Source organism: Pseudomonas veronii (genome assembly GCF_001439695.1).
Taxonomy (GTDB): Bacteria; Pseudomonadota; Gammaproteobacteria; order Pseudomonadales; family Pseudomonadaceae; genus Aquipseudomonas; species Aquipseudomonas veronii.
This window is the reverse complement of record NZ_JYLL01000006.1, coordinates 115,344-342,047: the sequence shown is the minus strand read 5'-3', so window position 1 is coordinate 342,047 and position 226,704 is coordinate 115,344. Positions and strand designations below refer to the sequence as shown.

Below are 226,704 nucleotides of genomic sequence, written 5' to 3'. Positions count from 1 at the left end.
CAGGCCTTGCCCTGGACCCTGGTCGTGCCCGGCCATGGCCCGGTGGCCAACGATGCACAGCCGTTCGCGCAGATGCGCGACTACCTGACCTGGCTCGACCAACTGCTGCGCGACGGCGCCGCCCACGGCAGCGACATGGCCGAGATGATCCGCAGCCCCATCCCCGAGCGCTTCGCCGCGATCAACCTGAGCCGCTATGAACTGATCCGTAGCGTCAGCCACCTGTACCCGCGTTACGAGCGCGAGCAGATGCAGCGCGTGGATTCGGCGCGCTGACGGACCGGACCCGCTACTAAGGAACTAGCAATCTCGATACTGCGGTCAATTGTGACAACCGCCCCTGCGCCCAAGAATCTGTACCAGACCGGGAAAATTTCCCGGGTATAACAAAAAACCGCAGAGGTAGCCGTCATGACCCAACCCGCACGCCGCCAACCCTTCGCCTTGAGTGTGTTGCTCGGTGCCATTCTGTTATCCGGCCAGGCCATGGCGGCCGTGACCGATCAGGAGATTCTCCAGGACCCGAAAAACCCCGGGCAGATCGTCACCAACGGTCTGGGCGTCCAAGGCCAGCGCTATAGCCCGCTCGATACCCTGAATGTGGACAACGTCAAGGACCTGCGCCCGGTCTGGGCGTTCTCCTTTGGCGGCGAGAAACAGCGCGGCCAGCAGGCGCAGCCGATGATCAAGGACGGGGTGATGTACCTCACCGGGTCCTACTCGCGGGTGTTCGCGGTGGACGCACGCACCGGCAAGAAGCTCTGGCAGTACGATGCGCGTCTGCCCGATGACATCCGCCCGTGCTGTGACGTGATCAACCGCGGCGTGGCGCTGTACGGCGACCTGGTGTTCTTCGGCACCCTCGACGCCAAGCTGGTGGCCCTGAACAAAGACACCGGCAAAGTGGTGTGGAGCAAGAAAGTCGCCGACCACAAGGAAGGCTACTCGATCAGCGCCGCGCCCCTGGTGATCAACGGCAAGCTGATTACCGGCGTGGCCGGCGGCGAATTCGGCGTGGTGGGCAAGATCGAAGCCTACGACCCGAAAAACGGTGACCTGCTGTGGACCCGTCCGACTGTCGAAGGTCATATGGGCTACGTCTACAAGGACGGCAAGGCCGTGGAAAACGGCATTTCCGGCGGCGAGGCGGGCAAGACCTGGCCTGGCGACTTGTGGAAAACCGGCGGCGCGGCACCGTGGCTGGGCGGCTACTACGACCCGGAAACCAACTTGCTGCTGTTCGGCACCGGCAACCCGGCGCCGTGGAACTCGCACCTGCGCCCTGGCGACAACCTCTACTCGTCCTCGCGCCTGGCGCTGAACCCGGATGACGGCACCATCAAGTGGCACTTCCAGACCACGCCCCATGACGGCTGGGACTACGACGGCGTGAACGAGCTGGTCTCTTTCAACTACACCGAAGGCGGCAAAGAGATCAAAGCGGCGGCCACCGCCGACCGTAACGGTTTCTTCTACGTGCTCGACCGCACCAACGGCAAGTTCATCCGCGGCTTCCCGTTCGTCGACAAGATCACCTGGGCCACCGGCCTGGATAAAGACGGTCGGCCGATCTACAACGAAGCTAGCCGCCCAGGCGCGCCAGGCAGCGAAGCCAAGGGTACCTCGGTGTTCGTCGCCCCGGCGTTCCTCGGCGCGAAGAACTGGATGCCGATGGCCTATAACCGCGACACCGGGTTGTTCTACGTGCCGTCCAACGAATGGGGCATGGACATGTGGAACGAAGGCATCACCTACAAAAAAGGTGCGGCGTTCCTCGGTGCGGGCTTCACCATCAAGCCGTTGAACGAAGACTACATCGGCGTGCTGCGCGCTATTGACCCGAAAACCGGCAAGGAAGTCTGGCGCCACAAGAACTTCGCGCCGCTGTGGGGCGGGGTCCTGACCACCAAGGGCAACCTGGTGTTCACCGGTACGCCGGAAGGCTTCCTGCAGGCCTTCAACGCCAAGACCGGCGAGAAGGTCTGGGAATTCCAGACCGGCTCCGGCGTGCTCGGCTCGCCTGTGACCTGGGAAATGGACGGCGAACAGTACGTCTCGGTGCTCTCCGGCTGGGGCGGCGCGGTGCCGTTGTGGGGCGGTGAAGTGGCCAAACGCATCAAGGACTTCAACCAGGGCGGCATGCTCTGGACCTTCAAATTGCCTAAAGAACTGGTCGCCAAACACTGAATCTACGACCAAATGACAAGAGCCCTCCTGCCAACGGCGCATTCGCCCGGCAGCGGGGGCTCTTTACTATCGGGTCATCGCCTGTTGACCGACAGGCCCGGACCCAGACAGAGGCTTTAACATGATCTACGCACAACCTGGCACCCCTGGCGCCATCGTCAGCTTCAAGTCACGCTACGGCAACTTCATCGGCGGCGAATTCGTCGCGCCGATCAGCGGTGAATACTTCACCAACACCTCGCCGGTGACCGGTGAAGTGATCGCCGAATTCCCGCGTTCCAACGCCGCCGACATCGACAAGGCCCTCGACGCGGCCCACGCCGCCGCCGACGCCTGGGGCAAGACCTCGGCCCAGGATCGCGCCCTGGTGCTGCTGAAAATCGCCGACCGCATCGAACAGAACCTCGAAGTGCTGGCCGTCACCGAAAGCTGGGACAACGGCAAAGCCGTGCGTGAAACCCTCAACGCCGACGTGCCGCTGGCCGCCGACCACTTCCGTTACTTCGCCGGCTGCATCCGCGCCCAGGAAGGCGGCGCCGCCGAGATCAACGAACACACCGCCGCCTACCACTTCCACGAGCCGCTGGGTGTGGTCGGGCAGATCATTCCGTGGAACTTCCCACTGCTGATGGCCGCCTGGAAACTCGCCCCGGCCCTGGCCGCCGGTAACTGCATCGTGCTCAAGCCGGCCGAGCAGACGCCGCTGTCGATCATGGTGTTTGCCGAGCTGATCAACGACCTGCTGCCCGCGGGCGTGCTGAACATCGTCCAGGGCTTTGGCCGTGAAGCCGGCGAAGCGCTGGCCACCAGCAAGCGCATCGCCAAAATCGCCTTTACCGGCTCTACCCCAATCGGCGCGCACATCATGCATTGCGCGGCCGAGAACATCATTCCGTCGACCGTGGAGCTGGGCGGCAAGTCGCCGAACATCTTCTTCGAAGACATCATGAATGCAGAGCCGCAGTTCATCGAGAAAGCCGCCGAAGGCCTGGTGCTGGCGTTCTTCAACCAGGGCGAAGTGTGTACCTGCCCGTCGCGGGCGCTGGTGCAGGAGTCGATCTACGACGACTTCATGAAAGTGGTGATGAAAAAGATCGTCAAGATCAAGCGCGGCAACCCGCTGGACACCGAAACCATGGTCGGCGCCCAGGCGTCCGAGCAGCAATACGACAAGATCCTGTCCTACCTCAAAATCGCCCAGGAAGAGGGCGCCGAACTGCTCACCGGCGGCGCGGCCGAGCGTTTGGAGGGTGACCTGTCCAGCGGTTACTACATCCAGCCGACCCTGCTCAAGGGCCATAACAAAATGCGCGTGTTCCAGGAGGAAATCTTCGGCCCGGTGGTGGGTATCACCACCTTCAAGGACGAAGCCGAAGCCCTGGCCATTGCCAACGACAGCGAGTTCGGCCTGGGTGCCGGCCTGTGGACCCGCGACATTAACCGCGCCTACCGCATGGGCCGGGCGATCAAGGCCGGCCGCGTGTGGACCAACTGCTACCACCTGTACCCGGCGCACGCCGCGTTTGGCGGCTACAAAAAGTCCGGCGTGGGGCGTGAGAACCACAAGATGATGCTCGATCACTACCAACAGACCAAGAACCTGCTGGTGAGCTACGACATCAACCCCCTGGGCTTCTTCTAACCCCGACTTGAAATGCAACCCAATGTGGGAGGGGGCTTGCCCCCGATAGCGGTGGCTCAGTCAGGTATGTATTGGCTGACACACTGCCATCGGGGGCAAGCCCCCTCCCACATTTTGATCGGCGTACACCCTTTCCTGCACAGCAAGAGGGCTTTGCCTGTTGGACCACTACCTGCCGACCAACCCCCTGGGCCTCTTCTAACCCCGACTTGAAATGCAACCCAATGTGGGAGGGGGCTTGCCCCCGATAGCGGTGGATCAGTCATGCATGTCTTGGCTGACAAGCCGCCATCGGGGGCAAGCCCCCTCCCACATGTTGATCGGCGTACACCCGTTCCGGCACAGCAAGAGGGCTTTGCCTGTTGGATCACTACCTGCCGACCAATCCCCTGGGCCTCTCCTAACCCCGACTTGAAATGCAATCAACTGTGGGAGGGGGCAAGCCCCCTCCCACATGTTGATCGGCGTACACCCGTTTCGGCACAACAAGAGGGCTTTGCCTGTTGGATCACTACCCGTAGACCAACCCCCTGGACCTCTTCTAACCCCGACTTGAAATGCAACCAACTGTGGGAGGGGGCTTGCCCCCGATAGCGGTGGATCAGTCATGCATGTATTGGCTGACCCACTGCCATCGGGAGCAATCCCCCTCCCACATTTTTGATCGGTGTACATCTGCTACCAAGGCATGCTTCAGGCTCGTTCGAAAGTAGCATTCGCACCCCCATCCCCCCATGCATTAATGCCATTACCGGAATCTTCCGGCACAACAAGAGGATCGCCCCATGTGGACTAAACCCGCGTTTACCGACCTGCGTATCGGCTTTGAAGTGACCATGTACTTCGCCAGCCGCTGATTCACCCCCGGCCAGCCTCGCGCTGGCCGGGGTCGTTTGGGGAATGACTCTTTGGTCTGATTGCATTCGCGCGCGGATGGGTTAGTGTGGAGCGCATCTCTCAAAAATAATAAAAACAGGCTTTCCAATGAGCCCAAATCTCAGCCTTCTGCGTAAGTTCGTTTCGCCTGAAATCATCTTTGGTGCCGGCTGCCGGCACAACGTCGGTAATTACGCCAAGACCTTTGGTGCGCGCAAAGTGCTGGTGGTCAGCGACCCCGGTGTGATCGCCGCCGGCTGGGTCGCCGACGTGGAAGCCAGCCTGCAGGCCATCGGCATCGATTACTGCCTGTACAGCGGCGTCTCACCCAACCCCCGCGTCGAAGAAGTCATGCTCGGTGCCGAGGTGTACCGCGACAACCATTGCGACGTGATCGTGGCCATCGGCGGCGGCAGCCCGATGGACTGCGGCAAGGCCATCGGCATCGTGGTCGCCCATGGGCGCAACATCCTCGAATTCGAAGGCGTGGACACCATTCGCGTGCCCAGCCCCCCGCTGATCCTGATCCCCACCACCGCCGGCACTTCGGCGGATGTCTCGCAGTTCGTGATCATTTCCAACCAGCAGGAGCGCATGAAGTTCTCCATTGTCAGCAAGGCGGTGGTGCCGGACGTGTCGCTGATCGACCCGGAAACCACGGCGAGCATGGACCCGTTCCTGTCCGCCTGCACCGGCATCGATGCGCTGGTGCATGCGATCGAGGCGTTCGTCTCCACCGGCCACGGCCCGCTGACCGACCCCCACGCGCTGGAAGCCATGCGCCTGATCAACGGCAACCTGGTGCAGATGATCGCCAACCCGGCGGACATCGCCCTGCGCGAGAAGATCATGCTCGGCAGCATGCAGGCGGGGCTGGCGTTCTCCAATGCGATCCTCGGCGCGGTGCATGCCATGTCCCACAGCCTCGGCGGCTTCCTCGACCTGCCTCACGGCCTGTGCAACGCGGTGCTGGTGGAGCATGTGGTGGCGTTCAACTACAACTCGGCGCCGGAGCGCTTCAAGGTGATTGCCGAGACGTTCGGCATCGACTGCCGCGGCCTGACTCATCCGCAGATCCGCGGGCGGCTGGTCGAGCATCTGATCGCGCTGAAGCGTGCCATCGGCTTCCACGAAACCCTCGGCCTGCACGGCGTGCGGGTGGCGGACATTCCGTTCCTGTCCCAGCACGCCATGCACGACCCGTGCATCCTCACCAACCCCCGCGAATCGAGCCAGCGTGACGTCGAGGTCGTCTATGGCGAAGCTCTCTGACGACCAGCAGCGCGCCCTGGCCGGGCTGCTGGGGCTGGGCGACCAGTCGGCGCGCAAGAGCCACTACCCGGAACTCACGGCCCGCCTCGATGAGCTGGAGGCCGAGCGCAACCGCTACATCCGCCTCAACGATGAGCTGGAGCAGCGGGTGGCGGCGCGCACTGATGAACTGCTCGAAGCCAACCGCAACCTGCAACAGCAGGTCGCCCAGCGCGAACAGGTCGAACAGGAGCTGCGCGACGCCCGCGACGCCGCCGAGGCCGCCAACCGCAGCAAGGACAAGTACCTCGCCGCCGCCAGCCATGACCTGTTGCAGCCGCTCAACGCCGCACGGCTGTTGATCGCCACCCTGCGCGAACGGTCGTTGCCGAGCGTCGAACAGGTGCTGGTGGAGCGCACGCACCAGGCCCTGGAAGGTGCCGAGGATTTACTCACCGACTTGCTCGATATCTCGCGGCTCGACCAGGCAGCGGTCAAGCCGGACGTGGCGCTGTATCGCCTGGATGAGTTGTTTGCGCCGCTGGTCTCCGAATTCCAGTCCGTCGCCCTGGCCGCCGGACTGAATCTGCGCGCACACACCGGCCATTACGCGATCCGGACCGACCTGCGCCTGGTGACGCGGATTTTGCGTAATTTCCTCAGCAACGCCTGCCGCTACACCGACGACGGCTGCATCCTGCTCGGCGCCCGTCGCCGCGGCGATCACCTGCGCCTGGAAGTGTGGGACACCGGGCGCGGCATCCCGGCCGACCGGCTCGACGCGATCTTCCTCGAATTCAACCAACTGGACGTCGGCCGCGCCTCGGACCGCAAGGGCGTGGGCCTGGGGCTGGCGATTGTCGAGCGGATCGCTGAGATCCTCGGTTACCCGGTGGCGGTGCGCTCGTGGCCGGGACGCGGGTCGATGTTCAGCCTCGAAGTGCCGATCAGCGAAGAAATGCCGTTGGCCATCAGCCAACTGCCCACGCAACCGACCACCGGCAACCCGCTGCCGGGGCGGCGTTTGCTGGTGCTGGACAACGAAGTCAGCATCCTCGAAAGCATGAGCGCGCTGCTCGGGCAGTGGGGCTGCGAGGTGGTCACGGCCACCGACCAGGCCGGCGCGTTGCTGGCATTGCAGGGCAGGGCGCCGGAACTGATCCTGGCGGACTATCACCTGGACCACGGCGTGGTGGGCTGTGAGGTGGTCAAGTACCTGCGCGAGCATTTTGCCCAGACGATTCCCGCGGTGATCATCAGCGCCGACCGCACCGACCAGTGCCGGCGCATCCTGCGGCGGCTGGACGCACCGTTGTTGAACAAACCGGTCAAGCCCGGGAAGTTGCGGGCGGTGTTGAGTCAGTTATTGGCCTAGAGGTTTGATACCTGTCAACACCGCGTGCGGCATTTTGCGCCATGCTCCCAGCCTGATTTGACGCCGACGGAGACTCCCCCATGAGCGCCCCCGCAACAACCGCTGCATCATTCAAGTTGCCCTTGGGCCTGGTCGTCGCTGTACTGGTGATGGTCGGGGTGCTGCTGTTACCGCTGCCCGCGGATTTGCCGGTGGCCGGGCATCGCATGCTGGCGATCCTCGCGTTTGCGGTGGTGGTGTGGATCAGCGAGGCGGTGTCCTATGAGGCCAGCGCGATCATGATCACCTCGCTCATGGCGTTCTTGCTCGGCACCGCGCCGTCGCTGCAAGACCCCGCGCACCTGATCGGCTCCAGCCCGGCCATCGGCATGGCGCTGACCGGCTTCTCCAACCCGGCGCTGGCCCTGGTGGCGGGGGCGTTGTTCATCGCCGCCGCCATGACCCACACCGGCCTGGATCGGCGCATCGCCTTGGTCACGCTGACCCGGGTCGGCACCAGCACCCGCGGCATTCTGCTGGGGGCGATCGCGGTGACTATTCTCCTGAGCCTCGTCGTACCCAGCGCCACCGCGCGCAGTGCCTGCGTGGTGCCGATCATGATGGGCGTGGTGGCGGCGTTTGGCGTCGATAAACGCTCCAACATCGCCGCCGGCCTGATGATCGTGGTGGCCCAGGGCACCAGCATCTGGAACGTCGGCATCCAGACTGCCGCCGCGCAGAACCTGCTGACCGTCGGGTTCATGGACAAGATGCTCGGCCAGCGCGTGTCGTGGATCGACTGGCTGATTGCCGGCGCACCATGGGCGCTGATCATGTCGGCGGTGTTGCTGTTCCTGGTGATCAAACTGCTGCCGCCGGAAAGCGACAGCATCCCCGGCGGCAAAGAAGCCGTGGCCCAGTCGCTGGTGGACATCGGCCCGATGACCGGCCCGCAAAAACGCCTGCTCGCCGTGTCGGTGCTGTTGCTGTTGGCGTGGGCTACCGAAGGGCGCCTGCACAATTTCGACACCACCTCGACCACCTATGCCGGGCTGGTGTTCCTGCTGTTGCCGGGGATCGGCGTGATGACCTGGAAGGATGTGCAGTCGCGGATTCCGTGGGGCACGGTGATTGTGTTTGGCGTCGGCATCAGCCTCGGCACGGCGTTGCTGACCACCCAGGCCGGGCAGTGGCTGGGTTCGCAAGTGGTGGCGCACACCGGGCTGGACCAGGTCGGGCCGTTGGGTGTGTTTGCCATCCTCGGGGCGTTTTTGATCGTGATCCACTTGGGGTTCGCCAGTGCGACGGCGTTGACCTCGGCGTTGTTGCCGATCCTGATTGCGGTGTTGCAGACCCTGCCGGGGGAGTTCAACCGGTTGGGGATGACCATGCTGTTGGGGTTTGTGGTGAGCTACGGGTTTATCCTGCCGATCAATGCGCCGCAGAACATGGTGTGCCTGGGGACCGGGACGTTTACGGCGCGGCAGTTTGCCAAGGTGGGGGTGTTGGTGACGCTGATGGGTTACTTGTTGATGTTGGTGTTTGCGGCGACGTACTGGAGCTGGCTTGGCTGGATCTGATAGGGCGTGTCATGGGGTCGCCAATACAAAGGAGATCCAATGTGGGAGGGGGCTTGCCCCCGATGGCGGTCTCTGGGCTGACCAGCTTTTTGGGTTGGGTTGAGTACATATCCATTGTTGCGGTCATGGCTGCTATGGGTTCCGCCCTTACGGCGGGTCACTTTGGAAAAGCCCCAAAGTAACCAACGCCAAAGCGAGGCGGCCTTATAGCCGACCTGATCCTGGAAGCCGAACCGGGTTAAAAATGTGGGAGGGGGCTTGCCCCCGATAGCGGTGGGTCAGTCATGCATGTAGTGGCTGACACACTGCCATCGGGGGCAAGCCCCCTCCCACAGTTGGAATGTATTTCAGGGTGAAATTGAGTTGGGTCGACTGGTTGTGCTCCAGCAGTTTCAGGCCCGGCCTGCCCGGTAAGTGATGGGCATTCACCGGATGGCTCACCGGCTCGATGCAGAAGAACCCCAGCCCCGGCGGGCAGTACAGCAAGAAGTAATCGGCGCCGGTGGCCTGGCATTCCAGGGCATAACCCAGCTCCGGCTGTTCGATCCGGCAATGCCCGTCCCACTGGCAAAACCCGTTGTCGACCAACGCTTGGGGCAATCCCTTGAGCTGTTGGAAATCCCAATCGGCGTGTACAGGTGCCAGCGCCGTCGGCAGCTTGGACGCATCACTCATCCATACCTGCCCAGCCTTGGCCTGCAACCGCGTACCCGCCCGGCGCGGGAAGTAAGGATGCAAGCCCAAACCGTGCCACGCGGCGGCTTCGGCCAGATGCGTCACGCTCAGCCCGATACTCAACACGCCGTTGCTCAACCCAAACCGCTGCTCGGCGCGATAGGCGAACGGCGTGGCGCATTCCAGCGCAAGCAGCACTTCATCCGCCGACTGGCTGACCACGCGCCACGCCTGTTGCCAGGCCGAACCGTGAATCGGCAGCGGATCGGTCGCGCTGTTGGGCGTGAGTGCCAGCCAGCCGGCGGGCGTGTCGAAACCGCCGTTGGCAATGCGATTGGACCACGGCGCGAGGGGATAGCAGGCCAGTTTGCCGGGCAGGCCGCTGTCCAGCGCCGCTTGATCGCTAGGCCGCAGCAGGGGCTGGCCGCTGGCGCGCACGCGCCAGTTGACGATGCTGCCGCCCACGGCCGGGGCGAGGGTGAGGTGGGTCAGGTGATCTTCCAGTTCAATCAGCATCACAGCACCAGCCCTGGCAGCCACAGCGATAACGCCGGAATGTAAGTCACCGCGATCAGCACCAAAAACAGCACGCCATAGAACGGCAGCAGCGCCTTCACGGTGTTCTCGATGCTCACCTTGCCCACCGCCGCTCCCACGAACAGCACCGCGCCGACCGGTGGAGTGATCAGGCCGATGCCGAGGTTGACCAGCATGATCATGCCGAAGTGAACCGGGTCGACGCCGATGCCGAGCACCACCGGCAGCAGGATCGGCGTGAGGATCAAAATCAGCGGCGCCATGTCCATCACCGTGCCGAGCAACAGCAGCATGACGTTGATGCACATCAGGATCACGTAGCGGTTGTCCGACAGGGTCAGAAACAGCGTGGTGATCTTCGCCGGGATCTGCATCAGGGTCATGATGTAGCCGAAGCTGGCCGCGAAGGCGATCAGGATCATCACGATGGAAATGGTGCGTACCGTGCGGTGCATCAGCTTGGGCAGCTCGTTCCATTTGTAGTCGCGGTAGATGAACATGGTCACGAAGAATGCCCACAGCACCGCGATCGCGGCGGACTCGGTGGCGGTGAAGATGCCCGACAGGATGCCGCCGAGGATGATCACCATGGCCATCAGGCCCCACAGTGCGTCGGCGCAGATTTTCAGCGCTTGCTTGAGCGGGATGACTTCGCCCTTGGGGTAGTCGCGCTTCTTCGCGAAGATCAGGCACAGCACCATCAGGCACGCGCTCATCAGCAGGCCCGGGACCACGCCGGCCATGAACAGCGAGGCGATCGACACCGTGCCGCCCGCCGCCAGGGAGTAGAGCACCGAGTTGTGGCTGGGCGGGGTCAACAGTGCTTGCACCGAGCCGCTGATGGTCACCGCCGTGGCGAACTCCCGGGGGTAGCCACGGCGCTCCATTTCCGGGATCAGCACCGAGCCGACCGAGGCGGTGTCGGCCACCGAGGAGCCGGAGATCGCACCGAAAAACGTCGAGGCCATGATGTTCACCAGGGACAAGCCGCCGCGCACAAAACCCACCAGCACCCCGGCGAACGCCACCAGCCGCCGCGACATGCCGCCCTCGGCCATGATCGCGCCGGCCAGCACGAAGAACGGAATCGCCATCAGCGAAAACTTGTTCACCCCGCCAGCGATCTGAATCATCAGGGCCTGGTACGGAATGTCGATCCACCACGCGCCGATCAACGCCGACAGGCCCAGGGCATAGGCCACTGGCATGCCGATCAGGATCAAGCCGACAAAGCTGCCCAACAGAATCAATGCGTCCATATCAGGCAGCCCCTTCGCTTTCTTCAACCAGATCGAAGCGCACGACCCGTCGGTTGCTCTGGTCACCGAGCACGAGTTTTTCCACCACGAAGACCAGGGTCAGCAACCCGCCGATCGGGATCGGCATGTAGGTGATGCCCACGCGCAGGGTGGGGATGGCGCTCATGAACTGGTTCCAGGTGGACAGGCACAGCTTGCTGCCCCAAATGGTCATGAACAGGCAGATGGTGCCCATCAGCAGTTGCGAGAGGATGCCGACAACCTGGCGTTGGCGCGCAGGCAGGCGGTCGGTGATCATCGCCACCGACATATGCGCCCCGGCGCGGTAGCTGGCGGCGGCGCCGATAAAGGTGAACACCAGCATCAGCAGGATGGCGGTGGGCTCCGGCCAGCTGGAGCCGGTGCCGAGGATGTAGCGGGCGAAGATGCCCCAGGGGATGATCAGCGCTACCCCGAGGACCGAGAGGCCGGCGACCCAGATACAGGTCATGTAGAGGCGGTCGTTGATGCGCAGCACTAGATTCTTCATGGCGTTCACCGTGACCGGGCGCGTCGATGCCGACCGCGCCGGGCCTTATGCGAGAGGCAGGGCGGGTTATTGAACGGCGTCGATGCGCGCGATGATATCGGCGTAAGGCGCGCCGTACTTGGCGCGAACCGCGGCGGTGGCGTCGTAGAAGGGCTGTTTGTCGACGCGGATGAACTCCACGCCGGCCGCCTTGAGTTTTTCCTCGCTGCTGGCGGATTTTTTATCCCACAGCACACGCTCATCGGCCTGGGCGGCCTTGGCGGCGTTTTTCACCATGAGCTGTTGCGCGGGGGTGAGCTTGTTCCAGGTGATTTTCGACATCACGATCGGCTCGGGCAGGATCAGGTGCTCGGTGAGGGTGTAGTACTTGGCGTTCTGAAAGTGGTTGTGTTCCAGCAGGGTGGGTGGGTTGTTCTCGGCACCGTCGATCACCCCGGTCTGCAAGGCACTGAAGATCTCGCCGGTGTCCATGGCGATACCGTTGGCACCCATGGCGTTGAAGGCATCGATGAACAGCGGGTTGCCCTGCACGCGAATCTTCATGCCCTTGAGGTCTTCGATCTTGCGCACCGGTTTTTTGCTGTAGAGGTTGCGCGTGCCGCCGTCCATCCAGGCCAGGGCGACCAGGCCGAATTCGGAGTTGGTGATCTTGGCGAGGATTTCATCGCCGATCTCGCCGTCGATGACTTTGCGCATATGCGCCTGGTCGCGGAACACGAATGGCAGGTTGAACACGTTCACGTCCGGCACCACCGGGCCGACGATGCCGAGGCTGACCCGGGTCATCTGGATCGCGCCGACCTGGGCTTGTTCGACGACTTCTTTTTCCGAACCCAGGACGCCCCCGGGGAAGTACTTGAAGGTCAGTTCGCCGTTGCTTTCTTGGGTGAGGGCCTTGCCCATGTTCTCTTCGGCCACGACGGTGGGGTAGCCGGCGGGGTGGATGTCGGCGAATTTGATTTCCAGCGCGTGGGCGGCGCTGCTGAGGGTGAAGATTGCGGCGGCGAGCAAGGTGCGTTTGAAGTCCATGAGCGGTCACTCCTGTCTTGTTATTGTTGTATTCAAGGCACAGCGATGCAGCTAGAGGGCGAAGCGGGGTTCGGGCAGTCCTGTCGTGCCGGGGTTGAGGGCGAATACGCCGCCGGACAGCGACTGCTCGCTCTGGTCGTCACGGATCGAGGTGACGAACAGGGTGTCCAGGCGACTGCCGCCAAAGGCGCACATGCTGGGTTTTTTCACCGGCACGCGCAGGGAGCGGTCCAGGCGACCGTCGGGGGTGAAGCGGTGGATCAGGCCGGCGTCGTTGGCGCAGATCCAGTAGCCGCCGTCGACATCCACGGCCGCGCCGTCAGGGCGGCCTTGGTGTGGCTGCATGTCGACAAACACGCGGCGGTTGGACGGTGTGCCGGTGTCGGTGTCGTAGTCGAAAGCCCAGATCTGTTGCACCAGCGGGTGCGAGTCCGAGACATACATCGTGCGGCCATCGGGGCTGAAGGCCAGGCCATTGAGGGTGATAAAACCGTCCAACTGCGCATGCGGCGCGGCGCCCGACGCGTAACGGTAGAGGATGCCTGCGGGCGCATTTGCGCTCATGTCCCGCACCATGCTGCCGGCCCAGAACCGGCCCTGGCGATCGCAGCGCCCATCGTTCAGGCGCATGCCCGCGCGCGGGTGCGCGACCTCGGCCAGGGGCGTGGTGTCGAGGCTGCCGTCGTTGTGCGCGGTGAGCTGGAAAAAGCCGCTTTCCATCCCGGCGACCCAGTTGCCCGCATCGGTGCGGGCAATGCAGGCGAGCATCTGCGGGGCTTTCCACGCGTCGATATGGCCGGTGGCGGCGCTCCAGCGTTGCAGGCCGCCGTTGGGAATATCCACCCAGTACAGGGCGTTTTCTTCGGGCACCCACACCGGGCATTCGCCTACGGCGTTGCGGGCGTCGACAATCAATTCAGCGGTCATGGCAACTCACTCCCTTGGGTTAGTGTGACGTCAGTCACCGAACGGCCCGGCGGCGCAGAACGCACCGCCCTGGTAGACCTTGGCCGGGTCGTCGGCGGCCAGCGGCGGCTGGCGCTCGACCTGGGCGCGGAAAACTTCGGAGCTGTCTTTGGGGGTGAAGCCCAGGTGTGCGGCGTAGCGGTTGTCCCACCAGGTGTCGAGGTTGGCCGACATGCCGTAGACCACGGTGTGGCCGACGTTCGGCGTGTACAGCGCGCGTTCGAGCAGTTGGGTCAGGTCATCGAAGCTCAGCCAGGTGTGCATCATCCGGCGGTTCTGCGGTTCGGGGAACGACGAGCCGATGCGGATGCTCACGGTCTCGATGCCGTAGCGGTCGAAGTAGAAGCTGGCCATGTCTTCGCCGTAGGACTTGGACAGCCCGTAGTAACTGTCCGGGCGACGCGGCGAGTGGGCGTCGAGGTGCTCGCCCTGTTGATAGAAGCCGATCACATGGTTGGAGCTGGCGAAAATCACGCGCTTGACGCCATGGCGGCGGGCGGCTTCGTAGATGTGAAAAATCCCGCAGATATTGGCGCCGAGGACTTCTTCGAACGAGCGCTCCACGGATACGCCACCGAAATGCAGGATGGCGTCGACGCCTTCGACCAGATGGTGTACCGCGTGTTTGTCGGACAGGTCGCAGGGCTGCACTTCTTCATTGGCGCCGGCGGGGGCCATGTCGACGATATCCGACAGGCGCAGCACCTGGGCATACGGCCGCAGGCGTTCGCGTAGCACTTTGCCGAGGCCGCCGGCGGCACCGGTGAGGAGGAGGCGGTTGAAGGGCGCTGGGGTAGTGGTGGTCATCTGGATTCCAGTTTTTGTTGTAGGTTGTCGTATGACTATGCCGAAGTATTGTTAGAGAGTCCCCGCTTGTCAATGTGGGAGGGGGCTTGCCCCCGATGGCTGTGGGTCAGTCACAGAGACATTGCCTGATACACCGTCATCGGGAGCAAGCCCCCTCCCACAATGGATGTGCCCGGGTTTTAGATCTTTAAAGCAACGAAATCGGGTAGCTGACGAAGACCCGGTTCTCATCGAACTCGTTATTGCTGAAGTCCCGGCGCATGGTAGAATTGCGCCAGCGCACGTTGAGGTTCTTCAGAACACCGCTCTGCACCGTGTAGGCCAGTTCCGATTCGCGGCCCCATTCCTTGCCATCGGTGATCGTGCCGGTGTGGACGTTACTGCCGCTGATGTAGCGGTTCATCAGGGTCAGACCCGGAACGCCGAGCGCCGCGAAGTTGAAGTCGTGGCGCAGTTGCCAGGATTTCTCCTTGGCGTTGTCGTAGCTGGCGTTGTAGCTGTCGTTGGCCAGGGTGCCGCCGCTGGTGCCGTTGACCCGCATCCATGCGCTGTCGCCGCTGAGTTTCTGCAGGCCGACGTAGAAGGTGTTAGCGCCGTATTTGGCCGAGAGCAGGGCGAACGCGGTTTTGTTGTCGAGGTCGCCGGCCAGGGCGCTGCCGTCTTCCTTGCCGTTGAAGAAGCCGAGGTTGGCGCCCAGGGTCCAGTCGCCCAGCGGCTGGCTGTGGGTCAGGTTGAGGTACTGCTGTTGGTAGATGTCGGTCAGTTCGGCGTACCACAGGCCGACCTGGGTGCGCTTGTCGTTGAAGGTGTATTCGGCGCCGCCGAAGTTGAAGCGGTCTGAGGTGAAGGCGGCTTTGCCGTTCATGAACATGTCTTCCATGCTCGCATCGTTGCGCGGGCTGTTGCCGCGAAACTGCCCGCCGTAGAGGGTCAGGCCGGCGATTTCATTGGAGGTGACCTGGCCGCCCTGGAAGGTTTGCGGCAGGGAACGGCCATCGTCGGAACGCAAAATCGGCAGCACGGGCATCCATTCGCCGACTTTCAGTTCGGTCTTCGACAGCTTGGTTTTCAGCGCCACGCCCAGGCGCCCGAAGTTGTCGGCGGGGCGACCGTCGTCGTGAACCGGCAGCAACTGGGTGCCGGCGGTACCTTTGCCGCCGTCGAGCTTTTGCGAGTACAGGCCCAGCACATCAATCCCGAAGCCCACGGTGCCCTGGGTGTAGCCGGATTTGGCGTCGAGGATGAAGTTCTGCGTCCACTCTTGGGCCTTGGCCTGGGGGTTGGACGGGTTGGTGAAATTGCGGTTGAAGTAGGCGTTGCGTAAGTTGAGCGTGGCCTTGGCGTCGTCGACAAACCCTTCGGCCTGGGCGATGAGGGGCAGGGTGAAAGCCAGGCTGCCGAGGCCGATAAGGCCGAGACGCGAGGAGGAATTGCGGGCGGATGGACGCACAGTGACGCTCCCTTGGGTTTGTTGTTTTTATTATTTGTCATACGTCGTCGTACAACATTGGGGCGATATTTGCGGGGTTTTTGTGGCTTGTCAATCAGAAGTTATACGATGACTACGCTTCACTGAGCAGAAGTGGTCGTGGGCCAGTGGGGAAGCTGACTATGGATTCAGCCGGCCATCGCCATCGGGGGCAGCGTGCCGAGGAGGGAGACGGCGGCTACCGCTGAAATACCTAGTAACCATTCAGCCGTCACACTGGCCTTCAAGGTCTCCAGTCGTTGTTCGCAGCGCTCGATACGCAAGCGGTTCAGCAGCGCCAGGGCCAACATGCCCAGCACCAGCATCGCCTTGATCAGCAGAATCAGGGCGAAACCGTTGAACAGCGGGGTGGGCCACAGTTGCCCGGTCAATACACGCACGTTGATCAAGCCGGTGACCAGTAAGCCGGCGACCAGGCCATAACCCGCGCCGCTGAAACGCCGCAGAATCGGCTCCAGCCCATGGCGCTGCGGTTGGCGCAGGATCAATACCAACAGCAGCAGACCGCCAAGCCAGGCGCCCACGCACGCCAGGTGGACGACCTGATTGAGGATCAGCAACTGGCCGCTGAGCCCGTTGAGCATGGCGCCGTGACCGACCGGGGCCAGGGTCGCCAGCAGCAGGCCGATCAAGGGCAGGCGCAACGCCGACCAGGGTTTGATCAAGGCGATCAACAGCAGCACGTTGAGCAGCAGATGCCAGAGCCACACTTGGCCGAAAAAGGTCTTGCCCAGCACCAATTGCACAGTGGCCGGTTGCAGTGCGGCGTCCCAACTGCCGGCCATGCTGACCGTGATCAGCAGCAACCAGGCCACGCCGGAGCCGAGCCCGAGCCAGGCCAGTGCTCGGCTGATACGCAGCACTTGCCGGTCCAGCGCCAACTGCGGTGCATTGCCCATCAGCCAGGGCCTGAATACACAGGCCCCGAACATCAACAAGACGACGATGAAATGCAGGAAACGGCACAGCACCAGCAGCGTCGCCATAGGTTATTGGCCGACCTTGAAGCTGTATTCGCCGTTGCTCTTGTGGGTGTCGACCGAGACCGCGTTCCACACCACTTTGTAGGTACCGGCTGCGAGGGGCGCAGCGGGCGTCACCACCAGGGTTTTCTTGTCGGCATCCGGCGTTGCCAGGCCCTTGATTGCGATTTCGGTGCCGTCCTTGCTCAGGGAAACCTTGGAAAAGGTCGCCTCCACGCCTTCGCTGAAGGTCAGGCGCACATCGTTCGGTGCCGCGACGCTGCTGTCTGCCGCAGGCGTCGCGCTCTTGAGGTGAGCATGGGCAAACGCCGCCGAGGCGCCCAGCAGCGAAGCCAGCAGAGCGACGGTGGTCAGGGTTTTCTTGATCAACATTGAGCAATACCAATCAAAGGATAGGACGGGCAGTGTACGAAGTTTCGGCTCCTCCTGTCGCCCCGATCTAGAGCGGGTGGTAGTCTTTCCGTTATGTCTTTGTCGGGGAGCCCTTATGGGCAAGCACAAGATCGGAATTCGTCGGGTCAACGTCGAAAAAATCCTGCTAGCGGCGGAAAAAATCTTCGCCGAGAAGGGCTATGGCAGCACCGCCATGGCCGATATTGCCGCCGAAGTGCAATTGCCGCGTTCCAACCTGCATTACTACTTCACCACCAAGAGCGAGCTGTACAGCGCAGTGCTGTTCGATCTGTTGGAAGTGTGGAAGCAGGATGCCCTGAGTTTCGAAACCTTCGATGACCCGCGAGTGGTGCTCAGCAGCTACATCCGCGCCAAGATGCAACGCTCGCGCACGCGGCCGTATGGGTCGAAAGTCTGGGCCAACGAAATCATCCACGGCGCGCCGACGCTCGGTGAGGCGCTGGATGAAAGCCTGTACGACTGGGCCAAGATGAAGGAAGCGAAGATTCGCCAATGGGTGGAAGACAAACGCATCCTGCCGGTCGAGCCGGCGAGCCTGCTGTATATGATCTGGGCCTCGACCCAGCACTACGCTGACTTTGATCATCAGGTGAAGATTCTGAACGATCACCAGCCGTTGTCGGATATGCAGTTCGAGAGGGCGATTCAGACGGTGACCAGTGTGATTTTGCGCGGGATTGGGTTGGAGCCTTGAGGCTTGAGCCTTGAGGCTTGTGGTGAGGCTGAGGGCCTCATCGGGGGCAAGCCCCCTCCCACATTGACTGCATTTTGTCTGAAAGAATGCGGTCAACTGTGGGAGGGGGCTTGCCCCCGATAGCGCTCTACAGGACTACACCGCTTCCCGGTACGGATTACGCGGGTCCTGGGTCCAGTTCAAGAACGGCTTGCCGGTGTCCACCGGCACCATCTCGATGCAATCGGCCACCGGGCAGGTGATCTGGCACAGGTTGCAGCCCACGCATTCGTCATCGATCACTTCGTACTTATGCGTGCCGTCCGCTTGTTTCAAACTGGCGATGGCCTGGTGCGACGTATCTTCGCAGGCAATGTGGCAACGCCCGCAGCCGATGCAGGCGGCCTGATCGATCTTGGCGATCACCTGGTAGTTGATATCCAGGTACTTCCAGTCCGTAGTATTGCCCACGGCGCGCCCGGAAAAATCCTGCAGACTGGTGTAGCCCTGACTGTCCATCCAGCGCGACAGGCCGTCCTTCATTTCTTCGACGATGCGAAAGCCATGCAGCATCGCCGCCGTACACACCTGCACGGCACCGCAGCCGAGGGCGACGAATTCCGCCGCATCGCGCCAGTTGCCGATGCCGCCAATGCCGCAGATCGGCAGGCCGTGGGTCTGCGGGTCGCGGGCGATTTCGGCGACCATGTTCAGCGCGATCGGCTTGACCGCCGAGCCGCAGTAACCGCCGTGGGTGCTCTGGGTGCCGACCGTCGGCAGGGCGACCATGCGTTCCAGGTCCACGCTGGTGATGGAGTTGATGGTGTTGATCAGCGACACCGCATCCGCACCGCCGCGATACGCCGCACGCGCCGCCACCCGGATGTCGGTGATATTCGGCGTGAGCTTGACGATCACCGGCAGCGAACAGTACGTCTTGCACCAGCGCGTCACCTGTTCCACATACTCCGGCACCTGGCCGACCGCCGCGCCCATGCCGCGCTCCGGCATGCCATGGGGGCAGCCGAAGTTCAGCTCGATGCCGTCGCAGCCGGTGGCTTCCACCAGCGGCAGGATGTTTTTCCAGGACTCTTCGACGCACGGCACCATCAGCGACACGATCAGCGCGCGGTCCGGCCAGTCCTTTTTGACCTGGGTGATTTCGCGCAGGTTGATCTCCAAAGAGCGGTCGGTGATCAGCTCGATGTTGTTGATGCCCAGCACCTCGCGGTTGGCGCCGTAATGCGCCGAGTAACGCGACGACACGTTGACCGCCGCCGGGTCTTCCCCGAGGGTTTTCCAGACCACGCCGCCCCAGCCGGCTTCAAAGGCGCGGACCACGTTGTAGGCTTTGTCGGTGGGCGGCGCGGAGGCCAGCCAGAACGGGTTGGGGGCTTTGATACCGGCGAAGACAATCGAGAGATCGGCCATTACGCAGCCTCCACGTTGAGCATGAGTTGGGCGTGCATGGCTTCTGCCGCCAGCTTGCCGTGTTGCACCGCCTGTACGGTGAGGTCCTGGCCGAGGCTGATGCAGTCGCCGCCGGCATACACGCCGGGGATGCTGGTGCGCAGTTGCTCGTCGACGAAGATGCGTTCGCCGACTCGCTGCAGTTGCTGGGCCAGCGGGTCGTGCAGTGCGGCGTTGTCGAAACCTTGGCCGATGGCCTTGAAGATCGCATCGGCGGCCAGTTCGAAGGTTTCGCCGGTGGGTTGCAGGCGCCCGTTGTCCAGGTGCGTGCGGGCGAAACGCATGCCGCGCACATGGCCTTGCTCGTCCAGCAGCACTTCCTCCGGCTGGGCCCAGGTCAGCAGGCGAACCTGATTGGCCTTGGCGATGTCCTGCTCATGGCTGGTGGCGCCCATGTCCGCCAGGCCCCGGCGGTACACCAGGTTGACGTCGCGGGCGCCGAGGCGGGCCATTTGCACGGCCATGTCGATGGCGGTGTTGCCGGCACCGAGCACGATGCAGCGGTCGGCCAGGGGCAGTTGGCTCAGGTCGTCGGCCTGGCGCAGTTCGCGGATGTAGTCGGTGGCGGCGAGCAGGCCGGGGGCGTCCTCATGGGGCAGGCCGAGTTGCTTGCTGGCGGCCAGGCCGAGGCCGAGGAACACCGCATCGAAGTGCTGGTGCAGTTCGCTCAACGACAGGTTGTCGCCCAGGCGCTGGCCGTGACGGATCTCGATGCCGCCGATCTGCAGCAGGAACTCCAGCTCCTTCTGCGCGAAGTCATCCACCAGTTTGTACTTGGCGATCCCGTATTCATTCAGGCCGCCGGCTTTTTCCCGGGCTTCGAAGATCACCACATCGTGGCCGTGCAACGCGGCGCGATGGGCGCAGGCCAGGCCGGCCGGTCCGGCGCCGACCACGGCGATGCGCTTGCCAGTGGTGGCGGCGCGCTGGAACGGGTGTTCGCTGAAGTGCGCGTTGTCGATGGCGTAGCGTTGCAACAGGCCGATCAGCACCGGCGCGCATTCTTCGCCGTGGTTACGCACGCAGGCTTGCTGGCACAGGATCTCGGTGGGGCAGACCCGGGCGCAGCTGCCGCCGAGGATATTGGCCGAGAGAATCTTCTGCGCGGCGCCTTGCACGTTGTCGGTGTGGAGGTTGCGGATGAACGACGGGATGTCGATTTCGCTGGGGCACGCATTCACGCACGGCGCGTCGTAGCAATACAGGCAGCGCGAGGCTTCCAGTTGCGCCTGGCGAGCGTTGAGGGGCGGTGCCAGGTCGGTGAAATGGCTGGCGAGGGTCGCCCCGTCTTCATGGGGATGGGGGAGGTGGGTCAGGGTCTGGATCACGGTGTGGGCCTCACGGTTTTTTTCGGATTGCCTCTGGCGGGCATTTTTGTTGCCTGGGCTGACCTCATCGGGGGCAAGCCCCCTCCCACAGTGATCGCATTGTGTCTGAAAGCATGCGGTCAATTGTGGGAGGGGGCTTGCCCCCGATAGCGGTCTCAGCGGTTCACAGCAACCGGCTTGGAACGCTCAGCCTGCTTGCTCAACTGCTCGAACACCGACGGATACGCCGGCCGTTCCACATACCGCCCGGCACCGCGTTCGGCGCGCAGGTCGCCGTCGGCCCAGACCAGCTTGCCCTGGCTGATGGTGTGGCTCGGCACGCCGCGCACGGTCTTGCCTTCGAAGATGTTGAAGTCGACGTTCTGGTGGTGGGTCTTGGCGGAAATCGTGCGCGTGCCCTCGGGGTCCCACAGCACCAGGTCGGCATCGGCACCGACGCGGATTGCGCCTTTGCGCGGGTAGAGGTTGAAGATCTTCGCGGTGTTGGTGGAGGTCAGCGCGACGAACGCTTGCATCGACAGGCGCCCGGTGTTGACCCCTTCATCCCACAACAGCGCCATGCGGTCTTCGATACCGGCGGTGCCGTTGGGGATCTTGCTGAAATCGTCACGCCCGGCGGCTTTCTGCTCGGCGCAGAAGCAGCAGTGGTCGGTGGCGGTGGTGTGCAGGTTGCCGGATTGCAGGCCATGCCACAGCGCCTCTTGATGCCCGCGCGGGCGGAACGGCGGGCTCATCACGTAGCCGGCGGCGGTCTGCCAGTCGGGGTGGCGGTAGACGCTGTCGTCCAGCAGCAAGTGCCCGGCGAGCACCTCGCCGTACACCGCCTGGCCTTTGCCGCGCGCATAGGTGATTTCATCCAGCGCCTCTTTGGTCGAGACGTGTACCAGGTACAACGGCGTGCCGATGGTCTCGGCGATACGGATCGCGCGGCTGGCCGCTTCGCCCTCGACCTGGGACGGACGCGACAGCGGGTGCGCTTCCGGCCCGGTGATGCCCTGGGCCATCAGTTTGCGTTGCAGGTGATACACCAACTCGCCGTTTTCCGCATGCACGGTGGGTACCGCGCCCAGCTCCAGGCAGCGTTCGAAGCTGGCCACCAGGGTATCGTCGGCCGCCATGATCGCGTTCTTGTAGGCCATGAAATGCTTGAAGCTGTTGACGCCGTGATGGCTGACCAGCTCGGCCATTTCCTCGCGCACCTGCTCGCTCCACCAGGTGATCGCCACGTGAAAGCCATAGTCGGCCGCCGACTTCTGTGCCCAGCCGCGCCATTGGTGAAAGGCTTCGAGCAAGGATTGCTGCGGGTTGGGAATCACAAAGTCGATGATCGAGGTGGTGCCCCCCGCCAGACCCGCCGCCGTGCCGCTGAAAAAATCCTCACTGGCCACGGTGCCCATGAAGGGCAGTTGCATATGGGTGTGCGGGTCGATGCCGCCGGGCATCAAATATTGGCCGCTGCCATCGAGCACTTCGGTGCCAGCGGGAATATCCAGGCCCGTGCCAATTGCGCGAATCAGACCGTCTGCGCATAAAACATCGGCGCGGTAACTTTCGTCGTGGGTAATGATGGTGGCGCCACGGATCAACAGCGACATGTCGAGTTCCTCACAGGCTTGACCGGCTGGTGCCAGTTCTAAGTGTTGTAGTTGTTTTCAGCACAGGCTTGGTAAAAACCTGTCATCGGTGACAGGAATAGAAACTAGCCGGTGTTTTTAGAATGAGCAAGAAGATTTTTCCTACGCTTAGTTGTGTTTTAACTGATTGAAATATAAGGATAAAAAATAAAAATCACCAAAATGTGGCGACTGATCACCATTTTGACGCACTTGACAGGTTCCAAATATGAACAACATTTCTTATTGCAAATCAGGCGCTTGAGACATGCCACTTGACGGCGGCGGTAAATAAAAATAATTGTGTTGCACCAGATTGAGTCCTGAACGTTCGGACAACTTGCGCGTTATCCAGCCTGCGTCACGCGGCAAGTACCGAAGGACTCATCGGCGTTTGAAATAAAGCTGATAAACATCAGCGAGTTATATATGCGGTGCAGGGTCAGGGCGGGTTGTCGGCACGTTTATTGAGTGCAGTGGCGGCTGGCCGGACCCTTGATGTCATGTTGTTTACGAGGTACTCCGGCCACCTGCACCGACCTTGCAGGTGAGCAACAATAATTCGAAAAAACCGTGGAGCGGCCATGCAACAGAACAGATCGCAAGTTATTGAACGCAACGGCCTGTACGAACTCGACGCCGGCCCCGACGTCCTCGACAGCCCTCGCTACAACCACGACATGGCACCGACCAAGGTGCATGAACGCACGTGGAACAAGTGGCACATCACCGCGCTGTGGGTCGGCATGTCGATCTGCGTGCCCACCTACACGCTGGGCGGGGTGCTTACCGCGTACTTCGGTTTGTCGGTGGGCGAGGCGCTGATGGCGATCCTCCTGGCCAATATCGTGGTGCTGATCCCGCTGACCCTCAACGCCTTCCCCGGTACCAAGTACGGCATTCCGTTCCCGGTGTTGCTGCGTTCGTCGTTCGGCATCCTCGGTTCCAACGTGCCGTGCCTGATCCGAGCGCTGGTGGCGTGCGGCTGGTTCGGCATCCAGACCATGTTCGGCGGGCTGGCGATTCACCTGTTCCTGGGCTCGATTTTCGAGGGGTGGAAGGCCTTGGGCGGCACCGGTGAGGTGATCGGCTTCATGATCTTCTGGACCCTCAACCTGTGGGTGGTGCTGCGCGGCGCCGAGTCGATCAAGCGCCTGGAAACCCTGTCGGCACCGCTGCTGGTGGCGGTGGGCATTGGCCTGCTGGTGTGGGCGATGCCGAACGTATCCCTCAGCGAGTTGATGGCGATCCCGCCCAAACGCCCCGAAGGTGCAAGCCTGACCGGTTACTTCATGGCCGGCCTGACCGCGATGGTGGGGTTCTGGGCCACCTTGTCGCTGAATATTCCCGACTTCAGCCGCTACGCCAAGAGCCAGAAGGACCAGATCCTCGGGCAGATTTTCGGCCTGCCGCTGACCATGTTCCTGTTCGCCGCCCTCGGTGTGATCATGACCGCCGCGTCGGTGAAACTGGTGGGCGTCAGCGTGTCCGACCCGGTGACGCTGATCGGGCATATCCAGAGCCCGGTGTGGGTCGCCGTGGCCATGGCATTGATCATCGTCGCCACCTTGTCCACCAACACGGCGGCGAACATCGTGTCGCCCACCAACGACTTCCAGAACATCGCGCCCAAGCTGATCAACCGCACTTCGGCAGTGATTCTCACCGGCCTGGTGGGGTTGGTGTTGATGGGCCACGAGCTGCTGAAGAAGCTCGGGCTGATCGTTTCCGATGTGAGCCTGGAGACGGTGTATTCCAACTGGTTGCTCGGCTATTCCAGCCTGCTGGGGCCGATCGCCGGGATCATGGTGGTGGACTACTTCATCACGCGCAAACAGCGCCTGGACCTCGCCGGTTTGTACCGTGACGACGTGTACCCGGCGTGGAACTGGAGCGGGTTTGTCGCGTTTGGCGTGCCGGTGGTGCTGACCTTGCTGTCATTGGGCAGCGACGTGTTCAGCTGGTTCTACAGCTATGGCTGGTTTACCGGTTCGGCGTTGGGCGGCGTGTTGTATTACGGGCTGAATGCCAGGCGTGGCCTGACGCCGATGCCGGCCAAATCCCTGCTGTAACGCGATGGAATGCAGTCAAACAGGTGGTCATTCCACCACTGCACGGGTGACTGACCCACTGCAATCGGGAGCAAGCCCCCTCCCACCTTTGAACTGCATTCCATTCATAACATGTAGCCTGAGGAGATCCCCATGAACGCTGCCCTAGACGTTCTGCAATCGACCCATCAGCACATCAACCGCGACCGTTTGTGGCAGTCGTTGATGGAGCTGGCCAAGCTCGGCGCCACCGCCAAGGGCGGCGTGTGCCGCCTGGCCCTCACCGACCTCGACCGCCAGGCCCGCGACCTGTTCGTGCAATGGTGCGAAGAGGCCGGGTGCAGCGTGACCGTCGACGGTATCGGCAACATCTTCGCCCGTCGCCCCGGGCGTAACCCCGACCTTCCGCCAGTGATGACGGGCAGCCATATCGACACCCAGCCCACCGGTGGCAAGTTCGATGGCTGCTTCGGCGTGCTGGCCGGTGTGGAAGTGTTGCGCACCCTCAACGACCTCAAGGTGCAAACCGAGGCGCCGCTGGAAGTGGTGGTGTGGACCAACGAAGAGGGCTCGCGCTTCCCGCCGTGCATGATGGGATCGGGGGTGTTTGCCGAGAAATTCAGCCTGGCCGACACCCTCGCCAAGGTCGATGCGCAGGGTATCAGCGTCGGCGCGGCACTGAATGCGATCGGCTATGCGGGGACGCGGCCGGAGAGTGGGCACAAAGTCGGCGCCTATTTCGAGGCACATATCGAACAGGGGCCGATTCTTGAGGATGAAAAGAAAACCATCGGCGTGGTGCTCGGTGCCCTCGGGCAAAAGTGGTTCGACTTGACCCTGCGCGGCGTTGAAGCCCACGCGGGGCCGACGCCGATGCACCTGCGCAAGGATGCCCTGGTCGGCGCAGCCGCCGTGGTCGCGGCGGTGAATGCGGCGGCATTGGGGCATCAGCCGCATGCGTGTGGCACTGTCGGTTGCTTGCAGGCTTATCCGGGCTCACGCAACGTCATCCCGGGTGAGGTGCGTATGACCCTGGACTTCCGCCACCTGGAACCGGCGCGCTTGGATTCGATGATCGCCCAGGTACGCCAGGTGATCGACGAGACCTGCGCCAAGCATGGGTTGAGTTTTGAAATGACACCCACCGCCGACTTCCCGCCGCTGTATTTCGACAAGGGTTGCGTCGACGCAGTGCGCGATGCGGCGAATGGGTTGGGGTTGTCGAACATGGACATCGTCAGCGGGGCAGGGCACGACGCGATCTTCGTCGCCGAACTCGGCCCGGCGGGGATGATCTTCGTGCCATGCGAAGGCGGCATCAGCCACAACGAAATCGAAAACGCCGCGCCGGATGACCTGGCGGCGGGGTGTGCGGTGTTGTTGCGGGCGATGGTGGCCGCCTCGGCCGCCATTGCCAGCGGCAAACGCGCGGCCTGAAACGCGGTAAAACCTGTGGGAGGGGGCTTGCTCGCGATGGCGGTGGGTCAGTTACAGATGAGCTGGCTGAACCACTGCTATCGGGAGCAAGCTCCCTCCCACATGGGTTTTGCGGTGTTCATACATTGTGTGTCTGGCGCGGGATCAGTGTGGGAGGGAGCTTGCTCCCGATAGCAGTGGTTCAGCCGATACACATGTGATTGACCCACCGCCATCGCGAGCAAGCCCCCCTCCCACAGTTGAACTGTGTCTATACCCAAATGGCATCCCACAACGGGTAGTCGCCAATCCGGCTAACCAATCCCGCCCGCAATGGATTGGCCACCACATACCGGGCCATTTTCACCAAGTCGTCTTCCTTGCGCAGCGCCCGGTCATGGAAACTTTCCTGCCAAAGCCTCCCCTTGCGTTCGCTCGCACCGTTGACGCTCCGTGTGCTTTTGGACTTCACCTGGCGCATCAGGTCAGCCAGCGAGCCTTTTTTCAGTTCGAGCAGCCAATGGAAATGGTCCGGCATGATCACCCATGCCAGGGAGTTCGCCAGCCCTTGGTACTGAGCTAATCGAAACTGCCAGACCACCAAGCGACCGAGATGGAAATTCTTGAATATCGGGATGCGTTCGTGGGTGTTGGTGGTGATGAGGTAGATACGGTTGGGTTCGCTGAATCGACCGATACGCAGGCGGTGTGAAGCGGGTAAGTCGGGCATTCCCTGGCCTCTCTCTGGGTGTGTTTTGAGAGGCTAGATGGGTGAACTGCAGGTTGAAGGGCAGGCTTTTGGCAGGATGTGTCTGTGCGAACGCTATCGGGAGCAAGCTCCCTCCCACATGGGATCTGCGGTGTTCATACATTGTGTGTCTGGCGCCGGACCAGTGTGGGGTTGGCTTGAATCCTCCCACATGGGCTCTGCGGTGTTCATACATTGTGTGTCTGGCGCCGGACCAGTGTGGGATGGGCTTGAATCCTCCCACATGGGCTCTGCGGTGTTCATACATTGTGTGTCTGGCGCCGGACCAGTGTGGGAGGGGGCTTGCCCCCGATGAGGCCGGAACTGACGCCGCCGCTATCACAGCAATACCGCGTACCGACACGCCAATGACAGTGATTACACGGCAGTGACCGTGTTTCTCAACAGTCGGCCGGAAGACTGAATATGCGCTGGATCAGTCGGTGATGTCTGGCTGATCCAGCCTCATCAAAGGCAAACCAGCTCCCACCTTTGAGCTGGTTTGCACAAAAAAAGCGTCAGGCGCCAGGTTGCCAGCCGCCGCCCAGCGCGGTGACCAGCCCCACACTCGCCTGCAACTGCCGTGTCTGCACCGCCTGCAAGGTCCGCTGTGCCTGTAACGCCGCTGTCTGCGCGGTCACTACATCCAGATAGCTCACCGCGCCGGCCTGGTAGCTGTTCATCGCCAACGCTTGCGTATGCTGCGCCGCATCTGCCGCGGCTTGTTCATCCTGTGCCTCCTGCTGCAAATCCCTTAGCTGTGCCAGGTTGTCTTCGACCTCGCGCACGGCTTTCAGTACCTGGCTGCGGTACTGTGCCGAGGCTTGTTCGAACTCGGCCTTGGCCTGGCGTTCGTTGGCGCTCAAGCGACCGCCATCGAAGATCGGCAAGTTCATCAGCGGCCCCAGCGCCCAATACCGATTGCCCGCCGACAGTAAATTCCCCACGCCTTGGGTCTGCCCGCCAATCAGCCCGGTCAGACTGAAATCCGGGTACCACGCGGCCTTGGCCACGCCGATATTTGCGTTGGCCGCAAACACTCGGCGCTCTGCCGCCGCAATGTCCGGGCGACGTTGTAGCAGGTGGCTCGGCAGTTGCGACGGAATCCCCGGCAGGGCGATCAGTTGTTGGCTCGCCGGCAGTGTGAAGTCGCTGGCCGCCACGCCGACCAGTTCACCGATGGCATGCTCGGTGAGGTTGCGTTGCCCGCGTACTTCATCCAGTTGCGCCTTGGCTTGGGCGAGCTGGTTTTGCGCGCGGGTCAGGTCCAGTTCCGAAGCAATCTGGCCCTCGTAGCGGCTGCGGGTCAGTTGCAGGGCCTGGCTGAAATCCTCCAGCGAGCTGTTGAGAATCCGACTTTGCGCATCCAGCCCATTGAGCTGCACGTACAAGGTCGCCAACTGATGCTGCAAGCTCAAGCGCGCTACCGCCAGATCGTCGCCCGACGCTTGCGCCTGCGCATCACCCGCCGCCACCTGGTTGCGGATTTTGCCCCACAGGTCCAAGTCGTAGCTCAACGAAAACCCCGCCGTGTTGCTGTTGTAAACCGACGGCTGCGTGGTACTGCGCAGCGGACGCGAGTCGGATTGGCGCTGACGCAGCGGTTGTGCGCTGGCCGTGATCTGCGGGAACAGCCCGGCATGCAATTGGCTGGCATACGCCTGGGATGCATCGAAGTGCGCCAGCGCTGCCGCCAGGTCCGGGTTGGCCTTGAGCAATTGCTGTTGCAGCTGATCCAGGCGCGGTTCGCGGTAGAGCGTCCACCACTGCGGCGCCAGTTGGTCGGACGGCTGCGCGCTGTGCCAGGGGCCATCGCTGGTCTGTTCGCGATAGTTGGCTGGCAGGTCGATCGCCGGCACGTTGTAGGTCGGCGCCAGCGAGCAACCTTGCAACGCCAGCAGCATCACCGCGGCAAGTGGTTTAAGCCTTGGGCGCATGGGCACCTCCGGAGGCGTCGGCCAGTTGCACGGGGTCGCCTTCGCGCAGGGCGTCGGGTGGGTTGTCGACCACGCGGTCGGCGGGTTTCAGGCCCTGGTCGATCACCAGGCGTTCGCCCAGGTCCAGGCCGATATGGATGGCCTGCAGGTGTATGTGGTTTTGCGCATCCAGCACCGCGACCTGGGTGCCTTGGGCACGGAAGATCAGCGCGCTGGCCGGGATGCTCACGCCATGGGTGTCTGCCGGAATCGGCAGGGTGGCTTCGGCGTAATCGCCCGGCAGCAACTCGCCGTTGGGGTTGTCGGCGACAAACTGCGCGAGCAGGGTGCCGGAGCGGCGGTCGATGGCGGTGGAGTCGCCGATCAGGTGCGCCTTGAAGTGTTCGCCGGGGTGCTCGGGAACACTCAGCTCGGCTTCAAGCCCGGGGTGGATGACGGCCGCGTAGTTCTGCGGCACCGGTACGTAGAGGCGCAACTGGTGGGTGTCGGCGATGTTGAACAGCTCCGGGTCGCTGTCGGTATCGGCCTTGATCAACTGGCCGATGTCGGTGTTGCGCGCAGTGATGGTGCCAGCGAACGGCGCGCGGATAGTCTTGTAGCTTTCCAGCGCCGACAAGCGTGCGTAATCGGCAGCGGCGGCTTCGGCGTTGGCTTTGGCCGCTGCGGCGTTGGAGGTTTTTTCATCGGCCTCCTGGCGCGACACCGAATGGCTGGCCAGCAGGTTCTGCCAACGCGTCGCGGTGGTGGCGGCCAGTCGCGCATTGGCCTGTTGCTGCACCAGGCGCGCATGGGTCTGCGCCAGTTGTTGATCGAGATCGGGGCTGTCGATTTCGGCGAGGATTTGCCCGGCTTTGACCTGGCTGCCGATGTCGACTTTCCAGTCCTTCAAGTAGCCGCTGACCCGCGCATGGATCGGCGCCTTGCTCCAGGCTTCAAGGTGAGCGGGCAGGCGCAGGGTGTCACCGGCTACGTTCTGCTGCGGCTGGAACACCATCACCTGCGGCACGGCGGCGGTTTCGGTCCAGGCGGTGACGGAGCGCTCGTGCATTGTGCGGGCGTACAGGCCGTTGGCGACCAGCAGGGCGGCCAGGGTCAGGCCGCCGACACCCATGAGCATCAGACGCTTGCGCGAGGGTTTGTGATCAGACGACATGGGGCGTTTCTCCAACAGTTGCGCGAGTAGGCTGACGACCGTGGACCAAGCTGAAGACCACGGGAACAAATAACAGGGTGGCGGTGGTGGCGAGGATCAGGCCACCGATCACGGCGCGGCCGAGCGGCGCGTTCTGCTCCTCGGACAAGGCCAGCGGCAGCATGCCGATGATCATCGCGAGGGCGGTCATGCACACCGGACGAAAGCGCGTGTAGCCGGCTTCCAGTGCGGCCTTGAGCGCATCGCCATGTTCGGCCAGGCGTTCCCGGCAGAAGCTCACCACCAGGATCGAGTTGGCGGTGGCCACGCCCATGCACAGGATGGCCCCGGTCAACGCCGGCACCGACAACGACGTGCCGCTGAGGAACAGCATCCACACGATCCCCGCCAATGCCGCCGGCAACGCGGTGATGATCACGAACGGGTCGACCCATGACTGGAAGTTGACCACGATCAGCAGGTAGATCAGCACCACCGCGCCGAGCAGGCCGACGCTCAAACCGCTGAAGGCTTCATGCAGCGCATCGATCTGCCCGTGCAGGCTGATCGTCGCGCCTTTGGGGCGCATGGACGCGGTGTCGTCCAGCACTTTTTGCACGTCGCGGGCCACGCCACCGAGGTCGCGGCCTTGCACGTTGGCGTAGAGGTCCAGGGTCGGTTCGATGTTGTAGTGGGTCACCACCGCCGGGCTTTGCACGCGGGAGATGCTGGCCACGCCGCCGAGGATTTGCGATTGACCATCGGCACCGGTCACCGGCAGCGCTTCCAGCGCCGGCAGGCTGTCGAGGCGGTATTGCGGGGTGGCGGCGACGATGGAATAGGACACGCCGTTGGCCGGGTTGAGCCAGAAGGTCGGTGCGGTTTGCGAGCTGCCGGCCAGCGACGCGACCATGCTGTTGGTCACATCGCGCTCGGTGATGCCCAGGCCGTTGGCGCGCAGGCGGTCGACATTCACTTGCAGCGACGGGTAGCCGGTGGACTGCTGGATGCGCAGGTCGGCGATGCCCGGTACGTGTTGCAGACGGCGTTCCAGTTCCACGGCGTAGGCGCGGTTTTCGGCATCGCTGCGCCCGGAGATTTTCACGTCCAGTGGCGCCGGCGCGCCGAAGTTGAGGATCTGGCTGCTGATGTCCGCTGGCAGGAACGCAAAGTGGCTGCCAGGGAAACTTTGCGGCAGCGCCTCACGCAGTTTTTTCACGTAGTCGGCGGTGGGCGCGTGGTGTTGTTTCAGGCTGACCTGGATATCGCCGTCCTGCGGGCCGATGGTGCCGCTGCTGCTGTAGGCCATGTCGATGCCGCTCAGCGGAATGCCGATATTGTCGACGATGGTGTCGAGTTCGTCGGCCGGGATCACTTCGCGTATCCGCGCCTCGATCCGGTCGAACGCCGCAGCGCTTTCCTCGATCCGCGTACCCAGCGGCAAACGCACATGCAGCGCCAGCGCCCCGGCGTCGGTGGCCGGGAAGAAATCCTGGCCCAGGCTGGGCAGCAGCAAAAACGAGGCGAGCACACAGGCTAAAAAGCCGACGATGAAGCGCTTGCGATTGCCCAGGGCCAACGTCAGCAGGCCATGGTAGGTGTCGCGGATGTTCGAGAAGTGCCGCTCGAAACCCTGCTGGAAATTCAGCACCGACTGCAGCGCCGCGTTGCGTGGCTTGGTGTGCTGCTCGCCTTCGTGGTGGTTGATGAACGCATCTTCCGGGTGGTGGCCGGTGCCCGGTTCCGGCGTGTGCGGCTTGAGCAGGTACATCGCCAATGTCGGCACCAGGGTGCGCGAGAGGATGAACGAGCTGGCCATGGCGAAGATCACCGCCAGGGCCATCGGCCGGAACAGGTACCCGGCGATGCCTTGCAGCAAGAACATCGGCACGAACACGATGCAGATGCACAGCAGCGAGACGAACGCCGGGCCGACGATCTGCGCGGCGCCGTCGAGGATCGCAGCCTTCACCGCCTTGCCCTGTTCCAGGTGCCAGTTGATGTTTTCGATGGTCACCGTGGCGTCGTCCACCAGAATCCCCACCGCCAACGCCAGCCCGCCGAGGGTCATCACGTTGAGGGTTTGCCCGCTGACCGCCAGCAGCGCGATGGCCGACAGCACCGCCAGGGGGATCGAGGCGGCGATGATCAGCGTCGAGCGCCAGCTGCCGAGGAACAGCAGGATCATCGCGCTGGTCAGCAGCGCGGCGATGATGCCTTCCTGGGCCACGCTGCCCACCGATTGTTTGACGAACACCGACGCATCGCCGAGCAATGAGGTCTTCAGCGACGGCGGCAGGGTTTCGTTGATGCGCGGCAGCATCTGGCGGATGCCGTCGATGATCGACAGGGTGGAGATGCTGCCGTTTTTCAACGCTGGCATCAGCACCGCGCGATGGCCGTCGACGCGCACGATGTTGGTCTGCGGTGGCGAACCGTCACGCACGTGGGCCACCTGGCCGATGGTGATCAGCGCACCGTCGACGGTCTTGATCGGCAGGTCGTTGAGTTCATCGATGGCCTTGGGGCTGTTGTTGAGCAGGATCGTGTATTCGTTGGGGCCGAGCTTGGCGGTGCCCACCGGGATGATCTGGTTTTGCAACGCCAGGGCATTGCCCACGTCCTGCGCCGACAAGCCTTTGGCGGCCAGCGCCTGCGGGTCGAGGTCGAGGGTGATCTGCCGCTGCTTGCCACCCATGGGCGTGGGCATGGCCAGGCCGGGCAGGGCGCTGAGGGGCAGGCGGATATTGTTCTGCACCAGGTCGCGGATCTTGGCTTCCGACAGTGTCGGGCTGGAGAACGCCATTTGCAGGATCGGCACCGTCGATGCGCTGTAATTGAGGATCAGCGGCGGCGTGATGCCGGGGGGCATTTGCTTGAGCACGGTTTGTGACACCGCTGTCACCTGGGCGTTGGCGGTGCGGATGTCGACGCCGGGCTGGAAGAAGATCTTGACGATGCCCATGCCCGGCAGGGATTGCGATTCGATGTGTTCGATGTCGTTGACGGTGGTGCTCAGGGAGCGTTCGTAGGTGTAGATCACCCGCCCGGCCATGGCGTCCGGCGACAGGCCGTTGTACTGCCAGACCACTGCAACGACGGGGATGCCGATATCGGGGAATACATCAGTGGGGGTTCGCAGGGCCGCCATCGGCCCGATGATGCAGATGAATATGGCCAACACGATAAACGTGTACGGCTTTTGCAGTGCGGTCTTTACCAGCCCGAGCATGCGTGAACCTCCGAGGGAGCAGGATTGCAAACCCCGGCAGTCTTGCCCGACCCACCTAACACGCACCTTTCAGCCAGGTGAAGGAAGATTTAGGTATGGGCTGAAGATCGTTTCATGTGTATTCATTTGTTCTACAAAGGGCGGCTCTCCAAGCTTGTGACCCATCGGATGCGATGCGTCTTTTAACTGAAATTCTTTGGAGTTCTGCCATGTCACTCAAACCGTTATTGCTGATTCCCGCCTTGAGCGCTGTGTTGTTACTGTCGGCCTGCGCCGGCCCGATGCCCAAAGCCGACCCCAGCGAAGCCTGGATCGGATTGAAAGAAGAAGCGCCGAATGACCTGATGGCCGAGCGCGTCGACGGCAAGCGCGTGGATGACGGGCGCTTTTTCGAAGTGCCGCCGGGAGCCCATCGTTTGGATGTGACGTTGTTCGAGGAAGAGCCGGGCGACGATAACCAGCAGGACTGCCAGGGTCGCGTGGAGTACGAGAACTTCAAGGCGGGTGAACACTACACCCTGATCGAATCCAGCCTGGGCACCACCGTGCGCGCATCGCTCTTGGATGGTCACGGTAAGGAAGTCGCGGCAACGCAGGACTTCAATTGCATGCCTGGCTAGGCGTGATGCACCGCCGTCTTGTGCGGCTTGGCGGATGCAGCTGCTTTGACGTGGGGGTGATGGTGCCGACGGGTAATGCGCAACACCCCCCACAACATGGCGGCGGCCACTGCGAGCCAACCGCAGATCAACAGGAAAATCGTCGTTGCAAGGCTCATTCTGGCCTCCTTTCGCCCAGCAGGGCGCACACACAGTCTTCTCAATGGACAGTCTAGTCAGACGACGGTTGCCTGCTATTGACCAATGGTCGTGTCGATCCAACTTCTTTGCTCTATCCCGGGCGTTTTACTGCGGTTCAAGGCTATACCCGAGCGGAAGAGCGTCCTATGATCAGGGCCCTTACCGGCAGTTGATCAAGAGGGTAGAAAATTGCGGTTACGGTCCAACGTTACAACGTCCTTGCTGCTGGCCTGCACCCTGGGGCTCGCGGCCTGTTCCGGGCAGCCGTCGAAACTGCCGGGCCTGCCGGAGCGTGTCGAGCTCAATGGCGTGCCGACGTTTCGCAGCGACGCTTATCAAAGCGGTCCCACGGCGTTAGCCAGCATGCTGTCGCAACAAGGCATTGTCATGACACCGGGCTTGCTGGATAAGCCGCTGCACTTGCCGGGCGGCGAAGCGAACCTGGAGCGCAACATGCAGGTGCTGGCCCGTGAATACGGGTTGATGGTGTATCCGCTCGACGCCAAGCTCACCTCGGTGCTGGCGCAGGTGAGCGCGGGTTACCCGGTGATGGCGCGGATCGGCGGCGGCCTGTTGTCCAGCACGCACTACGTGGTCGTGGTGGGTTTCAACCAGCAGAAAAGCACGGTGCTGCTGCGCTCAGGCATGGATCGGCGGTTGTTGATGAGCTTCAGTGACTTTGAGTCGAAGTGGAGCAGCGCCGGTCACTGGGCAATCCTCACCCAGCGCCCGAGCCAGTTGCCGGCCAATGTGGATACGCAGCGCTGGCGCGAAGCGGCCAATGCTACCGCCCAGGCCGGGCAAGAGCAGGCTGCGGCGCAGGCACTCAAGGTATTGGCCGAAAGAAAGTAAGACACACCGCGCCCGCCACGTTGGGGCGCGGTGTGTTTTCGCGCTACACCACAGCGCCGAACAATGCCCCGACGCTGGCCGTAATGCCCATGGCCAGCACGCCCCACAGGGTTACGCGCCAGGCGCCGACGAAGACTTTCGCCCCGCCGGCCCTGGCCGCCACGGCGCCAAGGCTGGCAAGAAACAGCAGGGACATGCCGCAGATCCACGGCACCACGCTGTGCTCTGGCGCGATGAGCGTCACCGCCAGCGGCAACGCGGCACCGACCACGAAACTCGCCGCCGAGGCCAGCGCCGCTTGCAGCGGTTTGGCGGTGAGGGCTTCGCTGATGCCCAGCTCGTCCCGGGCGTGAGCCCCCAAGGCGTCGTGCGCCATCAATTGGTCGGCGACCTGATGAGCCAATTCGGGTGATACACCACGCTGCATGTAGATGTTGGCAAGTTCGCGGTGTTCGGCTTTCGGGTTACTCGCCAGTTCCGCTCGCTCTCGGGCCAGATCGGCGTGCTCGGTATCGGCCTGGGAATGCACCGAAACGTATTCGCCGGCCGCCATCGACATCGCCCCCGCCACCAGCCCGGCCATGCCGGTGACGATCAGCGAGGCGTGGCTGGCGTTGGCGGCGGCGACACCGATCAACAGGCTGGCGGTGGAGACGATGCCGTCATTGGCGCCCAGTACCGCGGCGCGCAGCCAGCCGATACGGTCACTGCGGTGGGATTCGGTGTGCCGGTGCATGAATTTCATCGGTGTGCGGGACTCACGTTCGTGGACGGGGTTGGGGCGGACGGCTTTCAATCTGCGCCTGCAGAATACCGCCGACAATCGATATTTCTTTGAGTTGTTCACCCTCGCGCAGCACGAACAACGCGTCCATCCCGCGTGCCTGCGCCAGGCGTGGGCCTTCGATTTCGCCCAGCACCATCAACGCCGTGGCCCAGGCATCGGCGAGCATGCACGAGGCGGCCACCACCGTGACGGCGGCGACGGTATTGCACAGCGGGGCGCCGGTGGCCGGGTTCATGGTGTGAGCATAGTGTCGGTCTTTCACGTCAATCCAGTGTCGGTAGTCGCCGGAGGTGGCGATGGCGGCGTCGCTGAGTTCCATGACTCCCATCACTTCACGCTGGCCCCGGCTTGGTTTTTCAATGGCCACGACCCACGGTTGAGCATCCGGCTTGACGCCGCGGGCACGCATTTCGCCATCGATGCCGACCAGGTAGCGGGTCAGCCCGAAGCCGTCCAGGCAGCGCGCCAGTTCGTCGACGCCAAAGCCTTTGGCGATCCCGTTGAGGTTGAGGTGCAGCGGCGCGCGTTTGCGCACTTGGTGACGTTGCGTGTCCACCGTCAACGCCGCAGTGGCCGACAGACCGCTGCGTGACGGCAGGGCGTCGATGGTCTGTTCTGTGACTGAGGGTGCGCCGGGACCGAAGCCCCAGGCGTCCACCAGATCACCGACGGCGATGTCGAAAGCCCCGCCGGATTGCTGGCTGACCCGCAACGCGGCGGCCAACACCGTGGCCAGTTCCTGGGGCACCGGCAACCATGTTTGCTCGGGGCCGGCGTTGAGGCGGTTGAGGTCGGAATCGGCCTTCCAGGTGGACATCTGCTGGTCCACCCGGCCCACGGCCTGGGCCAGGCCGCGGTTGATCGCGTCGGTGTCGACGCCGGCCTCGGCATAGAACACGGCGGTATAGCGCGTGCCCATGGTCTCGCCGTTCAGGCTGTAGCGTTGGGGCTCAGTAGACATCTTCACGGTAGCGTCCTTGTGCTTTCAGGGCCAGCACACTCAGGTGGAGCGGGGCTAACACGTTATCCAGCGCTTGCATCACGCCTTTGGCCATCTCGCGGCTGCCGCACACCAGCACTTGGGCGCCGTTTTCGATCAGGACGCGCAACGCCAGGGCATCGCCGAGCAACCGGTCTTGCACATAGCTGCGCTCCTGAACCTGGGAGAACGCCGCGCGCAATGCGGTCAGGCGGCGGTCGGCCAGGTAACGCTTGAGCTCCGGTTCATAGAGAAAATCCGAAGCCGGGTTGCGTCCGCCCCAATACAGGTGCATCGGGTGTTTGGCGGTGTTATGGCGAATAAAACCGGCCAGGGGCCCGATACCGGTGCCGGCACCGATCAGAATCACCGGGTGCGCGCCCGACGCCGGACGAAATTGCGGATTGGGCTGGATGAACGCTTCGACCGACCCGCCGATCTTCAGCTCATGCAGGAACCCCGAGCATAGGCCACCTTCGTGTTTGCGCACGCAGATTTCCAGCGTGCCGTCTTCAGAGGAACTGGCCAGCGAGTAAAAGCGCGGCACCGGGTTGTCCGGCGGCAAAATGCCGACCAGATCGCCGGCCTGGAAGCTCGGTAGCGCGCCCGCGGCCTTGAAGCGCAGGACGTGGGTCGGTGCGTTCACGGCTTCGCCATAGACGATGCGCTCGGTCAATTCCAGACGACGGCTGCGCGGGCGCTGCGCCGTGTGGATCAGCGGCAGCTCGTGGCCCAGTGGCGCCGCCAACGCATCGCCCCAGCGCGCAAATTCCTGCGAGGATTGACGGTTCACGGTTTCCAGCCCCAGCAATGGCGTGCCGCCGGCTTGTACCATCGCGTCCTGCACCTGATGGGCGTACTGACAGAATCGCGGAAACTGCCGGTCGCCAAACCCGAGTACCGCAAAGGGCAGGCCGGGTTTGAGGCCCACTTGCTGCAGCCGTGCCAGGAACTGCGCGGCCGACGCCGGTGCATCGCCGTCGCCGTGGGTGGCGGTGAGGATGAACAGGCGCTGGGCAGCGCGGTACTCGCCCTTCCAATCGTTCATCGCGGCGCTGTGAACCCGGTGCCCGGCCTGGTGCAACGCCGCGTGCAAGGTATTGGCAAAACCCCAGGTGCTGTTGGTTTCACTGCCCACCAGAATCACGCTGTCGGCGGCGTGGGCCGGGCTGTTATGGCTAATCTTCGGCGCGGCCTTGCGGCGGCGCCACCACAGCAGGATGCCGGTCACGCTCATCAACGGCACGCTGAGGGCGCTAACCCCGAGGATCAAGCCCAGCCACCAGAGGCCTTCGCCGGTGTGCAATTGATAGATCAGTTGATACAGGTTGTGCATTGAATCGTGGGCCTGATACGACAACAGCGTGCCGCTGACCGGGTCCACGTAGCCGTCACCCTGGGCGGTGCGCAGGGAAAACACGTCCTCGGGGTTACCGGGGCTCGGGTAAACCAGTTCGCGCAGGTCGTTCAGATCGATGGCCTGCAAGGCTTGCAGGTTGGCCACCGGCTGCGCCGCGCCGACGCTGATATGCGCGGGGAAGGCCGGCTCAGCCTGACTGCCGTCGGCGATCAAACCGAAGGTCGTGGCGCACATGTACAGCCCAGTCAAGGCCGACAGCAGCAGCCCGAGCACGGCCAGGCGCCCGACTTCGGCGTGCCAGCGCTGGCTGAACGAGCCGCGCAGCGGCCGCAACAGGTTGCGCAGGCCACCCAGGCGGCGCGCCAGCAACAGCGCGCCGGACACGCAAAGCATCAACATGAAGAGTGCGCCGACGCCCGCGATCCCATGCCCGGTGGTACCCATGAACAGCGAGCGGTGCAGGTCTTTTACCCAGCGCGAAACGGCGGACGGCTCATAGGGCCCGAGGCCCTGGCCGGTCAGTGGATCGACGGTTTGCGCACCCGCCTGGCCGTCCTGGTTGTAGTAGATGATCACTGTTCCGGAGGCGCTGCGCTGGATCTGCTCCACCCCCGGAAAGTGGTTGGCGATGCGTCCCGCCAACTGGCCGACATTGAGCTGCCCGGCCGCGGTTGACGTGCTGTGCAGGCGTTCCAAAGCCGGATTGACGGACAGCACTGCGCCGCTGATGGCCAATATCATGACCAACAGGGCGGCGATCAGACCGGGCAGTGAATGGAACTGGCGAAGCATGTTCAGCCTCCAGAAGTCGCAGGTGTTACAGGTCGTAGGTAAAGGACTCGACATAAGTGCTGCCGCTGACCGGCTTGCCCGACCCGGCCGATGTCAGCGGGACACTGACGTCGGCGCGGCTGTCGCGCTTGTCTTCCACGGCGCTGTCGATACGGATCTGATACCCGGCGTCGATCAAGGTGTCGGCCAGTTCCACGCTGACGGTGAGGCTGCGGCCGCTGCCGACACTGGCGCCGCTGAGGCCGTCAAACTCGCTCGGCTTCATGGCGCTGCCACGCGCCCAGTCGCTCAGGTGCCGGTAGTACTTGGCCTTTTTGCCGGCGACCCAGAGGGTTTTCTGGTACTGGCCGTTGGCGTCGGTAACATAGATCGCCAGGTACGCGCCGTTGCCGCTGTAGTCCTTGAGTTGGGTGGTCAGTGTCACTTCGCGGGCCTGGGCCAGCCCCGGCAGGGCAATGGCGCCGGCGAGGCAGGTTGCAGCAATGATCTTTTTCATGATGATGTCCTGGTTGAACGTTGTGGCGAGAGCCTGGACCTGCTGGCTGACAGCAACCTGAAAGCCGTGGAAAAACCGCTGATCATTCCGATCCAGGGCGGTTGAGGTAATCCCGGGCGTCGCCGTTGGCGCCGAAATGGATTTCCAGTTTGCGCAGACGAAGCGAGGCGGGTGCGTAGCTGGCTTCGATCGCATTGCCTTTGCGGTCGGTGCCCCTGAGTTCATAGCAGCCGTCGTCGACCTTGATGCGTTGCACGCTCCAGCCGTATTGCTGTTCCACTTGCTGGCGCAGGGTTTCGCGTGGTTGCCAGTCGCTGACCGGCTCGCTGCAGTCGTCGTCGGCCAAGGCGTTTGCGCCGAGCAGGACGCCCAGCAGTGCGGTGCTGACAATAAAAGCTGATTTCATGATCTGTCTCCGGCCGGATTGGCATTTGCGGCTTACCCTAAAGGGCATTCCTGACAACCAGCTGAATCTTCAGATTCACGTCAGGTAAGCTCGGTAAGGTGCGGCACGACAACCACCACAGGAGGTGCCAGATGCGGGTTTTATTGGTCGAGGATGCACCCGGGCTGGGCGAGGCGGTGCGCGAACAGATTGCCGACGACGGCCATGCGGTCGATTGGGTGCAGCGCCTGGAGCATGCGAACAACAGCGTGCGCAGCACGCCGTATGACCTGATCCTGCTCGACCTGATGCTGCCCGACGGTCGCGGGCTGGACTTTCTGCGCCAGCAGCGTTCGGCCGGCAATGTGACCCCGGTGATCATCCTCACCGCCCAGGACCAGATATCCGATCGTATCGCCGGCCTCAACGCCGGGGCCGACGATTACCTGGTCAAACCGTTCGACCTGTTCGAGCTGTCGGCCCGGGTGGCCGCCGTGGCCCGCCGTTATAGCGGCAATCCCAACCCGCAGATCAAACTCGGCGAGTTGCAGATCGATATGAACGCGCGCACCGTGCAGCGTGCCGGCGTCACCGTCGACCTGACGGCGCGCGAATGGGCGCTGTTCGAGGCGTTCGTGCAGCGCCCCACGGCGTTGCTGTCGAAGTCGCAGCTCGAAGAGCGCCTGTACGCCTTCGGTGCGGAAATCGAGAGCAACACCATCGAGGTCTATATCAGCCGCCTGCGCAAAAAACTCGGGCGCGACCTGCTGGAAACCGTGCGTGGCATGGGTTATCGGTTGATGGCCGGATGAAGTCGCCGATCAGCCTGCAAAAACGCCTCGGCCTCGGGTTGACCCTGGGCATGACCTTGCTCTGGCTGGGGGCGACCGTCGGCGCCTGGCTGGTGGTGCAACACGAATTGAACGAGGTGTTCGACAGCGCCCTGGAAGAGACCGCGCAACGCATCCTGCCCCTGGCCGTGCTGGAAATCAGCAACCGCGAAGAACCGCGCACCGCCCAGCACGTCGCCACCCTGAAGATGCACAAGGAATACCTGACGTACCTGGTGCGCGATGCCCAGGGCCAGATTCTGATGCAGTCCCATGACGCCAACCCGAAGATCTTCAACGAACACCCGAGCGAAGGGTTTTCCACTACCCGAAAATACCGGCTGTACGGCGCGAGTGCGCTGCGCGATACGCTGTTCATTGAGATCGCCGAGCCGCTGGGGCATCGCCGTGAGGCGGCGCGGGAAGCCTTGTTGGCCCTGTTGATGCCGTTATTGGCGCTGATCCCCATCAGCCTGTTGGGCACATGGTTGTTTGTGCGCTTCAGCCTGCGCAGCGTATTGGCTTATCGCCGTGCCGTGGAAGCGCGTGGTGTGGGGGATTTGTCGCCGATAAGCGTGGCCCGGCTGCCGGCTGAAATCGACCCGTTGGCCGACGCGGTCAACCACCTGCTGGAGCGCTTGCGCAAGGCCTTGGAGGCCGAGCGCAGCTTCACCGCCAACAGCGCCCACGAGTTGCGCACACCATTGGCGGCGACGCTGGCGCAGATCCAGCGTTTGCGCCAGGAAGCGCCGGAAGGCCCGTTGCGCGTGCGTGCGGCGAAGATCGAACACGCCTTGCGCGAACTGGCGCGGCTTTCGGAAAAACTCATGCAGTTGGCCAAGGCCGAGGGCGGCGGGTTGTTGTCCGAGGCGCCCCAGGACCTGATTCCCTTACTGGCCCATGGGGTCGATGAGTGGAACCGCAGCAGCGGGCAGCGCATCCGCTTGCAACTGCCGAGCGAGGGCAGCGTGTATTGCGCGATCGACCCGGACGCGTTCGGCATCCTGCTGCGCAACTTGATCGAGAATGCGTTGAAGTACGGCGCGGCGGATCAACCGGTCGACGTCAGCCTCACGGACGATGCGTTGCTGCGGGTGGTCAACGGCGGACCGGCCGTGCCGGCGCCGGTGTTGCAGCGCCTGACCGAACGCTTCGTGCGCGGCAGCAGCGAAGCCAGCGGCAGCGGATTGGGCCTGGCGATTGCCAAGACCATCGTCCATGGGGTCAAGGCGCACATGACCCTGGCGTCGCCGGCCACAGGCCGGGACGACGGGTTTGAAGTGAACGTTCAGTTTTTGCGCTTGCCGGCCTGAACGTTCATCGCGCCCCGGCGGCGCTGCCGATCAGAAGTCGACGGTGACGCCGCTGTACAGCGCGCGCCCGTCGCCGGGTGAGTGCAGCGAGGCCTGGGCGCCGTCCGGGTCATACCAGACGTATTCGTAGTAGCGGTTGGTGAGGTTTTTCAACTGCAGGTCGACACTGACCGATTCGGTCACCTGGTAAGTCGCGCCGAGGTTCATCAAGACGTAGCCGCCGTAAGTGCCCTTGGTGTTCTCGCGTTCCAGGTAGTAATTCGTCTGGCCGTTCATCCACGCCGTCAACTGCAGCGCCCGCGTGGCCTTGTAGCTGACGCCGGCGTTGTACAGGTGATGCGGGATGTGGTCGATTTCCTGGCCTTTGCTGTTGGGCAAGGTCGCGCTGGGCTGGAGGATTTTCGAGTACTGCCAGGAGTAGGCCATCCAGATTTCGGTGCGTTCGTCCGGGTGCAGATTGACTTGCGCGTCGTAACCCCAGCGCCGGGTTTCGCCGACGTTGTCCGACTCGCCGCTCGGGTCGTTGAGGCGGCGACTGACTTCGCCGCTGGCTTCTTGCTGCCAATAGGCGATGCGGCCGTCGATCCAGTCCGCCGGGGTGAACTTGACCCCGGTTTCCCAGCCGTCGTTGATCGACGGCGCCAGGTTGGTATCCCGCGGTGGAATCTTATAGGCCGCCGCGCCGGTGCCGACCTGGAAGGTCCGCCCCCAGTTGGCATAGATGCTGGCCACGTCCCACGGTGAATACACCACGCTGAGCTTGGGTTGTTTGATCAGCCCATAGTCGTTGATGTCGTAGTCCATGCCGGTCATTTCGTTGGTGAAGTCGCCCTGGATCTTATCGACGCGATACGCCGGGACGATTTTCAGCGACTCGAACGGCTTGATCTCGGCCTGGACATAGGCGCCGTAGGTGTCGAAGTCGAATCGCTGGTCGCGGGTTTGGGCCAGGCGCAGGCGGTCCTTGGTGCGGTAGCGCTCGCTCTTGTTCTGCTGCTGCTGCATGTCCGCGCCGCCTTCCAGGGCGAAGTCGTACAGCCAGCTGACTTGCGGGCGCCAGGTCAGGGAGGTGAGGGCGCCGTACTGGGTTTCGTAGGCGTCGCGCTCCTGCTGGGCGCTGGTGCGCCAGTATTGCGTCCAGCGCCGGTCGTCGAAGGTGTTGACGTAGGTTTTTGCCGACCAGGCCAGCGTCTCGGCCAGGTCGGTGTCGAAGTGCAGGCTGACCTGGTTCATCCGCCGCGTGCCTTTGTCGGTGGCGTTGTAGCTGTTGGTCATGGTCGGGTGCTGGTGGGCGTCCTCTTCACTCAAGTAGCCGGGTTCCTGCGCCTCGGTTTCGTAGTGACGGGCGATCAGGCCGATGCGGTAGCTGTTGTCGTCCGGGGTGTAGAACCATTTGCCGGACATGGAAAACCTGTCCGCCTCGGCGTGATCGCGGTAACCGTCGGATTTCTGGTAGGCGAAGAAGTAGTTCTGCGTCCAGTTGCTGCCTTCGATGCCTTTGGCCAGCTGGGTTTCCTGGGTGTTGTAACTGCCGTAGCGCACCCGCGCCTTGGTGTAGTCGCCGCCGGTGCGGGTCAGCATATTGACGTTGCCGGCGATGTTGTTCAGGCCATAGCGCGCATCGCTGGTGCCGCGCACCACTTCGATGCTGTCCAGCTCCATGGGGAAAATCATGTCCATGAACGGCATGTTGCCGTCGTTGCTGTTGCTCGGGATGCCGTCGATCAGCAACTTCACTGCGTTGACTTCGCCTTCGCCGTTGAAGCCGCGAAAGGAAATCTTGCCGGAGGTGGTGCCTTGGTTGAACTCGGTGAGGATCACCCCTGGCGCGCGACTGAACAGTTCCCAGCTGTAGTTGACCGGCATTTTTTCGAGGATGTCGGCGCCGAGAATGTCCACCGAGCTGAGCACGCTGCTGGTGCTCAGCGGGCCGCTGCTGGCGCTGGCGCCCTGGACCGTGACGGTGCCGAGGGTGAGGGTGGAGTCTTCGGTTTTACCGGTTTCGGCCAGTGCCGAGGACAGCGGGTTGAGGGCGAACAGGCCGATGGACAGCAAGGGCCATAGCGGGCGGGACACAGAGACACGCTTTGCGCGAGGCAAAGTCATTCGAGCAGGCATAGCGCACCATTCCTGATGATCAAGACACTTCGAGGACGCCCAGGCGGGCGGCTGACAAGCAGATCGCGCCGCCTATGGGGCGGCGCGGGTGTCGATCAAACGGTAGGGGAGGCGCGCGGGCTCAGGCTCGGCCAGCGGATTCTGGGGTGCAGCGTCGGCAACTCGGGGTTGTCGAGGGTGGTGTCGGGGGCGTATCGCGGTAGGAAATGCCTGTAGTAGTCGGACGGCAGCGCCGCCAGTCCGGCATGACCGCAGCAGCAATCGCTGTGTTTCATGGCGGATTGCGACGGCGCCGACTGGAGCGGGTCGATCAGCTTGCTCAAGTTGGGAGGCAGCGCTTGCGAGGCGCCCCCCGAGCAGAATCCGCCCCACATCAACAGTCCCATGTCCGGCGTCTGCATGGCGCGGCTGAGCGGCATGGCCAGCATGTTCAGCACGATGGCCAGGCAGGCTAGCCAGGGACTGATGCGTTTGAGACGAGCCATGAACGAAGTCGACTGAAAGGGGTGAACATTTAGCGGCAGTTCAGGCGCAAAGTAAAAGCCTGTCTGTGCGCTATTTTGCCGCAGATCGTGGGCGTGATCCGCAACCCCGGTTAGCGATGCAACGGCCTGTTTTTGCGAGGCTTATGCCGAAAAAAATGCCCCGAGCATGTCGGGGCATTGGTCAGGCGGGCGTTTTGGGGGGGGCGCCGTTCAGCGACGAACCTCTGTCGCGTTCGGGCGGTTCTTCAGGTTCTTGTCGGCCTTGTAGCGCAACGCAACGTCCGGCACCGAACCGCCCTTGCCGGTCTCGACCCAGTTGCGGATTCGGCTGGCATCGGCGAAGTGGGTGAACTTGCCGAAGGCGTCGAGGATCACCAGCGACACCGGGCGGTTACCCATGCTGGTCACCAGCACCAGGCAGTGGCCGGCCTGGTTGGTGAAGCCGGTCTTGGTCAGCTTGATGTCCCAGTTGGCGCGGTTGATCAGGTGGTCGGTGTTGGAGAAACCCAAGGTGTAGTTGGGCTTGCGGAACGCCACGGTCTTTTCCTTGGTGGTGCTCAATTGGCTCAGCATCGGGAATTTGCGCGCGTAGGCCAGCAGCTTGCTCAGGTCCCTGGCGGTCGACACGTTATGGATGGACAGGCCGGTAGGCTCGACGTAATGGGTGCTGGTCATGCCCAGCGCCTTGGCCTTGGCGTTCATCGCCGCAATGAAGGCTACGTAGCCGCCCGGGTAGTGGTGAGCCAGGCTCGCGGCGGCGCGGTTTTCCGAGGACATCAGGGCGATCAGCAACATCTCTTTGCGCGGCATTTGGCTGCCGATTTTCACGCGGGAGAACACGCCTTTCATTTCCGGCGTGTCGGTGATGTTGATGTCGATGTACTCGTCCATGTTCTGCTTGGCTTCCAGCACGATCAGGCCGGTCATGAGCTTGCTCACGGAAGCGATCGGCACCACCACGTCCGGGTTGCTGGAATAGATGACTTTGTTGGTTTGCAGATCGACCAGCATGGCGCTGCCGGAAGCGATTTGCAGTTTTGAGGTGTCACGCGGGGCCAGGGTGGTTTCGGCGGCGTGCGCAAAGGTGCCGGTGAAAGCAAATAAAAGGCTGACGAGAGAGAGACGAATTTTCACGCGGATGAACTCGCTAAAAAAAGTAAGAAATACCGTTCTGCAACGGGCTTTATGAAAAATGACGTTACATTTTAGGAGTATGGATCAGAAAACGATAGAGAGCCTTTAAATAAAGGCTGTAAGGCGATGATTGGTTAGGCTTGTAGCCCATCGCGGGCAAAAAAAGGCCCGCTATGAGGGCGGGTCTAATGGGGATTTTCAAAGGAGTAGAGGTAAGTTGCGCCCGATCCTGTCGATGGCGGGTGAAAAGGATGTCGAAGAAACGCGAAACCGGGTGCTGCGCCTGGGTGAACGAGCCGGATGTTCGGGTGCGTGTTCTATTGGGCAAGCCCGTCAGCGTCGGCAGTTCAAGGCGGCTACCTGCATTTTGCCAGCGTCCTCCACATTGACGATGCTCAGGCTGTCAGCGCCAGCCTCGGCGGCTTTATTGAATGCCGTGTTCAGAGCGTCGCCGTTGGATGAGCCCTGCACCGTGAAGGCTTTGACGACGTGGCAAGCGTGGGCGGATGAGGCCGTGACGAGGTTGACCTGTTTGCCCGCTTCAGTCAGTTGGGTGGTGCAAGCGGGGATCAATACCGCGATTAGGATCAGCAGAGGGGCGGCATGTAGGTTGCGCATGGCTAAAGCACTCCTGGGGTTCCTGCGGCATCTGGCGGGTGCCGAACATGTCAGCCGCGGATGCACGATAGCAGAGCGTGAGGTTCATCAGAAACCAAAAGCCCTGCGACAAGGCAGGGCTCTTTTCAGCGCGGCAGTTGATCAGCCGTGCAGGGTTTCTGCTGCATACAGCGTGTTTTCCAGCAGGCAGGCACGGGTCATCGGGCCAACGCCACCCGGTACCGGGGTGATCCAGCCGGCACGGGGCAGGGCGGTTTCGTACACCACGTCGCCGACCAGCTTGCCGTCTGCCTGACGGTTGATGCCGACGTCGATGACGATCGCGCCTTCCTTGATCCACTCACCTTTGACCAGGCCCGGCTTGCCGGCAGCCACTACCACCAGGTCGGCGCGGCCGACGTGACCGGCGAGGTCCTTGGTGAAGCGGTGGGTCACGGTCACGGTGCAGCCGGCGAGCAGCAGTTCCATGGCCATCGGGCGCCCGACGATATTGGAGGCGCCGACGATCACGGCGTCGAGGCCGTAAAGGTTGACGCCGGTGCTTTCCAGCAGGGTCATGATGCCTTTCGGCGTGCATGGGCGCAGCAGCGGGATGCGCTGGGCCAGGCGGCCGACGTTATACGGGTGGAAACCGTCGACGTCTTTGTCCGGGCGGATGCGTTCGAGCAACTGGGAGGCGTCCAGGTGCGCGGGCAATGGCAGTTGCACCAGGATACCGTCGATGTTCGGGTCATCGTTGAGGCCGTCGATCAGGTCGGTAAGGGCCTGCTGGGTGGTCTCGGAAGGCAGGTCGTAGGCCTTGGAAATAAAGCCGACCTCTTCACAGTCTTTACGCTTGTGCGAGACATAAACCTGAGACGCAGGATCGCTGCCGACCAGGATCACCGCGAGGCCAGGCGTGCGCAAGCCTTGCTGGCTACGCTCGGTGACGCGTTTGGCGATCTGCTGGCGCAGGCTGGCGGCGATTGATTTGCCGTCGATAAGTTGTGCAGTCATTACGCGTGATTAACCATCGAGAGGGGGAAGAAAAGTGCGCGCATTCTCGCATGCCAAGACGTGGGGGCAAAGGCGCTTGGTCTGCAAATTGGCCTAACCCCTTAAATAAAATGAATTTTTTTCAAAAAAGATTTGACGGCTTTCCGGCGCGTCTATACTATTCGTCGCACTTGTCGGGCACAGCCTAGCACTGGTTAAGAAGGTCTAGCAGGATTGTTGTTCTGCAAGGCTGGAAGCACTTAGTTTGTAATCCTCCAAGAGTACAGATTAATCAGGCGCCCGTAGCTCAGCTGGATAGAGCATCCGCCTTCTAAGCGGATGGTCGCAGGTTCGAGTCCTGCCGGGTGCGCCATTAGGCAGCTTTGGCACAAGTAGCGTTAGATGGTGGGCGTAGCTCAGTTGGTAGAGCACGGGATTGTGACTCCCGTTGTCGAGGGTTCGATCCCCTTCGTCCACCCCATATTTTGAAAAGGCGCCAGATTAATCATCTGGCGCCTTTGCTTTAAGAGCTTCAAGCGCGGATGTGGTGGAATTGGTAGACACACTGGATTTAGGTTCCAGCGCCGCGAGGCGTAAGAGTTCGAGTCTCTTCATCCGCACCAATTAAAGCTTTGCCCGGCCGGAAGGCGGGGTCAGGCTCGACAAAGAAGTGGTTTGGTTTCTTTGTTAACGCAATATGGTGGGCGTAGCTCAGTTGGTAGAGCACGGGATTGTGACTCCCGTTGTCGAGGGTTCGATCCCCTTCGTCCACCCCATATTCGAAAGGCGCCAGATTTAACAGTCTGGCGCCTTTTTTGTTTTAGTGGTTCGAGTATTCCGCGGCTGCAGGTTCTGGGTCGCAAGGCAGGGCGTTTCGTCGTATTTATGTGTCTCGATGATGCCGCGCTGCCTGCCGGTCCTGTTCGCAGGGGCGGCCGTCAGGGAGATGATTGGCGACTTCTTCTATATATAGAAGGGTCGGCGCAGAGCCCTGGCGCGATTGGCTGTATTTGTCACCGGGGCGAGGCGCAACAGTGTCTTCGTACCGATAAATTGCCTGCTGTTTTTTTACCCGTTTCCAGTAGGGTGACTTCTTGAGTTTGACCCACTAGAATGCATGCCCTTGGTGCGACACGCGTGGCGTGTCTCCTAAACTTCGAGGTGTAGAGTCATCTTGAAGGGTTTTCGAAAGAGAGCCGAGAGCTTGGGTGCCCAATCCCAAGAAAAAAAACCCCTCCCAGAAGTCCAATGCCTTCAAGGACTTGCCGCAGCGGCGGTGGCAAACTCAAGGTCGATTAGCGCTCGGTGGCTCGACCGCAGTACTGGATTTCCGGTATTGGAGTGCCTACTACACATCAGCCCTATTCAGGGCTAAACCCATGCGGGAGAGAATCCCCGCTGGGGTTCCCTCCTGCTTTTGAAACAGGAGGTAACAATTCTTTGAGCATGCTGCCTCGGCAGTCCCTGTTCACATCAAACCGGAGACATGAGCGAAAGCTCTGTCTGTCATTGTCCAACCATTGCCTGTTCGGAGTGGCAGCGGACTCGTTGTGCGACCAACGATAGCCTAGGAAGACATGCGTCACTGGTAACGGTGGGGTGTGAAGCTCTTCCAACAATGTAGCCCCCGTATGGGTGCGTCTTCGCCGTGAGGCGGAGCGCAGATGCTCGGAGCAGTACCGGGTTGAGGCGCTAGGCTGGCTGGTATGGGTAACACAAGTGAACTGCTAATAAACGTCGTCAGCATTACGGTGCCTAATCTGCTGATAGGCATTAACCAAAAAGGTGATGCGACCGGTTGTTCTGGTCAAGGGTCGGAACACGTCGTCACATAAGGTCGCCGGCGAATAGGCAGACTCTAACCCAGTCGTGTGACAGGCAGGGAACGTGGTAAGCCCGTATGGCTGCCTTCGGGCAGGTGAACCGCAAGGTGATCCGTTGGCTGTGCGGGTATGGGATCGCAGAGAAAGCGAAAGCCGGGCTGTAATGGCCCGGATAGGGGCTGGAACATTGCTCCACGGGAAACCGGGCAGACTTCTGCGTGGTCTTTCGTCGCATGAACTCTGAGTGAACCTGTCTCAATAAACCTAGAGATCCAGCTGTAACGGATCTTCTATTAATCCAACCCTGGCGGGAGCGTCCATTCCCGTCAGGGGATGTGTGCGTCTTTCGCTTGGGGCAACTTGAGAGGAAGGCAGCATGTTAGAACATAGCCAATTGGCCGTGTCTGCGCCTTCCGGCGCTCCGCAACAATGGCATGACATCGATTGGTGGCGTGTTCAGCGGAATGTCCGGGCGATGCAGATACGGATTGCGAAGGCTTGTCGGGAAGGCAACTGGCGCAGGGTGAAAGCCTTGCAGCGGATGCTGACCCGCTCACGCTCGGCCAGATACTTGGCCGTACGGCGAGTCACTGAAAACCAGGGTAAGCGCACGGCGGGAGTCGACCGCGTGCTCTGGGATACACCCGATGCCAAATGGAAGGCGGCAAATGGGTTGAAGCGCCACGGTTATAAACCACGGCCTTTACGGCGTGTGTTTATTCCGAAGTCAAATGGAAAAGAGCGCCCTCTGGGCATTCCGACCATGACGGACAGGGCAATGCAGGCGTTGTATTTGCTTGCTCTGGCACCCATTGCAGAAACCACCGGCGATCCAAACAGCTACGGCTTTAGGATCGAGCGATCTACGGCGGATGCAATGGGGCAGTTGTTCGTATGCCTATCCAAGAAGGTTTCGGCCCAATGGGTTTTGGAGGCGGACATCAAAGGCTGCTTTGACCATATCAATCATGACTGGCTTATCACCAACGTCCCAACGGATAAGGTGGTTCTCCGAAAATGGTTGAAAGCTGGCGTGATTCATAAAGGCCAGCTACAGGCAACGGATGCCGGTACGCCACAGGGCGGGATTGTCTCGCCCAGCTTGGCGAATCTGGTGCTGGATGGGCTGGAGTCACAACTTAAGCAACATCTGGGTGTGACCAAGGCCAAGAAGCTGAAAATCAATGTGGTGCGTTATGCGGATGACTTTGTGATAACCGGAACCTCGCGAGAGGTGCTGGAAACTGAAGTCAGACCTTGGGTAGAGCAGTTCCTAGCAGTGCGGGGGCTGCAGTTGTCACTCGAGAAGACGCGTGTCGTCCATATAAAGGAAGGCTTTGACTTTCTAGGTTGGAATTTCCGCAAGTACGATGGGAAGCTTCTGATCAAGCCAAGCAAGAAAAACGTGAAAGCGTTCTATAGCAAGGTAAGGGAGGTCATCAGTACCAGCAAAACGGTAAGGCAGGAGGATCTGATCCGACAGCTGAATCCGATACTGCGTGGCTGGGCGTTCTATCACCAGCCTGTGGTAGCCAAGAAAGCGTATAGCCGCATGGATTACATGATCTTTCTGGCTCTATGGCGTTGGGCAAAACGGCGACACCCTAAGAAAACACTCCAGTGGATCGGAGCGAAATACTTTAAACCCATGAAGGGGCGGAAAGGGGTGTTTGCTACCGCGACGATGAATGACAAGGGAGAGATGCGAACGATCGAGTTGTACTCGCTAGCGAGCACTCCGATCGAACGACACAAGAAGGTGAGTGGGGAGTACAACCCCTTCGATCCTTCTATGGAGGAAATGGGTGAGAAAAGGCGTATGGAACAGATGCTCAAAAGGCTGGCGTACCGTAAGCAAATCTTGAGCCTTTTCCAGAGTCAGAAAGGATTGTGTCCAATATGTAAGTTACCGATTACGAAGGAGACGGGGTGGCATGATCACCACATTCTGTACCGCACAAAAGGCGGTGGAGACTCCCTAAATAACCGGGTACTATTGCACCCCCTTTGTCACCAGCGGCTACACGCTCGCGGATTGACAGTGAACAAACCGGCTCCCCTTACCGGGGGTTTTGATTAGGCCCGAGCCGTATGCGGGGAAACTCGCACGTACGGTTCTTAGGGGGAGGTGGGCCAGTAATGGCCCATCTCTACCCGACATTCTGGGGTCGGAAACGGCCGGCTAACGTCTGTGCAACGAGGAATATCCATGCAAGTTTCTGTTGAAAATACTACTGCTCTCGAGCGCCGCCTGAGCATCACCGTGCCGGCAGAGCGCATCGAGACTGCGGTCAACAAGCGTCTGCAGCAGACTGCCCAAAAGGCCAAGATCGCTGGCTTCCGTCCAGGCAAAGTGCCAATGAGCGAAATCAAGCGCCGTTTTGGTGCTGATGCGCGTCAGGAAGCGGTAGGCGACGTGATCCAGGCGTCGTTCTACGAAGCGGTTGTCGAGCAAAAGCTGAACCCGGCTGGTTCGCCTTCGATCGAGCCTAAGTCCCTGGAAGCGGGCAAGGACCTGGAATACGTTGCTGTATTCGAAGTGTTCCCAGAGTTCGAAGTTGCCGGCTTCGACGGTATCGCGATCGAGCGCCTGAGCGCCGAAGTGGCTGATGCCGACCTGGACAACATGCTGGAAATCCTGCGCAAGCAGAACACCCGTTTCGAAGTGGCCGAACGTGCTGCCCAGAACGAAGACCAGCTGAACATCGATTTCGTGGGCAAGGTTGACGGCGAAGCATTCGCTGGCGGCTCCGCCAAGGGTACTCAGCTGGTGCTGGGTTCCAACCGCATGATCCCGGGTTTCGAAGACGGCCTGGTTGGCGCAAAAGCCGGCGAAGAGCGCGTTCTGAACCTGACTTTCCCGGCTGACTACCAGAACCTGGACCTGGCCGGCAAAGCCGCCGAGTTCACCGTGACGGTCAACAGCGTGTCCGAGCCTAAGCTGCCAGAGCTGAACGAAGAGTTCTTCGCTCAATTCGGCATCAAGGAAACCGGCATCGACGGCTTCCGCACCGAAGTTCGCAAGAACATGCAGCGCGAGCTGCGTCAGGCCATCAAGTCCAAGGTCAAGAACCAGGTCATGGACGGTCTGCTGACCGCCAACCCGATCGAAGTGCCTAAGGCTTTGCTGTCCAACGAAGTGGATCGCCTGCGCGTACAAGCCGTTCAGCAGTTTGGTGGCAACATCAAACCTGACCAACTGCCGGCCGAGCTGTTCGAAGAGCAAGCCAAGCGCCGCGTCGTGCTGGGCCTGATCGTGGCTGAAGTGGTCAAGCAGTTCGACCTCAAGCCTGACGAAGACCGCGTTCGTGAAATGATCCAGGAAATGGCTTCGGCCTACCAGGAGCCTGAGCAGGTTGTGGCTTGGTACTACAAGAACGACCAGCAACTGAACGAAGTACGTTCGGTTGTGCTGGAAGAACAAGTTGTGGATACTGTTCTGCAGAAGGCTAAGGTGACCGATAAAGCGGTCTCTTACGAAGAAGCAGTCAAGCCGGCGGAAGCAGCACAAGCCGACTGATTGTCCAACTCGTTTGAAATACAACCATAAGCCAGCCTCGCGCTGGCTTATGCGTTTTCAAGACATGACTATTTGGGAGTAACTGCAGAGCATGTTCCGTAATTCCTATATTCAGCAGAACTCTGATATCCAGGCCGCAGGCGGCCTGGTCCCGATGGTTGTCGAGCAGTCCGCTCGTGGCGAACGCGCCTACGACATCTACTCGCGCCTGCTCAAGGAGCGAGTGATCTTTTTGGTGGGGCCGGTAGAGGACTACATGGCCAACCTGATTTGTGCGCAACTGCTGTTCCTTGAAGCGGAAAACCCGGACAAGGACATCCATCTTTACATTAACTCGCCGGGCGGTTCGGTGACCGCGGGCATGTCGATCTACGACACCATGCAGTTCATCAAGCCAAACGTGTCGACCACCTGCATCGGCCAAGCCTGCAGCATGGGCGCTTTCCTGCTGACCGCAGGTGCCGAAGGCAAGCGTTACTGCCTGCCGAACTCGCGCGTGATGATTCACCAGCCACTGGGCGGTTTCCAGGGCCAGGCATCGGACATCGAAATCCATGCCAAGGAAATCCTCTTTATTCGTGAGCGTCTTAACACGCTGATGGCCAAGCACAGCGGGCACACCTTGGAAGAAATCGAGCGTGATACCAACCGTGACAATTTCATGAGCGCCGAAGCCGCGCGTGATTACGGGTTGATCGACGCAGTGATTGACAAGCGCCCCGCTTAATATAAGCAGCTCAAAATAGGCCAGGTCGGCAAGTCCGATCACCTGCGGGCTTGAAAAAGCCCGCATAAGCCTTCATCTTGTGTTGCAAGCCTATCGGATTTGGATCGAACGAATGACTGACACCCGCAACGGCGAGGACAACGGCAAGCTGCTCTATTGCTCCTTCTGTGGCAAAAGCCAGCATGAAGTACGCAAATTGATTGCCGGCCCCTCGGTCTTTATCTGCGACGAGTGCGTCGACCTGTGCAATGACATCATCCGTGAGGAGGTGCAGGAAGCCCAGGCCGAAAGCAGCGCGCATAAATTGCCTTCGCCTAAAGAAATCAGCGGCATCCTTGATCAGTACGTGATTGGTCAAGAGCGTGCAAAAAAGGTTCTGGCCGTAGCGGTGTACAACCACTACAAGCGTTTGAACCAGCGTGACAAGAAAAACGACGAAGTCGAGCTCGGCAAGAGCAACATCTTGCTGATCGGTCCTACAGGCTCGGGTAAAACCCTGCTTGCGGAAACCCTCGCTCGCCTGCTGAACGTTCCGTTCACCATCGCCGACGCCACCACCCTCACCGAGGCTGGCTACGTGGGTGAGGACGTCGAGAACATCATTCAGAAGTTGCTGCAGAAGTGCGACTACGACGTAGAGAAGGCCCAGATGGGTATCGTCTACATCGACGAAATCGATAAGATTTCGCGCAAGTCCGACAACCCGTCGATCACTCGGGATGTTTCCGGTGAAGGCGTGCAGCAAGCCTTGTTGAAACTGATCGAAGGCACGGTTGCTTCCGTACCGCCACAAGGCGGCCGCAAGCATCCACAGCAGGAGTTCCTTCAGGTTGATACGCGCAATATCCTGTTCATCTGCGGCGGTGCGTTCTCCGGTCTGGAAAAGGTTATTCAAAACCGTTCCACCCGTGGCGGCATCGGCTTCAGTGCGGAAGTGCGCAGCAAGGAAGAAGGCAAGAAGGTGGGCGAGTCCCTGCGTGAAGTCGAACCTGACGATCTGGTCAAGTTTGGTCTGATCCCGGAATTCGTTGGTCGTCTGCCGGTCCTGGCGACATTGGACGAGCTGGATGAGGCTGCTCTGATTCAGATCCTCACCGAGCCGAAAAACGCCCTGACCAAACAATATGCCAAGCTGTTCGAAATGGAAGGCGTAGACCTCGAGTTCCGTACCGACGCACTCAAATCAGTGGCCAAGCGGGCACTGGAGCGCAAAACCGGTGCGCGTGGCCTGCGTTCGATCCTCGAAGGCGTACTGCTCGACACCATGTACGAAATCCCCTCGCAGTCCGAGGTGAGCAAAGTGGTGATCGACGAAAGCGTTATCGAAGGCAAGTCCAAGCCACTGTATATCTATGAAAACAGTGAGCCGGCTGCCAAGGCTGCGCCAGACGCGTAAGCGTCCGGCTGCTGCATAACAACAAGGGGCCTTTAGGGGCCCCTTTTGTTTTAAGGGCGTGTTTTTCCTGCATTTAACTGCTGGCATTGAGCTTGTTTTTTTTGCCGGCAGCCCCCATCTTGGTTTCATGCTTACTTTTCAACTGTCATAGAGGCGAAATCATGAAGACAACCATCGAATTGCCTCTCCTGCCGTTGCGTGATGTCGTCGTCTATCCGCACATGGTTATCCCGCTGTTCGTGGGGCGCGAGAAGTCTATCGAAGCCCTCGAGGCCGCGATGACGGGCGACAAGCAGATCCTGCTGTTGGCCCAGAGAAATCCTGCTGATGATGATCCAGGCGAAGATGCCCTGTATCGCGTCGGTACCGTTGCGACTGTCCTGCAATTGCTCAAGCTGCCCGACGGCACTGTCAAGGTGTTGGTGGAAGGTGAGCAGCGCGGTGCGGTCGAGCGCTTCATGGAGGTGGACGGCCACCTGCGCGCCGAAGTGGCACTGATCGACGAAGTCGAGGCCCCGGAGCGCGAGTCCGAAGTATTTGTACGCAGCCTGCTCTCGCAATTCGAGCAGTATGTGCAGTTGGGCAAGAAAGTCCCGGCTGAAGTCCTGTCTTCCCTCAACAGCATTGATGAGCCTAGCCGCCTGGTCGACACCATGGCCGCGCACATGGCGCTGAAAATCGAGCAGAAGCAAGACATCCTCGAAATCATCGACCTGCCGGCCCGTGTCGAACACGTCCTGGCGCTGCTCGATGCCGAAATCGACCTGCTGCAGGTTGAAAAGCGCATCCGTGGTCGCGTGAAGAAACAAATGGAGCGCAGCCAGCGCGAGTACTACCTGAATGAGCAGATGAAGGCCATTCAGAAGGAACTCGGCGACAGCGAGGAAGGCCACAACGAAATCGAAGAGCTGAAAAAGCGCATCGATTCCGCCGGCCTGCCGAAAGACGCCCTGACCAAGGCCAACGCCGAGCTGAACAAGCTCAAGCAAATGTCGCCGATGTCGGCCGAAGCCACCGTGGTTCGTTCCTACATCGATTGGTTGGTGCAGGTGCCGTGGAAGGCTCAGACCAAGGTGCGCCTGGACCTGGCTCGCGCCGAAGATATCCTCGATGCCGACCATTACGGCCTCGAAGAAGTCAAAGAACGCATTCTCGAATACCTCGCCGTGCAAAAGCGCGTGAAGAAAATTCGTGGCCCGGTGTTGTGCCTGGTCGGTCCGCCGGGTGTGGGTAAAACCTCCCTGGCCGAGTCGATTGCCAATGCCACCAACCGTAAATTCGTGCGAATGGCCCTTGGCGGCGTGCGTGATGAAGCGGAAATCCGTGGTCATCGCCGCACATATATCGGTTCGATGCCAGGAAGATTGATTCAAAAGATGACAAAGGTCGGCGTGCGCAACCCGCTGTTCCTGCTCGATGAAATCGACAAAATGGGCAGCGACATGCGTGGCGATCCGGCATCGGCCTTGCTCGAAGTGCTCGATCCTGAGCAGAACCATAATTTCAACGACCATTACCTGGAAGTCGACTACGATCTGTCCGACGTAATGTTCCTGTGTACCTCCAACTCCATGAACATTCCGCCAGCGTTGCTGGACCGGATGGAGGTGATTCGTCTGCCGGGTTACACCGAAGACGAGAAGATCAACATCGCCGTCAAATACCTCGCGCCCAAGCAGATTTCGGCCAATGGCCTGAAGAAAGGCGAGATTGAATTCGAGGTCGAGTCGATCCGCGATATGGTGCGTTACTACACCCGCGAGGCCGGTGTACGGGGGCTTGAGCGCCAGATTGCGAAGATTTGCCGCAAGGCGGTCAAGGAGCATGCGCTGGAAAAACGCTTCTCGGTGAAGATTACCGCCGATGTGCTGGAGCACTATCTGGGCGTGCGTAAATTCAGCTACGGGTTGGCGGAACAGCAGGATCAGGTAGGGCAGGTGACTGGCCTGGCGTGGACCCAGGTGGGTGGCGAATTGCTGACCATCGAAGCCGCGGTGATCCCGGGCAAGGGCCAATTGATCAAGACCGGTTCCCTGGGTGACGTGATGGTCGAATCCATCACCGCCGCGCAGACCGTGGTGCGCAGCCGCGCCCGGAGCCTGGGGATTCCCCTGGACTTCCATGAGAAGCACGACGTCCATATCCACATGCCGGAGGGGGCGACCCCGAAAGACGGCCCTAGCGCTGGCGTAGGCATGTGTACGGCCCTGGTATCGGCCCTGACCGGCATTCCGGTACGCGCCGATGTGGCCATGACCGGGGAAATCACCCTGCGTGGCCAGGTATTGGCCATCGGTGGTCTGAAAGAAAAATTGCTCGCCGCACACCGGGGTGGAATCAAGACCGTGATCATTCCTGAAGAGAATGTCCGCGACTTGAAGGAAATTCCTGACAATATCAAGCAAGATCTTCAGATTAAACCGGTTAAATGGATTGACGAGGTCCTGCAAATTGCGCTGCAATACGCGCCGGAGCCCTTGCCGGATGTGGCTCCGGAGATAGTCGCGAAGGACGAAAAGCGCGAGTCTGATTCCAAGGAAAGAATTAGCACGCATTAATGCGTTAAAGCCTGGGGGCTTCCTTGACAGCTTTTTAGAGCCCTTGTTATAAAGCGGCTCTTAAGTGTCTGTAGGCCATTCAGCACTGGTTTTTGCTTTCACCAAAAAACTTAGAATCATACTCAATAGATATATAAGGGGACTTAGAGTGAACAAGTCGGAACTGATTGATGCTATCGCCGCATCCGCTGATATCCCGAAAGCTGCTGCTGGCCGTGCGCTGGACGCAGTAATCGAATCCGTCACTGGCGCTCTGAAGGCCGGCGATTCGGTGGTACTGGTAGGCTTCGGTACTTTTTCTGTGACTGACCGCCCAGCTCGCACTGGCCGTAACCCACAGACTGGCAAAGCACTGCAAATCGCTGCTGCCAAGAAACCAGGTTTCAAAGCCGGTAAAGCCCTGAAAGAAGCCGTTAACTAAGCCTCGATCAAGCCTTTACCTACCCGGGTCCGACGCAGGTCTGGCCTGGCAGCGGAGCGGCAGCTGACCCACGTATCCATCGGGTCACCACGCCGGGGGTGTGGGTTCTAACCCCCGTCCGCTCCGCCAGTTACGAGAGAAGGCGCATCCTCGGATGCGCCTTTCTTCTATCCGGACTCTACCCACGCTCCACGGTTGCCAATTTTTGAAGTTCAACCGTTTCTGGGGGACGCATGCTGCAAAATATCAGGGACAATTCACAAGGCTGGATTGCCAAGACCATTATCGGGATCATCGTCGCATTGATGGCGTTCACCGGTATCGAGGCTATTTTTCAGGCTTCGACCAACACCAAGCAGGACGTGGCCAAGGTCAACGGTGAAGCAATCACCCAGACCGAACTGAGCCAGGCCGTCGACATGCAACGTCGCCAACTGATGCAACAGATGGGCAAGGATTTCGATGCTTCCCTGCTGGACGAAAAACTGCTGCGCGACGCGGCGCTCAAGAGCCTGATCGATCGCAAGCTGGTACTGCAAGGTGCCGCTGATTCCAAGTTTGCCTTCTCTGACGCCGCGCTGGACCAAGTGATCCTGCAGACGCCGGAGTTCCAGGTGGACGGCAAGTTCAACGCAGAGCGTTTTGACCAGGTGATCCGTCAACTGGGCTACAGCCGTCTGCAGTTCCGTCAGATGATGACCCAGCAAATGCTGATCGAGCAGACTCGCTTGGGCATCCTCGGCAGCGCCTTCGTGACTGACGCGCAGGTGCTGGCATTCGCCCGCCTGGAAAAACAGACCCGCGATTTCGCCACCGTCAATATCAAGGCCAACCCTGCGGCGGTGAAACTCACCGACGACGAGGTCAAGGCTTACTACGACCAGCACGCCAAAGAGTTCATGACCCCGGACCAGGTGGTCATCGACTATCTGGAGTTGAAGAAGTCGTCTTTCTTCGACCAGGTCACCGTCAAGGACGATGAACTGCAGGCAGCGTATGAGAAAGAAACCGCCAACCTCGCTGAGCAGCGTCGTGCCGCGCACATCCTGATTGAAGTCAACGACAAGGTCACCGACGCCCAAGCCAAGGCCAAGATCGAGGAAATCCAGGCGCGCCTGGCCAAGGGTGAGCAGTTCGAAGCCCTGGCCAAGGAGTTCTCCCAGGACCCGGGTTCGGCCAGCAATGGCGGTGACCTTGGTTTTGCCGGTCCTGGCGTCTACGATCCGGACTTCGAAGCTGCCCTGTACGCCTTGAATAAGGACCAGGTCTCGGCACCGGTGCGCAGCACCTTCGGTTGGCACCTGATCAAGCTGTTGGGCGTTGAAGCGCCAGAAGTGCCATCGTTCGCCAGCCTGAAAGATAAGCTGACCCACGAGCTCAAGAACCAACAGGTTGAACAGCGTTTTGTCGAAGCGACCAAGCAATTGGAAGATGCGGCGTTCGAAGCCTCCGACCTGGCTCAGCCGGCCTCCGATCTGAAGCTGACCGTTCACACCTCTGCGCCGTTTGGTCGCGAAGGCGGTGAGGGTGTCGCGGCCAACCGTGCCGTGGTCACTGCCGCGTTCAGCCCGGAAGTGTTGGATGAGGGTGCCAACAGCACCGCCATCGAGCTCGACCCGGAAACCATCATCGTGCTGCGGGCCAAAGAGCATCTGAAGCCTACGCAACTGCCGCTGGAAAGCGTGGCAGCGGCGATCCGCACCCAGATGACCAAGGAACGCGCCAGCGCGGCCGCCAAGACTCACGCTGACGAGTTGATCGCCAGCCTGCGTGATGGCAAGACCCCGCTGAACCAGCCCGTTGATGGCCAGGCCTGGAAAGTCACCGAAGCGGCTACCCGTAGCCAGGAAACGATCGACCCGGTGGTGCTGCAAGCCTTGTTCCGCATGCCCAAGCCTGCGTCCAAGGACAAGCCGACCTTCACCACCGTGACCCTCGCTGATGGCAGCCTGGTGATCGTGCGCTTGAACGGCGTCACCGAAGCGGCGGCTCCATCGGACGATGAGAAGGCGCAATACCGCCGTTTCCTCGCTTCCCGTGTTGGGCAGCAGGATTTCGCGGCGTACCGCAAGCAGCTGGAAACCAAGGCTGAGATCAAGAAGTACTGATCTCGGTTTGAATAAAAAGCCCCCGGCCTGAAAAGACCGGGGGCTTTTTCATGGGCGTTTGCAAAGGGCCAGCAACATCAACGTCACTACCGCCCAGGGAAACGCGAGCACGCCCCAGCTCTGCAACAACAACCCGCCCGCCAGACCGCCGCCGGCAATGCCCAGGTTCCATACCGTCACCAGCATCGACTGCGCGGCGTCCGCCGACTCGCCCGCCGACTTGGCCAGGGCGGTTTGCAGCAAGGCCGGTAGGCCACCGAATGCCAGCCCCCAGGCCGCGACGGCGATGTAGATGATCGCCGGCGAGTCGATCCAGAACGCCAACGCCAGCGCCGACAGGCCAAACAGCATGCAACTGAACAGCACCAACGGGCGCAGCCATCGATCGATCAGCAGGCCCACCAGCCAGATGCTCAACAACGCCGTCAGGCCAAACACCAGCAGTACCCGGTCGATATCGGCCTGGATGCCGGCGGGCTCCAGCAGGGGGGCGATGTAGGTGTAGAGAATGTTGTGGGCCAGCACGTAGGTAAAGGTCACCCAAAGCACCGGACGAATACCGCGCAACCTCATCACCTGGCGCAGGCCCAGGCGCTGTTGTGCTGCTTGGCCGGCAAAGTCCGGGAGTTGCCAGCGCGCCCAGAGCAGCAATGCCAGCGTCAGCCCGGTCATGATCGCAAAACTCAAGCGCCAGCCAACGAGGGTGCCCAGCAGGGTGCCGGCCGGCACGCCCAGGGTCAGGGCCAGCGGTGCGCCAAGCATTGCGATGGCAATCGCCCGGCCTTGCAGGTGGGGGGCGACCATACGACTGGCGTAACCCGCCAACAGGGCCCAGAGCAACCCGGCGAATACCCCGGCGAAAAAGCGCGCTACCAGGGTCAGCCCGTAGTGGCTGGATACGGCCGTCACGCTGTTGACCAGGGCGAAGCCAGCAATGGCCACCAGCAGTAGGGGGCGTCGGCGCCAACCCCGCGTCAGCAGCGTCAAGGGGATGGCCGCGAGCAATGATCCGAGTGCGTAGAGCGTGACCAGTTGGCCAACCAGGGCGGGCGACACGCCCAGGCCTGCGCCCATCTGCGGCAAGAGCCCCGCAGGCATGGCTTCGGTGAGGATGGTGATAAAACCCGCGCAAGCCAGGGCCAACAAGCCTCCCAGCGGCAGCACGTCAGGCTCGGCGTTCGCCGGGCAATGGGTAAGTGAAGGGTTGTCGCTCATGACGCTTGATCCATATAAAAGGGGCAAGGCGGCAGAGTAAGGGGCTGTGCTGTGCGGAAAAACAGGCTAAGGTTCCGAACTTAGCGGACGTAGGTGTCCGTAATCAGTCGAGACGTGATCATGGACAGCTTGAGCAGCCTGTCGGTATTTGTGCAGGTGGCGGAGACGCGCAGCTTCACCGTCGCCGGTCGCGTGCTGGGGGTATCGTCGTCGGCCGTGGGCAAAAGTATCGCGCGCATGGAAGAGCGCCTGGGCGTCAGGCTGTTTCACCGCAGCACGCGCAGTATCACCCTGACCAGCGAAGGCTCGCTGTTTCTTGAGCGTTCGCGGCGCATTCTGGCCGAGGTCGAGGCGGCCGAGCAGGAATTGACGGACGCCAGCGCCACGCCCCGCGGCAAGTTGCGCGTCAGCCTGCCGCAGGTACGCGGCTTGTTGATGCCGGTGCTCAGCGACTTTATGCGCGCCTACCCGGATATCGAATTGGATGTGGATTTTTCCGACCGCATGGTGGACGTGATCGAGGAAGGTTTCGATGCGGTGATTCGCACAGGCAAGCCCGAAGATTCGCGCTTGATGGCGCGGCATCTGGGCTATTACCAGTTGGTACTTGTGGGCACGCCGGGCTACTTCGCTCAACACGGCACCCCGCAGCAACCGCAGGATCTCAACGATCACGCGTGCCTGCGGCACAAATTCTGCGCCACCGGCAAGCTGGAAAACTGGCCGTTGCGTCACCTGCCGGGCGCCGCCGAACCGACCTTGCGTACACCGCTGGTCAGTACCACCATTGAGTCCCTCAACCATGTGGTACACGAGGGATTGGGCATCGCCTGTCTGCCCGACTACATGGTCAACGAGGCCGTGGGGCAGGGGCGCTTGCTACGGGTGTTGGATGATTATCTCGAACACCGTGGCAGTTTCTGGATACTGTGGCCGTCAAGTCGTCATGCATCTGCCAAGTTGCGCGTGTTTATTGACCATATGTGCGCCGGGCTTTTCCCTGCAGGCACCGCTGTGTAGGCTTGTGACGTTTTATCGACAGGAATGCGCGCGCCAAGGCCTCGTTCTGTTGCACAATACCGCCCAGACCGTTTTCCTCAGGATTTTCAATGTCGACATCATTTCACTTGCGTAGCCTCGGGTTGGCGCTGGTGTTGGCGGGCGCCACGGGCTGCTCGTCACCCAAGACCGCTGTTTACGAGCACGAGAATTTCGACGACTCCGGTACGTTCTCCCGTAATTACCCGGTCAGTGACATCGCCGCGTGCGAGGCCGCACGCCGTGCCTTGCTGAGCCAGGGCTACATCATCACCAGCAGCGATCCGAAGCTGGTGGTGGGTAACAAGAGTTTCCAGCAGACCGGCGAAACTCACATGCAGATCAGCTTCAATGTGGTGTGTGCCAATGATGGCAAAGGTAAAAGCCACTCGACGATGTTTGCCAACGCCCTGCAGGATCGTTATGCGCTGAAGAAGGTCAACAACTCCGCCAGCCTGGGTGTGGGTGTGCTGGGCTCGGTGTCGATGCCGATCGGCTCCACCGACGACTCGATGGTGAAGGTGGCGAGTGAGACTGTCTCGGCGCCGAAGTTCTACGAGCGCTATTTCGCACTGGTGGATGTGTTCCTGCCCCAAGAGGTGAAGAAGACCGAACATATTCCCGAACAGCCCAAGGCTGAACTGGGGGTGCCGGAACCCAAAGTTGCCCCGGCAGCGGAGAAGGTGCCAGCGCCGAAGGAAGAACCTGTAGCGCCGGCCGTCTCGACGCCGGTTACACCGGCACCGGAGCCTGCGCCGATCGTCCCGCAGGCAGAACCGAGCCCTGCGCCGGCACCGGCACCTGCGCCAACCACGCCGGACCTGCCGCCGCCGACAGAGGCGATTCCGCCCCTGCCGACGCCCGCGCAGTAAGTCAGACCGCTACGGGATTGGTCTTGTCGACATTGATCCCGTAGCGACTGATCGCCTCACTGATTTTCTCGCGACCTATCAGCCCGTCATCGGCCAGCGCCTTCAGTGCCGCCAGCACAATGAAATGCCGGTCCACCTCGAAGAACTCGCGCAAGGCCTCCCGAGTATCCGACTGCCCGAAGCCGTCCGTGCCCAGCGCTACAAAGCGTCGGTTCGGCACGAAGGGGCGGATCTGGTCGGCGAACAGCTTCATGTAGTCAGTGGCCACCAGCACCGGACCCGTATGCCCGGCCAAGCATCGCTCGACGTAACTCAAGCGCGGCTCGTGTTCCGGGTGCAACAGGTTCCAGCGTTCGGCTTCATGCCCGTCACGGCGCAGCTCGGTCAGGCTGGGCGCACTCCATACGCTGCTGTGTACGGCGAAATCCTTGTCGAGCAACGCTGCTGCGGCGATCACTTCCCGCAGGATCGAACCGCTGCCCATCAATTGCACCTGTGCCTGCTGGTGTGTGCTCAGCGGATACAAGCCCTTGAGAATGCCTTCTTCCACGCCTTCGGGCATTGCCGGGTGCGGGTAGTTCTCGTTGAGCAGGCTGATGTAGTAGTAAATGTCCTCCTGCTCGACATACATGCGCCGCATGCCTTCGCGAATGATCACCGCCAGTTCGTAGGCAAAAGTCGGGTCATACGATACACAGCACGGAATCACCGACGCCAGGATATGGCTATGCCCATCGTCGTGCTGCAAGCCTTCGCCCATCAGGGTGGTGCGCCCGGCCGTGGCACCCAGCAGGAAGCCGCGTGCCCGGGCATCGCCTGCCGCCCAGGCCAGGTCGCCGACGCGCTGGAAGCCGAACATCGAGTAGAAGATGTAGAAGGGCACGGTCATCAGAGCATGGTTGCTGTAGGACGTACTCGCCGCGATCCAGGAGGCAATCGCACCGGACTCATTCAGACCTTCCTGCATGATCTGTCCGTCCTTGCTCTCTTTGTAGTAGCTCAGTTGCCCGGCGTCTTGTGGGGTGTAGAGCTGGCCGACGGCGGAGTGAATGCCGATCTGACGGAACAGGCTTTCCATGCCGAAGGTGCGTGATTCGTCCGGCACGATGGGCACGATCAGCTTGCCCAGGTGCGGGTCCTTGAGCAGTGTGCCGAGGATCCGCACAAAGGCCATGGTGGTAGAGATGGCGCGCTCGCCGGTGTCTTTGAGCTGGGTCGCGAAAGCGCTCAGTTCAGGAATCTGCAGCGATTCGACGGCGCTGTGGCGCGCCGGCACGTAGCCACCCAACGCCTGGCGCCGGGCGGCGAAGTAGCGCGCCTCTTCGCTGTCGGCAGCCGGCTTGAGGTAAGGAATTTCAGCCAACTGCTCGTCGGGGACTTCCAGGCCGAAGCGATCACGGAACGCTCTGACGGCGTCGGCGCCCATTTTTTTCAGCTGATGGTTGATGTTCTGGCCTTCGCCGGCTTCGCCCATGCCGAAGCCCTTGACGGTTTTCGCCAGGATCACCGTGGGTTGGCCTGAATGACTCATGGCGGCAGCATAGGCGTTATAGACCTTGTCCGGGTCATGACCGCCGCGTGAGAGTTTCCAGATGTCCTCGTCTGAGAGGTCCGCAACCAATGCCAGTAACGCCGGGTATTTGCCGAAGAAATGTTCGCGCACGTAGGCGCCGTCCTGGGATTTGTAGTTCTGATAATCACCGTCCACGCACTCCATCATGCGTTGGCGCAGCAGCCCGCTCTGGTCTTTTTCCAGCAGCGCATCCCAGCCGCCGCCCCAGATTACCTTGATCACATTCCAGCCGGCCGCGCGGTAGAGGCTTTCGAATTCCTGGATCACCTTGGCATTGCCGCGTACTGGGCCGTCCAGGCGCTGCAGGTTGCAGTTGACCACGAAGATCAGGTTGTCGAGTTTTTCACGCCCGGCCAGGGAAATGGCGGCCAGGGATTCCGGCTGGTCCATTTCGCCATCACCAAGGAACGCCCAGACCTTGCGGCCCTGGTGCTGCTTGAGCGCACGCAACTCCAGGTAGCGCATAAAGCGCGCCTGGTAGGCGGCGGTGATCGGTCCGAGCCCCATGGACACGGTGGGGAATTGCCAAAAATCCGGCATCAGCCGTGGGTGCGGGTAGGACGACAAGCCTGCACCGCCCGTTTCGCGGCGGAAGTTGTCGAGCTGGGCCTCGCTGATGCGGCCTTCGAGATATGCGCGGCCGTAGATGCCGGGGGAGGAGTGGCCCTGGATGTAGACCAGATCGCCATCGAAGGTGTCGGTGCGCCCACGGAAAAAGTGGTCGAAGCCGACGTCATACAGCACGGCGGCCGACGCGTAGGTGGCGATATGCCCACCGACGCCGGAGTGTTTACCGGCGCGCAACACCATGGCCATGGCGTTCCAGCGGATAAACGCACTGGTGCGGCGTTCGAGGGCCAGGTTGCCAGGGTAGGGCAACTGGCGGTCCAGCGGGATCGTGTTGATGTAGGGCGTGGTTACCCGCCCGTAGACGTCACCATGTTGCGCCACGTCGAAATCCAGCAACTGGTCGATCAGGTAGTGGGCACGCGGGCGGCCTTCGGTGGACAGCACCGATTCGATGGCTTCCAGCCATTCGCGGGTTTCCTGTGGGTCGTCGTCCAGTCTTACTGCGGTATTCGGGGTCATGTGAGGCTCCAGGGTCGGCGAATATCAAGCAGCGTGCTCCTTGTGGGAGCGGCGCGCATATAGTTGCAATTGCAACTACATGTCTGAATCTAGCGCGGGATGAGCTACTATTGCAACCTTCTTGAAATTCCCCGGATGGTGTTGCATGTCGTCGAAAGAGCCTGATGTCTGGTTCCGTTTTGTCAGGGCCCACAGGACGGTCATCCGTGAAATCGAGCGGCGCCTGGCTGCGGCCGACCTGCCGCCCTACGCCTGGTACGACGCATTGTGGGGCCTGGAAAGCGGCCCCGAAGGTACTCGGCGCATGCATGAATTGGCCGATGTGCTGGCCATCGAGCGCTACAACCTGACGCGCCTGGTGGACCGCCTGGAAAAAGACGGCCTGGTGGTGCGCTCCCGTTCCGACGGCGACGGCCGTGCCGCGTTTGCCACGATCACCGAGGCCGGCCGGGTGTTGCGCAAAAAGATGTGGGGCATCTACGAAAGCACGGTAGATGAGCTGTTCCTGTCGCAGATCGCACCGGAGCAGCGCCAGGGGTTTGCCGAAGCCCTGGAACGTACTGCCGGGTTGGCGATGGAGGCCGGTGTGCAGGTCCGTAACCGGCGCAAATCCTGAGACACGACGATTCAACGTGGAAGATGACTGGGTCCCGAAAGCAGACGGCTGTCGACTGACCCACCGCTATCGGGAGCAAGCCCCTTGCGCCGTTGTTCGCATTCCGGCTCATTGCAGTGAGTAGCGCTTCATCGCCCGTTCGACCTGCTGTGCAGCGATGAGCCCGTCCTTCGCCAGGGCGCTCAATGCAGACACCGCAATCCAATAGCGACTGGGCGCCGATGCCTGCACCGAGCCCGCGCCCAGCCCCACGAACCGCGCATCTACGTAAGCCGCCAACGAGTCGACAATCGGCTGTGCATAGCCGGTCACTGCAATCACCGGCGCGGCATTCCCGGCCAGGCACTCGCGCAAGTGGCTGCTGCGTCTGGGGGCGGTGGGGTGCAGGCGATTCCAGCGTTCGGCGGCCGCGGCCTCTCGGGCCAGCCGCGTGTAGCTGGGGCAACTCCACAGCTGCGCGGTGATATTCCAGTCCTCTGCCAACAAGCGTTTGGCCTGCACGACCTCTTCAAGCGCCCGACCTGCGCCGAGCAAGCGCACGTCCCCTGGGGCATCGCGCTGGAGCGGATACATACCCTTGAGCGCATCTTCACGGTCCTGCTCGGTCAACGGTACTGCGTTGTCGTCGTCATGCAGCGCCAGGTAGTAAAACCCGGGCTTGCCGTCGATATACAAGGTGCGCAGTCCCGCCAGCACAATCGCCCGGACTTCCTCACCCGTGGCAGGATCGTAGGGTGTGCAATGCGGATTGCTCGCCAGCCACAGCGGGAGAGAAGGCTGTGCGCCCTTGGGCCAGGCCGAGGGTTGGGTTTCGATGTCGTTGCACAGGATGCCGCGCTGCGCCGTCTCGGTAGACAAGGCACACAGTTGTGCCGACGACACCGCGCTGTGCAGGTACAGCAACGGTTTTTCCGCGGTTTTACGCGCAAACCAGACGGGCCAACTGCCCACACGCCGGGAACGGGACTGGCCGCGAATCACCCAGGCCTGCCGGCTGGCTTCCAGGGTGTTGGCCATGCTCATGACGGTGTGCAATGGCGAACTTCGTATATGTCCGGCCTGGTTCAACGCATCACAGCAAAGCTGTGCGGCGTGCGCGGTGGTGGCAATCATCGGTCTGACTCCTCGGCAAGGGAGGCTTACCCTAAGGGAAATCGACTTATAATTGCAATTGCAATGGTTGCAATTGTTTTTCGATGACTCAGTGCTAAATCCGCACAACGCTGCTACGTTTAATCTGAACGTGCAGGAACGTCATGACACCGACATTTTTCCGTCATCACGGCACATTAGGCTGGCTGTGCAGGTCATTTACCTGCGGCTGCTTTCAACTCAAAAAGGAGTTCACCATGGACGATTACCAAGAAGAACTGCTGGAGTACCAGGCCTTTGAATGGGACCCTTTGGATCCCGCCGACGACGCTACTGAGCTGTAAGACCGGCTTCAGGCGGATTGCCGCTGACTGCGGCGAAATTCCCCTGGGGTTTGGTTATTCCATCGCCTGAACGCCCGTTGAAAGGCCTGGGCCGAGGCAAAACCGAGCAAGTAGGCGATCTCGCCGAATGCCAGTTCCGTATCGCGGATATAGGTCATGGCCAGGTCGCGGCGGGTATCGTTGAGGATCGCCCGGAACTGAGTGCCTTCATCGGCCAGTTTGCGGCGCAGGGTCCAGGTCGGCAGCTTCAAGCGCGCCGCCACTTCTTCCAGGTCGGGTTCCCGGCCGCCATTGAGCATCGGCCCGAGCAAGCGGGTAATGCGCTCGCGCAGGCTGCGGGTGCGGGTCAACTGCTCCAACTCCCTTTCACACAGTTGTAACAGCAGTTGCCAGGTACTCGGGCAATGCTCCGGGTTGCGCAGCGCCAGGGTTGTCTGGCTCAGGCGCAGTTGATTGGCCTCGGCGCCGAAGTGGACCGGGCTGTCACCCAGCACGCTGTATTGTTCGCTGTAGTCCGGTGCTTCGAATTCGATCTCGATGCGCTGCGCCTGCACCGGCTGCTGGGCCAGGCTCGACAGTTGGTGCAGCCAGCCGGCGATGATCGAGTCGACCACAAAGCGGTTATAGGCGTTATACGGGCTGATGGAGTAGAAACGCAGCCACGCGCCTTCGGCGTCTTCATGAAAGCTCGACTGCCCGCGATAGTTGGAGCCGTACAGCGCTTCAAAGCGCGTGAGGGTGCGGGCCGCTTCGCGCACGTTGGGCGCCTGGGCGGCCGTGACGCCGGCCAGGCCGGCCTGGCTCAAGCGGCTCGACTGGCCCATGCGCAGGCCGAGGCTCGGATCGCCAGTCAGTTGAATGGCGGCATGGCCCAGGCGCATGTAACGCGGGATCGACAAGCGCGCGCCGGCTTCGGCGAGCCGTACCGGGTCCAGGCCGTATTGCAGCAACAGCGGTTGCGGGTCCAGGCCGTGGCTGCTGATGGCGTCGGCCAGGGTGTGCACGAAGCCCACCGACAGATCCCCCAGGCGTACCGGCTTCACGGCGTTACAGCCAGATATTCAGCAAGCGCGCGCCACGGGCGTCGCCGTCGGCGAACACCTGGCCGTTGCTGCTGAGAAAGCTCTGGCCGGCGCTGCCCAGGTCCCAGAACTGCCCGCGCAGAAATACGCTCATGCCCGCAATGGCCTGGCTGATGGGCGGCTGGCTGATCAAGGTCAGGCGTCGCCAGGCTTCGCCTTCGCTGAGTTCTTCGGGTTTGAGGCTGATTTCCGCGGGCGTCGACACGCTTTTGAAGCCGCGCCAAGGGCGGCCCCAGGTGTCGCGGCCGATAACAAACGCGGGGACGGCGATCAACCTTGCACCTTGCTCATTGAGCTTGCGGTAGTTGTCCGGGTACCAGCTGTCGCTGCCGATCAGGATGCCCAGGCGTCCGGCCGGGGTGTCGACCACGCTGACGGTGTTTTCATCCCCGGGCGCAATGAAGCCGCGCTCGTCGTAGATCGGGTAGAGCTGACGCTGCGGCTGGCCCAGGGGCAGGCCATCGGCCGCAAATACCAGGCTGGCGTTGTACAGCGCGCCATGCCCGACCTGCAGTTGCCCCTCGCTCACGCTGGGGTTGGGCAACGCGATGGAACCGGCCACCAGGGTCACGCCAAACTCCTTGGCCAGGCCGCCGAACAGCGCTTGGTAGTCCCGCGCCATTGCCGGGGCTTTCATGCGCAAGTATGCGTCGTCCATGCGGTTGTCGCCGGTGGCGCTGATCCAGGCGCGCATGAACTGCAGCGGGTTGCTGATCGACAGCCAGTTCATCGCATCTTTCAGGTGGGTCGCCTGATACAGCTCGTTTTTTTCGCCGCGGAGCATCAGCCAGGTGCCGATATGTTCCGGCAGCACCACGATGGTTTTTTCATTGATCAGCCCCTGGTTTCGCGCCGTTTGCAGGTAGGCCGCGAGCTTCAGGTGCAGGCGTTCCAGGCTCTGGTAGTCGCCAGGGAACAGCTCCGGCTGAATGCCCAGCAGGTTGCCGCGATCGGCAGGCTGGCCTTCGTTGACGGCCAGGGTGATGCGCAGGTCGGACAGGTAATGCGCCACGGGGCGTTCCTGGGTCCAGACCAGATAGGCGGCGACGGCGGCAACCAGCGCCAGGGTGACGGTAAAAGCGAGAAGTTTACGCATGGGGGAACAGACAACGGACCGAGTGCAGGGTTCGCGACTAGGGTAGGGCCCGCGGCTCGGCTTGCCAAGGGGCGCTGTGCATTTGGATCAATAACTTGTCAGTTTCGGTCATTGAGTGCTAGCCGAACGCCTCTTAGTCTGTGGGACATAAACCGATGGCAAGCCGTAAGAGCGTGCCACGTCCCGTGATGATCCGTTGTGGAGCTTGACCATGACCGCTGCTGCGTACCCGCACCTGCTGGCCCCGTTGGACCTGGGTTTTACCACCTTGCGCAACCGTACCCTGATGGGCTCGATGCACACGGGGCTGGAAGAAAAACCGGGCGGTTTCGAACGCATGGCGGCCTACTTCGCCGAGCGCGCCCGTGGCGGCGTGGGCCTGATGGTCACCGGCGGCATTGGCCCGAACGATGAAGGTGGGGTGTATTCCGGCGCGGCCAAGCTGACCACCGACGAAGAGGCGCAGAAGCACAAGATCGTGACCCGCGCCGTACACGAAGCCGGCGGCAAGATCTGCATGCAGATCCTCCACGCCGGCCGTTATGCCTACAGCCCCAAGCAGGTGGCACCGAGCGCGATCCAGGCGCCGATCAACCCGTTCAAGCCCAAGGAACTGGACGAAGCGGGCATCGAGAAACAGATCCAGGATTTCGTCACCTGCTCGCTGCTGGCGCAGTCCGCCGAATACGACGGCGTGGAAATCATGGGTTCCGAAGGCTACTTCATCAACCAGTTCCTCGCCGCCCACACCAACCACCGCACCGACCGTTGGGGCGGCAGCTACGAAAACCGCATGCGTTTGGCGGTAGACATCGTGCGCCGGGTGCGCGAAGCCGTCGGCCCGAACTTCATCATTATCTTCCGCCTGTCGATGCTCGATCTGGTGGAAGGCGGCAGCAGTTGGGAAGAAATCGTGCAACTGGCCAAGGCCATCGAGCAGGCCGGTGCGAGCATCATCAACACCGGGATCGGTTGGCACGAAGCGCGCATTCCGACCATCGCCACCAAGGTGCCGCGGGGCGCGTTCAGTAAAGTCACCGCCAAATTGCGCGGCGCGGTGCAGATCCCGCTGATCACCACCAACCGCATCAACACCCCGGAGATTGCCGAGCAGATCCTCGCCGCAGGCGATGCCGACATGGTCTCGATGGCGCGGCCGTTCCTCGCCGACCCGGAGTTCGTCAACAAGGCCGCGGCCGGTCGTGCCGATGAAATCAACACCTGCATCGGCTGCAACCAGGCCTGCCTCGACCACACGTTCGGCGGCAAGTTGACCACCTGCCTGGTCAACCCGCGCGCGTGCTACGAGACCGAGCTCAACTACCTGCCGGTCAAACAGATCAAGAAAATCGCCGTGGTCGGCGCCGGTCCCGCGGGCCTGGCCGCTGCCACGGTGGCGGCCGAACGCGGCCATCAGGTGACGTTGTTCGATTCGGCCAGCGAGATCGGTGGCCAGTTCAACATCGCCAAGCGCGTGCCGGGCAAGGAAGAGTTTTTCGAGACCCTGCGTTATTTCAACCGCAAATTGCAGACCACCCATGTGGAGGTGTGCCTCAACACCCGCGTCGACGTCGCGCAACTGACGGCAGGCGGGTACGACGAGATCATCCTCGCCACCGGTATCGCCCCACGCACGCCGGCAATTGCGGGCATCGATAACCCGAAGGTGCTGAGCTACCTCGACGTGATCCTCGAGCGCAAACCCGTGGGCAAGCGCGTCGCGGTGATCGGTGCCGGCGGTATCGGCTTCGACGTGTCGGAATTCCTCGTGCATCAGGGCGTGTCCACCAGCCTGGACCGCGACGCGTTCTGGAAAGAGTGGGGCATCGACACGCAGTTGCAAGCGCGTGGCGGCGTCGCCGGGATCAAGCCGCAACCGCACCCGCCGGCGCGCGAGGTGTTCCTGCTGCAGCGCAAGGCTTCCAAGGTCGGCGACGGGCTGGGCAAGACCACCGGCTGGATTCACCGCACCGGGTTGAAGAACAAGCAGGTGCAGATGCTCAACAGCGTCGAGTACCTGAAGATCGACGACGCGGGCCTGCATATCCGCATCGGCGCCGAGGGCGAGCCGCAGTTGTTGGCGGTGGACAACATTGTGATCTGCGCCGGCCAGGACCCGTTGCGCGAATTGCAGGACGGCCTGGTCGCAGCGGGCCAGAACGTGCACCTGATCGGCGGTGCCGACGTCGCCGCCGAACTCGACGCCAAGCGCGCCATCAACCAGGGCTCGCGCCTGGCGGCTGAGTTGTAAAACGCCGAGAAGGGGCAGTGTTAGACTACTGCCCCTTTTTCATACGGACTTGCGCCGATGGGCCCTTTCGACTGGCTCCCCCATGCGCCCCTGGAACCGCTGCCGCTGGATTGGCTGAACGGGGTCGAATTGGCCGTGCTGCGCCTGGACCGCATCGACCCGCTGATCAGCGGCAACAAGTGGTTCAAGCTCAGCGAACACCTGGCCCTGGCGCAACAGGCCGGTGCCGACGGGATCATCAGCCTCGGCGGGGCGTACTCCAACCACCTGCATGCGCTGGCGGCGGCCGGCAAACGTTTTGATTTTCCCACCGTCGGCCTGTTGCGCGGCCATCCCCAAGACACGCCCACCGTTCTCGATTTGAAAGCCTTCGGCATGCAGTTGCATTGGCTGGGCTATGGCGGCTACCGCGCGCGGCATGAACCCGGTTTCTGGCAGCCGTGGCGCGAACATTATCCCCATCTCTACCCGGTGCCCGAAGGCGGCGGGGGCATCGCCGGGGCGTTGGGTTGCGGCGTATTGGTCGAGCAGGCGCGTGCGCAATTGAGCAACGTGGGGTGGGACGATTACGACGCATGGTGGCTGGCGGCAGGCACCGGCACGACTGTGGCCGGGCTGGCGTTGGCCGAGGCGGGGGGACATCCGGTGTACGGTGCAATGGCGGTGCCGGACGATCACGGCGTGGCGCAGAACGTGCGCGCCATCGTGCAGGACGGCTTTGCGTTGTTGGACGCCAGCCGGGGCGGCTTCGCCAAGGTCGACCCGTGGTTGCTCGACTTTATCGAGACCACGCAACGGGCCTGCGGCCTGCCGCTGGAGCCGCTCTATACCGGCAAGGCACTGCTGGCGTTGAAGCAACAGGTCGAAGCCGGACGCTTCCCTCCCGGCACGCGTCTGATCTTCGTCCACACCGGCGGCTTGCAAGGCCGCCGAGGGTTGGCTGCCTAACGCTTGGGCAGCATGCGCAACACGGTGTTATCGCGGATGAAGTAGTGGTGGTACAGACCCGCCACGGCATGCAGGCCGATCAACCAATAACCGATGGAGCCGCCCAGTTCGTGCCACTCTTTGATCTGCTTGGACAAGTCCTTGTTTTCGCCGATCAGGGGCGGTAACTCGATCCCATAGAACATCACGGAATGCCCTTGGGCGCTGACGATCAGCCAGCCAGCGATCGGCATGCCGATCATGAAGGCATACAGTGCAAAGTGCATCAGGGTCGCCAGCAGGCTCTGCCATTGCGGCGGTGCCGGTACGATTTTCGGTGCGACCCCCAGCGAGCGGGCAAACAGGCGCAGCCAGACCAGCACAAACACGGTCAGGCCGAACATGAAGTGCATTTCCACGATCAGCGCTCGCCCGCCACTGCCTTTGGGGAAGATCCCGCGAAACTCAATACAGGCGTAGACCACCGCCAGCAGCACCACCATCAACCAGTGCAACGCAATCGACATGGTGCTGTAACGTGAATCGGAATTTTTCCACGGCATCGCTTGATTCCTCACTCATCAGGGCAAACCTCCGTTCTTTGGCGACGAAGTCCTTTTACTGTAAGCCTGTTTTGCAGGGTTTGCTCGGCGCGAATGCCGTTGAGTTGACCTCGATCAGTGGCTTTGCGGCATTTCACCGCGGGCCAGGCGCTGGTTGATGTCGGCGATCACCGCTGGCAGGTCGCTGATGGTGTCGATCATGTAGTGCGGGCGCGAACCTTCGAACATCGCTTCGATACGCGTGCGCTCATGGGCCAGGCCGGCGCTGTCCAGGGCGCGGAACTGCGCGTAGGTCAGGCCCAGGGCGTTGCCGGAACAGGTCAGCGCCACGGTCCACATCCCGGCGCGACGGCCTTCGAGAATGCCCGGTACGGTGTCGTCGACCTTGACGCATGCCGCCACATCGTCAACGCCCAGGGCGATCACGTTGGCCAGGGCCTGCGCCGGCCATGGGCGGCCGTTGGGTACTTCGTCGGTGGCGACCACATGGTCGGCGACGTAGCCGTTGGTGGCGGCCAGCGCGACGACCTTGTCCATCACTTGCTTGGGATAGCCGGAACAGGAACCGATCTTGAGCCCTTGCGCACGCAGCACAGCGATGCAGTCGAGGGCGCCGGGGATCAGCGCCGAGTGCTCGGCGATCTTTTCGATCTGCAGCGGCATGAAGCGCTGGTAGATCGCGGTCACGTCCTCGTCGCTGGGCGTGCGGCCGAACGCCTGGCGGTAACGCTCGGCGACCTGCGGCTGGTTGCACAGGGTGCGGATATGGTCCCATTTGCCCATGCCCATCGGGCCACGGGCTTCTTCGATGGAGACCTGTACGCCGAACTCGGCGAAGGCTTCGACAAAAATCTGCGTCGGCGCGAACGAGCCGAAGTCGACCACGGTGCCGGCCCAGTCGAGGATGACAGCCTGCAGGGTATCGGGGTGTTGATAGTTCATGGTTCAGATCCTGGGGATAAAAAGGGCAATCAGATGTCCAGCACTTGCATCGCATGCAGCGCCTGCGCAATGGCCGCGACCGCCGCGCGCATCTCGGCCGCATCGACGTGGCCGATGCAGCCCACGCGAAAGGTGTCCACCTCGGTCAATTTGCCGGGGTACAGAATGAAACCCTTGGCCTTGACCCGTTCGTAGAACGCCTTGAACTGGTAGCGCGGGTCTGTCGGCGCATGGAAGGTGACGATGATCGGTGCCTGGATCGCCGCCGGCAGGAAGCTGCGCAGGCCCAGTTCGGCCATGCCGTCCAGCAGCACCTGGCAATTGTTGGCATAGCGTCGCTGGCGCGCGGGCAGGCCGCCGTCTTCGTGGTATTGCAGCAGCGCTTCGTGCAGCGCGGCGACCACGTGGGTCGGCGGGGTGAAGCGCCACTGGCCGGTCCTGGCCATGTATTCGTGTTGCTCGAACAGGTCCAGCGCCAGGGAGTGGCAGTTGCCTTGGGCGGCGCCCAGCGCGTGTTTTTCAGCGAAGACAAAGCCCATGCCCGGCACGCCTTCCAGGCACTTGCCCGAGGCGGCGATGAGGGCGTCGAACGGTACTTCGCGGGCATCGATCGGCAGCGCGCCGAAGGAACTCATCGCGTCGACGATCAGGCGCTTGCCATGCTCTTTGACCGCCTGGGCGATCTGCGGCAGCGGGTTGAGCAGGCCGGTACTGGTTTCGCAATGGATCAACGCGACGTGAGTGATGGCCGGGTCGGCGTGCAGCAGGCGGTCGACGTCGGCGGCGGTAGTGGGTTCGTCTTCGGCGGTTTCAAAGGTGCTGAAATCGCGGCCGAGCACTTCGCAGATCTTCGCCAGGCGCTTGCCATAGGCGCCGTTGATCAGCACCAGCACCTTGCCGTTGCGTGGCACCAGGGTGCCGATGGCCGCTTCGACGGCGAAGGTGCCGCTGCCTTGCAATGGCACGCAATGGTGAGTGGCGGCGCCGTTGAGGATCGCCAGCAGTTGCGAGCAGACGCTGGCGGTCAGTTGATTGAAGCGCTCATCCCATGAACCCCAGTCCACCAGCATTGCCTGGCGGGTGCGGGCAGAGGTGGTCAGGGGGCCTGGGGTCAGCAGGATCGGCGCGGCGCTGCTCATTTCAAGTCCTCGCAAAGTGTTCGGGGTGGACGTTACGGCGCCTAAATTGCAGTTTGGCTTGTCATCAATCAAATTGTTTGTTGTTATGCGAGCTATCAGTCAGGCCGATAGAAAGGTCACTCAACATGAATTTGTTCCAACTGCGCGCATTCGACGCAGTGGCCCGCGAGGGCAGCTTTACCCGCGCCGCGGCGCGGTTGTTCATCAGCCAGCCGGCGGTGACCGGGCACATCAAGGCCCTCGAAGAGCACTACCAGATCCCCTTGTTGCGCCGCACCGCGCGGCGCGTCGAGTTGACCGAAGAGGGGACACGCCTGGCAGCGATCACCCGGGCGATCTTTGGCCTGGTGGACGAAGCCCAGGCCCTGTTGGAGGCCAATCGGCAGTTGCTCAGCGGGCGCCTCGAAGTGGCGGCCGATGGCCCGCACCTGGTGATGCCGATGATCGCCAGCCTGCGCGCGCGCTACCCAGGGATCACCGTGAACCTGCGCCTGGGCAATGCCCAGGAAACCCTGGCAGCGCTGCTGTCCGAGCATGCGGATGTGGCGGTGCTCACCGAAGTCGAACCACGCAACGGCCTGCACTTGCAGGCGCTGGGCGAGTCGCGGATCTGCGCGTTGGTGCCGGCCAGCCACCCGTGGGCGACGCTGGCCCAGGGCATTCAGTTGGAGCAATTGCATGAGGTGATCATGGTGCTGCGCGAGCCAGGCTCCATTACCCGGCGCACCTTCGATCACGCCTGCCTCGGCGCCGGGGTGCAGCCGAAAGTGCTGCTGGAGCTGGACAGCCGTGAAGCGGTGACCGAAGCCGTTGCCGCCGAGTTGGGGGTTGGCGTGGTGTCCTCGATGGAGGTCAGCCCGGACCCGCGCGTGTGTGCGCTGCCGATCCACGGGCAGGGGCTGCTCAACCGACACATGTTGGGGTGCATGGAGCGCCGTCGGTCGCTGCGTTTGATTCAGGCGTTTTTCGAGCTGGCGCCGTGAAGGTTTTTTGGTGGAACGTTGCGTTTTTGCCCTATAAACTCTGCCCCCAAAGCGCCGGCCAGTAGACGTCTCGGCGCGATGGATGAGGAAGAGAGCAAGTCATGGGCGCACAGTGGAAAGTCAAACATAAAGAAGCGGCAGCCAATGCCAAGGGCAAGATCTTCGGCAAACTGGTGAAAGAGATCACCATCGCTGCCCGTAACGGTGCCGACACCGCGACCAACGCCCACTTGCGTCTGGTGGTGGAGCAGGCCAAAAAAGCCTCGATGCCCAAGGAAACCCTGGACCGCGCCATCAAGAAAGGCGCCGGTCTGCTCGGGGAAACCGTGCAGTACCACCGCGTGACCTACGAAGGGTTCGCCCCGCATCAGGTGCCGCTGATCGTTGAGTGCGTGACCGACAACATCAACCGCACCGTGGCGGAAATCCGCGTGGCGTTCCGCAAGGGCCAACTGGGCGCTTCCGGCTCCGTGGCCTGGGACTTCAACCACGTCGGCCTGATCGAAGCCGCGCCGGACAGCCCGGACGCCGATCCTGAAATGGCGGCCATTGAAGCCGGCGCCCAGGATTTCGAAGAGGGCGAAGAAGAGGGCACCACCCTGTTCATCACCGAAACCACCGACCTCGACGCCGTGCAGAAAGCGCTGCCGGAGCAGGGTTTTACCGTGCTGTCGGCCAAACTTGGCTATATCGCGAAGAACCCGGTGACGGGGTTGACCGACGAGCAGATGGCTGAAGTCGAAGCCTTCCTCGAAGGCCTGGACAACCATGACGACGTGCAGGATATGTTCGTCGGCCTGGCCGGCTGATCCGTGCCTGAATAAACGCGCTCAAAACTGTGGGAGGGGGCTTGCTCCCGATAGCGGTGTGTCAGTCAACGATGATGTTGAATGGGCCACAGCCATCGGGAGCAAGCCCCTTCCCACATTGGGTTCAGTGCTGTGGAATAGATTGCAGTAGCGCTTCGACTTCCTCGAAGCCCGGCCGCGCCAGCACTTCGGGCTGACAGCAGCGCGCCTGCAAGCTTTCCAGGATCTGGCGTGTGGTGTCGCTCAAGCCTACGTCGATCCGCTGCAACAACTCCCCGAGCAACACTCCGAACGCACGCACTTCAATGCGTTGCAGTGCCCGGGTTTCCAGGGTGTCGGCGGTGGCATGGAACGACGCCGCGCCGAAATCCCCGAGCAAGCAGTCGCCCGCCGCGTTCCACAGGATATTGTGGCCGTACAGGTCGCCATGGGTGATGCCATGGCGGTGCAGGTGCGCGCCCACCGAGGCGATGCCGCGAGCCATGCGCAATGCCACCGCGAGGCTGAAGCGGGTAGCCGGTTCGTAGATGTCGCGGGTGCAGGACGCCAGGCTCGGCAGGGCGGCGAGGTTGCGGTAGCTCGGCTCGATCAGGTCCATCACCAGCGCGGCCTGGTCGTCGGGGTGGCCAACCACGCGGCCTTCCACCTTGATCAGGTTGGGGTGCAACCCGGCGGCAATGCATGCCTGCATTTCGTGCAGCGGTGAGCCGTCGCTGGTGATGCTGCCTTTGTACAGCTTGACCGCCACCGGCTTGGCCGAGGGCTGCCAGAGCGCCTTGCGGATCACCCCGGAGGCGCCTTCCCCGAGCACCTCGGCCAGTTCCAGCGCCGACCATGGAATGTCAGGCGTCGCATCGTCGGCGGCCACGTCCGCCGCCATTTCCACCGGGTTGCCGGCGTAGGCCAGCCAGGTCAGGCTGGGCAGCGCCAGGAGCCAATCGGGCAGGCCGGTGAGGCGGTTGGAGGCGATGCGGATCAGCTCCAGGTTGTGACAATTGGCCAGGCTTGGCGGCAGGTGCGCCAGGTGGTTGCCGGCCAGCATCAGTTTTTGCAGCAGCGGCCGCTCGCCCAATTCGTCGGGCAGTTGGCTGATGCAGTTATCGGTGAGGATCAACCAGCGCAACAGCGGCGGCAACGCGGCGGCCGGCACGTGGCGGATACGGTTGGCCTTGAAGGCGATCATGCTCAGCTTTGCGCATTGGCCCAGGCAGGCCGGCAGTTCGGTAAAGGCGTTGTCCGAGCAGAACAACACACGCAGGTGCGGCAGGCGATGCAGGTCGTCGGGCAGGCTGCTCAGGGCGTTGCCGCTGAGGTTGAGGATTTCCAGGGAGTCGGCCAGTTCGAAGATTTCCCGGGGGAATTCGGTCAGCCCACAGGACAGGTCCAGGCGCTGGATGCCGGCCAATTGGCCGGCCTTGAGTTGGGCGAGGGTATTCATGAACGGCGCGGTCACTCGGCAAGGGGGCGTAAAAAGGCGCTCATGATACCGGGTCGGGTGTGTGTTGCGGGTGGACCGCCTGCAATTGGTTCAGGCGACTGGCGGTGCGCGCCAGATCGATGGCCTGGCCGCTCAAGGCCTGCTCCAGCGGGTGCGCGCCGATCAGGATCAGCTGTTTATCCTGGTCGTAGAGCACGTCCACCAGGTTGATAAAGCGCTGTTGCACGGCGATCGGGCAGTCTGCCAGGTGCGGCAGCCCGTCGATGATCCACTCGTTGAAGTCCTGGCACAGCAGCAGGTAATCCATCACCGCCGTGAGTTGTTCGCAGAGGTCATGGAAGGTGAAGGCGATGCGCCGTGCCTGCTGGCTGCGGCAGCGCAACTGGCGGTTGCCGACCGTCAGCACCTGCGCCGGGCAATCCGTGGCCGGCAGCCCGAGCGCGGTTCGCTGCGCCGGTGTACCCGGCCACACGTACCGACCGCTGCTGAAGCGCTGTTCGGCATGGGCCTGGGGCAGGCTGCGGAAGTCCTTGGGCGAGCTGACTTCCAGCACGTCCATGCGCGCCGCGATCAGGTCGATCACCGGCTTGAATCGCTCGTGGTACAGCGGGTTGGGCAACAGCCCTTGCGGCGGATAATTGGACGTCACCAGCACCAGGACGCGACGTTGGAACAACGCCTTGAACAGGCGGTTGATCAGCATCGCATCGCCGATATCGTGGACATGGAATTCGTCGAAACACAGCACGCGGCAGCCGTCCAGCAGCGCATCCAGGGTCACCGCCAGTGCGTCGTGGTGCTGACGGTGGGCGAACATGCCCCGGTGCAGGCGGGCGAAAAAATCATGGAAATGCACGCGTTGTTTTTCGGCGATCGGCAATGCCTGGAAAAACCCGTCCAGCAGCCAACTTTTGCCGCGCCCCACCGGCCCGTGCAAATACAGGCTGCGGGTGGGCTGGCCGGCGAGCAGGTGGTGGGTCTCGCGCGCCATCGCCGCAATCGCCCGGGCCTGTGCGGCGCTGAGGGTATAGCCGTGCTGCTCGGCCTTGGTCTGAAAGAAGGTGGGGATGGGGGAGTCGTCGTGGGTGGGGTGTTTTTTACCGAGCAAACGACGGATCAGGGAACGCGGCGCCAAGGGGAGTCACTCTGTGTGCGGTGGTCGCTCACTTTAGGGCGACAATCGGGATTTGACCAATAGCGAAGCGCGCCGCCAGCCATCTCGAAAACGCATGGCCTTTACGAGGCGTGGGCTTCAGAACTGCAGCAGCGGCGTGGTCGGCAGCCCCTGCGGGCTGACCATTGCGTAGTTGTACCCGCCGCCGGACCAGTACTCGGCGAGCAAACCATCGGCGCTGCGGCTGCCGCGGGGCAGGAAGTTATTTTCCGGGCCCGGCGGGCGGATGTAGAAACTGATGTGCCGGCCTTGCCGATCCTCGTACAGCACCATCGCCGCTGCGCCTTGTTCGGTGCTGAGCAAGCGCCCGCTGACGGCGGTGAAACCCGCCTGGCTCAAGTCGGGTAGACGCTGGGCCTGGTTGAAATAGCGGTCGAGCCAGGTTTGCATCGTGGCGTTGCCCTGGGCGTGATAGTCGGCGGGCAGCACACCGTCCTGGGCAAACAGGCGGTAAGCCTGCATGGCATCGGCCATGGGCAGCATGGGCGGTTGCGTGGCTTCGCGCGCCTGCCAGCCACCCAGGCCGCCGAGGCTGACCGCCATCAGCAACACCGCCGCCGTGGCGAAATGGCGGCGCGACTGCTGCTTGATGCGCTGGCGGATCAGCGCCGGGTCCAGGGCCGGGTTGGCCGGCTGCTGCAACGCGCCACTCAAGGCGGCGCGCAATACGTGCGCGTCCTGCTGCCAGGCATGCACCTGGGAGGCGACCTCGGGGTGGGCGGCCAAGTAGGTTTCCAGCACGCGTCGATCGCTCTCCGGCAGTTGCTGGTCGACGTAGGCATGCAAATCGCGTTCGCTGGGGGGCAGGCTGATCATTTGAGTATCCGCAGGGAAGGGCTGGTCATTTCGCCATCGCTGAGTTGACGCAGGGCTTGGCGCGCCCTGGACAGACGCGACATCACAGTGCCGATGGGCACGTCGAGAATCTGCGCGACTTCCTTGTAGCTCAAGCCTTCGACCGACACCCACAACAGCAGGGCGCGCTGTTCGCTGTTGAGCCGGTCGAAGGCTTGCAGGGTCGACTGGGCGATTACCGTGCGTTCGACCGACGGCTGCACATCGTCGCGGCCGGTGAAGAACTCGAGCATGCGCGCATAGCGCCGGGTGCGCCGATGGGCATCGAGGAACTGCCGGTAGAGGATCGAGAACAGCCAGGCGCGCAGGTCGCCGTCGACGGTTTTGTCGGCCCAGCGGGTGATCGCCCGTTCCAGGGTCGATTGCACCAGGTCGTCGGCGCTGCTGGCGTTACGGCTCAGGGACAGGGCAAAGCGCCGCAGCCTGGGGATGAGTTCACGTAACTGTTCGTCGAGTTCATGCATGGGGAGTCGAGTCTAACCGGTTGTGTGCAGGTAGACGCTGCTCCCTGTAGGTTATTCCACTCGCGATGAAAAGAAACTTTACGCGTGTCGGTGAGAAGTTTCTGTAAAGCCTGAGCGCCTGTAATCGCAGGCTCGTACCTCAATCCACCCTCGTACCTGCCAGCCATTTTTCGGCAGTCAACCGATGAGGGTGTATCCATGATGTTTTCACCGACCGAAAAACCGCTTTTTTCCCCGCCCATGCTGGCGCCTCTGCCTGTCCTGCAGCGCGCCTTGGTTGAGCAATGGGGCTTTGGCCCATCGACCCCGCCGAGCGCCGCCTGTATCCACCACGCCATCGAAGCGCAAGCGGCGCTGGCACCGCATGCGACGGCGGCAGTGTGTGCGGGGCAGCGCATCAGTTATGAACAACTCAACCGCCAAGCCAATCGTTTGGCCGCGGGATTGATCGAGCAGGGCGTCAAACGCGGCGACACTGTGGCGCTGTTCGTCGAGCGTTCGATCCCCATGCTGGTGGGCCTGTTGGCCGTGTTGAAGGTCGGCGCCGCGTATGTGCCGCAGGACGCCAGAATCGTCCCGCCCCTGCAACTGGCCATGGTCCTCGAGTCATTGACCAGCCCGCTGATCCTGACCCTGTCGCACCTGGCGGATCGCATCCCGTCAGACGCCGCCCATCGCAGCTTGTGCCTGGACACGTTCCTGGCCGAAGTGCCCTGGATCGCCCAGGACAATAAGCCGGTGGGCGCCGTCGTCGACACCCACGACCTGTGTTTCGTGCTGTTCACGTCCGGCACCACGGGGCGCCCCAACGGCGTGTGTGTCAGTCACCGTAACGTATGCAACATCCTGTTGACGCAGCCCGGGCGGATGGGCATGGCGCCGGGCCGCAACGTCGGGCAGATCCTCAATATCGGCTTCGACATGGCGGCCTGGGAAATACTCGGCTGCCTGGCCCATGGCGCGACGTTGCTGATTCGCGGCAAAGCCATTGCGCAGACCGCTGCACAGTGCCATGTGTTGATCGCAACCCCTTCGATCCTGGCGGGCCTCGATCCTCGGCAGTGCCCCGATCTCCAGGTGGTCGCGGTCGCCGGAGAACCCTGTTCCCAGGCCCTGGCCGAGCGTTGGGCGGCGTATTGCACGTTCTACAACGGCTGCGGCCCCACCGAAACCACCATCGTCAATACGCTGCATCGGCATGTGCCTGGCACACCATTGACCATCGGCCAGCCGACCCCCAACAACAGCGTGTATGTGCTCGACGAACAGGGCCGCCCCTGTGAGGCGGGGCAAGCCGGGGAAATGTGGGCGGGCGGCGCCGGGGTAACGGCGGGCTACCTGAACAACCGCGCATTGACCCACGAACGGTACCGCCCGGACCCCTTTGTGGGCGGCGACGCCATGATGTTCCGCACACGCGACCTGGGACGCTGGACGGCCGACGGGCAACTCGAGCACCTGGGGCGCGTCGATGACCAAGTGAAAGTCCGCGGGTTCCGGGTAGAGCTGGACGCGGTGTCCAGCGCCCTGGAAGCCGGCGATGGCTGCACGCGGGCCGTCACGCTAAAACTCGACAGCCGCACCTTGGTCGCCTTTGTTTCGCCGGCCAGCGCCGATGTGGCGTCCTGCCGACGCCAATGCGAGCAGCGCCTGGCCTACTACTGCGTGCCGTCACTGATTGACGTGGTGGAGCATTTTCCACTGACCGCCAGGGGCAAGATCGACAAGGCGTTGTTGCTGCAACGGGCGCGCCAACGGTGGGTGGCATTGCAGGCGTTCGCGCCGCAGGAGTCTGGCCATGCTTGATGCGCTGAGCCAAACCGTGGTGCCGCCCAAGCCGGCGCTCTGGCGGCGCTGGACGGCGTTGCCGGTGTTTTCCTACTACAACCGCCTGATGGCGCTGGTGTTGATCAGCAACCTCGCGTTTGCCGTGTTCGGCGTCGGCCTGCCGGGCATCACCGCGCAGACGTTGTCGGAGCTGGTGCTGATCAACCTGTCGCTGGCGATCCTGATTCGCCAGCAATACCTGATCAATGCGTTGTTCTGGCTGGCGACGCGTGTCCCTGTCACCTGGCCGCTGCGTGTGCGGCGCAGTGCGGCCAAGGTGTACCACTTCGGCGGGCTGCACAGCGGCGCGGCCCTGGCGGCCACGGGTTGGTTCGCGGGGTGGGTCGGTGTGCGGGCCACGGACTATCTGCAGCAGCCGGGCAGCGTTTCGCTCGCCGGGTTGTGGCTCGGGGCTATGTTGCTCGGCGTGTTGCTGTTGATGGTGGTCATGGCTCAACCGCGCATTCGGGGGCGATTTCACAATGGCTTCGAGCGGGTTCATCGGTTTGCGGGGTGGGGCGCGTTGCTGTTGTTTTGGGGGCTGACGTTGCAGGCGTCCGTCGATAGCTTTGCGAGCCTGTTGCACAGTGGCGCGTTCTGGATGCTGGTGCTGTTGACGCTGAGCATCGCGCTGCCCTGGCTGCGGCTGCGCAAGGTTGCCGTTGAACACACGCGGCCTTCCGGGCATGCGGTGATTACGCGTTTTACCCACACCACGCCTTTCGCCGGTTCGTCGACCGCGATCAGCCGGCATCCGCTGCTGGAGTGGCACTCCTTTGCCAACATCCCCACGCCGGGCCAGGCCGGGTTTCGGCTGACCATCTCCCGCGCCGGGGATTGGACGGGGCGGTTTATAGAGGACTTGCCGAGCCATGTATGGGTCAAGGGCATCACCACTGCCGGCGTGGCCAATGTGGAAACCCTGTTCAAGTCGGTGGTGTACGTCGCTACCGGCAGCGGGATCGGTCCGGTCATGCCGCATTTACTCGCGGCGCGGCTGCCGATCCAGCTGATCTGGTCGACCCGCAGCCCGCGCAAGACCTACGGCGACGAATGGGTCGACGAGATCCTGGGTGCCCAGCCCGACGCGTTGATCTGGGACACCGATGAGCGCGGCAAACCTGACCTGGTGCAGTTGGCCTACGGCGCCGTGCAAGCCTGTGGCGCGGAGGCTGTGATCTGTATCGCCAACCAACGACTGACGCAGCAGGTCGTGCAAGAGCTGGAAGCCCGGGGGATACCCGCCTATGGCGCGATCTGGGATTCGTGAAGTGCGTGTGTTCATTAAACGATATCAATCAATGGAGGTGCCTATGAATGTAGTGATCGAGCGTCAGGGTCGGGTGGTCCTGGTCAGGCTCAATCGTCCCCAGGTCAAGAATGCGCTGAACTCGGCGCTGATGACCGAGCTGGTTTCTTGTCTGGAGGCCCTGGACCAGGACCCTCAGGTCGGGTGTTTTGTCATCACCGGCGGTGCGCAGTATTTTGCCGCCGGAGCCGATATCAAGGAGATGAGCGGCAAGACCTATCAGGACATGCTCAACGAGGATTACTTCGTCGGCTGGGAGGCATTTACCCGCTTGCGCACGCCGACCATCGCCGCCGTCAACGGTTACGCCTTCGGCGGAGGGTGCGAACTGGCGCTGATGTGCGACATGATCTTTGCCGCCGATAGCGCCACCTTTGCCCAGCCGGAGATCAAGCTCGGCGTGATCCCTGGCATGGGGGCGACCCAACGTCTGACAGGCTTGATCGGCAAGGCCAAGACCATGGATCTGGTGCTGACCGGGCGGCCGATGACGGCTCATGAGGCTGAGCAGGCCGGGTTGGTGTCGCGTGTCTATCCGGCGGCGAGCTTGCTGGAGCAGACGCTGGCGGTGGCCGCGCAAATCGCCGGTTTTTCTCGCCTGGCCACCCGGGCGGCGCGCGAGGCGGTCGAGCAATCCCTGCAGCTCGGGCTGCACGAGGGCGTGCGGCTGGAACGCCGACTGTTCCACAGTCTGTTCGCCACGCCCGATCAGCAGGAGGGCATGCAGGCGTTTCTCGACAAGCGACCGGCCGCGTTTAATCGGGTGTAGGAGGGCCAAGGACTCGGCGCTGGGCTGCTCTGAAAAAAACTACAGTGAAGGAGGAATAAACCTACATGGGATTCGTCTCATAGCTCAATTTCCCCTTGGCCATGTGCCCTGGAGCTTTTCATGGTAGATCACTCATCACCGCCCCGTCCGCCACTCAGCACGGCCAGCCTGGCGATCAGGCTGGCGTGTATCGGTGGCGTGGTAGCGGCTGTCGCCGGGGCGTTTGCCTACGTCAACGGCACCTTCGACCCACAACGCCTGCAGCCCAAAACCCTGGTCAATGCCCTGGAAACCAATAACGGCATCCACCCGGGGTTTCGGCGCAACCATGCCAAGGGCGTGTGTGTCGCGGGGTACTTCGAGAGCAGCGCCGAGGCGCGTGCCTACTCCAGTGCCCAGGTATTCAATGCGGCCAGGACCCCTTTGATCGGTAGGTTTGCCTTGCCCAGCGGTAACCCCTACGCGCCGGACAGCAGTGTGCCAATCCGCAGTTTTGCCGTGCAATTCAGCCAGGCCAACGGCCAGCAGTGGCGCACCGGGATGAACAGCATGCCGGTGTTTCCGGTGGGCACCCCCGAGGCGTTCTATCAACTGCTCAAGGCCGGCGCGCCCGATCCAGCCACCGGCAAGCCCAACCCGGCGAATATGCCGGCGTTCTTTGCGGCCCATCCCGAGGCCGCGCCGTTCCTGGCGTGGGTCAAGACGGCCAAGCCATCCGCCAGCTATGCGACGGAAACCTACAACGGCATCAACGCGTTTTTCCTGGTGGGCGCCGATGGCAAGCGCCAGGCCGTGCGTTGGGCGGTTGTCGCGCAAAGCCAGGATGCTGTGGGCGATACCGCGCCAGCCGGCAGTGACTTCCTGGAAAAAGACCTGGTGCAACGCCTGGCTTCCGGACCGCTGCGTTGGCAGTTGAACCTGACCCTGGCCAACCCCGGCGATCCGCTCGACGATGCAAGCAAACCCTGGATCGGCGAGCACAAAATACTCAACGCCGGCACCCTGGTGCTGCAAAGCAGCCAAGCGCAAGCAGACGGCGATTGCCGCGACATCAACTTCGATCCGCTGATTCTGCCAAGCGGCATCGAGGCTTCGAATGACCCGCTATTGGCCGCGCGTTCGGCCGCCTACGCCAGTTCCTACCTGCGCCGCGCCGCAGAAGTCAGCCCGTTGCACCGCACCCCTCAGGAGTCGAAGCCATGAATGCCCAACCACGGTTTTTCGCCCCCCTGGCACGCCTGCTGCACTGGCTGATGGCGCTGATGATCATCGCCATGCTGTTTATCGGCGCGGGCCTGGCAGCGTCGGTTTCCGAACGGCATGAATGGTTGATCCACCTGCACAAGCCGCTGGGTATCGCGATCCTGGCGTTGGTGATCGTGCGTTTGGCGGTGCGTTTTTCCACGCGCCAACCGCCGTTGCCTGGCGATTTGCCGCGATGGCAAGTGTTGGCGGCCAAGGCCTCCCATTGGCTGCTGTATGCCTTGATGCTGGTGTTGCCGCTGCTCGGCTGGGCGATGATTTCGGCGGCGGGCGACCCGGTGATGCTCAGCCATTCGGTGCAACTGCCGGCGCTGGTGTCGGCCAACGCACCGCTGTTCGCGGTGCTGCGCAAGGCCCATGGTTATCTCGCCTACGTGCTGTTTTTCACGGTGTTGTTGCACCTGGCGGCGGCGCTGTTCCATGGGTTGATTCGCCGTGACGGCGTGCTGCAGAGCATGACGGGCACCCAGGACTGAGGCCCGCGCTTGATCCGTGTGGCGAGCACGCTCGCCACATTCAGCGCAACAGGCCGACGATATCGGCCACGCTGCTCAACACATCCTTGCCCAACTGCATCGAGCGTTTGCCCGACCAGCCGGTGTTCGGGTTGGGCGCGTCGTCGTTGTCCTTGAAGGGCATCTCCAGGGTCAGCGACAGGCAGTCGTACTTCTCACCGACGGCATTGCAGGCCAGGGTCATATTGGCTTCGCCCGGCAGGTCGCGGGTGTAGCCGTGGGTGGTCTGGAAGTCACGGGTCAAGGCGCTCAGGTGGCTGCGAAAGTGCTTTTCCAGGGCTTCGATACGCGGGGTGTAACCGGGGTTGCCTTCGCAGGCGGCGGCGAATACGTAGGGGATTTCTTCGTCACCGTGGATATCGAGGAACAGGTCGACGCCATACTTTTCCATTTGCGTCTGGACGAACAGCACTTCCGGGCTGATCTCCTGGCTGGCGCTCTGCCAGGCGCGATTGAGGTCCTGGCCCATGGCGTTGGTGCGCAGGTGGCCGTGAAACGCGCCGTCGGGGTTCATGTTCGGCACCAGGTACAGGTCGGCGACGGCCAACAGCTTTTTCAGCTCGGCGTCGCCGTCCTGCTGCAGGCGTTCGATGATGCCTTCCATAAACCATTCGGCCATGTGCTCGCCGGGGTGCTGCTGGGCGATGATCCACACCTTGCGCCGACCTTCGCCACCTTTGCCACGGCGCAACAGTTGGATATCGCGGCCTTCGACACTTTTACCGGTGGCCAGCAAGCGGGTGCCGGCATGGTTCAGCGCCTGGTCGATGAGCCAGTCGTGGCGCTCGCGGCTGTAGGGTTCGAAGTAGGCAAACCAGGCGTGTTTCTCACGGGTTTCGAGACTGATGTGCAGGGTTTCGCCGTCGAAACGCGTAGGCACCCGGAACCAATTGACGTGGTCATACGACGCCACGGCGTTGTAGCCGCTCCAGGCGTGTTTATAGGACGATTGCCCGGCATTGCTCAGGCGGAAGGTGTGGGTGTGGCCCACGTGCATGCCTTCGGCCTTGAAGTGGAACCATTGGAAATGGTGACTGCGGGTATCGGGTTTGATTGCCAGCAACAAGTGATAGGCATCGCTGGCATCCAGAACCTGGATGTTGCCGCTGTCGAAGTTGGTGCTGATTTTGATGGAGGTCAAGGCCACGGTCATAGTCTGGCTGCCTGAGTATGAGTGTTGTGGCGGTTATCTTACACAGAGGCCGGGCAAAATCCGGATGCAAAATTGTTGCGGGAGGAGGGGGGCGTCATCCTTGACGCCGCAGCAGCTTAGAAACTATGAGATTGATTCTCAAGTGCTATTTCGCAAAGGTCTGAGCCAGAGCGGTCGCCCGACTTTCTTTTGACGATGGTCTTTTGCTATCATGCGTGCCATCAAGCAACACACAGTCTTCATTAGCCTGAAGCCAAGCCAGAAACACTGGCAAAAAAAAGACCCGGCCAAAGAGCCGGGTCAAAAACCGTGATTAGCCTGATGAGGAGATATTCCAAGAGTCCGACCTAAGGTCTCTTGGTCTATCGACTGATCTCGCGATCAGCTTGGTCCAATAATAATCATTATCATTTGCAAGTCAAATGTTTTTATCCGCGGGATAGAAATATTTTTTCTTTCGCGTGGCTCATGCACCGTCCTGGGCCTGCGGCGCCTGCAACGATCGCTCCACCATCGCCTTCGCCATATCAATCAAATACACCACTGAAAATGCCAGGTCACGCTGGTTGCCTTGATGGCTGCTCGCCGATTCGTAGGCTGTGGCAGCCGCGCTGCGCAACAGGTCCGAGGCATGCACCAGGGCTTCCTCCGGGCTGACGCCGGGCTTGATGCTGAAGAAGGCGTCGTTCGGGGCCGAGGCGCACATCTCTTCTTTCAAATAGTAATCCAGCGCACGTTGGGCGGCGCCGCTGCTGCGCATGTCGAGCAGCTCATGGGATTCGGGTTCGCAGGGCAGGCGATACGGGCTTGTCGTCATAGGGCGGTACTCGGGTTGGGTGTCGAAACGCTGATACCCGATGATAGTACGTATCGTATTTATGTCGTTTTATGGATTACTACAAACTGTTTATTGCCCTGAAAAATACGCGACGTATTGTCAGGCCCCATGGATAAATGGATCGCGTTGGTCAGGGCCAACATGAAAGACCGCAAGGTCACGCAGGATGAACTGGCCGAACGCCTGGGCATGTCCCAGGGCGGTGTCGGGCATTGGCTGAACAAGCGCCGGGTGCCAAGCCTGGCGGACATGAACCGGGTGCTGGAAGCGCTGGGGCTGGGCTCCCTGGAAGTCGCGCTGGATATTCGTCGCAAGGCCGATGCGCTGCCGGTTGGGCCACCACACTACAACTCGTACTTCCGCTACCCGGTCAGCGATTGGAAAGGCGTGTGCGAATTTCGCGAAGAGCGCCCGGCCTACGGCGCGGCGCGCTTCGAACTGACGGACTACCATGCCCAGGGCGAGGCTTACTGGCTGCCCGTGGTCGGCGACGCGATGACCGCGCCCAGTGGCCTGAGCATCGGTGCCGGGATGATGATCCTGGTGGACCCGGCCATCGACGCCGAACCCGGCAAGCTGGTGGTCGCGCAGTGGGCGCACAGCCCGCAGGCGACCTTCCGCCAGTTGCGCGAAGAGAGCGGCCAACTGTACCTGGTGCCGCTCAATCCGACTTACCCCAAGCGCCTGTTCAGCGACGATTGCCGCATCCTCGGCGTCGTCGTGCAGGCCACGGCGAAGTTCTAGTCCGCGGGTTCAAGCTCGACCAGCGCGCAACCTTCGGCAACCATTTCGCCTTCCTGGCAGAACAGTGCCTTGACCACGCCGGCCTGGGGCGCGCGGATGCTGTGTTCCATCTTCATCGCCTCCAGCACCACCAACTGCGTGCCGGCTTCGACGGTCTGGCCGACATCCACCAGCACCCGCACGATGCTGCCGTTCATCGGCGCGGTGAGGCCGCCTTGGTGGGATTGGTTGGCTTCGACTGCCGCAATCGGATCGAACAGGCTGACGGCATGCATGTCGCCCTCCCAGCGCAGGAACAGCGTGCCTGCGCTACGCACGGCCAGATGGGCACGGCGCACGCCCTGATGGTCGATCAGCAGCTGTTCGCCTTGCAGTCGCGGCGTGTGTTGCGCCAACGTCACCAGGCGATCCTGGCCGTTGCAGCTCAAGTGCAGTGAGACTTCGGCGGGCAGCCCTGCGCGAAAGCCGCGAGTGTCTGCCCACGGCCCGTCGCCGGCCGGCAGGCTCTGCATGAAGGCCGAACCCGCGGCCTGCCAGAATTCGTCGCTCAACGCTCCGGGCAGCGGCAGCAGTTCGTCCTGATAGCGCGGAATAAAGCCGGTATCCAGCTCGGCGGCGGCAAACGCCGGATGGGCGATGATGCGTCGCACAAAGCCCAGGTTGGTCTTGAGTCCGCCGACGGCGAACTCGTCGAGCATGCTCAACAGCCGCAGCCGCGCTTGTTCGCGGTCCTCGCCCCAGGCAATCAGCTTGCCGAGCATCGGGTCGTAGAAGGGCGAAACGCTGTCGCCTTGCTCGACGCCGCTGTCCACGCGGCGGCCCGGGCCGGGTGCGGATTCGCGGTACAGCGTCAGGTGGCCGGTCGCGGGGAGGAAATCATTGGCCGGGTCTTCGGCATACAAGCGTACCTCGATCGCATGGCCGATCAACGGCACCTGCGCCTGGGTGATCGGCAGCGCTTCGCCCTGGGCCACGCGAATCTGCCAGGCCACCAGGTCGAGGCCGGTAATCGCCTCGGTCACCGGGTGCTCCACTTGCAGCCGCGTGTTCATCTCCATAAAGAAAAACTCGCCACGGGCATCCAGCAAAAACTCCACCGTGCCCGCGCCCACATAACCGATGGCCTGGGCCGCACGCACCGCGGCTTCACCCATCGCCCGGCGCTGGTCGCCGCTCAAGCCGGGCGCCGGGGCTTCCTCGACGACTTTTTGGTGGCGCCGCTGGATCGAACAATCGCGCTCGTTGAGGTACAGGCAGTGCCCCTGCTGATCGGCAAATACCTGGATCTCCACATGGCGTGGCTTGAGCAAGTACTTCTCCACCAGCATCTGCGCGTTGCCGAAGGACGACAGCGCCTCACGTTGGGCGGAAGCCAGGGCTTCGGCCAGTTGACTGACGTCCTCGACCACTTTCATGCCCTTGCCGCCGCCACCGGCCGTGGCCTTGAGCAGCACCGGGTAGCCGATGCGCGCGCAGGCGGCGTGGAAGGTGTCCAGGTCCTGCGCTTCGCCGTGGTAGCCCGGCACCAGCGGCACGCCGGCGGTTTCCATCAGTGACTTGGCGGCGGATTTGCTGCCCATGGCGTCGATTGCCGAGGCGGGCGGGCCGAGGAAGATCAACCCGGCCGCCTCGACGGCGCGGGCAAAACCGGCGTTTTCGGAAAGGAAGCCGTAGCCCGGATGAATCGCCTGGGCGCCGCTGGCCTGGGCGGCGGCGATCAGTTTGTCGATTTGCAGGTAACTGTCGGTCGCTTTGCTGCCGCCCAGGTCGACGCGGATATCGGCTTCGCGGCTATGGCGCGCATCGCGATCGGTGGCGCTATGGACCGCCACGGTGGTCAACCCCATCGCCTTGGCGGTACGCATCACGCGGCAGGCAATTTCGCCACGGTTGGCCACCAGTACGGTGGTCAGTGTGCTCATGAGCGTGGCTCCTGCGACTGCCAACTGGGCGGGCGTTTTTGCAGGAATGCGCGTAAACCTTCCTGGCCTTCGGCGCTGACGCGGATCCGGGCGATGGCATTTTCGCAATAGCGCCGCAGCGCCGGGGTGAGGGCGCCGTTACCGACTTCGCGCAGCAGATCCTTGCTTGCACGCATCGCTGCCGGGCTGTTTTGCAGGAGGTTGGCAATCCAGTGGTCGACCTGTTGATCCAGGGTTTCGGCCGGATAGCTTTCCGCCAGCAGGCCGATGTCGCGCGCGCGTTCGCCGCCAAAGCGTTCGGCCGTGAGCGCATAACGACGCGCCGCGCGTTCCCCGATGGCTTGCACCACAAACGGGCTGATCACCGCAGGCGCCAAACCGATGCGTACTTCCGACAGGCAGAACTGCGCGTCATCGGCCCCGATCGCCATGTCGCAGCAACTGATCAGGCCCAGCGCGCCACCGTAGGCTGCGCCTTGCACCACCGCCAGCGTCGGGATTTTCAGCTTGGCCAGGTTGTACATCAGCTCCGCCAGTTCGCGCGCGTCGTCGAGGTTGGTGGCGTAATCCAGTTCGGCCGACTGTTGCATCCAGGCCAGGTCGGCGCCGGCGCTGAAGTGTTTGCCGCGCCCGCGCAGGACCAGAAAGCGTAGCGACGCATTGCCCTGCACCTGGTCGAGGGCGATGATCAGTTCGCGGATCATCTCGGCGTTGAAGGCGTTGTGCTTGGCTTCGCGACTGAGCCACAGCGTGGCGAAACCACGGCTGTCGGTGATCAGTTCGAGGGTGTTGAAATCGTTCATGGGGTACAGCTCCATTTACATGCGGAACACGCCGAAGCGGCTCGGCTCGATGGGGGCGTTCAGTGCGGCAGACAGGGCCAGGGCCAGCACGTCGCGGGTCTGCAACGGGTCGATGACGCCGTCATCCCACAGGCGGGCGCTGGAGTAATACGGGTGGCCCTGGGTTTCGTACTGGTCGAGGATCGGCTGTTTGATCGCCGCTTCCTCTTGCGCGCTGAAGCCGTTGCCGGCGCGTTCGGCCTGCTCGCGCTTGACCTGCACCAGCACGCCGGCCGCCTGTTCGGCGCCCATCACGCCGATGCGCGCGTTGGGCCACATCCACAAAAAACGCGGGTCGTAGGCGCGGCCGCACATACCGTAGTTACCCGCGCCAAAACTGCCGCCGATGATCACGGTGAATTTCGGCACCTTGGCGCAGGCCACCGCCGTGACCAGCTTGGCGCCGTGCTTGGCGATACCGCCGGCCTCGTACTTCTGGCCGACCATAAAACCGGTGATGTTTTGCAGGAACAGCAACGGAATCCCGCGCTGACACGCAAGCTCGATGAAGTGCGCGCCTTTTTGCGCGGCTTCGGCGAACAGAATCCCGTTGTTGGCCAGGATCGCTATCGGGTAGCCGTGCAAGTGTGCAAAGCCGCAGACCAGGGTGGTGCCGAACAGCGCCTTGAACTCATCGAACACCGAGCCGTCCACCAGTCGCGCAATCACTTCGCGCACATCGAACGGCTGCTTGGCATCGGCCGGGATCACGCCGTACAACTCTTCGCCGCTGTACAGCGGCGCCACTGGCGTGCGTTGCAGCAACTGGCCTTGTTTGCGCCAGTTGAGGTTGGCCACGCTGCGCCGGGCCAGGGCCAGGGCGTGTTCATCGCTGTCGGCATAGTGGTCGGCCACGCCGGAGATCTTGCAGTGTACGTCGGCACCGCCGAGGTCTTCGGCGCTGACCACTTCGCCGGTGGCGGCCTTCACCAGCGGCGGGCCGGCGAGGAAGATGGTGGCTTGCTGGCGCACCATGATTGCTTCGTCCGCCATCGCTGGCACATAGGCGCCGCCGGCGGTACATGAGCCCATCACCACCGCAATCTGCGGGATGCCCTGGGCGCTCATGTTGGCCTGGTTGAAGAAGATCCGCCCGAAGTGCTCGCGGTCGGGGAAGACCTCATCCTGGCGCGGCAGGTTGGCGCCGCCGGAATCCACCAGGTAGATGCATGGCAGGCGGTTCTGTTCGGCGATGGTCTGCGCGCGCAGGTGTTTCTTGACCGTCAGCGGGTAGTAGGAGCCGCCTTTCACCGTGGCGTCGTTGGCGACGATCATGCATTCGACGCCTTCCACGCGGCCGATCCCGACAATCACCCCGGCGGCCGGCACGTCTTCGCCATACACCTGATGAGCGGCCAGTTGGCTGAGTTCCAGGAACGGCGAGCCCGGGTCGAGCAAGCGGTTGATCCGCTCGCGTGGCAGCAGTTTGCCGCGCGAGGTGTGGCGCTCCTGGGCCTTGGCGCCGCCGCCTTGCTGCACCTGGGCGAGCAGGGTGTGCAGGGCGTCGACCTGTTGGCGCATCGCCGCGCTGTTGGCGGCGAACTCCGCCGAGCGCGGGTTGAGCAGGGTGTGCAAGGTGGCCATGGCGCGCTCCTTCAGCGGGTTTCGTTGAAGAGTTCGCGACCGATCAACATGCGCCGGATCTCACTGGTGCCGGCGCCGATTTCGTACAGCTTGGCGTCGCGCAGCAGGCGTCCGGCGGGGAATTCATTGATGTAGCCATTGCCGCCCAGGATCTGGATCGCGTCGAGGGCCATTTGCGTGGCGCGTTCGGCGCTGTAGAGGATCACCCCGGCCGCGTCCTTGCGCGTGGTTTCGCCGCGCTCGCAGGCCTGGGCCACCGCGTACAGGTAGGCGCGGCTGGCGTTGAGTTGGGTGTACATGTCGGCGACCTTGCCCTGGATCAGCTGGAATTCGCCGATGCTCTGGCCGAACTGCTTGCGGTCGTGGATGTACGGCACGATCAGGTCCATGCAGGCTTGCATGATCCCGGTGGGGCCGCCGGACAGTACGACGCGTTCGTAGTCCAGGCCGCTCATCAGCACTTTGACGCCGCCGTTGAGCACGCCGAGGATGTTGTCCTCCGGCACTTCCACGTCATCGAAGAACAGCTCGCAGGTGTTGGAGCCGCGCATGCCGAGCTTGTCGAACTTGTTGCTGCGGCTGAAGCCTTTCCAGTCGCGCTCGACGATGAACGCCGTGATGCCGTGGGCGCCTTTGTCCAGGTCGGTCTTGGCGTAGATCACGTAGGTGCTGGCGTCGGGGCCGTTGGTGATCCAGGTCTTGCTGCCGTTGAGCACGTAGTGGTCGCCGCGCTTGTCGGCGCGCAGTTTCATCGAGACCACGTCGGAGCCGGCATTCGGCTCGCTCATGGCCAGGGCGCCGACGTGTTCGCCGCTGATCAGCTTCGGCAGGTACTTGAGTTTCTGTTCATGGCTGCCGTTGCGGTTGATCTGGTTCACGCAGAGGTTGGAGTGGGCGCCGTAGGACAACGCCACCGACGCCGAACCACGGCTGATCTCTTCCATGGCCACCACATGGGCCAGGTAGCCCAGGCCGGCACCGCCGTATTCTTCGGCCACGGTAATGCCCAGCAGGCCCATGTCACCGAACTTGCGCCACAGGTCGGCGGGGAACAGGTTGTCGATGTCGATTTGTGCCGCGCGCGGAGAAATCTCCTTGGCCACGAAGGACTGCACTTGGTCGCGCAGCATGTCGATGGTTTCGCCGAGGGCGAAGTTCAGGGAGGGGTAACTCATGGACAGGCACCTTTATTGAGCTTTGTTGTTGTGGGGTGACGGCACCGGGGGAGGGGATGCTCACCTTTACGTTAACGTAAGCTTGCGTTGCGGCGCTGTCAATCGTAGTTTACGTTTACGTCAACCTACAAAAAAGACAACAGGGGTCGTTATGGATCAACCGAATCAGAGCTACAGCCGTGGCTCTCAGGACAAGACCTTGTTGGCCATGACGATCGGTCAGGCCTTCGATCACACGGTTGCGCAGTCTCCCGATGGGGAAGCCTTGGTGGTGCGTCACCAGCAACGCCGCTACACCTGGCGGCAACTGGCCGAGACCGTCGACCTGCACGCCCGCGCGCTGCTGGCGTTGGGCCTGCAGCGCGGCGATCGCCTGGGCATCTGGGCGCCGAACTGCGCCGAGTGGTGCATCAGCCAGTTGGCCAGCGCCAAGCTCGGGGTGATCCTGGTCAATATCAATCCGGCCTATCGCAGTACTGAGCTGGAATACGTGCTCAAGCAATCCGGCTGCCAATGGCTGGTGTGTGCCGGTTCGTTCAAGACCTCCGATTACCACGCGATGTTGCAGGAACTGCTGCCCGAGCTGGCGGAGCAACCCGTCGGCCGCTTGAACTGCGAAAAACTGGCGGACCTGCGCGGCGTGATCAGCCTTGCGCCGCGCCCGCCCACGGGCTTTTTGCCCTGGTCGCAACTGGCGGCCCTTGGTGCGGGCATCCCGCCTGAGCGATTGATCGCGCGCCAAGCCAGCCTGCACTTCGACCAGGCCGTCAATATCCAGTACACCTCCGGCACCACCGGCTTCCCCAAGGGCGCCACCCTCAGTCATCTCAATATCCTCAACAACGGCTACATGGTCGGCGAAAGCCTGGGCTTGACCGCGCAGGACCGCCTGGTGATCCCCGTGCCGCTGTATCACTGTTTCGGCATGGTGATGGGCAACCTGGGCTGCATCACCCACGGCACCACCATGATTTACCCGAACGACGGCTTCGACCCGCTGCTGACCCTGGCCGCCGTCGCCGAAGAACGCGCCAGCGCCCTGTACGGCGTGCCGACTATGTTTATCGCCATGCTCGACCATCCGCAACGCGGCGAGTTCGACCTGTCCAGCCTGCGCACCGGGATCATGGCCGGTGCCACCTGCCCGATCGAAGTGATGCGCCGGGTCATCGGCGAAATGCACATGAGCGAAGTGCAGATTGCCTACGGCATGACCGAAACCAGCCCGGTGTCCCTGCAGACCGGCCCCGATGACGACCTGGAGCGCCGCGTCACCACGGTCGGCCGCACCCAGCCGCAATTGGAAAGCAAGATCGTCGACCTCGCCGGTCACACCGTCGCGCGTGGCGAGATCGGTGAGCTGTGTACCCGTGGCTACAGCGTGATGCTCGGTTACTGGAACAACCCCGACGGCACCCGCGACGCAATCGACGACGCCGGCTGGATGCATACCGGTGACCTGGCGACCATGGACGAGCACGGCTACGTGTGCATCGTCGGGCGCAACAAGGACATGATCATTCGCGGTGGCGAGAACGTGTACCCGCGCGAGCTGGAAGAGTTTTTCTTCACGCACCCGGCGGTGGCCGATGTGCAGGTCATTGGTATTCCGGATGAGCGTTATGGCGAAGAGATTGTTGCCTGGGTCAAGTGTCACCCCGGGCATGTGGCCAACGCGCTGGAGTTGCACACGTGGTGCAAGGGGCGTATCGCGCACTTCAAGACGCCCAAGCATTTCAAGTTCGTGGATGAATTCCCGATGACGGTCACCGGCAAGATCCAGAAATTCCGCATGCGCGAGATCTCGATCGAAGAGCTGCGAACGCAGTCTTAGTCGTTTCGCTGAAAACTTGTGGGGGTAGGGAGCAAGCCCCTCCCACAGTTTAAATTGCGTAATCCCAAACAGCACAAAGGGGACCCGAAGGTCCCCTTTAATTTGTTGTTACGTGCTCTTTTTTATTATTGAGGGGCGGTCTATTGTTGTTTTTGGCAACCGTTACCCTTTACCGCTGTTTTTGGCGACCCCATCCAGGGTCAAGAGCAAACGTATTTTTTTGAGCGCTGATCTGCTTCTTCGTACACGATCCAACCAGTGGGTAGCTACCTGAGGTAGTTTTATTTTTCTCTATCCGGTTGCGGGTTTCGGCATGCCGTACCCTGCGAAGCACATCTTCTCCAAAAAAATCTGTTAGCTGCGTCTCTGCCGTGTTGTTTTTGTTATGTCAGAGTCGTTTCGTCTTATTTTTATTAGGTTTGGCGCTTTTTATTCTTGTTATGCCATAGAGATAGCAGAAGCCGTGCCAACTTTTAAAAATCGTTTAAAATCAATGAGTTGAGTTTTTTGTGGGAAATGCCCTACGGTAAACACGGGAAAATATGTTCCCGTGTTACTCGTCCGGCCGGCCTGCGGTAACACATTGTCACGGCTAAGTTACTCAACTGGCGTTACGCGCCCTGGCAACGCGCGAGCCGCTGGGCCGGCCGAGTACGTCGCTGATCTGCCGGCCCGCGAGAATCAAGCGCTCCAGGTCGATGCCGGTCTCGATCCCGAGGCCGTTGAGCAGGTACACCACATCTTCGGTGGCGACGTTACCGCTGGCGCCCTTGGCGTATGGGCAACCGCCGAGGCCGGCGATAGAGCTGTCGAACACGTTGATCCCTTCCAGCAGGCTGGCGTAGACGTTGGCGACGGCCTGCCCATAGGTGTCATGGAAGTGCCCCGCCAACTTGTCCCGTGGCACGTGCGCGCCCACCACCTCGAACAGCCGGCGCGTGGCTCCCGCAGTGCCGGTGCCGATGGTGTCGCCCAGGGACACTTCATAGCAGCCCATGGCAAACAGCTCGCGGGCCACCGCCGCCACTTGTTCCGGGGCGACCGCGCCTTCGTAAGGGCAACCCAGCACGCAGGACACATAGCCGCGCACACTGACACCCTGCTGTTTGGCGGCCGCCATGATCGGCACGAATCGCTCCAGGCTTTCGCTGATCGAGCAGTTGATGTTGCGCTGCGAAAACGCCTCGGACGCCGCAGCAAACACCGCGACCTCCTTGACCCCGGCGGCCAGCGCATCTTCAAAGCCGCGCAGGTTCGGCGCCAGCGCGCCGTAGGTCACGCCGGGCTGGCGCTGGATCTGCGCAAAGACTTCGGCGGAACCGGCCATCTGCGGCACCCATTTGGGCGAAACAAAACTGCCGACTTCGATGTAGCTCAGGCCCGCGGCGCTGAGGGCATCCACCAACTGCACCTTGTCGGCCACGCTGATGGGTTGGGCTTCATTCTGCAAACCGTCGCGCGGGCCGACTTCGACCAGGCGCACGTGGGAGGGGAGGGACATGGCAACTACCTTATGATCAATGGCCAGCCTGGCCTTGGATGGTTTCGGCCAGGGCCTGGGTGCAGCGCTCTTCGGCGGTGTCCAGTTCCAGCTTCATTTGTTCGATGTCCAGTAACTGCTGTTCCAACTGTTCGCGACGCTCGGCGATTTTCACCAGCATGCTGTTGAGTTGGACATGGTTGCCGCTGGTGGGGTCGTAGAGTTCGATCAGTTCACGGCATTCGGCCAGGGAAAAACCGATGCGCTTGCCGCGCAGGATCAGCTTGAGGCTGACCTTGTCCCGCGCCGAGTAGATGCGTTCCTGGCCCCGGCGTTCCGGGGCCAGCAGGCCTTGTTCCTCATAGAAGCGAATGGCGCGGGTGGTGATGTCGAGCTCGCGGGCGAGGTCGGAAATGCTGTAGGTCGTGCTCATGAAGGCGCTCAAGAAAGTCTTGGCGCTAAGCTAATGTCAGGTTGACGTAAACGTCAAGGTCGATCATCAATCCCTGTAGGAGCGAGCTTGCTCGCGAAAAACGTCAACGAGAACGCGGTAGCCCTGATACCCAAAGGCGCCCTCGGGTTTTTCGCGAGCAAGCTCGCTCCTACACGGCGACAGGTTCAGGCTTGCAGCTTGTCGAGTTTCTTCTCGTGCGCCGTGACCTGCTGGCACAACTCGATCATTTGCTCGCGCATCCAGCGGTTGGCGGGGTCCTGGTCGGTGCTCTCGTGCCAGTACAGGTGGGTTTCCACCGGCGGCACGTCGTTGACCGGCAGGTTGAACCAGTGCAGTTCATGGCGGCGGGCGAAGCGCTCGGGCACGGTCATCACCATGTCGGTCTGTTGCAACACTTGCGAGGCCATCAGGTAATGCTGGGAGCGCAGGGCGATCTTGCGCTGGATGCCCATCTTGCCCAGGGCCAGGTCGACATGGCCCAGGCCGTTGCGGCGGCTGGAGATATGGATATGGGTCAGCGACAGGTAATCGTCCAGGGTGAACTTGTCCTTGCCCGCCATCGGGTGGCCCTTGCGCATGGCGCACACGTAGCGGTCTTCCATCAGCTTGACGTGGCGCACCTGCGGGTCGGTGTTGAGCGGTGCGTCGACGGCAAAATCCAGGCGCCCGGCGGCCAGTTCCTTGGTGGTCTCACGGCGTTTGGACAGGAAACTCTCGATCACCACCGTCGGCGCCAGGCGACGCAAGCGCTGGAACAGCAGTGGCAGGATCACCGCTTCGGTCAAGTCGGTCATGCTGATGCGGTAGGTCTTGGCCGCCTGTTGCGGGTTGAAAATCCGGCTTTCCTGCACCGACACGCGCAGCAATGACAGTGCGTTGCGCACCGGGCCGATGATGTTCTGCGCCATCGGCGTGGGCACCATGCCTTGGGCGGTCCGCACGAACAGCGGGTCGTTGAAGGTCTCGCGCAGGCGTGCCAGAGCGTTGGACACCGCCGGTTGGGTGATGCCGACAATCTGCCCGGCACGGGTCAGGTTGGCTTCGGTGTAGATCGCGTCAAAGACGATAAACAGGTTGAGGTCGACCTTGCTCAGATTCATTTCGTTGCGCTCTTATTGTTAGGTGGCCATGCCCCGATCATATATCGGTGATGAATGTTAATACACGCCGAGAATAGGCTAGGTAAATTATCAACGCTGTTCTAGCATCGATTGCATGACCTAAACAACCTCTCAAAGAAGGGAGCTGCTCATGGATTTCGCCTATTCGCCCAAGGTTCAGGAACTGCGTGAACGCGTCACTGCGTTCATGGACGCTTACGTTTACCCGGCCGAACCGGTGTTCGAACGCCAGGTCAGCGAAGGCGACCGCTGGCAGCCCACCGCGATCATGGAGGAGCTCAAAGCCAAGGCGAAAGCCGAAGGCCTGTGGAACCTGTTCCTGCCCGAATCCGAACTGGGCGCTGGCCTGACCAACCTTGAATACGCGCCGCTGGCGGAAATCATGGGCCGTTCGCTGCTGGGCCCGGAGCCGTTCAACTGCTCCGCCCCGGACACCGGCAACATGGAAGTGCTGGTGCGCTACGCCAACGCCGAACAGAAACAGCGCTGGCTCGAACCGCTGTTGCGCGGCGAGATCCGCTCGGCCTTCGCCATGACCGAGCCCGACGTGGCCTCCTCGGACGCGACCAACATGGCCGCCCGCGCCGAGCGCCAGGGCGACGAGTGGGTGATCAACGGCAAGAAATGGTGGACTTCCGGCGCCTGCGACCCGCGTTGCAAGATCCTGATTTTCATGGGCCTGAGCAATCCCGATGCGCCGCGCCACCAGCAGCACTCGATGATCCTGGTGCCGGTGGACGCCCCTGGCGTGAAAATCGTGCGCCCGCTGCCGGTGTTCGGTTACGACGATGCGCCCCACGGCCACGCCGAAGTGCTGTTCGACAACGTGCGCGTGCCGTATGAAAACGTCCTGCTGGGTGAAGGCCGCGGCTTTGAAATTGCCCAGGGGCGTCTTGGCCCGGGCCGCATTCACCACTGCATGCGCTCCATCGGCATGGCCGAGCGTGCGTTGGAACTGATGTGCAAACGCGCCATCAGCCGCACCGCGTTCGGCAAACCGTTGGCGCGCCTGGGCGGCAATATCGACAAGATCGCCGACTCGCGCATGGAAATCGACATGGCACGCCTGCTGACCCTGAAAGCCGCCTACATGATGGACACCGTGGGTAACAAAGTGGCGAAAAGCGAAATCGCCCAGATCAAGGTGGTGGCGCCGAACGTGGCGTTGAAGGTGATCGACCGCGCGATCCAGATCCATGGCGGCGCTGGCGTCTCCAACGACTTCCCGTTGGCCTACATGTACGCCATGCAACGCACCCTGCGCCTGGCCGATGGCCCGGACGAAGTCCACCGTGCGGCGATCGGCAAGTTCGAGATCGGCAAGTATGTGCCTAAAGAGTTGATGCGCGGCGGGCAGTAACACCGCGTCGCCTGCCGTCGCGGGCAAGCCCCCTCCCACACTAGACCGCGTTCTCATGCACAACTCGGTCAACTGTGGGAGGGGGCTTGCCCGCGACGAGGCCCGTGCGAACAACACAAAACACAAACCTCAGTACACCCAAACCTCCACCCGCCGATTCTTGATCCGGCCCTCATCCGCGGTATTCGCCGCCACCGGCATCTGCGCGCCGAACCCGCGGATATCGCGGAGCACCACGCCGCTCTTGACCAATTCCCGACGCACCGCCATCGCCCGCAGCTTGGACAACAGCGCCGCGCGTTCGGGGTCATTCTTGATATCGCCAAACCCTACCAGTGTCACCTGCTTGTCGAGCTTGCCGTGGCCTTTTATATACGCCACCACGCGCTGCACATCCTGGCGCGCCTTGTTGTCCAGGCTCGCGCTGCCTTCTTCGAAGCGGAAATTCACCGTCAGGCGCTGGGCCTCGCGGGCAATTGCCTGATAGTCCTCGGGCATGGACGGGCGCGGCTCCACGCTTATCGCCTGGACCCGCTGCGCGATAAACCCGTTGGCCGCCACGATCGCCTGGCCCTTGCTGCTCTGGGTGAAGTCCACCAGCGCCTTGGCCCACGGATTGTGCGTGGTCGGCGGTAGGTAAAAGAACAGGCGGCGCGACAGCGGGTAGTCCTCGGTGGCTATCAGGCTGTTCAGCGGCAGCATCGGTTGCGAGTCACCGTCGACGATCGCCACCGCTTTGGCCTGGCGCACATAGGGCAGGCCGATGAAACCGATGCCTTGCGGGTCCTGGCTCACCGCGTCCGACAGTTGCTCGCTGGCCTCGAACCGCTTGGCCGACGCGGCGAGGGGCTTGCCGCGACGGCTCAGGACCAGGTCCTTGAAGGTGTCATAGGTGCCCGACCGATCATCCCGCGCATATAAATGAATCGCCCCGCCGATGCCGCCGAGTGCTTCCCAGGTGCTGATCTCACCGTTGAAGATTTGCGCCAGTTGCTCGGTGTTCAGCGTATTCAGCGGGTTGCGCGGGTTGAGGATGATGGCCAGGCCGTCGATGGCGATCACCTGTTCGGCCTCGGGGCTTTTCAGGTCGCCCAGGGGTTCGAGGTCCACCAGTTCGCTGTCTTTGATCGGGCGGGAGGCGGCGGCGAGGTCGGCGCTGGCTTTGTGCAGCGCGGCAAAACCGGTGCTGGAACCATGGGCGTCGACCTCGATGGTCAGCGTCTTGCCCTGGCGGGTCTTGCCGATCACGCGCTGTTCATTGGCGCCTTCGGCGGGTTCAGCGTGGACCCCTTGCAGCCCCTGCTGCTCCATCAACCCCTTGACCAGCGCCGGGCCGAGCGCCGCGCCGATCGTGTTGGAGCCCTGGATGCGCAAGGCGGGGCCCTGATCGGGGATGGGCAGCGGCGCGCTAACGGCACTCAGGGGAAAAAGGGTCAGCAGTAACAGAACGCGCAGGATCATGCCGGCACCGTCTCAAGGCAAAGGGAGTGCCGCGAGATTAAGTCAGTTGGGTTTCAGTAATATGACTGTCACTCAACCGTAAAAATGTGAGAGCGGGCTTGCTCCCACATTGTTTAAGCGTGCCGTCCGTGAAGTCAGCTCAATTCCAGCCAGATCGGTGCATGGTCCGAGGGTTTTTCCAGGCCGCGCAGTTCGTAGTCCACCCCAGCATCCTTGACCCTGGGCAGCAAGCCGTTGGACGCCAGGATCACATCGATACGCAGGCCACGCTTGGGTTCATCTTCAAACCCGCGACTGCGGTAGTCGAACCAGCTGAAGCGGTCGGTCACGTTGGGGTTGAGGTGGCGGAAGCTGTCCACCAGGCCCCAGTTCTTCAGGCGGGCCATCCACTCGCGCTCTTCCGGCAGGAAGCTGCACTTGCCGGTTTTCAGCCAGCGCTTGGCATTGTCGGGGCCAATGCCGATGTCGCAGTCTTCCGGGGAAATATTCACATCGCCCATTACCACCAGCGCCTGGTCGTTGCTGAACTGGCTTTCCAGCAACTGTTGCAGGTCTGCGTAGAAGCGCTGCTTGGCCGGGAACTTGGTGGGGTGGTCGCGGCTTTCGCCTTGGGGGAAATAGCCGTTCATGATGGTGATCGGGTTGCCTTGTGCATCGGCGAAGGTGCCCCAGATAAAGCGACGCTGGGCGTCTTCTTCATCGCTGGCAAAGCCTTTGTGTACGCTCAGCGCTTCCTGGCGCGAGAGCAGGGCCACGCCGTAGTGGCCTTTCTGGCCGTGGTAGTACACGTGATACCCCAGGGCCTGCACTTCGGCCAGCGGGAACTGGTCGTCGTGGACCTTGGTTTCCTGCAGGCCGATCACATCGGGTTGATGCTTTTCAATCAGCGCCGCCAACTGATGCGGGCGAGCCCGTAGCCCGTTGATATTGAAAGAGACGATTTTCATGGTCGGCTGTCCAGTCTGGCAAAAGGGCGATGCTAGCCGACAAGTCGGACGGGGGCCAGCGTGGCGGTAGGACGGATGCGCTGCTAATGTCTGGGAACGACTCGCGCTGCGTAAGTTCGTACCCATAAGAACGCCGTCTTTTGAATGGCGCCCAGGGAGATTCACTGTATGTCTGACACTTCAACTGCGATTGCCGAAATCCGCCTGCTCAATAGCGACTATTCCAGCGAAGCGCGCTCCCTGCTGTACCAGGCTTATCGCCATGAGCCGACGTTCGCCTACATCTTCGAAGCTGAGCGGCCGGGGTATGAGCAGCGGGTCCGTGCCACCGTGCGCGAGTTGGTCAAACAGCATTTCTTCCAGAAGCTTCCCGCCATCGGCCTGTTCGTCGACGACCGACTGATCGGCGTTGCGTTGATCGCGCCACCCCAGCGGCGCCTGGGCATCACCGAGAGCTGGGCGTGGCAATTGCGCATGTGGTTGAGCACCGGTGTGCGGGGGACGCGGCGTTACCTGGATTATCACCAGGCGGTGCTGGCGTGCCTGCCCAGCGATTCGGTGCATGTGTTGCCGTTGCTGGGTATTCACCCGCAATTCCAGGGCAAGCACTTCGGTGAGCAACTGCTCGGCGCGGTACACAACTGGTGCGCCGAGGACCCGCATTCGTCCGGTGTGGTGCTCGATACCGGCAACTCGCGTTACCTGGAGTTCTACAAGCGTCAGGGTTATGAGGAAATCGGCGAAGTTGCTGTAGGACCGATCCTGGAGCATGTGTTTTTTCATGCCAATCCACAGCCGTTACAGGCTGTAACGACTTGAGTCAGGATTTTCAGATAAATCTGAGTTCAAAGAGTCTCTCCAGCTCGTGTAGCATCCGCGCCTATGAAGTTTCCAGGAAGATTCACCAGCGGCTTGATTCTGCTGTTCACAAGCTGCGGCGCTTTGGCGCAAAGCGAACTGGACGTGCGAGTCAAACCCTCAAACGACGCGTTGAAAGCCAACATCGAAGGCTACATCGGCGGGGTAGGCGATCGCGATGAAGAAGCGTTGCTGCGCTTCAGCCGTGGCGCCGAGGAGCAGGCGCGCAAAGCGGCCCAGGCCTTGGGCTTCTATCAGCCGCAGATCAGCAGTGATGTGCAGGGCGGCAAGAACCCGCGCCTGACCCTGACCATCGAGCCCGGCGAACCGGTGCATTTGCGCGACGTGACCATTCGGGTCGACGGCCCGGCCGCCGCCCTCAAAGCCTTTCGTGTGCCTGCCAGCCGCGACCTTGAATCCGGTGCCGTGCTCAACCACGGCCATTACGAAGACGCCAAGCGTCTGATCCAGAACCAGGCCTCGCGCTACGGCTTTTTCAATGGGCGCTTTACCCGCCAGACCCTGTCGGTCGACCCCAAGGCGGGCGTCGCCGATATTGAACTGGTGTATGACAGCGGCCCGCGCTACACCTTGGGCAAGGTCAATTTTGCTGGCGATACGCCGTTCGATGAAGAACTGTTGCAACGCATGGTGCCGTTCAAAAACGGCGCGCCCTACGATTCCGAACTGATTGCCGAGTTGAACCAGAACCTGCAAGCCAGCGGCTTTTTCGAGGGCGTGCGGGTGGACGCCGCGCCGGCTGCGTCGGCCAACGATGTGATCCCGGTCGCGGTGCAACTGGAAACCCGCAAGCCACGCACCATGGGCCTGGGCCTCGGCTTTTCCACCGACGTCGGCCCGCGCGGCAAAGCCAACTGGACGCGCCATTGGGTTAATCCGCAGGGCCACAGTTATGGCTGGGAAGCCGAATTGTCGGCGCCACGGCAGAACGTCGGCCTGTGGTACGACATCCCGCTCGACCCACCGCTTACCGACAAACTGCGTTTTGCCGGCGGCTACCAGAATGAAGAACTGGCCAACACCGACACCCTGAGTAAATTGCTCACCCTCGGCCCGGAATGGCACAGCAAGTTGCCCAGCGGCTGGACCCGGGTGGTCTCCCTCAAGTGGCAGCGTGAAGAATATCGCCTGGGCGATGACTCGGGCCTGAGCAACCTGTTGATGCCGGGGCTCAGCTATTCCTATTTGCGCAGCGACAACCGCATCGATCCCCACCACGGCTATCGCCTGCAATTCGACACCAAGCTGGCCAAGGAAGGCTTCGGCTCCGACACCAACCTGCTTTACGGCACGGCCATGGTCAAAGGCCTGACCACCGTGTGGGACAAGCACCGTTTCCTCGCGCGGGCGCAGATCGGCGGCAGCGCCACCAACGGCTACAAGTCGGTGCCGCCGTCGCTGCGTTTCTTTGCCGGTGGCGACCAGAGCGTGCGTGGTTACGAGTACCAGACCCTGTCGCCGGAGAACGACCGTGGCGACCGCATCGGTGGCCGCTACATGGTGGCCTTGAGCGCCGAGTATCAATATTCCATCGCCGAAAAATGGCGGATCGCGACCTTTATCGACCAGGGCAACTCCTTCAACACCCTGGAAATGCCAAGCCTGAAAACCGGCGTGGGCGTCGGCCTGCGCTGGGTGTCGCCCGTCGGGCCGATTCGCCTTGACCTGGCCCATGCCCTGGAAGACCCGGGCGGTATCCGTTTGCACTTTTCCATGGGGCCTGAGCTGTGATGCGTGGTTTGAAAATAGCCGGGCTGGCTGCCGTTGCCCTCCTGGCCATGGTGTTGCTGGCGCTGTGGACCGTACTCGGAACCCAGGCGGGCAGCCGTTGGGCGTTGGGCCAGGTGCCGGGCTTGAGCGTGGATAATTTCCAGGGCCGTTTGGGCGGCCAATGGAGTGCCGAGCATCTGCTGTGGCAGCAGGGCAGTGACCGTGTCGAGCTCAACGCGCCGACGTTCGACTGGTCGCCGGCCTGCCTGCTGCGCCTGACGCTGTGCATTGACCGGTTGGCGGTGGATCAAGTCAGCCTGCAATTTGCGCCGAGCACGGAGCCGAGCAGCGGGCCGATCCAGCTGCCGGCGCTGAAGTTGCCGGTTGCGCTCCAGTTGGGCGACGTTCGCGTCGGCAGCCTGCTGTTTAACGGCAGTGAGGAACTCAAGGGTATGCAACTGGCGGCGCATTGGACCGCCGCGGGCCTGCAGATCGATTCCGTGCATCTGCAACGCGATGATCTGGTGCTGGACCTGTCCGGGCTACTCCAACCCAGCGGCGACTGGCCGTTGACCGCCAGCGGCAACCTGAGTCTGCCTTACGCCCCCGGCGGCGCGCCGTGGACGGTGGCGTTCAGGGCCGATGGCGACCTGCTCAAGACCCTCAAGCTCGACGCCGACAGCAGCGGCTACCTGCCGGCCAAGCTCAGCGGCGAGTTGCAACCGCTGGTGGAAAACCTGCCGGCACAGCTGCACATCACCGCCGACGCCTTCAAACCCAGCGCCGATTTGCCTGACACCCTGCAACTCAATCAACTTGACCTCACCGCCAAAGGCGACCTGGACAGCGGTTACCAATTGCTCGGCAAAGCCGTACTGCCCGCAGAAAAGGGCCCGGTGGACTTACTGCTGCAAGGTAAGGTCGATGCCAAGGGCGCGCAGATCGCCGGCCTGGATCTGAGCGCCGGTGACAAGCAAAGCCTGAAACTCACGGCACAGCTGGACTGGCAGCAGGGCTTTCAAGCCGATGCGAAAATCGATTGGCTGGACTTCCCCTGGCATCGCCTCTACCCCTTGATTGACGAGCCGCAAGTCACCTTGCGCACCTTCAATGGTGAAATTTCCTATAAAGACGGCAACTACCTCGGCAACCTCAAGGCCGATCTCGATGGCCCCGCGGGCAAATTCAACGTGGTCACGCCGTTCAGTGGCGACCTCAAACAAGTGTTCCTGCCCGAGCTGAAACTGACCGCCGGCCAAGGCAAGGCCGAAGGCCACCTCAACCTGCAGTTTGCCGATGGCATCGCCTGGGACACGGCGCTCGACCTGTCGGCGCTGAACCCGGCGTATTGGGTCGCGGAGTTGCCGGGCACGCTGGCCGGACCGCTGCGCAGCAAAGGCGAGTTCAAGAACCAGCAGCTCAAACTGAGCGCCGACCTCGGCCTCAAGGGCCGTCTGCGCGGGCAGCCCGCCGTATTGGCCGCCAAGGCCGAAGGCGCGGGTGAGCAATGGACCCTGGCCAACCTGGATATCCGCCTGGGCGACAACCGCATCAACGGCAGCGGCAGCCTGCAACAACGCCTGGCCGGGCAGATCGATATCAAACTGACGCGGCTGGCCCAGCTGTGGCCGCAGTTACGCGGGCAGGTCAATGGCCGACTCGATGTGGCCGGTAGCCTCAAAGCGCCTCAAGGCAAACTCGACCTCAAGGGCCAGCAACTGGCGTTTGCCGACAATCGCCTGCAAAGCCTGAGCCTCGACGCCACGCTCGATAACGCCCAGCGCGCAAAGATCGACCTCAAGGGCAGCGGCATCCAAAGCGGCGACACCCAAGTCGGCACCCTGACAGCCAGCGCCCAGGGCGATGTCAGGCAACAGAAGGTCCAGTTGGATCTGGCCGGCCCACTGGTCAAGCTGGCCCTGGCCCTGGATGGCAACCTCGACCAAGGCAACTGGCGCGGACGCCTGGCCAGCGGTGACGTGCAGGCCGGCGGCCAGGACTGGAAGCTGCAGGCCCCGGCGAAAATCGAGCGCCTGGCCGATGGCAGGCTGACCTTCGCCGCCCACTGCTGGGTCGCGGGCCGGGCCAGCCTGTGTGCTGAAGATCAGCGCCTGATGCCTGAACCGAAGCTGCGTTACCACCTCAAGCAATTCCCCATCGATAGCCTGGCGGCCTGGTTGCCCAAGGACTTCGCCTGGCAGGGCACGCTCAACGCCGACGTACAGCTCGACCTGCCGGCCAGCGGCCCCAAAGGCGTGATCGCAGTGGATGCCAGTGGCGGCACGTTGCGCGTCAAGGACAAGCACCAGTGGCTGGATTTCCCCTACGACACGCTGCAATTGGACGCCACCCTCAACCCCAAGCGCATCGACACCCAGCTCAACTTCCAGGGCGGCAAGCTCGGTGAGTTGCGGTTGCAGGCACAGATCAACCCGCTGGCGAAAAACAAGCCGATCACCGGTACTTTCAGCCTCACCGGTCTGGACCTCACCGTGGCGCGGCCGTTTGTGCCGATGGTGGAAAAACTCAACGGCAAGCTCAACGGCAATGGCCGCATCTCCGGTGGCCTGCTGGCGCCGCTGGTCAACGGCAGCATGAACCTGGTGGGCGGCGAGATTTCCGGGGCGGAACTGCCCATCAGCCTCGAAGGCTTGAACGTACAGGCGCTGATTGCCGGCGAAAGCGTGCAACTCGATGGCAGCTGGCACAGCGGCAAGGCCGGGCAGGGCAGCCTCAAGGGCCACATCGACTGGGGCCGCGCCCTGGCGGTCGACCTCAGCCTGCAAGGCGCGCACTTGCCGGTCACCGTTGAACCTTACGCAGTGCTGGAAGTCGCGCCCGACCTGAAGATCAGCCTGAAGAACGACAAGCTCGCGATCGTCGGCAAGGTGCAGATCCCGCGGGGTGACATCACCGTGCGCGAACTGCCGCCGTCGACGGTCAAGGTCTCCGATGACACGGTGATCGTCGGCAGCCAGACTGAAGAGGGCAAGCCGCCGATGGCGATGGCGATGGATATCGACGTGGCGGTGGGTGAAGACCAGCTCAACTTCTCGGGCTTCGGCCTCACCGCCAAGGTGCAGGGGCATGTGCATATCGGCGACAACCTGGACACCCGCGGCGAGCTGTGGCTCAACGACGGCCGCTACCGTGCCTACGGCCAGAAGCTGGATGTGCGCCGTGCGCGTTTGCTGTTCGCCGGGCCGCTCGACCAGCCTTATCTGGATATCGAAGCGATCCGCAAGACCGGCGATGTCGTCGCCGGTATCCGCCTGAGCGGCAGCGCCGAACAGCCCACTACGCAGATCTTCTCCGAGCCGGCCATGAGCCAGGAGCAGGCGCTGTCCTACCTGGTGCTCGGCCGCCCGCTGAGCACCACCGGTGAAGACAACAATATGCTCGCCCAAGCCGCCCTGGGCCTGGGCTTGATGGGCAGTGCCGGCGTGACCTCGGACATTGCCAAGGACCTCGGCATCCAGGATTTCGAGCTCGACACCCAAGGCAGCGGCACCAACACCGCCGTGGTCGCCAGCGGCAAGATCTCGGAGAAGCTCAGCCTGCGTTATGGGGTCGGGGTGTTCGAACCGGCCAGCACCATTGCCTTGCGTTACCTGTTGAGCAAGAAGGTGTACCTGGAAGTGGCCAGTGGGGTGGCCAGTTCGTTGGATATTTTCTACAAGCGCGATTTCTAGCGCCGGACTCGGTAAAAAAGTGGGAGCGGGTGCCTGCACTCGCATATACCAAGCAAGCTAATCATTTCATTTGACATTAGCTGCCTAAGCAGTAATATCTCGTCACACATTCGCTGCCTAGGCAGTAATAAGGTGACTTCCGATGAAACACTTCACCCCGGACAACTTCCACAACTGCCGCCTCGGGCTGTTGCTGGGCCGTGCGGCGATCCTTAAAGACAAAATCATCGACATCCATATGGAACCGCACGGCATCACCGCCGCGCAGTTCAAGGTGTTGATCATCATGGCGCAGTTCGGTGTCGACACCCCGGCGGAGCTGTGCCGCCACCTGTCCCTGGACAGCGGTTCGATGACCCGCATGCTCGATCGCCTGGAGCAAAAAGGCCTGCTTGATCGCAAGCGTTCGGCGCTGGACCGTCGCCAAGTGCAACTGGTGTTGACCGACGACGGCCAGCGCCTGGCGGACAGGCTGCCGTACATCGGCGCCGAGGCGTTGAACCAGTTGGCCTGCGCACTGGAGCCGGGTGAATTGCAAACCCTGGAAAAGATCCTCATGAAAATGCTGATAGCTGCCGGTGATCCGATCACCCTGCAGCGGGTAGGTAAAGCATGAACACACGTGCCCTTTGCCTGGTGCTGGCGGCCATGAGCATGGCCGGTTGCGCCAATTTCAGCGGCCTCGACACCCAGGGCCAACGTCTCGACGCGAACACCCTGCAGACCGGTAAGTCGTTGACCGGCGTGACCCTGTCGAGCGCTGCCTGGCCCAGCGCCGACTGGTGGAAAAGCCTCGGCGATCCGCAGCTCGACGGTTTGATCCAGGAAGCCCTGCAAAACAGTCCCGACATGCAAGTGGCCAGCGCCCGTGCCCACCAGGCCGAAGCCGCCGCCTATGCCGCCAACGCCGCACGCCTGCCGACCCTGGACGCCAGCGCCGGTGTGAGCCGTTCGCGCCTGGCCAGGGACAAGGACCCGCTGGGGCAGGGCGATGCCTACTCGACGGTGCGAAACATCGGCGCCAGCTTCAACTACAACTTCGACCTCTGGGGCGGCCAGCGTGCTGCCTGGGAAGCCGCGTTGGGCCAGGCCCGCGCCGCCGAAGTCGACCAGCAGGCCGCGCGCCTGACCCTGGCGGCCGATGTGGCCAAGGCCTACAGCGACCTGGGCCAGGCGCATATCGTGCGGGACCTGGCCAATGACGACCTCAAGCGCACCCGGCAAATGCTCAGCCTGAGCCAGCGCCGCCTGAACTCGGGCATCGACAGCCGGTACCAGTACCAGCAGACCGAAAGCCTGGAAGCCAGCTCCCAGTCGCAACTGATCGATGCGGAAAAACAACTGCAGAGCGCGAAAATCGCCCTGGCGGTATTGCTCGGCAAAGGCCCGGACCGCGGCAACGAACTGGCGCGCCCGGCGGTGCTCAAGCCCAGCGTCGTCGCCGTGCCCTCGGTGCTGCCCGCCGAACTGCTGGGCCGGCGCCCGGACCTGATCGCCGCACGTTGGCGGGTGGAAGCGGCGAGCAAGAACATCGCAGCCGGCAAGGCCAGCTTCTACCCCAACCTCAACCTGAGCGCGAGCGCCGGGGCCGAGTCGTTGCTGGGGGATGCGATGTTCGGTTCGGCCAGCCGCTTCTTCAACATTGCGCCGACGATTTCGCTGCCGATTTTCGATGGCGGCCGCCTGCGCGCCAACCTCGATGCGCGCGATGCCGACTATGACCTGGCCGTGGCCCAGTACAACAAAACCCTGGTGCAAGCCCTCGGCGATATCGGCAACAGCCTTTCACAACTGCGCGAAACCGGTCGGCAGATCCAGGCCCAGCAACACGCCGCGGACATTGCCCAGCAGTCCTACGACACCGCGATGCAGCGTTACAGCTCCGGGATCGGCAACTACCTGGACGTGCTCAGCATCGAGCAGCAATTGCTGCAGGCCCAGCGTCAGCTGGCGACCTTGAACGCCGCGCAAATCGATCTGTCGATCCAATTGATGCAAGCCCTGGGTGGCGGCTACGACGCCGCAAATGTGGCATCGACCACCCCAGCTACACGCACGGAATAATTTGAGGTAACTGACATGGCCACTGCCGAAAGCAACAACGCAACGGGAACGCCCGATAACAACCCGCGCAAACGCAAAGTCATGCTGGTCGGCCTGGTGCTGATCGTCATCCTCGGCGTGGTCGGCGTGTGGGGTTGGTATGAACTCTACGGCCGCTTCAATGAAAGCACCGACGACGCCTACGTGAACGGCAACGTGGTGGAAATCACCCCGCTGGTCACCGGCACCGTGGTCAGCATCGGCGCCGACGATGGCGACCTGGTCCACGAAGGCCAGGTGCTGATCAACTTCGACCCCAACGACGCGGCGGTCGGCCTGCAAAGTGCGCAGGCCAACCTGGCCCGCACCGTGCGCCAGGTGCGGGGCTTGTACAGCAACGTCGACGGCATGAAAGCCCAGGTCAATGCGCAGAAAGCCGACGTGCAAACTGCCGAGGACAACTACAACCGGCGTAAGACCCTGGCCCAGGGCGGGGCGATTTCCCAGGAAGAACTGTCCCACGCCCGCGACAGCCTGACCGCGGCCAAGAATGCCCTGACCAACCTTGAGCAGCAGCTCAAAAGCAGCAACGCCCTGGTCGACGACACGGTGATCTCGTCCCATCCGGACGTGCAAGCCGCCGCCGCGCAACTGCGCCAGGCCTACCTGGCCAATGCGCGCAGCACCCTGATCGCCCCCGTCACCGGCTATGTGGCCAAGCGCACCGTGCAACTGGGCCAGCGCGTGCAGCCGGGGACGGCGTTGATGGCGGTGATCCCGCTGAACCAGTTGTGGATCGACGCCAACTTCAAGGAAACCCAACTGCGCAATATGCGTATCGGCCAACCGGTGGACATCGAAGCGGACATTTACGGCAGCGATGTGAAGTTCAGCGGCACCATCGACAGCCTCGGCGCCGGCACCGGCAGCGCGTTTGCCTTGCTGCCTGCGCAGAACGCCACGGGCAACTGGATCAAGATCGTGCAACGGGTGCCGGTACGCATCCACGTCAATGCCGAAGAACTGGCCAAACACCCGCTGCGGGTGGGCTTGAGCACGGTGGTCAGCGTCGACCTGCATGACCAGAGTGGCCCGGTACTGGCGCAACAGGCGCCGCAAAAGGCCTCGTTCACCACCAACGTGTATGACCGCCAGTTGGCCGAAGCCGATGCCATGATCACCCAGTTGATTCATGACAACAGCCTCGCCGCGCCCAAGGCTGTGCAACGCTGATGAGCCATAACGCGTCCTTCTCGCCACCCAGCTTGGTGATGGCCACGATTGGCCTGTCGCTGGCGACCTTCATGCAGGTGCTCGATACCACGATCGCCAACGTGGCGTTGCCGACCATTTCCGGCAACCTTGGCGTGAGTTCGGAGCAGGGCACCTGGGTGATCACCTCGTTTGCGGTGAGCAACGCCATTGCCCTGCCGCTGACCGGCTGGTTGAGCCGGCGCTTCGGCGAGGTGAAGCTGTTTCTCTGGGCCACCGTGCTGTTTGTGCTGGCCTCGTTTCTCTGCGGTATTTCCACGTCGATGCCCGAGCTGATCGGCTTTCGGGTGTTGCAAGGCCTGGTGGCGGGGCCGTTGTACCCGATGACCCAGACGTTGCTGATCGCGGTCTACCCGCCGGCGAGGCGCGGCATGGCCCTGGCACTGCTGGCGATGGTCACGGTGGTGGCGCCGATTGCCGGTCCCATCCTCGGCGGCTGGATCACCGACAGCTACAGCTGGCCGTGGATCTTCTTCATCAACGTGCCCATCGGCATCTTTGCGGTGATGGTGGTGCGTTCGCAGTTGAAGAAACGCCCGGTGGTCACCAGCTACCAGCCGATGGACTATGTGGGGTTGTTGAGCTTGATCGTCGGGGTCGGCGCGTTGCAGATCATCCTCGACAAGGGCAACGACCTGGACTGGTTCGAATCCAACTTCATCATCGTGGGGGCGGCGATTTCGGTGATTGCCCTGGCGGTGTTCATCATCTGGGAGATGACCGACAAACACCCGGTGGTCAACCTGCGGCTGTTTGCCTACCGCAACTTCCGCATCGGCACCATCGTGCTGGTCCTCGGCTACGCGGGCTTCTTCGGCATCAACCTGATCCTGCCGCAGTGGCTGCAAACCCAGATGGGCTACACCGCGACCTGGGCCGGCCTGGCCGTGGCGCCGATCGGTATTCTGCCGGTGCTGATGTCGCCGTTTGTCGGCAAGTACGCGCACCGATTCGACCTGCGCGTCCTGGCGGGCCTGGCGTTCCTGGCGATTGGCTTGAGCTGCTTCATGCGCGCCAGCTTCACCAATGAGGTGGACTTCCAGCACATCGCCCTGGTGCAGCTGTTCATGGGCATCGGCGTGGCGCTGTTCTTCATGCCGACCTTGAGCATCCTGATGTCCGACCTGCCGCCGCACCAGATCGCCGACGGCGCCGGCCTGGCGACGTTCCTGCGGACCCTGGGCGGCAGCTTCGCGGCCTCGCTGACCACCTGGATCTGGATTCGCCGCGCCGACCAGCACCATGCGTACATGAGCGAGAACATAACCACCTACGACGCGGCGACCCGCGATGCGTTGAATGCGTTGGGCGGCGCGGGGCAAAAGGCCTACGCCCAACTCGAGCAGATCCTCACCAGCCAGGCGTACATGATGTCCACCGTGGATTACTTCACGTTGCTGGGGTGGATGTTCATGGGCTTGATGCTGCTGGTGTGGCTGGCCAAACCGCCGTTTACCGCGAAGGCGGGACCGGCTGCATCAGGGCACTGATCAGCCAAGGCTGGAATGCAATCAGCCAGGGCTGAAATGCAATCAACCAGGGTTGGAATGCAATCAACTGTGGGAGGGGGCTTGCCCCCGATAGCGGTGTATCAGTCAGCCTATTTGAAGCTGACCCACTGCCATCGGGGGCAAGCCCCCTCCCACAGTTGATCAGGCGCCGGGCAGTGCCAGTTGCGGATTGACGAAGTCAAACGCCGCCAGCTGAAACCCTTGCTCATCCACCTGCAATGCCCAGCCTTGCTTGTCCCAATCCCCCAGCACAATACGCTTGGCCGCCTGATCTCCGATCTGCAACTTATGAATGGCGGGGCGGTGCGTATGGCCGTGGACCAGGGTACGCACACCGAACTGCTGCATCACCCGCGGCACTTCTTCGGGGGTGACGTCGACAATGTCGTTGGCCTTCATCCGCGTCTGCGCCCGGCTTTCGTTGCGCAGCTTGCGCGCCAGTTTGTGGCGGGTGCGCAAGGGCAGGTGACGCAGGATAAACAGCACAATCGGGTTGCGCAGGATGCGCCGCAGCTTCATATAGCCGACGTCGCGGGTGCAGAGGCTGTCGCCGTGCATCAACAGCACCGGCTCGCCGGCGAGTTGCACGACGCTCGGGTCCTTGAGCAGCTTGGCGCCTGCGGCTTTGCAGAACGTCTTGCCGATCAGGAAGTCGCGGTTGCCGTGCATGATGAAAATCGCGGTGCCGCTGTCGCTCAGTTCGCGCAGGGCCGCGCAAATCGAGCGCTGGAAAGGGGTGATCCCATCGTCGCCAACCCAGGCTTCAAAGAAGTCCCCGAGGATGTACAACGCCTGGGCGCCACGGGCGCGGCCGTGGAGTAAATCCAGAAACGCCCGGGTAATGTCCGGGCGCTCCTCTTCCAGATGCAAGTCTGAAATCAGCAATATCACTCAATGATCTCGGCTTTCTCGATGATCACGTCGTCTGCTGGCACGTCTTGGTGGCCGGCTTTGCTGGTGGTGGCAACGCCTTTGATCTTGTCGACGACGTCAGTGCCTTCGGTGACTTTACCGAACACCGCGTAGCCCCAGCCCTGCACGTTCTTGCCGCTGTGGTTGAGGAAGGCGTTGTCGGCGACGTTGATGAAGAACTGCGCGGAGGCCGAATGCGGCTCCATGGTACGGGCCATGGCGACGGTGTATTTGTCGTTGGAAAGGCCGTTGTCCGCTTCGTTCTGGATGCTTGGGCGCTTGTCTTTCTTTTCTTTCATGCCAGGCTCGAAACCGCCGCCCTGGACCATGAAGTTGCCGATGACACGGTGGAAAACGGTGTTTTCGTAGTGGCCGGCTTTCACGTATTCAATGAAGTTGGCGACGGTGATCGGCGCTTTCTCGTCGTTCAGCTCGATGACGATGTCACCGTGGTTGGTGGTCAGTTTGACTTGAGGCATGTGTACTACTCTTTTCAGGGAATTCGTGGGTTTGGGCGCTGTGCGCCTGACCTGTTTGGCTAAACGTTGGCCAAGACGCGCAGTTTAGCGTGCCCTGCGGGAATTTCGAGGTGGTTTTTTACCGCCCGGGCAATTAAAGCAGCAGTTTTTGGCCGCACCCTGTCAGGCGGTTGACCGCTTCGGCTATGATAAGCCCTTTGTTTTATCTGGCCTGCCCAAGGCCACGTACTCGTCTGTTCAAGGATAATATGAGCAAGCCCACTGTCGACCCTACCTCGAACGCCAAGGCCGGTCCTGCCGCCACGGTCAATTTCCTGCGCCCGATCATCCAGGCGGACCTGGATTCGGGCAAGCACACGCAGATCGTCACGCGCTTTCCGCCGGAGCCCAACGGCTACCTGCACATCGGTCACGCCAAGTCGATCTGTGTGAACTTCGGTCTGGCCCAGGAGTTCGGTGGCGTCACGCACCTGCGTTTCGACGATACCAACCCGGCCAAGGAAGACCAGGAATACATCGACGCCATCGAAAGCGACATCAAGTGGCTGGGCTTCGAATGGTCCGGTGAAGTGCGCTATGCGTCCAAGTATTTCGACCAGTTGTTCGACTGGGCCATCGTGCTGATCAAGGCCGGCAAGGCTTACGTCGACGACCTCACCCCTGAACAGGCCAAGGAATACCGTGGCACGCTGACCGAACCGGGCAAGAACAGCCCGTTCCGCGACCGTTCGGTGGAAGAGAACCTGGACTGGTTCGCCCGCATGCGCGCCGGTGAGTTCGCAGACGGTGCCCGTGTACTGCGTGCCAAGATCGACATGGCCTCGCCGAACATGAACCTGCGCGACCCGATCATGTACCGCATCCGCCATGCCCATCACCACCAGACCGGTGACAAGTGGTGCATCTACCCGAACTACGACTTCACCCACGGCCAGTCGGACGCCATCGAAGGCATCACCCACTCCATCTGCACCCTGGAGTTCGAAAGCCACCGTCCGCTGTACGAATGGTTCCTGGAGCACCTGCCGGTTCCGGCACACCCGCGCCAGTACGAATTCAGCCGCCTGAACCTGAACTACACCATCACCAGCAAGCGCAAGCTCAAGCAACTGGTGGATGAACAGCACGTCAACGGCTGGGACGACCCGCGCATGTCGACGCTGTCGGGCTTCCGCCGTCGCGGCTACACGCCCAAGTCCATCCGCAACTTCTGCGAAATGGTCGGCACCAACCGTTCCGACGGCGTGGTCGACTTCGGCATGCTCGAATTCAGCATCCGTGACGACCTCGACCACAGCGCCCCGCGCGCCATGTGCGTGCTGCGCCCGCTGAAAGTCGTGATCACCAACTACCCGGAAGGCCAGGTCGAGAACCTCGAACTGCCACGCCACCCGAAAGAAGACATGGGCGTGCGCGCACTGCCGTTCGCCCGTGAAATCTACATCGACCGTGACGACTTCATGGAAGAGCCGCCAAAAGGCTACAAGCGCCTGGAACCTACTGGCGAAGTGCGCCTGCGCGGCAGCTACGTGATCCGCGCCGACGAAGCGATCAAGGACGCTGCGGGCAACATCGTCGAACTGCGCTGCTCGTATGATCCAGAAACCCTGGGCAAGAACCCTGAAGGCCGCAAGGTCAAGGGCGTGATCCACTGGGTGCCGGCCGCCGCCAGCGTCGAGTGCGAAGTGCGTCTGTACGACCGTCTGTTCCGTTCGCCGAACCCTGAGAAAGCCGAAGACAGCGCGAGCTTCCTCGACAACATCAATCCGAACTCCCTGCAAGTACTCACGGGTTGTCGTGCCGAGCCATCCCTTGGCAACGCACAGCCGGAAGACCGTTTCCAGTTCGAGCGCGAAGGCTACTTCTGCGCGGATATCAAGGACTCGAAACCTGGCCATCCGGTATTCAACCGTACCGTGACCTTGCGTGATTCGTGGGGCCAGTGATTTAAGGAACCGTCGTGCTAACGATCTACAACACGCTCAGCAAGAGCAAAGAAGTCTTCAAACCGCTGGATGGCAACAAGGTACGCATGTACGTGTGCGGCATGACCGTGTACGACTACTGCCACATCGGCCACGGCCGCAGCATGGTCGCCTTTGACCTGGTGACCCGCTGGTTGCGTTTCAGCGGCTACGACTTGACCTATGTGCGCAACATCACCGACATCGACGACAAGATCATCAACCGCGCCAAGGAAAACGGCGAGCCGTTCGACGTCCTGACCGCGCGCATGATCGCCGCCATGCACGAGGACGAGGCGCGCCTCAACATCCTCAAGCCGGACATGGAACCGCGTGCCACGGACCATATCCCGGGCATGCACGCGATGATCCAGACCTTGATCGACAAGGGCTACGCCTACGCTCCAGGCAATGGCGACGTGTACTACCGCGTCGCCAAGTTCATGGGCTACGGCAAGCTGTCGCGCAAGAAAATCGAAGACCTGCGCATCGGCGCGCGCATCGAAGTCGACGAAGCCAAGCAAGACCCGCTCGACTTCGTGCTGTGGAAAGGCACCAAGCCCGGCGAGCCAAGCTGGGAATCGCCTTGGGGCGCCGGGCGTCCGGGCTGGCACATCGAATGCTCGGTGATGTCCACCTGCTGCCTGGGCGAGACCTTCGACATTCATGGCGGCGGCAGCGACCTCGAGTTCCCGCACCACGAAAACGAAATCGCCCAAAGCGAAGCCGCCACCGGCAAGACCTACGCCAACGCCTGGATGCACTGCGGCATGATCCGCATCAATGGCGAGAAGATGTCCAAGTCCTTGAACAACTTCTTCACCATCCGCGACGTGCTGGAAAAGTACCACCCGGAGGTGGTCCGCTACCTGCTGGTGTCCAGCCACTACCGCAGCGCGATTAACTATTCGGAAGACAACCTCAAGGACGCCAAAGGCGCCCTGGAGCGTTTCTACCACGCGTTGAAAGGCCTGCCCTCCGTGGCGCCGGCCGGCGGCGAAGCGTTCGTGGCCCGCTTCACCGAAGTGATGAACGACGACTTCGGCACACCGGAAGCCTGCGCGGTGCTGTTCGAGATGGTGCGCGAGATCAACCGCCTGCGTGAGAGCGATCTCGACGCCGCGGCCGGTCTGGCTGCACGCCTGAAAGAACTGGCCAGCGTGCTGGGCGTGTTGCAGATGGAAGCCGACGACTTCCTGCAAGCCGGCGCCGAAGGGCGTGTGGATGCGGCTGAAGTGGACGCGCTGATCCAGGCGCGCTTGACGGCGCGGGCCAACAAGGACTGGGCGGAGTCCGACCGGATCCGTGACCAACTGACCGCGATGGGTGTGGTGTTGGAAGACGGCAAGGGTGGGACGACGTGGCGCTTGGCTGATCAGGCTTGATAAGTAAACGCTGAATGAAAAACGCCCCGACTGGTTCGGGGCGTTTTTCATTTTGGGTTCAGCGAAACATGCGCGAAGGGCCGGTCTTCGTAACGCTGTCGGAACACGGCTTCGAGCGGTAGCCAACCTGCGACGTTCTGGAAAAAGCCCATTTGCTTTGACGCCCGCCCAATCCTGGCTTTAGATGGTCGACCAGACCAAGCCCATGATGAAACTGACGGTGATTCAAATGGATTGTATTTTCTGCAGCATTGTCCGAAAAACCTCCCCGGCCCATATTCTGTGGGAAGACCAACAGCATATGGCCTTCCTGTCTATTTTCCCCAACACGCCCGGTTTCAGCGTGGTGATCCCCAAGCAGCACTACGGAAGCTACGCCTTCGCCCAGTCGGATGAGGTGCTGGCAGGTCTGGTGGTGGCGGCGAAGAAAACCGCGCAGCAGATCGACCGGGCGTTTCCCGATGTGGCGCGCACGGGGATGATTCTGGAAGGCTACGGGGTGGATCACCTGCATGCGAAGCTGTTTCCCATGCATGGGACGGGGCAGGACAGTGACTTCAAGCCCATCAGTTCCAGGGTCGACAAGTTCTTTGATCGCTACGAGGGGTACATCTCGTCCCACGATTTTGTGCGGGCGGATGATGCCGAATTGGCGGAGTTGGCGGCACACATCCGATCCTTCGCCTAGCCTCGATCCAAATGTGGGAGGGGGCTTGCCCCCGATAGCGGTGTGTCAGCGACAGCTGCATTCACTGACACCCTGCTATCGGGGGCAAGCCCCCTCCCACATTTTTTTGACCGTGTCGCATCAGAACTCAGCGACGGCTGCTGACCTCGGCGGGCACATCGTCACCGGCCATGCGCTTGCGGAACAGCGCGGTGCGCGCCAGCAGCAGCGTCGTCACCGGCACGGTGATCGACAGCAAAATCGGGATCAACCACCCGTGCAACACCGGCCCGGACTTGAGCACCGAAAAGTAGATAATCGACGCCAACGCCACGCTCCACGCGCCCAGCGTCGAGGCCAGTGCCGGCGGGTGCATGCGCTGGAAGAAATCCTTCATGCGCAGCAACCCGATTGCGCCAATCAGGGCAAACACGCTGCTCAGCACCAGCAACACGGCCACGCACACTTCAACCCATAACGGCATCATTCGATCACCTCGCCACGCAGCAGGAATTTGGCCAGGGCAAATGACCCGACAAAGCCAAACAGCGCAATCAACAGCGCCGCTTCGAAGTAGGTATCACTGGCATACCGAATGCCCAGCACCAGCATCATCAGCATCGCCAGGATGTACAGGTAGTCCAGCGCCAGAACCCGGTCCTGGGCCGATGGGCCTTTGAACAGGCGCACCAGTGTCAGCGCCATGGCCAGCGAGAACAGGAACAGGCTGAACAGGATCGCATTGGAGAGCAGGGCGCTCATTCGAAGATCTCCATCAAGGGCCGTTCGTAGTCGTGTTTGAAGTGCTGGATAAACTGCGCTTCATCGTCCAGGTCGAAGACGTGCAGCAGCAGGATGCTGCGGTCCAGGGCGAGTTCCGACCAGACGGTGCCGGGGGTCACGCTGGTGATCATCGACAACACGGCCAGGCCGTTGGCGTCGCGCAGGTCCAGGGGGATTTTGATAAAGCGCGAACGCGGTGGCCGCGAGCCGCACACCAGCACGCCCCAGGCGACTTGCAGGTTGGAGATGATCACGTCACGCCCCACCCGGAAGAACAGGCGGATGATCACCCCGGGGCGGCGGATGCGGATCGGCAGCGGGCGCAGCGGCGCCATCAGCAGCGGCGCGAGCAAACCCAGTAGCGCGCCCAGTAACAGGTTGCCGGGGCTGATCGACAGGTTCAGCAGCAGCCACAACACCCACAACGCCAGCGATAACCACGGGGCCGGGAACAGGCGCTTCATGGCTGCACCTCCAGCGCTGCGGTCTTGGCTTCAGGGCTGGGCACCGGGCGCGTGGCCATGACCGCCATCACATACTGTTCCGGGTTGTTCAGGCTCTTGGCGGTGTCCAGGGTGTAGCGCATCAGCGGCTCGGCCTTGAAGGTCAGCAGGATGCTCAGGCCGAGCAGGAAGAAGATCGGCACGCACTCATAACGGCGCAGCAGCGGTGACGGGCGTTCTTCCGGGGTCCAGAAGCGCTGGATGCCCAGGCGGGCGAAGGCGATCAGCGAGGCCAGGCCGGACAGGATCAGCAACGTCACCAGGCCCCACGCGGCAGGGCGGACAGGCTCATCCAGCGCATGGCCCAAGCCCGGCGGATTGACCAGCGCGCTCAACAGGCTGAGCTTGCCGATAAACCCCGACAGCGGCGGCATGCCGATGATCAGCAGGGCGCAGGCGACAAAGCTCAAGCCGAGGAAGGCCATGGTCCAGGGAATCACCTGGCCGACCACGGCTTTCTGTTCGTCATCGAGGTTCACGCCGGGGCGCGGATGCAGGGATTCCATGGCTTTGGGCAGCGCATCGATCTCTTCATCCAGCGGCAGGTCGTTGGCCGAGCGCGAGCGTTCGATCAATTCGGCCAGCAGGAACAGCGCACTCAACGCCAGCGTGGAACTGACCAGATAGAACAGTGCTCCGGCTGTCAGGCTCGGCTGGGCGAACCCCACCGACGAGAGCAGGATGCCGGCCGAGACCAGGATGCTCAAGCTGGCCATGCGCTCCAGGCGCTGCGCCGCCAGCATCGCCAGCGCCGCGCAGATGATGGTCGCCATGCCGCCGTACACCAGCCAGTCGCCGCCGAACAGCGCCGACGCCCCGGCCTGGCCGGAGAACAGCAGGGTCCACAGGCGCAGCACGGTGTACACGCCGACCTTGGTCATGATCGCGAACATCGCTGCCACCGGCGCGCTGGCCGATGAGTACGCCGGCGCCAGCCAGAAGTTCAGCGGCCACATGCCGGCCTTGGCCAGGAATGCGGTGGCGAGGATCGCCGCACCCGCGTGCAACAGGCCGCGATCGGCCTCTGGCACCAGCGGGATTTTCAGCGCCAGGTCCGCGAAGTTCAGTGTGCCGGTGACGCCATAGATCATCGCCGCGCCAATCAGGAACAGCGACGAGGCCAGCAGGTTGATCGCGATGTAATGCAGCCCCGACGACACCCGCGCCCGGCCGGAACCGTGCAGCATCAAGCCATAGGAGGCCGCCAGCAACACCTCGAAGAACACGAACAGGTTGAACAGGTCGGCGGTGAGAAAGGCACCGTAGAGGCCCATCATCTGGATCTGGAACAACGCATGGAAACTGGTGCCCGCACGGTCCCAGCGCGCCATCGCGAACAGCAACGCACTCACGCCGATGATCCCGGTGAGCACCAGCATCAGCGCCGACAGTTGGTCCACCACCAGCACGATGCCGAACGGCACTTGCCAGTTGCCGGGCAAGTACACGCCGATCGAACCGGGGCCGCCTTGTTGCGTCCAGTACAACAGCAAGATGGCGATAGCGAGGCCGAGCATGCTCGAGAACAGGTTGATACGCGCCTTGAGCGGGCGGTGCTTCTCGCCGAGCATCAGCATCAGCGCGGCGGTCAGCAACGGCAGCAGGATCGGCGCGACGATCAGTTGGTTGACCCAGGTCATTCCTTGGGCTCCCGGCCGTCCACATGGTCGGTGCCGGTCAGGCCCCGCGACGCCAGCAGTACCACGAGGAACAGCGCGGTCATGGCGAAGCTGATCACGATCGCCGTCAGCACCAGCGCCTGGGGCAGCGGGTCGGTGTAGTGCAGCAGGTCTTGCGGCACGCCGTCCTTGATGATCGGCTCCTTACCGATAAACAGGCTGCCCATGCTGAAAATGAACAGGTTGACCCCATACGACAACAGGCACAGACCCATCACCACCTGGAACGTCCGTGGCCGCAGGATCAACCAGACGCCGGAGGCCGCCAGGACCCCAATGGCAATTGCGATGACTTCTTCCATCAGGCGGCTCCTTCCGGTGTGGCAACGGTTTTCGGCTGGTTGCTCGGTTTATGGGCCCGCACCGATTGGTGACCGAGGGCGGTGAGCATCAGCAGCGTCGAGCCGACGACCATGGCGTACACGCCGACGTCGAAGAACAGGGCGCTGGCGATATGGATGTCGCCCAGCACCGGCAAGCTGAGATGCCAGGTGTGGGTGGTGAGGAACGGGTAGCCGGCGAACAATGCGCCGAGCCCGGTCAGGGTCGCCGAGAACAGGCCGAAGCCCATCCAGCGCATCGGCCGCAGACTCATCTGCGCCTCGACCCACTGGGTGCCGGCGACCATGTATTGCAGGATAAACGCCACCGACATCACCAGGCCCGCGACGAAACCACCGCCCGGTTGGTTGTGGCCGCGCATGAACAGGTAGAACGACACCACCAGCGCAATCGGCAGCAGCAGGCGCACCAGCACCGCTGGCACCATCATGTAGCCCAGGGCGGTGTCGCTGGCCTGGCGCGGGTTGATCAGGTCGGTGGCCACGTCCGGCGCGAGTTGGCGCTGTTGCGCGGGCAGTTGCATGCTTTCCTTGGAGGGGCGGAAGCGTCGCAGCAGGGCATACACGGTCAGCGCCACGGCGCCGAGCACGGTGATTTCGCCGAGGGTGTCGAAGCCACGGAAGTCCACCAGCATCACGTTCACCACATTGCTGCCGCCGCCTTCGGGGAGGGCGCGGCTCAAGTAGAACGAGGAAATGTCGTTAGGCGTCTGGCGGGTCAGCATCGCGTAGGACAGCAGCGCCATGCCGCCACCGACCACGGTGGACAGCAGGAAGTCGCGCAAGCGGCGAATGCGTGCCTTGCGCAGCGTACTGGGCAGTGGCGACACTTCTTCGATCCGCCGTGGCAGCCAGCGCAGGCCCAGCAGGATCAGCACGGTGGTCACCACTTCCACGACCAGTTGCGTCAGCGCCAGGTCCGGCGCCGAGAACCACACGAAGGTGATGCAGGTCATCATGCCGCACACGCTGACCATGGTCAGGGCCGCCAGCCGGTGGTACTTGGCCTGCCAGGCGGCGCCGAGGGCGCAGGCAATCGCCAGCAGCCACAGGGTGACGAACACGATGGAGCCCGGGATCTTCGGCCGGTCGCCCCAACTGAGGCCGCTGTTGAGCAGCGGGATCAGCCCGCCGATCACGGCGACCAGCACCAGCAGGAACAACTGCGTCTGCAGGCGCTTGGTGCTGATGCGTTTCTCGATTTTGCGCGCGCCGCGCATCATCAGCACCAGGCAGCGCTCGAAGCCGCGCTTGCCGTTGAAGTAGCTGATCACCGGCGGGTACTTGAAGCGCCCGCGCTTGAGTTGCTTGCGCAGCAGCAGGTAGAGCAGCACCCCGCCGCACATCGCCACCAGGCTCATGATCATCGGCGCGTTCCAGCCGTGCCAGATGGCCAGGCTGTATTGCGGCAACACGCCGCCGACGACCGGCAGCGCGGCGGCGGCGAGGATCGAGCCGACCACCTGGGCCGGGAAGATCCCCACCAGCAGGCAGGTGAACACCAGCAGCTCCACTGGCGCGCGCATCCAGCGGGGAGGCTCGTGCGGGGTGTGGGGCAGGTCCGTCGCGGGCGGGCCGAAGAACACATCCACGGTGAAACGCAGCGCGTAGGCCACGCTGAACGTGCCGGCGATGGTCGCGATCACCGGCAGGGCGATTTCCACCCAGGCGGTCGACGAGATGAATACGGTTTCAGCGAAGAACATCTCTTTGGACAGGAAGCCATTGAGCAACGGCACGCCGGCCATGGACGCACTGGCCACCATCGCCAGGGTCGCGGTAAACGGGATCAGGCGCACCAGGCCGCTGAGCTTGCGGATATCGCGGGTGCCGCTTTCGTGGTCGATGATGCCGGCCGCCATGAACAGCGAGGCCTTGAAGGTAGCGTGGTTGAGGATATGGAACACCGCGGCGACAGCGGCCAGTGGGCTGTTGAGGCCGAGCAGCAGGGTGATCAGGCCGAGGTGGCTGATGGTGGAGTAGGCCAGCAGGCCCTTGAGATCGTTCTGGAACATGGCGCAGTAAGCGCCGAGCAGGAGGGTCAGGGCGCCGGCGCCGCCGACGAGCCAGAACCATTCTTCGCTGCCGGACAGCGACGGCCACAGGCGGGCCAGCAGGAACACGCCGGCCTTCACCATCGTCGCCGAATGCAGGTAGGCCGACACCGGTGTCGGTGCCGCCATGGCGTGGGGCAGCCAGAAGTGGAACGGGAACTGCGCGCTTTTGCTCAGCGCGCCGATCAGCACCAGGGCCAGCATGACCGGGTACAGCGAGTGCGCGCGAATCTGATCGCCCGCCGCGAGGACCAGGTCCAGGTCATAGCTGCCGACGATATGCCCCAGCAGCATCACGCCGGCCAGCAGGCACAAACCGCCCGCGCCGGTGACCATCAACGCCATGTAGGCACCGCGCCGCGCATCGGCGCGGTGGTGCCAGTAACCGATCAGCAGGAACGAGAACAGGCTGGTCAGTTCCCAGAAGAACACGATCTGGATCAGGTTGCCGGAGATCACCAGGCCGAGCATGGCCCCCATGAATGCCAGGAAAAACGCAAAGAAGCGCGGCACCGGATCGTCCGGCGACATGTAGTAACGCGCATACAGCGACACCAGCGTGCCGATGCCGAGCACCAGCATCGAGAACAGCCAGGCGAAGCCGTCCATGCGCAAGACGAAATTCACGCCCAGGCTGGGCAACCACATGAATTCTTCGCGGATCACCCCGCCGTGGGCGATTTGAGGGTAGAGCAGGGCGACTTGAACAGTACCGATCAGGGCGATGAGGCCGGCCAGCAAGGATTCGGTGTTACGTGCGTTGTGCGGCAGCAAGGCCGCCAGACAGCTGCCGATAAAAGGCAGAAGCAGTAGAACTATCAGGGACATAGGCTTCTAATCTGCGGGAGTTTGGGATGCATCATACGTGCCGCTTTCTTGATCACCAAACGGCAACGTGTGGCAGGATCCTACAAGGTAGGCTGAAAACGCCCATTTGGCATTGTTTCAGCTAACCCTCACCCACGCGCGCCAGCGCCTGATCGTGGACGCTGGGCGTGCCCGGGATGGCGATTTGACAGCCACCGCCCGGGCTAGGACCTTACCCCTGCTGTTCCTGTTCCCGCGCATTTTGCAATTCGATCGCCTTCTGCCCGCGCGTCTTCAACTCACTCACCACCACCGCCGCCACGATCAACGCCGCCCCGACCATGGCAATCGGCGGGAACCGCTCCCCGGCAATCCGCCCAACCACGCCGGCCCACACCGGTTCCCCGGCATAAATCAATGTGGCCCGCGTCGGCGAAACGCTTTGCTGCGCCCAGTTCATCGCCACCTGGATCACCGCGCTGGTCAAGCCCAGGCCCACCGCGCTGAACAACAGCAACCAGGAGAACCCCGGCAACGCCTCGCCCATCGGCACCACCATGAGGAACGACAACAACGACGCCGTGGCCAGTTGCACCACGGTCACCCGACGCACGTCCACTTGCCCGGCAAATGCGCTGATCAGGATGATCTCGGCGGCAATTGCCACCGCGCCGATCAGCGTGGCGATCTCGCCGGGGCTGAAATTCAGCGAAGCACCGGCCGGGCCGGTCAACAGCATCAACCCGGCAAACGCCAGCATGATGCCAATGCTCGGCATCAACCCTGGCCGACGACCCAGCACCAGCCATTGCAACAACGGCACGAACGGGACATAGAGCGCGGTAATGAACGCCGACTGGCTACTCAGAATCGTCTGCAGGCCGATGGTCTGCAGCCCGTAGCCAAACATGATCGCCACGCCGATAAACACGCCGGCTTTCAACTCGAACAGGGTCAGGTCGCGCAGGGTGCGCAAAGAGAAAAAACCGACCGCGATCGTCGCCGCAGCAAACCGCAGGCCCACGAAAAACATCGGCCCGCTGACCGTCATGGCGTGCTGCACCAGCAAAAAGGTGCCGCCCCAGATCATGGTGATGAACACCAGGATGCATTCGGCTTTGCTGAAGCGGTTGAAACGCGAGGGAGCATTCGGGGTGGTCATGGCGGCTCAGTCTTGCAAGGGAAGGGCGCGGACCGCACAATGCGCCGCACGCTGGGCAGTATACTGCGCACACCCACCCATTGAGCAATATAGTGCACAAAGAAAATCCGCAACGGGCCTCGGTCCTGCAGCATGTCAGCCAGAATGTTCGTCGCCTGCGTCATGCCGCCGACTTGAGCCAGACCGCGCTCTCGGAAAAGTCCGGGGTCAGCCGACGCATGCTGGTGGCCATCGAGGCTGGCGAGAAAAACGTCAGCCTGTCCACCCTCGACCGCGTCGCCGAAGCGCTGGATGTGGCTTTCAGCGACCTGATCCAGGCCCCGGATGCACCTGACCATAGCCGTATCAACGAACTGGCCTGGGCCGGTGACATCCCCGGCAGCAAAGCTGTATTGCTTGCCAAGGCCACGGCGCGGCGTGAAGTCGAGCTGTGGGAGATGCGCCTGGAGCCGGGCGATTGCTACAGCCCCGAGCCGGACCCGGATGGCTGGAGCGTGCAGTTGTTCGTGTTCGAAGGCCGCCTGACATTGGTGCTGGATGGTCAGGAAAAACCGGTCGGCGCCGGTGAGTTCTTCATGTTCGCCAGCCGCCAGGCCCACGCCTATCGCAATGACGGCGACGTGGCGGTGCGCTTTGTGCGCAATGTGGTGATCTGACTGTTGACCCGCCAACAGCGGATGGACACTTTGCTCGATCGCAGGCGGGTTCCCTTGCATTAAAATGACGGCAACCTACTGATCTTATTGAAGATTGGTTTCGGGCACGACTCCTGCAATCACTCCAGTATCCCCTTGGACTCTGGAGTCGGCCCATGTCAGCCCACCCTCAACACCCTGCTCATATCATCCGATCAGACGCCGAAGCCATCGCGGTCGCTACGCGCCTGGCCGAACGCTTCGCCGTCGAGGCCAGCGTGCGCGACCGCGAGCGGCGCCTGCCGGTCGCTGAACTCGACGAATTTTCCGCCAGCGGCCTGTGGGGCATCACCATCCCCAAGGCCTATGGCGGCGCCGAGGTGTCCTATGTGACGGTGGCAGAGGTGATCAAGTTGATCGCCGCCGCCGATCCGTCCCTGGCGCAGATCCCGCAGAACCACCTGGGGGTGGTGGATATCCTGCTGCAAACCGGCAGCGAGGAGCAAAAACTCCACTACTTCGGCAAGGTCCTGGCCGGCTACCGTTTCGGTAACGCTTTCTCCGAAGCCAAGAGCAAGAACGCCGGCACCTTCGACACGCAGATTCGCGTTCACGCCGATCATGCGCAGATCAATGGCGAGAAGTTCTACTGCACCGGCGCGCTGTTCGCCCATATCGTGCCGGCGGTGGGCACCAACGAACAGGGCAAGGCCTTGATTGCCTTCGTCGAGCGCGATGCGCCGGGCCTCACGGTCATCGACAGCTGGGATGGCTTCGGCCAGCGCACCACCGCCAGCGGCGGCGTGACCCTCGATGGCGTGACGGTGCCGCTGAGCGCGGTGATTCCCGCGCACCTGGCGTTCGACCAACCGACCGCTGACGGCCCGATCTCGCAGATCATCCAGGCCGCGATCGATACCGGCATCGCCGTGGGTGCCCTCGAGCAAGCGAAAGTCTTCGCGCGCCAGGCCCGCCCATGGATCGACAGCCAACAGGATCACGGCTGGCAGGACCCATTCACCATCGCCGCCATCGGTGATCTGGAATGGCGCGTACACGGCACCGAAGCGATTCTCGCCAAGGCTGGCAAGGCGGTCGACCAGGCCCTCGCCGAACCGAACGAAGACACCGTCGCCAACGCCTCGCTGATCGTCGCCCAGGCCAAAGTGCTGTCGGCCGAAACCGCGTTGCTCGCCAGCAGCAAGCTCTTCGAGCTGGGCGGCACCCGCTCGGTGACCGGCAAGCACAACCTCGACCGCTTCTGGCGCAACGCGCGCACCCACACCCTGCACGACCCGGTCCGCTGGAAATACCACCTGATCGGTAACTTCGTGCTCAACGGCGACAAACCCGCACGCCATGCCTGGAACTGAGGAGCCTGCCCCATGAATGCACTGACCCAACCCACCGCGCTCGACCAGGCTCGCCAATTGCTGGAGAGCACCCGACGTGTGCTGCAAAAAAGTGATGACCCTTATGTAATCAGCCGCTTCGGCGACTGGCAGATCCGCGTGGAGGTGGCCGCCGCCTTGCTGGAATACGCCGAAACCCACCCAACGCCTGTCGCCGCCACCGAAGCGCAGATCGCCGCCGCCGAAGCCTTGCTGTTCGCCAGCGCCGCCGAATTCGAACTGACCGGCCAGCGCAGCGCGTTGCCGTCGCCCCTCGAAGAGCCGCTGCGCTGGAAGTACCAGCTTGTCGGCAACTACCACCTCAACGGTGTCGCCCCCGGGAGGACTGCTTGATGTCCCGTGAAATCCGCTTGAATGCCTTCGACATGAATTGCGTCGGCCACCAATCCCCCGGCCTGTGGGCACACCCGCGTGATCGCTCGTGGCAGTACAAGGACCTGGAGTACTGGACCGACCTGGCGAAAATCCTCGAGCGCGGCAAGTTCGACGGCCTGTTTATCGCCGATGTGCTGGGCATCTACGACGTGTACAACGGCAATGGCGACGCGGCGATCCGCCAGGCCACTCAAGTGCCGGTCAACGACCCGCTGTCGCTGATCGCGCCGATGGCGCTGGTCACTGAACACCTGGGTTTTGGCCTGACTGCGTCGTTGTCCTTCGAACACCCGTATCCGTTCGCTCGACGCCTTTCCACGCTCGACCACCTGACCAAAGGCCGTGTCGGCTGGAACATCGTCACCTCTTACCTGGAAAGCGGCGCCAAGAACCTCGGCCAGAACGCCCAGACCGAACACGATGCGCGCTACGACTACGCCGAGGAATACCTGGAGGTTTGCTACAAACTCTGGGAAGGCAGCTGGGAAGAGGGCGCCGTGCTGCGTGACCGCGAGCGGCGGATTTTCAGTGACCCGAGCAAGATCCACGAGATCCGCCACGTCGGCAAACACTTCCAGGTGCCCGGCATCCACCTGTGCGAGCCGTCGCCGCAACGCACGCCGTTGCTGTACCAGGCGGGGGCGTCCAGCCGTGGCAAGCAGTTCGCTGCCGAGCAGGCCGAGTGCGTGTTTGTCGCCGCACCGTCCAAGACGCTGCTGAAAAACACCGTCGCCGACATTCGTCGCCGCGCGGCCGAGGCCGGGCGTGATCCGCGCAAGATCCTGATCTTCAACCTGCAGACGGTGATCGTCGGCGAGACCGACGCGAAGGCCAAGGCCAAGTTCGACGAGTACAAATCCTACGTCAGCTACGAAGGCGCCATGGCGCTGATCTCCGGCTGGACCGGCATCGATTTCAGCCAGTTCAAGCCCGACGAACCGCTCAAGCATGTGCATACCAACGCGATTCAGTCGGCGGTGGAAGCCTTCTCCACGGCGGACCCGAGCAAGGTCTGGACGCCCAAGGAACTGGCCGACTGGGTCGGTATCGGCGGCTTTGGCCCGCTGTTTGTCGGCAGCCCGGAGACGGTCGCGGACTTGTTGCAGGAGTGGGTGGAAGACACCGATGTGGACGGCTTCAACCTGGCCTATGCGCTGACCCACGAAACCTTTATCGACGCGGTGGAACTGCTGGTGCCGGAGTTGCAGAAGCGTGGGGTGTACAAGAAGGAATACGCCCAGGGCACGTTGCGCGAGAAGTTATTTGGTGAAGGTGCAAGGTTGCCCGAGTCCCACCCAGGCAGCGGTTATCGCGTATTGGCAAATGTGCAGAAAGATAGAACTGCTGCGCGTGCCTGATTCAACCGAGCGAAAGGGCCCTCGGGTGTTGCGCATGACACGCAACACCCGAGGGAAGATGACAAATACGTTTATTGTTCCAGGTTGAAGCTTCCATTGTCAGCTCTTAAAACGAGTTGGCTGCCATCACCAAGTTCGGCGGTGCCGACAAAGTTGAATGTTCCAGAAAGTTTGCCTTTAATCGCCTCGAAATCTGGAATTGAATTGAATGTGACCGTACCGCTTTCAGCGCTCCAAACGAAACCTTCAAGGATATGGAAGAAAAACAGACGGACCTGTTTGCTTTCAGGACTAAAGCTGTAGGTGCCGCGTGAAAGGCCTTCGGCTATGTTGATGGATAATACATAGTCCTTAAAGTCGGGTTTCGACGTGAACTGTCGTGACCAGGCCTGTAGATAGGCAGGGAAACTACCCGTCTCTCCTCTTTTATTAAACCCTGTCTCATTAGACTCATAGCGCTCATTAATCGACTCGCTGAGGTTACACGCCACCAAACCGCTGGCTCTGGCTTTCTTGTCCTCGGTAAATCCTTGGAGTTTCATCTCGCCCTGGGTAAGAGAGACTGTTTTTGAACCGCTTTGTGCTGCAAATTCGAAGGTTGACTCCACTGTCTGCAGGGTGCTGTTCAGCGTGACCGTCACACTTCCGCTGATGGCGGTGTAAGGGCGAAATGACGAGGAGGTTGCTTTTGTCCATGACGCATTGGCTTTCCCCTGCGCACCATGGTCGTCAACGATTGCGTAGGTTTTTTTTACAACGTCACCCTCGTTAGGCAACCACAGCGAAATATATTGATATTGACCAAGATGGTCTTCATCGCTTGCGCCTGAGATATACCATCTGTTTGTTTGTTCATCCAGATAGAAATAGAAGCGTGTGCCCTCGAAACTGTTAAAGTCCTCGTCGTCATTCACTATTGCACTGGCTGTGCCTGAAGTGGCTTTTGGCTTGGTTTTATTCGAGCTGCTCATAAGCGGCTCTCCTTTGTTGTGACGTGGGTTCGGCTTGAGTCTATTAAGCGGGCAACACAATATCTACTGTCAAAAATGACAGGTATAACGTGATCGTTTCTAATAGCGAAAGTGGTTATTCGGAACACATGTTTGAATGCCGGTGACTTATCAATTCCGACCCCGCTCGGCAGGGTGTTCGCTGTTGCTACAGCAACAGCGAAGAAGCACTTTGTGCTGTGTCAGCTTCATAACTGTTGATGAACGCCTGGGTTATACGGCGTTTTATATCGGCATGGTTCCTGCTTAGTCTTTATATCAACGCTATCGACTTTCCGTTCAATCCTCATTCAGCCAGCGGACCACCGCACGCTTACCCACCCAATAGGAGCATCACCCCTATGAGCGTGCATGTACTCAAACCTCCGCCGGCTCTGGAATGGCCGGCCGAGTTGCTCGGTCAGTTGCCCACGGCCCTGGAACAACTGCGCCATTGGGCACAGATCACGCCGCTGCACACCGCCCTGCGCCACAAGCGCCAGGGCCAGTGGTACGCCTGGCGCTGGATCGATGTGTTGCGCGATGTCGAGCGCCTGGCCGATGGCCTGCGTCAGCACGGGTTCAGCGAACAATCGCAACTGGCGCTCAGCGGGGCTTTCGAGCCCAACCTGTTATTGCTGGCGCTGGCCGCCCAATCGGTCGGCGGCCAGGTACTGACCCTGGCCGATGACTTGGAGCCCGAGGCGCTGCGCCAACAACTCTGGCGCATTCGCCCGAGCCATTCCTACGTGCAGGGGCGTCAGCAGCAGCGGCACTGGCAGTCGGCCAACCTGGTGGATTTCGCCCAAGTGCTTGGTGCGACCGACCCGGCCCGGCACCTCAGCCGCTGGTGGCAGCCGGCCGGCGAGAGCGTGCTGTGGAGCGAGGAGGGCACTCACTGGCAAGGCGGCCTGGCGGTACTGCTGGCGCAATGGCTGAACAGCGGTCACGGGCTGGCCTTCCCGGAAAGCCTGGCATCGGCCCGGCGTGATCGCGGCGAAGCCGCGCCCACCGGCTTGCTGTTGTCACCTGCGCGCCTGCAGCACTTGGCCGACGACATCGAAAGCCGCCTGGCGCCCCACGGCACCTGGCGCCGACGCCTGTGTGAGTGGGCCATCGCCCAGCCGCACAGCGGCCTGCGCCGTCTGCTGAAAAACCGCGTGCGCAAACTGCTGGGCTTTCAACGCCTGGCCTCTATCTGGCAGCCACCCAGCACGGGCAAGTCCGTTGTCGAGCCGGTGTGGCTGGCTGAATTCAAACGGGACATCGCATGAGCCAAGCCATTCTCCAGGTGCGGGATATCTCGCTGTCGTTCAAAGGGGTCAAGGCGATCAACGCGCTGTCCTTCGATGTCCAGCGCGGCGAAATCTGCGCGCTGATCGGCCCCAACGGCGCCGGCAAGAGTTCGCTGCTCAATGTGCTCAACGGCGTGTATCGCTTCGATGCCGGCGAGATCGTGTTCGAGCAGCAGCACTTCCACCGTATCGACCCGTTGGGCGCCGCGCGTCGCGGCATTGGGCGGACCTTCCAGAACAACGCGCTGTTCAAAAAGATGAGCGTGCTCGACAACATCCTCACCGGCCTGTCGCGGCATATGAGCACCCGCTTTATCGAACAGGCCCTCGGCTTGCCCCGCGCACGGCGCGAGGCCGAAGCGTTCCGCCGGCGTGCCCAGGGCATTCTCGAGTTTCTTGAGTTGCAGGCCCACCGTGATGTGCCGGTCGGCAACTTGTCCTACGGCCTGCAGAAACGCGTGGAACTGGGCCGGGCGCTGATCGCCGGGCCCAGCCTGCTCCTGCTGGATGAGCCCATGGCTGGGATGAACGCCGAGGAGAAACAGGAAATGGCGCGCTTTGTCGCCGATGTGAACCGCGACCTCGGCACCACCGTGGTGTTGATCGAACACGACATGGGCGTGGTCATGGGCCTGTCCGACCATGTGGTGGTGCTCGACTACGGGCGCAAGGTCGGCGACGGCACCCCTGCGCAAGTGCAGGCCAACCCCGACGTGATCGCGGCGTACCTGGGAGTGGTCCACTGATGACGTTCTTTTTCGAAACCCTGCTCTGCGGCCTGCTCGCCGGCACCCTGTACTCGCTGGTCGCCATCGGCTTCGTGCTGATCTACAAGGCCAGCGGCGTGTTCAATTTCGCCCAGGGCTCGATGCTGCTGTTTGCCGCCCTGACCTTCGTCAGCCTGCACGAGCAGGGCGTGCCGTTTGCCCTGGCGCTGTTGCTGACGGTGGTGGTGATGATCGTCGGCGCCTTGCTCATCGAACGCCTGGTTCTGCGCCCGCTGGTGAACCGTTCGCAGATCACCCTGTTCATGGCCACCCTGGGCTTGTCGTTCATTGTCGAGGGCCTGGCCCAGGGCTTGATGGGCTCGCAGGTGCGTGCGCTGGACTTGGGCATCGACGACGTGCCGCTGTTCGTCGGGCCGCTGATGCTCAGCCAGTTCGACCTGATCGCCGCCGCAGCCGCGGTGGTGCTGGTGACGGTGCTGGCGCTGCTGTTCAACAAGACCCGCATCGGCGTGTCGTTGCGCGCCGTGGCGGATGACACCACGGCGGCGCTGTCCATCGGCATCAACCTCAACCGTATCTGGCAGATCGTCTGGGCGGTGGCCGGGACCGTCGGGCTGGTGGCCGGGCTGCTGTGGGGCGCGCGTCAGGGCGTGCAGTTTTCATTGTCGCTGGTGGTGCTCAAGGCCTTGCCGGTGTTGATCATCGGCGGCTTTACCTCGATTGGCGGGGCGATTGTCGGCGGGCTGATTGTCGGCGCGGCGGAGAACCTTGCCGAGGTGTATATCGGCCCACTGCTCGGCGGCGGCATCACGCCGTGGTTCGCCTACGCCCTGGCCCTGGCCTTCCTGTATATCCGCCCCGCCGGCCTGTTCGGCGAGCGTGCCATCGAGCGAGTCTGAAACCATGTCGATCCCTGTTGTGCAAGAAACCGCGCCATTGCGGCTGATTCAGCGGCGTGTGCCTTGGGGCCTGCTCGGCCTGTTGGCGCTGGCGTTTGTCGTGGTGCCGCTGTGGGGCAATGATTATTGGCTCAATGCGATCCTGATCCCGTTCCTGGTGCTGTCCCTGGCCGGGCTGGGCCTGAACCTGTTGACCGGCTACACCGGGCAGACCTCGGTGGGCGCGGCCGGCTTCATGGCGGTCGGTGCGTTTGCCACCTACGGCTTTCTGCTGCGCCTGCCGGAGCTGGGCTTGCCGGTGGCGTTGCTCGGCGGCGGCATTATCAGCGCGCTGGTCGGTTTGCTGTTCGGCCTGCCCAGCTCGCGGATCAAGGGCTTCTACCTGATGGTCACCACCCTGGCCGCGCAGTTTTTCCTCGAGTGGCTGTTCGTCAAATTCCCCTGGTTCTACAACTACGGCTCGTCCGGCACCATCTCCGCGCCGAAGCTGGCGTTGCTCGGTTATGACCTCAACACGCCGCTGGGCCGTTACTGGCTGACGTTGCTGACCGTGCTGCTGTTGACCTGGACCGCCGTCAACCTGGTGCGCAGCCAGGTGGGGCGCAACTGGATGGCGATCCGCGACATGGACACCGCCGCCGCCGTGGTCGGCATCCCGGTGGTGCGCTACAAGCGCCTGGCGTTTGCGGTCAGTTCGTTCTACCTGGGCATCGCCGGCGCGCTGTGGGCCTTCGCCTACCTGGGCACGGCCAGCGCGAGCAGCTTCGATATCAATCGCTCGTTCCAGATTCTGTTCATCATCATTATCGGTGGCATGGGCAGCATCGCCGGCAACTTCGTCGGCGCGGCGTTTATCAGCTTGCTGCCGATCTTCCTCAGCCATGCCGGGCAGGCGCTGTTCGGCGGTTCGGTGGATGCGGGGCAATTGCAGAACCTGCAGAAAATCATCTTTGGCGTGCTGATCATCGTGTTCCTGATCAAGGAACCCGAGGGCTTGATTCGCCTGTTGCACAACCTTCGCGATCGGCTGCGTCAGTGGCCCCTACGGTTTTGACCTCTATGAGAACTCCCATGCGTGCATCCTTGAAACGTTCCCTGGCCGGCGCCGCCTTCGCGCTGGCCACCCTGGCCGCTGCAGTGCCCCAGGCCGTGGCTTCGGCCGACCAGCAGTTCTTTCCGTTGGCCACCTACCGCGTCGGCGCCTATGCCTCCAGCGGCGTGCAGGTGTGGGCCGGGATGATCGACTACCTGCGTTATATCAACGAGGTCGAAGGCGGCATCAATGGCGTAAAACTGGTGTGGCAGGAATGCGAGACCGAATGGACGGCAGAGAAGGGCATCGAGTGCTACGAGCGCTTCAAGAACGGCCTGGATGGCGCGCCGGTCGCGGTCTACCAGCCTAATGGCGCACCGGCGGCCTACGCCCTGAGCGAGCGCGCCGAGGTGGACAAGATCCCGTTGATCACCCTCGGTTACGGCCGCACCGAAGCCACCGACGGCACCGTGTTCCCTTACAACTTCCCGGTGATGCTGACCTTCTACAGCGAGGCGTCGAGCCTGGTGAACTACATCGCCCAGCGCGAAGGCGGTTTCGACAAACTCAAAGGCAAAAAGATCGCCACGGTCTACCACGACTCGGCCTACGGTCGCGAAACCCTTGGCCCGCTGAAGCTGCTCGCCGAGCAGTACGGCTTCGAGAATATCCAGATTCCGGTGGCCGACCCGGGCAACGAACAGTCCGCGCAATGGCGCCAGGTGCGCCAGGCCAACCCGGACTGGGTGTTCCTGCGCACGTGGGGCGTGTCCACGCCGGTCGCGGTGAAAACCGCGGCACGCTTTGGCTTCCCGGTCGACCATATCATCGGCGATATCTGGGCCAGTTCCAGCGAAGACGTATCGCCTGCCGGCACTGCTGCCAAAGGCTACCTGGCGCTCACCCCATACCCGGCCGGCGCCGATTTCGAGATCCACAAGCGCCTCAAGCAATACGTCCTCGACAAGGGCCACAGCGACCTCAAGGACCTGAAAAACTTCGGCAGCGTCTACTACAACTCAGGCCTGGTGAACGCCGCCGTGGCGGTGGAAGCGATCCGCACCGCCCAGGCCAAATTCGGCCAGCGCCCGCTCAATGGCGAAGAAGGCCGCTGGGGCCTGGAGCACCTGAATATCGACGACGCGCGCCTCAAGGCCATGGGCTACCTGGGCCTGATGCAGAACCTCAAGTTGTCGTGCCGTGACCACGAAGGCGGCGGCTCGGCGCGGGTGCAGCAGTGGGACGGCGCCAACTGGACGCTGGTCAGCGACTGGATCGCCGCCGACCGCGCGCTGTTGCGCCCGCTGATCGACGAAAAGTCCGCCGCGTTCGCCAAGGAAAAAGGCCTGACGCCACGCACCTGCACCGGAGATGAATAAACCATGAGCCTACCTGCCAGTGAATCCGCACACGCCGCGCTGCTGACGGTCAACGACATCGAAGTGATCTACGACGGCGCGATCCTCGCCGTGGCCGGGGTGTCGCTGAGCGTGCCCAAGGGCGCGATCGTCGCCCTGCTCGGCGCCAATGGCGCCGGCAAGAGCACCACGCTCAAGGCGATCTCCGGGCTGGTGCGCGCCGAGCGTGCCGAAGTCAGCCGTGGCGTGATCGAATACGCCGGCCATGACCTGGCCGGCGTCGACCCCAGCCAACGGGTGCGCCAGGGCATGGTGCATGTACTCGAAGGTCGCCATGTGTTCGGCCAGCTCACGGTGGAAGACAACCTGCGCAGCGGCGGCTTCGTGCGCCGCCTGAGCCGCAGGGCCATGGAGGCCGATCTGGAACGCATCTACGCCTGGTTCCCCAGGCTCAAGACCAAGCGCCACACCCGCGCCGGCCTCACCTCCGGCGGCGAGCAGCAGATGGTCGCCATCGGCCGGGCGTTGATGACCCGTCCTACTTTGGTACTGCTCGACGAGCCGTCCATGGGTTTGGCGCCTATGATCGTGCAGGAGATATTCGAGATCGTCGCGCAGCTCAACCGCGAGCAGCAGGTGAGCTTCCTGATCGCCGAGCAGAACATCAACGTCGCGCTCAACTATGCGTCCCACGGCTACGTGCTGGATACTGGCCGCGTGGTCTTGAGCGGCAGCGCCGCTGAACTGTTGGCGCGGGGCGATTTGCATGACATCTATCTGGGTAAACAGTAAAGGCGAACAGGCATGACTGAATCCATCCGCAACGCCGATGTCCTGATCATCGGCGGCGGCCTGAGCGGTACGATGCTGGCCGTGCAACTGCTGCGCCTGCCCGGCTCGCGGCAGATCCTGGTGATCGAACCGCGCGCCGAACTTGGCCGCGGCGAGGCCTACAGTGCGGTCGAGCTGGGCCATACCTTGAACGGCAATGCGGCGCGCATGAGTGTCGACCCGGACAACGCCGACGACCTGACCCAATGGCTCACCGACTACATCGGCGCTGGCGGCTGGCCGGAGTCGGACCAGCAGCATGTGCCGATCAGCGAGCTGTTCCCGCCGCGCGGGATGTTCGGGTTGTACGCGCAGCAACGCTTGGCCGAGGCCAAGGCGCTGTCGACGTCTACCGTCGAGCATATCCGCGCCGAAGTGGTCGACCTGCAAGTGGACCCCGCCTCGACGCTGCTGACCCTGGATAACGGCCAGCAACTGCGCGGCGCCCAGGCGGTGTTGGCGACCGGCATGTTCCCGGCGGCGCGCACGCCGCAGACCGAATCCAGCGGTTTGAACGCCGCCGCAGTCGACCCGTGGGACGTGCAGGCCATGAGCCAACTCGACCCGCGCGCGACGGTGCTGATCATCGGTTCCGGGCTGACCATGGTCGATGCCGTGGTGTCCCTGGAACAGGCTGGGCACCGGGGCCCGATCGAGGTGTTCTCGCGCCACGGCCTGCTGCCCCATGTGCGTCGACAGCCACCGGGCTGGGACGATTTTCTCGCCGCCGACCACCGCCTGCGTAGCCCTCGGCAGTTGCTGCGCGAGGTGCGTCGGCAGTGTCGCATCGCGACGGCGCAGGGCATCGATTGGCAGGCGCCGCTGGACACCGTGCGCGCGCATATCGGCCGTTTGTGGAGCCAGGCCAGCGAGCGCGAGAAGCGCCAGTTCGTGCGGCATGTGCGGCCGTGGTGGGAAAGTCATCACCACCGTTCGCCGCCGCTGAGTGCGCAGTTGGTGGCGCGTCTGCATGAGGAAGGGCGCCTGCGCATTCGCGCGGCGTCGTTCAAGGGCTTGGCGCCTGCGGTCAACGGCGTCAGCATCCGCTTGCGTTACCGTGGCGAGCAAGCGATCACCCAGGTTGCGGGCGCGGCACTGATCAATTCCAGCGGCATCGAATACGACTGGCGCCGCGTAGCCCGGCCGTTGCCCCAGCAGTTGCTCAAACGCGGGTTGATCCAGCCCGGGCCGCTGGCGCTGGGGATCGCAGCGGATGCCTCGGGGGCGGTGCTGGATGCCCAGGGCCAGGCCAGCCGGTGCTTGTTCGCCATGGGCCCGCCGCTGCGCGGGATGTGGTGGGAGAGCACGGCAGTGACCGATGTGGCGCTTCAGGCCAAGGCGCTGGCGTTGAAGCTGACTATGATCTAAAGGTAGGACGGAGCAAGCCCCCTCCCACAGGGCAACTTCCTCTACCTAGGGGTCTTCACAAAACCGGGTTTTAGGCCAAATACCTCGACGCCCTGCGGCGTCGATTGCCCGGTGGTCACGGTCACGCGTTCCACCGGCTGGTCCATCGTCGGCCGATATTCGACGGTCATGTCCGGCTGGATCGCCTGGCTCGGAATCACGATCGCCTGCGCGTTGTTGTAAGTGACGATGGTCAGTCGCGCACTCATCCCCAGCCGTACCCGCTGCAGTTGCTGCGGGGTCAGCCTGGGGATCGATAGGGTTACCGGGAACTGCGCGCTGCCCTGGGTATCGCCGGCAATCGCCAAACCGCTGACCACACTCACCGAGCCGCTCAACCGTTCGCCGTCGAAGCCATCGCCCATCACTTCCACCGCCTGGCCCTGGTGCAGTTGGTTGATGTCCAGCTCGGAGACCCTGGCGACGATTTTCAGCCGTTCGATATTGGCCAGGCCGAACAGCACCTGGCCCTGGCTGACCTTGCTGCCGGCCTGCACCGGGGCGTTGGTGTTGCCAGCGCCTGCTGCCGCGTTGCTGCTTCCGGGGGCGGGCACCACGATGCCGGAGAAGGGCGCCTTGACCTCCTTGTCTTCGAGCTGTCGGTAGAGCGCGTCGTACTTCACCGTGGCATTGGTCAGCTCCATCTCGGCGATCTGTCGGTATTCGCCCTTGCCTTGCTCCAGTGCCTGTTGCAGTTCATCGCGTGCGGCGATCAGGTCCAGTTGTTGCTGCTGGGTCTGTTGCTTGAGGTCGTCCAGTTCGTTGCGCGGGATGATGCCGCGCTGAAACAGGTTTTCACTTTCGGTGAGTTTGCGCTGGGTGTTGTCGGCGCTCATTTGCGCGGTGCGCAGGCTGCGGCGTGCACGGCTGACAGTGGGGCTGCTGTCCCAGTCTTGCATTTCCTGCACGGTGCGCCGGGCCTTGAGTTGCGCGGAGAGTGCATCGCGCAGTTGCACTTCGAGCAGGGCCGGGTCCATGCGCAGCAACACTTGCCCGGCGTCGACGCGTTGGCCTTGTTCCACCAGGTTGGCCTGCACATTGCCGTCGAACGGCGCGGTGAGGGTGAGGGTGGTGTCGGGCTCGATCTTGCCCACCAGGCCGATCTGATGCACCAGCGCGCCAGGCGTCACCGCCAGCCACTGTTCGGTCGGGAGGATCGGGTCGGCGGCGCTGCGATGGCTGTGCACCGCAACGCCGGCGGCCGCCAGCAGCACGATCAATCCAGCCGCCAGCAGGCGTTTTTGGTTAGTAGTCATTGAGGGCGATTTCCCAGCTTTCCAGCGTCATGCCCAGGGTCAGATCGAGCTGGGTCTGGGCGTTCAAGTAAGCGATCAGCGCATTGAGCTGCGTGTTTTCGGCGTTGCGCAGGTCGGTCTCGAAACTCAGCACCTGGAAGTTGGTGGAGCGCCCGGCGCTGAGTTTTTCGCGTTCGATCTCGATCTTGCGCCGCGACAATTCCACGGCGCGCTGGGAGATTTCGTACTGGCGCCAGCGCGTGCTGAGGTCGCGCACCACGTTGTTCACGCTGCGTTCCAGCTCCTGGCGGGCGTCGGTGATGCGGATGGCCTGATCCTCCACATTCACCCGCGCGCGCACTTCGGCCTGGCGCGTGCTGATGTCGCCGATGGGGATTTGCACCTGCACCCCGGCGTAGCTGTCCCAACTGCGGTTGTTGCCGCTGCCGGTGTCGTTGTCGTAGTTGTTGCGTATCTGGTTCGCCCCGGCCACCAGGTCCACTTGCCAGCGCCCGGAGTCTTTGGCGATCACCAGGTTGAGGTCGGCCTGCTGGCTGCCGAGCAGGGTGGCGAGGTACTCCGGTTGCTGGTTCTGCGCCAGGTTGAAGGCCTCGCGTTTGTCGATCTGCATGGGCTTGGCCTCCAGGGCTTCGGTGGCGCGGATCGGCGTCGACAGGTCGAGGGCCAGCAGGCGCAGCAAGGCCAGGCGGCTGGTGTCGAGTTGGTTCTGCGCTTCTTCCACGCCCAGTTGCTGGGTGGCGATATCGGCTTCGGTCTGCACGATCTCGAACTCGGCCATGCGCCCGGCGCTGATCAGCGCCTTGTTGACTTCCAGCAAGGTGTTGGCGCGTTTCAGCGCGTCCTGGACGATGCTCAGTTGCTCCTGGGCGCGCAGCAACTCGCGGTAGGTGGCGATGATCTGGCTGATGGTTTGTGCCACGGTGGCCTTGAGGTTCAGGCGGTTGGCCTGCTCCGACAGGCGCGACAGGCGCAGCGGCGCGGTGGTCGCGTCCCAGCCGGCGCCGCGCATCAGCGGTTGGATGAGCGCCAGGTCGAGGCCGTCGCTGCGGTAGCGACCGGCCCGGTTGGCGTTATTCAGTTGCTGGGTCCAGGCCATGCTCAGGCGCGTGCCGTACTCGCCCAGCAGGCTGGTGGCAGGGGCCACGTTGGTATTGCGTGCATTGTCGGCGGAACCGCGGGAGCTGCGGTAATAGCTGTTGAGGGTGAGCTTGGGGTTGAACACGTCTTCGGCCACGCGCAGGTCGAATTTCTGCGCGACCCGCTGCAGGTAGGCGCTGCGAATCGCCGGATTGTTGCGCAGGCCCAGGTACACCGCGTCGCCCAGGGTAACGGCGGTGACCTGGGCATTCAGCGAGACGCCGCGATCATAGCCGCTGCGCGTGGTGCTGGGCGCCGTGGGCCGGATCAGCATATCGGCGGCGACACTCGGCAGGCTGATCAGCGCCAGGAGCAGCAGCAGGCGTTTATTCATCGCGCAACGCCTCCACCGGCTGCAACCGTGAGGCCGAGACCGCCGGGTAAATGCCGAAGAACAACCCCACCAGCAAGGTGCTGCCCACCCCCAGGGGCAGGGCGGCGACCGCCAGGGCGAAGGCCCAGCCCGACAGCCAGGCGTAGAGCCACGCGGCGGTCATGCCGAGCACCGCGCCGCACAGCGCGCCGACGGCGGTGAGGGTGATGGCTTCGAGCAGGAACAGGTTGCGGATATCCCGCTGGCGTGCGCCGAGCGCCATGCGAATGCCGATCTCGCGGCGGCGTTCGGAGACGTTCATCAGCATCACGTTCATCACCCCGACACCGCCGCCCACCAGTGAGATCGCGCCCAGGGCCAGCAGCAGGTAGGCGAAGGTGCGGCTCTGCCGGGTCATGCCGTCGATCATTTGCTGGGGCACCGTGATGTCGACGCTGTGCTCGGTCAATTGGCGTTGCAGCGCGGCGGCGGCGTCCCGGGCGATGCGTTCCATGTCCTGGCCCGGCGCGGCGCGGATGATTACGTTGCCGATTTGCGGGCTGGCGTAGATGCGGCGCATGCCGTCGGCGGGAATGAACAGCGATTCGTTGGCCTGCACCGGCATCAGCATCGCCCGGGGCTGGTGGTGCAGGATGCCGACCACCTGGAACAGGTAGTCGTTGATACGCACGCGGTCGCCCAGCTTTAACGGCGCGCCGGGGGCGCCAAGGGCCTGGGCGATCTGGTCGCCGATCACGCCGTAGGTTTCGTTGGCATCGAACGCCGACAGGAAGCGCCCCTCGCGCAGCGCCAGGCGCAGGGCCGCGGGGATATCCGGTGTGCTGCCGACGAAGTTGGCGTTGACGCTGCGGCCCTGGAACACGATGGGGCCGCTGAACAGGCTCAGCGCGCCGATGTGCGCGATCCCGGGCACGGCCTGGCGCACGGCGTCGAGGTCGAGGCGGGCACGCATCGGTACGCTGCTGTCGGCTTTGGGCGGAAACTGCGCGACCAGGGTGTCGGTGCCCATGTCCTTGAAAATCAGCGCGGCATCCACCGCCGCGTTATGCCCGATATTGATCAGCGCCACCACCGACGAACTGCCGATCACGATGCCCAGCAGCGCGAGGATCGAGCGCTTGCCCAGGGTGCGCAGGCTGACGAACGCTTCATGCAGCAATTGGCTCAGGCTCTGCTCGACCCGCAGGCTCATGGGCGCCCGGCCTCATGCACCACGCCGTTGCGCACCAGGATCTTGCGCTCCAGGCGTTCGGCGATGTGCGCGTCGTGGGTGACGATGATCAGCGTGACCTGCTGCTCGCGGTTCAGCGCCAGGAGCAGGTCCATGATGTCCTGGGCGGTGCTGCTGTCGAGGTTGCCGGTGGGTTCGTCGGCCAGGATGACCGAGGGCTTGCCCACCAGCGCCCGCGCAATCGCCACACGTTGGCGCTGGCCGCCGGAGAGGTCGGCGGGGCGATGGTGCGCGCGCTCGGCCAGGCCGACTTGTTCGAGCATGCGCAGGGCCTGCTCCACCGACTCGTGGCGCGACACGCCGCGATAACTCAGGGGCAGGGCGACATTGTCCAATGCGCTGAGGCGCGGCAGCAGGTTGAAACTCTGGAACACGAAGCCGATCTGCTGGTTGCGGATCGCCGCCAGTTCATCCGGGCTGGCGCTGAAAATGTCGTGGCCGGCAAAGCGGTACTGGCCGCAGTTGGGCAGGTCCAGCAGGCCGAGGATGTTGAGCAGGGTACTTTTGCCGGAGCCGGAGGCGCCGAGGATGCCGCAGCTGTCACCGCGGGCGACGGACAGGCACACATCATTGAGGATGGACAGGTGCTGTCCGGCGAGCTGATAGCGTTTGCCGATGCCTTGCAGGGAGATCAAGCCTGGGTGCGCGGGGGTATCTGTCATCATGACTACGCCTGCAGTCTCGACGCTGCCGTGCTGCCCCGGTAAAAATTTGTAACAAGTTCGGGAGCTGCCTGGGACACGTCACGGACTGGTTTGATTTCTTGTTTTTAAAATATTCTTTGAATACTAACCGCGTTCAACCGGCTCCGCCAGCCATCGTTGTAGAGGGTTTTTACCCTTTGAAATAAATGCACCGGGGGCAAAACCCACCGCGCAAAAATCCTTTGGTCAGCCTCGACGGGCCCGTCTGCCAAGGCTTGCGCTGATATGGCGCAGTGTCACTACTTGCTTTCGAGCGGTGGCCCCGGTATAAAAAATCAAATTTATTTTTAAAACAATATTTCCCGCGTGGAACTTTTATGGTCGTGAAGAAAGTCAGTTCTCCAAACGTTACCAAGACTCGATTGCTGGATGCGACAGAGGCTCTCTTCATCAAATACGGGTATGACGCTGTTTTGTTGCGGCAGATTACCGAGCGTGCCCAGGTGAACCTGGCTGCGGTGAACTATCACTTCGGGGACAAGGACGCCCTGATGAAAACCCTGCTGATGCAGCGCCTGGAGCCGCTCAACGAGCAGCGCCTGGAACTGCTGGCACGCTGCGAAGCCGAATCCGACGGCCCCCTCGATTGCGACACGCTGCTCGGCGTGCTGTTCGCCCCGGCCATGGGCCTGGAGCGCAGCGACCCGGCGAGTGGGGAAGGGCGTTCGTTCATTCGTTTCCTGGGGCGGGTCTACAGCGACACCTCGCCGTTTATCCAGGAATACCTCAAGGTCCATTACCAGCCGGTGTTCCAGCGCTTCTTCGAAGCCTTCGCCCTGGCCTTGCCGGACTTGCCGCGCAACGAACTGGGGGTACGCCTGCAATTTGCCCTCAAGGCGATTTCCGGTGTGATGGCCGGCACCGAACTGCGCCTGCTGATGAACTCCATGAGCCTGGGCCGCCCGGCCACGGATGCCGAAGTAATGGCCAAGTTGATCACGCTGGTCTCGGCGGCGATTCGCGTGCCGCAGCAAAGCCCCGAGGCGCAAGTGGCGTTGGCCAAGGTGCTCGATACCCAGCGCGCCATTCGCGAGCAAGCGTCCGCGCCCGCCGGCAAGGTGGCGCGCTAGCTCGAATCCGGGACAAAAAAAAGCCCGCTGGGGCGGCGGGCTTGATGTGCAACGTTTGTAACGGATGAGGCTTCACCCTACGTCCCGCGATGTGAATAAGTCGTGAAAAATATGTAAGAAGAAGTGTGAATGTGTTGGCGCAGGTAAACGCGCTAAATGCCCTCAGGTTCAGATCTTCCAGCGGCCAGCACTTTTGGCCAACTGCTGGCGCATCTCATCCACATTTGCCGCCAATTGCACGGTCAGCAACCGATACCCATCCAACGCACTGTAGACCGGCGCATCCAATGTCGGCTCGGTAGCCGTGGCCTGGCTCGGCCGCTCCAACCGTGGTGTCACGCCCGACCTCAGCGCGCGCGCCATGCCCACCAATTGCACGCGAATCTGCCGATGCTCGCCCTTCAACATTACCTGCATCCGCGCCATTGCCTGTTCGTCGCGAGGGTCTGGCCGGGTGTTGCCCAGAATCTCCAGGGTGCTGATGCACATGCGCAAATGCCGCTGGATCGTGTCCAGCTGGGTCATGGAGATCCGTACCTCCTTGGACACCGAAGGCATCAACGAACGCAGTTGCAGCATCGCTGTATTCACGCGGCTGAGCAGTTTGAGGTGTTCGTCATCAGTGACCGATTGACCGCTGATGATGCGGTTATAGATCGCGGCACAGTCGCGCAAGGCACTGGCCAGGTTGTAGCGCCAGGAGTACACGGCATACAGCGGCAAGGCGAAGGAAAACGCCAGGGCCAACGCAATACCTATCAGGATATCGACCGTGCGCCACAGCCCGTCCGACAGCGGATTGTCACCATGCCCGGCGACGATAAACACGGTGATCGCCGACAACAAGGCGGTGTATCCGCCCTTGCCGATGGCGTGATACGAGAAGAACCCGCACACCACCGACATCAACAAGTAGGTCAGCAGCGGCTGCCCCACATATGTCTCCTGCACCACCAGCAGCAAGCCGACGCTGGCGCCGATCAGTGTGCCGTAGGCGCGTTCCATGGCTTTCTTGCCGATGTTGCCGTGGTGCTGCAGGCCGCCGATCACCACCAGCATGGTCACCGACGCCCACTCGCCGTGGGGCAGGTTGATGCCGGTGGTCAGCAGGATCGTCGCCAGCAAGCCGATGGACACGCGCACGGCGTGGATCAGCTTGGCATGGCGATAGCGGCGGTAAGGGTCGAGCAGCGGGCGCAACAGGCGCCGGGCAAATACAGGCAAGTGCAGGTTAATCAACGGCGAGGCGTCCTCTAGAAAATGTAGTCAGTGGTCAAGAAGCTCGAGTTGCGGTTGTGCAGGATCTCGCTGAGCAGTGCCTTGTTGCTGTCCTGGAACTTGGTCGCCACCAGGGTGCGGATCGAGAACACACGCAAGGCGTCATGTACCGACAGTGTGCCTTCGGCCGAGTTCTTGCGGCCGTTGAAGGGGAAGGTGTCCGGGCCGCGCTGGCACTGGGCGTTGATATTGATGCGGCCGACCTGATTGGCGAAGGTGTCCACCAGCCGTCCGATTTCGGCCGGGTCGGTGCCGAACAGGCTCAGTTGCTGGCCGAAATCCGATTCCAGTACGTAATCGATCACGGTCTCCAGGTCACGGTAGGGCACGATCGGCACCACCGGGCCGAACTGTTCCTCGTGGTACACGCGCATCTGCGGGTTTACCGGGTACAGCACCGCCGGGTAGAAAAAGGTACCGCGACTGACGCCGCCATTGGCATTCACCACGCGAGCGCCGTGTTGGGCCGCATCGGCGACCAGCGCGTTGAGGTAATCGATCTTGCCGGCGTCCGGCAGCGGCGTCAGTGCCACGCCGTCTTCCCACGGCATGCCGGGCTTCAAGGTCGCCAACTTGGCGTTGAATTTCTGGATGAAACTGTCGACCACGTCTTCATGCACAAACAGGATTTTCAACGCGGTGCAGCGCTGGCCGTTGAACGACAGCGAGCCGGTGACCGCTTCGCTGACGGCATTGTCCAGGTCGACCTGGGGCAGCACGATGCCTGGGTTTTTCGCGTCCAGGCCCAGGGCTGCGCGCAGGCGGTGCGGGCGCGGGTGCAGTTTTTTCAGGTCGCTGGCGGCCTTGTTGGTGCCGATGAACGCGAAAATATCGATCTTGCCGCTGGCCATCAGCGCGCTGACGGTTTCGCGGCCGCTGCCATAGATCACGTTGATCACCCCGGCCGGGAAGCTGTCGCGGAATGCCTCCAGCAGCGGGCGGATCAACAGCACGCCGAGCTTGGCCGGCTTGAACACCACGGTATTGCCCATGATCAGCGCCGGGATCAGCGTGGTAAACGTCTCGTTCAACGGGTAGTTGTACGGCCCCATGCACAGCGCCACGCCCATCGGTACGCGGCGGATCTGGCCGAGCGTGTCCTGTTCCAGCTCGAAGCGGCTGCTGCGGCGGTCGAGTTCCTTGAGGGCATTGATGGTGTCGGTGATGTAGTCGCAAGTGCGGTCGAACTCTTTCTGCGAGTCCTTGAGGTTCTTGCCGATTTCCCACATCAGCAGCTTGACCACCGCATCACGCTGTTCGCGCATGCGCCGCAAGAACGCTTCGACGTGGCGGATGCGGTCGACCACGCGCATCGTCGGCCATTCCCCCTGGCCTCGGTCATAGGCGCGCACGGCGGCGTCGAGGGCGCTGAGGGCGGTGTCGGCATCCAGCAGCGGCGTGCTGCCGATTTGTACGCGTTCGTCGCCCAGTTGCACCGGGCTGAGCACTTGGGCCAAGGGGCCGTTCCACACCCGCAACTGGCCGTCGACCAGGTAATCGCGCTGTTCGATGGGCGCTCCCAGGCGGAATTGCTCGGGAATATCGGCGGCGCAGGAAGGAAACAGCTGGGCGAGCAGGTTATCGGTGGTCATGTCACTACCCCTGAAATAGTTGCAAAACATGACTAGAGAGTCACCCAACAACGGGTTCTGTGGCAAGGCTTGCGCGCTTTCTTGTACGCACGGCTGCACATGGCGGGTAAACTGCGAGGCTTTCTTGAAGGAGTTCACATGAGTCAGTACCAGCCGGGCATTCTTGCCGCACCGGTGCCTTTACAGGCACGCCATCTGTTTTTTGCCGTGGACTCCCTGGCCGCTGTACCTGCTGCGTTGAACGCATTGGTGCAGTGGGCGGATTCGGCCGCAGTGGTCGGTCTGGGTGAGCCGCTGGTCAACGCACTGGGCGCGCAGATCGAAGGGCTGCGCGCATTCCCAGCTGTCAGCGCGCCGGGCGCGCACAACCCCTCCACGCAGCAAGCATTGTGGGTGTGGCTGCATGGCGTGGATCGCGGCGAATTGCTCTTGCGCAGCCGTGCGCTGGAGAAAGCCCTGGCCCCGGCGTTCCGCCTGGTGCAGTCGACTGAAGGCTTCCGCTACAAGAGCGGTTTTGACCTGACCGATTACGAAGACGGCACCGAAAACCCCCACGACGATGCCGCCGTCGAAGCCGCGCTGACCGACAGCGGCGCCAGCTTCGCCGCGATCCAGCAATGGCAGCACGACCTCGATGGTTTCGCCGCGTTGCCTGCCCAGGAACGCGACCACATCATCGGTCGCCGCCACGGCGACAACGAAGAACTGGAGGACGCGCCCGAGTCCGCCCACACCAAACGCACCGCTCAGGAAAGCTTCACCCCGGAAGCGTTCGTGGTGCGCCGCTCGATGCCCTGGGCAGAAAACGGCCAGGCTGGCTTGATGTTCCTCGCGTTCGGGCATTCCTTCGATGCGTTTGAAGCGCAACTGCGCCGCATGAGCGGGTTGGAAGACGGCATCGTCGACGGCCTGTACCGCATCAGCACACCGTTGACCGGCGGCTATTACTGGTGCCCGCCGCTCAAGGACGGGCGCCTGGACCTGAGTGCCGTGTCGATCTGACCAGGCGTTTGCCTGGGTCATTGCGTCAGCCCACGCGCCATCACCGATACGGAGTTGGCGCGTTTTTTTTACGGCTGCAGGCAACATGAAGATGTTGACAGCCAACGCATTGGCGACTGGAAAAAATCGTCGCAGCCCGTAATCTGGAGGCCTTTTGTCACCTGTGCGGATTGTGCATGTCTTCTGTTGCCGATGGGCTGCCCCTGAATAAACGCCTGCCGGCGGTGATCGCCATTTCCCTGGGCATCGGCATGGCGACCCTGGACACGGCCATCGTCAACACGGCGCTGCCGACCCTGGCCGATGGCATTGGCACCGACTCCGCGTCGGTGATCTGGGTGGTCAATGCCTACCAGTTGGCGATCATTGCCACGGTGTTGCCCTTCGCTTCGCTGAGCGATGTGCTCGGGCACCGTCGGGTGTACCTCGGTGGCTTGTTGCTGTTTATCGTATCGTCGCTGTTTTGCGGGATCGCCGGGTCGCTGGTGACGCTCACGGCGGCGCGGGTGGTGCAGGGGCTCGGTGCGGCCGCGATCATGAGCGTCAACACGGCGTTGCTGCGGCATATCTATCCGTCGCGCATGCTCGGGCGCGGCCTGGGCTATAACTCGCTGGTGGTGGGGCTGGCGTTCACGCTCGGGCCGACGGCGGCGTCGGCGATCCTGTCGGTGGCGAGTTGGCACTGGCTGTACCTGATCAACGTGCCACTGGGCTTGTTGGCGCTGCTGTTGGGCTTGCGCTCATTGCCGGTCATTCCCATGGCCGGGCATGCCTTCGATCGCCTCGCCGCGCTGTTGTGTGCCGGGCTGTTCGCCTTGCTGGTGCTTGGCCTGGGGATGGCGGTGCATGGCGCCCAAGGTGCGTTGACCCTGGGCCTGATCGCGCTGGCGCTGGTCTGCGGCGCGCTGCTGCTGCGCCGCCAGGCCGGGCACCCGGCGCCGATGCTGGCAGTGGACTTGTTCAAGCGCCCGGTGTTTGCGCTGTCTTCGCTCACGGCGATCTGCGCCTTCAGTGCCCAGGGCCTGGCCTTTGTGTCGCTGCCGTTTCTGCTGCAGGCAGTGCTCGGGCACAGCCAGGTGGAGACCGGCTTTCTGATGACGCCCTGGCCTGCGGTCGTGGCGGTGATGGCCTTGGTCGCCGGGCGCCTGGCCGACCGCGTGTCCCTCGGCCTGTTGTGTGGGATCGGCCTGTTGATGCTGAGCGTGGGCATGGCGGCCCTGGCGACGTTGCACAATGATGCGTCGGCGTTCGAGATCGGCTGGCGCATGGCCTTGTGCGGAGCCGGTTTCGGGTTCTTCCAGTCGCCCAACCTCAAGGCATTGATGACCAGCGCGCCCTTGGCCCGCAGCGGCGGGGCCAGTGGCATTGTGGCGATCTCGCGGTTGCTGGGGCAGACGCTGGGAGCGTCGCTGGTGGCGTTGTGTTTTCACTGGTCCCTGGGCAGCGGCCCGCACTACGCGTTGTGGCTGGGCTGTGCGTTTGCGTTGGTGGGCAGTGTGGCCAGCGGCCTGCGGTTGTTGCCGTATGACAAAAAGGTTTAATCGAGCGTTGTAAAAAGCCGTTCGAGAAGGCTACGGTGGCGACCTGAATATTTCGGGATGTTTCAGATTTATGGCAAGCCAGGCCCAACGCACTGCCGACATCACCTCCCGCCGCGCCGCGCTGACCTTGGCTTTATGCCTGCCCAGTGACGTGTTGCTTTATCTGCTGCTGCCCATGGAATCCCAGGCGTTCGGCATCACGCTGGCCCAGGCCGGGGTGCTGCTGGCGGCCAACCGACTGGTGCGGATTTTCGGTTACCGCCACGTGCTCAATTTCTATGCCCGCCACGGCGATCGTCTGACCTGCATGATCGCCGCCGGTGCCGCGACGCTGTGTGCCTTGGGTAACTCGATGCTGTCGGGCTTCGCTGCATTGCTGGGCTTGCGGCTGGTCTGGGGCCTGTGTTTTGCCGCGTTGAACCTGTCGACCCAAGTGCTGGCGACCGCCGAGCCGACGGGGGCCGCACGCCGGGCAGGGCGGTCGCGGGCCTTGATCGCCCTCGGGCCGATGCTCGCATTGCCGCTCGGCGGCTGGCTGACCTTATGGGCCGGACCGCGTCCGATCTTTCTGATTCTCGCCGGATGCTGCCTGCTGGGCTTGTGGATGGCGCGGGGGTTGCCTACTGTCGGCCATGATTTGCACAGCAGTCCGGGGCGCCGTTTCAAGTGGCCCGATAGCGTGGCGCTGTGGTCGTTTATTGAAGGCGTGGCGCTGGATGGGCTGTTTATCTTTGGCCTGTCGATCCAGGCACAGAAGCTTCTCGGGGGCGACGCGGTGCTGATCGCCGGTGCCTTGATGGCCTTGCGTTATGTCTCGGAAATGCTCCTGAGCCCGCTGGGCGGTCGCGCCGCGCAACGCTTCGGCGCCACGTCGATGCTGTTGTTGTTTTCGTTCCTGAGCGCTTTGGCCCTGGCGGCATTCGGCAGTTATTGGGTGATCGTCGGCGCGGCGGCAGTGCTGGTGTTGCGGGCGTTGCAGTTACCCCTGGTGACGACCTTGGTGGCCGAACGCAACCCCGGTTCGATGCGCGTGTCGGCATTGGCCTCCAACGCGGTATGGCGCGATATCGGCGCCGGCCTCGGGCCGCTGCTGGCGGGGTTGTTGCTGCCGGTCGCCGCGGCCCCTTGGGTGTTTGGCCTGGCGGGCGCCGCGATAGCCGTCAGCGCCGTGTTCTGCTGGCGGGCAAAGCGTTCCAACTGACAATGTGAGGTAGTGTGTGACCCGACAAGAAGACTGTGTACGCGTGCTGGATGACGCCTATCGACACTGGACCGGCCAGGGCTTGCCGGCGCCCGAGCATCTGGACGCGCAGCAACGCCTGACCTGGCTGCATGCCCATGCGCCCTACAGCCTGCTGGCCCACGATGGCGCGGCGGACCCGCGGTTTAACTACGCCAATGCGTGCGCCTTGGCGTGCTTCAAATACCCGCGCGAGACCTTCATCGGCATGCCGTCACGCTTCAGCGCCTCGGAACTCGACCGCGCCGCGCGCCAGGTGTTATTGGAGCACGTCAGCGCCAACGGCATCGCCCATGGCTACAGCGGCTGGCGGGTGGATGCACATCAGCAGCCGTTCATGATCCATGCCGGTGTGGTGTGGACGTTGCTCGATGCCGCCGGCCTGCCGTGTGGGCAGGCGGCGCTGTTCTGGCCGGATGCGCAGCGTATCGGGGTGTTGGCTTAAGCGCCCTTGAAACTGTCCAGCCAGGACGGGTCGAAACGGGTTTGCTCGGTATCGAGCCCCAACGCTTGCATCTTCGCCCTATGTGCCTCGATCTCGCCGACCAACTGCACCTGGGCGCTGGAGTTGGCGTCCAGCTCATGCATCTGCGTCAGCCCCAGGTGATAGAACCGCAGCACCTTGAGCGCCGTCGGGTCATTGGCTTGCACGCGGTCGGTGACCTTGTGCATCACGTTGGTCACGCGCATCAGGTTGCGCTTGAGCTGCCAGCCATACACCGCCGGCGCCAGCCATGGCTGGGTCCAGAACGGGCCGCGCACCAGGGCGAGGGTGATCAACACCCCGGCAAACACCCCACCCACGTTGTAGCGAAAGTTGTCGCCGCCGGCTTCGCCAAACAGCATCACCGCCAGGCTCGACAACAGCATCGCCAGGGCCACGAACAACACGGCCACGATCAACGTACTGCGACGGGTCTGCTGGCGGTAGGTGATGGGGTCGCAGGGTTTGAGTTCGAACATCCGGGGAAAATCTCCTTGGCGTTTGTAGGGGATAGGGCAGGGCGGCATCTTCTCATGCTTGGCGATGAGGTGTGCGGTAAACACGTTGAGCGAAGGCGTGTGGGGCGTTCTCGATGATCGATTACAAGCAGCCCCGGCCCGGATCGCACACGCAATGCCCCGAAAGAGCGTGAGCAACCAAATGCTGTCGAAAAAAAAGCCCCGTCGTTGAACGGGGCGTTTGTTTATTTGGGCGGTACCCAGTTGACGTCGGTGATGCCGTACTTCTCGGCCCAGGGCCGGGTGGTTTTTTTCACCTGTTCGTGGCCGACCCGACCGATGCGGCTGACATGCGCAATATCGGCATCAACGGCCGCCCAGTGCCAGGCCTCGGCGTTATTCATCACTTCGGCACGCACCACGAAAGACTTCGGTTGACCGTGCAGTTGATAGGTAATGGTGTAGATTTTTGCGCTACTCATGTTGCCTCCCTGTCTTGTTATAGATGGATAGGAAAGCGTTTAAAAAGGTTCATTCGAAATGACAAATTGCCGGTCCGGACGGCATAGTGGGGCCTTCGCCACGCGCCCAAGGATCGCGTCATGTCCCGCCTGACCCAAAGCCACCTGTACCTGCAACGCCTGGGCTACGCTGCGCCGCCGCCGCCGACCCTGCAAACCTTGCAGGACCTGCAATTGCGGCATGTGTGTACGTTCGCCTTTGAAAGCCTGTCGACCCTGCTGCGCTTGCCGGTGCCGATCGACCTGCCCAGCGTCGAACAAAAAGTCTTGCTCGATGGACGCGGCGGGTATTGCTATGAACTGAACCAACTGTTCCTGGAACTGCTGCAGGAGCTGGGCTTCGACGCACGCGGCATCACCGGACGGGTCGTGATGGGCGGGCCACCGGACGCACACACCGCGCGTACCCATCGCCTGAGCCTGGTGACGGTGGACGGTGTGCGCTATATCTGCGACGTCGGCTTTGGCGGCATGGTGCCGAGCAGCCCGTTACGCCTGGACAGCGAAGCGATCCAGGCCACCGCCCACGAACCCTTTCGGCTGACCGTTAAGCACGGCAGCTACACCCTGTGGGCCCAGGTTGGCGGGGAGTGGCGTGGCTTGTATGTGTTCGACCTGCAGGTGCAGGCAGACATCGACTATGAAATCGGCAACTGGTACGTCTCCACCCACGCGGGCTCGCCGTTTCTCGGTCAGTTGAAAGTGGCACTGCTCGCGCCGGGTAAGCGTCACACCTTGAACAACGGCCACTACGCGATGCACTCCCTGGACGGTCCCAGCGAAAAACGCGCGATAGCCAGTGCCGATGAATTGCTTGATGTGCTGCGCGGCACCTTTGGCCTTCGCTTGCCGGTGCATCAGCGGCTTCGCGAAACGCTCGATGGTTTAGTGTCGGCCAATCTTTAGACGCATTGAGGCCGCATCTTCTCTGCCCCATAAACGCAAAAACGGCACCCGAAGGTGCCGTTTCTGTTTACTGCGTACCGCTAAGCGATCAAACGCCCAGTACCGCGTGCTGCACCAAAGTGAGCAACGGTTGTGGGTACACGCCGAGGAAGAAGGCGAGCACGGCGATGGCCAGCAGCATCACGCCACCGGCTTTCTGTTCCCAGTGCAGCTCAGCATCCACACGACGCAGGTTTGGCTCGATCAGGTACAGGGTGACCATCACGCGCAGGTAGTAGAACACGCCGATGGCGCTACCCAGGATGAGCGAGGCAACCAGCCACCATTGATGCGCTTCAACGCCGGTCGCGATGATGTAGAACTTGCCGATAAAGCCCGCAGTCAGCGGGATACCGGCCAGGGACAGCATCATCAGGGTCAACACGGCGGTCAGGTACGGACGGCGCCAGAACAGGCCGCGGTATTCGTACAGGGCGTCGGCGTCACGGCCTTTGTAAGGCGAGGACATCAGGGTGATGACACCGAAGGCGCCGAGGCTGGTGATCACGTAGGTGACCAGATACACGCCGATCGCTTCCAGGGCCAGGCCTTTGCTCGCCACCAGGGCGATCAGCAGGTAGCCGAAGTGGGCGATGGACGAGTAACCCAGCAGACGCTTGAGGTTGTTCTGGGTCAGCGCCAGCAGGTTACCGAACAGGATCGAGGCAACGGCGATCACGCTCAGTACGTCGCTCAACACGCCGGTGTTGGCCGCTGGGGAGATCTGGAACAGACGCACCACCACCGCAAACACCGCAACTTTCGTCGCCGTGGCCAGGAACGCGGCCACCGGCGCCGGAGCGCCTTCGTACACGTCCGGTGTCCACAGGTGGAAGGGCACCAGCGACAGTTTGAAAGCCAGGCCGATCAGCATCATCGCCAGGCCCAGTTGGGCGATCGGCGCAGGCATGCTGGTGGCCGCCAGGGCGTGGCCGATACCGGTGAAGCTCAGGCTGCCGGCTTCGGCGTAGAGCAGGGCCATACCGAACAACAGGAACGCGGAACCGGCGGCCGACAGCACCATGTACTTGATGCCGGCTTCCAGGGAGCGCTTGTTGAAGAAGGCGTAGGCCACCAGGCCGTAGGTCGGGATCGACAGCAGTTCCAGGCCGATGAACAAACCGGCCAGGTGCTGCGCGCTGACCAGCACGATGCCGCCGGCCGCAGCCAGCAGGATCAGCAGGTACAGCTCTTCGCGGTTGCCCGGGTAGCCGGTGCCGCCTTCGCCGAGGTAGGCGTGGGCGAGGGTGACGCAGGCCAGGGTGGCGACGAGGATCAACGCGATATACAGCAGCGCGAAGTCATCGATCATCATCAGCGGGGTCACCGCCAGGGGCGCGACCTTGAGTGCCGGGATGATCGACAGCAAGGCCAGGTTCAAACCCGCACAGGACAGCAGGAAGGTTTGCGCATGATTGCGACGCCAGGCGATCGACAGCATCACCACCACAATGGTGAGGCTGGTGATCAGCAGCGGCGCAAGCGCGATAAAGTGTTGGATCGTGAATTCCATAGCGCTCTTACCGGGCCGAAGCGAGTTGAGAGAAGGCGGTGCCGAACCACTGCTGCACGCCATGCATCGTTGCGGCAGAAGTGTCCAGGAACGGTTGTGGGTACACGCCGATGTAGATCAGCAGGACCGCCATACCGAGCACCATGATCAGTTCGCGAGCATCCATCCCGCGCAGGACGGTGTCGGACTTGGCCGGACCGAAGTACGCACGGTGGATCATGATCAGCGAGTAGACCGAACCGAATACCAGGCCGGAAGTAGCGATGGCGCTGATCCACGGTGTCTGCACGAAGGTCCCCATCAGGATCAGGAACTCGCCGATGAAGTTACCGGTGCCCGGCAAGCCCAGGGACGCGGCGGCAAAGAACAGGCTGATCGCCGGCAGGTAGGCGATGCGCGACCACACGCCACCCATCTCACGCATGTCACGGGTGTGCAGACGCTCGTACAACTGACCACTGAGGATAAACAGTGCGGCGGCTGAAACACCGTGTGCCAACATCTGGATCACGGCGCCTTGCAACGCCACCTGGCTGCCGGAGTAGATACCGATCAGTACGAAACCCATGTGGGAAACGGACGAGAAGGCAACCAGACGCTTGATGTCGGTTTGCGCGAAGGCCAGGAACGCACCGTAGAAGATCCCGATCAGACCCAGGGTCATGGCGATCGGCGCGAACTCGGCCGAGGCATTCGGGAACAGCGGCAGGGCGAAACGCAGCAGGCCGTAGGCCGCCGTCTTCAGCAGGATACCGGCCAGGTCCACGGAACCGGCGGTCGGCGCCTGGGCGTGGGCATCCGGCAGCCAGGAGTGGAACGGCACCACCGGCAGCTTCACCGCGAAGGCGATGAAGAAGCCCAGCATCAGGATGTACTCGGTGGTCAGGGACATCTTGGTTTTCAACAGATCGGCGTAGTTGAAGGTAATCACGCCCGTGCTGTTGAAGTTGACCAAGACCAGACCGAGGATCGCCACCAACATGATCAGGCCGGAAGCCTGGGTGAAGATGAAGAACTTGGTCGCCGCGTAGATCCGGGTTTTCTTGCCGTCCGAAGAACTATGACCCCAGAGCGCGATGAGGAAGTACATCGGCACCAGCATCATTTCCCAGAAGAAGAAGAACATGAACAGGTCGAGGGCGAGGAACACGCCGACCACGCCGCCCAGGATCCACATCAGGTTCAGGTGGAAGAAGCCCACGTGACGCTGGATCTCTTTCCAGGAGCAGAGTACCGAGAGAACACCCAGCAGGCCGGTCAGCAGGATCATCAGCAACGACAGGCCGTCGAGGGCCAGGTGTACGTTGATGCCGAAGCGCTGGATCCAGACGTGCTTGAACTCAAGCGCCCAGGTCGGATCGGCGCCAGGCGCCGGAGCAAATGAATAGTCGCCATGGGCCCACAGCCAGAGGCCGAGCGCGAGTTCCAGGGACATGGTCAGCAACGCAATCCAGCGGGGGAGGGTGGCGCCGAAGCGTTCACCCATCCAGCAGAGCAGGCCGCCGATAAAGGGGATCAGGATTAGCCAGGGCAGAATCATGACGGGCTCGTTTCCTTTCGCAAGTTCGCAAAGTTCGCAATGTACTTAGACATGGTCAGACCGCTACCACAACGATGGCGCCGATCACCAGAACGGCACCGGCCGCCATGGAAGCTGCATACCAACGTAATTGGCCAGTCTCGCTGCGGCTCAGGGCGGTGTGGCTAGCCTTGGCGGCACGCGGGATCAAACCGATGGTCTGGTCGAGCGGGTCTTTGCGCAGTACGTGGCTGATCGCAAGGTAAGGCTTGACGAACAGTTTGTCGTAGATCCAGTCGAAGCCCCAGGCGGCGAACCACCAGGCCGAAAGGAAACGGCCGATGCCACTGTTGGCGACGGCAGTGACGAAGCGACGCTTGCCGAGGAACAGCAGGGCCGCCAGCAGGATACCCGCGATGGCAATGGCGCCCGAGGCGATTTCCAGGCTGTGCTGGGCTTCGCCGCCGGCATGGCCGACGCTTTCCGGCAGTACGCCGGCCAGTGGCGGGGTGATCATGGCGCCGATGAAGGTCGACAGGATGATCAGCACCGACAGCGGCAGCCAATGGGAGATGCCGTGGCCTGCGTGTGCTTCGGTCTTGGCTTCACCGTGGAAGGTGATGAAGATCAGGCGGAAGGTGTACAGCGAGGTCATGAACGCACCCACCAGGCCTGCGTAGAGCAGGTTCTGGTTACCGCTGGCAAAGGCTTCCCAGAGGATTTCGTCTTTCGAGTAGAAACCGGCGGTCACCAATGGCAGGGCTGCGAGTGCGGCACCGCCGACGATGAAGCTGGCGTAGGCCAGTGGCAGTTTCTTCCACAGGCCGCCCATCTTGAAGATGTTCTGCTCGTGGTGGCAGGCGACGATCACCGCACCGGAGGCGAGGAACAGCAGGGCCTTGAAGAACGCGTGGGTCATCAGGTGGAAGATCGCCGCGTCCCAGGCGCCGACGCCCAGGGCCAGGAACATGTAGCCGATCTGGCTCATGGTCGAGTAGGCGAGGATACGCTTGATGTCGGTCTGCACCAGCGCGGCGAAGCCGGCCAGTACCAGGGTCACGCCGCCGACCACGCCCACCAGGTGCAGGACGTCCGGCGCCAGGGTGAACAGGCCGTGGGTACGGGCGATCAGGTAGACACCCGCGGTCACCATCGTTGCGGCGTGGATCAGTGCCGAAACAGGCGTCGGGCCGGCCATCGCATCCGCGAGCCAGGTTTGCAGCGGCAGTTGCGCGGATTTACCGACAGCGCCGCCCAGCAGCATCAGGGTCGCCAGGGTGATCCAGAAGTCGCCGACCTGGAATTTCTGCGGTGCCAGCACCAGCAGTTCCTGGATGTTCAGCGTGCCCACCTGTTGGAACAGGATGAACAGGCCGATGGCCATGAACACGTCGCCGATCCGGGTCACGATAAAGGCTTTGAGTGCCGCGTTACCGTTGTTGCGGTTGCTGTAGTAGAAACCGATCAACAGGTACGAGCACAGGCCCACGCCTTCCCAGCCGAAGTACAGGAACAACAGGTTATCGCCCAGCACCAGGAACAGCATGCTGGCGATAAACAGGTTGGTGTACGCGAAGAAGCGCGAGTAACCGGCTTCACCGCGCATGTACCAGGACGCGAACAGGTGGATCAGGAAACCTACACCCACCACCACGCCGAGCATGGTGATCGACAGGCCGTCGACGTAGAGGGCGAAGTTGGGCTTGAAGCCCTCCACCGACATCCACTGCCACAACACCAGGGTGTAGTGGCCGCCTTCCGGCGGCGCGACGTTGAATTGCCAGATGACGTAGGCGGCGACAATCGCCGACAGGCCGATGGAGCCCACGCCGACCAGGGCCGAGAGGTTTTCCGACCAGCGTCCGCGAGAGAACGACAGCAGCAGGAAACCGATCAGGGGAAATACGAAAGTCAGAAAGATCATGTTCATCCGCGCATCTCACTGGCAGCGTCGATATCAAGCGTGTGGAAGCGACGATACAGTTGCAGCAGGATCGCCAGGCCAATACTGGCCTCGGCGGCTGCCAGGCTGATCACCAGGATGAACATGACTTGTCCATCTGGCTGGCCCCAACGGCTACCTGCCACGATGAACGCGAGTGCCGCAGCGTTCATCATGACTTCCAGGCTCATCAACACGAACAAAATGTTACGGCGAACCATCAGGCCGACCAGGCCAAGGCAGAACAGGATGCCGGCGACCGCCAGACCATGCTCCAAAGGGATAGCAGGCATCATCATTGCTCCTTGGCTTCGTTACGGCCCAAGTGGAAGGCGGTGATGACTGCGGCGAGCAGCAGCATCGAAGCCAGTTCGACCACCAGCAGATACGGGCCGAACAGGCTGACGCCCACGGCCTTCGCGCCAACGGTGGTGTGGCCGATGGCCTGGCCGCTCTGGTGAGCGAACAGGACATACAGCAGTTCAGCCAGCAGCAGCGCGGCGAGGACCACCGGGCCGAGCCAGATGCCCGGCTTGAGCCAGACGCGTTCCTGGGCGACCGAGGCCGGCCCGAGGTTGAGCATCATCACCACAAACACGAACAGCACCATGATGGCGCCAGCGTAGGCGATCACTTCCAGTACACCGGCGAACGGTGCGCCGAGGCTGAAAAAGGTCATGGCCACGGCGATCAGCGAAATGATCAGGTAGAGCAGGGCGTGCACGGGGTTGGTGTTGGTGACCACGCGAAGCGTGGACACCACTGCAATACCCGATGCGAAATAGAAAGCGAATTCCATCTTTCTTCCTTAAGGCAGCAAGCTCTTCACGTTGATCGGCTCGGCTTCGTTTTGTGCGGCGCCTTTCGGCTTACCGGCAACGGCCATACCTGCAACACGATAGAAGTTGTAATCAGGGTTTTTACCGGGACCAGAGATCAGCAGATCTTCTTTCTCGTACACCAGGTCCTGACGTTTGAACTCGGCCATCTCGAAATCCGGTGTGAGCTGGATCGCGGTGGTCGGGCAAGCTTCCTCGCAGAGGCCGCAAAAAATGCAGCGCGAGAAGTTGATGCGAAAGAAGTCCGGGTACCAGCGACCGTCTTCGGTTTCAGCTTTCTGCAGGGAGATGCAACCCACCGGGCACGCCACGGCGCACAGGTTGCAGGCTACGCAACGCTCTTCGCCATCGGGGTCGCGGGTCAGTACGATGCGGCCGCGATAGCGCGGCGGCAGGTACACCGCTTCTTCCGGGTATTGCAGGGTGTCGCGTTTGCGAAAGCCGTGACCGAACACCATCACCAGGCTTCGCAACTGGGTACCGGTACCCTTAACGATGTCGCCAATATATTTGAACATGGGTCAAATCCTCACTGAACCGCGCCCGCGGGCGTGTTCAACAACACAACGGCAGCCGTCACCAGCAAATTGATCAGGGTCAGCGGCAGGCAGAAGCGCCAGCTGAAATCCATCACCTGGTCATACCGTGGACGCGGAATGGAAGCGCGCAGCAGGATAAACAGCATGATGAAGAACGCGGTCTTCAGTAAGAACCAGAAGATCGCCAGCTGCGGCAGGATGCCGAACGGACCGTGCCAGCCGCCGAAGAACAGCGTGACCAGCAGGGCCGAGATCAAGATGATGCCGATGTACTCACCGACGAAGAACATGCCCCATTTCATGCCGGCATATTCAATGTGGTAACCGTCGGCCAGTTCCTGTTCCGCTTCCGGTTGGTCGAACGGGTGACGGTGAGTCACGGCGACGCCAGCGATGAAGAACGTACAGAAGCCAAAGAACTGCGGAATGATGAACCACAGGTTCTGCGCCTGGTACTCGACGATGTCGCGCATGTTGAACGAGCCGACCTGCACCACGATGCCCATCAGCGCGAGGCCCATGAACACTTCGTAGGACACGGTCTGGGCCGAGGCCCGCAAGCTGCCCAGCAGGGCGAACTTGTTGTTACTGGCCCAGCCGGCGAACAGCACCGCGTAGACCGACAAACCGGCCATGGCGAAGAAGAACAGCAAGCCGATGTTCAGGTCCGCCACGCCCCAGGTCGGGGTGATCGGGATGATCGAGAAGGCGATCAGCAAGGCGCTCATGGCCACGACCGGTGCCAGGGTGAAGATCACCTTGTCGGCAAACGGCGGGGTCCAGTCTTCCTTGAAGAACATTTTCAGCATGTCGGCAGCGATCTGGAACATGCCGAACGGGCCAACGCGGTTCGGACCGTAACGGTCCTGCCACCAGCCCAGCAGGCGACGTTCGACGAAGCTGAGCAGGGCGCCCGCCACGACCACGGCCAACAGGATCACGATGGCCTTGACGACCGCAATGATCACATCGATGACTTCAGGGGTGAACCAGGTCATTGCGCTGCCTCCTGCAGACCGTCAACGGTTTGGCCAAAGATCGACGGTGGAATACCGGCGATGCCTTTTGGCAGTGCAACCAGGCCGGCACCCAACTCGTCGTTGATGCGCAGCGGCAGACGCAGGGTCTTGCCAGCGACGTTCAGACTGAGCAGGGCACCATCGTTGACGCCGAGACGGTCGGCTTCGGACTTGGCCAGGGACACGTAGGCAGCCGGGATGCGTTCTTGAACCGGTGCGGCTTTGGACGAGGTCTCGTCGCTGCCGAACAGGTGGAAGAACGGCACAACCTGCCAGGTGCCCTGGGCCGGGTTGAACGGACGCGGTACGGCGGCGAACCAGTTCAACGCATCGCCCTGGGGTTCGATCAGGCGGGTACCCGGGTCGCCAGCGCGGATGTGACCACCGACTTCGTCCTGGAACTTGTTCCAGGCCTGCGGCGAGTTCCAGCCCGGCGACCAGGCAAATGGCACCTGCTGACGCGGCTCGACCGAACCCGAGTAACCTTCCATGGAGAAGGCGAACGCGGTGTCGTTGTCTTGCGGAGTACGCGGTTCATGCACGCTGATGTCGGCCCGCATGGCGGTACGACCGGAGTAGCGCAGCGGCTCACGGGCGAGTTTCATGCCCTTGATGCGGAACGCGGCGGACGGTGCAGCGTCGACGATACGCGCCAGTTGCGGGGCGCTCGCCGCGACGGCTGCGGTGACGTGGTCGAGTTGGGTCCAGTCGATCGGCTGATTGAGCAGAGTCGAGCGCAGGGCATGCAGCCAGCGCCAGCCTTCGTGAACCAGGATGCTGGCATCCATGTACTTCGGATCGAACACCTGGAAGAAGCGCTGGGCGCGGCCTTCCTGGCTGACCAGGGTGCCATCGCCTTCGGCGAAAGTCGCGGCCGGCAATACCAGGTCGGCACGCTCGCTGGTAGCGGTCTTCTGGTGGTCGGCGACGATCAGCACTTTGGCAGCGTTCAGCGCGGCGTCGACCTTGGCCGAATCCGTGCGGGTGTACAGGTCGTTTTCCAGCACTACCAGGGCGTCGGCTTTGCCGTCGATCACGGCTTGCAGGGCGCTGTCGACGGACTCGCCACCGAGCATGGCCAGGCCGAGGCTGTTGGCTTCCGGCACGATCAGGCTGATGGAACCGTTCTTCTCGCGCAGCTTCAAGGCCTTGGCGATGTTGGCTGCCGCTTCGATCAGCGCCTTGGAACCCAGCGAGGTGCCGGCGATGATCAGTGGGCGCTTGGCCGCCAGCAGGGCGTCGGCGATGCGTTGGGCAAGTGCCACGGCTTCAGCGTCCAGACCTTCGACGGCCGGCGCGCTGGCGTCAAGGGCGTGGGCCACGGCGAAACCGAGGCGGGCCAGGTCATCTGGCGCTGCGTGTACGCATTCTTCGGCGATGTCGTCGAGCTTGGTTTCGGCCAGGCTGGCGATAAACAGCGGGTTCAGCGCGTGCTGGCCGATGTTTTTCACCGCGGCGTCGAGCCAAGGCTGTACGCGCATGGCGTCGGCCATGGCTTCGGCCTTGCCTTTGACCGACTGGCGCAGCGACAGGGCCATACGTGCGGCGGTCTGGGTGAGGTCTTCACCGAGCACGAAGATCGCATCGTGGTCTTCGATGTCGCGCATGTTCGGCACTGGCAGCGGGCTGTCGTTCAGCACTTGCAGGACCAGGCGGATGCGCTCCAGTTCAGCGGCTTCGATACCGCAGTAGAAGTGCTCGGCGCCGACCAGTTCGCGCAACGCGTAGTTGCTTTCGAGGCTGGCACGCGGCGAACCGATGCCGACGATGTTGCGACCGCGCAGCAGGTCGGCGGCTTTATCCAGGGCTTCGTCGGTGTTCAGCTTCGCGCCGCCGGCCAGCAGTGGCTGGCGTGGGCGGTCTTCGCGGTTGACGTAGCCATAGCCGAAACGGCCACGGTCGCACAGGAAGTACTGGTTGACCGAACCGTTGAAGCGGTTTTCGATGCGACGCAGTTCGCCGTAGCGCTCGCCCGGGGAGATGTTGCAACCGCTGGAGCAGCCATGGCAGATGCTCGGGGCGAACTGCATGTCCCACTTGCGGTTGTAGCGCTCGGAGTGCGTCTTGTCGGTGAACACACCGGTCGGGCAGACTTCGGTGAGGTTGCCGGAGAATTCGCTTTCCAGTACGCCGTCTTCAACGCGACCGAAGTACACGTTGTCGTGGGCGCCGAAGACGCCGAGGTCGGTGCCGCCAGCGTAGTCTTTATAGAAGCGCACGCAGCGGTAGCAGGCGATGCAGCGGTTCATTTCGTGGGAAATGAACGGGCCCAGTTCCTGGTTCTGGTGGGTGCGCTTGGTGAAGCGATAGCGGCGCTCGTTGTGGCCGGTCATCACCGTCATGTCTTGCAGGTGGCAGTGGCCGCCTTCCTCACAGACCGGGCAGTCGTGAGGGTGATTGGTCATCAGCCATTCGACGACACTGGCGCGGAACGCCTTGGATTCTTCATCGTCGATGGAGATCCAGGTGTTGTCGGTGGCTGGGGTCATGCAGGACATGACGATGCGACCACGGGTGTCGTTCTCGTCGGTGTACTGCTTGACCGCACACTGGCGACAGGCACCGACGCTACCAAGAGCGGGGTGCCAGCAGAAATAAGGGATGTCGAGGCCTAGTGACAGACACGCCTGTAACAGGTTGTCTGCCCCATCGACTTCGAGCGCTTTGCCGTCTACGTGGATAGTGGCCATGGTTCAAAGATCTTCGTTGGCCCGTTGTCAGCGGGCGTGGCTAATGGAATCTTGTTATTCATGTGCATCAACACAGCCTTGACGGCGTCAGCACATGACGAGGCGAAGGGCACGGACCCTTCGCCTGTTTAAGCGTTACGCGCCGACTACGATCGGCCTCGCCAGAGGCGGGACGGCGGCGCTGGTAGGCGCGATGCCGGCTTCGAACTCCGAGCGGAAATATTTGATTGCGCTGCCCAATGGCTCCACGGCGCCCGGTGCGTGAGCACAGAAGGTCTTGCCTGGGCCGAGGAAACCGACCAGCCCCAGCAGGGTTTCGATGTCACCCTCGCGGCCTTCGCCTTTTTCCAGCGCCATCAGCAGCTTGACGCTCCACGGCAGACCGTCGCGGCACGGGGTGCAGAAACCGCAGGATTCGCGGGCGAAGAACTGCTCCATGTTGCGCAGCAGCGAGACCATGTTCACGGTGTTGTCCACCGCCATCGCCAGGCCAGTACCCATCCGGGTGCCCACCTTGCCGATGCCGCCGGCATACATCTGTGCGTCGAGGTGCTCGGGGAGCAGGAAGCCGGTACCGGCGCCGCCTGGCTGCCAGGCCTTGAGGGTGTAGCCGTCGCGCATGCCGCCGGCGTAGTCCTCGAACAGTTCGCGCGCGGTCACGCCGAACGGCAGTTCCCACAAGCCAGGGTTCTTGACCTTGCCGGAGAAGCCCATGAGCTTGGTGCCCATGTCTTCACTGCCTTCGCGGGCCAACGATTTGTACCAGTCCACGCCGTCGGCAATGATCGCCGGCACGTTGCACAGGGTTTCGACGTTGTTCACGCAAGTCGGCTTGCCCCACACGCCGACGGCGGCAGGGAAGGGCGGCTTGGAACGCGGGTTGGCGCGGCGGCCTTCGAGGGAGTTGATCAGTGCGGTTTCTTCACCGCAGATATAACGCCCGGCGCCGGTGTGTACGAACAGTTCGAAGTCGAAACCCGAACCGAGGATGTTCTTGCCCAGCAGGCCCGCAGCCTTGGCTTCTTGCACGGCACGGTTGAGGTGCTTGGCGGCGGTGGTGTATTCGCCACGCAGGAAGATGTAGCCGCGGTAGGTTTTCAGCGCGCGGGCGCTGATCAGCATGCCTTCGATCAGCAGATGGGGCAGTTGCTCCATCAGCATGCGGTCTTTCCAGGTGTTCGGCTCCATTTCATCCGCGTTGCACAGCAGGTAGCGGATGTTGATGGATTCGTCTTTGGGCATCAGGCCCCACTTCACGCCAGTGGGGAAGCCTGCGCCGCCGCGGCCCTTGAGGCCGGCGTCCTTCACGGTCTGGACGATATCGTCCTGGGCCATGTCGGCGAAGGCTTTGCGCGCAGCGGCGTAACCGTTCTTGGCCTGGTACTCCTCGAGCCATACCGGCTCGGCATCGTCACGCAGGCGCCAGGTCAGCGGGTGAGTCTCGGGCGACCGCTTGATGCGGTTGGCCGGGCCGAAGGAAGTCAGGGTCATGGGTAGCCCTCGAGCAATTGGGTCACGCCAGCAGGCTGCACGTCACCGAATGTGTCGTCGTCGATCATCAACGCCGGCGCCTTGTCGCAGTTGCCCAGGCAGCACACCGGCAGCAGCGTGAAGCGGCCGTCCGGGGTGGTCTGGCCGAGGCCGATGCCCAGCTTGTTCTGGATCTCGCTGACCACCGACTCGTGACCACCGATGTAGCAGACCATGCTGTCGCATACGCGAATGATGTGGCGGCCCACGGGCTGGCGGAAGATCTGGCTGTAGAACGTGGCCACGCCTTCAACGTCGCTGGCGGGGATGCCGAGGATCTCGCCGATGGCGTAGAGGGCGCCGTCCGGCACCCAGCCACGTTCCTTCTGGACGATCTTCAAGGCTTCGATCGACGCCGCGCGCGGGTCTTCGTAGTGATGCAGCTCGTGCTCGATGGCCGAGCGCTCGGTTTCACTCAAGGTGAAACGGTCTGTCTGGATAAGCGTGTTATTCATGCTTAGCGGTCCACGTCGGCCATAACGAAATCGATACTACCCAGGTACGCAATCAAGTCCGCGACCATCTCGCCTTTGATCACCGAAGGGATCTGCTGCAAGTGCGGGAAGCTTGGAGTACGAATCCGGGTGCGGTAGCTCATGGTGCCGCCATCGCTCGTCAGGTAATAACTGTTGATACCCTTGGTCGCTTCGATCATCTGGAAGGATTCGTTGGCCGGCATCACCGGGCCCCACGAAACTTGCAGGAAGTGCGTGATCAGGGTTTCGATGTGCTGCAGCGTGCGCTCTTTCGGCGGCGGCGTGGTCAGCGGGTGATCCGCCTTGTACGGGCCGGCCGGCATGTTGCGCAGGCACTGGTCGATGATCTTGATGCTCTGGCGCATCTCTTCGACGCGGACCATGCAGCGGTCATAGGCATCGCCGTTCGCGGCCAGCGGTACTTCGAATTCGAAGTTCTCGTAGCCGGAGTACGGACGGGCCTTGCGCAGGTCGAAATCGCAACCGGTGGAACGCAGGCCGGCACCGGTGACGCCCCATTCCAGGGCCTCTTTGGTGTTGTAGGCTGCGACGCCAATGGTCCGACCCTTGAGGATGCTGTTGTCCAGGGCGGCCTTGGTGTATTCGTCGAGACGCTTGGGCAGCCAGTCGACGAATTCCTTGACCAGTTTTTCCCAGCCGCGCGGCAGGTCGTGGGCCACACCGCCGATGCGGTACCAGGCCGGGTGCAGGCGGAAACCGGTGATGGCTTCGATGACTTTGTAGGCGCGCTGACGGTCGGTGAAGGTGAAGAACACCGGAGTCATGGCGCCGACGTCCTGGATGTAGGTCCCCAGGAACAGCAGATGGCTGGTGATCCGGAAGAACTCGGCCATCATGACGCGAATGGTGTCGACGCGGTCGGGCACCTTGATGCCGGCCAGCTTCTCGACCGAGAGCACGTAAGGCAGGTTGTTCATCACGCCGCCGAGGTAGTCGATACGGTCGGTGTACGGGATGAAGCTGTGCCAGGACTGGCGTTCGGCCATCTTCTCGGCACCACGGTGGTGGTAGCCGATGTCCGGCACGCAGTCGACGATTTCTTCGCCGTCCAGCTGCAGGATGATACGGAAGGCACCGTGCGCCGAAGGGTGGTTCGGGCCCAGGTTGAGGAACATGTAGTCCTCGTTGGTGCCGGAACGCTTCATGCCCCAGTCTTCCGGACGGAAGCGTGCGGCTTCTTCTTCCAGTTGCTGTTTGGCCAGGGTCAGGCTGAACGGGTCGAATTCGGTGGCGCGGGCAGGGTAGTCCTTGCGCAGCGGGTGACCTTCCCAGGTCGGCGGCATCATGATGCGCGACAGGTGCGGGTGGCCCGGGAAGTCGATACCGAACATGTCCCAGACTTCACGCTCGTACCAGCTGGCGTTGGGCCAGATGCCGGTGACGGTCGGCACGCTCAGGTCGCTTTCGGAGAGGGCGACCTTGATCATCACGTCGCTGTTACGTTCGATCGACAGCAGGTGATAGAACACGGTGAAGTCGACGCCGCTCGGCAGCCCCTGGCGCTTGGTGCGCAGACGCTCGTCCACGCCATGCAGGTCATAGAGCATGACGTACGGCTTGGGCAGGTTGCGCAGGAAGGTCAGGACTTCGACGAGCTTGGCGCGCGCCACCCACAGCACCGGCATGCCGGTACGTGTGGCCTGGGCGGTGAAGGCGTCAGGGCCAAAACGGTTATTGAGTTCGACGACCACATCCTGGTCGTCTGCCTTATAAGGCGGGATGTACAGAGCACTGCCTGTAGTCATGGTTTTTTATCGCTTTCGGTCAACGTAAAGAATGAAGCCAGGTTTTCGTTCTATAAAAGAAGCGGCTCTGGATCAGACTTCGTCGGGGCTGCGCAGGTTGGTGACCTGAATACGCTGTTCGCGGCGCTGTTCCTTTTGTGACGGCATCTCGGCGCGGTAAACGCCTTGATCTCCGACAACCCAGGAAAGTGGGCGACGCTCCTTGCCAATCGATTCCTGCAACAGCATCAAGCCTTGCAGAAATGCTTCGGGGCGGGGCGGGCAGCCAGGCACGTAGACGTCCACGGGCAGGAACTTGTCCACCCCCTGAACAACGGAGTAGATGTCGTACATGCCACCGGAGTTGGCGCACGAACCCATGGAGATAACCCACTTCGGCTCGAGCATTTGCTCGTAGAGACGCTGAATGATCGGCGCCATCTTGATAAAGCAGGTACCGGCGATAACCATGAAATCCGCCTGACGCGGCGAGGCCCGGATCACTTCGGCGCCGAAGCGCGCGATGTCGTGGGGCGCCGTGAAGGCGGTGGTCATTTCCACGTAGCAGCAGGACAGACCAAAGTTGTACGGCCACAGGGAGTTTTTACGCCCCCAGTTGACCGCGCCGCTCAGCACGTCTTCCAGCTTGCCCATGTAGATGTTTTTGTGGACTTGGTCTTCTAACGGATCGGAAACGGTTTCCCGTTCGCCGATGGGGTACTGCTCGTTAGGAGCATCCGGGTCGATCCTGGTGAGATTGTATTGCATCGCCAAAGCCTCATTGTTTCAGCTTCGCTTGCCGCTTGCGACGAGCTTCCGGAGCCCAATCAAGGGCGCCCACTCGAAATAGGTAGACAAGGCCTGCCAACAGAATTGCTATGAAAACGAGGGCTTCGACGAATCCGGTCCAGCCGCTTTCGCGGACAGACACAGACCAGGCAAAGAGAAAGAGGGCTTCGATATCGAAGATCACGAAGAGCATCGCGACCAGATAGAATTTGGCTGAGAGCCGCAAGCGGGCGCCACCTGTGGGCAGCATGCCGGACTCGAACGGTTCGTTTTTGCTGCGGCCCCAGGCTTTTGACCCGAGTAGGCTGGAGACGCCGAGCATGAAGGCACAGAGGCCGACAACACCGAGGAGGAAAATGGCAAAGCCCCAGTTGTGGGCCATGAGTCCTGTCGCTTCGGTCATGCTGGTAATCCTTAGCAGAGAGCAAAGGTCTCTGAGCTCGAAAAAGTAACAATGCAGTGACGATATGTCGCAGCGCAATCAATCGCGGTGATTTTATGGCTAAACACCGGGCAAGTAAAATTCATATAGCGAAATTATTCGGTGGAATAAGCACATAGTACGCCTCCGTAGGGCTGCAGCCCTTGAGTTACGGGCATTAGCGGGCTTTTTATCAAATATGTTTTGTTTAACCTGTAACGACGCTTTCATGGTCCAAATGATAATGAATGTTATTTGGGTGGGCGTTAAGCGGGTGGTTGCGGTGTGGTGCAGGAAGTTGTCGTTACTTGCTTGATTACCGCTAGTTGCCGGAGCGCATCTTTTAACTGATTTATCTGAACCAAATACCGCTTTGGATCAATGTTTCACACAAATTCTTCTGGTTGGCCCATTCCTCAATGTGGGAGGGGGCTTGCCCCCGATGGCGGTGGATCAGCAGCAGAGGTATTGACTGGCACACCGTAATCGGGGGCAAGCCCCCTCCCACATGTTTGATCTTTGTGGTGTCAGGGGGGATTTTCTTCGGGCAAAAAAACGCCCCGAACCAGTCGGGGCGTCAGGTCGTGCGGCATTGCGGTTAGCTGTTTACTGGGGTCGCAATGGCCGTTTGCTCAGTCACTCAGTGGAACTGTTCTTCTTCGGTCGAACCGGTCAGCGCGGTCACGGACGAGGTGCCGCCCTGGATCACGGTGGTCATGTCGTCGAAGTAGCCGGTGCCCACTTCCTGCTGGTGAGCCACGAAGGTGTAACCCTTGGCGGCGTCAGCGAATTCCTGCTCCTGCAGTTTCACGTAGGCGGTCATGTCGTTGCGGGCGTAGTCGTGCGCCAGGTTGAACATGCTGTGCCACATGTTGTGAATGCCGGCCAGGGTGATGAACTGGTGCTTGTAGCCCATGGCGGACAGTTCGCGCTGGAACTTGGCGATGGTCGCGTCGTCCAGGTTTTTCTTCCAGTTGAAGGAAGGCGAGCAGTTGTAGGACAGCAGTTGGTCCGGGTATTCCTTTTTGATCGCTTCGGCGAAGCGACGGGCTTCTGCCAGGTCCGGCTTGGCGGTTTCGCACCAGATCAGGTCGGCGTAAGGCGCATAGGCCAGGCCGCGAGCGATGGCCTGGTCGAGACCGGCGCGCACTTTGTAGAAGCCTTCCTGGGTACGTTCGCCAGTGACGAACGGTTGGTCATACGGGTCGCAGTCCGAAGTCAGCAAGTCGGCAGCGTTGGCGTCGGTACGGGCCAGGATGATGGTCGGTGTGCCGGCAACGTCAGCCGCCAGACGGGCAGCGGTCAGCTTCTGTACAGCTTCCTGGGTCGGTACCAGTACCTTGCCGCCCATGTGGCCGCATTTCTTCACCGAGGCCAGTTGGTCTTCGAAGTGAACGCCGGCGGCGCCTGCTTCGATCATGCTCTTCATCAGCTCGTAGGCGTTCAGTACGCCGCCGAAACCGGCTTCGGCGTCAGCCACGATCGGCGCGAAGTAGTCGATGTAGCCTTCGTCGCCTGGGCCTTTACCGGCTTTCCACTGGATCTGGTCGGCGCGACGGAACGAGTTGTTGATGCGCTTGACCACGGTCGGTACGGAGTCCACCGGGTACAGCGATTGGTCGGGGTACATGGATTCAGCGGAGTTGTTGTCCGCTGCCACTTGCCAGCCGGACAGGTAGATCGCCTGGATACCGGCTTTTACCTGTTGGACTGCCTGGCCACCGGTCAGGGCGCCCATGCAGTTGACGAAATCTTTGTCGGGACGGAAGGATGGCTTGGCGCCCTGGGTGACCAGGTTCCACAGCTTCTCGGCGCCGAGTTTTGCAAAAGTGTGCTCAGGTTGAACCGAGCCACGCAGGCGGACGACGTCAGCAGCGGAATAAGCGCGGGTCACGCCTTTCCAGCGTGGGTTTTCAGCCCAGTCTTTTTCAAGGGCTGCAATTTGCTGTTCGCGTGTCAGTGCCATGGAGATAAACCTCGTCGCATAGGTCTGGGTGGAAAATTCCGTTTGCCAGCCACGTATACAGTGCGTGGGCTTGGCTGCTCGCTGACCAGAAGCACAGGTGTTCAAGTCAAGTCTGGCGGGGAAGCGACGGGATGAACGAATGACGAGGGGGGAGTAGGGCAGGTAGGGGCGAACTGCGAACGGTCTTCGGGCGTCGTGGGCCTTGGGGCGATTCATCAGTGTGTAGCCGGGTTACCTGGTTAGCTTCCGTCCCTCGGGACAACTTCGTTCCAGTCGCAACCTCGTCAAACACACCTTGTGGGCGGTACAGACACGAATCGGCTCAGTTGGGTAGCTTAGAGCGACGATCCGAAGGCCCTTGCCAGGGCCTCTGATTAGCGGGAGCGAGGCCATCATGCCCATGCTTTTTTGGATCGTCAAATGTTTTGTAGTGCTTTTTTTCAGGCACTACATCTTTAGTCTTATACGACTCATCAGTCAGTTATCGGTGCTTCAGTTCAAGGTGTCGACTTTAACCCGTAAAGTCAGGTCGTCGCGGCCCTGGGTAGCGTAAGTGCGGGTCGTGGAGGATTTGTCGGCCTGGGTTTCGCGATTGATGCCGGCCAGCGGAATCCACTCGCCCAGGCGGCCGCTGACGGTTGTGTCGGTGCTTTGCACGTTCACTACATCGGGACGCTCCTGGCTCATGCGGTCACGGTTGGTGCTGATCGCCAGGTGTACGGTGTCGCCGGTCACGCTGGCGGTGACGTAGAACCCCTGGGTGACGTTGCGGTATTGGGTCTGGTTCTGCGGGCGGCCGTAGGCATCGGGCTGGGTGGTGGTCAGTGGCACGCTCTGGCCTACCTGGATCAGTGCGGGCACGCCTTCACTGGCCTGGATCTGCTGGATGCCGCCGTCGCGGCTGGCGGTGCCGTAGCTGATGATGCGGGTCTGGCTGTCGCCGCTGCTTTGCTGGTTGTTTTCGTTGGTGTCGACGGTGATCAGCAGGCGCTTGGCCGGTATGTCCAGTTGCGAGAGCAGGGTGCGCAGGTCCTGGATCCTGACGGGGTCGGCATTGACGATCAGTTGATTGCCGTAGGCGCTGACGGTGCCGTCCTTACCGAGGAAGTTCTGCGCCACGGGCAGCAGGTCGGCGCTGGTACGGTGGCTCAAATTGACGACTTCGGTGTCGGCCGCCGCTGTGAAGCTGGCGGTCAGGAGGAGGGCGGTGAGCAGGGTGCGTAGGGACATGTCCGTTATCTCTGCGAGTCATAAGTCTTGATAGTGCCAGTTTGTCGGCCTGGCGGGTCGCAAGTTGAATCGTAGACGGCAAAACACCCTGGCATCGGTGGATGGCAGGGTGTTTTGGGGTGCTGCTGGTAATGCTATCGGGGGCAAGCCCCCTCCCACACTTGACGGCATTCCAAGGGGCGCTCTCGGTCAAAATGTGGGAGGGGCAAGCCCCCTCCCACACTTGACGGCATTCCAAGGGACGCTCTCGGTCAAAATGTGGGAGGGGCAAGCCCCCCTCCCACACTTGACGGCATTCCAAGGGATGCTCTCGGTCAAAATGTGGGAGGGGGCTTGCCCCCGATAGCAACGACGCGGTCCCGGATCAGCCCTCGCGCACCATATCGACGTGCGGAATCCCGACTTCAAGGAATTCCTCGCTGACGATCTTGAAGCCCAGTCGCTCATAGAACGGCGCGGCATAAACCTGCGCACTGAGGAACTGTTTATTCTGGCCGCGCTTCTCGGCTTCGCCAATCACGGCTTCCATCAGCTTGTCGCCGACTTTAAGCCCGCGCCAGTCCTTGAGGACCGACACGCGGCCGATCTCGCCGCTGGGCAGCAGGCGCGCGGTGCCAATCGGAAAGTCGCCCTCGAACGCGAGGAAATGCACGGCGTCCGCGTCGTCTGCGTCCCATTCCAGTTCGGGTGGGACCGATTGTTCGGCGATAAATACCGCTTCACGAATGCGCCGAATCTCGGCGATATCCTTATGCCAGTTCGCGACATTGACGTGAATCTTATTCATCGGCAAACCCCAGGCTTCCCTGCTTGACCAGCTCGCACAGCAGGTCGCGGGCATCGTCGTCCGCCAGCCATTCGCTCAGGTTGTCGATGTGCAGGGCGTCGGCTGCGCAGATCATTTTCAGCAGTTCGCGCAGCTTGCCCGGCAGGTAACGGCTCTGGCCGCTGGCGAACAGCAGCAGGTCGTCGTCGACTTCGGACCAGGCCATGCGCGCGCTTGGGTTGCGGATCAACACGCCGCCATCTTCCAGGCTGCCGACCACGTCTTCTTCCAGCAGCTCTTCCGGGCCGGCGACCAGTTCCGGGTAGCGCGGCTCGGTCATGAACTGGCCGAACCAGGTCAGCAGCATGCGCTCGTCGCTCATGTGCTCGGCCAGCAGGCTCTTGAGGCGGTCGAGGGCATCGCTCTGGATCTGGTGTGGATCGCTGGCCGGTTGGATGTCGGCGTCGGTGTAACGCTCTTCGTCGGTCAGGTACTGGCTGAGGAAGTCGGTGAAGTGGGTCAGCACTTCGGCGGCGCTTGGCGCGCGGAAGCCGACCGAGTAGGTCATGCAGTCATCTTCGGCAATGCCATAGTGGGCCAGGCGTGGCGGCAGGTAGAGCATGTCGCCCGGTTCCAGCACCCATTCGGCGATCTCTTCGAATTCGGCGAGGATGCGCAGGTCGGCGTGTTGCAGCATCGGGCTGTCAGAGCTGCACATCTGGCCGATCTTCCAGTTGCGCTTGCCATGGGCTTGCAGCAGGAACACGTCGTAATTATCGAAGTGCGGACCCACGCTGCCACCGGGCGCGGCGAAGCTGATCATCACGTCGTCGATGCGCCAGCTGGGCAGGAAGCGGAACTGTTCGAGCAGTTCGGCGACTTCCGGCACGAACTGGTCGACCGCCTGCACCAGCAGGGTCCACTCGCGCTCGGGCAGGGTGCTGAAGGTGTCTTCGGCGAACGGGCCGCGGCGCAGTTCCCACGGACGCTCGCCGTGTTCGATCACCAGGCGCGACTCGACTTCTTCTTCCAGGGCCAGGCCGGCCAGTTCATCGGCGTCGATCGGGCTTTCGAAATCAGGAATGGCCTGACGGATCAGCAGCGGTTTTTTCTGCCAGTAGTCGCGCAGGAATTCCCGTGCCGTGATGCCGCCCAGAAGTTGAAGAGGGATATCAGGATTCATGTGTAACCTATTGAAAAAAAGCACTTTTCAGACTGGAATAAAAACGCCCGGCGCGGCCGGGCGTCTCAAAGGGGCTTGCGATGATCAGATGCGTTTGGCTTGGGCCACGGCGTTGCCGATGTAGTTGGCCGGGGTGAGCAGTTTCAGCTCGGCCTTGGCAGCGGCGGGCATGTCCAGGCCGTCGATGAAAGTTTGCAGTGCTTCAGGGCTGATGCCTTTGCCGCGCGTCAACTCTTTGAGCTTCTCATACGGGTTTTCGATGTTGTAGCGGCGCATCACGGTCTGGATCGGTTCGGCCAGAACTTCCCAGCATGCATCCAGGTCAGCGGCGATTTTCTGCTCGTTGAGTTCCAGCTTGCTGATGCCTTTGAGGCTGGCTTCGTAGGCGATCACGCTGTGGGCAAAGCCCACGCCGAGGTTGCGCAGTACGGTGGAGTCGGTCAGGTCGCGCTGCCAGCGGGAGATCGGCAACTTGCTGGCCAGATGCTGGAACAGGGCGTTGGCGATGCCGAGGTTGCCTTCGGAGTTTTCGAAGTCGATCGGGTTGACCTTGTGCGGCATGGTCGACGAACCGATTTCGCCGGCAATGGTGCGCTGTTTGAAGTAGCCCAGGGAGATGTAGCCCCAGACGTCACGGTCGAAGTCGATCAGGATGGTGTTGAAGCGCGCAATCGCGTCGAACAGCTCGGCGATGTAGTCGTGCGGTTCGATCTGCGTGGTGTACGGGTTGAAGCCCAGGCCCAGTTCGTCTTCGATGAAGGCGCGGGCGTTGGCTTCCCAGTCGATCTCCGGATAGGCCGACAGGTGGGCGTTGTAGTTGCCCACGGCGCCGTTGATCTTGCCCAGCAGCGGGACGGCCGCCACTTGAGCGATCTGGCGCTCCAGGCGATACACCACGTTGGCCAGTTCTTTGCCCAGGGTGGTCGGCGAGGCCGGTTGACCGTGGGTGCGCGACAGCATCGGCACAGCGGCGAAGCGGATCGCCAGTTCGCGGATGGCTTCGGCGGTCTGGCGCATCAGCGGCAGCATCACCTCATCACGGCCTTCGCGCAGCATCAGGGCGTGGGACAGGTTGTTGATGTCCTCGCTGGTGCAGGCGAAGTGGATGAATTCGCTGACGTTGGCCAGTTCCGGCAGCTTGGCCGCTTGCTCTTTGAGCAGGTATTCGATGGCTTTGACGTCGTGGTTGGTGGTGCGCTCGATCTCTTTGACACGCTCGGCGTGCTCCAGAGAGAAGTTTTCCGCCAGGGTGTTCAATACCGCGTTGGCTTCGGCGGAGAACGCCGGCACTTCACTGATGGCAGGGTGAGCGGCCAGGCGCTGGAGCCAGCGCACTTCAACCAGTACGCGGGCACGGATCAGGCCGTATTCACTGAAAATCGGGCGCAGGGCCTGGGTCTTGCCGGCGTAGCGGCCGTCAACAGGGGAAACCGCAGTGAGCGAAGAGAGCTGCATGGGGTGTTCTCGGACAGTCGGGCAACGAAATGGGGCGCGTATCATACATGAAAAAATCCGCCGGTCCGTTGCCAACTGACCGGCGTATTACGCGTAACGGCTTGAAAATAGCCCGTGGCTGCGACTTATTCGTTGCGCATCAACGGGTAAAGCTCTTTGAGCAATTTGCGACGGCTGATGACCAACTGCCAACGATGACCGCCCAACTGGCGCCACAACCGCGCCGAGCGGATACCGGCCAGAAGCAGGGCGCGGATCTTCGAGGCGTTGTTCGGTTGTTGCAGGTTGCGCATGTCGCCATGCACCTGGATGCGCTGGCGCAATGTGCTCAAGGTGTCCTGGTACAGCGCGCCGCAGGCGGCGATGACGTTTTCGTGGGCCGGGCCGAAGTGTTCAACCTGGGACTGGATCTGCGGCAGGCGCTTGCCGATGGTCTCCAGCAGGTCGTCACGCTTGGCCAGTTGGCGCTCGAGGCCGAGCATCGACAGGGCGTAGCGCAGCGGTTCGCGCTGCAAGGTGCTCGGGTCGCGCTCCAGTGCGCCGACCAGTGCGCGGTAGCCTTCACGCAGCGCCAGGTCGTCACCGCCATAGACTTCCAGGGTGTCCTTGGGGTCGCGAACCAGCAGGCTGCCGAGCATGCAGGTCAGGCCGGCCTCGGTAACCTGGCCGGTCTTGGCGATCTTGTCCACCAGCACTGCGGCGAGGAAGACCCCGCCGAGCGCGGTCAATTGCTCCTGGATCGGGCTCATGCCGGGCTGCTCCAGGGTTCGGCGACTTCAATCACGCCGCCCCCCAGGCACACCTCGCCATCGTAGAACACCACGGACTGGCCAGGCGTGACCGCGCGCTGCGGGTCATCGAAGGTGGCGCGGTAACCGTCGGCGGTTTTTTCCAGGGTGCAGGGCTGGTCGCTCTGGCGATAGCGCACCTTGGCGGTCAGGCGGCGCGGCGCGCTCAGGTCCACCGGGTTGACCCAGTAGATATCCGAAGCGAGCAGTGCGCGGGAGAACAGCCATGGGTGGTCATTGCCCTGGCCGACGATCAGTTCGTTGTGCTCCAGGTCCTTGACCAGCACGTACCATGGCTCGTCGCCGGCGTCTTTCAAGCCGCCGATGCCCAGGCCCTGGCGCTGGCCGATGGTGTGGTACATCAGGCCGTGATGGCGGCCGATGACCTCGCCTTCGGTGGTTTTGATCTCGCCCGGTTGCGCTGGCAGGTATTGCTTGAGGAAGTCGCTGAAGCGGCGCTCGCCGATAAAGCAGATCCCGGTGGAATCCTTCTTCTTGGCGGTGGCCAGGTCGTGCTGCTCGGCGATCCGGCGCACTTCGGGCTTTTCCAGTTCGCCGACTGGGAACAGGGTCTTGGCGATCTGTTCGCCGCCAACGGCGTGCAGGAAGTAGCTCTGGTCCTTGTTGGGGTCCAGGCCCTTGAGTAGTTCGGTGCGCCCGTCGATGTCACGACGGCGCACGTAGTGGCCGGTGGCAATCAGGTCGGCGCCGAGCATCATGGCGTAGTCGAGGAACGCCTTGAACTTGATCTCGCGGTTGCACAGGATGTCCGGGTTCGGCGTGCGGCCGGCCTTGTATTCGGCCAGGAAGTGCTCGAACACGTTGTCCCAGTACTCGGCGGCGAAGTTGGCGGTGTGCAGCTTGATGCCGATCTTGTCGCACACGGCCTGGGCATCCGCCAGGTCGTCCATGGCGGTGCAATATTCCGTTCCATCGTCTTCTTCCCAGTTCTTCATGAACAGGCCTTCCACCTCATAACCCTGCTCCATGAGCAGAACGGCGGAAACGGAAGAATCCACGCCGCCGGACATGCCGACGATGACGCGCTTCTTTTGTGTGTCAGAAGGGGCTGGATCACGCATAGGGTTTCAACGGGTGTCTTGAAAAAGGACGCGATTCTAACAGGCCCAAGCCTTCAAGGCTAAAGAGAAGGTCGGATCAATTCGAGACTGTGGCGAAAGCCGGCCAGATAATCATCGATACACCGGATGATCAGCTCACTGCGCCAGGCGTCGCGCAGGCCCATCAGCTCGTCACGGCTCAGCCAGCGGGCGCGCACGATGCCGTCGTCAAGTTGATAGTCCGGGCGGTGTTTCAGCGCCTTGGCGGTGAAGCAGACCCTCTGGTAGGTCACGCCGTTGCTCGGCGCGGTGTACAGGTAGATGCCGACGATGCCGGTGGCTTCGACGTCCCAGCCGGTTTCTTCGAGGGTTTCACGCACGGCGGCTTCGGTCAGGGTTTCGTGCGGGTCGAGGTGGCCGGCGGGCTGGTTGAGCACGGCGCGGCCGCCCTTGAGTTCTTCGACCATCAGGAAGCGGCCGTTGTCTTCGACGATGGTGGCGACGGTGATGTGGGGTTGCCAGGTCATTGGATGCCTCTCGATTCTGAGTGCGGTGCGGTCTTCAGGCAGGATTGCAGTCGGTGTGGGAGGGGGCAAGCTCCCTCCCACATTTGAATCCGGTTTATTCGCTGGAAACACAAACCCCGGCACGGGGCCGGGGTTTGTTTGCATCCTTACAACCTTACTTCAGCTTGGCAATTGCCGCGTTGAGGGTGTTGCTCGGGCGCATGACCTTGCTGGTCAGCTCCGGGTTCGGCGCGTAGTAGCCGCCGATGTCCACTGGCTTGCCCTGTACGGCGTTGAGCTCGGCAACGATGGTTGCCTCGTTCGCGGCGAGGGTCTTGGCCAGTTCGCCGAATTGCGCTTGCAGCGCGGTGTCTTCGGTCTGTGCGGCCAGGGCTTGGGCCCAGTACAGCGCCAGGTAGAAGTGGCTGCCGCGGTTGTCGATGTTGCCGACTTTGCGCGATGGCGACTTGTTGTTGTCGAGGAACTGGCCGGTGGCCTGGTCCAGGGTCTTGGACAGCACCAGGGCTTTCGGGTTGTTGTAAGTCACGCCCAAATGCTCAAGCGATGCGGCCAGGGCCAGGAACTCGCCCAGGGAATCCCAACGCAGGAAGTTTTCTTCCAGCAGTTGCTGCACGTGCTTGGGTGCCGAACCGCCAGCGCCGGTTTCGAACAGACCGCCACCGTTCATCAGCGGCACGATCGACAGCATCTTGGCGCTGGTGCCCAGTTCCATGATCGGGAACAGGTCGGTCAGGTAGTCGCGCAGTACGTTACCGGTCACCGAGATGGTGTCCAGGCCCTTGCGGGTGCGCTCCAGGGTGAACTTCATCGCGTCGACCGGCGACATGATGCGGATGTCCAGGCCGTCGGTGTTGTGGTCTTTCAGGTAGGTCTGGACTTTCTCGATCACCGCACCGTCATGGGCGCGCTGTGGGTCCAGCCAGAAGATGGCCGGGGTGTTGCTGGCGCGGGCGCGGTTGACGGCGAGTTTGACCCAGTCCTGGATCGGCGCGTCTTTGGCCTGGCACATACGGAAGATGTCGCCGGCTTCGACGGCCTGTTCCATCAGCAGGTTGCCCTTGCTGTCGGTAACGCGGACGACGCCGTCAGCCTTGACCTGGAAGGTCTTGTCGTGAGAGCCGTACTCTTCGGCTTTCTGTGCCATCAGACCAACGTTCGGCACGCTGCCCATGGTGGTCGGATCGAACGCGCCATTGGCCTTGCAGTCTTCGATGACGGCTTGGTAGATGGTGGCGTAGCAGCGATCCGGGATCACGGCCTTGGTGTCGTGCAGCTGGCCGTCGGTGCCCCACATTTTGCCGGAGTCACGGATCATGGCCGGCATCGAGGCGTCGACGATCACGTCGCTCGGCACGTGCAGGTTGGTGATGCCTTTGTCGGAGTTGACCATCGCCAAGGAAGGGCGAGCGGCGTAGACCGCCTGGATATCGGCTTCGATCTGCGCTTGCTGCTCGGCCGGCAGGGCCTTGATGCGAGCGTACAGGTCGCCGATGCCGTTGTTCAGGTTGAAGCCGATCTGCTCCAGCACGGCGGCGTGCTTGGTCAGGGCGTCTTTATAGAACTCGGCAACGATCTGGCCGAACATGATCGGGTCGGAGACCTTCATCATGGTGGCTTTCAGGTGAACCGACAGCAGTACGCCTTGTTTCTTGGCGTCTTCGATTTCAGCGGCGATGAAGCTGCGCAGGGCGTTCTTGCTCAGCACGGAGCTGTCGATGATTTCGCCAGCTTGTACGGAAGTCTTTTCCTTCAGTACGGTCGCGGTGCCGTCTTTAGCGATCAGTTCGATTTTGACCGCGTCGGCTGCCTCGATCTGTACGGCTTTTTCGCTGCCGTAGAAGTCGCCGTGGCTCATGTAAGCGACGTGGGACTTGGAGTCGGCAGCCCAGGCGCCCATCTTGTGCGGGTGCTTGCGTGCGTAGTTCTTGACCGACAGCGGTGCGCGGCGGTCGGAGTTGCCTTCGCGCAGTACCGGGTTCACGGCGCTGCCCTTGATCTTGTCGTAACGTGCGCGGGTTTCTTTTTCCGCGTCGGTGGTTACGGTTTCCGGGTAGTCCGGCAGGGCGTAGCCCTTGGCTTGCAGTTCTTTGATCGCCGCCTGCAGTTGAGGCGTCGAGGCGCTGATGTTAGGCAGCTTGATGATGTTGGCTTCAGGCGTAACGGCCAGGGCGCCCAGTTCGGCGAGGTGGTCCGGGACGGCTTTGGTGCCCAGTTGCTCGGGGAAGCTTGCGAGGATGCGCCCGGCGAGGGAGATGTCGCGGGTTTCCACGGCAATATCAGCGGAAGCGGTGAAGGCCTCTACGATAGGCAGCAGTGAATAGGTGGCGAGGGCTGGTGCTTCGTCGGTGAAGGTGTAGATGATCTTCGAGCGGGTGGGCATATTCGGATTAACTCTCTTCTTTGCTGAAAGCGTGCGCAGAAACTCGAGATGCGCCGGGTAGAGCGCGTTCGTTCAAAGTCATCCATGAGCGAAAGGTCGAGGTTTCTTCGCGGTGATGTTGGGTTGCATCAGTCGAGCGTCAAGCGGGTGGACTATTGTTTAGTCCGGCTTTTCTGGCGCTGGGCGCTGCTTTCTATTGAAGAAGCAGGCGGTCGGCCGTCGTGACTCTTTGGTCAGCGGCGGCATTATACATAGGTCGCTATGCTTACGCCGAGCCTTCATACAAAAGGTGGGTCGTCCATTGGTCTAAAGGTCGCAGGGACCAAGTTGCGCCTAAAGTCGCATGATGTGCTCAAGATTGGCGCTTTTCCCTTTGATTTCAAGCTTGTAGGCGACTAAATATGCTGTTTTCGATGCAAATGAGCGTGGCGTGAGGTTTAAGTCGTCATTTATCTGGAGTAGGCTCGAACGCAGCCAGATGTTCAATCCATAGATGGAGTTCAGCATGGGATACAAGAAGATTCAGGTTCCGGCAGTCGGCGACAAAATCACCGTCAATGCAGACCATTCTCTCAATGTTCCTGACCAACCGATCATCCCTTATATCGAAGGTGACGGTATCGGTGTCGACATCAGCCCAGTGATGATCAAGGTGGTCGACGCCGCTGTTGAAAAAGCTTACGGCGGCAAGCGCAAGATTTCGTGGATGGAAGTTTACGCCGGTGAGAAGGCGACCCAAGTCTATGACCAGGACACCTGGCTGCCCCAGGAAACCCTGGACGCGGTACGCGATTACGTAGTCTCCATCAAAGGCCCGCTGACCACGCCGGTCGGTGGTGGCATCCGTTCGTTGAACGTCGCCCTGCGCCAACAACTCGACCTGTATGTGTGCCTGCGCCCGGTGCGCTGGTTCGAAGGCGTGCCGAGCCCGGTCAAAAAGCCTGGCGACGTGGACATGACCATCTTCCGCGAAAACTCCGAAGATATTTACGCCGGGATCGAGTGGAAAGCCGGTTCGCCGGAAGCGATCAAAGTGATCAAGTTCCTCAAGGAGGAAATGGGCGTCACCAAGATCCGCTTCGACCAGGATTGCGGTATCGGCATCAAGCCGGTGTCCAAAGAGGGCACCAAGCGCCTGGCGCGCAAGGCCCTGCAATATGTCGTGGATAACGACCGCGAGTCGCTGACCATCGTACACAAAGGCAACATCATGAAGTTCACCGAAGGTGCCTTCAAGGAATGGGCCTACGAAGTGGCGGCTGAAGAATTCGGCGCAACCCTGCTCGATGGCGGGCCGTGGATGCAGTTCAAGAACCCGAAGACCGGCAAGAATGTCGTGGTCAAGGATGCGATTGCCGATGCCATGCTGCAGCAGATCCTGCTGCGTCCGGCTGAATATGATGTGATTGCGACCCTCAACCTCAACGGTGACTACCTGTCTGACGCCCTGGCGGCGGAAGTCGGTGGTATCGGTATTGCGCCGGGCGCCAACCTGTCCGACACCGTGGCAATGTTTGAAGCCACCCACGGTACCGCGCCGAAATATGCCGGTAAGGACCAGGTCAACCCGGGTTCGCTGATCCTGTCGGCGGAAATGATGCTGCGCCACATGGGCTGGACCGAAGCGGCCGATCTGATCATCAAGGGCACCAATGGCGCTATCTCGGCCAAGACCGTGACCTATGACTTCGAGCGCCTGATGGAGGGCGCGAAGTTGGTGTCGTCGTCGGGCTTTGGCGATGCGCTGATCTCGCACATGTAAGCACGCAGGCATAAAAAACGGCCACTCCAATGGGTTGGGTGGCCGTTTTTTATTTGCATGCTTCTCGCTTGGCAGTGAATCAGGCCGTTAGCTTCTTTTCTTTTTGAGCGGCGGATACAACGGGTTTTGCAGATGTAGTGATCGTGCTTGCACAGATGTTCACGGCGTGCAGCCCTTTCGGTCCTTGAATGATCTCAAAGCTCACAGCTTGGCCCGCTTTCAGCGTTTTGTAGCCATCCATATGGATCGCTGAATAATGCGCAAAAAGGTCCTCGGTCTTACCTTCTTCATTAATGAAGCCGTAACCCTTGGCATTGTTGAACCATTTGACCTTGCCACTGATCTTGACGCCAGACATACCCATATCCCTCTGCACCAGACTCCATCACTGGAGTATCATCCAGTTTATCCGTCCTAACCCGAATAAATAAGGTTGACTGCGCGGACCTTTTTTACCCACTGTGGGTTCTATTGGTTGTAACACCGATTTGCCGATAGTCAAGGTGACCGAACGGTCGGAGTTGAAATTCTGACAGGTCGCCCCCACCACTGTATTTGAACCACTGACGAAACTTTCTTTCCATGCATGCAATCAGCCAGATTCGACTAACATTCAATCAGGATCGACCGGATCACGAGCACGATGACGACGGTTCTGCAGGCATTGCTGTTCAGGAGGCCAAGCCTGCTCTACAGGCGCCGCCGATGTACAAGGTGGTTTTGTTCAACGATGACTACACACCGATGGATTTCGTGGTCGAAGTACTCGAGGTGTTTTTTAACCTGAACCGCGAGTTGGCGACCAAGGTAATGCTGGCCGTTCACACAGAAGGACGGGCAGTATGTGGAGTGTTTACCCGCGACATCGCCGAGACAAAGGCCATGCAGGTCAACCAGTACGCCAGGGAAAGCCAGCATCCGCTACTCTGTGAAATCGAGAAGGACGGTTAACGCCGACCACTTGGGTATGAGGTGAAGCTATGTTAAACCGCGAGCTCGAAGTCACCCTCAATCTTGCCTTCAAAGAGGCCCGTTCGAAGCGTCATGAATTCATGACCGTCGAGCACCTGCTGCTGGCACTTTTGGATAACGAAGCTGCCGCCACCGTTTTGCGTGCGTGCGGCGCCAACCTCGACAAACTCAAGCATGACCTGCAGGAGTTCATCGACTCCACGACGCCACTGATCCCCGTGCATGACGAGGACCGTGAAACCCAGCCGACCCTGGGCTTTCAGCGGGTATTGCAGCGTGCTGTTTTCCACGTACAGAGCTCCGGTAAGCGTGAAGTCACGGGCGCCAATGTGCTTGTCGCCATCTTCAGCGAACAGGAAAGCCAGGCAGTGTTCCTGCTCAAGCAGCAGAGCGTTGCCCGTATCGATGTCGTCAACTACATCGCCCACGGTATCTCCAAAGTGCCTGGGCACGGCGATCATTCCGAGGGTGAGCAGGAAATGCAGGACGACGAGGGCGGTGAGTCTTCTTCTTCGGGCAACCCATTGGATGCCTATGCCAGCAATCTCAATGAGCTGGCGCGCCAGGGGCGGATCGATCCGCTGGTGGGGCGCGAGGCTGAAGTTGAGCGCGTGGCGCAGATCCTCGCACGTCGTCGCAAGAACAACCCGTTGCTGGTGGGTGAGGCGGGCGTGGGTAAAACCGCGATTGCCGAAGGCCTGGCCAAGCGTATCGTCGACAACCAGGTGCCGGACTTGCTGGCCAGCAGCGTCGTCTACTCCCTTGACCTCGGCGCGTTGCTCGCCGGGACCAAGTACCGCGGCGATTTCGAGAAGCGCTTCAAGGCACTGCTCGGCGAGCTGAAAAAACGCCCGCAGGCGATCCTGTTCATCGATGAAATCCACACGATCATTGGGGCCGGTGCGGCCTCCGGTGGTGTGATGGATGCTTCCAACCTGCTCAAGCCATTGTTGTCGTCGGGTGATATCCGCTGCATCGGCTCGACCACGTTCCAGGAATTCCGCGGGATCTTCGAGAAAGACCGTGCCCTGGCGCGTCGCTTCCAGAAAGTCGACGTGTCCGAGCCTTCGGTTGAAGACACCATCGGCATCCTGCGTGGGCTCAAGGGGCGTTTCGAAGCGCACCATGGCATCGAGTACACCGATGAAGCGTTGCGGGCCGCTGCCGAGCTGGCGTCGCGCTACATCAACGATCGGCACATGCCGGACAAGGCCATCGACGTGATCGACGAGGCGGGTGCCTATCAGCGTCTGCAGCCGGTCGAGAAGCGTGTGAAGCGCATCGACGTGGCTCAGGTCGAGGATATCGTGGCCAAGATCGCGCGGATTCCGCCAAAACACGTCACCACCTCCGACAAAGAGCTGCTGCGTAACCTGGAGCGCGACCTCAAGCTCACCGTGTTTGGTCAGGATGCGGCCATCGACTCGCTGTCCACTGCGATCAAGTTGTCGCGGGCGGGCCTCAAGTCGCCGGACAAACCTGTCGGTTCGTTCCTGTTCGCCGGCCCGACCGGCGTCGGCAAGACCGAAGCGGCTCGGCAGTTGGCCAAGGCCATGGGCATTGAGTTGGTGCGGTTCGACATGTCCGAATACATGGAACGTCACACCGTGTCGCGCCTGATCGGTGCGCCTCCGGGCTATGTTGGTTTTGATCAGGGCGGCCTGTTGACCGAGGCGATCACCAAGCAACCGCATTGCGTATTGCTGCTCGATGAAATCGAGAAGGCTCACCCGGAAGTCTTCAACCTGCTGCTGCAGGTCATGGACCACGGCACTCTGACCGACAACAACGGGCGCAAGGCGGATTTCCGCAACGTGATCGTGATCATGACCACCAACGCCGGTGCTGAAACCGCGGCGCGGGCGTCGATCGGCTTTACGCATCAGGATCACTCTTCCGATGCGATGGAAGTGATCAAGAAGAGCTTCACGCCGGAGTTCCGCAACCGCCTGGACACCATTATCCAGTTTGGTCGCCTCAGCCATGAGGTCATCAAAAACGTGGTGGACAAGTTCCTCACCGAGCTTCAAGCGCAGTTGGAAGACAAGCGCGTGCAGCTGGAAGTGACGGACGCGGCGCGCAATTGGCTGGCCGAAGGTGGTTACGACGCGGCAATGGGCGCTCGCCCGATGGCGCGTCTGATCCAGGACAAGATCAAGCGGCCATTGGCCGAAGAGATCCTGTTCGGCGAGCTCTCCGACCATGGTGGCGTGGTGCATATCGACCTGAAGGACGGCGAGCTGACCTTCGAGTTCGAAACCACGGCCGAAATGGCCTGATCGTTCTGCAGCTACGCAAAAGGCGCCGAAAGGCGCCTTTTTGCTGTCTTGAGATGTAATTGCCAGAACAATGGCGATCCAATGCGGGAGGGAACAAGCCCCCTCCCGCATTGGGTTTCGGCTGTCAGGTAAATGCTATACACACAAAAACGCCCGGCATAACCGGGCGTCTTGTATTGACTTGATTAGCGGGCGCGGTAAGTGATGCGCCCTTTGCTCAAGTCATAGGGCGTCAGCTCGACGCGCACTTTGTCACCGGTAAGAATACGAATGTAGTTCTTGCGCATCTTGCCGGAGATATGCGCGGTTACGACGTGCCCATTTTCCAACTCCACACGAAACATGGTGTTGGGCAGGGTGTCGACGACAGTGCCTTCCATTTCGAAGCTGTCTTCTTTCGACATGCAGTAAAGCCCTCGGTATCCAGTGAATGGCCCGGTGCAACTGCGCCAGGCAAAAGCGGCGTGCATTGTGCCCGAAAAAGGGTGTTTAAGCCAAGAGGTTCTAGTTAAGCGTGACCCATCTTTGATTAATCAGCAGTTCAATCGGCCGATATTGGGTCTTGTAGTTCATCTTTTTGCAGTTTTTGATCCAGTATCCAAGGTACACCGCCTCCAGTTCCAGGCGCCGGGCTTCGCTGATTTGCCAGAGGATCGCGAAGCGTCCCAGGCTGCGCCGCTCTTCGTCGGGTTCATAGAAGGTGTACACCGCCGACAGGCCGTTGGGCAGCAAATCGGTCACGGCGACGGCCAGCAGGCGCCCGTCGAGTCGGAATTCGTAGAAGCGTGAAAAGGGCAGTTCACGCACCAGGAAGGTGGAAAACTGGTCGCGACTGGGTGGGAACATGTCGCCGTCGGCGTGGCGTTGTTCGATGTAGCGCTGGTAAAGATCGAAGTATTCTTCGCTGAACCTGGGGTTGGCCGCCGTGACCGTCAGGTCGGCGTTGCGCTTGAGGATGCGCTTCTGGTTGCGGTCCGGCACAAACTGCGCCACGGGAATGCGTGCCGGCACGCAGGCATTGCAGTTTTGGCAGTGCGGTCGGTACAGGTGATCGCCGCTGCGCCGAAAGCCCATTTCCGAAAGGTCGGCATACACATGCACGTCCATCGGCTGGCTGGGGTCGAGGAACAGCGTGGTGGCCTGTTCGTCGGGCAGATAGCTGCAAGAGTGGGCTTGAGTGGCATAAAACTTCAAGCGCGCCAGCTCGGTCATGATCAACCCTCGGATAAGCTTTGAAATAAGTGTAAGCCAGGTGCGAGGAAGTCGCCTAGGAAACCCACGGTCCAGCGTTGGGTTGGTCCAGATAGTCGCGCAGGAAGCCGGCGAACTCGCTGCGCGGTATGGCGCGGGCGCCCAGGCTGTGCAGGTGATCGTTGGGCATCTGGCAGTCGATCAGCACAAAACCCCATGCCTGCAGCTGCCGGGTCAGCGTGGCAAAGCCGAACTTCGAGGCGTTATCGGCGCGGCTGAACATGGATTCGCCAAAAAACAGCCGGCCCATCGCCAGCCCATACAGGCCGCCCACCAGTTCGCCGTTGTCCCAGACCTCGACCGAGTGCGCGTAACCCCGCGCGTGCAGCTCCTGGTAGGCGCTCTGGATGCCTTCGGTGATCCAGGTGCCATCTGCATAGGCGCGAGGCGCGGCGCAGGCCTGGATGACCGCAGCGAAGTCCTGGTCGAAGGTCACGCGATAGCGCTGCTGGCGCAATAATTTGCCCAGGCTGCGGGATACGTGCAGTTCGTCGGGGAAAATCACCGTGCGAGGGTCCGGCGACCACCAGAGAATCGGCTGGCCTTGCGAGAACCACGGAAAGCAGCCGTGGCGATAGGCCTGGATCAGTCGCTCGGCCGACAGGTCGCCACCGGCGGCGAGCAGGCCATTGGGTTCGCGCATGGCTTTGGCCAGCGGCGGGAAGGTCAGGGTGTCGCGTTGTAACCAGGTCAGCATGGCATCCAGGCTTACGGAAGGGGAGGGGAGTGGCAGGCGTCGGGCCTGCCCAGAGGGTTGATTATTGTCGACCCGGCGTCAGGGGGCCAGCCCGAATCGGGCATTGCTGTGGATTAGCGTGAGCGGGTGTTTCTGCAACTCTCTCTCAGAGACGTGGTCGTATTCGGGGCTGCCCCATGCAGGCCAATTGCCAAGCTTGCCTGGATTGCTAAAAACAGCGCATAAGCCTTTGTCAGCAAAGACAATGCATGCTCAAATTGAACAGTGTGTGACACTTGAATTGTCCAGGCTGCCGCGCAAGGGGCAAGGGCGTGGCATCGCGGACACAAACCCGTACAATGCGGGCATTCTGGCGTTATCGCCGTTTCACTCGTCAATCGCTCGGTGTTAAAGGTAGATTTAACGGCGTTCGTTTATTTTTCGGCTGCTCGGATTGGGCGGCAGTGTGCAGTCATTCAACAGATGGACGCGCTAAAGGCGCAGGAAAAGACCCGTTTTGAAGAAATCCACCGCGACACAAAAAACAGTCGTGCCGGCCTGGCGTCAGCACCTGCATTATCGGCTCAAGGAAGGTGCGCTGATCGCCATCGGCGCGCTGTGCCTGTTCCTGATGATGGCCTTGCTCACCTATGGCAAGGACGATCCGGGCTGGAGCCACAACAGCAAGATCGATGACGTGCAGAACTTCGGTGGGCCTGCCGGTTCCTACAGCGCCGATATACTGTTCATGGTGCTGGGTTATTTCGCGTACATCTTCCCGTTGCTGCTGGCGATCAAGACCTGGCAGATCTTCCGCCAGCGTCATGAGCCGTGGCAGTGGAGTGGCTGGCTGTTTTCCTGGCGCCTGATCGGCCTGGTGTTCCTGGTGCTGTCCGGCGCGGCGCTGGCGCATATCCATTTCCATGCGCCGACCGGCCTGCCGGCGGGTGCTGGCGGCGCGCTGGGTGAGAGCCTCGGCGACCTGGCCCGCAAGACCCTGAATATCCAGGGCAGCACGCTGATGTTTATCGCGCTGTTCCTGTTCGGCCTCACCGTGTTCACCGACCTGTCGTGGTTCAAGGTGATGGACGTGACCGGCAAAATCACCCTCGACCTGCTGGAGCTGTTCCAGGGCGCCGCCAACCGCTGGTGGGCGGCCCGGGTGGAGCGCAAGCGCATGGTGGCCCAATTGCGCGAGGTGGACACCCGCGTCAACGAGGTCGTGGCCCCGAGCACGCCGGACCGGCGTGAACAGGCCAAGGTCAAGGAACGCCTGATCGAACGCGAACAAGCCCTGAGCAAGCACATGTCGGAGCGCGAGAAACAGGTGCCGCCGGTGATTGCCCCGGCACCGCCCAAGGCTCCCGAGCCGAGCCATCGCGTGCAGAAAGAAAAACAGGCGCCGTTGTTTGTCGACAGCGCGGTCGAAGGCACGCTGCCGCCGATCTCGATTCTCGACCCGGCCGAGAAGAAACAACTCAACTATTCCCCGGAGTCCCTGGCGGCCGTCGGCCATCTGCTGGAAATCAAACTCAAGGAATTCGGCGTCGAAGTCTCGGTGGACTCGATCCACCCCGGCCCGGTGATTACCCGTTACGAAATCCAGCCAGCGGCCGGGGTCAAGGTCAGCCGAATCTCCAACCTGGCCAAAGACCTCGCCCGCTCCCTGGCCGTGACCAGCGTGCGCGTGGTGGAAGTGATCCCTGGCAAAACCACCGTGGGCATCGAGATTCCCAACGAAGACCGCCAGATCGTGCGCTTCTCCGAGGTGCTGTCGACCCCGGAATACGACAACTTCAAATCGCCGGTCACCCTGGCCCTGGGCCATGACATCGGCGGCAAGCCGGTAATCACCGACCTGGCGAAAATGCCTCACCTGCTCGTGGCCGGTACCACCGGTTCGGGTAAGTCGGTGGGGGTCAACGCGATGATCCTGTCGATCCTGTTCAAGTCCGGCCCGGAAGACGCCAAGCTGATCATGATCGACCCGAAGATGCTCGAATTGTCGATCTACGAAGGCATTCCGCACTTGCTCTGCCCGGTGGTCACCGATATGAAGGACGCCGCCAACGCCCTGCGCTGGAGCGTTGCCGAGATGGAGCGGCGCTACAAGCTGATGGCGAAGATGGGCGTGCGCAACCTGTCGGGCTTCAATGCCAAGGTCAAGGAAGCCCAGGACGCCGGCACGCCGCTGACCGACCCGCTGTACAAGCGCGAAAGCATCCACGACGAAGCGCCATTGCTGACCAAGTTGCCGACCATCGTCGTGGTGGTCGACGAATTTGCCGACATGATGATGATCGTCGGCAAGAAGGTTGAAGAGTTGATCGCACGTATCGCACAGAAGGCGCGTGCTGCCGGTATCCACTTGATCCTCGCAACCCAGCGGCCGTCGGTGGATGTGATCACCGGTCTGATCAAGGCCAACATCCCGACGCGCATGGCGTTCCAGGTGTCGAGCAAGATCGACTCGCGGACCATCATCGACCAGGGCGGCGCCGAACAATTGCTGGGCCACGGTGACATGCTCTACATGCCGCCGGGCACCAGCCTGCCGATTCGCGTGCATGGCGCGTTCGTTTCCGACGATGAAGTGCATCGCGTGGTGGAAGCCTGGAAACTGCGCGGTGCGCCGGAATACAACGACGACATCCTCGCCGGTGTTGAAGAAGCCGGCAGCGGCTTCGACGGCGGCAGCAGCGGTGGCGACGATGATGCCGAAACCGACGCGCTGTACGACGAAGCGGTGGCCTTCGTGTTGGAAAGCCGTCGCGCCTCGATCTCCGCCGTGCAGCGCAAGCTGAAAATCGGCTACAACCGCGCCGCCCGCATGATCGAAGCCATGGAAAATGCCGGCGTCGTCACCGCAATGAACACCAACGGCTCGCGCGAAGTCATCGCCCCCGGGCAGATGCGCGACTGATCACGCGCCGCGTGGCAGCACGCGGCGCGCCCTAACGACTCAATGAGGACTCCCATGCGTCTTATCCGCATGCTGTTGTTGCCGGCACTGGCCCTGACTGCTGTTTCGGCTCACGCTGATCCGGCCTCCGTCGCCAGCCTGACCAACCTGCTGGACAAATCCAAGACCCTGACCGCGCGCTTCTCCCAGCTGACCCTGGATGCCGGCGGCACCCAGTTGCAGGAAACCGCCGGTGAAATGGCCGTGCAGCGCCCTGGGCTGTTTTACTGGCACACGGAAGGGAAGGCCGAGCAGACCATCGTTTCCGATGGCCAGAAAGTCACGCTGTGGGACCCGGACCTGGAACAGGCGACCATCAAAAAGCTCGATCCGCGCTTGAACCAGACCCCGGCGCTGTTGCTGTCGGGCGATGTGTCGAAGATCAACGACAGCTTCGAGATCACCTCCAAGCAAACCAGCAACGTGATCGAATTCACCCTCAAGCCGAAATCCAAGGACACGCTGTTCGACAGCCTGCACCTTTCGTTCGGTAACGGCGTGATCAATAACATGCGCCTGATCGACAGCGTCGGCCAGCGCACCGATATCCTGTTCACCGGGGTCAAGGCCAACGTGCCGGTGCCCGCGTCCACGTTCAAGTTCGACATCCCCAAGGGTGCCGACGTGATCCAGGAATAACCTGCCTAGAGGTTTCAAACGCTGCCCATGGACCTGTTTCGAAGTGACCCGATCGCTCAACCCCTGGCCGCACGCTTGCGTTCGACCAACCTGGATGAGTACGTCGGTCAGGAACACCTGCTCGCTCGCGGCAAGCCTTTGCGCGAAGCCCTGGAGCAGGGTGCGCTGCACTCGATGATTTTCTGGGGGCCGCCGGGGGTGGGTAAAACCACGCTGGCGCGGCTGTTGGCGAAAGTCTCGGATGCCCACTTCGAAACGGTCTCGGCGGTGCTGGCTGGGGTCAAAGAGATCCGCCAGGCCGTGGAAGTGGCCAAGCAGCAGGCCGGGCAATACGGCAAGCGCACCATCTTGTTCGTCGACGAAGTGCATCGCTTCAACAAGTCGCAGCAGGACGCGTTCTTGCCGTATGTCGAAGACGGCACGCTGATTTTTATCGGTGCGACCACCGAGAACCCGTCCTTCGAATTGAACAACGCCTTGCTCTCGCGGGCGCGGGTGTATGTGCTCAAGAGCCTGGATGAAGCGGCGATGCAAAAGCTGCTGCAGCGCGCCTTGAGCGAAGACAAGGGCTTGGGCAAGCGCCAGTTGAGCCTCAGCGAAGAAGGCTTCAAGATCCTGTTCAGCGCCGCCGACGGCGATGGGCGGCGCTTTCTGAACCTGCTGGAGAACGCCTCCGACCTGGCCGAGGACGGCAGCGAGATTGGCGTCGAACTCCTGCAAAGCCTGCTCGGCGACACGCGCCGGCGTTTCGACAAGGGTGGCGAAGCGTTCTACGATCAGATTTCGGCGCTGCACAAATCGGTGCGCGGCTCCAACCCCGACGGCGCGTTGTACTGGTTCGCGCGCATGATCGACGGTGGCTGCGACCCGCTCTACCTCGCGCGCCGCGTGGTGCGTATGGCCAGCGAAGACATCGGCAACGCCGACCCCCGCGCCTTGAGCCTGTGCCTTGCGGCGTGGGAAGTGCAGGAGCGCCTGGGCAGCCCCGAAGGCGAACTGGCGGTGGCCCAGGCCATTACCTACCTGGCCTGCGCGCCGAAAAGCAACGCGGTGTACATGGGCTTCAAATCGGCACTGCGCGCCGCAGCCGAACATGGCTCCCTCGAGGTGCCGCTGCACCTGCGCAATGCGCCGACCAAATTGATGAAACAACTGGGTTACGGCGATGAATACCGCTACGCCCACGATGAGCCGGACGCCTATGCCGCCGGCGAAGATTACTTCCCTGACGCGCTCGAGCCGCAGCCGTTCTACCAGCCGGTGCCCCGTGGCCTGGAGCTGAAGATCGGTGAAAAGCTCAATCACCTCGCTCAACTCGACCGTCTCAGCCCCAAACAGCGGAGAAAGTAGTGCTCAAGACGATTCTTGCCGTGTCCGTTGCCGGCATCGCTGGTACATTATTGCGTTTCGCCACTGGTAATTGGGTTAACGCCAACTGGCCGAGGTATTTTTATACGGCGACCCTGGCGGTCAACCTGGTCGGCTGCCTGATCATCGGGCTGTTGTACGGTTGGTTCCTGTTGCGCCCGGAAGTGCCGATTGAAATTCGTGCTGGCTTGATTGTCGGCTTTGTAGGCGGTCTGACGACCTTTTCATCCTTTTCACTGGATACGGTGCGCCTGCTGGAAAGCGGGCAGGCCCTGGTCGCCTTCGGGTACCTGGGCATCAGCGTGTTCGGCGGGCTGCTCGCCACCTGGGCCGGCCTGTCCTTGACCAAACTTTGATAAACGAGAGACCGACATGCTCGATTCCAAACTGTTACGTAGCAACCTTCAGGACGTAGCGGACCGCCTGGCATCCCGTGGCTTTGCCTTGGATGTTGCGCGCATCGAAGCGCTGGAAGAACAGCGCAAGACCGTCCAGACCCGCACCGAAGCACTGCAGGCTGAGCGTAATGCGCGTTCCAAGTCCATCGGGCAGGCCAAGCAGCGCGGTGAAGACATCGCGCCGTTGATGGCGGATGTCGAGCGCATGGGCACCGAGCTGTCCGACGGCAAACTCGAACTGGACAAGATCCAGGGCGAGCTGGATTCGATCCTGCTGGGCATTCCGAACTTGCCGCACGAGTCGGTGCCGGTCGGTGCGGACGAAGACGGCAACGTCGAAGTGCGCCGCTGGGGCACGCCAAAGGCCTTTGATTTCGCGATCAAGGACCACGTCGCCCTGGGCGAACTGAACGGCGGCCTGGATTTCGAAACCGCCGCCAAGCTGTCCGGTGCGCGCTTTGCCTTGCTGCGTGGCCCGATTGCCCGCCTGCATCGCGCCCTGGCGCAGTTCATGATCAACCTGCACACCGGCGAGCACGGCTACGAAGAGGCCTACACCCCGTATCTGGTTCAGGCGCCGGCCCTGCAGGGCACCGGCCAGTTGCCGAAGTTCGAGGAAGACCTGTTCAAGATCAGCCGCGATGGCGAAGCCGACCTGTACCTGATCCCGACCGCCGAAGTGTCGCTGACCAACATCGTCGCCGGCGAGATCCTCGACGCCAAGCACCTGCCGCTCAAGCTCGTCGCCCACACGCCGTGCTTTCGCAGTGAAGCCGGTGCATCGGGGCGCGACACCCGCGGCATGATCCGCCAGCACCAGTTCGACAAAGTCGAGATGGTGCAGGTTGTCGAGCCGTCGACCTCCATGGAAGCCCTCGAAGGCCTGACCGCCAACGCCGAACGCGTGCTGCAACTGTTGGAGCTGCCGTACCGCGTGCTGGCGCTGTGTACCGGCGACATGGGTTTCAGCGCCGTGAAGACCTACGACCTCGAAGTGTGGGTGCCGAGCCAGGATAAATACCGCGAGATCTCGTCGTGCTCCAACTGCGGTGATTTCCAGGCCCGTCGCATGCAGGCGCGTTTCCGCAACCCGGAAACCGGCAAGCCGGAACTGGTGCATACCCTCAACGGTTCGGGCCTGGCCGTAGGCCGTACCCTGGTGGCCGTGCTCGAAAACTACCAGCAGGCCGACGGCTCGATCCGTGTGCCGGATGTGCTCAAGCCGTACATGGCGGGCATCGAGGTCATCGGTTAAATGGAATTTCTGCCGCTGTTTCATAACCTGCGCGGCAGTCGTGTGTTGGTCGTCGGTGGCGGGGAGATTGCCTTGCGCAAGTCCCGCCTGCTGGCCGACGCCGGCGCACTGCTGCGGGTGGTTGCTCCCCAGATCGAAGACCAGTTGCGTGAACTGGTGCTGGGCAGTGGCGGGGAACTGATCGTGCGCGGTTATCAGGAGGCCGACCTTGACGGTTGCACCCTGATCATCGCTGCAACGGACGACGAACCACTGAACGCGCAAGTGTCCAGTGATGCCAAGCGCCGTTGCGTACCGGTCAACGTGGTGGATGCGCCAGCCCTGTGCAGCGTGATCTTCCCGGCGATTGTCGACCGTTCGCCCCTGGTGATCGCGGTGTCCAGCGGCGGCGATGCGCCGGTATTGGCGCGCTTGATCCGGGCCAAGCTGGAAACCTGGATTCCGTCCACGTATGGCCAGTTGGCCGGGCTGGCGGCGCGCTTTCGGGCCCAGGTCAAGCGTTTGTACCCGGACGTGCAGCAGCGCCGCGCGTTCTGGGAAGAAGTCTTCCAGGGCCCGATTGCCGACCGGCAACTGGCCGGGCAGGGCGATGAAGCCGAGCGTTTGCTGATCGAAAAGGTCAACGGCGCGCCGCCTTATGCGCCGGGCGAAGTCTACCTGGTGGGCGCCGGCCCCGGCGATCCGGACCTGTTGACCTTCCGCGCCTTGCGTTTGATGCAGCAAGCCGATGTGGTGCTCTACGACCGTCTGGTGGCCCCAGCGATTCTTGAGCTGTGCCGTCGTGATGCCGAGCGCGTCTACGTGGGCAAGCGTCGCGCCGATCACGCCGTGCCCCAGGACCAGATCAACCAGCAATTGGTCGACCTGGCCAAGCAAGGCAAGCGCGTGCTGCGCCTCAAGGGCGGCGATCCGTTCATCTTCGGCCGTGGCGGCGAAGAGATCGAAGAACTGGCGGCCCATGGCATTCCGTTCCAGGTGGTGCCGGGGATCACGGCGGCCAGCGGCTGCGCGGCGTATGCCGGGATTCCGTTGACCCACCGTGATTATGCGCAATCGGTGCGCTTTATCACCGGTCACCTGAAGAACGGCACCTCGGACCTGCCTTGGAGTGATCTGGTGGGCCCGTCGCAGACCCTGGTGTTCTACATGGGCTTGATCGGTTTGCCGATCATCTGCGAACAGCTGATCAAGCATGGACGTTCGGCGGACACGCCAGCGGCGTTGATCCAGCAGGGCACCACGTCCAACCAGCGCGTGTTCACCGGCACCCTGGCCGACCTGCCGCGCCTTGTGGCGGAGCATGAAGTGCATGCGCCGACGCTGGTGATCGTCGGTGAAGTGGTGGTGCTGCGCGAGAAGCTCAAATGGTTTGAAGGCGCCCAGGCTCAGGTCTGAGCCTGAATGCATCGGGGGCAAGCCCCCTCCCACATTTTGGAATGCCTTCCAATGTGGGAGGGGGCTTGCCCCCGATGAGGCCATTAGATCCAACCCATCCTCTGGATCAACGCCAGACGCCCTTAGCGCTCAACCGCCCGCGATCATGCTCGGCATCAAACACCTGCAACGGCCCCTTGGGCACAATCCCCGTCGGATTGATGGTGCGGTGGCTGGCATAGTAATGCCCCTTGATGTGCGCAAAGTCCACCGTCTCGGCCACTCCCGGCCATTGATAGATTTCCCGCAACCAATTCGACAGATTCGGATAATCGGCAATCCGCCGCAGGTTGCATTTGAAGTGGCTGTAATACACCGCATCAAATCGAATCAGCGTGGTAAACAGCCGTACATCCGCCTCGGTCAGGTACTCACCGGCCAGGTAGCGATGCTCGCCCAGGTGCTGTTCCAAGTGGTCCAGTTCGGCAAACACATCATCGAACGCACGCTCATAGGCCTGCTGCGAGGTGGCGAAGCCTGCGCGGTACACGCCGTTGTTCACGGCGGGGTAGATGCGCTCGTTCAGCGCATCGATGCGCGGGCGCAGAGCCTCGGGGTAGAAGTCCAGGGTGTTGCCGGTCAGCCCGTTGAACGCGCTGTTGAACATGCGGATGATCTCCGCTGATTCATTGCTGACGATGCGCTTGAGTTGTTTGTCCCACAGCACCGGCACCGTGACGCGCCCGGTGTAATCGGCCGTGTCGGCGGTGTAGCGCTGGTGCATGAACGCGAAGCCATCCAGCGAGTCGCCGCTGGAGCCGCGGGCCTTGTCGAAGGTCCAGCCGTTTTCCAGCATCAGCCAGCTGACCACGGACACGTCGATCAGACCTTCCAGCCCCTTGAGTTTGCGCAGGATCAGCGTGCGATGGGCCCACGGGCAGGCGAGCGACACATACAGGTGGTAACGACCGGCTTCGGCCTTGAAGCCACCTTCGCCGCTGGGGCCGGGCTGGCCGTCAGCGGTCACCCAGTGGCGGCGTTGTGCCTGTTCCCGCTGGAACGCGCCATCCGCGCTACTTTCGTACCACTGGTCGTGCCAGCGTCCTTCAATCAGCAAACCCATGACTGGCTCCTTGGCTAATAAGCGTTGGAGTCCAGTCTAAAGGGATGAGTTCGAACTAAAAGCGCAAAGATTGCGGGGGAATGATCGATTAAATCGATTTATCCCGTGCGTCCCAGTATTGCTGGGCCAATTCGAACGCTTGCTCCCGCGGATGACCGAGGCCGCGCAAGGCCAGGGCCATGGTGGCGATCAAGGCGAGTTGCGGGTAGCTGTCCTCGACCTCGCCGCGCCACAGCGCTTTCAACTGCTCGGGCTCCAGGCTGGCCGGTTTGACATGGCGCTGGGCGGCGAGGGCGGGCCATTCTTCGTCCCAGCTTTCGCCACCGGTGCTGCCGTAGAGGTGGCTGATCGTGTCGGGGTTGATCTCGATTTCGCCGCCATCGCCCTTGACCACAATCACCGTGTCGCCGAGCAGGCCGCTGGCATCGCGGTGTACGCCCTGGTAGCCGGGATGGAAGATGCTTTGCAGGCCGCAGCGTGCATTCAGCGGGTTGAGCAGGCGTGCCAGGGAGTGGATCGGCGAGCGCAGGCCCAGGGTGTTGCGCAGGTCGATCATGCGTTGCAGTTGCGGGGCCCAGTCGCCCAGCGGGATGAATACCAGGTTGCCGTGCTCGAAGGCTGTCTCGACCTGCTGCCAATTGCGGCACAGCGGGATCTGTAGACCTTCCAGCAATTGCTCGGTGTACAGCCGGCCGGCCGTGTGGGCGCCGCCGCCATGCATGAGGATGCGTACACCGTTCTGCGCCAGGCACTTGGCGGCCAGCAGGAACCACGGCAGGTGGCGCTTTTTGCCGGCATAGGTCGGCCAGTCGATATCCACCTTCAGCGCCGGGGCGTGCAGGCGCTCGCGCACCGCTTCGGTGAAACCGGCGAGTTCTTCCGGGCTTTCCTCTTTGTGGCGCAGCAGCATGAGGAAGGCACCGAGCTGGGTGTCTTCGACTTTTTCGTCAAGCAGCATGCCCATGGCTTCGCGGGCTTCTTCGCGGGTCAGGTTGCGCGCACCGCGCTTGCCTTTGCCCAGGATACGCACGAACGGCGCAAACGGGTGCTCGGCAGGGGTTTCGAGGGTCAGCGGAGCAAAGTCGGTCATAAGCAATTCGTCGGTCTGGGCAGGCCGGCCAGCTTGGCGGCGAGTTTGGCGGGAGTGCCGTTGAACAGTTTGTTGAGGTGCAGGCTGTTGCCCTTGTCCGCACCCAGCTTCAAGGCGGTGTACTTGATCAGCGGGCGTGTGGCGGGGGACAGCTGGAACTCTTGATAAAACTGGCGCAGCAGCTCGAGGATTTCCCAATGCGCCGGGGTCAGCTCGAGGGCTTCGGCGGCGGCGAGGGCGTTGGCCACGTCGGCCGACCACTCGTTCAGGTCGACGAGGTAGCCGTCCTTGTCCAGTTCGAGGGTGCGCGCGCCCACGGTCAGGGTGTTCATAGCCAGGTGTTGACCTTGTCGTAGTCGATCGACAGCTGCACGAAACCTGGGTAATCCACGCAGTCGGCCCAGTCGGGCAGCGGCAGGTTGCGCGCCAGGCTGTCTTCGGCCAGCACAAAGACCTTCACGCCTTTGGTCAGCAGCGCCGGGTGACGCAGCCCGTAGGCGCCGTCGCCACAGAGCAGGATCGCATCGTCGCTGCCACAGACGCGCAGGCAGCTGTCGAGGCGGCTATCGGTAAACGGGGAGTGGGACACCACATGTAAAGTCGACATCAGAGGGTTATCACCTGGTCGTAACGGTCAATCAACTGGGAAATCTGTTCGTCGTTCAGCGGCTGTGCATTGACCGGGTGCGTCAGCCCGCGCGCAGCCAGGCTGTGGCCGCAGGCAAACACCTCGTCGATACCGAACAGCCCCAGTGCTTGCAGGTTGGCGCCGAGGTCTTTTTGCTGCACGGCCTTGGCGTCCTGGTGCGGCGCCAGTTGGAACACGCCGTCATCCAGGAACAACAGGCCGATGGGCAGATCGAACGCGCCGCCGGCCAATACGATATCCAGGGCTTCCCGCGCGCTCGGCCCGGACCACGGTGCCTGGCGGCTGATGACCAGCAAGGATTTGGACATGTCACGGCCCTCCAAAACAGATCAGGCGGTCGGCGGCCTGGGTCGCGTCGTGCAATTGCCCAAGGCCCGACAGCTCCCATGGCGCCTCCAGGTTCACCGCGCTGCGCTGGTAACGCGCGGCTTCTTCGCTGTCGAGCACGCCACGGCGCAGGGCGGCGGCGATGCACACCACGGCGTCCAACTGATGCGCGCTGACAAACTCACGCCATTGGCGAGCGATGTCTTGCTCATCCTGTGGCGCAACGATGGTGTTGGAGGCACTGTAGACGCCGTCCTGATAAAAAAACAGGCGCACAATCTCGTGCCCGCCGGCCAGCGCCGCCTGGGCGAACAGCAAGGCGCGACGCGAGGAGGGCGCATGGGCGGCGGAAAACAGTGCTATCGCAAATTTCATGGAACCCCCTGCAAGCAAACGTGGGCCAATGATAAGGCCGCCGCCGGGAAAAAGCCCGCCGTGATCAAAACGGTCACTGCCGATGATCGTTCTGACGATTGCCGTCGGCGCTGAAGGCTGACTACGCTGTCGCCAGTCGAATCGGAAACGGAGTCTCCATGTCAGGTCCCTTGGCGTCCCTCAAAGTACTGGATTTTTCCACCTTGCTGCCCGGCCCGTTTGCGTCGCTGATGCTGGCGGACATGGGCGCCGAGGTGCTGCGCATCGAATCGCCCACGCGCATGGACCTGCTGCGCGTGCTGCCGCCCCACGATCAGGGCACCTCGGCCAGCCATGCTTACCTCAATCGCAATAAGCGCAGCCTCGCCCTGGATCTGAAGCAGGCCGAGGCGCTGGAGATTGTGCGCGAGCTGGTCAAGGGCTACGACATCGTGCTCGAACAGTTTCGCCCCGGGGTGATGGAGCGCCTGGGCCTGGGGTATGCGGCGTTGAAGGCGATCAACCCGCGGCTGATTTACGTGTCGATCACTGGGTACGGTCAGACCGGCCCCTACAAGGACCGCGCTGGGCACGATATCAACTACCTGGCGTTGGCCGGAGTGGCCAGCCATACCGGGCGGCGGGACAGCGGGCCGCTGCCGTTGGGCGTGCAATTGGCGGATGTCGCCGGTGGCTCGCTGCACGCGGTGGTGGGCCTGCTCGCGGCGGTGATTGCGCGGCAACAGAGCGGCGTTGGCCAGTACCTGGATGTGAGCATGACCGACTGCTCGTTCAGTTTGAATGCCATGGCCGGCGCTGGCTACCTGGCCTGTGGCGTGGAGCCGGGGTGGGAGACCCATGTGCTCAATGGCGGCAGTTTCTACGATTATTACCGTTCCCGCGATGGGCGCTGGATGTCGGTCGGCAGTCTGGAACCGGCATTCATGCAGCAATTGTGCGCCGCGTTGGGGCGACCGGAACTGGCGGCACAAGGTTTGTCGCCCGAGCCTGAGCAGCAAAAGGCGCTCAAGCAGGCGCTGCAGGTTGAGTTTGAGAAGCGCAGCTTCGAGGAGTTGTGCGAGTTGTTTGCCGGGGTCGATGCGTGCGTCGAACCGGTGTTGAGCCTGAGCGAAGCCGTGGAGCATCCGCAGTTGAAGGCGCGGGAACTGGTCACCCAGGTGCCGCGGCCCGACGGCTCGACCCAGGCGCAGATGGCTTGCCCGCTGAAGTTCTCCGAAGGGTTGCCAGCCCCCCGGCATATCGGGGCGGCGGTGGGCGCGCACAGTGATGAAGTGCTGATGGAGTTGGGCTTGAGCTCACAGCGCATCAGCGCGTTGCGTGCTGCCAAGGTGATTGTGTAGTGACTGGGCGGGCCTCATCGGGGGCAAGCCCCCTCCCACAATTAGCTCTGTGAACAGGGTCAAAATGTGAGAGGGGGCTTGCCCCCGATGAGGCCCTCACACACACCGCATATTTCACTCAACGCGAGTTTCCCCGGTAAACACCAACGTCTGCCGACAGCGCCTGCACAGATAACGCCGCCCCTGCCTCACCAACCCATGGCGCTGTGACGAAAACGGGAAGTCGCTGTCCGCACACGGGCAGCGGTAGATATAGCGGGTCACCTGGCGGCGCTTGATCTCATAGGTGTGGCAACGGTCTGGCGGCAGTTCATACACGCCGCGCATGATCAGTTGCCATTCCTCGCCATGGGGCTGGATGCGCTCGCCAAACAATTGGTGGGCGATCAGGTGCGCCACTTCATGGGCCACGGTCTGTTTCAGGAAGTGTTGGCTGTTTTCGCGGTACAACTGTGGGTTGAAGCGCAGCAGGTTTTCGTGCAAATGCGCGACACCGGCTTTCTGGCCCCGCAACTTGAGGCTGACCTGGGGGCGTTTGAAGCTTCGTTTGAAAAAGGATTCGGCTAGCAGGAAACAATCTTCGACGCGGGTATTGAGTTGCTCGGGCATGCTGTACATCTCTCCAGAGGTGGCCAGTATGCCGCAAAGGCGGGTGTTTCCGAATCGGTCAGGCGCCGAATGGTCATGCATGACGCACAAAGCCACCTTGCGGTGGCCTTGCCTGCTGGGTGAAACCGCTTAGTTGGTATAGATCGGGCCAACGCCCAGGCCCCAGACGATCACGGTGAACGCCATGATTGCCACCAGCACGACCAGGCCCACGGCCAGCACCGAGCTGGAAAACAGAAAGCCTTCGTCCGGATCGATGCTCATGAACGTCGGTAACCCCACATACAGCAGGTACACCGTGTAACAGATCGCTGCCGTGCCGACGACCATCCCCAGCCACATGTGCGGGTAGAGCGCCGCCAGCCCGCCGATGAACAACGGTGTCGCGGTGTAGGTGGCAAAGGCGATACAACGCGCCATGCTGGGGCTGGCGTCGTAGGTGCGCGCCATCCAGTGAATGAAGGCGCCCATGACCGCTACGCCGCCGAGCATCGCCAGGTACGACATGACGGTCATCCACAAGGCGCTTTCCTGGGTCAGCATGACCGGGGAACGACTGCCGATGACCCAGCCGACCTGGGTGGTGCCGATAAAGGCTGATACGGCGGGGATCGCCGCGAGAATCAAGGTGTGAGTGAGGTACATGTGGCTGACGCTTTCTTCTTTATCGCCACGAATTTCCCGCCATTCCTGGTCGGGATGGGTAAAAAGCCCCACGACGTGATGGATCATGCCAGTCACTCCTGTCGTTATTACCATCGCCCCCCATCGGAGCGCCCACGGGCCAGATGGCCTGAAAGGTCTGGATAGTTATGTGCGACCTCAAGTCGCAGTATAGGAAGTGATGACCGGAAAAACCGTAGGGCTTTAGAGCAAATTGCGCTGTAAACAGTGGGCTTAATCGCGGCGCGGTCTGTCGTTGGCAATGCACTCAAGTGGGGAAGGAGGCTTGCTCCTTCTCACATTGGAACTTGGTCAACCTTACCGGTAAAATACCGCGCTTTTCGTCACACACCTCTAGCGGATCCAAGCGCCATGGGCACTCTTACGGTCAACCAGAACAAACTGCAAAAACGCCTGCGTCGCCTGGCCGGTGAAGCGGTCGCCGATTTCAACATGATCGAGGACGGCGACAAGGTCATGGTCTGCCTCTCCGGCGGCAAAGACAGCTACACCATGCTCGACGTGCTGCTGCACCTGCAAAAGGTTGCGCCGATCAAGTTCGAGATCGTTGCCGTCAACATGGACCAGAAACAACCGGGCTTCCCCGAAGACGTGCTGCCGGCCTACCTCAAGACACTGGGCATCGAGTACCACATCGTCGAAAAAGACACCTATTCGGTGGTCAAGGAGCTGATCCCGGAGGGCAAGACCACCTGCTCGCTGTGTTCGCGCCTGCGCCGTGGCACGCTCTACACGTTTGCCGATGAGATCGGTGCGACCAAGATGGCCCTGGGGCATCACCGCGACGATATCGTCGAGACATTCTTCCTCAACATGTTCTTCAACGGCTCCCTCAAGGCCATGCCGCCCAAGCTGCGCGCCGATGACGGACGCAACGTGGTGATTCGCCCGCTGGCGTATTGCAACGAGAAGGACATCCAGGCCTACTCCGACTTCAAGCAATTCCCGATCATCCCGTGCAACCTGTGCGGCTCCCAGGAAAACCTGCAGCGCCAGGTGGTCAAGGAGATGCTCCAGGACTGGGAACGCAAGACCCCAGGGCGTACCGAGAGTATCTTCCGCAGCTTGCAGAACGTGATCCCGTCGCAGTTGGCCGACCGTAACCTGTTCGACTTCACCAGCCTGCGTATCGACGAGAACGCCGCTTCGCGCTTCGTCAACGTGGTGAACCTCTGACGTTTCTCAACGCTCTGAACGACGGCGCTCACAGGCGCCGTTTTCATTTCAATCCCCAGGAGAGGGCATGCGCGATTACAAGTGGCTGCACGAATATTGTCTGAACCGCTTCGGTTCGGCGGCCGAACTGGAAGCCCGTCTGCCTGTGCCCAAGACGCCGGCGCAATTACGCCAGATCAGTGATGATCGCTACCTGTCGACCCTGGCGCTGCGGGTTTTCCGCGCCGGGCTCAAGCACAGCGTGGTGGATGCCAAATGGCCTGCATTCGAGCAGGTGTTCTTTGGCTTCGACCCGGAAAAAGTCGTGCTGATGGGCGCCGAGCACCTGGAGCGCTTGATGCAGGACACGCGCATCATCCGCCACCTGGGCAAGCTCAAGAGTGTGCCGCGCAACGCGCAGATGATCCTGGATATCGCCCAGGAGAAGGGTGGTTTCGGCGCGTTTATCGCCGACTGGCCGGTGACCGATATCGTCGGTTTATGGAAATACCTGAGCAAGCACGGTCATCAGTTGGGCGGGCTGTCGGCGCCGCGCTTCCTGCGCATGGTGGGCAAGGATACGTTCGTGCCGAGCGATGACGTGGTCGCGGCCCTGCACGCGCAGAAGATCGTCGACAAGGCCCCCACCAGCCTGCGCGATCTGGCGACGGTGCAGGGGGCGTTCAACCAGTGGCATGCCGAGAGCGGGCGGCCGATGTGTCAGTTGTCGATGATGCTGGCGTATACGGTCAATCATTGAGACCGAGGTGATGCCATCGTGGGCAAGCCCACTCCCACAGGAAACTGCATTTCAACTGTGGGCTTGTCCGCGATGATGATGGGTCAGGCTGGCTGACCCTCGCCGGCCAAGCGCCGATCCAACTGGAACCGCCAGCGCACATACAGCAGCGCCGTACAGAACAGCGCCAGGCTCGCCAGCATTTCCAGCACGCCGAACCACTGGCGGTTCGGGTCATACGCCGCCAGTGCGCCCTTGATGAAATACAGGTTCACCACAAAGCACATCCATGAATGTCCGCGTGCGCTGCCGATCAGTATCCCCGGCGCCAGCACCAGCAGCGGCACCAGTTCGATCAGCAGGATCACCCACGGCCGTGCGCCGTGCAGGTCGGCGACGAACAGGTAATACACGCAGAGCAAGCCCACCAGGCCGAAAAACGCCAGCAGGCTCAGGGCGCGTGCGACTTTGACCCGCGGCTCCAGCCACGCCTGGGGTGGCAGGATCTTAGGTTTTTTGGCCACGGCCGTTCTCCAGCAACGCAGCGGTTTTCGCCAGGCGCAGGCCGAGGGCCTTGCACAGGGCGATTTCATGTTGATCCAGCAGGCGCTTGCCGTCGGGGCCAGCATGGTGGCTGGCGCCATAAGGCGTACCGCCACCCTGGGTGTCGAGCAGCGCTTGTTCGCTATAGGGCAGGCCGGTGATCAGCATGCCGTGGTGCAGCAGCGGCAGCAGCATCGACATCAGCGTGGTCTCCTGGCCGCCGTGCAGGCTGGCGGTGGAGGTGAACACCCCGGCCGGTTTGCCGACCAGGGCGCCGGTCAGCCACAGGTTACTGGTGCCGTCGATAAAGTACTTCAACGGCGCGGCCATGTTGCCGAAGCGGGTCGGGCTGCCCAGGGCCAGGCCTGAACAGTTCTTCAGATCATCCAGGCTGGCATACAGCGCGCCTTCGGCCGGAATGCTCGGCGCTACGGCTTCGCACTCGCTGGAGATCGCCGGTACGGTGCGCAGGCGCGCTTCCATCCCGCCTTGTTCGATGCCTCGGGCAATGTGCCGGGCCATTTCGCTGACCGAGCCGTTGCGGCTGTAATACAACACCAGCACATACGGCGTACTCACGGCAGGATCTCCAGCACGCTCTCCGGTGGGCGGCCGATGATGGCTTTGTCGGGGGTTTCGAGGATCGGACGTTCCATCAACTTGGGGTGCTCGGCGATGGCGGCGATCAACTGGGTTTCGCTGAGCGTCGCGTCTGCCAGGTTGAGGGTTTTGTATTCCTCTTCGCCGGTGCGCAGCAATTGGCGCGCGCTGATCCCCAGTTTTGCCAGCAGGGCCTTCAGTTGCGCGGCATTCAGCGGAGTTTCCAGGTAGCGCACCACCGTCGGCGCGAGGCCGCGTGCTTCCAGCAGTTCGAGCGCTCCGCGGGATTTCGAGCAGCGCGGGTTGTGATAAAGCGTCAGATCGGTCATGTGCGGGTCGCATCTTGCGTAAGGTGGCGGGTATTCTACCTGCGCTGCGCCCGGTCCTTAAACCGTAAGAGGCGATCCGTCGCAGCCAACGTTCATTTTTGCGAAGGATTACCCCATGACAAGGCGACTGATCGGTGCATTGGCGATCATCACAACCCTGCTGCTCAGCGGCTGCGGTAATGACTACGGCGTTGACCAATATGGCCAGAAAGTGGCGGCCGAACGCCTGGACAAGCAATGGCTGGTGGTCAACTACTGGGCGGAATGGTGTGGCCCGTGCCGCACGGAAATCCCGGAGCTCAATGCCTTGGCTGAACAGCTCAAAGGGCAGAACGTCGGCGTGTTCGGGGTCAATTTCGACAATGTGCAGGGCGCGGAACTGAAGGAAGCCAGTGACAAGCTGGGCATCAAGTTCACCGTGCTGGCGCAGAACCCGGACGGGATCTTTGATATTCCACGCAGCGAAGCGTTGCCGGTGACTTACATCATCGACGACAAGGGCAAGGTGCGTGAGCAGTTGATGGGCGAACAGACGGCACAAGGCGTGCTGGCCAAGCTCAAGGCCCTGCGCGGTTGAACATATGGGAGGGGGCTTGCTCCCGATAGCGGTGTGTCAGCCAGCATATTCGGTACTGACATAGCGCAATCGGGAGCAAGCCCCCTCCCACAGTTAGATTCCATTGAACCTGCTATCAGCCTTCTTCCAGCCACAGGCGGATAGGCTTGCCTTCGGCCGGCCAGAAGCGGGTCTGCTCGATCGGCGAGATGTCCCAGCGCTCAACGCCTTGCAGGGCCTGGAAGAAGCGGTGTTCCTGCTCCATCAGGGCGTCGCCGCAGAGTTTGCGCGTACTGCCGATCTTGCCGAAGCTGAGTTTGTCGCCCTCGACGGTGTACGGTGCAAACCAGTGGTTGCACCCGCCGTTGCCGTAGGCGCGCCCATCGGCGCCCAAGGTGACACTCAGGTGCGCGTAATCCATCAGCGGCCGCTCACCGATCCATTCCACCACGTAGCTGTGATCCCGCTCGAGCTTTGCCGCATCACCGGCGCAGCCCATCAGGCCGGCACCGACGGCGGCCAGCAGAAGCAGGCCCTTCATTGCGCGGCCTTCTGGCATTTCGGGCAGCGGTGCTTGGCGCCTTCGCTGGCCCAGCCCAACTCGGCAATGCGCGCATTGGCGGCCGGTTGCAGCGGTTCCTTGGTCAGCTTGGTCTCCACCGCGAATTCAAACTCCAGCACGGCCTCGCAGCTGTCGCAGTTGACCTTCCAGGTGTGAATCTCCAGCTCGCCGAACTTCGGCCCCTGGGCCATGGCGACCCACTGACCTGCCGGGCGGATGGAGTAGCGCGCGTCGCCTTCGACGGTGAGGCGCATCGACAGGGTTTTACTGCCGCGCAGGGTGACGATCAGTACGTCGCCATGCTTGATCGAACCACCGTTGCCGGTGACCTGATAGCGGCCCGGCACCAGGGCGCGGCATTCGATCAGGGTGTGTTGCGGGCTCAGCAAGCTGAAGCGGAAATCGTGTTCGGCCATGGTTCCTCCAAATAGGCGCGGCATCCTAGCACGCGCGCCTGCGGATCATGCGCCTGGTATGTGACCGCTGATCATCCGTCGACACGATTCTGCGCCCGGCCATCGGCCCAGGCCGCAATGTTGGCCAGGGTGGTCTCGGCGATCGCCGCCAGGGCCTCGCGGGTGAGAAATGCCTGGTGCGCGGTGATGATCACGTTGGGGAACGTCAGCAGGCGCGCGAGCACGTCGTCCTGCAGGGGCAGGTCGGAGCGGTCCTCGAAAAACAGCTGGGCTTCTTCTTCATACACATCCAGCCCCAGGTAGCCGAGTTGGCCGTCCTTGAGCGCTTCGATCAGCGCGGGGGTGTCCACCAGGCCACCGCGCCCGGTGTTGATCAGCATCGCGCCGGGCTGCATCTGCGCCAGGGAGCGGGCGTTGATCAGGTGCTTGCTGTCGGTGGTGAGCGGGCAGTGCAGGCTGATGATCTGCGCTTCGGCCAGCAGCTCGGGCAGGCTCACATAGCGCGCACCGAGCGCTTGGACCAGCGGGTTGGGGAACGGGTCGTAGGCCAGCAGGTGGCAGCCGAAACCGGCCATGATCTTGGCGAAGGTGGCGCCGATCTGCCCGGTGCCGACCACGCCGACGGTCTTGCCGACAAGGTCGAAGCCGGTCAGGCCATGCAGGCTGAAATCGCCCTCGCGGGTGCGGTTGTAGGCACGGTGCAGGCGCCGGTTCAGGGCGAGAATCAGTGCCACGGCGTGTTCGGCGACGGCATGAGGCGAGTAGGCGGGCACACGCACGATGGTCAGGCCCAGGCGCTTGGCGGCGGCGAGGTCGACATGGTTGTAACCGGCCGAGCGCAGCGCGATCAGGCGGGTTCCGCCCGTGGCCAGGTGCTCGAGCACGGGCGCGCTGAGGTCATCGTTGATAAACGCGCAGACCACTTCGTGGCGTTCGGCCAGGGCCACGGTGTCGAGGGTGAGCCGGGCGGGCTGGAATTGCAGTTCCAGGCCGGGCGGCAGCGACACGCCGAGAAAACTGTCGCGGTCGTAGGTCTGGCTGCTGAAAAGAATGACGCGCATGAAAAAGCTCCCTGCAATGTACGTTTTGGTAACGCGGACCCTGTGGGATCGGGCCCGGCGTTGTAAAAAAATCTCAGGCGCTGACCCGCGCTTCACTGGCCAACCGGGCAATGGCCATGTCCAGCTCGTCCAGCGCGGCCATGGCCTTGGCGTCGTCCTGCTTGAGCAGGGTTTCGGCGCGTTGGCAGGCGGCGCGCAGTTGCGGTACGCCGCAGTAGCGGGTGGCGCCATGCAGGCGGTGGACGCGTTCGATCAAGGCATGGTTGTCATTGGCCTCACGGGCGAGGGTAATGGCCAGGCGGTCGGCTTCGAGGGAGGCGAGCAACATGGCGAGCATGTCCGCCGCCAGGTCCGCCTTGCCCGCGGCCAGCCGCAGTCCTTCCTCGTGGTCCAGCACCAGCAATCGCACGCCTGGGCCGAGGCCTTCGGTCGGGCGCTCCGGCCCTTGGTTGCGCAGGGCCAGGCCGGTCCATTTCAGCACCACCTGGGCCAATTGCCGTTCGCTGATGGGTTTGGTCAGGTAGTCGTCCATGCCGCTTTGCAGCAGCGCACGCTTTTCGTTGGCCATGGCGTGGGCGGTGAGGGCCACCACCGGCAGCGGTGTGCCGTGGCGCTCGCTTTCCCACTGGCGAATCGCCTCGGTGCTTTGACGCCCGTCCATGCCGGGCATCTGCACGTCCATCAGCACCAGGTCGAAGGTTTCCTGCTGGACGGCATTGATGGCCGCATAGCCGCTTTCCACGGCCTGGACCTTGGCGCCCATGTCTTCCAGCAGGGTTTGCACCAGCAACAGGTTCGCCGGGTTGTCATCCACGCAGAGCACCCGCGGCGCGCGGCTGGACAACGGTTCGCCCGGTTCGCAGCGCGTGGGGCGCGGGCTGATCAGGTCGGTCAGGGCGCGGCGCAGCTTGCGCGTACACGCGGGCTTGGCCTGCAACTGGCTGTTGGGGTTGGGCACCGACGGGCTGAACAGCATTTGCTCGGTGGTCGGGCACAGCACCAGCACCTTGCAGCCGAGGTGTTCGAGGTCCCACAGATGCTGGTTGAGGCGCTCGGGCGGGAGGTCATTGGCGGTGACGCCGAGTACCGCCAGGTCGATCGCCTGTTCGGTCTGATGCGCGCCGGTGATGCCGTTGGTCAGGCTTTCCAGGGTATTGAACGGCGTGACATCCAGGCCACAGTCTTCGAGCTGGTGTTGCAAGGCCTGGCGCGCCAGTTCGTGGTTTTCCAGCACGGCCACGCGGCGACCGAGCAGCGGCGCGCAGGGCAGGTCTTCGACGTCGTCGCGGGTCTTGGGCAGGTTCAGGCTGATCCAGAATTCCGAGCCTTCGCCCGGTGTGCTGTCGACGCCGATTTCGCCGCCCATCTGCTCGATCAAGCGCTTGGAAATCACCAGGCCCAGGCCGGTGCCGCCCGGTTGGCGCGACAGCGAGTTGTCGGCCTGGCTGAACGCCTGGAACAGCGCGCGCACGTCCTGGTTGGACAGGCCGATGCCGGTGTCCTGCACGCTGATGCGCAGTTGCACACTGTCTTCTTGTTCATCCTCGATCATCGCCCGGGCCACGATGGTGCCTTCGCGGGTGAACTTGATCGCATTGCTGATCAGGTTGGTCAGGATCTGCTTGAGGCGCAGCGGGTCACCCACCAATGCCAGCGGCGTGTCGCGGTACACCAGGCTCACCAGTTCCAGCTGTTTGGCATGGGCGGCGGGGGCGAGGATGGTCAGGGTGTCTTGCAGCAGGTCACGCAGGTTGAAGGGCACGCTGTCGAGTACCAGCTTGCCGGCTTCGATTTTCGAGAAATCGAGGATCTCGTTGATGATGCCCAGCAGGTTATCGGCGGACTTTTCGATGGTGCCCAGGTAATCCAGCTGGCGCGGTGTCAGCTCGCTTTTTTGCAGCAGATGGGTGAAACCGAGGATGCCGTTGAGCGGGGTGCGGATCTCGTGGCTCATATTCGCCAGGAACTCCGACTTGATGCGACTGGCCTCCAGGGCTTCCTTGCGCGCCAGGTCCAGCTCGATGTTCTGGATCTCGATGGTTTCCAGGTTCTGGCGCACGTCTTCGGTGGCCTGGTCGATGCTGTGCTGCAGTTCTTCCCGGGCGTTCTGCAGGGTCTCGGCCATGCGGTTGATGCCTGAGGCAAGTTGATCCAGCTCCTGGCTGCCCAGCGCCGGCAAGCGGGTTTCCAGGTTGCCGTCCTTGAGTTGGGCCACGGCTTGCTTGATCTGGCCGATCGGCGAATTGATGGTGCGGCTGATGCGCAGGGCCAAGGTTGCCGTGCAGATCAGGCCGATGGCGATCAGCAGCAGGCTGGCGAACAGGCTGCGATAACCGCGCAGCAACATGCCGTTGTGGGACAGTTCCACCTCGACCCAGCCAAGCAAGCGGTCGGATTCATCGGGAATCAGCTCGCCGGCAAGGTTGCGATGACGGCCAAACACCGGCAGCAGATAGCGCGTGGCGTCGTTACCGGTGCGCTGCAACAGGTGCGAGCTGTTACCCACCGGCGGCTGGTTGAGCATGGTCGGGCCGGCGTGGGCCATCGACGAGCGGTCCGGCGCAAGGAAGGAAACGGCGCGCACGTCCTGTTGTTCCAGGGATTGGGTGGCGATGCGTTCGAGCAGGTCGGCGTTCTTGCTGCTCAGCGCCGGAGCCACCAGTGGGGCCAACTGCTCGGCGATCATTTCGCCACGTTGCAGCAACTGGGATTGCAACTCCGAGAGCTGCATCCAGGTGAAATAGCCGCCCAACAACAAGGCCATCAGACTGGTCGGTAATAAGGTCAGCAACAGTACGCGGCCTTTTATCCCCATTCTTCTAAGCACGCCACTCTCCTGCTACCACGTTGTGATCGATCGCCCGTGCAGGCATCCGGCCCGCACCCCTGCGCAGTGTAGCCATTTGCGCGGCGTGGAATCTTGCAAATTAATGACAGCAGGCAATCTTCGGGCCATTTGGCGCGACGTGGCGATTGCCTGGCGCGGGGGAATCTTGAATAATCAGTGATTGAGAATGACTTGCAGGCGCTAATGAATCCCGTGGAAGTTGGTCTACCCAGTATCCTGACCATCGAAGATGACCCCGTGCTGGGCGCCTATGTCCACGAGCATCTGGGGCGCTGTGGCTTTCAGGTCACGTGGTGCCGGAACGGCCAGCAAGGCCTGCAGATGGCCCGCGAGCACGTCTTCGACGTGGTGTTGATGGATATTCTGCTGCCGGGGCTGGACGGGCTGTCGATCCTCACGCATCTGCGCCAGAGCCATGCGGTCCCGGTGATCCTGGTGTCGGCCCTGGGCGCCGAAGCCGATCGCGTGAACGGCTTTCGCCTGGGTGCGGACGACTACCTGCCCAAGCCGTTCAGCATGATCGAGTTGCGCGTGCGTATTGAAGCCATCCTGCGCCGGGTGGCCCTGGATCGCCGTCCGCCGCTGAGTTTGCCGCCCGCGCGCGACGACGCCCGGAGCCTGCGCTTTGATGATGAACTGTCCGACATCTTCTACCAGCAGCAGTGGGCCGGGCTGACCCGCAGCGAGTACCGCCTGCTGCAGACCTTGCACAACAACGGCGAGGAAGTGCTGAGCAAAGCCTTCCTTTATCAGCACGTGCTGCAGCGCGGTTATGCGCCCCATGACCGCAGCCTCGATATGCATATCAGCCAGATTCGCCGCAAACTCAAGACCATCGGCTATAGCGAGCGTGAAGTGCGTACCGTCTGGGGTAAGGGCTATGTGTTGAGTGGTCACGATGACGGCCTTTGAGGGGGGGGTGAAACGTCTGCCGGGCAGGCACTCGTTATTCTGGAAGTTGGCCTGCCTGCTGATTGCCTTCTGCTTGTTGATGATCTGGCTCAGTTGGTCCTGGGGCCGGTACATGGAGCAGCAGAACGCTTATCTGTCCGACACCTCCCGCGAGATTCTCAGCGGTTATGCGGCGGGAGCGGAGTTGGCCTGGAGTACCCAGGGCGCTGACGGCGTGGACGCCTGGTTGCAACTGATGGCTGCGCGTGAGCGCACCTGGATCGGCGTGATCGGCAACGACCTGCAATCCCTCGCCAGCACGCCGTTGACCGACAAGGAAAGCCAGCGCCTGACTTTTCTGCGCGGCCTGGACTGGCCGGTCAGCCGCCACGCCAAAGGCCTGCCATGGTTGAAAATCCCGTTTCCCCTGGACCCCAGTGTCGGCTCGCTGGTGATCGAGTTGCCCCAGCGCTTTATGCCGGGGCGCTACCAACTGTTCTGGCGGGTGGTGACCAATGGCGTGATTCCCGGTCTGTTTACCCTGTTGTTGTGCATCGGCCTGTACCGGCTGCTGATCATGCCGCTCAATCAATTGCGCGAGCAGGCCAACGCCTGGCGTGCCGATCAATTGAACACGCGGCTGTCCCACGATGCCACCAGCCGCCAGGATGAATTGGGCGAGCTGGGGCGGGCGTTTGACCATATGTCCGAGCGGTTGCAGGGCACGGTGGTATTGCAGCAACAGCTGTTGCGGGACATGTCCCATGAACTGCGCACCCCCCTCAGCCGTTTACGCGTGGCCTGTGACAGCGAGCAGGATCTGGCGCAACTGCGTGAACGGCTGGGGCGGGAGATCGACGTCATGCAGCGCCTGGTCGAGGACAGCCTGCAATTGGCCTGGTTGGACACCGAGCGGACGCCGCTGCCTGTCGAAGACATTCAGGTTCAGGCGTTGTGGGACATGCTCAAGGACAACGCCTGTTTCGAAAGCGATTGGCCAGCCTCGCTGCTGCCATGCCGGCTGGGGCCGGATTGTTGGGTACGCGGCAATCTGAACGCCCTGGCCCAGGCGCTGGAAAATATCCTGCGCAACGCCATACGGCATTCACCTGCGGGCGGTGTCGTCAGCCTCGATGGGCGCCGTGATGGCGCATATTGGCACCTATGGCTGGAGGATCAGGGCGGGGGTATTGATGAACGCGATCTGGAACGGATCTTCGCGCCGTTCATCCGCCTGGACGGCTCACGGCCTGGCGACGGTGGCTTCGGGCTGGGGTTGAGCATCGCGCGCAATGCGGTGCAACGTCAGGACGGCAGCTTGTGGGCGGAGAATACCGGCCAGGGCTTGCGTGTGCATCTGCGTTTGTGCGCAGCCTAGGGCTCAAGCGCGACGCAGTTTGCGTTTATTCCATTGGTGCGCGACCCACCAGCGCCAATAACCCATGGTCAGGCAATAGGCCAGCGCGCCCAACACCACACCCAGTACCAGCGAGCCGAGCAGGAACGGCTGCCACAGCGTGCTCAACTGACCGCTGATCCACTCCCACGTCAGGTCGTCGGGCAGGCTGCGCGCCGGCACGTTCATCAGCCAGGCGCCGGTCATGTAGGTACACAGGAACACCACTGGCATGGTGATCGGGTTGGTCAGCCACACCAGGCTGATGGCAATCGGCATATTGCCCCGCACCGTGATCGCCAGCACCGCCGCCAAGAGCATCTGCAAGGGGATCGGGATAAACGCCGCAAACAGGCCTACCGCCATGGCGCGGGCTACCGAGTGCCGATTCAGGTGCCAGAGGTTCGGGTCATGCAGCAAGGTGCCCAGAAACTGTAATGACTTGTGTTCCCTGATACTGGTGGGGTCGGGCATGTACCGTTTGAATAAGCGCCGGGGCATAAGGGGTCCAGATCAAGTCGAGGGGCAAGTATGCGCGCATTCTATAAACAGAAAATTCAGACTTTGTGACAAAACATCATAGGCTGCGGCCGGGGGCCAGCTAAGACTGAATGGATCACGTCAAAGGAATGATCCATGAGGACAGGGATGTTCGCGCTTGCACTCGGGCTGCTTGCGCTGCGATTTCTACCCGCACTGCCGCCCGCCGGGATGCTGTTGGCGCTGGCAGTGGTGGCGTTGATGCTGCTGCCGTTTCGCACTTATCCGCTGGCGTTTTTCCTGTTCGGCTTGTGTTGGGCATGTGTGAGCGCGCAGTGGGCGCTGGATGACCGCTTGCGTCCGATGCTCGACGGCCAGACGCGTTGGCTGGAGGGGCGTGTGAGCGGGTTGCCGCAGCAGACTGACAGCGGCGTGCGTTTCGAACTGAGCGACAGCCGGTCGCGCAACGCCCGCTTGCCCGCGCGCATTCGGCTGTACTGGCACGGTGGCCCACCGGTACGCAGCGGTGAGCGTTGGCGCCTCGCGGTGACGCTTAAACGTCCGTCGGGCCTGCTCAACTTCCATGGCGTCGACCATGAAGCCTGGCTGCTCGCCCAGCGCATCGGCGCCACCGGCTCGGTAAAGGACGGCGAACGCCTGGCGCCGGCCCGCAATGCTTGGCGCGACGCGGTCCGTCAGCGCTTGATGGCGGTGGACGCCCAAGGGCGCGAGGCGGGGCTGGCGGCCCTGGTGCTGGGGGACGGCTCCGGGCTGACGGCCGACGACTGGCGTGTCTTGCAGGACACCGGCACGGTGCATTTGTTGGTCATTTCCGGCCAGCACATTGGCCTGTTGGCGGGGTTGATCTATGCGCTCGTCGCCGCTCTGGCGCGCTACGGCTGCTGGCCGCGCACCTGGCCGTGGCTGCCGTGGGCATGTGGCCTGGCGTTTACCGCGGCGTTGGGGTACGGCCTGCTGGCGGGGTTCGGCGTGCCGGTGCAGCGCGCCTGTGTAATGGTGGGGCTGGTGTTGCTGTGGCGTTTGCGTTTCCGTCATCTGGGCATCTGGTGGCCGCTGTTGCTGGCGTTCAATGGTGTGCTGATCCTTGAGCCGTTGGCCAGCTTGCAGCCGGGGTTCTGGTTGTCCTTTGCGGCCGTGGCGGTACTGGGGCTGACGTTCGGCGGTCGGTTAGGCCGCTGGAGCGCTTGGCAGGCATGGACCCGTCCGCAATGGTTGATAGCCATCGGTCTTTTCCCGGTGTTACTGGTGCTGGGTTTGCCCATCAGCCTCAGTGCGCCGCTGGCCAATCTATTTGCGGTGCCGTGGATCAGCCTGGTGGTGTTGCCCCTGGCCCTGCTCGGGACGGCATTGCTGGCGGTGCCGTTCGTGGGCGCGGGCTTGTTGTGGCTGGCGGGTGGGGCGCTGGACGGCTTGTTCAACGCCCTGGCGCTGCTGGCGGGGCAATTGCCCGCGTGGATACCGGCCGAGGTGCCCATGGGTTATTGGCTGGTTAGCCTGGTCGGTGCGGTGTTGCTGTTGCTGCCCAAGGGTGTGCCGTTTCGGTTGCTCGGCTGGCCGATGCTGTTGTTGGCGGTGTTCCCGCCGCGCGAGCCGGTGCCCCACGGGCAGGTGGACGTACTGCAGCTGGATGTCGGGCAGGGGCTGGCGTTGATCCTGCGCACCCGCCATCACACCTTGCTCTACGATGCCGGCCCGCGCTCCGGGGCGGTCGATCTCGGCGCGCGGGTGGTGTTGCCGTCGCTGAAGAGGCTCGGGGTAGACGCTCTGGACATGATGTTACTGAGCCATGCCGATGCCGATCATGCCGGCGGTGCGGCGGCTGTCGCCCGTGGGCTGTCGATCAAACGGGTCGTCGGTGGCGAAACCGAAGGGTTGCCGGCGCTTCTCGACACTCAGCCTTGTATCAGCGGTGAACAATGGGCGTGGGACGGCGTGTCCTTTGAATTGTGGCAATGGCCAGACGCAGTTGATGGCAACCCGAAATCCTGTGTATTGCACGTACAGGCCAATGGCGAGCGCCTGCTGCTCACCGGCGATATCGATCGCGCCGCAGAGCAGGCGTTTCTGGCCTCGGCCCTGGCGGTGCCGACCGATTGGCTGCAAGCCCCTCACCATGGTAGCCGCAGTTCGTCATCCTGGCCGTTTCTGCAGCGGCTGGCGCCGAAGTCGGTGCTGATTTCCCGAGGGCGCGGCAATGCGTTCGGTCATCCTCATCCACAGGTGGTGGAGCGCTATCAAGCGTTGGGAACGCAGGTGTATGACAGCGCCGAACAGGGCGCGGTACGTTTGCGATTGGGCGCCTTCGCGCCACCGATTGTTGCGCGCAGTCAACGCCGCTTCTGGCGAGAAGCGCTACCGTAACCGCACGTTACCAATGGCCGAAGCCTGTGATCGGCGGGTCGTGGGTCGACGAGCCCCGCCGCCTGACCTATATGGTAAAGTGGCGCACTTTTTCGAGGGGACATTCACTGTGTGGGAATTGGTCAAATCCGGCGGCTGGATGATGTTGCCGATCATCTTGAGCTCCATCGCCGCACTCGGCATCGTTGCCGAACGCCTGTGGACCTTGCGCGCCAGCCGTGTCACACCCGAGCATCTGCTGGGGCAGGTCTGGGGCTGGATCAAGAACAAGCAGCTCGACAAGCAGAAACTCAAGGAACTGCGTGCCAATTCACCCCTGGGTGAAATCCTCGCGGCCGGGCTGGCCAACTCCAAGCATGGTCGCGAGATCATGAAAGAGTGCATCGAAGAGGCCGCCGCGCGGGTCATCCATGAGCTGGAGCGTTATATCAACGCCCTCGGCACCATCGCCGCCATGGCACCGTTGCTCGGCCTGCTGGGCACGGTGCTGGGCATGATCGATATTTTCAGCTCGTTCATGGGCTCGGGCATGAGCACCAACGCCGCGGTGCTGGCCGGTGGTATCTCCAAGGCCCTGATCACCACGGCAGCGGGCCTGATGGTCGGTATTCCCTCGGTGTTCTTCCACCGTTTCCTGCAACGCCGGATCGATGAGTTGGTGGTCGGCATGGAGCAGGAAGCCATCAAACTGGTGGAAGTGGTGCAGGGCGACCGTGACGTGGACTTGGTCGGGGACAAAGCGTGAAATTTCGCCGCAAGCAACGGGAAAATGTTGATATCAACCTCGCGTCGCTGATCGACGTGGTGTTTATCCTGCTGCTGTTTTTTGTCGTGACCACCACCTTTACGCGGCAGACCCAGCTGCGGGTCGATTTGCCGGAAGCGGTCAGCGGCTCGCCGGCCGAGGACCAGGAAGTCAAGCAACTGGATATCGCCATCAGTGCCGACGGCGTGTTTTCGGTGAATAACCAGTTGCTCGAGAAGAACGACCTCAACAGCCTGATGGAAGCCCTGCAGAAAGAGTCCGGTGGCGATACCAAGATGCCGCTGTCGATCAGTGCTGATGGCAAGACCCAGCACCAGGCTGTCATTACCGCGATGGACGCTGCCGGCAAGCTGGGGTTCAGCCACTTGCGCATGAGCACCGTCGAGGCGGTGAGCCAACCCTGATGGCCATGTCCGATCGCTTGCTCAAGGCCTGGTACGAAGGCCATCCGGCGCTGACGTTGCTACGGCCGCTGGAGTCGCTGTATCGCACGGTGGTGCAGCGCAAGCGCGCGCGCTTCCTGGCGGGCGAGGGCGAGATCTACCAATCGCCGGTGCCGGTGGTGGTGGTCGGCAATATCACCGTGGGCGGGACTGGCAAGACGCCGTTGATCCTGTGGTTGATCGAGCATTGCCAGCGCAGAGGTTTGCGTGTGGGCGTGGTCAGTCGCGGGTATGGCGCGAAGCCACCGCAGTTGCCGTGGCGGGTCGAGGCCGGCCACGCTGCTGAAGTGGCTGGCGATGAACCCTTGCTGATCGTGCAGCGCTGCGGCGTCCCCTTGATGATCGACCCCGATCGCAGCCGCGCAGTGAAGACGCTGCTGGCCAGCGAAACCCTGGACCTTATCCTCTCCGACGACGGCCTGCAGCATTACCGCCTGGCTCGCGACCTTGAGCTGGTGCTGATCGACGCCGCCCGGGGCCTGGGCAATCGCCGCTGCCTGCCTGCCGGGCCGTTGCGCGAACCGGCGGAGCGCCTGAAGAGCGTGGATGCGCTGCTCTATAATGGCGCCGCGGCCGATCGCGAAGATGGTTTCGCCTTTCGTCTGCTGCCCACGGCGTTGGTCAACTTGCAAACCGGCGAACGCCAGCCGGTCGATTACTTCCCGGCGGGCCAGCAGGTGCATGCGGTCGCCGGTATCGGCAACCCGCAACGTTTCTTCAACACCCTTGAAACGCTACACTGGCAGCCGATACCCCATGCTTTTGCCGACCATGCGTCCTACAGCGCGGAAGTCTTGAATTTCACGCCATCATTGCCGCTGGTCATGACCGAGAAGGACGCGGTGAAGTGCCGCGCCTTTGCCCAGTCCGACTGGTGGTACCTTGCGGTGGATGCGGTGCCGTCGCCAGCGTTTGTCGCCTGGTTCGACATGCAACTGATGCGTCTGTTGCCCGCCCGTCTCTTGCCTTAAACGCTTCATTCCAGGAAACACTCATGGACACCAAACTGCTCGACATCCTCGCTTGCCCGATCTGCAAAGGCCCACTCAAGCTCAGCGCGGACAAGACCGAACTGATCAGCAAAGGCGCCGGCCTGGCTTACCCGATCCGTGATGGCATCCCGGTGATGCTGGAAAGCGAAGCCCGCACGCTGACCACCGACGAGCGCCTGGATAAATGACTACAGCCTTTACCGTTGTCATTCCATCGCGCTACGCCTCGACCCGCTTGCCGGGTAAACCGCTGCAACTGATCGGCAACAAGCCGATGATTCAGCTGGTGTGGGAACAGGCCTGCAAAAGCAGCGCCGAACGCGTGGTGGTGGCCACCGATGATCCGCGCATTATCGATGCGTGCAAAACCTTCGGTGCCGAAGCGGTACTGACCCGCGAAGACCATAATTCCGGCACCGACCGCCTGGCCGAAGTGGCCACACAACTTGGCCTGGCGCCTGATGCCATCGTGGTCAATGTGCAAGGTGACGAGCCGTTGATCCCGCCGCGCGTGATCGACCAGGTGGCCGCGAACCTGGCGGCCCATGGCGAAGCGCGCATGGCGACCCTGGCCGAGCCCATCGAAGACATTGAAACGCTGTTCAACCCGAACGTGGTCAAGGTGGTCAGCGACATCAACGGCCTGGCGCTGACATTCAGCCGCTCGACGTTGCCCTGGGCGCGGGATGCTTTTGCCAGGCATCCTGACCGGTTGCCAGAAGGCGTGCCGTACCGCCGTCACATCGGTATCTATGCCTACCGTGCCGGTTTCCTGCATGACTTCGTCAGTTGGGGCCCGTGCTGGCTGGAAAACACCGAATCCCTGGAACAACTGCGTGCCCTGTGGCACGGCGTGCGTATCCATGTCGGCGATGCTCTGGAAGCACCGCCTGCGGGTGTTGACACCCACGAAGACCTCGAGCGCGTCCGCCGCCTGCTGGGGGCCTGATGGAGGTTCTGTTTGTCTGCCTGGGCAACATCTGCCGCTCGCCCACCGCTGAAGGCGTATTGCGCCATAAATTGCGCGAAGCGGGTTTGGCTGGCGAGGTCGACGTGGCGTCCGCCGGCACGGGGGAATGGCATATCGGCAACCCACCGGACTCACGCAGCCAACAGGCAGCGCGGCAGCGCGGTTACGATCTGTCGGCCCAGCGTGCGCAGCAGGTCTCCCGCGCCGACTTTGCGCGTTACGACCTGATCCTGGCCATGGACCACAGCAACCTGCGTAACCTCAAAGCGATGCAGCCGGGGCAGGGCAAGGCCGAGCTCGACCTGTTCCTGCGCCGCTACGACTCTGAAGTGGACGAGGTGCCAGACCCTTACTACGAAGGCGAACAAGGCTTTGAGCGGGTCCTGGACCTGATCGAACGAGCCTGTGATTTATTGGTGATCGAATTGAAGGGGCGGTTATGACCTTGCAAGTGCTTGCGCAGGTATCGCTCAAGCCATTCAACAGCTTCGGCATCGACGTGCGTGCCCAGCTCTTCGCCGAGGCCCACAGCGACGCGGATGTTCGCGAGGCCCTGGCCTATGCCGCCGCCCAGGCAGTACCGCTGCTGGTGATCGGTGGTGGCAGCAACCTGCTGCTGACCCGGGATATTCCGGCCTTGGTATTGCGCATGGCGACCCAGGGTATTCGGGTGCTGCAGGATGACGGCCAGCATGTGGTGGTCGAGGCCGAAGCGGGCGAAGCCTGGCACCCGTTCGTACTGTGGACCCTGGAACATGGCTTCTGCGGCCTCGAAAACCTCAGCCTGATCCCGGGCACCGTGGGCGCCGCACCGATGCAAAACATCGGCGCCTACGGTGTGGAGATCAAGGATGTGTTCGCCGGCTTGACGGCCCTGGATCGCCAGACCGGCGAGTTACGTGATTTCAGCCTGGAAGAATGCAACTTCGCCTACCGGGACAGCCTGTTCAAACACGAAACCGGACGTTGGCTGATCCTGCGGGTGCGGTTTGCCCTGAGCCGCGTCAGCCACCTCAAGCTCGACTACGGCCCCGTGCAACAGCGCCTGGCCGGGCAGGGGATTACCGACGCCACCCCGAGCGATGTCAGCCGGGCGATCTGCGGCATCCGTCGGGAAAAACTGCCGGACCCCGCAGAACTGGGCAATGCCGGCAGCTTCTTCAAAAACCCATTGGTGTCCCAGGCGCTGGCCGCCGAGCTGCAGGGCTTGTATCCGGACTTGGTGGCCTATCCCCAGGCCGACGGGCAGATGAAACTCGCTGCCGGCTGGTTGATCGACAAGGCCGGTTGGAAGGGCTTTCGTGATGGAGATGCCGGCGTGCATAAGATGCAGGCATTGGTGCTGGTCAACTACGGCGGCGCCACCGGGCATGACATTGCCAACCTGGCGCTACGTATCCAGCAGGATATTGCCCAGCGTTTCAAGGTCGATCTGGAGATGGAGCCCAACCAGTACTGAGCCCTGAACAAAGCGCCCTGAAACAAAAATGCCCCGTATCTTGCGATACGGGGCATTTTTTATACTGTTGGCAATCAGTCGTCGCGGCTCATGATGCCGAAGATCTGCAACAGGCTGATGAACAGGTTGTAGATCGACACATACAGGCTGATGGTCGCCATGATGTAGTTGCGCTCACCGCCGTGGATGATGGCGCTGGTCTGGAACAGGATGCACACGGAGGAGAACAGCACAAAACCTGCGCTGATCGCCAACTGCAGACCGCTGATCTGGAAGAACATGCCAGCGACCACTGCCCCCAGCAACACGAAGAAGCCGGCGGTGATGAAGCCACCCAGGAAACTCATGTCCTTGCGGGTGATCAGCACATACGCCGACAAACCACCAAACACCAGGGCTGTCATGGCAAACGCCGAGCTGACCACTTCCGCGCCGCCGGCCATGCCGAGGTAACGGTTAAGGATCGGGCCGAGGATAAAGCCCATGAAACCGGTCAAGGCAAACGCCGACACCAGGCCCCAGGCCGAGTCACGCAGCTTGTTGGTCAGGAAGAACAGACCGTAGAAGCCGATCAACACGACAAAGACATTCGGGTAGCCGACGTGCATCTGCTGCGCCATGAACGCCATCACGCCGCTGAATGCGAGGGTAAGGGCGAGCAAGCCATAGGTGTTGCGCAAGACGCGGCTGACTTCAAGCTGCTCAGCCTGCGCGTTACCATTCACTGCGTAATTCTGTTCGCGCATGGCGACACTCCTTCGGTTTTGAAACGTTCAGTCGCAAAGATCATAACAGACGCTCTGTAACAAGCGATGGCGAGAGTTTGACAGTGTGTTTCATTCGGGTATTATGGCGCCCGCTGAGACAGGATGGGCTGCTATAATCCTGTGATGCAAAAGGGAAATTGGCAGAGTGGTTGAATGCACCGGTCTTGAAAACCGGCGAACGTTAATAGCGTTCCCAGGGTTCGAATCCCTGGTTTCCCGCCAAGATTTACACGAAAGCCCCGCTGATGCGGGGCTTTTGCGTTTCTGGGGCTTGGACACTTCCGATCTTAATTTGCTCGGCGTTCCAGAACTATTATGGAAGCGTTCCATAACTTTTCTATTTTGACGGCTTTGCGGTGGCGCCGAGTCTCCTATAAACGCGCTTTGTGATTTCCTGATTGCTATGCCCCAATAGCAGGCTCGCATCGCCGATATCCACAATTTCAGACGCCGCCTTGGGTCGGATATCTCGGAATTGAAACCCGCCGATCTTTGCAGTGAGCATCGGATCTCCTTGTTCGATAGCTTTCTCGCAAGCCATCTCTCAGCAGGTGAGATCGTAGAAAAATGGCGCTTCCGCTAGCGCCCGCTACGATCTTGTTGTGGCAATAAGCCATATAGGGGAGGAAGTGGGCATGAAACGGTTTATGTTTTTTTCAGTGATAGCCGTGCTGGCAGGATGCTCAGGGAAAATTGTCACGTATGAGCAATCTGACTGCAAGAATGGTTGTGAGGGTGTTCCTTTTTTTCGGCTAGTTCAGGTAAAGGAGCATTACATTCAGGACAAAATCCTGAATAAAGAAGGTGAGATGCTACGTTACGCCGGCGGCGACGAAAACACTGGCTGCTTTGCGGTCCAAGTCACTGAAACGAAGCTAATCCCGGCGGCCCAGGAAAGCTATATCCGTTACGAGGCTGGATGGCTCGAAACTTCTAAATTCTCAGTAGACCTAAACGATAACGGTAGCTTGGCAAAGGTGGGCGCCGATTCGACACCCGGACTGAAGATGGCAGTGGACGCGGTGTCCACACTAGCAACCGCCTATGGGACGGTGAAGTCCGCCGATAAGTCTAAATCAAAGATTCAACTACCTTACTGCAACGCTGGCAGAGTTCCCGTGACCGGAGCCTAGTTGAACCAGTTAGGCCCAGCTCATCGCTGGGCTTTTTGCATCTGTACTTGGTTGTAGCGTACTGTATTTTCCCCTCTTTAGTATGCGGCGTGTTACCTATGTCTGATGAAGTTCGGCTTGTCGTCATCATCAATACCCAGCCAGGTCGAGGCTCGGACCAGCTCGCGGCTTTTGAAAAACTCGCTCCTTTGGTCAGGGCTGAGCAAGGGTGCATTCAATATGATATCCACCCTGTAGTCGGAAATAGCGATAGCTTTGTATTGATCGAGAAGTGGGCATCAAAAGAAGCGCTTGATGCACATGATCTCGCTCCGCATATGCTTGAGGCAGCCAAGCACAACCCGACGTTCCGTGCGGGGCCGGCTACAGTGCTGTTTTTGGAATCGGCGGTGCTTTCATCGCACTGAAGAAGGGCTGAGCTCACAACAGAAGAGCCCAGCCCCACGCAGGGCTCTTTGCATCTGGCTTTCCCAGTGCTATTTTTCCGAATTAACCCCCACACGGAGAGTGCAATGGCCCGATACTTCAAAAGTCTAGACAATGGCAAGGTTGAAGAAGTCGATGCGTTTCAGGTTCTGGCAATATTGTTCCTAGGCCCACTCTATCTTTGCTTCGCCGGCCTTTGGCGCCACTTATTGATCTGGGGTATTGCTATAGGGTTGGGGCTGTTTGCAGGCCCGCCTTGGGCAGCTATACCTATTGCTGGACTGCCAATCATCTACTGTTTTTTGATACGTAAAATTGTGGCAGATGAGTATTTGAAGAAGGGCTGGGTAGAGGTGGCTGATCCAAAGCTTGCACTCGATAAAGAAGTTCCAGACGCTTAGTCTCTTGCAGATTAGTTGCTTTGAGCCCAGCCTCGCGCTGGGCTTTTTGCTTTCTGCGGCCAGGTGCTACAGTCCCGCCAAACCAAAGAGGGAACGACATGCGAAGTGTTGTAGCGGGACTGGCGGTTATTCTGCTGGCTGGGTGTTCAAGCGTTGGTGACATCAGGAAGAATCCACCATTGCTTGAAATCGAGTCGAAGCATTCGGCTAAGGCTGTCGCCGAGTGCATCAGAGATGGGTGGCAGGCGACCGACCTGGTAGGTGGAAGCCTCGGAGGGATTTTGCAGACTTCGGGCGACCGATACACGGTGATAGCACCGAATCCTGAGAACCCATGGCATCTGGCTGACGTTGATCCGAAAGGAATAGGTTCACTTGTCCGATACCATTTTTTCCGTACCTGGCAGTCGCCATCAGACAAAATATTCGGTGTCGTGAGTGCTTGCTCTCGATGAGCGCTGTAGATATCAATGCCATCTATGGACAAGGTACGACATGCGAATTTTGATAGCGGCGCTAGCGGCAGTGCCGTTGTCACAGCAATAACCGCTGGATCAGCATTGAAGAACGGGTATGACGCGGCCTCGGAGTCGGACAAGCCGGTAGCGGCAGCCTTGAAGGTTTTAGTGCTCACCCTCTCCACGGACTTGCTGTAGCGGTCGCCCCGGGCGTCGATGCACATGGCGCTCAGGTAGATCGGCCTGGCCAATTTTCCCCGGCGCGATGCTCTTCAGCGACGTGTAATTGATCATGCCCTGGCGGCCGCTCGGGCCGATGTTTATTCGCGGGCACGGCTGAATCATTGGGCTGATTTGCAGTCAAAAAATTAACCCTCTCAAGCAATTAGGACGTTCAAGATGAAGCGCGCAGCAATAACCCTTTTGGCCATTTCTGGTCTTATTCTGCTTGGTGGTTGCGTGCCTATCTGGGACGACGGAGGACGGTATGGGCATGATCGTTACAGAGGGGATGATCATGGGCGCAGATACGACCAGGGCTACGATGACCAAGGTCGGGGCCGTGGGTACGATCGCCGATACGATGATCGCGGGTATGATCGTTATCACGGTCGAGATCGTGATGATCGGGATGACTGATTCCTTGAGTATCAGTGGCGGCCTATAGCGTTATAGGCCGCGAATTCGTCCGCATCGGATGTCGCCCCTCCGAGTGTTGCCCGTCTACGCCGCGACAAAATCCGCTAAGGCCAGGGGCAAGGTGACACCCTGCTGTCATCACAGAGGGCTGAGCGATATCCGATACACGGCGCTGGTTGATCAGTCTTCCTGGTTCGCCTCGATCATCTTTTCGATGTCGGTGGCGATCGGCTTTCTCCAGTTTTTGATCCGGCCTGGCTTCAGGTCGATGTTCAGGATCAGGTAGTCGCCGTAATGCTGGGCGGGGAAGAGGTCCGGCACGTAGCCTTCATCGCACCCCACGAGCCTCGGCCACCTCGCAATAAGTCGCAGATAGCGAAACGCCCGCTCAGGGGTGGGATACGCATTCAGATCGGGGAGGACATCAATCGTCATGCTTGCGGCTCCAGGGGAGGGAGAAGCCAGAAGCGCAGCACAAGCAAGGGCGCGCGATCAGCCTTCGAGTCCCGCAATCCTCGCGTGACCCGAAGGGTGTTAAGCGCGCTTAGATGCGGATGATCTGGGTGATGTGCGGCTTACCTTTGAGGGGGGCGTAGATTTCTACGATTGCTGCCCAGATTGCTGGCGAACCAGGCTGCTGTGCTTTGGCGTGATAGCGATAGTTTGTGCCGGCGACGACCTGGGTCGCAACCGTCTCAGGGGTGTATTGCACCCCCACAAAGCCTTCCAAGGCTTCTTTGAATACAGCATGGTCCTTTGGAGTCAGTTCGTGGTAAGCAGTCCATCCGCCAACACCAACGTAGTTTTCTTGAGCTGACATACTATAAATCTCCATATTTAAGTTCCTACTCGTTTGGCTTTTCGGAGTTCGCCCCGTCTATTGAATGGTTTCCGGAATCCATTTCCTGAGGGTGCTCCTGGGCAACGACTGTTGGTCGCAAAACAGATTCCTGGGAAGGCACCAATGCTTAACGCTTTGGTCGGGCAGGGTCAGCCATAGGCGCGCGTGCATGCCTGAGCATTTGGCTATGGAGGATGGGGTGGCGGTCACCCGCTTCAGATCCTCTTCCCTGATAGAAACAATTCACCAATGAGTGATGATTGCCAGACGTCTACGTCTTGTCCAAGGTGGCTCTGCGCATGAGGCATGCCGCTTGATGGCTTTAAGCTATCAAATACAAGGGGAATGTATGTACGTGTTTGGCAGTGCTGGGTGTAAGGCATCGACGATTGGTGAATTCGAAAGCAGCACCTGATCCCGCAATTTTTTAACCTGGAGGGGGCCTAATCGGCGGTTATCGTTGGGCGCCACGCTCCGTTAACGGATGCAGCGAGCGGGATGAGTATTACGGAACCAAAACCTTCAATACCGTCTACATTTCAGGGAGCATTCCCTTCCGGAGAAGACCGTCATGTTTAGATCACGCACGCTTGTAGCTGCTATCTGCCTTACTTTGGCCGTTGGCTCGGTGGCTGCACTCGCAGACCCTGGCAATGGGAAAGGTCAAGGCAATGGAAAAGGCAACTCACAAGGTGGTCAGGGTCATGGCAACCAGGGTAATAAGGGGAAAGGTCCGAGCGGAGACGACTGGTCTCGCGGGCCAAGCATTGACCGCGGCAGCGTATTGGGAGTGCTCGGCGGCTACCGTGACTACTGGAGCCCAGGCCCTTCACTGCCACCCGGAATACAAAAGAACCTCGCCAGAGGGAAGCCTCTTCCTCCAGGCATCGCCAAGAAGCTTGATGGTCGATTGCTGGGCAGACTTCCACATTACGACGGCTACGAATGGCAGCAGGCAGGCACGGACTTGATACTGGTCGCAATTGCTTCCGGCATAATCTACGAAGTCCTCAACGGCGCCTTCGATTAAGGCGATAACGCTTCGACGATCTATGCCAAACGCCCGCCGCCACGCGGGCGTTTTTGTATCCGCGCTAAACGCGACCATGAGCAATCGCAAGGTCGGCTGTCTCAGGGGCTGATCGTAGGCTTGCTTCACGGCTACGCCA

Annotated in this window: 205 protein-coding genes, 5 tRNA genes and 1 pseudogene (1 of these 211 cut by a window edge); 97 read left to right on the top strand and 114 right to left on the bottom strand. The window is 62.0% G+C overall.

Going from position 1 to position 226,704, the window contains the following annotated elements; genetic code table 11:
- The 7 genes from TU80_RS11140 to TU80_RS11115 form a co-directional block, all read left to right on the top strand.
- Window positions 1-276, top strand: the final stretch of a protein-coding gene (locus TU80_RS11140; RefSeq protein WP_017847478.1) for a quinoprotein relay system zinc metallohydrolase 1. 657 nt of this gene lie to the left of the window's left edge; the window shows 276 of its 933 coding nt (coding positions 658-933); its start codon lies beyond the left edge, outside the window; its stop codon occupies window positions 274-276.
- Window positions 277-411: 135 nt separating this feature from the next.
- Entirely contained in the window at window positions 412-2,187 is a 1,776-nt protein-coding gene (locus TU80_RS11135) for a PQQ-dependent methanol/ethanol family dehydrogenase (protein ID WP_046382819.1), read from the top strand.
- A gap of 121 nt (window positions 2,188-2,308) precedes the next feature.
- Window positions 2,309-3,829: an acetaldehyde dehydrogenase ExaC gene (exaC, locus tag TU80_RS11130; RefSeq protein ID WP_017847476.1), complete on the top strand. Its 1,521-nt coding sequence runs from the start codon at window positions 2,309-2,311 to the stop codon at window positions 3,827-3,829.
- 785 nt (window positions 3,830-4,614) lie between these two features.
- Complete coding sequence (pqqA, locus tag TU80_RS31490; protein WP_010209364.1) at window positions 4,615-4,686, top strand: pyrroloquinoline quinone precursor peptide PqqA; 72 nt, start codon at window positions 4,615-4,617, stop codon at window positions 4,684-4,686.
- Window positions 4,687-4,813: 127 nt separating this feature from the next.
- Entirely contained in the window at window positions 4,814-5,977 is a 1,164-nt protein-coding gene (gene ercA, locus TU80_RS11125; protein WP_017847475.1) for an alcohol dehydrogenase-like regulatory protein ErcA, read from the top strand.
- Window positions 5,961-7,331, top strand: coding sequence for an ATP-binding response regulator (locus tag TU80_RS11120; RefSeq protein WP_017847474.1), 1,371 nt, complete (start codon window positions 5,961-5,963; stop codon window positions 7,329-7,331). The genes ercA and TU80_RS11120 overlap by 17 nt, the downstream gene beginning before the upstream one ends.
- A gap of 80 nt (window positions 7,332-7,411) precedes the next feature.
- A complete protein-coding gene (locus TU80_RS11115) occupies window positions 7,412-8,890 on the top strand; it encodes a DASS family sodium-coupled anion symporter (protein ID WP_017847473.1) in 1,479 nt (492 codons plus the stop codon).
- A gap of 282 nt (window positions 8,891-9,172) precedes the next feature.
- Here TU80_RS11115 and TU80_RS11110 read toward each other — a convergent pair whose 3' ends face one another.
- From TU80_RS11110 to copC, 9 genes are all read right to left on the bottom strand, one after another.
- Window positions 9,173-10,081, bottom strand: a complete 909-nt coding sequence (locus TU80_RS11110) for an aldose 1-epimerase (RefSeq protein WP_057004483.1) — start codon at window positions 10,079-10,081, stop codon at window positions 9,173-9,175.
- The gene (locus TU80_RS11105) at window positions 10,081-11,361 is read right to left on the bottom strand and encodes a TRAP transporter large permease (protein WP_046382820.1); all 1,281 of its coding nucleotides are present in this window, start codon (window positions 11,359-11,361) and stop codon (window positions 10,081-10,083) included. The genes TU80_RS11110 and TU80_RS11105 overlap by 1 nt, the downstream gene beginning before the upstream one ends.
- 1 nt (window position 11,362) lies before the next feature.
- Window positions 11,363-11,890, bottom strand: coding sequence for a TRAP transporter small permease (locus TU80_RS11100; protein ID WP_057004482.1), 528 nt, complete (start codon window positions 11,888-11,890; stop codon window positions 11,363-11,365).
- A 66-nt stretch (window positions 11,891-11,956) separates the two neighbouring features.
- Complete coding sequence (locus tag TU80_RS11095) at window positions 11,957-12,919, bottom strand: TRAP transporter substrate-binding protein (RefSeq protein WP_057004481.1); 963 nt, start codon at window positions 12,917-12,919, stop codon at window positions 11,957-11,959.
- A 51-nt stretch (window positions 12,920-12,970) separates the two neighbouring features.
- Window positions 12,971-13,846, bottom strand: a complete 876-nt coding sequence (locus TU80_RS11090) for an SMP-30/gluconolactonase/LRE family protein (RefSeq protein ID WP_057004480.1) — start codon at window positions 13,844-13,846, stop codon at window positions 12,971-12,973.
- 30 nt (window positions 13,847-13,876) lie between these two features.
- Window positions 13,877-14,692: an NAD-dependent epimerase/dehydratase family protein gene (locus TU80_RS11085; protein WP_046382824.1), complete on the bottom strand. Its 816-nt coding sequence runs from the start codon at window positions 14,690-14,692 to the stop codon at window positions 13,877-13,879.
- 187 nt (window positions 14,693-14,879) lie between these two features.
- Window positions 14,880-16,142 carry an OprD family porin gene (locus TU80_RS11080; protein WP_046382825.1) on the bottom strand — a complete coding sequence of 421 codons (1,263 nt, stop codon included), beginning with the start codon at window positions 16,140-16,142 and terminating at the stop codon, window positions 14,880-14,882.
- Window positions 16,143-16,309: 167 nt separating this feature from the next.
- Entirely contained in the window at window positions 16,310-17,167 is an 858-nt protein-coding gene (copD, locus tag TU80_RS11075) for a copper homeostasis membrane protein CopD (protein ID WP_057004479.1), read from the bottom strand.
- Between the two features lie 3 nt (window positions 17,168-17,170).
- Entirely contained in the window at window positions 17,171-17,536 is a 366-nt protein-coding gene (gene copC / locus TU80_RS11070) for a copper homeostasis periplasmic binding protein CopC (protein ID WP_017847464.1), read from the bottom strand.
- Window positions 17,537-17,651: 115 nt separating this feature from the next.
- On the opposite strand from copC, the gene TU80_RS11065 reads away from it, so the two are divergent.
- A complete protein-coding gene (locus TU80_RS11065; RefSeq protein ID WP_017847463.1) occupies window positions 17,652-18,272 on the top strand; it encodes a TetR/AcrR family transcriptional regulator in 621 nt (206 codons plus the stop codon).
- A 135-nt stretch (window positions 18,273-18,407) separates the two neighbouring features.
- Here TU80_RS11065 and preA read toward each other — a convergent pair whose 3' ends face one another.
- The 3 genes from preA to hydA all read right to left on the bottom strand — a co-directional run bounded on the left by preA (window position 18,408) and on the right by hydA (window position 22,644).
- Entirely contained in the window at window positions 18,408-19,682 is a 1,275-nt protein-coding gene (gene preA / locus TU80_RS11060) for an NAD-dependent dihydropyrimidine dehydrogenase subunit PreA (protein ID WP_017847462.1), read from the bottom strand.
- Window positions 19,682-21,049 carry an NAD(P)-dependent oxidoreductase gene (locus tag TU80_RS11055; RefSeq protein WP_057004478.1) on the bottom strand — a complete coding sequence of 456 codons (1,368 nt, stop codon included), beginning with the start codon at window positions 21,047-21,049 and terminating at the stop codon, window positions 19,682-19,684. Before TU80_RS11055 ends, preA begins: the two co-directional genes overlap by 1 nt.
- Before the next feature lie 155 nt (window positions 21,050-21,204).
- Complete coding sequence (hydA, locus tag TU80_RS11050; RefSeq protein WP_057004477.1) at window positions 21,205-22,644, bottom strand: dihydropyrimidinase; 1,440 nt, start codon at window positions 22,642-22,644, stop codon at window positions 21,205-21,207.
- 602 nt (window positions 22,645-23,246) lie between these two features.
- Between hydA and TU80_RS11045 the strand changes: the two genes are divergently transcribed.
- Window positions 23,247-24,734, top strand: coding sequence for an NCS1 family nucleobase:cation symporter-1 (locus tag TU80_RS11045; protein ID WP_046485631.1), 1,488 nt, complete (start codon window positions 23,247-23,249; stop codon window positions 24,732-24,734).
- A 132-nt stretch (window positions 24,735-24,866) separates the two neighbouring features.
- Entirely contained in the window at window positions 24,867-26,150 is a 1,284-nt protein-coding gene (locus TU80_RS11040) for a Zn-dependent hydrolase (protein ID WP_046382831.1), read from the top strand.
- Between the two features lie 250 nt (window positions 26,151-26,400).
- On the opposite strand, the gene TU80_RS11035 is transcribed toward TU80_RS11040, so the two are convergent.
- The 4 genes from TU80_RS11035 to TU80_RS11020 all read right to left on the bottom strand — a co-directional run bounded on the left by TU80_RS11035 (window position 26,401) and on the right by TU80_RS11020 (window position 33,178).
- A complete protein-coding gene (locus TU80_RS11035; RefSeq protein WP_057004476.1) occupies window positions 26,401-26,859 on the bottom strand; it encodes an REP-associated tyrosine transposase in 459 nt (152 codons plus the stop codon).
- 536 nt (window positions 26,860-27,395) lie between these two features.
- Entirely contained in the window at window positions 27,396-28,814 is a 1,419-nt protein-coding gene (locus TU80_RS11030; RefSeq protein ID WP_057004475.1) for an efflux transporter outer membrane subunit, read from the bottom strand.
- Window positions 28,798-29,967 carry an efflux RND transporter periplasmic adaptor subunit gene (locus TU80_RS11025; protein ID WP_046382834.1) on the bottom strand — a complete coding sequence of 390 codons (1,170 nt, stop codon included), beginning with the start codon at window positions 29,965-29,967 and terminating at the stop codon, window positions 28,798-28,800. The genes TU80_RS11030 and TU80_RS11025 overlap by 17 nt, the downstream gene beginning before the upstream one ends.
- Window positions 29,957-33,178 carry an efflux RND transporter permease subunit gene (locus TU80_RS11020; protein ID WP_057004474.1) on the bottom strand — a complete coding sequence of 1,074 codons (3,222 nt, stop codon included), beginning with the start codon at window positions 33,176-33,178 and terminating at the stop codon, window positions 29,957-29,959. The genes TU80_RS11025 and TU80_RS11020 overlap by 11 nt, the downstream gene beginning before the upstream one ends.
- Before the next feature lie 209 nt (window positions 33,179-33,387).
- Between TU80_RS11020 and TU80_RS11015 the strand changes: the two genes are divergently transcribed.
- On the top strand, window positions 33,388-33,798 hold the full coding sequence (locus TU80_RS11015; protein ID WP_057004473.1) for a PA0061/PA0062 family lipoprotein: 411 nt from the start codon (window positions 33,388-33,390) through the stop codon (window positions 33,796-33,798).
- Here the strand turns inward: TU80_RS11015 and TU80_RS33030 are convergent.
- Window positions 33,795-33,956: a hypothetical protein gene (locus tag TU80_RS33030; RefSeq protein WP_164887010.1), complete on the bottom strand. Its 162-nt coding sequence runs from the start codon at window positions 33,954-33,956 to the stop codon at window positions 33,795-33,797. The genes TU80_RS11015 and TU80_RS33030 overlap by 4 nt on opposite strands.
- Before the next feature lie 211 nt (window positions 33,957-34,167).
- Here TU80_RS33030 and TU80_RS11010 point away from each other — a divergent pair, with 211 nt between their 5' ends.
- Window positions 34,168-34,830, top strand: coding sequence for a C39 family peptidase (locus TU80_RS11010; RefSeq protein WP_057004472.1), 663 nt, complete (start codon window positions 34,168-34,170; stop codon window positions 34,828-34,830).
- A 43-nt stretch (window positions 34,831-34,873) separates the two neighbouring features.
- On the opposite strand, the gene TU80_RS11005 is transcribed toward TU80_RS11010, so the two are convergent.
- From TU80_RS11005 to TU80_RS10985, 5 genes are all read right to left on the bottom strand, one after another.
- A complete protein-coding gene (locus tag TU80_RS11005; RefSeq protein WP_046382838.1) occupies window positions 34,874-35,575 on the bottom strand; it encodes a VIT1/CCC1 transporter family protein in 702 nt (233 codons plus the stop codon).
- Between the two features lie 13 nt (window positions 35,576-35,588).
- The gene (locus TU80_RS11000) at window positions 35,589-36,578 is read right to left on the bottom strand and encodes an FAD:protein FMN transferase (RefSeq protein WP_017848223.1); all 990 of its coding nucleotides are present in this window, start codon (window positions 36,576-36,578) and stop codon (window positions 35,589-35,591) included.
- Window positions 36,568-38,748, bottom strand: a complete 2,181-nt coding sequence (locus TU80_RS10995; RefSeq protein ID WP_057004471.1) for a PepSY domain-containing protein — start codon at window positions 38,746-38,748, stop codon at window positions 36,568-36,570. The genes TU80_RS11000 and TU80_RS10995 overlap by 11 nt, the downstream gene beginning before the upstream one ends.
- A gap of 25 nt (window positions 38,749-38,773) precedes the next feature.
- Window positions 38,774-39,244, bottom strand: a complete 471-nt coding sequence (locus tag TU80_RS10990; protein ID WP_017848221.1) for a DUF2271 domain-containing protein — start codon at window positions 39,242-39,244, stop codon at window positions 38,774-38,776.
- 82 nt (window positions 39,245-39,326) lie between these two features.
- Window positions 39,327-39,650, bottom strand: coding sequence for a PepSY domain-containing protein (locus TU80_RS10985; RefSeq protein WP_017848220.1), 324 nt, complete (start codon window positions 39,648-39,650; stop codon window positions 39,327-39,329).
- Between the two features lie 131 nt (window positions 39,651-39,781).
- Here TU80_RS10985 and TU80_RS10980 point away from each other — a divergent pair, with 131 nt between their 5' ends.
- A complete protein-coding gene (locus TU80_RS10980; RefSeq protein ID WP_046485615.1) occupies window positions 39,782-40,441 on the top strand; it encodes a response regulator transcription factor in 660 nt (219 codons plus the stop codon).
- Complete coding sequence (locus TU80_RS10975; protein ID WP_057004470.1) at window positions 40,438-41,772, top strand: sensor histidine kinase; 1,335 nt, start codon at window positions 40,438-40,440, stop codon at window positions 41,770-41,772. Before TU80_RS10980 ends, TU80_RS10975 begins: the two co-directional genes overlap by 4 nt.
- 30 nt (window positions 41,773-41,802) lie before the next feature.
- Here TU80_RS10975 and TU80_RS10970 read toward each other — a convergent pair whose 3' ends face one another.
- The 5 genes from TU80_RS10970 to folD all read right to left on the bottom strand — a co-directional run bounded on the left by TU80_RS10970 (window position 41,803) and on the right by folD (window position 47,123).
- Window positions 41,803-43,890, bottom strand: a complete 2,088-nt coding sequence (locus tag TU80_RS10970; RefSeq protein WP_090235000.1) for a TonB-dependent receptor — start codon at window positions 43,888-43,890, stop codon at window positions 41,803-41,805.
- 95 nt (window positions 43,891-43,985) lie between these two features.
- The gene (locus TU80_RS10965) at window positions 43,986-44,375 is read right to left on the bottom strand and encodes a DUF2946 domain-containing protein (RefSeq protein WP_057004468.1); all 390 of its coding nucleotides are present in this window, start codon (window positions 44,373-44,375) and stop codon (window positions 43,986-43,988) included.
- A 210-nt stretch (window positions 44,376-44,585) separates the two neighbouring features.
- Window positions 44,586-45,509: a D-alanyl-D-alanine endopeptidase gene (pbpG, locus tag TU80_RS10960; RefSeq protein ID WP_057004467.1), complete on the bottom strand. Its 924-nt coding sequence runs from the start codon at window positions 45,507-45,509 to the stop codon at window positions 44,586-44,588.
- 333 nt (window positions 45,510-45,842) lie between these two features.
- Complete coding sequence (locus TU80_RS10955) at window positions 45,843-46,127, bottom strand: hypothetical protein (protein WP_057004466.1); 285 nt, start codon at window positions 46,125-46,127, stop codon at window positions 45,843-45,845.
- Window positions 46,128-46,268: 141 nt separating this feature from the next.
- On the bottom strand, window positions 46,269-47,123 hold the full coding sequence (gene folD / locus TU80_RS10950; protein ID WP_017848149.1) for a bifunctional methylenetetrahydrofolate dehydrogenase/methenyltetrahydrofolate cyclohydrolase FolD: 855 nt from the start codon (window positions 47,121-47,123) through the stop codon (window positions 46,269-46,271).
- A gap of 275 nt (window positions 47,124-47,398) precedes the next feature.
- Here folD and TU80_RS10945 point away from each other — a divergent pair.
- From TU80_RS10945 to TU80_RS10895, 11 genes are all read left to right on the top strand, one after another.
- Window positions 47,399-47,475 (top strand) — tRNA-Arg (locus TU80_RS10945).
- 32 nt (window positions 47,476-47,507) lie between these two features.
- A tRNA-His gene (locus TU80_RS10940) sits at window positions 47,508-47,583 on the top strand.
- A gap of 57 nt (window positions 47,584-47,640) precedes the next feature.
- Window positions 47,641-47,725: transfer RNA gene (locus tag TU80_RS10935), tRNA-Leu, on the top strand.
- 77 nt (window positions 47,726-47,802) lie between these two features.
- A tRNA-His gene (locus tag TU80_RS10930) sits at window positions 47,803-47,878 on the top strand.
- A gap of 1,423 nt (window positions 47,879-49,301) precedes the next feature.
- Window positions 49,302-51,005, top strand: coding sequence for a group II intron reverse transcriptase/maturase (ltrA, locus tag TU80_RS10925; RefSeq protein WP_031694129.1), 1,704 nt, complete (start codon window positions 49,302-49,304; stop codon window positions 51,003-51,005).
- 129 nt (window positions 51,006-51,134) lie between these two features.
- Window positions 51,135-52,445, top strand: a complete 1,311-nt coding sequence (gene tig / locus TU80_RS10920; protein ID WP_046382846.1) for a trigger factor — start codon at window positions 51,135-51,137, stop codon at window positions 52,443-52,445.
- Between the two features lie 91 nt (window positions 52,446-52,536).
- Window positions 52,537-53,172, top strand: a complete 636-nt coding sequence (gene clpP / locus TU80_RS10915) for an ATP-dependent Clp endopeptidase proteolytic subunit ClpP (protein WP_017848147.1) — start codon at window positions 52,537-52,539, stop codon at window positions 53,170-53,172.
- Between the two features lie 112 nt (window positions 53,173-53,284).
- Window positions 53,285-54,568, top strand: coding sequence for an ATP-dependent Clp protease ATP-binding subunit ClpX (gene clpX / locus TU80_RS10910; RefSeq protein ID WP_017848146.1), 1,284 nt, complete (start codon window positions 53,285-53,287; stop codon window positions 54,566-54,568).
- Window positions 54,569-54,729: 161 nt separating this feature from the next.
- Window positions 54,730-57,126, top strand: a complete 2,397-nt coding sequence (gene lon, locus TU80_RS10905) for an endopeptidase La (RefSeq protein ID WP_046382847.1) — start codon at window positions 54,730-54,732, stop codon at window positions 57,124-57,126.
- Window positions 57,127-57,259: 133 nt separating this feature from the next.
- The gene (locus TU80_RS10900; RefSeq protein WP_221034285.1) at window positions 57,260-57,547 is read left to right on the top strand and encodes an HU family DNA-binding protein; all 288 of its coding nucleotides are present in this window, start codon (window positions 57,260-57,262) and stop codon (window positions 57,545-57,547) included.
- A gap of 233 nt (window positions 57,548-57,780) precedes the next feature.
- Window positions 57,781-59,655 (top strand): SurA N-terminal domain-containing protein, encoded by a 1,875-nt coding sequence (locus TU80_RS10895; RefSeq protein ID WP_057004465.1) that lies wholly within the window; start codon window positions 57,781-57,783, stop codon window positions 59,653-59,655.
- Window positions 59,656-59,703: 48 nt separating this feature from the next.
- On the opposite strand, the gene TU80_RS10890 is transcribed toward TU80_RS10895, so the two are convergent.
- Window positions 59,704-60,870, bottom strand: coding sequence for an MFS transporter (locus TU80_RS10890; RefSeq protein ID WP_057004464.1), 1,167 nt, complete (start codon window positions 60,868-60,870; stop codon window positions 59,704-59,706).
- A gap of 120 nt (window positions 60,871-60,990) precedes the next feature.
- Between TU80_RS10890 and TU80_RS10885 the strand changes: the two genes are divergently transcribed.
- On the top strand, window positions 60,991-61,890 hold the full coding sequence (locus tag TU80_RS10885; RefSeq protein WP_046382850.1) for a LysR family transcriptional regulator: 900 nt from the start codon (window positions 60,991-60,993) through the stop codon (window positions 61,888-61,890).
- A gap of 89 nt (window positions 61,891-61,979) precedes the next feature.
- A complete protein-coding gene (locus tag TU80_RS10880) occupies window positions 61,980-62,780 on the top strand; it encodes a DUF2242 domain-containing protein (RefSeq protein ID WP_057004463.1) in 801 nt (266 codons plus the stop codon).
- Between the two features lies 1 nt (window position 62,781).
- On the opposite strand, the gene aceE is transcribed toward TU80_RS10880, so the two are convergent.
- A complete protein-coding gene (gene aceE / locus TU80_RS10875) occupies window positions 62,782-65,442 on the bottom strand; it encodes a pyruvate dehydrogenase (acetyl-transferring), homodimeric type (RefSeq protein WP_057004462.1) in 2,661 nt (886 codons plus the stop codon).
- Between the two features lie 145 nt (window positions 65,443-65,587).
- Between aceE and TU80_RS10870 the strand changes: the two genes are divergently transcribed.
- Entirely contained in the window at window positions 65,588-66,058 is a 471-nt protein-coding gene (locus TU80_RS10870) for a MarR family winged helix-turn-helix transcriptional regulator (RefSeq protein ID WP_017848139.1), read from the top strand.
- Between the two features lie 108 nt (window positions 66,059-66,166).
- On the opposite strand, the gene TU80_RS10865 is transcribed toward TU80_RS10870, so the two are convergent.
- Window positions 66,167-67,171, bottom strand: coding sequence for a transketolase-like TK C-terminal-containing protein (locus tag TU80_RS10865; protein ID WP_057004461.1), 1,005 nt, complete (start codon window positions 67,169-67,171; stop codon window positions 66,167-66,169).
- A gap of 143 nt (window positions 67,172-67,314) precedes the next feature.
- Here TU80_RS10865 and TU80_RS32655 point away from each other — a divergent pair, with 143 nt between their 5' ends.
- On the top strand, window positions 67,315-67,494 hold the full coding sequence (locus tag TU80_RS32655; protein ID WP_126585751.1) for a hypothetical protein: 180 nt from the start codon (window positions 67,315-67,317) through the stop codon (window positions 67,492-67,494).
- 8 nt (window positions 67,495-67,502) lie between these two features.
- Here TU80_RS32655 and TU80_RS10860 read toward each other — a convergent pair whose 3' ends face one another.
- Both TU80_RS10860 and TU80_RS10855 read right to left on the bottom strand, forming a co-directional pair.
- Window positions 67,503-68,537 carry an AraC family transcriptional regulator gene (locus TU80_RS10860; RefSeq protein ID WP_057004460.1) on the bottom strand — a complete coding sequence of 345 codons (1,035 nt, stop codon included), beginning with the start codon at window positions 68,535-68,537 and terminating at the stop codon, window positions 67,503-67,505.
- Between the two features lie 4 nt (window positions 68,538-68,541).
- Window positions 68,542-69,672 carry a carbon-nitrogen hydrolase family protein gene (locus TU80_RS10855; protein ID WP_057004459.1) on the bottom strand — a complete coding sequence of 377 codons (1,131 nt, stop codon included), beginning with the start codon at window positions 69,670-69,672 and terminating at the stop codon, window positions 68,542-68,544.
- A gap of 211 nt (window positions 69,673-69,883) precedes the next feature.
- On the opposite strand from TU80_RS10855, the gene TU80_RS10850 reads away from it, so the two are divergent.
- On the top strand, window positions 69,884-71,923 hold the full coding sequence (locus tag TU80_RS10850) for an NADPH-dependent 2,4-dienoyl-CoA reductase (protein ID WP_057004458.1): 2,040 nt from the start codon (window positions 69,884-69,886) through the stop codon (window positions 71,921-71,923).
- Between the two features lie 57 nt (window positions 71,924-71,980).
- Window positions 71,981-72,871: a 1-aminocyclopropane-1-carboxylate deaminase/D-cysteine desulfhydrase gene (locus TU80_RS10845; protein WP_057004457.1), complete on the top strand. Its 891-nt coding sequence runs from the start codon at window positions 71,981-71,983 to the stop codon at window positions 72,869-72,871.
- On the opposite strand, the gene TU80_RS10840 is transcribed toward TU80_RS10845, so the two are convergent.
- The 3 genes from TU80_RS10840 to TU80_RS10830 all read right to left on the bottom strand — a co-directional run bounded on the left by TU80_RS10840 (window position 72,868) and on the right by TU80_RS10830 (window position 75,494).
- Window positions 72,868-73,413, bottom strand: coding sequence for a cytochrome b (locus TU80_RS10840; RefSeq protein ID WP_046382858.1), 546 nt, complete (start codon window positions 73,411-73,413; stop codon window positions 72,868-72,870). The two genes, TU80_RS10845 and TU80_RS10840, sit on opposite strands and share 4 nt — an antisense overlap.
- 114 nt (window positions 73,414-73,527) lie before the next feature.
- The gene (gene phnX, locus TU80_RS10835; RefSeq protein WP_057004456.1) at window positions 73,528-74,355 is read right to left on the bottom strand and encodes a phosphonoacetaldehyde hydrolase; all 828 of its coding nucleotides are present in this window, start codon (window positions 74,353-74,355) and stop codon (window positions 73,528-73,530) included.
- 29 nt (window positions 74,356-74,384) lie between these two features.
- Entirely contained in the window at window positions 74,385-75,494 is a 1,110-nt protein-coding gene (locus tag TU80_RS10830; RefSeq protein WP_057004455.1) for a 2-aminoethylphosphonate--pyruvate transaminase, read from the bottom strand.
- 125 nt (window positions 75,495-75,619) lie between these two features.
- On the opposite strand from TU80_RS10830, the gene TU80_RS10825 reads away from it, so the two are divergent.
- Together TU80_RS10825 and TU80_RS10820 are read left to right on the top strand one after the other, a co-directional pair.
- Window positions 75,620-76,477: a LysR substrate-binding domain-containing protein gene (locus TU80_RS10825; protein ID WP_046382861.1), complete on the top strand. Its 858-nt coding sequence runs from the start codon at window positions 75,620-75,622 to the stop codon at window positions 76,475-76,477.
- 101 nt (window positions 76,478-76,578) lie between these two features.
- Window positions 76,579-77,286, top strand: coding sequence for a YebC/PmpR family DNA-binding transcriptional regulator (locus tag TU80_RS10820; protein WP_017848129.1), 708 nt, complete (start codon window positions 76,579-76,581; stop codon window positions 77,284-77,286).
- A 124-nt stretch (window positions 77,287-77,410) separates the two neighbouring features.
- On the opposite strand, the gene TU80_RS10815 is transcribed toward TU80_RS10820, so the two are convergent.
- The 4 genes from TU80_RS10815 to TU80_RS10800 all read right to left on the bottom strand — a co-directional run bounded on the left by TU80_RS10815 (window position 77,411) and on the right by TU80_RS10800 (window position 81,217).
- A complete protein-coding gene (locus TU80_RS10815; protein WP_046385228.1) occupies window positions 77,411-78,724 on the bottom strand; it encodes a leucine-rich repeat-containing protein kinase family protein in 1,314 nt (437 codons plus the stop codon).
- Window positions 78,725-78,764: 40 nt separating this feature from the next.
- Window positions 78,765-79,859 carry a cell division protein ZapE gene (zapE, locus tag TU80_RS10810; RefSeq protein ID WP_057004454.1) on the bottom strand — a complete coding sequence of 365 codons (1,095 nt, stop codon included), beginning with the start codon at window positions 79,857-79,859 and terminating at the stop codon, window positions 78,765-78,767.
- Window positions 79,860-79,976: 117 nt separating this feature from the next.
- On the bottom strand, window positions 79,977-80,714 hold the full coding sequence (locus TU80_RS10805; RefSeq protein ID WP_057004453.1) for an anti-sigma factor family protein: 738 nt from the start codon (window positions 80,712-80,714) through the stop codon (window positions 79,977-79,979).
- Window positions 80,711-81,217, bottom strand: coding sequence for a sigma-70 family RNA polymerase sigma factor (locus tag TU80_RS10800; RefSeq protein WP_046382864.1), 507 nt, complete (start codon window positions 81,215-81,217; stop codon window positions 80,711-80,713). The genes TU80_RS10805 and TU80_RS10800 overlap by 4 nt, the downstream gene beginning before the upstream one ends.
- Before the next feature lie 198 nt (window positions 81,218-81,415).
- On the opposite strand from TU80_RS10800, the gene TU80_RS10795 reads away from it, so the two are divergent.
- From TU80_RS10795 to TU80_RS10775, 5 genes are all read left to right on the top strand, one after another.
- Window positions 81,416-83,023 (top strand): amino acid adenylation domain-containing protein, encoded by a 1,608-nt coding sequence (locus TU80_RS10795; protein WP_082643830.1) that lies wholly within the window; start codon window positions 81,416-81,418, stop codon window positions 83,021-83,023.
- Entirely contained in the window at window positions 83,016-84,314 is a 1,299-nt protein-coding gene (locus tag TU80_RS10790; protein ID WP_082643829.1) for a ferredoxin reductase domain-containing protein, read from the top strand. Before TU80_RS10795 ends, TU80_RS10790 begins: the two co-directional genes overlap by 8 nt.
- Before the next feature lie 43 nt (window positions 84,315-84,357).
- Window positions 84,358-85,122, top strand: a complete 765-nt coding sequence (locus TU80_RS10785; protein WP_017848122.1) for an enoyl-CoA hydratase-related protein — start codon at window positions 84,358-84,360, stop codon at window positions 85,120-85,122.
- Between the two features lie 120 nt (window positions 85,123-85,242).
- On the top strand, window positions 85,243-86,325 hold the full coding sequence (locus TU80_RS10780; RefSeq protein ID WP_046382865.1) for a catalase family peroxidase: 1,083 nt from the start codon (window positions 85,243-85,245) through the stop codon (window positions 86,323-86,325).
- On the top strand, window positions 86,322-86,861 hold the full coding sequence (locus tag TU80_RS10775) for a cytochrome b (protein ID WP_017848120.1): 540 nt from the start codon (window positions 86,322-86,324) through the stop codon (window positions 86,859-86,861). Before TU80_RS10780 ends, TU80_RS10775 begins: the two co-directional genes overlap by 4 nt.
- Window positions 86,862-86,901: 40 nt before the next feature.
- On the opposite strand, the gene TU80_RS10770 is transcribed toward TU80_RS10775, so the two are convergent.
- Entirely contained in the window at window positions 86,902-88,053 is a 1,152-nt protein-coding gene (locus TU80_RS10770; protein ID WP_046485401.1) for a M14 family metallopeptidase, read from the bottom strand.
- A 466-nt stretch (window positions 88,054-88,519) separates the two neighbouring features.
- A complete protein-coding gene (locus TU80_RS10765; RefSeq protein ID WP_026140171.1) occupies window positions 88,520-88,870 on the bottom strand; it encodes a DUF6124 family protein in 351 nt (116 codons plus the stop codon).
- A 129-nt stretch (window positions 88,871-88,999) separates the two neighbouring features.
- On the opposite strand from TU80_RS10765, the gene TU80_RS10760 reads away from it, so the two are divergent.
- Window positions 89,000-89,635, top strand: coding sequence for a LexA family protein (locus TU80_RS10760; RefSeq protein ID WP_057004451.1), 636 nt, complete (start codon window positions 89,000-89,002; stop codon window positions 89,633-89,635).
- Here TU80_RS10760 and TU80_RS10755 read toward each other — a convergent pair.
- From TU80_RS10755 to TU80_RS10740, 4 genes are read right to left on the bottom strand one after another with little or no spacing between them, the layout of a single operon-like run.
- Window positions 89,632-91,557 carry an acetyl/propionyl/methylcrotonyl-CoA carboxylase subunit alpha gene (locus tag TU80_RS10755; protein WP_057004450.1) on the bottom strand — a complete coding sequence of 642 codons (1,926 nt, stop codon included), beginning with the start codon at window positions 91,555-91,557 and terminating at the stop codon, window positions 89,632-89,634. The two genes, TU80_RS10760 and TU80_RS10755, sit on opposite strands and share 4 nt — an antisense overlap.
- Window positions 91,554-92,360 (bottom strand): gamma-carboxygeranoyl-CoA hydratase, encoded by an 807-nt coding sequence (locus tag TU80_RS10750; RefSeq protein ID WP_017848114.1) that lies wholly within the window; start codon window positions 92,358-92,360, stop codon window positions 91,554-91,556. Before TU80_RS10750 ends, TU80_RS10755 begins: the two co-directional genes overlap by 4 nt.
- Before the next feature lie 15 nt (window positions 92,361-92,375).
- A complete protein-coding gene (locus TU80_RS10745) occupies window positions 92,376-93,983 on the bottom strand; it encodes a carboxyl transferase domain-containing protein (RefSeq protein ID WP_057004449.1) in 1,608 nt (535 codons plus the stop codon).
- 11 nt (window positions 93,984-93,994) lie between these two features.
- Window positions 93,995-95,158, bottom strand: coding sequence for an isovaleryl-CoA dehydrogenase (locus TU80_RS10740; protein WP_057004448.1), 1,164 nt, complete (start codon window positions 95,156-95,158; stop codon window positions 93,995-93,997).
- 151 nt (window positions 95,159-95,309) lie between these two features.
- On the opposite strand from TU80_RS10740, the gene TU80_RS10735 reads away from it, so the two are divergent.
- On the top strand, window positions 95,310-96,992 hold the full coding sequence (locus TU80_RS10735; protein WP_057004447.1) for an AMP-binding protein: 1,683 nt from the start codon (window positions 95,310-95,312) through the stop codon (window positions 96,990-96,992).
- A gap of 601 nt (window positions 96,993-97,593) precedes the next feature.
- On the opposite strand, the gene TU80_RS10730 is transcribed toward TU80_RS10735, so the two are convergent.
- The 3 genes from TU80_RS10730 to TU80_RS10720 all read right to left on the bottom strand — a co-directional run bounded on the left by TU80_RS10730 (window position 97,594) and on the right by TU80_RS10720 (window position 100,026).
- Window positions 97,594-98,493 carry a hydroxymethylglutaryl-CoA lyase gene (locus tag TU80_RS10730; protein WP_057004446.1) on the bottom strand — a complete coding sequence of 300 codons (900 nt, stop codon included), beginning with the start codon at window positions 98,491-98,493 and terminating at the stop codon, window positions 97,594-97,596.
- Window positions 98,494-98,509: 16 nt separating this feature from the next.
- Window positions 98,510-98,905 (bottom strand): MerR family transcriptional regulator, encoded by a 396-nt coding sequence (locus TU80_RS10725; RefSeq protein WP_017848109.1) that lies wholly within the window; start codon window positions 98,903-98,905, stop codon window positions 98,510-98,512.
- Between the two features lie 185 nt (window positions 98,906-99,090).
- Window positions 99,091-100,026 (bottom strand): LysR family transcriptional regulator, encoded by a 936-nt coding sequence (locus tag TU80_RS10720; protein ID WP_017848108.1) that lies wholly within the window; start codon window positions 100,024-100,026, stop codon window positions 99,091-99,093.
- Between the two features lie 151 nt (window positions 100,027-100,177).
- Between TU80_RS10720 and TU80_RS10715 the strand changes: the two genes are divergently transcribed.
- Window positions 100,178-101,407 (top strand): acyl-CoA dehydrogenase, encoded by a 1,230-nt coding sequence (locus TU80_RS10715; RefSeq protein ID WP_017848107.1) that lies wholly within the window; start codon window positions 100,178-100,180, stop codon window positions 101,405-101,407.
- A gap of 129 nt (window positions 101,408-101,536) precedes the next feature.
- Here the strand turns inward: TU80_RS10715 and TU80_RS10710 are convergent, their stop codons facing one another.
- A complete protein-coding gene (locus TU80_RS10710) occupies window positions 101,537-102,868 on the bottom strand; it encodes a substrate-binding domain-containing protein (protein ID WP_057004445.1) in 1,332 nt (443 codons plus the stop codon).
- Between the two features lie 134 nt (window positions 102,869-103,002).
- Window positions 103,003-103,815 carry an exodeoxyribonuclease III gene (gene xthA, locus TU80_RS10705; protein WP_017848105.1) on the bottom strand — a complete coding sequence of 271 codons (813 nt, stop codon included), beginning with the start codon at window positions 103,813-103,815 and terminating at the stop codon, window positions 103,003-103,005.
- A gap of 168 nt (window positions 103,816-103,983) precedes the next feature.
- Between xthA and TU80_RS10700 the strand changes: the two genes are divergently transcribed.
- The 7 genes from TU80_RS10700 to TU80_RS10670 all read left to right on the top strand — a co-directional run bounded on the left by TU80_RS10700 (window position 103,984) and on the right by TU80_RS10670 (window position 114,901).
- Entirely contained in the window at window positions 103,984-104,634 is a 651-nt protein-coding gene (locus TU80_RS10700) for a GNAT family N-acetyltransferase (protein ID WP_017848104.1), read from the top strand.
- A 63-nt stretch (window positions 104,635-104,697) separates the two neighbouring features.
- The gene (locus TU80_RS10695; RefSeq protein ID WP_017848103.1) at window positions 104,698-106,425 is read left to right on the top strand and encodes an autotransporter assembly complex protein TamA; all 1,728 of its coding nucleotides are present in this window, start codon (window positions 104,698-104,700) and stop codon (window positions 106,423-106,425) included.
- The gene (locus TU80_RS10690; protein ID WP_082643828.1) at window positions 106,425-110,096 is read left to right on the top strand and encodes a translocation/assembly module TamB domain-containing protein; all 3,672 of its coding nucleotides are present in this window, start codon (window positions 106,425-106,427) and stop codon (window positions 110,094-110,096) included. The genes TU80_RS10695 and TU80_RS10690 overlap by 1 nt, the downstream gene beginning before the upstream one ends.
- Window positions 110,097-110,238: 142 nt before the next feature.
- Entirely contained in the window at window positions 110,239-110,712 is a 474-nt protein-coding gene (locus TU80_RS10685; RefSeq protein WP_057004443.1) for a MarR family winged helix-turn-helix transcriptional regulator, read from the top strand.
- A complete protein-coding gene (locus TU80_RS10680; RefSeq protein ID WP_046382877.1) occupies window positions 110,709-112,160 on the top strand; it encodes an efflux transporter outer membrane subunit in 1,452 nt (483 codons plus the stop codon). The genes TU80_RS10685 and TU80_RS10680 overlap by 4 nt, the downstream gene beginning before the upstream one ends.
- Window positions 112,161-112,175: 15 nt before the next feature.
- The gene (locus TU80_RS10675; protein WP_057004442.1) at window positions 112,176-113,372 is read left to right on the top strand and encodes an HlyD/EmrA/EmrK family protein; all 1,197 of its coding nucleotides are present in this window, start codon (window positions 112,176-112,178) and stop codon (window positions 113,370-113,372) included.
- Window positions 113,372-114,901 carry a DHA2 family efflux MFS transporter permease subunit gene (locus TU80_RS10670; RefSeq protein WP_057004441.1) on the top strand — a complete coding sequence of 510 codons (1,530 nt, stop codon included), beginning with the start codon at window positions 113,372-113,374 and terminating at the stop codon, window positions 114,899-114,901. Before TU80_RS10675 ends, TU80_RS10670 begins: the two co-directional genes overlap by 1 nt.
- A 162-nt stretch (window positions 114,902-115,063) precedes the next feature.
- Here TU80_RS10670 and lpxH read toward each other — a convergent pair whose 3' ends face one another.
- Both lpxH and TU80_RS10660 read right to left on the bottom strand, forming a co-directional pair.
- The gene (gene lpxH / locus TU80_RS10665; RefSeq protein ID WP_057004440.1) at window positions 115,064-115,813 is read right to left on the bottom strand and encodes a UDP-2,3-diacylglucosamine diphosphatase; all 750 of its coding nucleotides are present in this window, start codon (window positions 115,811-115,813) and stop codon (window positions 115,064-115,066) included.
- Complete coding sequence (locus TU80_RS10660) at window positions 115,810-116,313, bottom strand: peptidylprolyl isomerase (protein ID WP_057004439.1); 504 nt, start codon at window positions 116,311-116,313, stop codon at window positions 115,810-115,812. Before TU80_RS10660 ends, lpxH begins: the two co-directional genes overlap by 4 nt.
- Window positions 116,314-116,561: 248 nt before the next feature.
- On the opposite strand from TU80_RS10660, the gene TU80_RS10655 reads away from it, so the two are divergent.
- From TU80_RS10655 to TU80_RS10645, 3 genes are all read left to right on the top strand, one after another.
- Window positions 116,562-118,259, top strand: coding sequence for a glutamine--tRNA ligase/YqeY domain fusion protein (locus TU80_RS10655; RefSeq protein WP_017848095.1), 1,698 nt, complete (start codon window positions 116,562-116,564; stop codon window positions 118,257-118,259).
- A 14-nt stretch (window positions 118,260-118,273) separates the two neighbouring features.
- Window positions 118,274-119,662 (top strand): cysteine--tRNA ligase, encoded by a 1,389-nt coding sequence (cysS, locus tag TU80_RS10650; protein ID WP_017848094.1) that lies wholly within the window; start codon window positions 118,274-118,276, stop codon window positions 119,660-119,662.
- A gap of 229 nt (window positions 119,663-119,891) precedes the next feature.
- Window positions 119,892-120,350 carry an HIT family protein gene (locus TU80_RS10645; protein WP_046385231.1) on the top strand — a complete coding sequence of 153 codons (459 nt, stop codon included), beginning with the start codon at window positions 119,892-119,894 and terminating at the stop codon, window positions 120,348-120,350.
- Window positions 120,351-120,477: 127 nt separating this feature from the next.
- Here the strand turns inward: TU80_RS10645 and TU80_RS10640 are convergent, their stop codons facing one another.
- The 7 genes from TU80_RS10640 to TU80_RS10610 form a co-directional block, all read right to left on the bottom strand.
- Window positions 120,478-120,816 (bottom strand): Na+/H+ antiporter subunit G, encoded by a 339-nt coding sequence (locus tag TU80_RS10640; RefSeq protein WP_017848092.1) that lies wholly within the window; start codon window positions 120,814-120,816, stop codon window positions 120,478-120,480.
- Window positions 120,813-121,091, bottom strand: coding sequence for a K+/H+ antiporter subunit F (locus TU80_RS10635; RefSeq protein WP_017848091.1), 279 nt, complete (start codon window positions 121,089-121,091; stop codon window positions 120,813-120,815). The genes TU80_RS10640 and TU80_RS10635 overlap by 4 nt, the downstream gene beginning before the upstream one ends.
- On the bottom strand, window positions 121,088-121,576 hold the full coding sequence (locus tag TU80_RS10630; protein ID WP_017848090.1) for a Na+/H+ antiporter subunit E: 489 nt from the start codon (window positions 121,574-121,576) through the stop codon (window positions 121,088-121,090). The genes TU80_RS10635 and TU80_RS10630 overlap by 4 nt, the downstream gene beginning before the upstream one ends.
- Window positions 121,573-123,255: a monovalent cation/H+ antiporter subunit D gene (locus tag TU80_RS10625; protein WP_046382882.1), complete on the bottom strand. Its 1,683-nt coding sequence runs from the start codon at window positions 123,253-123,255 to the stop codon at window positions 121,573-121,575. Before TU80_RS10625 ends, TU80_RS10630 begins: the two co-directional genes overlap by 4 nt.
- Window positions 123,252-123,596, bottom strand: coding sequence for a Na+/H+ antiporter subunit C (locus tag TU80_RS10620; protein WP_007986256.1), 345 nt, complete (start codon window positions 123,594-123,596; stop codon window positions 123,252-123,254). The genes TU80_RS10625 and TU80_RS10620 overlap by 4 nt, the downstream gene beginning before the upstream one ends.
- Window positions 123,596-126,517: a monovalent cation/H+ antiporter subunit A gene (locus tag TU80_RS10615; RefSeq protein ID WP_017848088.1), complete on the bottom strand. Its 2,922-nt coding sequence runs from the start codon at window positions 126,515-126,517 to the stop codon at window positions 123,596-123,598. Before TU80_RS10615 ends, TU80_RS10620 begins: the two co-directional genes overlap by 1 nt.
- A gap of 211 nt (window positions 126,518-126,728) precedes the next feature.
- Window positions 126,729-127,658 (bottom strand): DMT family transporter, encoded by a 930-nt coding sequence (locus TU80_RS10610; protein WP_017848087.1) that lies wholly within the window; start codon window positions 127,656-127,658, stop codon window positions 126,729-126,731.
- Between the two features lie 92 nt (window positions 127,659-127,750).
- Here TU80_RS10610 and TU80_RS10605 point away from each other — a divergent pair, with 92 nt between their 5' ends.
- From TU80_RS10605 to TU80_RS10590, 4 genes are all read left to right on the top strand, one after another.
- Window positions 127,751-128,314 carry a helix-turn-helix domain-containing protein gene (locus TU80_RS10605; protein WP_017848086.1) on the top strand — a complete coding sequence of 188 codons (564 nt, stop codon included), beginning with the start codon at window positions 127,751-127,753 and terminating at the stop codon, window positions 128,312-128,314.
- A gap of 155 nt (window positions 128,315-128,469) precedes the next feature.
- Complete coding sequence (locus tag TU80_RS10600) at window positions 128,470-129,666, top strand: SfnB family sulfur acquisition oxidoreductase (RefSeq protein WP_057004438.1); 1,197 nt, start codon at window positions 128,470-128,472, stop codon at window positions 129,664-129,666.
- 12 nt (window positions 129,667-129,678) lie between these two features.
- A complete protein-coding gene (locus TU80_RS10595) occupies window positions 129,679-130,038 on the top strand; it encodes an acyl-CoA dehydrogenase (RefSeq protein ID WP_046382885.1) in 360 nt (119 codons plus the stop codon).
- Window positions 130,038-131,438: an LLM class flavin-dependent oxidoreductase gene (locus TU80_RS10590; protein WP_057004437.1), complete on the top strand. Its 1,401-nt coding sequence runs from the start codon at window positions 130,038-130,040 to the stop codon at window positions 131,436-131,438. The genes TU80_RS10595 and TU80_RS10590 overlap by 1 nt, the downstream gene beginning before the upstream one ends.
- Window positions 131,439-131,509: 71 nt before the next feature.
- Here the strand turns inward: TU80_RS10590 and TU80_RS10585 are convergent, their stop codons facing one another.
- Window positions 131,510-132,409: a hypothetical protein gene (locus tag TU80_RS10585; RefSeq protein ID WP_057004436.1), complete on the bottom strand. Its 900-nt coding sequence runs from the start codon at window positions 132,407-132,409 to the stop codon at window positions 131,510-131,512.
- Window positions 132,410-132,789: 380 nt separating this feature from the next.
- On the opposite strand from TU80_RS10585, the gene TU80_RS10580 reads away from it, so the two are divergent.
- The 7 genes from TU80_RS10580 to TU80_RS10550 are packed head-to-tail and all read left to right on the top strand — an operon-like array spanning window position 132,790 to window position 139,939.
- Complete coding sequence (locus tag TU80_RS10580) at window positions 132,790-133,701, top strand: AMP-binding protein (protein ID WP_046382888.1); 912 nt, start codon at window positions 132,790-132,792, stop codon at window positions 133,699-133,701.
- Window positions 133,698-134,468: an ABC transporter ATP-binding protein gene (locus TU80_RS10575; protein ID WP_057004435.1), complete on the top strand. Its 771-nt coding sequence runs from the start codon at window positions 133,698-133,700 to the stop codon at window positions 134,466-134,468. The genes TU80_RS10580 and TU80_RS10575 overlap by 4 nt, the downstream gene beginning before the upstream one ends.
- Window positions 134,468-135,349: a branched-chain amino acid ABC transporter permease gene (locus tag TU80_RS10570; RefSeq protein ID WP_057004434.1), complete on the top strand. Its 882-nt coding sequence runs from the start codon at window positions 134,468-134,470 to the stop codon at window positions 135,347-135,349. The genes TU80_RS10575 and TU80_RS10570 overlap by 1 nt, the downstream gene beginning before the upstream one ends.
- A 4-nt stretch (window positions 135,350-135,353) precedes the next feature.
- Window positions 135,354-136,403 (top strand): branched-chain amino acid ABC transporter permease, encoded by a 1,050-nt coding sequence (locus TU80_RS10565; protein ID WP_057004433.1) that lies wholly within the window; start codon window positions 135,354-135,356, stop codon window positions 136,401-136,403.
- 17 nt (window positions 136,404-136,420) lie between these two features.
- A complete protein-coding gene (locus TU80_RS10560; protein ID WP_057004432.1) occupies window positions 136,421-137,761 on the top strand; it encodes an ABC transporter substrate-binding protein in 1,341 nt (446 codons plus the stop codon).
- Window positions 137,762-137,764: 3 nt separating this feature from the next.
- On the top strand, window positions 137,765-138,532 hold the full coding sequence (locus tag TU80_RS10555; protein ID WP_046382893.1) for an ABC transporter ATP-binding protein: 768 nt from the start codon (window positions 137,765-137,767) through the stop codon (window positions 138,530-138,532).
- Between the two features lie 12 nt (window positions 138,533-138,544).
- Window positions 138,545-139,939: an FAD/NAD(P)-binding protein gene (locus TU80_RS10550; RefSeq protein ID WP_057004431.1), complete on the top strand. Its 1,395-nt coding sequence runs from the start codon at window positions 138,545-138,547 to the stop codon at window positions 139,937-139,939.
- A gap of 41 nt (window positions 139,940-139,980) precedes the next feature.
- Here TU80_RS10550 and TU80_RS10545 read toward each other — a convergent pair whose 3' ends face one another.
- From TU80_RS10545 to TU80_RS10530, 4 genes are read right to left on the bottom strand one after another with little or no spacing between them, the layout of a single operon-like run.
- On the bottom strand, window positions 139,981-141,234 hold the full coding sequence (locus TU80_RS10545) for an efflux RND transporter periplasmic adaptor subunit (protein ID WP_057004430.1): 1,254 nt from the start codon (window positions 141,232-141,234) through the stop codon (window positions 139,981-139,983).
- Entirely contained in the window at window positions 141,224-142,705 is a 1,482-nt protein-coding gene (locus TU80_RS10540; protein ID WP_057004429.1) for a TolC family protein, read from the bottom strand. The genes TU80_RS10545 and TU80_RS10540 overlap by 11 nt, the downstream gene beginning before the upstream one ends.
- Window positions 142,698-143,897 (bottom strand): ABC transporter permease, encoded by a 1,200-nt coding sequence (locus tag TU80_RS10535; RefSeq protein WP_057004428.1) that lies wholly within the window; start codon window positions 143,895-143,897, stop codon window positions 142,698-142,700. The genes TU80_RS10540 and TU80_RS10535 overlap by 8 nt, the downstream gene beginning before the upstream one ends.
- Complete coding sequence (locus TU80_RS10530; RefSeq protein WP_057004427.1) at window positions 143,894-144,601, bottom strand: ABC transporter ATP-binding protein; 708 nt, start codon at window positions 144,599-144,601, stop codon at window positions 143,894-143,896. Before TU80_RS10530 ends, TU80_RS10535 begins: the two co-directional genes overlap by 4 nt.
- A gap of 356 nt (window positions 144,602-144,957) precedes the next feature.
- On the opposite strand from TU80_RS10530, the gene TU80_RS10525 reads away from it, so the two are divergent.
- Window positions 144,958-145,710, top strand: a complete 753-nt coding sequence (locus TU80_RS10525; protein ID WP_017848076.1) for a TetR/AcrR family transcriptional regulator — start codon at window positions 144,958-144,960, stop codon at window positions 145,708-145,710.
- Window positions 145,711-145,878: 168 nt separating this feature from the next.
- Here TU80_RS10525 and TU80_RS10520 read toward each other — a convergent pair whose 3' ends face one another.
- Both TU80_RS10520 and TU80_RS10515 read right to left on the bottom strand, forming a co-directional pair.
- Window positions 145,879-146,940 carry an FUSC family protein gene (locus tag TU80_RS10520; protein ID WP_057004491.1) on the bottom strand — a complete coding sequence of 354 codons (1,062 nt, stop codon included), beginning with the start codon at window positions 146,938-146,940 and terminating at the stop codon, window positions 145,879-145,881.
- Between the two features lie 23 nt (window positions 146,941-146,963).
- Window positions 146,964-148,580, bottom strand: a complete 1,617-nt coding sequence (locus TU80_RS10515) for an NADP-dependent glyceraldehyde-3-phosphate dehydrogenase (RefSeq protein ID WP_046485027.1) — start codon at window positions 148,578-148,580, stop codon at window positions 146,964-146,966.
- Window positions 148,581-148,718: 138 nt separating this feature from the next.
- Between TU80_RS10515 and TU80_RS10510 the strand changes: the two genes are divergently transcribed.
- From TU80_RS10510 to TU80_RS10495, 4 genes are all read left to right on the top strand, one after another.
- Entirely contained in the window at window positions 148,719-149,582 is an 864-nt protein-coding gene (locus TU80_RS10510) for a Dyp-type peroxidase (protein ID WP_017848073.1), read from the top strand.
- A gap of 176 nt (window positions 149,583-149,758) precedes the next feature.
- A complete protein-coding gene (locus TU80_RS10505) occupies window positions 149,759-151,123 on the top strand; it encodes an MFS transporter (protein WP_057004426.1) in 1,365 nt (454 codons plus the stop codon).
- Between the two features lie 70 nt (window positions 151,124-151,193).
- Window positions 151,194-152,324: an MFS transporter gene (locus TU80_RS10500; protein ID WP_057004425.1), complete on the top strand. Its 1,131-nt coding sequence runs from the start codon at window positions 151,194-151,196 to the stop codon at window positions 152,322-152,324.
- Between the two features lie 43 nt (window positions 152,325-152,367).
- Entirely contained in the window at window positions 152,368-152,808 is a 441-nt protein-coding gene (locus TU80_RS10495) for an MEKHLA domain-containing protein (protein WP_046382903.1), read from the top strand.
- Here the strand turns inward: TU80_RS10495 and TU80_RS10490 are convergent.
- Both TU80_RS10490 and TU80_RS10485 read right to left on the bottom strand, forming a co-directional pair.
- On the bottom strand, window positions 152,805-153,326 hold the full coding sequence (locus tag TU80_RS10490) for a DUF3087 domain-containing protein (RefSeq protein ID WP_046382904.1): 522 nt from the start codon (window positions 153,324-153,326) through the stop codon (window positions 152,805-152,807). The two genes, TU80_RS10495 and TU80_RS10490, sit on opposite strands and share 4 nt — an antisense overlap.
- Window positions 153,327-153,550: 224 nt before the next feature.
- Window positions 153,551-153,787 (bottom strand): DUF6555 family protein, encoded by a 237-nt coding sequence (locus tag TU80_RS10485; protein WP_046382905.1) that lies wholly within the window; start codon window positions 153,785-153,787, stop codon window positions 153,551-153,553.
- 120 nt (window positions 153,788-153,907) lie between these two features.
- Between TU80_RS10485 and TU80_RS10480 the strand changes: the two genes are divergently transcribed.
- Window positions 153,908-154,732: an arylamine N-acetyltransferase family protein gene (locus tag TU80_RS10480; protein ID WP_057004424.1), complete on the top strand. Its 825-nt coding sequence runs from the start codon at window positions 153,908-153,910 to the stop codon at window positions 154,730-154,732.
- An 88-nt stretch (window positions 154,733-154,820) separates the two neighbouring features.
- Here the strand turns inward: TU80_RS10480 and nuoN are convergent, their stop codons facing one another.
- The 22 genes from nuoN to TU80_RS10370 form a co-directional block, all read right to left on the bottom strand.
- Window positions 154,821-156,284: an NADH-quinone oxidoreductase subunit NuoN gene (gene nuoN / locus TU80_RS10475; protein ID WP_017848066.1), complete on the bottom strand. Its 1,464-nt coding sequence runs from the start codon at window positions 156,282-156,284 to the stop codon at window positions 154,821-154,823.
- 7 nt (window positions 156,285-156,291) lie between these two features.
- Entirely contained in the window at window positions 156,292-157,824 is a 1,533-nt protein-coding gene (gene nuoM, locus TU80_RS10470) for an NADH-quinone oxidoreductase subunit M (protein ID WP_010566880.1), read from the bottom strand.
- 55 nt (window positions 157,825-157,879) lie between these two features.
- Window positions 157,880-159,733: an NADH-quinone oxidoreductase subunit L gene (gene nuoL, locus TU80_RS10465; RefSeq protein WP_017848065.1), complete on the bottom strand. Its 1,854-nt coding sequence runs from the start codon at window positions 159,731-159,733 to the stop codon at window positions 157,880-157,882.
- On the bottom strand, window positions 159,730-160,038 hold the full coding sequence (nuoK, locus tag TU80_RS10460) for an NADH-quinone oxidoreductase subunit NuoK (RefSeq protein ID WP_026140165.1): 309 nt from the start codon (window positions 160,036-160,038) through the stop codon (window positions 159,730-159,732). The genes nuoL and nuoK overlap by 4 nt, the downstream gene beginning before the upstream one ends.
- 2 nt (window positions 160,039-160,040) lie before the next feature.
- Window positions 160,041-160,544 carry an NADH-quinone oxidoreductase subunit J gene (nuoJ, locus tag TU80_RS10455; protein ID WP_017848063.1) on the bottom strand — a complete coding sequence of 168 codons (504 nt, stop codon included), beginning with the start codon at window positions 160,542-160,544 and terminating at the stop codon, window positions 160,041-160,043.
- 9 nt (window positions 160,545-160,553) lie between these two features.
- Window positions 160,554-161,102 carry an NADH-quinone oxidoreductase subunit NuoI gene (gene nuoI / locus TU80_RS10450; RefSeq protein WP_003174725.1) on the bottom strand — a complete coding sequence of 183 codons (549 nt, stop codon included), beginning with the start codon at window positions 161,100-161,102 and terminating at the stop codon, window positions 160,554-160,556.
- 11 nt (window positions 161,103-161,113) lie between these two features.
- The gene (nuoH, locus tag TU80_RS10445; protein WP_017848062.1) at window positions 161,114-162,121 is read right to left on the bottom strand and encodes an NADH-quinone oxidoreductase subunit NuoH; all 1,008 of its coding nucleotides are present in this window, start codon (window positions 162,119-162,121) and stop codon (window positions 161,114-161,116) included.
- The gene (gene nuoG, locus TU80_RS10440) at window positions 162,118-164,832 is read right to left on the bottom strand and encodes an NADH-quinone oxidoreductase subunit NuoG (protein WP_017848061.1); all 2,715 of its coding nucleotides are present in this window, start codon (window positions 164,830-164,832) and stop codon (window positions 162,118-162,120) included. Before nuoG ends, nuoH begins: the two co-directional genes overlap by 4 nt.
- A gap of 135 nt (window positions 164,833-164,967) precedes the next feature.
- Window positions 164,968-166,323 (bottom strand): NADH-quinone oxidoreductase subunit NuoF, encoded by a 1,356-nt coding sequence (nuoF, locus tag TU80_RS10435; protein ID WP_017848060.1) that lies wholly within the window; start codon window positions 166,321-166,323, stop codon window positions 164,968-164,970.
- Window positions 166,320-166,817: an NADH-quinone oxidoreductase subunit NuoE gene (nuoE, locus tag TU80_RS10430; protein WP_017848059.1), complete on the bottom strand. Its 498-nt coding sequence runs from the start codon at window positions 166,815-166,817 to the stop codon at window positions 166,320-166,322. The genes nuoF and nuoE overlap by 4 nt, the downstream gene beginning before the upstream one ends.
- Before the next feature lie 2 nt (window positions 166,818-166,819).
- Window positions 166,820-168,604, bottom strand: coding sequence for an NADH-quinone oxidoreductase subunit C/D (gene nuoC / locus TU80_RS10425; protein ID WP_017848058.1), 1,785 nt, complete (start codon window positions 168,602-168,604; stop codon window positions 166,820-166,822).
- A 72-nt stretch (window positions 168,605-168,676) separates the two neighbouring features.
- A complete protein-coding gene (locus tag TU80_RS10420; RefSeq protein ID WP_003219572.1) occupies window positions 168,677-169,351 on the bottom strand; it encodes a NuoB/complex I 20 kDa subunit family protein in 675 nt (224 codons plus the stop codon).
- Window positions 169,352-169,361: 10 nt separating this feature from the next.
- A complete protein-coding gene (locus tag TU80_RS10415) occupies window positions 169,362-169,775 on the bottom strand; it encodes an NADH-quinone oxidoreductase subunit A (protein ID WP_003219575.1) in 414 nt (137 codons plus the stop codon).
- Between the two features lie 658 nt (window positions 169,776-170,433).
- Window positions 170,434-171,759, bottom strand: a complete 1,326-nt coding sequence (gene aceA, locus TU80_RS10410) for an isocitrate lyase (protein ID WP_024076175.1) — start codon at window positions 171,757-171,759, stop codon at window positions 170,434-170,436.
- A gap of 492 nt (window positions 171,760-172,251) precedes the next feature.
- Window positions 172,252-172,989, bottom strand: a complete 738-nt coding sequence (locus tag TU80_RS10405; protein WP_017848056.1) for a secretin N-terminal domain-containing protein — start codon at window positions 172,987-172,989, stop codon at window positions 172,252-172,254.
- A gap of 364 nt (window positions 172,990-173,353) precedes the next feature.
- Entirely contained in the window at window positions 173,354-173,776 is a 423-nt protein-coding gene (locus tag TU80_RS10400) for a GNAT family N-acetyltransferase (RefSeq protein WP_017848055.1), read from the bottom strand.
- On the bottom strand, window positions 173,769-174,938 hold the full coding sequence (locus TU80_RS10395; protein ID WP_017848054.1) for a ribosomal protein uL16 3-hydroxylase: 1,170 nt from the start codon (window positions 174,936-174,938) through the stop codon (window positions 173,769-173,771). Before TU80_RS10395 ends, TU80_RS10400 begins: the two co-directional genes overlap by 8 nt.
- 84 nt (window positions 174,939-175,022) lie before the next feature.
- Window positions 175,023-176,393: an adenylosuccinate lyase gene (gene purB, locus TU80_RS10390; RefSeq protein ID WP_046382910.1), complete on the bottom strand. Its 1,371-nt coding sequence runs from the start codon at window positions 176,391-176,393 to the stop codon at window positions 175,023-175,025.
- 125 nt (window positions 176,394-176,518) lie between these two features.
- A complete protein-coding gene (hflD, locus tag TU80_RS10385) occupies window positions 176,519-177,142 on the bottom strand; it encodes a high frequency lysogenization protein HflD (RefSeq protein WP_017848052.1) in 624 nt (207 codons plus the stop codon).
- Complete coding sequence (gene mnmA, locus TU80_RS10380; protein ID WP_057004423.1) at window positions 177,139-178,263, bottom strand: tRNA 2-thiouridine(34) synthase MnmA; 1,125 nt, start codon at window positions 178,261-178,263, stop codon at window positions 177,139-177,141. The genes hflD and mnmA overlap by 4 nt, the downstream gene beginning before the upstream one ends.
- A gap of 59 nt (window positions 178,264-178,322) precedes the next feature.
- Window positions 178,323-178,769, bottom strand: coding sequence for an NUDIX hydrolase (locus TU80_RS10375; protein ID WP_017848050.1), 447 nt, complete (start codon window positions 178,767-178,769; stop codon window positions 178,323-178,325).
- A gap of 154 nt (window positions 178,770-178,923) precedes the next feature.
- Window positions 178,924-181,149, bottom strand: a complete 2,226-nt coding sequence (locus TU80_RS10370) for an NADP-dependent isocitrate dehydrogenase (protein WP_017848049.1) — start codon at window positions 181,147-181,149, stop codon at window positions 178,924-178,926.
- Window positions 181,150-181,654: 505 nt separating this feature from the next.
- Here TU80_RS10370 and icd point away from each other — a divergent pair.
- Window positions 181,655-182,911, top strand: coding sequence for an NADP-dependent isocitrate dehydrogenase (gene icd, locus TU80_RS10365; protein ID WP_026140163.1), 1,257 nt, complete (start codon window positions 181,655-181,657; stop codon window positions 182,909-182,911).
- A gap of 79 nt (window positions 182,912-182,990) precedes the next feature.
- On the opposite strand, the gene cspD is transcribed toward icd, so the two are convergent.
- Complete coding sequence (gene cspD, locus TU80_RS10360) at window positions 182,991-183,269, bottom strand: cold shock domain-containing protein CspD (protein ID WP_057004490.1); 279 nt, start codon at window positions 183,267-183,269, stop codon at window positions 182,991-182,993.
- 224 nt (window positions 183,270-183,493) lie between these two features.
- On the opposite strand from cspD, the gene clpS reads away from it, so the two are divergent.
- Window positions 183,494-183,862, top strand: a complete 369-nt coding sequence (gene clpS, locus TU80_RS10355; RefSeq protein WP_010567912.1) for an ATP-dependent Clp protease adapter ClpS — start codon at window positions 183,494-183,496, stop codon at window positions 183,860-183,862.
- Between the two features lie 29 nt (window positions 183,863-183,891).
- Window positions 183,892-186,162 (top strand): ATP-dependent Clp protease ATP-binding subunit ClpA, encoded by a 2,271-nt coding sequence (gene clpA, locus TU80_RS10350; RefSeq protein ID WP_017848046.1) that lies wholly within the window; start codon window positions 183,892-183,894, stop codon window positions 186,160-186,162.
- 185 nt (window positions 186,163-186,347) lie between these two features.
- Here clpA and infA read toward each other — a convergent pair whose 3' ends face one another.
- The 3 genes from infA to aat all read right to left on the bottom strand — a co-directional run bounded on the left by infA (window position 186,348) and on the right by aat (window position 188,110).
- The gene (infA, locus tag TU80_RS10345; protein WP_002553999.1) at window positions 186,348-186,566 is read right to left on the bottom strand and encodes a translation initiation factor IF-1; all 219 of its coding nucleotides are present in this window, start codon (window positions 186,564-186,566) and stop codon (window positions 186,348-186,350) included.
- Window positions 186,567-186,666: 100 nt separating this feature from the next.
- Window positions 186,667-187,374, bottom strand: coding sequence for an arginyltransferase (locus tag TU80_RS10340; protein ID WP_017848045.1), 708 nt, complete (start codon window positions 187,372-187,374; stop codon window positions 186,667-186,669).
- A 55-nt stretch (window positions 187,375-187,429) separates the two neighbouring features.
- Window positions 187,430-188,110: a leucyl/phenylalanyl-tRNA--protein transferase gene (aat, locus tag TU80_RS10335; protein ID WP_017848044.1), complete on the bottom strand. Its 681-nt coding sequence runs from the start codon at window positions 188,108-188,110 to the stop codon at window positions 187,430-187,432.
- Between the two features lie 496 nt (window positions 188,111-188,606).
- On the opposite strand from aat, the gene ftsK reads away from it, so the two are divergent.
- The 6 genes from ftsK to cysG are packed head-to-tail and all read left to right on the top strand — an operon-like array spanning window position 188,607 to window position 196,106.
- Window positions 188,607-191,012, top strand: a complete 2,406-nt coding sequence (gene ftsK, locus TU80_RS10330) for a DNA translocase FtsK (RefSeq protein WP_017848043.1) — start codon at window positions 188,607-188,609, stop codon at window positions 191,010-191,012.
- 54 nt (window positions 191,013-191,066) lie between these two features.
- Window positions 191,067-191,690, top strand: a complete 624-nt coding sequence (gene lolA / locus TU80_RS10325; RefSeq protein WP_017848042.1) for an outer membrane lipoprotein periplasmic chaperone LolA — start codon at window positions 191,067-191,069, stop codon at window positions 191,688-191,690.
- Between the two features lie 27 nt (window positions 191,691-191,717).
- Complete coding sequence (locus TU80_RS10320; protein WP_057004422.1) at window positions 191,718-193,040, top strand: replication-associated recombination protein A; 1,323 nt, start codon at window positions 191,718-191,720, stop codon at window positions 193,038-193,040.
- The gene (crcB, locus tag TU80_RS10315) at window positions 193,040-193,414 is read left to right on the top strand and encodes a fluoride efflux transporter CrcB (RefSeq protein WP_057004421.1); all 375 of its coding nucleotides are present in this window, start codon (window positions 193,040-193,042) and stop codon (window positions 193,412-193,414) included. Before TU80_RS10320 ends, crcB begins: the two co-directional genes overlap by 1 nt.
- 16 nt (window positions 193,415-193,430) lie before the next feature.
- Window positions 193,431-194,711 (top strand): serine--tRNA ligase, encoded by a 1,281-nt coding sequence (gene serS, locus TU80_RS10310; RefSeq protein WP_017848039.1) that lies wholly within the window; start codon window positions 193,431-193,433, stop codon window positions 194,709-194,711.
- A complete protein-coding gene (gene cysG, locus TU80_RS10305; RefSeq protein WP_057004420.1) occupies window positions 194,712-196,106 on the top strand; it encodes a siroheme synthase CysG in 1,395 nt (464 codons plus the stop codon).
- 106 nt (window positions 196,107-196,212) lie between these two features.
- On the opposite strand, the gene TU80_RS10300 is transcribed toward cysG, so the two are convergent.
- From TU80_RS10300 to tusD, 6 genes are all read right to left on the bottom strand, one after another.
- On the bottom strand, window positions 196,213-197,208 hold the full coding sequence (locus tag TU80_RS10300; RefSeq protein ID WP_057004419.1) for a glutathione S-transferase family protein: 996 nt from the start codon (window positions 197,206-197,208) through the stop codon (window positions 196,213-196,215).
- Window positions 197,209-197,296: 88 nt separating this feature from the next.
- Window positions 197,297-198,298 carry a glycosyl transferase family protein gene (locus TU80_RS10295; protein WP_057004418.1) on the bottom strand — a complete coding sequence of 334 codons (1,002 nt, stop codon included), beginning with the start codon at window positions 198,296-198,298 and terminating at the stop codon, window positions 197,297-197,299.
- On the bottom strand, window positions 198,295-198,630 hold the full coding sequence (locus TU80_RS10290) for a TusE/DsrC/DsvC family sulfur relay protein (protein WP_017848035.1): 336 nt from the start codon (window positions 198,628-198,630) through the stop codon (window positions 198,295-198,297). Before TU80_RS10290 ends, TU80_RS10295 begins: the two co-directional genes overlap by 4 nt.
- Window positions 198,627-198,905, bottom strand: coding sequence for a sulfurtransferase complex subunit TusB (gene tusB / locus TU80_RS10285; RefSeq protein ID WP_017848034.1), 279 nt, complete (start codon window positions 198,903-198,905; stop codon window positions 198,627-198,629). The genes TU80_RS10290 and tusB overlap by 4 nt, the downstream gene beginning before the upstream one ends.
- Window positions 198,905-199,255 (bottom strand): sulfurtransferase complex subunit TusC, encoded by a 351-nt coding sequence (gene tusC, locus TU80_RS10280; RefSeq protein ID WP_017848033.1) that lies wholly within the window; start codon window positions 199,253-199,255, stop codon window positions 198,905-198,907. The genes tusB and tusC overlap by 1 nt, the downstream gene beginning before the upstream one ends.
- Window position 199,256: 1 nt before the next feature.
- A complete protein-coding gene (tusD, locus tag TU80_RS10275) occupies window positions 199,257-199,649 on the bottom strand; it encodes a sulfurtransferase complex subunit TusD (RefSeq protein ID WP_046382916.1) in 393 nt (130 codons plus the stop codon).
- Between the two features lie 158 nt (window positions 199,650-199,807).
- Here tusD and TU80_RS10270 point away from each other — a divergent pair, with 158 nt between their 5' ends.
- Window positions 199,808-200,989: a CaiB/BaiF CoA transferase family protein gene (locus TU80_RS10270; protein WP_057004417.1), complete on the top strand. Its 1,182-nt coding sequence runs from the start codon at window positions 199,808-199,810 to the stop codon at window positions 200,987-200,989.
- Between the two features lie 114 nt (window positions 200,990-201,103).
- On the opposite strand, the gene TU80_RS10265 is transcribed toward TU80_RS10270, so the two are convergent.
- Window positions 201,104-201,598, bottom strand: coding sequence for a SprT family zinc-dependent metalloprotease (locus TU80_RS10265; RefSeq protein WP_026140162.1), 495 nt, complete (start codon window positions 201,596-201,598; stop codon window positions 201,104-201,106).
- 129 nt (window positions 201,599-201,727) lie between these two features.
- The gene (locus TU80_RS10260) at window positions 201,728-202,330 is read right to left on the bottom strand and encodes a Yip1 family protein (protein ID WP_057004416.1); all 603 of its coding nucleotides are present in this window, start codon (window positions 202,328-202,330) and stop codon (window positions 201,728-201,730) included.
- Between the two features lie 303 nt (window positions 202,331-202,633).
- On the opposite strand from TU80_RS10260, the gene ttcA reads away from it, so the two are divergent.
- Complete coding sequence (ttcA, locus tag TU80_RS10255; RefSeq protein ID WP_017848028.1) at window positions 202,634-203,458, top strand: tRNA 2-thiocytidine(32) synthetase TtcA; 825 nt, start codon at window positions 202,634-202,636, stop codon at window positions 203,456-203,458.
- Window positions 203,459-203,525: 67 nt separating this feature from the next.
- Complete coding sequence (locus TU80_RS10250; protein WP_057004415.1) at window positions 203,526-204,197, top strand: DNA-3-methyladenine glycosylase I; 672 nt, start codon at window positions 203,526-203,528, stop codon at window positions 204,195-204,197.
- An 83-nt stretch (window positions 204,198-204,280) separates the two neighbouring features.
- Here TU80_RS10250 and TU80_RS10245 read toward each other — a convergent pair whose 3' ends face one another.
- Genes TU80_RS10245 through arsC form a run of 3 tightly spaced genes read right to left on the bottom strand, consistent with a single transcriptional unit; the run spans window position 204,281 to window position 205,648 of the window.
- Entirely contained in the window at window positions 204,281-204,700 is a 420-nt protein-coding gene (locus tag TU80_RS10245) for a DUF2069 domain-containing protein (protein WP_017848026.1), read from the bottom strand.
- Window positions 204,684-205,298, bottom strand: a complete 615-nt coding sequence (gene wrbA, locus TU80_RS10240; protein ID WP_017848025.1) for an NAD(P)H:quinone oxidoreductase — start codon at window positions 205,296-205,298, stop codon at window positions 204,684-204,686. Before wrbA ends, TU80_RS10245 begins: the two co-directional genes overlap by 17 nt.
- On the bottom strand, window positions 205,295-205,648 hold the full coding sequence (gene arsC / locus TU80_RS10235; protein ID WP_046382919.1) for an arsenate reductase (glutaredoxin): 354 nt from the start codon (window positions 205,646-205,648) through the stop codon (window positions 205,295-205,297). The genes wrbA and arsC overlap by 4 nt, the downstream gene beginning before the upstream one ends.
- Before the next feature lie 115 nt (window positions 205,649-205,763).
- On the opposite strand from arsC, the gene TU80_RS10230 reads away from it, so the two are divergent.
- Window positions 205,764-206,225, top strand: a complete 462-nt coding sequence (locus tag TU80_RS10230; RefSeq protein ID WP_017848023.1) for a TlpA disulfide reductase family protein — start codon at window positions 205,764-205,766, stop codon at window positions 206,223-206,225.
- A gap of 115 nt (window positions 206,226-206,340) precedes the next feature.
- Here the strand turns inward: TU80_RS10230 and TU80_RS10225 are convergent, their stop codons facing one another.
- The 4 genes from TU80_RS10225 to TU80_RS10210 all read right to left on the bottom strand — a co-directional run bounded on the left by TU80_RS10225 (window position 206,341) and on the right by TU80_RS10210 (window position 211,070).
- Window positions 206,341-206,745, bottom strand: coding sequence for an META domain-containing protein (locus tag TU80_RS10225; protein ID WP_057004414.1), 405 nt, complete (start codon window positions 206,743-206,745; stop codon window positions 206,341-206,343).
- On the bottom strand, window positions 206,742-207,182 hold the full coding sequence (locus TU80_RS10220) for a hypothetical protein (RefSeq protein ID WP_017848021.1): 441 nt from the start codon (window positions 207,180-207,182) through the stop codon (window positions 206,742-206,744). The genes TU80_RS10225 and TU80_RS10220 overlap by 4 nt, the downstream gene beginning before the upstream one ends.
- A gap of 71 nt (window positions 207,183-207,253) precedes the next feature.
- Window positions 207,254-208,243, bottom strand: a complete 990-nt coding sequence (locus TU80_RS10215; RefSeq protein WP_057004413.1) for a 2-hydroxyacid dehydrogenase — start codon at window positions 208,241-208,243, stop codon at window positions 207,254-207,256.
- Window positions 208,244-208,316: 73 nt separating this feature from the next.
- A complete protein-coding gene (locus TU80_RS10210; protein WP_046382920.1) occupies window positions 208,317-211,070 on the bottom strand; it encodes a response regulator in 2,754 nt (917 codons plus the stop codon).
- A gap of 204 nt (window positions 211,071-211,274) precedes the next feature.
- Here TU80_RS10210 and TU80_RS10205 point away from each other — a divergent pair, with 204 nt between their 5' ends.
- Window positions 211,275-212,003: a response regulator transcription factor gene (locus TU80_RS10205; RefSeq protein ID WP_057004412.1), complete on the top strand. Its 729-nt coding sequence runs from the start codon at window positions 211,275-211,277 to the stop codon at window positions 212,001-212,003.
- A complete protein-coding gene (locus tag TU80_RS10200; RefSeq protein ID WP_057004411.1) occupies window positions 211,990-213,360 on the top strand; it encodes a sensor histidine kinase in 1,371 nt (456 codons plus the stop codon). The genes TU80_RS10205 and TU80_RS10200 overlap by 14 nt, the downstream gene beginning before the upstream one ends.
- 3 nt (window positions 213,361-213,363) lie before the next feature.
- Here the strand turns inward: TU80_RS10200 and TU80_RS10195 are convergent, their stop codons facing one another.
- Window positions 213,364-213,879, bottom strand: a complete 516-nt coding sequence (locus tag TU80_RS10195; RefSeq protein ID WP_017848016.1) for a DUF2062 domain-containing protein — start codon at window positions 213,877-213,879, stop codon at window positions 213,364-213,366.
- Between the two features lie 147 nt (window positions 213,880-214,026).
- On the opposite strand from TU80_RS10195, the gene TU80_RS10190 reads away from it, so the two are divergent.
- The 8 genes from TU80_RS10190 to murB all read left to right on the top strand — a co-directional run bounded on the left by TU80_RS10190 (window position 214,027) and on the right by murB (window position 220,870).
- Window positions 214,027-216,240, top strand: coding sequence for a DNA internalization-related competence protein ComEC/Rec2 (locus tag TU80_RS10190; RefSeq protein ID WP_057004410.1), 2,214 nt, complete (start codon window positions 214,027-214,029; stop codon window positions 216,238-216,240).
- A gap of 109 nt (window positions 216,241-216,349) precedes the next feature.
- Window positions 216,350-216,985 carry a MotA/TolQ/ExbB proton channel family protein gene (locus tag TU80_RS10185; RefSeq protein ID WP_046382924.1) on the top strand — a complete coding sequence of 212 codons (636 nt, stop codon included), beginning with the start codon at window positions 216,350-216,352 and terminating at the stop codon, window positions 216,983-216,985.
- A complete protein-coding gene (locus TU80_RS10180) occupies window positions 216,982-217,410 on the top strand; it encodes an ExbD/TolR family protein (RefSeq protein WP_046382925.1) in 429 nt (142 codons plus the stop codon). Before TU80_RS10185 ends, TU80_RS10180 begins: the two co-directional genes overlap by 4 nt.
- Window positions 217,410-218,420 carry a tetraacyldisaccharide 4'-kinase gene (lpxK, locus tag TU80_RS10175; protein ID WP_057004409.1) on the top strand — a complete coding sequence of 337 codons (1,011 nt, stop codon included), beginning with the start codon at window positions 217,410-217,412 and terminating at the stop codon, window positions 218,418-218,420. The genes TU80_RS10180 and lpxK overlap by 1 nt, the downstream gene beginning before the upstream one ends.
- A 23-nt stretch (window positions 218,421-218,443) precedes the next feature.
- Window positions 218,444-218,629: a Trm112 family protein gene (locus TU80_RS10170; protein WP_003174668.1), complete on the top strand. Its 186-nt coding sequence runs from the start codon at window positions 218,444-218,446 to the stop codon at window positions 218,627-218,629.
- A complete protein-coding gene (kdsB, locus tag TU80_RS10165; protein ID WP_017848011.1) occupies window positions 218,626-219,390 on the top strand; it encodes a 3-deoxy-manno-octulosonate cytidylyltransferase in 765 nt (254 codons plus the stop codon). The genes TU80_RS10170 and kdsB overlap by 4 nt, the downstream gene beginning before the upstream one ends.
- Window positions 219,390-219,854, top strand: coding sequence for a low molecular weight protein-tyrosine-phosphatase (locus tag TU80_RS10160; protein WP_057004408.1), 465 nt, complete (start codon window positions 219,390-219,392; stop codon window positions 219,852-219,854). Before kdsB ends, TU80_RS10160 begins: the two co-directional genes overlap by 1 nt.
- Window positions 219,851-220,870, top strand: coding sequence for a UDP-N-acetylmuramate dehydrogenase (murB, locus tag TU80_RS10155; RefSeq protein WP_017848009.1), 1,020 nt, complete (start codon window positions 219,851-219,853; stop codon window positions 220,868-220,870). Before TU80_RS10160 ends, murB begins: the two co-directional genes overlap by 4 nt.
- A 74-nt stretch (window positions 220,871-220,944) precedes the next feature.
- Here the strand turns inward: murB and TU80_RS10150 are convergent, their stop codons facing one another.
- Window positions 220,945-221,616: a Bax inhibitor-1/YccA family protein gene (locus tag TU80_RS10150; protein ID WP_057004407.1), complete on the bottom strand. Its 672-nt coding sequence runs from the start codon at window positions 221,614-221,616 to the stop codon at window positions 220,945-220,947.
- A 152-nt stretch (window positions 221,617-221,768) separates the two neighbouring features.
- Between TU80_RS10150 and TU80_RS10145 the strand changes: the two genes are divergently transcribed.
- Window positions 221,769-221,859 (top strand) — tRNA-Ser (locus tag TU80_RS10145).
- A gap of 115 nt (window positions 221,860-221,974) precedes the next feature.
- On the opposite strand, the pseudogene TU80_RS31485 reads toward TU80_RS10145, so the two are convergent.
- Window positions 221,975-222,181 (bottom strand): annotated as a pseudogene (locus TU80_RS31485) (site-specific integrase); the annotation flags it as partial.
- 91 nt (window positions 222,182-222,272) lie between these two features.
- Between TU80_RS31485 and TU80_RS10140 the strand changes: the two are divergent.
- The 4 genes from TU80_RS10140 to TU80_RS32650 all read left to right on the top strand — a co-directional run bounded on the left by TU80_RS10140 (window position 222,273) and on the right by TU80_RS32650 (window position 224,722).
- Window positions 222,273-222,770, top strand: coding sequence for a hypothetical protein (locus TU80_RS10140; RefSeq protein ID WP_057004406.1), 498 nt, complete (start codon window positions 222,273-222,275; stop codon window positions 222,768-222,770).
- A 98-nt stretch (window positions 222,771-222,868) separates the two neighbouring features.
- The gene (locus tag TU80_RS10135) at window positions 222,869-223,177 is read left to right on the top strand and encodes a putative quinol monooxygenase (protein ID WP_057004405.1); all 309 of its coding nucleotides are present in this window, start codon (window positions 222,869-222,871) and stop codon (window positions 223,175-223,177) included.
- Between the two features lie 105 nt (window positions 223,178-223,282).
- Window positions 223,283-223,597 (top strand): hypothetical protein, encoded by a 315-nt coding sequence (locus TU80_RS10130; RefSeq protein WP_046383008.1) that lies wholly within the window; start codon window positions 223,283-223,285, stop codon window positions 223,595-223,597.
- A 945-nt stretch (window positions 223,598-224,542) separates the two neighbouring features.
- A complete protein-coding gene (locus TU80_RS32650; protein WP_057004404.1) occupies window positions 224,543-224,722 on the top strand; it encodes a hypothetical protein in 180 nt (59 codons plus the stop codon).
- 152 nt (window positions 224,723-224,874) lie between these two features.
- Here the strand turns inward: TU80_RS32650 and TU80_RS10120 are convergent, their stop codons facing one another.
- The gene (locus TU80_RS10120; RefSeq protein ID WP_057004403.1) at window positions 224,875-225,129 is read right to left on the bottom strand and encodes a hypothetical protein; all 255 of its coding nucleotides are present in this window, start codon (window positions 225,127-225,129) and stop codon (window positions 224,875-224,877) included.
- A gap of 109 nt (window positions 225,130-225,238) precedes the next feature.
- Window positions 225,239-225,514: a hypothetical protein gene (locus TU80_RS10115; RefSeq protein WP_046385245.1), complete on the bottom strand. Its 276-nt coding sequence runs from the start codon at window positions 225,512-225,514 to the stop codon at window positions 225,239-225,241.
- Window positions 225,515-226,106: 592 nt separating this feature from the next.
- Here TU80_RS10115 and TU80_RS31470 point away from each other — a divergent pair.
- Window positions 226,107-226,565 carry an anti-virulence regulator CigR family protein gene (locus TU80_RS31470; RefSeq protein WP_081610141.1) on the top strand — a complete coding sequence of 153 codons (459 nt, stop codon included), beginning with the start codon at window positions 226,107-226,109 and terminating at the stop codon, window positions 226,563-226,565.
- Window positions 226,566-226,704: the final 139 nt, after the last annotated feature.

What these genes read in the sequence shown, in the direction of transcription:
- icd (WP_026140163.1), top strand. Translation starts at nt 181,655, where the DNA reads ATGGGATACAAGAAGATTCAGGTTCCGGCAGTCGGCGACAAAATCACC.
- TU80_RS10670 (WP_057004441.1), top strand. Translation starts at nt 113,372, where the DNA reads ATGAGCCATAACGCGTCCTTCTCGCCACCCAGCTTGGTGATGGCCACG.
- TU80_RS31470 (WP_081610141.1), top strand. Translation starts at nt 226,107, where the DNA reads ATGTTTAGATCACGCACGCTTGTAGCTGCTATCTGCCTTACTTTGGCC.
- TU80_RS10805 (WP_057004453.1), bottom strand. Translation starts at nt 80,714, where the DNA reads ATGATCAGCCTGCCCCCCAGCGAACGCGATTTGCATGCCTACGTCGAC.
- hflD (WP_017848052.1), bottom strand. Translation starts at nt 177,142, where the DNA reads ATGAGCCCGATCCAGGAGCAATTGACCGCGCTCGGCGGGGTCTTCCTC.
- tusC (WP_017848033.1), bottom strand. Translation starts at nt 199,255, where the DNA reads ATGTCCAAATCCTTGCTGGTCATCAGCCGCCAGGCACCGTGGTCCGGG.
- TU80_RS10265 (WP_026140162.1), bottom strand. Translation starts at nt 201,598, where the DNA reads ATGCCCGAGCAACTCAATACCCGCGTCGAAGATTGTTTCCTGCTAGCC.
- TU80_RS11000 (WP_017848223.1), bottom strand. Translation starts at nt 36,578, where the DNA reads ATGTCTACTGAGCCCCAACGCTACAGCCTGAACGGCGAGACCATGGGC.
- TU80_RS10340 (WP_017848045.1), bottom strand. Translation starts at nt 187,374, where the DNA reads ATGACCGAGCTGGCGCGCTTGAAGTTTTATGCCACTCAAGCCCACTCT.
- TU80_RS10555 (WP_046382893.1), top strand. Translation starts at nt 137,765, where the DNA reads ATGAGCCTACCTGCCAGTGAATCCGCACACGCCGCGCTGCTGACGGTC.
- TU80_RS10800 (WP_046382864.1), bottom strand. Translation starts at nt 81,217, where the DNA reads ATGCATGAACTCGACGAACAGTTACGTGAACTCATCCCCAGGCTGCGG.
- TU80_RS10570 (WP_057004434.1), top strand. Translation starts at nt 134,468, where the DNA reads ATGACGTTCTTTTTCGAAACCCTGCTCTGCGGCCTGCTCGCCGGCACC.
- TU80_RS10790 (WP_082643829.1), top strand. Translation starts at nt 83,016, where the DNA reads ATGCTTGATGCGCTGAGCCAAACCGTGGTGCCGCCCAAGCCGGCGCTC.
- xthA (WP_017848105.1), bottom strand. Translation starts at nt 103,815, where the DNA reads ATGAAAATCGTCTCTTTCAATATCAACGGGCTACGGGCTCGCCCGCAT.
- aceA (WP_024076175.1), bottom strand. Translation starts at nt 171,759, where the DNA reads ATGGCACTGACACGCGAACAGCAAATTGCAGCCCTTGAAAAAGACTGG.
- nuoG (WP_017848061.1), bottom strand. Translation starts at nt 164,832, where the DNA reads ATGGCCACTATCCACGTAGACGGCAAAGCGCTCGAAGTCGATGGGGCA.
- TU80_RS10160 (WP_057004408.1), top strand. Translation starts at nt 219,390, where the DNA reads ATGGAGGTTCTGTTTGTCTGCCTGGGCAACATCTGCCGCTCGCCCACC.
- TU80_RS10615 (WP_017848088.1), bottom strand. Translation starts at nt 126,517, where the DNA reads ATGTCCCTGATAGTTCTACTGCTTCTGCCTTTTATCGGCAGCTGTCTG.
- TU80_RS10995 (WP_057004471.1), bottom strand. Translation starts at nt 38,748, where the DNA reads ATGCTTCGCCAGTTCCATTCACTGCCCGGTCTGATCGCCGCCCTGTTG.
- TU80_RS10485 (WP_046382905.1), bottom strand. Translation starts at nt 153,787, where the DNA reads ATGAGTAGCGCAAAAATCTACACCATTACCTATCAACTGCACGGTCAA.
- TU80_RS10635 (WP_017848091.1), bottom strand. Translation starts at nt 121,091, where the DNA reads ATGAGCGCCCTGCTCTCCAATGCGATCCTGTTCAGCCTGTTCCTGTTC.
- TU80_RS10590 (WP_057004437.1), top strand. Translation starts at nt 130,038, where the DNA reads ATGTCCCGTGAAATCCGCTTGAATGCCTTCGACATGAATTGCGTCGGC.
- copC (WP_017847464.1), bottom strand. Translation starts at nt 17,536, where the DNA reads ATGTTGATCAAGAAAACCCTGACCACCGTCGCTCTGCTGGCTTCGCTG.
- TU80_RS10140 (WP_057004406.1), top strand. Translation starts at nt 222,273, where the DNA reads ATGAAACGGTTTATGTTTTTTTCAGTGATAGCCGTGCTGGCAGGATGC.
- TU80_RS10780 (WP_046382865.1), top strand. Translation starts at nt 85,243, where the DNA reads ATGGTAGATCACTCATCACCGCCCCGTCCGCCACTCAGCACGGCCAGC.
- TU80_RS10535 (WP_057004428.1), bottom strand. Translation starts at nt 143,897, where the DNA reads ATGAGCCTGCGGGTCGAGCAGAGCCTGAGCCAATTGCTGCATGAAGCG.
- TU80_RS10135 (WP_057004405.1), top strand. Translation starts at nt 222,869, where the DNA reads ATGTCTGATGAAGTTCGGCTTGTCGTCATCATCAATACCCAGCCAGGT.
- TU80_RS10370 (WP_017848049.1), bottom strand. Translation starts at nt 181,149, where the DNA reads ATGCCCACCCGCTCGAAGATCATCTACACCTTCACCGACGAAGCACCA.
- TU80_RS10525 (WP_017848076.1), top strand. Translation starts at nt 144,958, where the DNA reads ATGGTCGTGAAGAAAGTCAGTTCTCCAAACGTTACCAAGACTCGATTG.
- TU80_RS11110 (WP_057004483.1), bottom strand. Translation starts at nt 10,081, where the DNA reads ATGCTGATTGAACTGGAAGATCACCTGACCCACCTCACCCTCGCCCCG.
- nuoF (WP_017848060.1), bottom strand. Translation starts at nt 166,323, where the DNA reads ATGACCCTGACTTCCTTCGGCCCGGCCAACCGCATCAAGCGGTCGCCC.
- cysG (WP_057004420.1), top strand. Translation starts at nt 194,712, where the DNA reads ATGGAATTTCTGCCGCTGTTTCATAACCTGCGCGGCAGTCGTGTGTTG.
- TU80_RS11035 (WP_057004476.1), bottom strand. Translation starts at nt 26,859, where the DNA reads ATGCCCGACTTACCCGCTTCACACCGCCTGCGTATCGGTCGATTCAGC.
- mnmA (WP_057004423.1), bottom strand. Translation starts at nt 178,263, where the DNA reads ATGCGTGATCCAGCCCCTTCTGACACACAAAAGAAGCGCGTCATCGTC.
- TU80_RS10630 (WP_017848090.1), bottom strand. Translation starts at nt 121,576, where the DNA reads ATGAAGCGCCTGTTCCCGGCCCCGTGGTTATCGCTGGCGTTGTGGGTG.
- TU80_RS11105 (WP_046382820.1), bottom strand. Translation starts at nt 11,361, where the DNA reads ATGGACGCATTGATTCTGTTGGGCAGCTTTGTCGGCTTGATCCTGATC.
- TU80_RS10205 (WP_057004412.1), top strand. Translation starts at nt 211,275, where the DNA reads ATGAATCCCGTGGAAGTTGGTCTACCCAGTATCCTGACCATCGAAGAT.
- nuoC (WP_017848058.1), bottom strand. Translation starts at nt 168,604, where the DNA reads ATGACTACAGGCAGTGCTCTGTACATCCCGCCTTATAAGGCAGACGAC.
- TU80_RS10480 (WP_057004424.1), top strand. Translation starts at nt 153,908, where the DNA reads ATGTCCCGCCTGACCCAAAGCCACCTGTACCTGCAACGCCTGGGCTAC.
- TU80_RS11135 (WP_046382819.1), top strand. Translation starts at nt 412, where the DNA reads ATGACCCAACCCGCACGCCGCCAACCCTTCGCCTTGAGTGTGTTGCTC.
- TU80_RS11020 (WP_057004474.1), bottom strand. Translation starts at nt 33,178, where the DNA reads ATGCTCGGGCTGGTAAAGACCGCACTGCAAAAGCCGTACACGTTTATC.
- TU80_RS33030 (WP_164887010.1), bottom strand. Translation starts at nt 33,956, where the DNA reads ATGAGCCTTGCAACGACGATTTTCCTGTTGATCTGCGGTTGGCTCGCA.
- ercA (WP_017847475.1), top strand. Translation starts at nt 4,814, where the DNA reads ATGAGCCCAAATCTCAGCCTTCTGCGTAAGTTCGTTTCGCCTGAAATC.
- TU80_RS10500 (WP_057004425.1), top strand. Translation starts at nt 151,194, where the DNA reads ATGGCAAGCCAGGCCCAACGCACTGCCGACATCACCTCCCGCCGCGCC.
- TU80_RS10655 (WP_017848095.1), top strand. Translation starts at nt 116,562, where the DNA reads ATGAGCAAGCCCACTGTCGACCCTACCTCGAACGCCAAGGCCGGTCCT.
- TU80_RS10575 (WP_057004435.1), top strand. Translation starts at nt 133,698, where the DNA reads ATGAGCCAAGCCATTCTCCAGGTGCGGGATATCTCGCTGTCGTTCAAA.
- TU80_RS10720 (WP_017848108.1), bottom strand. Translation starts at nt 100,026, where the DNA reads ATGAATCTGAGCAAGGTCGACCTCAACCTGTTTATCGTCTTTGACGCG.
- tig (WP_046382846.1), top strand. Translation starts at nt 51,135, where the DNA reads ATGCAAGTTTCTGTTGAAAATACTACTGCTCTCGAGCGCCGCCTGAGC.
- TU80_RS10320 (WP_057004422.1), top strand. Translation starts at nt 191,718, where the DNA reads ATGGACCTGTTTCGAAGTGACCCGATCGCTCAACCCCTGGCCGCACGC.
- arsC (WP_046382919.1), bottom strand. Translation starts at nt 205,648, where the DNA reads ATGACCGATCTGACGCTTTATCACAACCCGCGCTGCTCGAAATCCCGC.
- lon (WP_046382847.1), top strand. Translation starts at nt 54,730, where the DNA reads ATGAAGACAACCATCGAATTGCCTCTCCTGCCGTTGCGTGATGTCGTC.
- murB (WP_017848009.1), top strand. Translation starts at nt 219,851, where the DNA reads ATGACCTTGCAAGTGCTTGCGCAGGTATCGCTCAAGCCATTCAACAGC.
- TU80_RS10610 (WP_017848087.1), bottom strand. Translation starts at nt 127,658, where the DNA reads ATGACCACCCCGAATGCTCCCTCGCGTTTCAACCGCTTCAGCAAAGCC.
- TU80_RS10115 (WP_046385245.1), bottom strand. Translation starts at nt 225,514, where the DNA reads ATGTCAGCTCAAGAAAACTACGTTGGTGTTGGCGGATGGACTGCTTAC.
- TU80_RS10300 (WP_057004419.1), bottom strand. Translation starts at nt 197,208, where the DNA reads ATGGGTTTGCTGATTGAAGGACGCTGGCACGACCAGTGGTACGAAAGT.
- TU80_RS10885 (WP_046382850.1), top strand. Translation starts at nt 60,991, where the DNA reads ATGGACAGCTTGAGCAGCCTGTCGGTATTTGTGCAGGTGGCGGAGACG.
- TU80_RS10965 (WP_057004468.1), bottom strand. Translation starts at nt 44,375, where the DNA reads ATGGCTCGTCTCAAACGCATCAGTCCCTGGCTAGCCTGCCTGGCCATC.
- preA (WP_017847462.1), bottom strand. Translation starts at nt 19,682, where the DNA reads ATGGCCGATCTCTCGATTGTCTTCGCCGGTATCAAAGCCCCCAACCCG.
- TU80_RS10420 (WP_003219572.1), bottom strand. Translation starts at nt 169,351, where the DNA reads ATGCAATACAATCTCACCAGGATCGACCCGGATGCTCCTAACGAGCAG.
- TU80_RS10120 (WP_057004403.1), bottom strand. Translation starts at nt 225,129, where the DNA reads ATGACGATTGATGTCCTCCCCGATCTGAATGCGTATCCCACCCCTGAG.
- nuoN (WP_017848066.1), bottom strand. Translation starts at nt 156,284, where the DNA reads ATGGAATTCACGATCCAACACTTTATCGCGCTTGCGCCGCTGCTGATC.
- TU80_RS10565 (WP_057004433.1), top strand. Translation starts at nt 135,354, where the DNA reads ATGTCGATCCCTGTTGTGCAAGAAACCGCGCCATTGCGGCTGATTCAG.
- clpX (WP_017848146.1), top strand. Translation starts at nt 53,285, where the DNA reads ATGACTGACACCCGCAACGGCGAGGACAACGGCAAGCTGCTCTATTGC.
- TU80_RS11005 (WP_046382838.1), bottom strand. Translation starts at nt 35,575, where the DNA reads ATGAAATTCATGCACCGGCACACCGAATCCCACCGCAGTGACCGTATC.
- TU80_RS10195 (WP_017848016.1), bottom strand. Translation starts at nt 213,879, where the DNA reads ATGCCCCGGCGCTTATTCAAACGGTACATGCCCGACCCCACCAGTATC.
- nuoI (WP_003174725.1), bottom strand. Translation starts at nt 161,102, where the DNA reads ATGTTCAAATATATTGGCGACATCGTTAAGGGTACCGGTACCCAGTTG.
- TU80_RS10980 (WP_046485615.1), top strand. Translation starts at nt 39,782, where the DNA reads ATGCGGGTTTTATTGGTCGAGGATGCACCCGGGCTGGGCGAGGCGGTG.
- ttcA (WP_017848028.1), top strand. Translation starts at nt 202,634, where the DNA reads ATGGGCACTCTTACGGTCAACCAGAACAAACTGCAAAAACGCCTGCGT.
- TU80_RS10660 (WP_057004439.1), bottom strand. Translation starts at nt 116,313, where the DNA reads ATGCCTCAAGTCAAACTGACCACCAACCACGGTGACATCGTCATCGAG.
- TU80_RS10640 (WP_017848092.1), bottom strand. Translation starts at nt 120,816, where the DNA reads ATGATGCCGTTATGGGTTGAAGTGTGCGTGGCCGTGTTGCTGGTGCTG.
- TU80_RS10290 (WP_017848035.1), bottom strand. Translation starts at nt 198,630, where the DNA reads ATGAACACCCTGACCGTGGGCGCGCGCACCCTCGAACTGGACAAGGAC.
- TU80_RS11100 (WP_057004482.1), bottom strand. Translation starts at nt 11,890, where the DNA reads ATGAAGAATCTAGTGCTGCGCATCAACGACCGCCTCTACATGACCTGT.
- TU80_RS10190 (WP_057004410.1), top strand. Translation starts at nt 214,027, where the DNA reads ATGTTCGCGCTTGCACTCGGGCTGCTTGCGCTGCGATTTCTACCCGCA.
- clpP (WP_017848147.1), top strand. Translation starts at nt 52,537, where the DNA reads ATGTTCCGTAATTCCTATATTCAGCAGAACTCTGATATCCAGGCCGCA.
- lolA (WP_017848042.1), top strand. Translation starts at nt 191,067, where the DNA reads ATGCGTCTTATCCGCATGCTGTTGTTGCCGGCACTGGCCCTGACTGCT.
- aat (WP_017848044.1), bottom strand. Translation starts at nt 188,110, where the DNA reads ATGCTGACCTGGTTACAACGCGACACCCTGACCTTCCCGCCGCTGGCC.
- serS (WP_017848039.1), top strand. Translation starts at nt 193,431, where the DNA reads ATGCTCGATTCCAAACTGTTACGTAGCAACCTTCAGGACGTAGCGGAC.
- TU80_RS10970 (WP_090235000.1), bottom strand. Translation starts at nt 43,890, where the DNA reads ATGCCTGCTCGAATGACTTTGCCTCGCGCAAAGCGTGTCTCTGTGTCC.
- TU80_RS10850 (WP_057004458.1), top strand. Translation starts at nt 69,884, where the DNA reads ATGACCGCTGCTGCGTACCCGCACCTGCTGGCCCCGTTGGACCTGGGT.
- TU80_RS10505 (WP_057004426.1), top strand. Translation starts at nt 149,759, where the DNA reads ATGTCTTCTGTTGCCGATGGGCTGCCCCTGAATAAACGCCTGCCGGCG.
- TU80_RS10955 (WP_057004466.1), bottom strand. Translation starts at nt 46,127, where the DNA reads ATGCGCAACCTACATGCCGCCCCTCTGCTGATCCTAATCGCGGTATTG.
- TU80_RS10395 (WP_017848054.1), bottom strand. Translation starts at nt 174,938, where the DNA reads ATGAATCCTGATATCCCTCTTCAACTTCTGGGCGGCATCACGGCACGG.
- purB (WP_046382910.1), bottom strand. Translation starts at nt 176,393, where the DNA reads ATGCAGCTCTCTTCGCTCACTGCGGTTTCCCCTGTTGACGGCCGCTAC.
- TU80_RS10750 (WP_017848114.1), bottom strand. Translation starts at nt 92,360, where the DNA reads ATGAACGATTTCAACACCCTCGAACTGATCACCGACAGCCGTGGTTTC.
- TU80_RS10295 (WP_057004418.1), bottom strand. Translation starts at nt 198,298, where the DNA reads ATGACCGACTTTGCTCCGCTGACCCTCGAAACCCCTGCCGAGCACCCG.
- nuoK (WP_026140165.1), bottom strand. Translation starts at nt 160,038, where the DNA reads ATGCCTGCTATCCCTTTGGAGCATGGTCTGGCGGTCGCCGGCATCCTG.
- TU80_RS10200 (WP_057004411.1), top strand. Translation starts at nt 211,990, where the DNA reads ATGACGGCCTTTGAGGGGGGGGTGAAACGTCTGCCGGGCAGGCACTCG.
- TU80_RS10225 (WP_057004414.1), bottom strand. Translation starts at nt 206,745, where the DNA reads ATGAAGGGCCTGCTTCTGCTGGCCGCCGTCGGTGCCGGCCTGATGGGC.
- TU80_RS10870 (WP_017848139.1), top strand. Translation starts at nt 65,588, where the DNA reads ATGTCGTCGAAAGAGCCTGATGTCTGGTTCCGTTTTGTCAGGGCCCAC.
- TU80_RS10770 (WP_046485401.1), bottom strand. Translation starts at nt 88,053, where the DNA reads ATGACCGTGGCCTTGACCTCCATCAAAATCAGCACCAACTTCGACAGC.
- infA (WP_002553999.1), bottom strand. Translation starts at nt 186,566, where the DNA reads ATGTCGAAAGAAGACAGCTTCGAAATGGAAGGCACTGTCGTCGACACC.
- TU80_RS10820 (WP_017848129.1), top strand. Translation starts at nt 76,579, where the DNA reads ATGGGCGCACAGTGGAAAGTCAAACATAAAGAAGCGGCAGCCAATGCC.
- TU80_RS10230 (WP_017848023.1), top strand. Translation starts at nt 205,764, where the DNA reads ATGACAAGGCGACTGATCGGTGCATTGGCGATCATCACAACCCTGCTG.
- TU80_RS11030 (WP_057004475.1), bottom strand. Translation starts at nt 28,814, where the DNA reads ATGCGCCCAAGGCTTAAACCACTTGCCGCGGTGATGCTGCTGGCGTTG.
- TU80_RS10990 (WP_017848221.1), bottom strand. Translation starts at nt 39,244, where the DNA reads ATGAAAAAGATCATTGCTGCAACCTGCCTCGCCGGCGCCATTGCCCTG.
- TU80_RS10895 (WP_057004465.1), top strand. Translation starts at nt 57,781, where the DNA reads ATGCTGCAAAATATCAGGGACAATTCACAAGGCTGGATTGCCAAGACC.
- TU80_RS11095 (WP_057004481.1), bottom strand. Translation starts at nt 12,919, where the DNA reads ATGGACTTCAAACGCACCTTGCTCGCCGCCGCAATCTTCACCCTCAGC.
- TU80_RS10690 (WP_082643828.1), top strand. Translation starts at nt 106,425, where the DNA reads ATGCGTGGTTTGAAAATAGCCGGGCTGGCTGCCGTTGCCCTCCTGGCC.
- TU80_RS11015 (WP_057004473.1), top strand. Translation starts at nt 33,388, where the DNA reads ATGTCACTCAAACCGTTATTGCTGATTCCCGCCTTGAGCGCTGTGTTG.
- TU80_RS10785 (WP_017848122.1), top strand. Translation starts at nt 84,358, where the DNA reads ATGAATGTAGTGATCGAGCGTCAGGGTCGGGTGGTCCTGGTCAGGCTC.
- TU80_RS10725 (WP_017848109.1), bottom strand. Translation starts at nt 98,905, where the DNA reads ATGAGCACGACCTACAGCATTTCCGACCTCGCCCGCGAGCTCGACATC.
- nuoH (WP_017848062.1), bottom strand. Translation starts at nt 162,121, where the DNA reads ATGACCTGGTTCACCCCTGAAGTCATCGATGTGATCATTGCGGTCGTC.
- TU80_RS10400 (WP_017848055.1), bottom strand. Translation starts at nt 173,776, where the DNA reads ATGAATAAGATTCACGTCAATGTCGCGAACTGGCATAAGGATATCGCC.
- TU80_RS10865 (WP_057004461.1), bottom strand. Translation starts at nt 67,171, where the DNA reads ATGATTGCCACCACCGCGCACGCCGCACAGCTTTGCTGTGATGCGTTG.
- kdsB (WP_017848011.1), top strand. Translation starts at nt 218,626, where the DNA reads ATGACTACAGCCTTTACCGTTGTCATTCCATCGCGCTACGCCTCGACC.
- cspD (WP_057004490.1), bottom strand. Translation starts at nt 183,269, where the DNA reads ATGTCTGGCGTCAAGATCAGTGGCAAGGTCAAATGGTTCAACAATGCC.
- TU80_RS10825 (WP_046382861.1), top strand. Translation starts at nt 75,620, where the DNA reads ATGAATTTGTTCCAACTGCGCGCATTCGACGCAGTGGCCCGCGAGGGC.
- TU80_RS11045 (WP_046485631.1), top strand. Translation starts at nt 23,247, where the DNA reads ATGCAACAGAACAGATCGCAAGTTATTGAACGCAACGGCCTGTACGAA.
- tusB (WP_017848034.1), bottom strand. Translation starts at nt 198,905, where the DNA reads ATGTCGACTTTACATGTGGTGTCCCACTCCCCGTTTACCGATAGCCGC.
- TU80_RS10510 (WP_017848073.1), top strand. Translation starts at nt 148,719, where the DNA reads ATGAGTCAGTACCAGCCGGGCATTCTTGCCGCACCGGTGCCTTTACAG.
- TU80_RS10620 (WP_007986256.1), bottom strand. Translation starts at nt 123,596, where the DNA reads ATGGAAGAAGTCATCGCAATTGCCATTGGGGTCCTGGCGGCCTCCGGC.
- TU80_RS10755 (WP_057004450.1), bottom strand. Translation starts at nt 91,557, where the DNA reads ATGAGCACACTGACCACCGTACTGGTGGCCAACCGTGGCGAAATTGCC.
- TU80_RS10405 (WP_017848056.1), bottom strand. Translation starts at nt 172,989, where the DNA reads ATGTCCCTACGCACCCTGCTCACCGCCCTCCTCCTGACCGCCAGCTTC.
- TU80_RS10530 (WP_057004427.1), bottom strand. Translation starts at nt 144,601, where the DNA reads ATGATGACAGATACCCCCGCGCACCCAGGCTTGATCTCCCTGCAAGGC.
- TU80_RS10745 (WP_057004449.1), bottom strand. Translation starts at nt 93,983, where the DNA reads ATGGCCACCTTGCACACCCTGCTCAACCCGCGCTCGGCGGAGTTCGCC.
- TU80_RS10415 (WP_003219575.1), bottom strand. Translation starts at nt 169,775, where the DNA reads ATGACCGAAGCGACAGGACTCATGGCCCACAACTGGGGCTTTGCCATT.
- TU80_RS10715 (WP_017848107.1), top strand. Translation starts at nt 100,178, where the DNA reads ATGGATTTCGCCTATTCGCCCAAGGTTCAGGAACTGCGTGAACGCGTC.
- TU80_RS10855 (WP_057004459.1), bottom strand. Translation starts at nt 69,672, where the DNA reads ATGCGTAAACTTCTCGCTTTTACCGTCACCCTGGCGCTGGTTGCCGCC.
- TU80_RS10545 (WP_057004430.1), bottom strand. Translation starts at nt 141,234, where the DNA reads ATGACTACTAACCAAAAACGCCTGCTGGCGGCTGGATTGATCGTGCTG.
- TU80_RS11025 (WP_046382834.1), bottom strand. Translation starts at nt 29,967, where the DNA reads ATGTCGTCTGATCACAAACCCTCGCGCAAGCGTCTGATGCTCATGGGT.
- TU80_RS10730 (WP_057004446.1), bottom strand. Translation starts at nt 98,493, where the DNA reads ATGTCCCTCCCCTCCCACGTGCGCCTGGTCGAAGTCGGCCCGCGCGAC.
- aceE (WP_057004462.1), bottom strand. Translation starts at nt 65,442, where the DNA reads ATGACCCCGAATACCGCAGTAAGACTGGACGACGACCCACAGGAAACC.
- TU80_RS10675 (WP_057004442.1), top strand. Translation starts at nt 112,176, where the DNA reads ATGGCCACTGCCGAAAGCAACAACGCAACGGGAACGCCCGATAACAAC.
- TU80_RS10540 (WP_057004429.1), bottom strand. Translation starts at nt 142,705, where the DNA reads ATGAATAAACGCCTGCTGCTGCTCCTGGCGCTGATCAGCCTGCCGAGT.
- TU80_RS10580 (WP_046382888.1), top strand. Translation starts at nt 132,790, where the DNA reads ATGAGCGTGCATGTACTCAAACCTCCGCCGGCTCTGGAATGGCCGGCC.
- TU80_RS10840 (WP_046382858.1), bottom strand. Translation starts at nt 73,413, where the DNA reads ATGCCGTGGAAAAATTCCGATTCACGTTACAGCACCATGTCGATTGCG.
- nuoE (WP_017848059.1), bottom strand. Translation starts at nt 166,817, where the DNA reads ATGAATAACACGCTTATCCAGACAGACCGTTTCACCTTGAGTGAAACC.
- TU80_RS10490 (WP_046382904.1), bottom strand. Translation starts at nt 153,326, where the DNA reads ATGTTCGAACTCAAACCCTGCGACCCCATCACCTACCGCCAGCAGACC.
- TU80_RS10830 (WP_057004455.1), bottom strand. Translation starts at nt 75,494, where the DNA reads ATGAGCAGCGCCGCGCCGATCCTGCTGACCCCAGGCCCCCTGACCACC.
- TU80_RS10795 (WP_082643830.1), top strand. Translation starts at nt 81,416, where the DNA reads ATGATGTTTTCACCGACCGAAAAACCGCTTTTTTCCCCGCCCATGCTG.
- TU80_RS10550 (WP_057004431.1), top strand. Translation starts at nt 138,545, where the DNA reads ATGACTGAATCCATCCGCAACGCCGATGTCCTGATCATCGGCGGCGGC.
- tusD (WP_046382916.1), bottom strand. Translation starts at nt 199,649, where the DNA reads ATGAAATTTGCGATAGCACTGTTTTCCGCCGCCCATGCGCCCTCCTCG.
- TU80_RS10645 (WP_046385231.1), top strand. Translation starts at nt 119,892, where the DNA reads ATGGATTGTATTTTCTGCAGCATTGTCCGAAAAACCTCCCCGGCCCAT.
- TU80_RS10130 (WP_046383008.1), top strand. Translation starts at nt 223,283, where the DNA reads ATGGCCCGATACTTCAAAAGTCTAGACAATGGCAAGGTTGAAGAAGTC.
- nuoJ (WP_017848063.1), bottom strand. Translation starts at nt 160,544, where the DNA reads ATGGAATTCGCTTTCTATTTCGCATCGGGTATTGCAGTGGTGTCCACG.
- TU80_RS10985 (WP_017848220.1), bottom strand. Translation starts at nt 39,650, where the DNA reads ATGAAATCAGCTTTTATTGTCAGCACCGCACTGCTGGGCGTCCTGCTC.
- TU80_RS10560 (WP_057004432.1), top strand. Translation starts at nt 136,421, where the DNA reads ATGCGTGCATCCTTGAAACGTTCCCTGGCCGGCGCCGCCTTCGCGCTG.
- TU80_RS11040 (WP_046382831.1), top strand. Translation starts at nt 24,867, where the DNA reads ATGAACGCTGCCCTAGACGTTCTGCAATCGACCCATCAGCACATCAAC.
- TU80_RS10775 (WP_017848120.1), top strand. Translation starts at nt 86,322, where the DNA reads ATGAATGCCCAACCACGGTTTTTCGCCCCCCTGGCACGCCTGCTGCAC.
- TU80_RS10625 (WP_046382882.1), bottom strand. Translation starts at nt 123,255, where the DNA reads ATGACCTGGGTCAACCAACTGATCGTCGCGCCGATCCTGCTGCCGTTG.
- TU80_RS10735 (WP_057004447.1), top strand. Translation starts at nt 95,310, where the DNA reads ATGGATCAACCGAATCAGAGCTACAGCCGTGGCTCTCAGGACAAGACC.
- TU80_RS10845 (WP_057004457.1), top strand. Translation starts at nt 71,981, where the DNA reads ATGGGCCCTTTCGACTGGCTCCCCCATGCGCCCCTGGAACCGCTGCCG.
- folD (WP_017848149.1), bottom strand. Translation starts at nt 47,123, where the DNA reads ATGACTGCACAACTTATCGACGGCAAATCAATCGCCGCCAGCCTGCGC.
- TU80_RS10595 (WP_046382885.1), top strand. Translation starts at nt 129,679, where the DNA reads ATGAATGCACTGACCCAACCCACCGCGCTCGACCAGGCTCGCCAATTG.
- TU80_RS11120 (WP_017847474.1), top strand. Translation starts at nt 5,961, where the DNA reads ATGGCGAAGCTCTCTGACGACCAGCAGCGCGCCCTGGCCGGGCTGCTG.
- TU80_RS10740 (WP_057004448.1), bottom strand. Translation starts at nt 95,158, where the DNA reads ATGAGTTACCCCTCCCTGAACTTCGCCCTCGGCGAAACCATCGACATG.
- TU80_RS10975 (WP_057004470.1), top strand. Translation starts at nt 40,438, where the DNA reads ATGAAGTCGCCGATCAGCCTGCAAAAACGCCTCGGCCTCGGGTTGACC.
- TU80_RS10215 (WP_057004413.1), bottom strand. Translation starts at nt 208,243, where the DNA reads ATGCGCGTCATTCTTTTCAGCAGCCAGACCTACGACCGCGACAGTTTT.
- TU80_RS11090 (WP_057004480.1), bottom strand. Translation starts at nt 13,846, where the DNA reads ATGACCGCTGAATTGATTGTCGACGCCCGCAACGCCGTAGGCGAATGC.
- TU80_RS10685 (WP_057004443.1), top strand. Translation starts at nt 110,239, where the DNA reads ATGAAACACTTCACCCCGGACAACTTCCACAACTGCCGCCTCGGGCTG.
- phnX (WP_057004456.1), bottom strand. Translation starts at nt 74,355, where the DNA reads ATGAACTATCAACACCCCGATACCCTGCAGGCTGTCATCCTCGACTGG.
- TU80_RS10220 (WP_017848021.1), bottom strand. Translation starts at nt 207,182, where the DNA reads ATGGCCGAACACGATTTCCGCTTCAGCTTGCTGAGCCCGCAACACACC.
- TU80_RS10890 (WP_057004464.1), bottom strand. Translation starts at nt 60,870, where the DNA reads ATGAGCGACAACCCTTCACTTACCCATTGCCCGGCGAACGCCGAGCCT.
- TU80_RS10695 (WP_017848103.1), top strand. Translation starts at nt 104,698, where the DNA reads ATGAAGTTTCCAGGAAGATTCACCAGCGGCTTGATTCTGCTGTTCACA.
- TU80_RS11085 (WP_046382824.1), bottom strand. Translation starts at nt 14,692, where the DNA reads ATGACCACCACTACCCCAGCGCCCTTCAACCGCCTCCTCCTCACCGGT.
- nuoM (WP_010566880.1), bottom strand. Translation starts at nt 157,824, where the DNA reads ATGATTCTGCCCTGGCTAATCCTGATCCCCTTTATCGGCGGCCTGCTC.
- TU80_RS11065 (WP_017847463.1), top strand. Translation starts at nt 17,652, where the DNA reads ATGGGCAAGCACAAGATCGGAATTCGTCGGGTCAACGTCGAAAAAATC.
- lpxK (WP_057004409.1), top strand. Translation starts at nt 217,410, where the DNA reads ATGGCCATGTCCGATCGCTTGCTCAAGGCCTGGTACGAAGGCCATCCG.
- TU80_RS32655 (WP_126585751.1), top strand. Translation starts at nt 67,315, where the DNA reads ATGACACCGACATTTTTCCGTCATCACGGCACATTAGGCTGGCTGTGC.
- ltrA (WP_031694129.1), top strand. Translation starts at nt 49,302, where the DNA reads ATGTTAGAACATAGCCAATTGGCCGTGTCTGCGCCTTCCGGCGCTCCG.
- TU80_RS10270 (WP_057004417.1), top strand. Translation starts at nt 199,808, where the DNA reads ATGTCAGGTCCCTTGGCGTCCCTCAAAGTACTGGATTTTTCCACCTTG.
- TU80_RS10710 (WP_057004445.1), bottom strand. Translation starts at nt 102,868, where the DNA reads ATGATCCTGCGCGTTCTGTTACTGCTGACCCTTTTTCCCCTGAGTGCC.
- copD (WP_057004479.1), bottom strand. Translation starts at nt 17,167, where the DNA reads ATGGCGACGCTGCTGGTGCTGTGCCGTTTCCTGCATTTCATCGTCGTC.
- TU80_RS10700 (WP_017848104.1), top strand. Translation starts at nt 103,984, where the DNA reads ATGTCTGACACTTCAACTGCGATTGCCGAAATCCGCCTGCTCAATAGC.
- TU80_RS10170 (WP_003174668.1), top strand. Translation starts at nt 218,444, where the DNA reads ATGGACACCAAACTGCTCGACATCCTCGCTTGCCCGATCTGCAAAGGC.
- TU80_RS10150 (WP_057004407.1), bottom strand. Translation starts at nt 221,616, where the DNA reads ATGCGCGAACAGAATTACGCAGTGAATGGTAACGCGCAGGCTGAGCAG.
- TU80_RS32650 (WP_057004404.1), top strand. Translation starts at nt 224,543, where the DNA reads ATGGGCATGATCGTTACAGAGGGGATGATCATGGGCGCAGATACGACC.
- TU80_RS10680 (WP_046382877.1), top strand. Translation starts at nt 110,709, where the DNA reads ATGAACACACGTGCCCTTTGCCTGGTGCTGGCGGCCATGAGCATGGCC.
- clpS (WP_010567912.1), top strand. Translation starts at nt 183,494, where the DNA reads ATGCATGCAATCAGCCAGATTCGACTAACATTCAATCAGGATCGACCG.
- TU80_RS10765 (WP_026140171.1), bottom strand. Translation starts at nt 88,870, where the DNA reads ATGACGACAAGCCCGTATCGCCTGCCCTGCGAACCCGAATCCCATGAG.
- nuoL (WP_017848065.1), bottom strand. Translation starts at nt 159,733, where the DNA reads ATGAACATGATCTTTCTGACTTTCGTATTTCCCCTGATCGGTTTCCTG.
- TU80_RS10815 (WP_046385228.1), bottom strand. Translation starts at nt 78,724, where the DNA reads ATGAATACCCTCGCCCAACTCAAGGCCGGCCAATTGGCCGGCATCCAG.
- clpA (WP_017848046.1), top strand. Translation starts at nt 183,892, where the DNA reads ATGTTAAACCGCGAGCTCGAAGTCACCCTCAATCTTGCCTTCAAAGAG.
- TU80_RS10880 (WP_057004463.1), top strand. Translation starts at nt 61,980, where the DNA reads ATGTCGACATCATTTCACTTGCGTAGCCTCGGGTTGGCGCTGGTGTTG.
- TU80_RS10515 (WP_046485027.1), bottom strand. Translation starts at nt 148,580, where the DNA reads ATGACCACCGATAACCTGCTCGCCCAGCTGTTTCCTTCCTGCGCCGCC.
- TU80_RS10375 (WP_017848050.1), bottom strand. Translation starts at nt 178,769, where the DNA reads ATGACCTGGCAACCCCACATCACCGTCGCCACCATCGTCGAAGACAAC.
- TU80_RS10585 (WP_057004436.1), bottom strand. Translation starts at nt 132,409, where the DNA reads ATGAGCAGCTCGAATAAAACCAAGCCAAAAGCCACTTCAGGCACAGCC.
- hydA (WP_057004477.1), bottom strand. Translation starts at nt 22,644, where the DNA reads ATGTCGCTGTTGATCCGTGGCGCCACCATCATTACCCACGACGAAAGT.
- TU80_RS10260 (WP_057004416.1), bottom strand. Translation starts at nt 202,330, where the DNA reads ATGATCCATCACGTCGTGGGGCTTTTTACCCATCCCGACCAGGAATGG.
- exaC (WP_017847476.1), top strand. Translation starts at nt 2,309, where the DNA reads ATGATCTACGCACAACCTGGCACCCCTGGCGCCATCGTCAGCTTCAAG.
- TU80_RS10760 (WP_057004451.1), top strand. Translation starts at nt 89,000, where the DNA reads ATGGATAAATGGATCGCGTTGGTCAGGGCCAACATGAAAGACCGCAAG.
- TU80_RS10600 (WP_057004438.1), top strand. Translation starts at nt 128,470, where the DNA reads ATGTCAGCCCACCCTCAACACCCTGCTCATATCATCCGATCAGACGCC.
- TU80_RS11115 (WP_017847473.1), top strand. Translation starts at nt 7,412, where the DNA reads ATGAGCGCCCCCGCAACAACCGCTGCATCATTCAAGTTGCCCTTGGGC.
- TU80_RS10250 (WP_057004415.1), top strand. Translation starts at nt 203,526, where the DNA reads ATGCGCGATTACAAGTGGCTGCACGAATATTGTCTGAACCGCTTCGGT.